This window comes from Tsuneonella sp. HG094, from assembly GCF_053819285.1.
This window is the reverse complement of the sequence record NZ_JBSORA010000001.1, coordinates 619,293-835,894: the sequence shown is the minus strand read 5'-3', so window position 1 is coordinate 835,894 and position 216,602 is coordinate 619,293. Positions and strand designations below refer to the sequence as shown.

Annotated in this window: 228 protein-coding genes, 4 tRNA genes, 1 other RNA gene and 1 riboswitch (2 of these 234 cut by a window edge); of the genes, 122 read left to right on the top strand and 111 right to left on the bottom strand. The window is 66.4% G+C overall.

Annotated features, from left to right (window positions below; all coding sequences use genetic code 11):
- Positions 1–438: the end of a quinone oxidoreductase family protein gene (locus ACWPMX_RS04195; protein WP_455698789.1), read on the top strand. Its footprint begins 540 nt before the window's first position; the window shows 438 of its 978 coding nt (coding positions 541–978); the start codon falls outside the window, past its left edge; the stop codon is at positions 436–438.
- On the opposite strand, the gene ACWPMX_RS04190 is transcribed toward ACWPMX_RS04195, so the two are convergent.
- Together ACWPMX_RS04190 and ACWPMX_RS04185 are read right to left on the bottom strand one after the other, a co-directional pair.
- Positions 439–1,812, bottom strand: a complete 1,374-nt coding sequence (locus ACWPMX_RS04190; protein WP_455698788.1) for a class II 3-deoxy-7-phosphoheptulonate synthase — start codon at positions 1,810–1,812, stop codon at positions 439–441.
- Positions 1,813–1,938: 126 nt separating this feature from the next.
- Entirely contained in the window at positions 1,939–4,887 is a 2,949-nt protein-coding gene (locus ACWPMX_RS04185; RefSeq protein WP_455698787.1) for a M16 family metallopeptidase, read from the bottom strand.
- Between the two features lie 112 nt (positions 4,888–4,999).
- Between ACWPMX_RS04185 and ACWPMX_RS04180 the strand changes: the two genes are divergently transcribed.
- From ACWPMX_RS04180 to ACWPMX_RS04120, 13 genes are all read left to right on the top strand, one after another.
- A complete protein-coding gene (locus tag ACWPMX_RS04180) occupies positions 5,000–5,581 on the top strand; it encodes a NifU family protein (protein ID WP_455698786.1) in 582 nt (193 codons plus the stop codon).
- A gap of 8 nt (positions 5,582–5,589) precedes the next feature.
- Positions 5,590–6,198 carry a malonic semialdehyde reductase gene (locus tag ACWPMX_RS04175; RefSeq protein WP_455698785.1) on the top strand — a complete coding sequence of 203 codons (609 nt, stop codon included), beginning with the start codon at positions 5,590–5,592 and terminating at the stop codon, positions 6,196–6,198.
- 45 nt (positions 6,199–6,243) lie between these two features.
- Positions 6,244–6,849 (top strand): tRNA (adenosine(37)-N6)-threonylcarbamoyltransferase complex dimerization subunit type 1 TsaB, encoded by a 606-nt coding sequence (gene tsaB, locus ACWPMX_RS04170; protein ID WP_455698784.1) that lies wholly within the window; start codon positions 6,244–6,246, stop codon positions 6,847–6,849.
- Positions 6,846–7,307, top strand: coding sequence for a GNAT family N-acetyltransferase (locus ACWPMX_RS04165; RefSeq protein ID WP_455698783.1), 462 nt, complete (start codon positions 6,846–6,848; stop codon positions 7,305–7,307). The genes tsaB and ACWPMX_RS04165 overlap by 4 nt, the downstream gene beginning before the upstream one ends.
- Before the next feature lie 142 nt (positions 7,308–7,449).
- On the top strand, positions 7,450–7,893 hold the full coding sequence (locus tag ACWPMX_RS04160) for a MucR family transcriptional regulator (protein ID WP_455700726.1): 444 nt from the start codon (positions 7,450–7,452) through the stop codon (positions 7,891–7,893).
- A 62-nt stretch (positions 7,894–7,955) separates the two neighbouring features.
- Entirely contained in the window at positions 7,956–8,378 is a 423-nt protein-coding gene (locus tag ACWPMX_RS04155; RefSeq protein ID WP_455698782.1) for a Fur family transcriptional regulator, read from the top strand.
- Positions 8,378–9,130, top strand: a complete 753-nt coding sequence (locus ACWPMX_RS04150; protein WP_455698781.1) for a lysophospholipid acyltransferase family protein — start codon at positions 8,378–8,380, stop codon at positions 9,128–9,130. The genes ACWPMX_RS04155 and ACWPMX_RS04150 overlap by 1 nt, the downstream gene beginning before the upstream one ends.
- A gap of 51 nt (positions 9,131–9,181) precedes the next feature.
- A complete protein-coding gene (miaB, locus tag ACWPMX_RS04145; protein ID WP_455698780.1) occupies positions 9,182–10,525 on the top strand; it encodes a tRNA (N6-isopentenyl adenosine(37)-C2)-methylthiotransferase MiaB in 1,344 nt (447 codons plus the stop codon).
- A gap of 87 nt (positions 10,526–10,612) precedes the next feature.
- Positions 10,613–11,638, top strand: coding sequence for a PhoH family protein (locus ACWPMX_RS04140; protein ID WP_455698779.1), 1,026 nt, complete (start codon positions 10,613–10,615; stop codon positions 11,636–11,638).
- On the top strand, positions 11,635–12,132 hold the full coding sequence (gene ybeY / locus ACWPMX_RS04135) for an rRNA maturation RNase YbeY (protein WP_455698778.1): 498 nt from the start codon (positions 11,635–11,637) through the stop codon (positions 12,130–12,132). The genes ACWPMX_RS04140 and ybeY overlap by 4 nt, the downstream gene beginning before the upstream one ends.
- 42 nt (positions 12,133–12,174) lie before the next feature.
- On the top strand, positions 12,175–13,086 hold the full coding sequence (locus tag ACWPMX_RS04130) for a hemolysin family protein (protein WP_455698777.1): 912 nt from the start codon (positions 12,175–12,177) through the stop codon (positions 13,084–13,086).
- Positions 13,087–13,159: 73 nt separating this feature from the next.
- The gene (locus ACWPMX_RS04125) at positions 13,160–14,041 is read left to right on the top strand and encodes a LysR substrate-binding domain-containing protein (protein WP_455698776.1); all 882 of its coding nucleotides are present in this window, start codon (positions 13,160–13,162) and stop codon (positions 14,039–14,041) included.
- A 52-nt stretch (positions 14,042–14,093) separates the two neighbouring features.
- The gene (locus ACWPMX_RS04120) at positions 14,094–14,816 is read left to right on the top strand and encodes an EcsC family protein (RefSeq protein WP_455698775.1); all 723 of its coding nucleotides are present in this window, start codon (positions 14,094–14,096) and stop codon (positions 14,814–14,816) included.
- A gap of 19 nt (positions 14,817–14,835) precedes the next feature.
- On the opposite strand, the gene ACWPMX_RS04115 is transcribed toward ACWPMX_RS04120, so the two are convergent.
- Entirely contained in the window at positions 14,836–15,300 is a 465-nt protein-coding gene (locus ACWPMX_RS04115) for a peptidylprolyl isomerase (protein ID WP_455698774.1), read from the bottom strand.
- Between the two features lie 112 nt (positions 15,301–15,412).
- On the opposite strand from ACWPMX_RS04115, the gene mgtE reads away from it, so the two are divergent.
- Both mgtE and ACWPMX_RS04105 read left to right on the top strand, forming a co-directional pair.
- Complete coding sequence (gene mgtE, locus ACWPMX_RS04110; RefSeq protein ID WP_455698773.1) at positions 15,413–16,867, top strand: magnesium transporter; 1,455 nt, start codon at positions 15,413–15,415, stop codon at positions 16,865–16,867.
- A gap of 6 nt (positions 16,868–16,873) precedes the next feature.
- Complete coding sequence (locus ACWPMX_RS04105) at positions 16,874–17,266, top strand: DUF1489 family protein (RefSeq protein ID WP_455698772.1); 393 nt, start codon at positions 16,874–16,876, stop codon at positions 17,264–17,266.
- A gap of 10 nt (positions 17,267–17,276) precedes the next feature.
- Here the strand turns inward: ACWPMX_RS04105 and nudC are convergent, their stop codons facing one another.
- Both nudC and ACWPMX_RS04095 read right to left on the bottom strand, forming a co-directional pair.
- Entirely contained in the window at positions 17,277–18,140 is an 864-nt protein-coding gene (nudC, locus tag ACWPMX_RS04100) for an NAD(+) diphosphatase (protein WP_455698771.1), read from the bottom strand.
- Positions 18,137–19,459 (bottom strand): serine hydrolase domain-containing protein, encoded by a 1,323-nt coding sequence (locus ACWPMX_RS04095; protein WP_455698770.1) that lies wholly within the window; start codon positions 19,457–19,459, stop codon positions 18,137–18,139. Before ACWPMX_RS04095 ends, nudC begins: the two co-directional genes overlap by 4 nt.
- Positions 19,460–19,558: 99 nt before the next feature.
- Here ACWPMX_RS04095 and ACWPMX_RS04090 point away from each other — a divergent pair, with 99 nt between their 5' ends.
- Positions 19,559–19,783, top strand: coding sequence for a hypothetical protein (locus ACWPMX_RS04090; protein ID WP_455698769.1), 225 nt, complete (start codon positions 19,559–19,561; stop codon positions 19,781–19,783).
- Here the strand turns inward: ACWPMX_RS04090 and ACWPMX_RS04085 are convergent.
- The gene (locus ACWPMX_RS04085; protein ID WP_455698768.1) at positions 19,780–20,799 is read right to left on the bottom strand and encodes an A/G-specific adenine glycosylase; all 1,020 of its coding nucleotides are present in this window, start codon (positions 20,797–20,799) and stop codon (positions 19,780–19,782) included. The genes ACWPMX_RS04090 and ACWPMX_RS04085 overlap by 4 nt on opposite strands.
- A 14-nt stretch (positions 20,800–20,813) precedes the next feature.
- Here ACWPMX_RS04085 and ACWPMX_RS04080 point away from each other — a divergent pair, with 14 nt between their 5' ends.
- The 4 genes from ACWPMX_RS04080 (at position 20,814) to ACWPMX_RS04065 (ending at position 26,295) form a co-directional block, all read left to right on the top strand.
- Positions 20,814–21,347 (top strand): DUF721 domain-containing protein, encoded by a 534-nt coding sequence (locus ACWPMX_RS04080; RefSeq protein WP_455698767.1) that lies wholly within the window; start codon positions 20,814–20,816, stop codon positions 21,345–21,347.
- The gene (locus ACWPMX_RS04075; protein ID WP_455698766.1) at positions 21,344–22,018 is read left to right on the top strand and encodes a DsbA family protein; all 675 of its coding nucleotides are present in this window, start codon (positions 21,344–21,346) and stop codon (positions 22,016–22,018) included. Before ACWPMX_RS04080 ends, ACWPMX_RS04075 begins: the two co-directional genes overlap by 4 nt.
- A 90-nt stretch (positions 22,019–22,108) precedes the next feature.
- Positions 22,109–22,849, top strand: a complete 741-nt coding sequence (locus tag ACWPMX_RS04070; RefSeq protein ID WP_455698765.1) for a thioredoxin domain-containing protein — start codon at positions 22,109–22,111, stop codon at positions 22,847–22,849.
- A gap of 29 nt (positions 22,850–22,878) precedes the next feature.
- Positions 22,879–26,295, top strand: coding sequence for a chromosome segregation SMC family protein (locus tag ACWPMX_RS04065; RefSeq protein WP_455698764.1), 3,417 nt, complete (start codon positions 22,879–22,881; stop codon positions 26,293–26,295).
- A gap of 15 nt (positions 26,296–26,310) precedes the next feature.
- On the opposite strand, the gene ACWPMX_RS04060 is transcribed toward ACWPMX_RS04065, so the two are convergent.
- The 5 genes from ACWPMX_RS04060 to rpmF all read right to left on the bottom strand — a co-directional run bounded on the left by ACWPMX_RS04060 (position 26,311) and on the right by rpmF (position 29,353).
- Positions 26,311–26,706 carry a MerR family transcriptional regulator gene (locus ACWPMX_RS04060; protein WP_455698763.1) on the bottom strand — a complete coding sequence of 132 codons (396 nt, stop codon included), beginning with the start codon at positions 26,704–26,706 and terminating at the stop codon, positions 26,311–26,313.
- Positions 26,707–26,718: 12 nt separating this feature from the next.
- Positions 26,719–27,018: an integration host factor subunit alpha gene (locus ACWPMX_RS04055; protein WP_455698762.1), complete on the bottom strand. Its 300-nt coding sequence runs from the start codon at positions 27,016–27,018 to the stop codon at positions 26,719–26,721.
- A 108-nt stretch (positions 27,019–27,126) separates the two neighbouring features.
- A complete protein-coding gene (locus ACWPMX_RS04050; RefSeq protein WP_455698761.1) occupies positions 27,127–28,092 on the bottom strand; it encodes a beta-ketoacyl-ACP synthase III in 966 nt (321 codons plus the stop codon).
- Positions 28,089–29,150 carry a phosphate acyltransferase PlsX gene (gene plsX, locus ACWPMX_RS04045; protein WP_455698760.1) on the bottom strand — a complete coding sequence of 354 codons (1,062 nt, stop codon included), beginning with the start codon at positions 29,148–29,150 and terminating at the stop codon, positions 28,089–28,091. The genes ACWPMX_RS04050 and plsX overlap by 4 nt, the downstream gene beginning before the upstream one ends.
- 23 nt (positions 29,151–29,173) lie before the next feature.
- Entirely contained in the window at positions 29,174–29,353 is a 180-nt protein-coding gene (gene rpmF / locus ACWPMX_RS04040) for a 50S ribosomal protein L32 (protein WP_057883014.1), read from the bottom strand.
- Between the two features lie 221 nt (positions 29,354–29,574).
- Between rpmF and ACWPMX_RS04035 the strand changes: the two genes are divergently transcribed.
- Complete coding sequence (locus ACWPMX_RS04035; RefSeq protein WP_455698759.1) at positions 29,575–29,967, top strand: MAPEG family protein; 393 nt, start codon at positions 29,575–29,577, stop codon at positions 29,965–29,967.
- Positions 29,967–30,341 carry a hypothetical protein gene (locus ACWPMX_RS04030; RefSeq protein ID WP_455698758.1) on the top strand — a complete coding sequence of 125 codons (375 nt, stop codon included), beginning with the start codon at positions 29,967–29,969 and terminating at the stop codon, positions 30,339–30,341. Before ACWPMX_RS04035 ends, ACWPMX_RS04030 begins: the two co-directional genes overlap by 1 nt.
- Before the next feature lie 3 nt (positions 30,342–30,344).
- Here ACWPMX_RS04030 and ACWPMX_RS04025 read toward each other — a convergent pair whose 3' ends face one another.
- Positions 30,345–30,986, bottom strand: a complete 642-nt coding sequence (locus tag ACWPMX_RS04025) for an MBL fold metallo-hydrolase (protein WP_455700725.1) — start codon at positions 30,984–30,986, stop codon at positions 30,345–30,347.
- Between the two features lie 170 nt (positions 30,987–31,156).
- Here ACWPMX_RS04025 and ACWPMX_RS04020 point away from each other — a divergent pair, with 170 nt between their 5' ends.
- Both ACWPMX_RS04020 and ACWPMX_RS04015 read left to right on the top strand, forming a co-directional pair.
- Positions 31,157–31,456, top strand: a complete 300-nt coding sequence (locus tag ACWPMX_RS04020; RefSeq protein WP_455698757.1) for a hypothetical protein — start codon at positions 31,157–31,159, stop codon at positions 31,454–31,456.
- A gap of 177 nt (positions 31,457–31,633) precedes the next feature.
- Positions 31,634–32,467 (top strand): outer membrane protein, encoded by an 834-nt coding sequence (locus ACWPMX_RS04015; RefSeq protein WP_455698756.1) that lies wholly within the window; start codon positions 31,634–31,636, stop codon positions 32,465–32,467.
- A gap of 70 nt (positions 32,468–32,537) precedes the next feature.
- Here the strand turns inward: ACWPMX_RS04015 and ACWPMX_RS04010 are convergent, their stop codons facing one another.
- Complete coding sequence (locus tag ACWPMX_RS04010) at positions 32,538–33,191, bottom strand: S24 family peptidase (protein ID WP_455698755.1); 654 nt, start codon at positions 33,189–33,191, stop codon at positions 32,538–32,540.
- Between the two features lie 100 nt (positions 33,192–33,291).
- On the opposite strand from ACWPMX_RS04010, the gene ACWPMX_RS04005 reads away from it, so the two are divergent.
- Both ACWPMX_RS04005 and ACWPMX_RS04000 read left to right on the top strand, forming a co-directional pair.
- Positions 33,292–33,480 (top strand): hypothetical protein, encoded by a 189-nt coding sequence (locus tag ACWPMX_RS04005; RefSeq protein ID WP_455698754.1) that lies wholly within the window; start codon positions 33,292–33,294, stop codon positions 33,478–33,480.
- A complete protein-coding gene (locus ACWPMX_RS04000; RefSeq protein WP_455698753.1) occupies positions 33,470–33,820 on the top strand; it encodes a hypothetical protein in 351 nt (116 codons plus the stop codon). Before ACWPMX_RS04005 ends, ACWPMX_RS04000 begins: the two co-directional genes overlap by 11 nt.
- 38 nt (positions 33,821–33,858) lie before the next feature.
- On the opposite strand, the gene ACWPMX_RS03995 is transcribed toward ACWPMX_RS04000, so the two are convergent.
- The 9 genes from ACWPMX_RS03995 to ACWPMX_RS03955 form a co-directional block, all read right to left on the bottom strand.
- Positions 33,859–35,304, bottom strand: a complete 1,446-nt coding sequence (locus ACWPMX_RS03995; RefSeq protein WP_455698752.1) for an aldehyde dehydrogenase family protein — start codon at positions 35,302–35,304, stop codon at positions 33,859–33,861.
- Between the two features lie 21 nt (positions 35,305–35,325).
- Positions 35,326–36,987 carry an acetolactate synthase large subunit gene (locus ACWPMX_RS03990; RefSeq protein ID WP_455698751.1) on the bottom strand — a complete coding sequence of 554 codons (1,662 nt, stop codon included), beginning with the start codon at positions 36,985–36,987 and terminating at the stop codon, positions 35,326–35,328.
- 79 nt (positions 36,988–37,066) lie between these two features.
- Positions 37,067–38,005 carry a D-2-hydroxyacid dehydrogenase gene (locus ACWPMX_RS03985; protein ID WP_455698750.1) on the bottom strand — a complete coding sequence of 313 codons (939 nt, stop codon included), beginning with the start codon at positions 38,003–38,005 and terminating at the stop codon, positions 37,067–37,069.
- Positions 38,002–39,453: a cysteine--tRNA ligase gene (gene cysS / locus ACWPMX_RS03980; protein ID WP_455698749.1), complete on the bottom strand. Its 1,452-nt coding sequence runs from the start codon at positions 39,451–39,453 to the stop codon at positions 38,002–38,004. The genes ACWPMX_RS03985 and cysS overlap by 4 nt, the downstream gene beginning before the upstream one ends.
- A 38-nt stretch (positions 39,454–39,491) precedes the next feature.
- Positions 39,492–39,923, bottom strand: a complete 432-nt coding sequence (locus ACWPMX_RS03975) for a VOC family protein (RefSeq protein WP_455698748.1) — start codon at positions 39,921–39,923, stop codon at positions 39,492–39,494.
- 18 nt (positions 39,924–39,941) lie between these two features.
- On the bottom strand, positions 39,942–40,616 hold the full coding sequence (locus ACWPMX_RS03970; RefSeq protein WP_455698747.1) for a nitroreductase: 675 nt from the start codon (positions 40,614–40,616) through the stop codon (positions 39,942–39,944).
- On the bottom strand, positions 40,616–42,436 hold the full coding sequence (gene cobT / locus ACWPMX_RS03965) for a cobaltochelatase subunit CobT (RefSeq protein WP_455698746.1): 1,821 nt from the start codon (positions 42,434–42,436) through the stop codon (positions 40,616–40,618). Before cobT ends, ACWPMX_RS03970 begins: the two co-directional genes overlap by 1 nt.
- Positions 42,437–42,440: 4 nt before the next feature.
- Complete coding sequence (gene fsa / locus ACWPMX_RS03960; RefSeq protein WP_455698745.1) at positions 42,441–43,097, bottom strand: fructose-6-phosphate aldolase; 657 nt, start codon at positions 43,095–43,097, stop codon at positions 42,441–42,443.
- A 71-nt stretch (positions 43,098–43,168) separates the two neighbouring features.
- Complete coding sequence (locus tag ACWPMX_RS03955; protein ID WP_455698744.1) at positions 43,169–43,873, bottom strand: DUF4197 domain-containing protein; 705 nt, start codon at positions 43,871–43,873, stop codon at positions 43,169–43,171.
- Between the two features lie 57 nt (positions 43,874–43,930).
- Here ACWPMX_RS03955 and ACWPMX_RS03950 point away from each other — a divergent pair, with 57 nt between their 5' ends.
- Genes ACWPMX_RS03950 through ACWPMX_RS03940 form a run of 3 tightly spaced genes read left to right on the top strand, consistent with a single transcriptional unit; the run spans position 43,931 to position 48,390 of the window.
- Positions 43,931–46,096 (top strand): primosomal protein N', encoded by a 2,166-nt coding sequence (locus ACWPMX_RS03950; protein WP_455698743.1) that lies wholly within the window; start codon positions 43,931–43,933, stop codon positions 46,094–46,096.
- A 37-nt stretch (positions 46,097–46,133) separates the two neighbouring features.
- Positions 46,134–47,729 (top strand): tetratricopeptide repeat protein, encoded by a 1,596-nt coding sequence (locus ACWPMX_RS03945; RefSeq protein WP_455698742.1) that lies wholly within the window; start codon positions 46,134–46,136, stop codon positions 47,727–47,729.
- A gap of 22 nt (positions 47,730–47,751) precedes the next feature.
- The gene (locus tag ACWPMX_RS03940) at positions 47,752–48,390 is read left to right on the top strand and encodes a glutathione S-transferase family protein (RefSeq protein ID WP_455698741.1); all 639 of its coding nucleotides are present in this window, start codon (positions 47,752–47,754) and stop codon (positions 48,388–48,390) included.
- Here ACWPMX_RS03940 and ACWPMX_RS03935 read toward each other — a convergent pair.
- The 3 genes from ACWPMX_RS03935 to ACWPMX_RS03925 are packed head-to-tail and all read right to left on the bottom strand — an operon-like array spanning position 48,387 to position 51,163.
- The gene (locus ACWPMX_RS03935; RefSeq protein WP_455698740.1) at positions 48,387–49,316 is read right to left on the bottom strand and encodes a CPBP family intramembrane glutamic endopeptidase; all 930 of its coding nucleotides are present in this window, start codon (positions 49,314–49,316) and stop codon (positions 48,387–48,389) included. The genes ACWPMX_RS03940 and ACWPMX_RS03935 overlap by 4 nt on opposite strands.
- Before the next feature lie 51 nt (positions 49,317–49,367).
- Entirely contained in the window at positions 49,368–50,129 is a 762-nt protein-coding gene (locus tag ACWPMX_RS03930) for an isocitrate lyase/PEP mutase family protein (RefSeq protein ID WP_455698739.1), read from the bottom strand.
- Positions 50,129–51,163: a bifunctional transcriptional activator/DNA repair enzyme AdaA gene (locus tag ACWPMX_RS03925; RefSeq protein ID WP_455698738.1), complete on the bottom strand. Its 1,035-nt coding sequence runs from the start codon at positions 51,161–51,163 to the stop codon at positions 50,129–50,131. The genes ACWPMX_RS03930 and ACWPMX_RS03925 overlap by 1 nt, the downstream gene beginning before the upstream one ends.
- Before the next feature lie 113 nt (positions 51,164–51,276).
- On the opposite strand from ACWPMX_RS03925, the gene ACWPMX_RS03920 reads away from it, so the two are divergent.
- The 13 genes from ACWPMX_RS03920 (at position 51,277) to ACWPMX_RS03860 (ending at position 62,716) form a co-directional block, all read left to right on the top strand.
- Positions 51,277–52,824, top strand: coding sequence for a trypsin-like peptidase domain-containing protein (locus ACWPMX_RS03920; protein ID WP_455698737.1), 1,548 nt, complete (start codon positions 51,277–51,279; stop codon positions 52,822–52,824).
- A 161-nt stretch (positions 52,825–52,985) separates the two neighbouring features.
- On the top strand, positions 52,986–53,540 hold the full coding sequence (locus ACWPMX_RS03915) for a F0F1 ATP synthase subunit delta (RefSeq protein WP_455698736.1): 555 nt from the start codon (positions 52,986–52,988) through the stop codon (positions 53,538–53,540).
- Between the two features lie 15 nt (positions 53,541–53,555).
- Positions 53,556–55,085 carry a F0F1 ATP synthase subunit alpha gene (gene atpA / locus ACWPMX_RS03910; protein WP_455698735.1) on the top strand — a complete coding sequence of 510 codons (1,530 nt, stop codon included), beginning with the start codon at positions 53,556–53,558 and terminating at the stop codon, positions 55,083–55,085.
- A gap of 28 nt (positions 55,086–55,113) precedes the next feature.
- Positions 55,114–55,989 carry a F0F1 ATP synthase subunit gamma gene (locus ACWPMX_RS03905; protein ID WP_455698734.1) on the top strand — a complete coding sequence of 292 codons (876 nt, stop codon included), beginning with the start codon at positions 55,114–55,116 and terminating at the stop codon, positions 55,987–55,989.
- A gap of 13 nt (positions 55,990–56,002) precedes the next feature.
- Positions 56,003–56,401 carry a hypothetical protein gene (locus ACWPMX_RS03900; RefSeq protein ID WP_455698733.1) on the top strand — a complete coding sequence of 133 codons (399 nt, stop codon included), beginning with the start codon at positions 56,003–56,005 and terminating at the stop codon, positions 56,399–56,401.
- Positions 56,402–56,414: 13 nt separating this feature from the next.
- A complete protein-coding gene (atpD, locus tag ACWPMX_RS03895; RefSeq protein WP_455698732.1) occupies positions 56,415–57,872 on the top strand; it encodes a F0F1 ATP synthase subunit beta in 1,458 nt (485 codons plus the stop codon).
- Between the two features lie 4 nt (positions 57,873–57,876).
- Positions 57,877–58,134: an ATP synthase F1 subunit epsilon gene (locus tag ACWPMX_RS03890; protein WP_455698731.1), complete on the top strand. Its 258-nt coding sequence runs from the start codon at positions 57,877–57,879 to the stop codon at positions 58,132–58,134.
- Between the two features lie 116 nt (positions 58,135–58,250).
- Positions 58,251–59,276, top strand: coding sequence for a glycosyltransferase family 2 protein (locus tag ACWPMX_RS03885; RefSeq protein WP_455698730.1), 1,026 nt, complete (start codon positions 58,251–58,253; stop codon positions 59,274–59,276).
- The gene (locus ACWPMX_RS03880; protein ID WP_455698729.1) at positions 59,266–59,952 is read left to right on the top strand and encodes a class I SAM-dependent methyltransferase; all 687 of its coding nucleotides are present in this window, start codon (positions 59,266–59,268) and stop codon (positions 59,950–59,952) included. The genes ACWPMX_RS03885 and ACWPMX_RS03880 overlap by 11 nt, the downstream gene beginning before the upstream one ends.
- A 6-nt stretch (positions 59,953–59,958) precedes the next feature.
- A complete protein-coding gene (locus tag ACWPMX_RS03875) occupies positions 59,959–60,342 on the top strand; it encodes a GtrA family protein (protein WP_455698728.1) in 384 nt (127 codons plus the stop codon).
- 41 nt (positions 60,343–60,383) lie between these two features.
- Positions 60,384–61,871: a hypothetical protein gene (locus ACWPMX_RS03870; RefSeq protein ID WP_455698727.1), complete on the top strand. Its 1,488-nt coding sequence runs from the start codon at positions 60,384–60,386 to the stop codon at positions 61,869–61,871.
- Positions 61,868–62,239 (top strand): hypothetical protein, encoded by a 372-nt coding sequence (locus tag ACWPMX_RS03865; RefSeq protein ID WP_455698726.1) that lies wholly within the window; start codon positions 61,868–61,870, stop codon positions 62,237–62,239. Before ACWPMX_RS03870 ends, ACWPMX_RS03865 begins: the two co-directional genes overlap by 4 nt.
- 249 nt (positions 62,240–62,488) lie before the next feature.
- Entirely contained in the window at positions 62,489–62,716 is a 228-nt protein-coding gene (locus ACWPMX_RS03860) for a DUF1153 domain-containing protein (protein WP_455698725.1), read from the top strand.
- On the opposite strand, the gene ACWPMX_RS03855 is transcribed toward ACWPMX_RS03860, so the two are convergent.
- On the bottom strand, positions 62,713–63,003 hold the full coding sequence (locus ACWPMX_RS03855) for an HNH endonuclease (protein ID WP_455700724.1): 291 nt from the start codon (positions 63,001–63,003) through the stop codon (positions 62,713–62,715). The genes ACWPMX_RS03860 and ACWPMX_RS03855 overlap by 4 nt on opposite strands.
- Positions 63,000–64,358: a bifunctional UDP-N-acetylglucosamine diphosphorylase/glucosamine-1-phosphate N-acetyltransferase GlmU gene (gene glmU, locus ACWPMX_RS03850; protein WP_455698724.1), complete on the bottom strand. Its 1,359-nt coding sequence runs from the start codon at positions 64,356–64,358 to the stop codon at positions 63,000–63,002. Before glmU ends, ACWPMX_RS03855 begins: the two co-directional genes overlap by 4 nt.
- Before the next feature lie 59 nt (positions 64,359–64,417).
- On the opposite strand from glmU, the gene ACWPMX_RS03845 reads away from it, so the two are divergent.
- The 3 genes from ACWPMX_RS03845 to ACWPMX_RS03835 all read left to right on the top strand — a co-directional run bounded on the left by ACWPMX_RS03845 (position 64,418) and on the right by ACWPMX_RS03835 (position 67,251).
- Positions 64,418–65,086, top strand: a complete 669-nt coding sequence (locus ACWPMX_RS03845) for an HAD-IA family hydrolase (protein ID WP_455698723.1) — start codon at positions 64,418–64,420, stop codon at positions 65,084–65,086.
- A gap of 95 nt (positions 65,087–65,181) precedes the next feature.
- On the top strand, positions 65,182–66,114 hold the full coding sequence (locus tag ACWPMX_RS03840; RefSeq protein ID WP_455698722.1) for an SDR family NAD(P)-dependent oxidoreductase: 933 nt from the start codon (positions 65,182–65,184) through the stop codon (positions 66,112–66,114).
- A gap of 66 nt (positions 66,115–66,180) precedes the next feature.
- Positions 66,181–67,251, top strand: coding sequence for a hypothetical protein (locus ACWPMX_RS03835; protein ID WP_455698721.1), 1,071 nt, complete (start codon positions 66,181–66,183; stop codon positions 67,249–67,251).
- Here ACWPMX_RS03835 and ACWPMX_RS03830 read toward each other — a convergent pair.
- The 4 genes from ACWPMX_RS03830 to ACWPMX_RS03815 are packed head-to-tail and all read right to left on the bottom strand — an operon-like array spanning position 67,248 to position 70,227.
- Entirely contained in the window at positions 67,248–67,601 is a 354-nt protein-coding gene (locus tag ACWPMX_RS03830) for a DUF2794 domain-containing protein (protein ID WP_455698720.1), read from the bottom strand. The two genes, ACWPMX_RS03835 and ACWPMX_RS03830, sit on opposite strands and share 4 nt — an antisense overlap.
- A gap of 7 nt (positions 67,602–67,608) precedes the next feature.
- Entirely contained in the window at positions 67,609–68,313 is a 705-nt protein-coding gene (gene epsC / locus ACWPMX_RS03825; protein WP_455700723.1) for a serine O-acetyltransferase EpsC, read from the bottom strand.
- A 28-nt stretch (positions 68,314–68,341) separates the two neighbouring features.
- On the bottom strand, positions 68,342–68,953 hold the full coding sequence (locus ACWPMX_RS03820) for an ATPase (protein WP_455698719.1): 612 nt from the start codon (positions 68,951–68,953) through the stop codon (positions 68,342–68,344).
- Positions 68,953–70,227 carry a heavy-metal-associated domain-containing protein gene (locus ACWPMX_RS03815; RefSeq protein ID WP_455698718.1) on the bottom strand — a complete coding sequence of 425 codons (1,275 nt, stop codon included), beginning with the start codon at positions 70,225–70,227 and terminating at the stop codon, positions 68,953–68,955. Before ACWPMX_RS03815 ends, ACWPMX_RS03820 begins: the two co-directional genes overlap by 1 nt.
- Positions 70,228–70,298: 71 nt before the next feature.
- Between ACWPMX_RS03815 and purM the strand changes: the two genes are divergently transcribed.
- The 3 genes from purM to ACWPMX_RS03800 are packed head-to-tail and all read left to right on the top strand — an operon-like array spanning position 70,299 to position 73,550.
- Positions 70,299–71,405, top strand: coding sequence for a phosphoribosylformylglycinamidine cyclo-ligase (gene purM / locus ACWPMX_RS03810; RefSeq protein ID WP_455698717.1), 1,107 nt, complete (start codon positions 70,299–70,301; stop codon positions 71,403–71,405).
- The gene (gene purN / locus ACWPMX_RS03805; RefSeq protein WP_455698716.1) at positions 71,398–72,351 is read left to right on the top strand and encodes a phosphoribosylglycinamide formyltransferase; all 954 of its coding nucleotides are present in this window, start codon (positions 71,398–71,400) and stop codon (positions 72,349–72,351) included. Before purM ends, purN begins: the two co-directional genes overlap by 8 nt.
- Positions 72,351–73,550 (top strand): sulfotransferase, encoded by a 1,200-nt coding sequence (locus ACWPMX_RS03800; RefSeq protein ID WP_455698715.1) that lies wholly within the window; start codon positions 72,351–72,353, stop codon positions 73,548–73,550. The genes purN and ACWPMX_RS03800 overlap by 1 nt, the downstream gene beginning before the upstream one ends.
- Here the strand turns inward: ACWPMX_RS03800 and mddA are convergent.
- The 6 genes from mddA to ACWPMX_RS03770 form a co-directional block, all read right to left on the bottom strand.
- A complete protein-coding gene (mddA, locus tag ACWPMX_RS03795; RefSeq protein ID WP_455698714.1) occupies positions 73,547–74,287 on the bottom strand; it encodes a methanethiol S-methyltransferase in 741 nt (246 codons plus the stop codon). The two genes, ACWPMX_RS03800 and mddA, sit on opposite strands and share 4 nt — an antisense overlap.
- Positions 74,288–74,375: 88 nt before the next feature.
- On the bottom strand, positions 74,376–74,816 hold the full coding sequence (locus tag ACWPMX_RS03790) for a nuclear transport factor 2 family protein (RefSeq protein WP_455698713.1): 441 nt from the start codon (positions 74,814–74,816) through the stop codon (positions 74,376–74,378).
- An 88-nt stretch (positions 74,817–74,904) separates the two neighbouring features.
- The gene (gene ndk, locus ACWPMX_RS03785; protein WP_455698712.1) at positions 74,905–75,327 is read right to left on the bottom strand and encodes a nucleoside-diphosphate kinase; all 423 of its coding nucleotides are present in this window, start codon (positions 75,325–75,327) and stop codon (positions 74,905–74,907) included.
- Between the two features lie 74 nt (positions 75,328–75,401).
- The gene (locus ACWPMX_RS03780) at positions 75,402–75,839 is read right to left on the bottom strand and encodes a DNA polymerase III subunit chi (protein WP_455698711.1); all 438 of its coding nucleotides are present in this window, start codon (positions 75,837–75,839) and stop codon (positions 75,402–75,404) included.
- A complete protein-coding gene (locus ACWPMX_RS03775) occupies positions 75,836–75,991 on the bottom strand; it encodes a DUF2256 domain-containing protein (protein WP_455700722.1) in 156 nt (51 codons plus the stop codon). The genes ACWPMX_RS03780 and ACWPMX_RS03775 overlap by 4 nt, the downstream gene beginning before the upstream one ends.
- An 18-nt stretch (positions 75,992–76,009) precedes the next feature.
- On the bottom strand, positions 76,010–77,464 hold the full coding sequence (locus ACWPMX_RS03770; RefSeq protein WP_455698710.1) for a leucyl aminopeptidase: 1,455 nt from the start codon (positions 77,462–77,464) through the stop codon (positions 76,010–76,012).
- A 102-nt stretch (positions 77,465–77,566) separates the two neighbouring features.
- Between ACWPMX_RS03770 and ACWPMX_RS03765 the strand changes: the two genes are divergently transcribed.
- The 4 genes from ACWPMX_RS03765 to rsmA all read left to right on the top strand — a co-directional run bounded on the left by ACWPMX_RS03765 (position 77,567) and on the right by rsmA (position 83,286).
- Entirely contained in the window at positions 77,567–79,912 is a 2,346-nt protein-coding gene (locus tag ACWPMX_RS03765; RefSeq protein ID WP_455698709.1) for an LPS-assembly protein LptD, read from the top strand.
- Positions 79,913–80,035: 123 nt separating this feature from the next.
- The gene (locus tag ACWPMX_RS03760) at positions 80,036–81,376 is read left to right on the top strand and encodes a peptidylprolyl isomerase (RefSeq protein WP_455698708.1); all 1,341 of its coding nucleotides are present in this window, start codon (positions 80,036–80,038) and stop codon (positions 81,374–81,376) included.
- Between the two features lie 31 nt (positions 81,377–81,407).
- Complete coding sequence (gene pdxA / locus ACWPMX_RS03755) at positions 81,408–82,442, top strand: 4-hydroxythreonine-4-phosphate dehydrogenase PdxA (protein WP_455698707.1); 1,035 nt, start codon at positions 81,408–81,410, stop codon at positions 82,440–82,442.
- On the top strand, positions 82,435–83,286 hold the full coding sequence (rsmA, locus tag ACWPMX_RS03750; protein WP_455698706.1) for a 16S rRNA (adenine(1518)-N(6)/adenine(1519)-N(6))-dimethyltransferase RsmA: 852 nt from the start codon (positions 82,435–82,437) through the stop codon (positions 83,284–83,286). The genes pdxA and rsmA overlap by 8 nt, the downstream gene beginning before the upstream one ends.
- 4 nt (positions 83,287–83,290) lie before the next feature.
- Here the strand turns inward: rsmA and ACWPMX_RS03745 are convergent, their stop codons facing one another.
- The 3 genes from ACWPMX_RS03745 to ACWPMX_RS03735 all read right to left on the bottom strand — a co-directional run bounded on the left by ACWPMX_RS03745 (position 83,291) and on the right by ACWPMX_RS03735 (position 86,897).
- Positions 83,291–84,304 carry a sensor histidine kinase gene (locus ACWPMX_RS03745; RefSeq protein WP_455698705.1) on the bottom strand — a complete coding sequence of 338 codons (1,014 nt, stop codon included), beginning with the start codon at positions 84,302–84,304 and terminating at the stop codon, positions 83,291–83,293.
- 37 nt (positions 84,305–84,341) lie between these two features.
- Entirely contained in the window at positions 84,342–84,707 is a 366-nt protein-coding gene (locus ACWPMX_RS03740; protein WP_455698704.1) for a response regulator, read from the bottom strand.
- A 114-nt stretch (positions 84,708–84,821) separates the two neighbouring features.
- The gene (locus ACWPMX_RS03735) at positions 84,822–86,897 is read right to left on the bottom strand and encodes a malate synthase G (RefSeq protein WP_455698703.1); all 2,076 of its coding nucleotides are present in this window, start codon (positions 86,895–86,897) and stop codon (positions 84,822–84,824) included.
- 147 nt (positions 86,898–87,044) lie between these two features.
- Here ACWPMX_RS03735 and ACWPMX_RS03730 point away from each other — a divergent pair, with 147 nt between their 5' ends.
- From ACWPMX_RS03730 to ACWPMX_RS03715, 4 genes are all read left to right on the top strand, one after another.
- Positions 87,045–88,247, top strand: a complete 1,203-nt coding sequence (locus ACWPMX_RS03730) for a hydrolase (RefSeq protein WP_455698702.1) — start codon at positions 87,045–87,047, stop codon at positions 88,245–88,247.
- Entirely contained in the window at positions 88,244–89,260 is a 1,017-nt protein-coding gene (locus ACWPMX_RS03725) for an arginine N-succinyltransferase (RefSeq protein WP_455698701.1), read from the top strand. Before ACWPMX_RS03730 ends, ACWPMX_RS03725 begins: the two co-directional genes overlap by 4 nt.
- Positions 89,257–90,507, top strand: coding sequence for an N-succinylarginine dihydrolase (locus tag ACWPMX_RS03720; RefSeq protein ID WP_455698700.1), 1,251 nt, complete (start codon positions 89,257–89,259; stop codon positions 90,505–90,507). Before ACWPMX_RS03725 ends, ACWPMX_RS03720 begins: the two co-directional genes overlap by 4 nt.
- A gap of 120 nt (positions 90,508–90,627) precedes the next feature.
- Positions 90,628–90,888, top strand: a complete 261-nt coding sequence (locus ACWPMX_RS03715) for a hypothetical protein (RefSeq protein WP_455698699.1) — start codon at positions 90,628–90,630, stop codon at positions 90,886–90,888.
- Positions 90,889–90,949: 61 nt separating this feature from the next.
- Here the strand turns inward: ACWPMX_RS03715 and ssrA are convergent.
- Positions 90,950–91,297: a transfer-messenger RNA gene (ssrA, locus tag ACWPMX_RS03710) on the bottom strand.
- 16 nt (positions 91,298–91,313) lie between these two features.
- A complete protein-coding gene (gene mscL, locus ACWPMX_RS03705) occupies positions 91,314–91,739 on the bottom strand; it encodes a large conductance mechanosensitive channel protein MscL (protein ID WP_455700721.1) in 426 nt (141 codons plus the stop codon).
- A 154-nt stretch (positions 91,740–91,893) separates the two neighbouring features.
- On the opposite strand from mscL, the gene ACWPMX_RS03700 reads away from it, so the two are divergent.
- The 5 genes from ACWPMX_RS03700 (at position 91,894) to ACWPMX_RS03680 (ending at position 95,525) form a co-directional block, all read left to right on the top strand.
- Positions 91,894–92,517, top strand: a complete 624-nt coding sequence (locus tag ACWPMX_RS03700) for a LemA family protein (RefSeq protein ID WP_455698698.1) — start codon at positions 91,894–91,896, stop codon at positions 92,515–92,517.
- A 7-nt stretch (positions 92,518–92,524) separates the two neighbouring features.
- Positions 92,525–93,340, top strand: a complete 816-nt coding sequence (locus tag ACWPMX_RS03695; RefSeq protein ID WP_455700720.1) for a TPM domain-containing protein — start codon at positions 92,525–92,527, stop codon at positions 93,338–93,340.
- Entirely contained in the window at positions 93,340–94,014 is a 675-nt protein-coding gene (locus tag ACWPMX_RS03690; protein ID WP_455698697.1) for a TPM domain-containing protein, read from the top strand. Before ACWPMX_RS03695 ends, ACWPMX_RS03690 begins: the two co-directional genes overlap by 1 nt.
- A gap of 140 nt (positions 94,015–94,154) precedes the next feature.
- On the top strand, positions 94,155–94,736 hold the full coding sequence (locus ACWPMX_RS03685) for an NUDIX hydrolase (RefSeq protein WP_455698696.1): 582 nt from the start codon (positions 94,155–94,157) through the stop codon (positions 94,734–94,736).
- 12 nt (positions 94,737–94,748) lie between these two features.
- The gene (locus tag ACWPMX_RS03680; RefSeq protein WP_455698695.1) at positions 94,749–95,525 is read left to right on the top strand and encodes an SDR family oxidoreductase; all 777 of its coding nucleotides are present in this window, start codon (positions 94,749–94,751) and stop codon (positions 95,523–95,525) included.
- A 32-nt stretch (positions 95,526–95,557) separates the two neighbouring features.
- On the opposite strand, the gene ACWPMX_RS03675 is transcribed toward ACWPMX_RS03680, so the two are convergent.
- Entirely contained in the window at positions 95,558–95,773 is a 216-nt protein-coding gene (locus ACWPMX_RS03675; protein ID WP_455698694.1) for a PspC domain-containing protein, read from the bottom strand.
- Complete coding sequence (locus ACWPMX_RS03670) at positions 95,773–95,898, bottom strand: hypothetical protein (RefSeq protein ID WP_455698693.1); 126 nt, start codon at positions 95,896–95,898, stop codon at positions 95,773–95,775. Before ACWPMX_RS03670 ends, ACWPMX_RS03675 begins: the two co-directional genes overlap by 1 nt.
- A 229-nt stretch (positions 95,899–96,127) precedes the next feature.
- Here ACWPMX_RS03670 and recF point away from each other — a divergent pair, with 229 nt between their 5' ends.
- Positions 96,128–97,198 carry a DNA replication/repair protein RecF gene (gene recF, locus ACWPMX_RS03665; protein WP_455698692.1) on the top strand — a complete coding sequence of 357 codons (1,071 nt, stop codon included), beginning with the start codon at positions 96,128–96,130 and terminating at the stop codon, positions 97,196–97,198.
- On the opposite strand, the gene ACWPMX_RS03660 is transcribed toward recF, so the two are convergent.
- The 4 genes from ACWPMX_RS03660 to ACWPMX_RS03645 all read right to left on the bottom strand — a co-directional run bounded on the left by ACWPMX_RS03660 (position 97,195) and on the right by ACWPMX_RS03645 (position 99,215).
- Positions 97,195–97,488 (bottom strand): hypothetical protein, encoded by a 294-nt coding sequence (locus ACWPMX_RS03660; protein WP_455698691.1) that lies wholly within the window; start codon positions 97,486–97,488, stop codon positions 97,195–97,197. The two genes, recF and ACWPMX_RS03660, sit on opposite strands and share 4 nt — an antisense overlap.
- 81 nt (positions 97,489–97,569) lie before the next feature.
- On the bottom strand, positions 97,570–97,824 hold the full coding sequence (locus ACWPMX_RS03655; RefSeq protein WP_455698690.1) for an accessory factor UbiK family protein: 255 nt from the start codon (positions 97,822–97,824) through the stop codon (positions 97,570–97,572).
- 36 nt (positions 97,825–97,860) lie between these two features.
- Positions 97,861–98,418 (bottom strand): TspO/MBR family protein, encoded by a 558-nt coding sequence (locus ACWPMX_RS03650; protein WP_455698689.1) that lies wholly within the window; start codon positions 98,416–98,418, stop codon positions 97,861–97,863.
- Positions 98,415–99,215 carry a TlyA family RNA methyltransferase gene (locus tag ACWPMX_RS03645; protein WP_455698688.1) on the bottom strand — a complete coding sequence of 267 codons (801 nt, stop codon included), beginning with the start codon at positions 99,213–99,215 and terminating at the stop codon, positions 98,415–98,417. Before ACWPMX_RS03645 ends, ACWPMX_RS03650 begins: the two co-directional genes overlap by 4 nt.
- A 52-nt stretch (positions 99,216–99,267) precedes the next feature.
- Between ACWPMX_RS03645 and ACWPMX_RS03640 the strand changes: the two genes are divergently transcribed.
- Positions 99,268–99,810, top strand: a complete 543-nt coding sequence (locus ACWPMX_RS03640; protein WP_455698687.1) for a hypothetical protein — start codon at positions 99,268–99,270, stop codon at positions 99,808–99,810.
- Between the two features lie 614 nt (positions 99,811–100,424).
- Here the strand turns inward: ACWPMX_RS03640 and ACWPMX_RS03635 are convergent.
- Positions 100,425–100,862 carry a MucR family transcriptional regulator gene (locus ACWPMX_RS03635; protein WP_455698686.1) on the bottom strand — a complete coding sequence of 146 codons (438 nt, stop codon included), beginning with the start codon at positions 100,860–100,862 and terminating at the stop codon, positions 100,425–100,427.
- A gap of 458 nt (positions 100,863–101,320) precedes the next feature.
- Between ACWPMX_RS03635 and ACWPMX_RS03630 the strand changes: the two genes are divergently transcribed.
- Positions 101,321–101,899: a hypothetical protein gene (locus ACWPMX_RS03630; RefSeq protein WP_455698685.1), complete on the top strand. Its 579-nt coding sequence runs from the start codon at positions 101,321–101,323 to the stop codon at positions 101,897–101,899.
- Here ACWPMX_RS03630 and ACWPMX_RS03625 read toward each other — a convergent pair.
- Both ACWPMX_RS03625 and ACWPMX_RS03620 read right to left on the bottom strand, forming a co-directional pair.
- A complete protein-coding gene (locus ACWPMX_RS03625; protein WP_455698684.1) occupies positions 101,892–102,158 on the bottom strand; it encodes a hypothetical protein in 267 nt (88 codons plus the stop codon). The genes ACWPMX_RS03630 and ACWPMX_RS03625 overlap by 8 nt on opposite strands.
- Before the next feature lie 65 nt (positions 102,159–102,223).
- Complete coding sequence (locus ACWPMX_RS03620; protein WP_455698683.1) at positions 102,224–103,525, bottom strand: tyrosine-type recombinase/integrase; 1,302 nt, start codon at positions 103,523–103,525, stop codon at positions 102,224–102,226.
- Between the two features lie 543 nt (positions 103,526–104,068).
- On the opposite strand from ACWPMX_RS03620, the gene ACWPMX_RS03615 reads away from it, so the two are divergent.
- The gene (locus ACWPMX_RS03615; protein ID WP_455698682.1) at positions 104,069–105,184 is read left to right on the top strand and encodes a branched-chain amino acid aminotransferase; all 1,116 of its coding nucleotides are present in this window, start codon (positions 104,069–104,071) and stop codon (positions 105,182–105,184) included.
- Here the strand turns inward: ACWPMX_RS03615 and ACWPMX_RS03610 are convergent.
- From ACWPMX_RS03610 to ACWPMX_RS03590, 5 genes are all read right to left on the bottom strand, one after another.
- On the bottom strand, positions 105,181–106,233 hold the full coding sequence (locus ACWPMX_RS03610; RefSeq protein ID WP_455700719.1) for an NAD(P)/FAD-dependent oxidoreductase: 1,053 nt from the start codon (positions 106,231–106,233) through the stop codon (positions 105,181–105,183). The genes ACWPMX_RS03615 and ACWPMX_RS03610 overlap by 4 nt on opposite strands.
- An 11-nt stretch (positions 106,234–106,244) precedes the next feature.
- Positions 106,245–106,931, bottom strand: a complete 687-nt coding sequence (locus ACWPMX_RS03605) for a methyltransferase domain-containing protein (RefSeq protein ID WP_455698681.1) — start codon at positions 106,929–106,931, stop codon at positions 106,245–106,247.
- Positions 106,924–107,970: a type III polyketide synthase gene (locus tag ACWPMX_RS03600; protein WP_455698680.1), complete on the bottom strand. Its 1,047-nt coding sequence runs from the start codon at positions 107,968–107,970 to the stop codon at positions 106,924–106,926. The genes ACWPMX_RS03605 and ACWPMX_RS03600 overlap by 8 nt, the downstream gene beginning before the upstream one ends.
- 66 nt (positions 107,971–108,036) lie before the next feature.
- Positions 108,037–110,340, bottom strand: coding sequence for an NAD(+) synthase (locus ACWPMX_RS03595; protein ID WP_455698679.1), 2,304 nt, complete (start codon positions 110,338–110,340; stop codon positions 108,037–108,039).
- 37 nt (positions 110,341–110,377) lie between these two features.
- Positions 110,378–111,391 carry a DNA topoisomerase IB gene (locus ACWPMX_RS03590; RefSeq protein ID WP_455698678.1) on the bottom strand — a complete coding sequence of 338 codons (1,014 nt, stop codon included), beginning with the start codon at positions 111,389–111,391 and terminating at the stop codon, positions 110,378–110,380.
- Positions 111,392–111,473: 82 nt separating this feature from the next.
- Between ACWPMX_RS03590 and yghU the strand changes: the two genes are divergently transcribed.
- Positions 111,474–112,352 carry a glutathione-dependent disulfide-bond oxidoreductase gene (gene yghU / locus ACWPMX_RS03585; RefSeq protein WP_455698677.1) on the top strand — a complete coding sequence of 293 codons (879 nt, stop codon included), beginning with the start codon at positions 111,474–111,476 and terminating at the stop codon, positions 112,350–112,352.
- Positions 112,353–112,364: 12 nt separating this feature from the next.
- On the opposite strand, the gene ACWPMX_RS03580 is transcribed toward yghU, so the two are convergent.
- A tRNA-Gln gene (locus ACWPMX_RS03580) sits at positions 112,365–112,439 on the bottom strand.
- A 113-nt stretch (positions 112,440–112,552) separates the two neighbouring features.
- Here ACWPMX_RS03580 and aroQ point away from each other — a divergent pair.
- The 4 genes from aroQ to ACWPMX_RS03560 all read left to right on the top strand — a co-directional run bounded on the left by aroQ (position 112,553) and on the right by ACWPMX_RS03560 (position 116,364).
- On the top strand, positions 112,553–112,987 hold the full coding sequence (aroQ, locus tag ACWPMX_RS03575) for a type II 3-dehydroquinate dehydratase (RefSeq protein ID WP_455698676.1): 435 nt from the start codon (positions 112,553–112,555) through the stop codon (positions 112,985–112,987).
- Between the two features lie 68 nt (positions 112,988–113,055).
- Positions 113,056–113,553 (top strand): acetyl-CoA carboxylase biotin carboxyl carrier protein, encoded by a 498-nt coding sequence (gene accB / locus ACWPMX_RS03570; protein ID WP_455698675.1) that lies wholly within the window; start codon positions 113,056–113,058, stop codon positions 113,551–113,553.
- 7 nt (positions 113,554–113,560) lie between these two features.
- Positions 113,561–114,910, top strand: a complete 1,350-nt coding sequence (gene accC / locus ACWPMX_RS03565) for an acetyl-CoA carboxylase biotin carboxylase subunit (RefSeq protein ID WP_455698674.1) — start codon at positions 113,561–113,563, stop codon at positions 114,908–114,910.
- Positions 114,911–114,975: 65 nt separating this feature from the next.
- Entirely contained in the window at positions 114,976–116,364 is a 1,389-nt protein-coding gene (locus ACWPMX_RS03560; RefSeq protein ID WP_455698673.1) for an arginine deiminase family protein, read from the top strand.
- Here the strand turns inward: ACWPMX_RS03560 and ACWPMX_RS03555 are convergent.
- Together ACWPMX_RS03555 and ACWPMX_RS03550 are read right to left on the bottom strand one after the other, a co-directional pair.
- Positions 116,351–116,722, bottom strand: coding sequence for a hypothetical protein (locus tag ACWPMX_RS03555; RefSeq protein WP_455698672.1), 372 nt, complete (start codon positions 116,720–116,722; stop codon positions 116,351–116,353). The genes ACWPMX_RS03560 and ACWPMX_RS03555 overlap by 14 nt on opposite strands.
- 2 nt (positions 116,723–116,724) lie before the next feature.
- Complete coding sequence (locus tag ACWPMX_RS03550; RefSeq protein WP_455698671.1) at positions 116,725–117,192, bottom strand: Lrp/AsnC family transcriptional regulator; 468 nt, start codon at positions 117,190–117,192, stop codon at positions 116,725–116,727.
- Positions 117,193–117,407: 215 nt separating this feature from the next.
- Here ACWPMX_RS03550 and ACWPMX_RS03545 point away from each other — a divergent pair, with 215 nt between their 5' ends.
- The 4 genes from ACWPMX_RS03545 to ACWPMX_RS03530 all read left to right on the top strand — a co-directional run bounded on the left by ACWPMX_RS03545 (position 117,408) and on the right by ACWPMX_RS03530 (position 120,387).
- Entirely contained in the window at positions 117,408–119,105 is a 1,698-nt protein-coding gene (locus tag ACWPMX_RS03545) for a sensor histidine kinase (protein ID WP_455698670.1), read from the top strand.
- 47 nt (positions 119,106–119,152) lie between these two features.
- Entirely contained in the window at positions 119,153–120,151 is a 999-nt protein-coding gene (locus tag ACWPMX_RS03540) for a polysaccharide deacetylase family protein (RefSeq protein ID WP_455698669.1), read from the top strand.
- Positions 120,152–120,215: 64 nt separating this feature from the next.
- A tRNA-Ile gene (locus ACWPMX_RS03535) sits at positions 120,216–120,291 on the top strand.
- 19 nt (positions 120,292–120,310) lie between these two features.
- A tRNA-Pro gene (locus ACWPMX_RS03530) sits at positions 120,311–120,387 on the top strand.
- 22 nt (positions 120,388–120,409) lie between these two features.
- On the opposite strand, the gene ACWPMX_RS03525 is transcribed toward ACWPMX_RS03530, so the two are convergent.
- The gene (locus ACWPMX_RS03525; protein WP_455698668.1) at positions 120,410–122,173 is read right to left on the bottom strand and encodes a DEAD/DEAH box helicase; all 1,764 of its coding nucleotides are present in this window, start codon (positions 122,171–122,173) and stop codon (positions 120,410–120,412) included.
- A 112-nt stretch (positions 122,174–122,285) separates the two neighbouring features.
- Complete coding sequence (locus tag ACWPMX_RS03520; protein WP_455698667.1) at positions 122,286–123,662, bottom strand: M20/M25/M40 family metallo-hydrolase; 1,377 nt, start codon at positions 123,660–123,662, stop codon at positions 122,286–122,288.
- A gap of 112 nt (positions 123,663–123,774) precedes the next feature.
- Here ACWPMX_RS03520 and ettA point away from each other — a divergent pair, with 112 nt between their 5' ends.
- Complete coding sequence (ettA, locus tag ACWPMX_RS03515) at positions 123,775–125,448, top strand: energy-dependent translational throttle protein EttA (protein WP_455698666.1); 1,674 nt, start codon at positions 123,775–123,777, stop codon at positions 125,446–125,448.
- An 81-nt stretch (positions 125,449–125,529) separates the two neighbouring features.
- Here ettA and ACWPMX_RS03510 read toward each other — a convergent pair whose 3' ends face one another.
- Positions 125,530–125,661, bottom strand: a complete 132-nt coding sequence (locus ACWPMX_RS03510) for an entericidin A/B family lipoprotein (RefSeq protein WP_455698665.1) — start codon at positions 125,659–125,661, stop codon at positions 125,530–125,532.
- Between the two features lie 183 nt (positions 125,662–125,844).
- Between ACWPMX_RS03510 and ACWPMX_RS03505 the strand changes: the two genes are divergently transcribed.
- Positions 125,845–126,852, top strand: coding sequence for an amidohydrolase family protein (locus ACWPMX_RS03505; protein ID WP_455698664.1), 1,008 nt, complete (start codon positions 125,845–125,847; stop codon positions 126,850–126,852).
- A gap of 7 nt (positions 126,853–126,859) precedes the next feature.
- Here the strand turns inward: ACWPMX_RS03505 and ACWPMX_RS03500 are convergent, their stop codons facing one another.
- Positions 126,860–127,561, bottom strand: a complete 702-nt coding sequence (locus ACWPMX_RS03500) for a DUF899 family protein (protein ID WP_455698663.1) — start codon at positions 127,559–127,561, stop codon at positions 126,860–126,862.
- A 49-nt stretch (positions 127,562–127,610) separates the two neighbouring features.
- Positions 127,611–127,991 (bottom strand): winged helix-turn-helix transcriptional regulator, encoded by a 381-nt coding sequence (locus ACWPMX_RS03495; protein WP_455698662.1) that lies wholly within the window; start codon positions 127,989–127,991, stop codon positions 127,611–127,613.
- A 131-nt stretch (positions 127,992–128,122) separates the two neighbouring features.
- Here ACWPMX_RS03495 and ACWPMX_RS03490 point away from each other — a divergent pair, with 131 nt between their 5' ends.
- Together ACWPMX_RS03490 and ACWPMX_RS03485 are read left to right on the top strand one after the other, a co-directional pair.
- Positions 128,123–128,698, top strand: coding sequence for an FMN-dependent NADH-azoreductase (locus tag ACWPMX_RS03490; RefSeq protein WP_455698661.1), 576 nt, complete (start codon positions 128,123–128,125; stop codon positions 128,696–128,698).
- A 305-nt stretch (positions 128,699–129,003) separates the two neighbouring features.
- Complete coding sequence (locus ACWPMX_RS03485) at positions 129,004–130,023, top strand: RcnB family protein (protein ID WP_455698660.1); 1,020 nt, start codon at positions 129,004–129,006, stop codon at positions 130,021–130,023.
- Between the two features lie 90 nt (positions 130,024–130,113).
- On the opposite strand, the gene ACWPMX_RS03480 is transcribed toward ACWPMX_RS03485, so the two are convergent.
- Complete coding sequence (locus tag ACWPMX_RS03480; protein ID WP_455698659.1) at positions 130,114–130,668, bottom strand: cytochrome b; 555 nt, start codon at positions 130,666–130,668, stop codon at positions 130,114–130,116.
- A 79-nt stretch (positions 130,669–130,747) separates the two neighbouring features.
- On the opposite strand from ACWPMX_RS03480, the gene ACWPMX_RS03475 reads away from it, so the two are divergent.
- A complete protein-coding gene (locus ACWPMX_RS03475; RefSeq protein WP_455698658.1) occupies positions 130,748–131,416 on the top strand; it encodes a prolyl hydroxylase family protein in 669 nt (222 codons plus the stop codon).
- Between the two features lies 1 nt (position 131,417).
- Here the strand turns inward: ACWPMX_RS03475 and ACWPMX_RS03470 are convergent, their stop codons facing one another.
- Entirely contained in the window at positions 131,418–131,978 is a 561-nt protein-coding gene (locus tag ACWPMX_RS03470; protein WP_455698657.1) for a DUF1003 domain-containing protein, read from the bottom strand.
- Positions 131,975–133,582: a lysine--tRNA ligase gene (locus tag ACWPMX_RS03465; RefSeq protein ID WP_455698656.1), complete on the bottom strand. Its 1,608-nt coding sequence runs from the start codon at positions 133,580–133,582 to the stop codon at positions 131,975–131,977. Before ACWPMX_RS03465 ends, ACWPMX_RS03470 begins: the two co-directional genes overlap by 4 nt.
- A gap of 148 nt (positions 133,583–133,730) precedes the next feature.
- On the opposite strand from ACWPMX_RS03465, the gene ACWPMX_RS03460 reads away from it, so the two are divergent.
- Positions 133,731–136,466 carry an ATP-dependent DNA helicase gene (locus ACWPMX_RS03460; protein ID WP_455698655.1) on the top strand — a complete coding sequence of 912 codons (2,736 nt, stop codon included), beginning with the start codon at positions 133,731–133,733 and terminating at the stop codon, positions 136,464–136,466.
- Positions 136,463–136,990: a SixA phosphatase family protein gene (locus tag ACWPMX_RS03455; protein WP_455700718.1), complete on the top strand. Its 528-nt coding sequence runs from the start codon at positions 136,463–136,465 to the stop codon at positions 136,988–136,990. The genes ACWPMX_RS03460 and ACWPMX_RS03455 overlap by 4 nt, the downstream gene beginning before the upstream one ends.
- On the opposite strand, the gene soxR is transcribed toward ACWPMX_RS03455, so the two are convergent.
- Complete coding sequence (gene soxR / locus ACWPMX_RS03450; protein ID WP_455698654.1) at positions 136,991–137,431, bottom strand: redox-sensitive transcriptional activator SoxR; 441 nt, start codon at positions 137,429–137,431, stop codon at positions 136,991–136,993. It abuts the gene before it with no gap.
- An 80-nt stretch (positions 137,432–137,511) separates the two neighbouring features.
- Here soxR and ACWPMX_RS03445 point away from each other — a divergent pair, with 80 nt between their 5' ends.
- Positions 137,512–137,886 carry a VOC family protein gene (locus tag ACWPMX_RS03445; protein WP_455698653.1) on the top strand — a complete coding sequence of 125 codons (375 nt, stop codon included), beginning with the start codon at positions 137,512–137,514 and terminating at the stop codon, positions 137,884–137,886.
- On the opposite strand, the gene ACWPMX_RS03440 is transcribed toward ACWPMX_RS03445, so the two are convergent.
- Together ACWPMX_RS03440 and ubiA are read right to left on the bottom strand one after the other, a co-directional pair.
- Entirely contained in the window at positions 137,883–138,512 is a 630-nt protein-coding gene (locus ACWPMX_RS03440) for an SOS response-associated peptidase (RefSeq protein WP_455698652.1), read from the bottom strand. The genes ACWPMX_RS03445 and ACWPMX_RS03440 overlap by 4 nt on opposite strands.
- A gap of 12 nt (positions 138,513–138,524) precedes the next feature.
- A complete protein-coding gene (ubiA, locus tag ACWPMX_RS03435) occupies positions 138,525–139,427 on the bottom strand; it encodes a 4-hydroxybenzoate octaprenyltransferase (protein WP_455698651.1) in 903 nt (300 codons plus the stop codon).
- A 39-nt stretch (positions 139,428–139,466) separates the two neighbouring features.
- Between ubiA and ACWPMX_RS03430 the strand changes: the two genes are divergently transcribed.
- Genes ACWPMX_RS03430 through ACWPMX_RS03420 form a run of 3 tightly spaced genes read left to right on the top strand, consistent with a single transcriptional unit; the run spans position 139,467 to position 141,927 of the window.
- A complete protein-coding gene (locus ACWPMX_RS03430; protein ID WP_455698650.1) occupies positions 139,467–140,216 on the top strand; it encodes a 16S rRNA (uracil(1498)-N(3))-methyltransferase in 750 nt (249 codons plus the stop codon).
- Positions 140,217–140,257: 41 nt separating this feature from the next.
- Positions 140,258–141,628 carry a glutamate--cysteine ligase gene (locus ACWPMX_RS03425; protein WP_455698649.1) on the top strand — a complete coding sequence of 457 codons (1,371 nt, stop codon included), beginning with the start codon at positions 140,258–140,260 and terminating at the stop codon, positions 141,626–141,628.
- Positions 141,628–141,927 carry a putative quinol monooxygenase gene (locus ACWPMX_RS03420; protein WP_455698648.1) on the top strand — a complete coding sequence of 100 codons (300 nt, stop codon included), beginning with the start codon at positions 141,628–141,630 and terminating at the stop codon, positions 141,925–141,927. The genes ACWPMX_RS03425 and ACWPMX_RS03420 overlap by 1 nt, the downstream gene beginning before the upstream one ends.
- A 4-nt stretch (positions 141,928–141,931) precedes the next feature.
- Here ACWPMX_RS03420 and ACWPMX_RS03415 read toward each other — a convergent pair whose 3' ends face one another.
- The 4 genes from ACWPMX_RS03415 to ACWPMX_RS03400 form a co-directional block, all read right to left on the bottom strand.
- Positions 141,932–143,317, bottom strand: coding sequence for a DUF1295 domain-containing protein (locus tag ACWPMX_RS03415; protein WP_455698647.1), 1,386 nt, complete (start codon positions 143,315–143,317; stop codon positions 141,932–141,934).
- Between the two features lie 56 nt (positions 143,318–143,373).
- On the bottom strand, positions 143,374–144,723 hold the full coding sequence (locus ACWPMX_RS03410) for an outer membrane protein assembly factor BamB family protein (protein ID WP_455698646.1): 1,350 nt from the start codon (positions 144,721–144,723) through the stop codon (positions 143,374–143,376).
- A gap of 23 nt (positions 144,724–144,746) precedes the next feature.
- Positions 144,747–145,535 (bottom strand): tetratricopeptide repeat protein, encoded by a 789-nt coding sequence (locus ACWPMX_RS03405; RefSeq protein WP_455698645.1) that lies wholly within the window; start codon positions 145,533–145,535, stop codon positions 144,747–144,749.
- A gap of 131 nt (positions 145,536–145,666) precedes the next feature.
- A complete protein-coding gene (locus ACWPMX_RS03400; RefSeq protein WP_455698644.1) occupies positions 145,667–146,860 on the bottom strand; it encodes a glycosyltransferase in 1,194 nt (397 codons plus the stop codon).
- Between the two features lie 68 nt (positions 146,861–146,928).
- Here ACWPMX_RS03400 and ACWPMX_RS03395 point away from each other — a divergent pair, with 68 nt between their 5' ends.
- The gene (locus ACWPMX_RS03395) at positions 146,929–148,359 is read left to right on the top strand and encodes a protein adenylyltransferase SelO family protein (protein ID WP_455700717.1); all 1,431 of its coding nucleotides are present in this window, start codon (positions 146,929–146,931) and stop codon (positions 148,357–148,359) included.
- A gap of 72 nt (positions 148,360–148,431) precedes the next feature.
- The gene (astD, locus tag ACWPMX_RS03390; protein ID WP_455698643.1) at positions 148,432–149,877 is read left to right on the top strand and encodes a succinylglutamate-semialdehyde dehydrogenase; all 1,446 of its coding nucleotides are present in this window, start codon (positions 148,432–148,434) and stop codon (positions 149,875–149,877) included.
- Here astD and ACWPMX_RS03385 read toward each other — a convergent pair.
- Both ACWPMX_RS03385 and ACWPMX_RS03380 read right to left on the bottom strand, forming a co-directional pair.
- The gene (locus ACWPMX_RS03385) at positions 149,874–150,566 is read right to left on the bottom strand and encodes a hypothetical protein (protein ID WP_455698642.1); all 693 of its coding nucleotides are present in this window, start codon (positions 150,564–150,566) and stop codon (positions 149,874–149,876) included. The genes astD and ACWPMX_RS03385 overlap by 4 nt on opposite strands.
- A gap of 138 nt (positions 150,567–150,704) precedes the next feature.
- Entirely contained in the window at positions 150,705–151,169 is a 465-nt protein-coding gene (locus tag ACWPMX_RS03380; protein WP_455698641.1) for a glycine zipper 2TM domain-containing protein, read from the bottom strand.
- 202 nt (positions 151,170–151,371) lie between these two features.
- Between ACWPMX_RS03380 and rarD the strand changes: the two genes are divergently transcribed.
- The gene (rarD, locus tag ACWPMX_RS03375) at positions 151,372–152,280 is read left to right on the top strand and encodes an EamA family transporter RarD (RefSeq protein WP_455698640.1); all 909 of its coding nucleotides are present in this window, start codon (positions 151,372–151,374) and stop codon (positions 152,278–152,280) included.
- Here the strand turns inward: rarD and pyrC are convergent.
- Positions 152,258–153,295: a dihydroorotase gene (pyrC, locus tag ACWPMX_RS03370; protein WP_455698639.1), complete on the bottom strand. Its 1,038-nt coding sequence runs from the start codon at positions 153,293–153,295 to the stop codon at positions 152,258–152,260. The two genes, rarD and pyrC, sit on opposite strands and share 23 nt — an antisense overlap.
- A 39-nt stretch (positions 153,296–153,334) precedes the next feature.
- Between pyrC and ygfZ the strand changes: the two genes are divergently transcribed.
- Entirely contained in the window at positions 153,335–154,057 is a 723-nt protein-coding gene (gene ygfZ, locus ACWPMX_RS03365; protein ID WP_455698638.1) for a CAF17-like 4Fe-4S cluster assembly/insertion protein YgfZ, read from the top strand.
- Positions 154,058–154,129: 72 nt separating this feature from the next.
- Here ygfZ and ACWPMX_RS03360 read toward each other — a convergent pair whose 3' ends face one another.
- Both ACWPMX_RS03360 and ACWPMX_RS03355 read right to left on the bottom strand, forming a co-directional pair.
- Complete coding sequence (locus tag ACWPMX_RS03360) at positions 154,130–155,143, bottom strand: hypothetical protein (RefSeq protein ID WP_455698637.1); 1,014 nt, start codon at positions 155,141–155,143, stop codon at positions 154,130–154,132.
- 174 nt (positions 155,144–155,317) lie between these two features.
- Positions 155,318–155,764, bottom strand: coding sequence for a COG3650 family protein (locus ACWPMX_RS03355; RefSeq protein WP_455698636.1), 447 nt, complete (start codon positions 155,762–155,764; stop codon positions 155,318–155,320).
- 107 nt (positions 155,765–155,871) lie between these two features.
- Here ACWPMX_RS03355 and ACWPMX_RS03350 point away from each other — a divergent pair, with 107 nt between their 5' ends.
- Positions 155,872–156,342 (top strand): hypothetical protein, encoded by a 471-nt coding sequence (locus tag ACWPMX_RS03350; RefSeq protein WP_455698635.1) that lies wholly within the window; start codon positions 155,872–155,874, stop codon positions 156,340–156,342.
- A 10-nt stretch (positions 156,343–156,352) separates the two neighbouring features.
- Here ACWPMX_RS03350 and ACWPMX_RS03345 read toward each other — a convergent pair whose 3' ends face one another.
- Positions 156,353–156,961, bottom strand: coding sequence for a hypothetical protein (locus ACWPMX_RS03345; protein ID WP_455698634.1), 609 nt, complete (start codon positions 156,959–156,961; stop codon positions 156,353–156,355).
- A 122-nt stretch (positions 156,962–157,083) separates the two neighbouring features.
- Here ACWPMX_RS03345 and ACWPMX_RS03340 point away from each other — a divergent pair, with 122 nt between their 5' ends.
- Positions 157,084–157,614, top strand: a complete 531-nt coding sequence (locus ACWPMX_RS03340; protein ID WP_455698633.1) for a hypothetical protein — start codon at positions 157,084–157,086, stop codon at positions 157,612–157,614.
- 3 nt (positions 157,615–157,617) lie between these two features.
- Here the strand turns inward: ACWPMX_RS03340 and ACWPMX_RS03335 are convergent, their stop codons facing one another.
- The 4 genes from ACWPMX_RS03335 to ACWPMX_RS03320 form a co-directional block, all read right to left on the bottom strand.
- Positions 157,618–157,926: a hypothetical protein gene (locus ACWPMX_RS03335; protein ID WP_455698632.1), complete on the bottom strand. Its 309-nt coding sequence runs from the start codon at positions 157,924–157,926 to the stop codon at positions 157,618–157,620.
- Between the two features lie 84 nt (positions 157,927–158,010).
- Positions 158,011–158,904 carry a hypothetical protein gene (locus tag ACWPMX_RS03330; protein ID WP_455698631.1) on the bottom strand — a complete coding sequence of 298 codons (894 nt, stop codon included), beginning with the start codon at positions 158,902–158,904 and terminating at the stop codon, positions 158,011–158,013.
- A gap of 114 nt (positions 158,905–159,018) precedes the next feature.
- Positions 159,019–159,363, bottom strand: coding sequence for an HPF/RaiA family ribosome-associated protein (locus ACWPMX_RS03325; protein ID WP_455698630.1), 345 nt, complete (start codon positions 159,361–159,363; stop codon positions 159,019–159,021).
- Between the two features lie 117 nt (positions 159,364–159,480).
- Positions 159,481–160,104: a dioxygenase family protein gene (locus tag ACWPMX_RS03320; protein WP_455698629.1), complete on the bottom strand. Its 624-nt coding sequence runs from the start codon at positions 160,102–160,104 to the stop codon at positions 159,481–159,483.
- 107 nt (positions 160,105–160,211) lie between these two features.
- Here ACWPMX_RS03320 and ACWPMX_RS03315 point away from each other — a divergent pair, with 107 nt between their 5' ends.
- The gene (locus ACWPMX_RS03315) at positions 160,212–160,721 is read left to right on the top strand and encodes a YaiI/YqxD family protein (protein WP_455698628.1); all 510 of its coding nucleotides are present in this window, start codon (positions 160,212–160,214) and stop codon (positions 160,719–160,721) included.
- Between the two features lie 105 nt (positions 160,722–160,826).
- Here the strand turns inward: ACWPMX_RS03315 and ACWPMX_RS03310 are convergent, their stop codons facing one another.
- Together ACWPMX_RS03310 and thiC are read right to left on the bottom strand one after the other, a co-directional pair.
- Positions 160,827–160,982: a hypothetical protein gene (locus tag ACWPMX_RS03310; RefSeq protein WP_455698627.1), complete on the bottom strand. Its 156-nt coding sequence runs from the start codon at positions 160,980–160,982 to the stop codon at positions 160,827–160,829.
- A 113-nt stretch (positions 160,983–161,095) separates the two neighbouring features.
- Positions 161,096–162,976 (bottom strand): phosphomethylpyrimidine synthase ThiC, encoded by a 1,881-nt coding sequence (gene thiC / locus ACWPMX_RS03305; protein ID WP_455698626.1) that lies wholly within the window; start codon positions 162,974–162,976, stop codon positions 161,096–161,098.
- A 28-nt stretch (positions 162,977–163,004) separates the two neighbouring features.
- A riboswitch (TPP riboswitch) is annotated at positions 163,005–163,112 on the bottom strand.
- 237 nt (positions 163,113–163,349) lie between these two features.
- Here thiC and ACWPMX_RS03300 point away from each other — a divergent pair.
- Positions 163,350–166,289 carry a hypothetical protein gene (locus ACWPMX_RS03300; protein WP_455698625.1) on the top strand — a complete coding sequence of 980 codons (2,940 nt, stop codon included), beginning with the start codon at positions 163,350–163,352 and terminating at the stop codon, positions 166,287–166,289.
- 9 nt (positions 166,290–166,298) lie between these two features.
- On the opposite strand, the gene ACWPMX_RS03295 is transcribed toward ACWPMX_RS03300, so the two are convergent.
- The gene (locus ACWPMX_RS03295; protein WP_455698624.1) at positions 166,299–166,961 is read right to left on the bottom strand and encodes a sensor histidine kinase; all 663 of its coding nucleotides are present in this window, start codon (positions 166,959–166,961) and stop codon (positions 166,299–166,301) included.
- Positions 166,962–167,116: 155 nt separating this feature from the next.
- On the opposite strand from ACWPMX_RS03295, the gene ACWPMX_RS03290 reads away from it, so the two are divergent.
- Entirely contained in the window at positions 167,117–167,902 is a 786-nt protein-coding gene (locus ACWPMX_RS03290) for a hypothetical protein (protein WP_455698623.1), read from the top strand.
- Here ACWPMX_RS03290 and ACWPMX_RS03285 read toward each other — a convergent pair.
- Positions 167,841–168,431, bottom strand: a complete 591-nt coding sequence (locus ACWPMX_RS03285) for a DUF2585 family protein (protein WP_455698622.1) — start codon at positions 168,429–168,431, stop codon at positions 167,841–167,843. The two genes, ACWPMX_RS03290 and ACWPMX_RS03285, sit on opposite strands and share 62 nt — an antisense overlap.
- 93 nt (positions 168,432–168,524) lie before the next feature.
- Here ACWPMX_RS03285 and crtY point away from each other — a divergent pair, with 93 nt between their 5' ends.
- From crtY to ACWPMX_RS03260, 5 genes are all read left to right on the top strand, one after another.
- A complete protein-coding gene (crtY, locus tag ACWPMX_RS03280; protein ID WP_455698621.1) occupies positions 168,525–169,694 on the top strand; it encodes a lycopene beta-cyclase CrtY in 1,170 nt (389 codons plus the stop codon).
- A complete protein-coding gene (locus tag ACWPMX_RS03275; protein WP_455698620.1) occupies positions 169,691–171,184 on the top strand; it encodes a phytoene desaturase in 1,494 nt (497 codons plus the stop codon). Before crtY ends, ACWPMX_RS03275 begins: the two co-directional genes overlap by 4 nt.
- Positions 171,181–171,762, top strand: a complete 582-nt coding sequence (locus ACWPMX_RS03270) for an LOG family protein (protein WP_455698619.1) — start codon at positions 171,181–171,183, stop codon at positions 171,760–171,762. The genes ACWPMX_RS03275 and ACWPMX_RS03270 overlap by 4 nt, the downstream gene beginning before the upstream one ends.
- Positions 171,759–172,835: a phytoene/squalene synthase family protein gene (locus ACWPMX_RS03265; protein WP_455698618.1), complete on the top strand. Its 1,077-nt coding sequence runs from the start codon at positions 171,759–171,761 to the stop codon at positions 172,833–172,835. The genes ACWPMX_RS03270 and ACWPMX_RS03265 overlap by 4 nt, the downstream gene beginning before the upstream one ends.
- Before the next feature lie 67 nt (positions 172,836–172,902).
- The gene (locus ACWPMX_RS03260) at positions 172,903–173,367 is read left to right on the top strand and encodes a hypothetical protein (protein WP_455698617.1); all 465 of its coding nucleotides are present in this window, start codon (positions 172,903–172,905) and stop codon (positions 173,365–173,367) included.
- Between the two features lie 5 nt (positions 173,368–173,372).
- On the opposite strand, the gene ACWPMX_RS03255 is transcribed toward ACWPMX_RS03260, so the two are convergent.
- Entirely contained in the window at positions 173,373–174,641 is a 1,269-nt protein-coding gene (locus tag ACWPMX_RS03255; RefSeq protein WP_455698616.1) for a multidrug effflux MFS transporter, read from the bottom strand.
- A gap of 92 nt (positions 174,642–174,733) precedes the next feature.
- On the opposite strand from ACWPMX_RS03255, the gene dinB reads away from it, so the two are divergent.
- A complete protein-coding gene (gene dinB / locus ACWPMX_RS03250; protein ID WP_455698615.1) occupies positions 174,734–175,849 on the top strand; it encodes a DNA polymerase IV in 1,116 nt (371 codons plus the stop codon).
- Here the strand turns inward: dinB and ACWPMX_RS03245 are convergent.
- The 4 genes from ACWPMX_RS03245 to ACWPMX_RS03230 are packed head-to-tail and all read right to left on the bottom strand — an operon-like array spanning position 175,846 to position 178,824.
- A complete protein-coding gene (locus tag ACWPMX_RS03245) occupies positions 175,846–176,316 on the bottom strand; it encodes an NUDIX domain-containing protein (RefSeq protein WP_455698614.1) in 471 nt (156 codons plus the stop codon). The two genes, dinB and ACWPMX_RS03245, sit on opposite strands and share 4 nt — an antisense overlap.
- A complete protein-coding gene (locus ACWPMX_RS03240) occupies positions 176,304–176,924 on the bottom strand; it encodes a 6-phosphogluconolactonase (protein ID WP_455698613.1) in 621 nt (206 codons plus the stop codon). Before ACWPMX_RS03240 ends, ACWPMX_RS03245 begins: the two co-directional genes overlap by 13 nt.
- Positions 176,925–176,956: 32 nt before the next feature.
- Positions 176,957–177,517, bottom strand: a complete 561-nt coding sequence (locus ACWPMX_RS03235) for a TMEM165/GDT1 family protein (RefSeq protein ID WP_455698612.1) — start codon at positions 177,515–177,517, stop codon at positions 176,957–176,959.
- A 14-nt stretch (positions 177,518–177,531) separates the two neighbouring features.
- Complete coding sequence (locus tag ACWPMX_RS03230) at positions 177,532–178,824, bottom strand: alkaline phosphatase PhoX (RefSeq protein WP_455698611.1); 1,293 nt, start codon at positions 178,822–178,824, stop codon at positions 177,532–177,534.
- Positions 178,825–178,923: 99 nt separating this feature from the next.
- On the opposite strand from ACWPMX_RS03230, the gene ACWPMX_RS03225 reads away from it, so the two are divergent.
- Complete coding sequence (locus tag ACWPMX_RS03225; protein ID WP_455698610.1) at positions 178,924–179,718, top strand: SDR family oxidoreductase; 795 nt, start codon at positions 178,924–178,926, stop codon at positions 179,716–179,718.
- Between the two features lie 2 nt (positions 179,719–179,720).
- Positions 179,721–180,608 (top strand): ROK family protein, encoded by an 888-nt coding sequence (locus tag ACWPMX_RS03220; protein ID WP_455698609.1) that lies wholly within the window; start codon positions 179,721–179,723, stop codon positions 180,606–180,608.
- Between the two features lie 5 nt (positions 180,609–180,613).
- Here the strand turns inward: ACWPMX_RS03220 and ACWPMX_RS03215 are convergent.
- A tRNA-Gly gene (locus ACWPMX_RS03215) sits at positions 180,614–180,687 on the bottom strand.
- Positions 180,688–180,853: 166 nt separating this feature from the next.
- On the opposite strand from ACWPMX_RS03215, the gene ACWPMX_RS03210 reads away from it, so the two are divergent.
- From ACWPMX_RS03210 to ACWPMX_RS03190, 5 genes are read left to right on the top strand one after another with little or no spacing between them, the layout of a single operon-like run.
- A complete protein-coding gene (locus ACWPMX_RS03210) occupies positions 180,854–181,414 on the top strand; it encodes a hypothetical protein (RefSeq protein WP_455698608.1) in 561 nt (186 codons plus the stop codon).
- Between the two features lie 51 nt (positions 181,415–181,465).
- Positions 181,466–182,611, top strand: coding sequence for an acyl-CoA dehydrogenase family protein (locus tag ACWPMX_RS03205; protein WP_455698607.1), 1,146 nt, complete (start codon positions 181,466–181,468; stop codon positions 182,609–182,611).
- 11 nt (positions 182,612–182,622) lie between these two features.
- Complete coding sequence (locus ACWPMX_RS03200) at positions 182,623–183,000, top strand: VOC family protein (protein ID WP_455698606.1); 378 nt, start codon at positions 182,623–182,625, stop codon at positions 182,998–183,000.
- Positions 182,997–184,052, top strand: a complete 1,056-nt coding sequence (locus tag ACWPMX_RS03195; RefSeq protein WP_455698605.1) for an enoyl-CoA hydratase/isomerase family protein — start codon at positions 182,997–182,999, stop codon at positions 184,050–184,052. Before ACWPMX_RS03200 ends, ACWPMX_RS03195 begins: the two co-directional genes overlap by 4 nt.
- Positions 184,049–184,840, top strand: coding sequence for an enoyl-CoA hydratase-related protein (locus tag ACWPMX_RS03190; protein ID WP_455698604.1), 792 nt, complete (start codon positions 184,049–184,051; stop codon positions 184,838–184,840). The genes ACWPMX_RS03195 and ACWPMX_RS03190 overlap by 4 nt, the downstream gene beginning before the upstream one ends.
- Before the next feature lie 11 nt (positions 184,841–184,851).
- On the opposite strand, the gene tatC is transcribed toward ACWPMX_RS03190, so the two are convergent.
- The 9 genes from tatC to ACWPMX_RS03145 all read right to left on the bottom strand — a co-directional run bounded on the left by tatC (position 184,852) and on the right by ACWPMX_RS03145 (position 191,990).
- Complete coding sequence (gene tatC / locus ACWPMX_RS03185; protein ID WP_455698603.1) at positions 184,852–185,646, bottom strand: twin-arginine translocase subunit TatC; 795 nt, start codon at positions 185,644–185,646, stop codon at positions 184,852–184,854.
- The gene (tatB, locus tag ACWPMX_RS03180) at positions 185,646–186,029 is read right to left on the bottom strand and encodes a Sec-independent protein translocase protein TatB (RefSeq protein ID WP_455698602.1); all 384 of its coding nucleotides are present in this window, start codon (positions 186,027–186,029) and stop codon (positions 185,646–185,648) included. Before tatB ends, tatC begins: the two co-directional genes overlap by 1 nt.
- Positions 186,030–186,058: 29 nt before the next feature.
- The gene (locus ACWPMX_RS03175; RefSeq protein ID WP_455698601.1) at positions 186,059–186,325 is read right to left on the bottom strand and encodes a twin-arginine translocase TatA/TatE family subunit; all 267 of its coding nucleotides are present in this window, start codon (positions 186,323–186,325) and stop codon (positions 186,059–186,061) included.
- Positions 186,326–186,344: 19 nt separating this feature from the next.
- On the bottom strand, positions 186,345–186,953 hold the full coding sequence (gene scpB, locus ACWPMX_RS03170; protein ID WP_455698600.1) for an SMC-Scp complex subunit ScpB: 609 nt from the start codon (positions 186,951–186,953) through the stop codon (positions 186,345–186,347).
- On the bottom strand, positions 186,950–187,750 hold the full coding sequence (locus ACWPMX_RS03165; RefSeq protein WP_455698599.1) for a segregation and condensation protein A: 801 nt from the start codon (positions 187,748–187,750) through the stop codon (positions 186,950–186,952). Before ACWPMX_RS03165 ends, scpB begins: the two co-directional genes overlap by 4 nt.
- Positions 187,747–188,763, bottom strand: coding sequence for a beta-N-acetylhexosaminidase (nagZ, locus tag ACWPMX_RS03160; RefSeq protein ID WP_455698598.1), 1,017 nt, complete (start codon positions 188,761–188,763; stop codon positions 187,747–187,749). Before nagZ ends, ACWPMX_RS03165 begins: the two co-directional genes overlap by 4 nt.
- An 81-nt stretch (positions 188,764–188,844) precedes the next feature.
- The gene (locus tag ACWPMX_RS03155) at positions 188,845–189,525 is read right to left on the bottom strand and encodes an SPOR domain-containing protein (RefSeq protein ID WP_455698597.1); all 681 of its coding nucleotides are present in this window, start codon (positions 189,523–189,525) and stop codon (positions 188,845–188,847) included.
- Between the two features lie 2 nt (positions 189,526–189,527).
- Complete coding sequence (gene argS, locus ACWPMX_RS03150; RefSeq protein WP_455698596.1) at positions 189,528–191,273, bottom strand: arginine--tRNA ligase; 1,746 nt, start codon at positions 191,271–191,273, stop codon at positions 189,528–189,530.
- A gap of 66 nt (positions 191,274–191,339) precedes the next feature.
- Positions 191,340–191,990, bottom strand: coding sequence for a hypothetical protein (locus ACWPMX_RS03145; RefSeq protein ID WP_455698595.1), 651 nt, complete (start codon positions 191,988–191,990; stop codon positions 191,340–191,342).
- A gap of 75 nt (positions 191,991–192,065) precedes the next feature.
- On the opposite strand from ACWPMX_RS03145, the gene ispH reads away from it, so the two are divergent.
- The 3 genes from ispH to rnhA are packed head-to-tail and all read left to right on the top strand — an operon-like array spanning position 192,066 to position 194,459.
- The gene (ispH, locus tag ACWPMX_RS03140) at positions 192,066–193,040 is read left to right on the top strand and encodes a 4-hydroxy-3-methylbut-2-enyl diphosphate reductase (protein ID WP_455698594.1); all 975 of its coding nucleotides are present in this window, start codon (positions 192,066–192,068) and stop codon (positions 193,038–193,040) included.
- A 4-nt stretch (positions 193,041–193,044) separates the two neighbouring features.
- Positions 193,045–194,019 (top strand): homoserine kinase, encoded by a 975-nt coding sequence (thrB, locus tag ACWPMX_RS03135; RefSeq protein ID WP_455698593.1) that lies wholly within the window; start codon positions 193,045–193,047, stop codon positions 194,017–194,019.
- Positions 194,016–194,459, top strand: coding sequence for a ribonuclease HI (gene rnhA / locus ACWPMX_RS03130; RefSeq protein ID WP_455698592.1), 444 nt, complete (start codon positions 194,016–194,018; stop codon positions 194,457–194,459). The genes thrB and rnhA overlap by 4 nt, the downstream gene beginning before the upstream one ends.
- A 14-nt stretch (positions 194,460–194,473) precedes the next feature.
- Here the strand turns inward: rnhA and ACWPMX_RS03125 are convergent, their stop codons facing one another.
- Genes ACWPMX_RS03125 through ACWPMX_RS03115 form a run of 3 tightly spaced genes read right to left on the bottom strand, consistent with a single transcriptional unit; the run spans position 194,474 to position 196,712 of the window.
- Positions 194,474–194,647 carry a YegP family protein gene (locus ACWPMX_RS03125; protein ID WP_455698591.1) on the bottom strand — a complete coding sequence of 58 codons (174 nt, stop codon included), beginning with the start codon at positions 194,645–194,647 and terminating at the stop codon, positions 194,474–194,476.
- A 47-nt stretch (positions 194,648–194,694) separates the two neighbouring features.
- The gene (locus tag ACWPMX_RS03120; RefSeq protein ID WP_455698590.1) at positions 194,695–195,810 is read right to left on the bottom strand and encodes an NAD(P)/FAD-dependent oxidoreductase; all 1,116 of its coding nucleotides are present in this window, start codon (positions 195,808–195,810) and stop codon (positions 194,695–194,697) included.
- Positions 195,807–196,712 carry an alpha/beta hydrolase gene (locus tag ACWPMX_RS03115; protein ID WP_455698589.1) on the bottom strand — a complete coding sequence of 302 codons (906 nt, stop codon included), beginning with the start codon at positions 196,710–196,712 and terminating at the stop codon, positions 195,807–195,809. Before ACWPMX_RS03115 ends, ACWPMX_RS03120 begins: the two co-directional genes overlap by 4 nt.
- Before the next feature lie 146 nt (positions 196,713–196,858).
- Between ACWPMX_RS03115 and ACWPMX_RS03110 the strand changes: the two genes are divergently transcribed.
- From ACWPMX_RS03110 to ACWPMX_RS03080, 7 genes are all read left to right on the top strand, one after another.
- Complete coding sequence (locus ACWPMX_RS03110) at positions 196,859–197,347, top strand: A24 family peptidase (RefSeq protein WP_455698588.1); 489 nt, start codon at positions 196,859–196,861, stop codon at positions 197,345–197,347.
- 87 nt (positions 197,348–197,434) lie between these two features.
- Positions 197,435–198,523 (top strand): Flp pilus assembly protein CpaB, encoded by a 1,089-nt coding sequence (cpaB, locus tag ACWPMX_RS03105; RefSeq protein ID WP_455698587.1) that lies wholly within the window; start codon positions 197,435–197,437, stop codon positions 198,521–198,523.
- A gap of 65 nt (positions 198,524–198,588) precedes the next feature.
- Positions 198,589–200,190: a type II and III secretion system protein family protein gene (locus tag ACWPMX_RS03100; RefSeq protein WP_455698586.1), complete on the top strand. Its 1,602-nt coding sequence runs from the start codon at positions 198,589–198,591 to the stop codon at positions 200,188–200,190.
- Between the two features lie 14 nt (positions 200,191–200,204).
- The gene (locus ACWPMX_RS03095) at positions 200,205–200,849 is read left to right on the top strand and encodes a CpaD family pilus assembly protein (RefSeq protein ID WP_455698585.1); all 645 of its coding nucleotides are present in this window, start codon (positions 200,205–200,207) and stop codon (positions 200,847–200,849) included.
- A gap of 4 nt (positions 200,850–200,853) precedes the next feature.
- Positions 200,854–202,131 (top strand): pilus assembly protein CpaE, encoded by a 1,278-nt coding sequence (locus tag ACWPMX_RS03090; RefSeq protein WP_455698584.1) that lies wholly within the window; start codon positions 200,854–200,856, stop codon positions 202,129–202,131.
- 73 nt (positions 202,132–202,204) lie between these two features.
- A complete protein-coding gene (locus ACWPMX_RS03085; RefSeq protein WP_455698583.1) occupies positions 202,205–203,176 on the top strand; it encodes a type II secretion system F family protein in 972 nt (323 codons plus the stop codon).
- A 15-nt stretch (positions 203,177–203,191) separates the two neighbouring features.
- Positions 203,192–204,205 (top strand): type II secretion system F family protein, encoded by a 1,014-nt coding sequence (locus tag ACWPMX_RS03080; RefSeq protein WP_455698582.1) that lies wholly within the window; start codon positions 203,192–203,194, stop codon positions 204,203–204,205.
- Between the two features lie 3 nt (positions 204,206–204,208).
- Here the strand turns inward: ACWPMX_RS03080 and ACWPMX_RS03075 are convergent, their stop codons facing one another.
- From ACWPMX_RS03075 to ACWPMX_RS03060, 4 genes are all read right to left on the bottom strand, one after another.
- The gene (locus ACWPMX_RS03075; protein ID WP_455698581.1) at positions 204,209–204,658 is read right to left on the bottom strand and encodes a MarR family winged helix-turn-helix transcriptional regulator; all 450 of its coding nucleotides are present in this window, start codon (positions 204,656–204,658) and stop codon (positions 204,209–204,211) included.
- A gap of 291 nt (positions 204,659–204,949) precedes the next feature.
- Positions 204,950–205,825: a crotonase/enoyl-CoA hydratase family protein gene (locus ACWPMX_RS03070; protein ID WP_455698580.1), complete on the bottom strand. Its 876-nt coding sequence runs from the start codon at positions 205,823–205,825 to the stop codon at positions 204,950–204,952.
- A 37-nt stretch (positions 205,826–205,862) separates the two neighbouring features.
- Positions 205,863–206,648 carry an SDR family NAD(P)-dependent oxidoreductase gene (locus ACWPMX_RS03065; protein ID WP_455698579.1) on the bottom strand — a complete coding sequence of 262 codons (786 nt, stop codon included), beginning with the start codon at positions 206,646–206,648 and terminating at the stop codon, positions 205,863–205,865.
- A 26-nt stretch (positions 206,649–206,674) separates the two neighbouring features.
- Positions 206,675–207,847 (bottom strand): acetyl-CoA C-acetyltransferase, encoded by a 1,173-nt coding sequence (locus tag ACWPMX_RS03060; protein WP_455698578.1) that lies wholly within the window; start codon positions 207,845–207,847, stop codon positions 206,675–206,677.
- A 429-nt stretch (positions 207,848–208,276) separates the two neighbouring features.
- Here ACWPMX_RS03060 and ACWPMX_RS03055 point away from each other — a divergent pair, with 429 nt between their 5' ends.
- The 3 genes from ACWPMX_RS03055 (at position 208,277) to ACWPMX_RS03045 (ending at position 213,756) form a co-directional block, all read left to right on the top strand.
- Entirely contained in the window at positions 208,277–211,336 is a 3,060-nt protein-coding gene (locus ACWPMX_RS03055) for a TonB-dependent receptor domain-containing protein (protein ID WP_455698577.1), read from the top strand.
- A gap of 140 nt (positions 211,337–211,476) precedes the next feature.
- Positions 211,477–211,725 carry a hypothetical protein gene (locus tag ACWPMX_RS03050; RefSeq protein WP_455698576.1) on the top strand — a complete coding sequence of 83 codons (249 nt, stop codon included), beginning with the start codon at positions 211,477–211,479 and terminating at the stop codon, positions 211,723–211,725.
- A gap of 45 nt (positions 211,726–211,770) precedes the next feature.
- Positions 211,771–213,756 (top strand): tetratricopeptide repeat-containing sulfotransferase family protein, encoded by a 1,986-nt coding sequence (locus ACWPMX_RS03045; protein WP_455698575.1) that lies wholly within the window; start codon positions 211,771–211,773, stop codon positions 213,754–213,756.
- Here ACWPMX_RS03045 and ACWPMX_RS03040 read toward each other — a convergent pair.
- Positions 213,753–214,475, bottom strand: coding sequence for a 2OG-Fe(II) oxygenase family protein (locus tag ACWPMX_RS03040; protein ID WP_455698574.1), 723 nt, complete (start codon positions 214,473–214,475; stop codon positions 213,753–213,755). The two genes, ACWPMX_RS03045 and ACWPMX_RS03040, sit on opposite strands and share 4 nt — an antisense overlap.
- Positions 214,476–214,939: 464 nt before the next feature.
- On the opposite strand from ACWPMX_RS03040, the gene ACWPMX_RS03035 reads away from it, so the two are divergent.
- Positions 214,940–216,602 carry the 5' portion of a TonB-dependent receptor domain-containing protein gene (locus tag ACWPMX_RS03035; RefSeq protein WP_455698573.1) on the top strand. Its footprint extends 1,415 nt past the window's final position, so 1,663 of the gene's 3,078 nt are visible here — the first part of the coding sequence; its start codon is at positions 214,940–214,942; the stop codon falls past the right edge of the window.

Sequence of the window (216,602 nt, the reverse complement as noted above, 5' to 3'; positions counted from 1 at the left end):
GCCGAACGGCTGGGCGCCGAACTCACCATCGCTGCCGATGCGCCGGATATCGCCGATCGGGTGCGCGAGGCAACGGGCGGAGCCGGGGTGCGCGCCAGCTACGACGGGGTTGGGGCCGCTACATGGGATGCGTCGCTCAAGGCGACCGGCAGGCGCGGGATCATCGCGAGCTACGGCAATGCAAGCGGACCGGTGACGGGCGTGAACCTCGGCGTGCTGGCCGGCGCTGGCTCGCTTTTCGTCTCGCGCCCCACGCTGTTCGACTATTACCGCGAACCTGCCGAACGCGCCGCAGGTGCGGAGAAGCTGTGGAGCATGGTGCAGGACGGCAAGCTCACCGTCGACATCGGCCAGACCTATCCGCTCGAACAGGCTGCGCAAGCGCATCGCGACCTCGAAGGCCGCAAGACCACCGGATCGAGCTTGCTGCTGCCCTGATCAGGCGGCGTCGGCCTGCCGCTTGCCCGCTTCGAGGTTGAGCATCTCGGCAAGCAGGAATGCCAGTTCGAGCGACTGCGCGGCGTTGAGGCGCGGGTCGCAGTGCGTGTGGTACCGGTCGCCGAGCGCCGCATCGGTGATCGCCACTGCGCCGCCGACGCACTCGGTCACGTCCTGCCCGGTCATCTCGATATGGATTCCGCCCGCGTGCGTGCCTTCTGCCCGGTGTACCGCGAAGAAGCCGCGCGTTTCGGCCAGAATACGATCGAACGGCCGTGTCTTGTAGCCGCTGTCCGACTTGATGACGTTGCCGTGCATCGGGTCGCAGCTCCAGACCACCGGATGGCCTTCGCGTTGCACGGCGCGGACGAGCCGCGGAAGTCCCGCCTCGACCTTGTCGTGCCCGAAGCGGCTGATGAGCGTGATCCGCCCCGCCTCGCGCGCGGGGTTGAGCGTGTCGAGCAGTCGCAGCAGGTCGTCCGTCTCGAGGCTGGGTCCGCACTTCATGCCGAGCGGGTTGCCGATGCCGCGGCAGAACTCGACGTGGGCGCTGCCCGGGAAGCGGGTGCGGTCGCCGATCCACACCATGTGCGCCGAACAATCGTACCAATCGCCCGTCAGGCTGTCGCGACGGGTCAGCGCCTGCTCATATGGCAGCAGCAGTGCCTCGTGGCTGGTGTAGAAGCTCGTCCGCTCCAGCTGCGGCAGCGTTTCGGGATTGACCCCGCACGCTTCCATGAAGTCGAGCGCTTCGCCGATGCGGTCGGCGACGTCCTTGAACTTGTCGGCCCACGGGCTGCGGCCCATGAAATCGAGCGTCCAGCGGTGGACCTGCCGCAGGTTGGCATAGCCCCCGCCCGCGAATGCGCGGACGAGATTGAGCGTCGCGGCGGCCTGCGAATAGGCGCGCACCATGCGCTGCGGATCGTTGCGGCGGGTCGCGGCTTCGAACTCGATGCCGTTGACGTTGTCGCCGAAGTAGCTCGGCAGCGTGGTCGCCCCTTGCGTCTCGGTATCCGAACTGCGCGGCTTGGCGAACTGGCCCGCCATGCGCCCGACCTTCACGACCGGGCGCTTGCTGGCGAAGGTCAGCACGACCGCCATCTGCAGCAGCACGCGGAATGTGTCGCGAATGTTGTTCGGGCTGAACTCGGCAAAGCTTTCGGCGCAGTCGCCACCCTGAAGCAGGAAGCCATGGCCGTTGGCGACATTGCCGAGATCGGCCTTCAGCGCGCGCGCCTCGCCCGCGAAGACGAGCGGCGGATACCCGGCAAGGGTCGCTTCCGCTTCCGCCAACGCGGCGGTGTCTTCGTATTTCGGCAGGTGGCGCGCTTCGCTTGCCTGCCAGCTATCGGGTATCCAGTTACTCGCCACGGTTTCTTCGATCGATCGTTGCTGAAGGGGACGCCCATAGGCGCACCTCGACCGAACAGCAAAGTCACGCCCGGGGGAAGCGCGATAAACTACGCGCACCCCAAGCGGGTGTGTCGCACGTGAGGGTCAGCGACCGCCAGTCGCCGATGCCGCCGACGATGTCGGAGCGATCGTCGTGGCAAGCTGTTGCCCCTGCGGGATCACCGCCAGGCGGAACGGGTCGCGCGCGGCGAGGTACTTGCGGGCAAGCGCCTGCATCGCCTCTGGCGTGGTCTGGGTGTAATCGACCAGCAGCGAGCGCAGCAGGGTGACCCGGCGCGGGTCGGTCGTCGCCCCTTCGAGCTGCCACAGCCAGAAGGTGTTGCCGGTCGAAGCGCGGCTGATCGACTGCTTGAGCGGCTCGGTCACCCGCGACAACTCGTCCGGCGTCACGAGCGTCGTCGTCAGGTCGCGGACGATTTCCTCGGTGGCGGCGAAATAGGCCGGCACGTCCTGCGGACGGATCAGGGCGACCGCCTGGATAGCGCCGCCCGACGCAACGTCTTCGGGCCAGTTGTTGACCACCTGCGGCGAATAGCTCGCACCGGTCCGCTCGCGCATTTCGTCGAGCAGGCGGTTGTTGAACAGGTCGCTGAGGATCTGGAGCTGGCGCGATTCGCGCAGGCCATCGACCCCGCCGCCTGTCGGCCACGCAACCAGGGCCGCGGCCTGGCTTGCGTCGCCGCGGTGGTAGAGTACGCGCGGCGCGCTCGCCGTCGAGACGGTGGCCGTGCGGGCCAGCGCCGCCGCCGGAATCGGCTCGCGCGCCGGAAGTGCGCCGAACGTCTTGGAGAGCGCGTCGAGCGTCGCGGCCTTGTCGAACTCCCCGAACATCAGCACTTCGACCGGGCCCTGCTTCAGCAACGGTTCCCAGACCTTGCGGAAGCCCTCGGGCGTCGCCGCATCGAGCTGCGCCGGCGTGGGCGAAGCGAAGCGCGCATCGCGCCCATACAGCTCGAAGTCGGAATCGCGTTCGAGCACACCGTTGGGACTGGTCGCGTAGCTTTCGTAGGCGAGCTTGGCCGCCGCCTTTGCACGCACCACCGGGTTCGGGTCCCAGCGCGGCATTCCGAGCTTGGCTGCGAACAGATAGAGCTGGTCGGCAAGGTCGGCCGAGCGCGTCTGCGCGGTAAGGGTGAAAACCCCGTCGTCGATCGCGAAGTCGAAGCCCATCCGGCGTCCCGTGGAAATGCGGTCGAGTTCTTCTTGGCCGAGTTCGCCGACGCCCGAGCCGACAAGCGCCGCTTCGCCGAGCGAGGCATAGGCGGCATCCTCCGGCCCGAAAGCGCGGCGCCCCGATCCGAAGCGCACCTTGACGGTCACGCGACCCGGTTCCGCATTGTTGCTCCACAGCAGCGCACCGACACCATTGGCGAACTTGACCCGCTCGATCCCGAGCACGCCGAGCGGCGCGTTCTCGGTGACCGTACCGGGCGCGCCGACCGGCGGAAGGTCGCCGAACGAGACAGCCTTGGCCGCCAGCCGCGCTCCACTGTCGGCCTGGACCGGCGCAAGCAGCGCGGTACGCAGGGCAGCCGGATTGGCCTCGGCAGCATTGGGCGTGACGTAAACCGAATGTATGACCGGGCCGCTGAACAGCTGTTTCGTATGTTTCAGGACATTCGCCGGGGTGAACTTGTCCTTCATGCCGCGGAACACGACCAGCACAGTCTCGGGTGCGGCGACCGTCTCGCGGATGTCGACCGCCTGCACTATGTCGTCGGCGAGTTTCGACCCGGCGAGCACCGCGCGCTGTTCGACCGAACTCGCGAAGGCGACATCAAATTCAGCCATCTCGCGGTCGATTTCTTCCTGCGTCGGAGGATTGGCGACCGCATCGGCGATCACGCCGCGCACGTCGGCAAGCGCAGCCTGCCAGTCGTCGGTCAGCGGAGCCATGCTGATGAACGTGCCGTCGGCCGTCCGACTGACGTCCTCCTGGTTGACCTGCGCGTAGAGGTAGGATCCTCCGGCCCGCGCGCGGGATTCAAGGCGGCGATTGATGATCGATTGCGCCAGCGAATCGAGCAGCAGGCCTTCATTATAGACGATCGTGTCATTTACCGGACGCCACGGACGCATGACGGCGTAAGTAAGCGTGCGCGGAAGGTCGGGCTCGACCAGCACCTGCGTCTCGCCGATCGGGTTGGCGGGGTCGGAGCTGACGGGTGCCACCGGATCGCCGAATGCGGGCGGCTCGACGTGCGGACCCTTGCCCTTCCAGTCGCCGAAGTAGGTTTCGACCAGCCTCGCCAGGGTCGCTGTATCGGCATCGCCCGCAACGACGATCACGGTATTTTCCGGACGGTACCAGCGATTGTGGAACGCGCGCACGCTCTGCGGGGTGGCGCCGGTCAAGGTGGCCTCGGTGCCGATCGGTAGTCGATTGGCGAGCCGCTGGCCGGCGAAAATCGTCTTGCGGCTTTCCTCAGCCACACGCTGGGCGGCGGCGGCCTGTTCGCGCTTTTCGGCAAGCACGATCGGCAGGTCTTCGGCCAGGCCCTTGGCCGACAGCGTCGGCTCGCGCACCATGCCCGAGAGGAGCTTGAACACTTCCTCGAGCTTGGCCGGCGTCGCCTCGGGCACGTCAAGCTTGTAAACCGTCTGCGTCGGGGTGGTCTCGGCATTCGTATCGCTGCCGAAGGTCGCGCCAAGGCGCTGGAAGGTCGCGATCGCGGCCCCGTTGGCGAGGTACTTGCTTTCGCGGAACGTCATGTGTTCGAGCAGGTGCGCAAAGCCCTGTTCGCTGTCCTGCTCGTGGATCGAGCCTGCGTCGATGCGCACGCGAATCGAGACCTGCTCGGGCGGGACGCCGTTCTTGCGAACGGCATAGCGCAGCCCATTGGGCATCTCGCCGAACACCCATTCCTTGTCTCGCGGAACGTCGCTGCCTTTGTAGATCCACGGAGTCGTGGTCCCGGCTTGCACGTAACGCGGCGCGGGGGCGGCAGCGTCCTGCGCCGGGACCGGCGAGGCGAGCAGGGTGAGCGGGAGAAGCGGCGCGAGGTGCCGGACGGCACGCGGGAAAAGGCTCATGCACCAAGCCTATAGGGCGGCCCCAAGTGAAGGGATAGTGAATGTGCGACAAGATTCGCTCCCCCGGCCTACGTCCTTGCCGGTCCCCCGCGCCGCTCCTACATGGACCATCATGTTCATCGAGACCGAAACGACGCCCAATCCGGCGACGCTCAAGTTCCTGCCCGGTCGGCAGGTTATGCCCACCGGCACGCGCGAGTTCGCCTCGCCAGAGGCCGCCGAGGCGAGCCCGCTTGCCGAGGCACTGTTCGATACCGGAGAGGTGACCGGCGTATTCCTGGGCACCGACTTTGTATCGGTTACCGCCGCGCCGGGCGCCGACTGGTCGCAGCTGAAGCCGCAGGTCGTGGCCGTGCTGCTGGATCACTTCGTCAGCGGCGCTCCGCTGTTTGCCGGGGGTGACGCGAGCGGTTTTGCGGTTCCGGCGGACGAAGCGGAAATGGTTGTCGAGGATGACCCGGCCGACGCCGATATCGTCGCCCAGATCCACGACCTGCTGGAAACGCGCATCCGCCCGGCGGTCGCCAACGACGGCGGCGACATCGTCTATCGCGGCTATCGCGACGGAGTGGTCCATTTGCAGATGCAGGGTGCCTGTTCGGGCTGCCCTTCATCGACCGCCACGCTCAAGCACGGGATCGAGGGGCTGCTCAAGCACTATATCCCCGAAGTCACCGAAGTCCGCGCCGCCTGAGGAAATTCATGACCAAGCAGTTCCACGATACCGTCCTGTCGGACGCCGCGCTCGATCAGGTTTTTCGCAAGGCCCGCAGCTACAACGGCTGGCTCGACAAGCCGGTCAGCGACGAGCAGATCGAGGCGATTTACGACCTCATGAAGATGGGTCCGACGTCAGCCAACATGCAGCCCGCACGGCTGGTATGGTGCAAATCGCAGGACGCCAAGGACCGGCTTGCCGCTTTTGCATCCGACCAGAACAAGAAAAAGATCCAGACCGCGCCGGTCTGCGTGGTGATCGGCTATGACATCGACTTCCACGAGGAACTGCCTTGGCTGTTCCCGCATGCCGACGCCAAGAGCTGGTTCGAAGGCAACGAAGAATTACGCAAGGAATCGGCCGCGCGTAATTCAGCATTGCAGGGCGCGTACCTGATGCTGGCGGCCCGATCGCTGGGGCTCGATTGCGGCCCGATGTCGGGTATCGACCTCGACAAGGTCACCGCCGAATTCTTCGCCGACGATCCGAAGGTGAAGGCCGACTGGATCTGCTCGATCGGCTATGGCGACGCATCGACCATCTTTGGACGGAGCCCCCGGCCCGAATTCGGCAAGTTCAACACGATCGTCTGACCGTCCGCGCTTGCGCGGGCGGGCGCGATGGTCTTGGGTCGCTGAATGCGAACGCTTGCGATCGAATGCGCGACGGAGGCCTGTTCGGTCGCCCTGTTCGAAGACGGTACGCTGCTTGCCGGTGACTTTCGCGTGCTCGGTCGCGGCCATGCCGAACACCTTGTGCCGATGATCGCGGCGATGCCCGATCGCGGGAAAGCACAACGCATACTCGTTTCGCTTGGCCCCGGCAGTTTCACGGGCATTCGCATCGGGATTGCGGTGGCGGGATCGCTCGCAATTGCCTGGGGGGCCAAGGTGAAAGGCTATCCGACGCTGTCGCTGGTCGCCGCAATGGTCGCGGCAGAAGGTTCGGTCACCGTCTCGATGGCCGGCGGCCACGGGGAGTGGTTCGTGCAGGATTTCGCAGGCAACGGCCAACCGGCGTCGGAACTCGCGTCGCTTGCACCGGACGACGCCGCCAGTCGCGGAGCCCTGCCGACGATCGCCGGATCGAGGGCGCACGAACTGGCTAAGAGGCTTTCCAGCTCGCGTCTGGTGGTCGAAGAATTGCCCGACGCGCGTCAGATCATGCGCCTGGCGCCCGAACTGCTGACCGACACGATCGCTCCGGTATATGGCCGCGGTCCCGACGCGCGGCTGCCTGCATGACGGACGATCTTGATCGGATCATGGCGGTCATGGACGCCGCTTTCCATCCCATGTGGGGCGAGGCATGGAATCGCCGCCAGGTGGCTGATTCGCTGGTATTCGCGCACACGCACTATCGGCTGGTCGACCGTGATGGTGCCGATCCTGCTGCAACCGACACGCCGCCCGCAGGCTTTACGCTCGTCAGGGCCGCGCCGGGGGAGGAGGAGCTCCTGCTGGTCGGAGTCATCCCGCAGGCGCGTGGACGCGGTCTCGGCGATCGCCTGGTCCGCTGCGCGATCGAGGATGCGCGGAAACGACGCGCCGAGCGCCTCTTTCTCGAAGCCCGCCACAACAATCCGGCCCTTCGACTTTACGAGCGGATCGGCTTTTCGCCGGTCGGTCGACGCAAGGAATACTATCGATCGGCGACAGGCGAGAAAATCGACGCGATTACATTCGCCTATCCGATCACGTGAAATCTCTCAAATAATAACCGGGCAACGGTTAAATCGATTGATTGCCCAGTGCTTGTTTGTCCTTGGAAAAGCTGCTCTATCTATGAACAGCGGGGGGGCACGGGTCGGCTTAATCCGCGAATTTCGATCGCACGAGGTTCAAATGGATATGATGGAAACCGACATGGCGGAGACGTTGATCACGCTCACGTCCGACATCGTCGCAGCGCATGTGAGCAATAATAATGTCGCCGTGGAAGACGTCCCGGTGCTGATCACGACTGTGTATTCGGCGCTTGCCGGACTCGGCGGTTCGGCGCCCGTCGTCGAAGAAAAGCTCGAGCCGGCCGTTTCGATCCGCTCTTCAGTCAAGAAGGACCATCTGGTTTGTCTTGAAGACGGCAAGAAGATGAAGATGCTCAAGCGTCACCTGATGACCGAGCACGGCATGACGCCGGACGAATACCGTCAGCGCTGGGGCCTAGCAGCCGACTATCCGATGGTCGCACCCGAATACGCGGAAACCCGCCGTGACCTCGCTGTGAAGATCGGCCTGGGCCGCAAACCGGGCCAGAAGCGCGGCCGCAAGAAGAAGACTGCAGCCTGACGCTTGAGACTCTCGTCCCGGGGCCCTAGGTTCCGGGACGAGACCTCATTTCGGAGCGCGGTTTGCACCAGACTATCGACCTCGAACAGCTATGCGCCGAGCGCGGCCTGCGGATCACCGAGCAGCGCCGGGTCATCGCGCAGGTCCTGTCGAGCAGCGAAGATCACCCCGACGTCGAACAGCTACACAAGCGCGCGTCGGCGATCGATCCGAAGATCTCGATCGCGACGGTGTATCGCACCGTGCGCCTGTTCGAAGAGGCCGGCATCCTCGACCGTCACGATTTCGGCGACGGACGCGCGCGCTATGAAGCCGCGCCCGAGGCGCATCACGACCACCTGATCGACGTCGAGACCGGAAAGGTCGTCGAGTTCGTCGATCCGGAACTAGAGGCGCTCCAGCGACAGATCGCCGAAAAGCTCGGCTACCGTCTCGTCGACCACCGGATGGAGCTTTACGGCGTGCGGGTCGACCGCGAAAGCTGATGGCGCACGCGCTACCCGCGCCGCACATCCGCCCGCTCGGCTGGGGCCTGATCGCATTCCGGCTTACCCTCATGCTGCTGATGCTGGTGCTCTGCGCGCCGCTTCACCTTCTCTGGCGCATCGTCGGCGGGGGCCGCTGGTGGCCGCGCGTGTTCCTGTCATCGATCGGGATGATCGCCGGACTGCACCTGCGGATCGAAGGGATGCCCGCGAAAGGCGCGTTCCTGCTGGCGAACCACGTGAGCTGGCTCGACATACCTGCCCTCGCCCACGCCACCGGCAGCGCCTTCGTCGCACACGACGGCCTTGCGGCGTTCCCGTTCCTCAAGTGGCTGTGCGAGATGAACGACACGGTGTTCATCGCCCGCCACGACCGCGCGAGCATCGCCGAGCAGGTCCGGCAGGTGCGCGCGGCAATGGAGGAAAGCGGCAACCTGACGCTGTTCCCGGAAGGCACCACGAGCGACGGAACCGGACTTCTCCCATTCAAGTCCTCCCTGCTCTCTGCGCTCGATCCGCTTCCTGCCGGTATCTCGGTCCAGCCGGTCCTGCTTGCTTACGAGGATGCGGCTCGGATTGCTTGGGTCGGGGAGGAACACGGGCTCGACAATTTCAAGCGTATTCTCGCCCGTCTGCGTCCAATCCGGCTGACTCTGCACTTCCTGCCCCCGCTCGCAGGCGAGGCGCTCGATGATCGCAAGGCGATCGCGGCGGCGGCGCGGATCGAAATCGCGTCCGCCCTCGCTCGCTAGCGGCCGCACCCGCTAGCCACTCGCCCGGTTTTCGGCTAACCGCCCCGCCCCATGCACCAGTCCCCGCCCCCCAGGACCTACCGGGTCAAAAGCTTCGGCTGCCAGATGAACGTCTACGACGGCGAGCGGATGGCCGAATTGCTTGCGGAGCAAGGCATCGCCCCTGCGGCCGAGGGCGAGGAAGCGGACCTGGTGGTGCTCAACACCTGCCACATACGCGAAAAGGCGGCCGAAAAGGTTTACTCCGACATCGGCCGTTTGGTGAAGGCGGGTGAAAAGGCGGGCAAAGCGCCCATGATCGCTGTCGCGGGCTGCGTCGCGCAAGCCGAAGGCGAGGAGATCATGACACGCGCGCCCGCGGTCAGCATGGTCGTCGGACCGCAGGCCTATCACCGCCTTCCCGATATGATCGACAAGGCCGTCCGCGGCGAGCGCGCGAGCGACACCGACATGCCCGCGATCGCCAAGTTCGCGGCGCTTCCGGCTCGCCGAAAGATCGGCCCCAGCGCATTCCTCACGGTGCAGGAGGGCTGCGACAAGTTCTGCACCTATTGTGTCGTGCCGTACACACGTGGCGCAGAAATATCGCGGCCGTTCGGCGACTTGATCGCCGAAGCCCAGAAACTGGTCGAATCCGGAGCGCGCGAAATCACCCTTCTGGGCCAGAACGTCAATGCCTGGTCTGGAGAGGACGCCAAAGGTTGCCAGGTGGGACTCGACGGGCTCGCAAGAGAACTGGCCAAGCTACCGGAATTGCACCGTATTCGCTATACGACCAGCCATCCGGCCGATGTGACAGATGGCCTGATCGCGGCGCATGGTGAGATCGACAAGCTGATGCCGTTCCTCCACCTGCCGGTGCAGAGCGGGTCGGACCGCGTGCTCAAGGCGATGAATCGCAGCCACACCGCGGACCAATACCTGCGCCTGCTCGATCGCTTCCGCGAAGCCCGGCCCGACATCGCCCTGTCCGGCGACTTCATCGTCGGTTTCCCCGGCGAAACCGAGGCGGAGTTTGCCGAAACGCTGCGACTGGTCGACGCCGTCGGTTACGCGCAGGCGTTCAGCTTCAAGTATTCGCCCCGTCCCGGCACGCCGGCCGCCTTGCTCGACGACCAGATCGCGCCCGAAGTGATGGACGATCGGCTCCAGCGGCTGCAGGCATCGCTCAACCGCGATCAGCACGCTTTTAATCGGCGGTCGGTCGGCAAGCGTTGCGAGGTGCTGGTGGAGCGCAAGGGGAAGAAGCCGGGCCAGTGGCTCGGCAAGTCGCCCTGGCTCCAGTCGGTCTGGTTCGAAAGCGACTACGCAATCGGCGATATGGTCACGGTAGACCTGCTCGAGGCGGGCCCCAACTCGCTGGCGGGAAGGGCCCTGCAACCCGCCTTCGCCTGACGCTTATCCACCGCAGCGCGTGCCAGTGATGCTTGCCTAACGCACGCACTGGACCCATCTTCCGACTCGCTCGAAAGAAGGGAGAGCATGGCTCGCAAACCTGCCCGCGCCGATGGCGCCATTCCGATGCCCGCCGTGGCGAACCGCCGCGCACGGAGCGAGATTACGTTCGAGGATCAGCGCCTGCTCGGCCCCCTCTTCGGGCAGTTCGACGCCAATCTTGTGCAGGTCGAGAACCGACTCGGCGTGTTCATCTCGGCCCGGGGAGACCGCGTCCAGATCGAAGGTAGCGAAGATGCCGTCGCCCGCTCGCGCGACACGCTCAAGGCGATGTACGACCGGCTGGCGATGGGCCAGGAGCTCGATGCGGGAGCGATCGAGGGCCTTATTGCGATGTCGGTCGAGCCGACGCTCGAGGGCATCGTGCGCGGCGGGGTCGACGCGCCGCCGATCATGATCCGCACGCGGCGCAAGACGATCGTGCCGCGTAGCGCGGGCCAAATTCCCTACATGAAGCAGCTGGCGAGCGAAGACATCGTCTTCGCGCTGGGACCGGCGGGAACCGGCAAGACCTACCTCGCGGTCGCGCAGGCGGTCAGCCAGCTCATCAGCGGCAGCGTCCAGCGCCTGATCCTCTCGCGACCGGCGGTCGAGGCCGGGGAAAAGCTCGGTTTCCTTCCCGGCGACATGAAGGAGAAGGTCGATCCGTACCTGCGCCCGCTTTACGACGCGCTCTACGACTGCCTGCCGCCCGAGCAGGTCGAGCGGCACCTCGCGAGCGGGGTGATCGAGGTCGCGCCGATCGCCTTCATGCGCGGGCGGACGCTGGCCGACAGCTTCATCATCCTCGACGAAGCGCAGAACACCACGCGCGAGCAGATGAAGATGTTCCTCACCCGCTTCGGCCAGAACAGCCGGATGGTCGTTTGCGGCGACCCGCGGCAGATCGACATTCCCGGCGGCGACCGCATGAGCGGCCTCGCCGACGCGGTCGACAAGCTCGAAGGCGTCGAGGGCATCGCGGTCAGCCGCTTCACCGCCGCCGACGTCGTGCGCCATCCGATCGTCGGCCGCATAGTCGAGGCATACGAAGGCCCCACCGCCGAACAATGACGCTCGACGTCGAGATCGATGGCTGGCCCGGTCCGACCGACTGGGCCGCGATGGCCGAGCGCGCCCGCGCGGCGGCCGAGGGCGCGTCTCCCGAACTCGCCAATGCGCGGCTCTCGGCCAGCGTGCTGTTCACCGTCGACGACGAAGTCCACGCGCTCAACCGCGAATGGCGCGACAAGGACAAGCCGACGAACGTTCTCTCGTTTCCGATGCTTGAGCGGGACGAACTCCTTTCACTCGACGAATCGGGCCCGCCCGAGATGCTCGGCGACATCGCCCTCGCGTGGGAAACCTGCCAGCGCGAAGCGGATGACAAGGCGATCGCGGTCGAGAACCACGCCGCGCACCTGATCGTCCACGGCCTCCTCCACCTCGCCGGGCACGATCACCTCGACGACGCCGAGGCCGAGGCGATGGAGGCGATGGAAATCAAGGCACTTGCATCGATGGGCATTCCCGACCCATATGCGGAGCACCCGGACGGGCTCGTCTGAACCCGGGACCGTCTCAATCACAGGGGCTTATTAGACAGGGCCATGCCCGACAGCGATTCCCAACCGGGAGAAGCGGACAGTAAACGCGGTCTCTGGACCGCCGTCCGCAAGTTCTTCGACACCGACGACGGCGAACGCTCCTTGCGCGAACAGCTCGAGGAAGCGATCGACGAGCACGATGCGGCGCAGGGCGAGGACGGCGAAAGTACGCCCGCCAACGGCGACCTGTCGCAGGTTGAGCGGCAGATGCTGCGCAACCTCCTCCATTTCAGCGAGCACGATGCCGACGATGTGGCGATCCCGCGCGGCGACATCATCGCGCTGAGCGCAGGCGCGACCTGGGAGGAAGTGGTCGCAGCCTTCGCGGAGCACGGTCATTCGCGCCTGCTCGTCTACCGCGACACGCTCGATACCGTGATCGGCATGATGCACATCAAGGACGTGTTCCCGATCATCGCGACTGGAGCCGCCCCGCCCGCCGACTGGACAGCACTTATGCGCCAGCCGCTCTACGTTCCGCAGGCCCGCAACGCGCTCGATGTGCTCGCCGACATGCGCCAGCAGCGCATCCATCTCGCGGTCGTGGTCGACGAATATTCGGGAACCGATGGCCTCATCACGATCGAGGACCTCGTCGAGGAAATCGTCGGCGAGATCGAGGACGAGCACGACGACGAGGAACCCGAGTGGATCATTCCGCTCCCCGACGGAATGTGGGAGGCCGATGCACGCGCCGAGCTCGATGATGTGGCCGAGACGATCGACCCCCGCCTCGCGGAAGTCGAGGAGGCGGTCGATACTCTTGGCGGCCTCGCCTTTGTGCTCGCCGAGTCGGTTCCGGGTATCGGGACGATCCTTGAGCATCCGAGTGGCTGGCGCATCGAAGTGACCGATGCCGACGACACCCATGTCAAGCGTTTGAGACTGCATCCTCCCGAACCGCCCAAGGAATAGCTCCCATCGGTTTATTCGCAGTTGCAACATTTCCCGCTCGACTTTCCGTGCCCGTGAACCCATCTTCTCCGCCGTGAGCCGCCGCCTTCCTCCTCTGCGCGCGCTGGAAGCGTTCCTGCGTGTTGTCCGCCTCGGTTCGGCCCGCGCCGCCGCGACCGAACTCGGTCTCAGCCCCTCGGCGCTCTCGCGCCGGATCGGCACGCTCGAGGACTTCGTCGGAAAGAAGCTGTTCACGCGCGCGCACCAGGCGATGCAGCTGACCGACGAGGGACGCGCGTTCTACGACGCGGTCGCTCCGCATATCGAGGCACTGGCCGCGGCGGTCGAATCGCAGTCCGATCGCGTGGGGTTGATGCGCCTGAAGCTCGGCGTCCTGCCGCTATTCGGCGGCCAGCGGCTGTTCCCGCGGCTTCCCGAGCTACGCAAACTCCATCCCCGCCTTCACATCGACATCGACACCGGCCCGCACCTGCTCGACCGGGTGGGCGACACGCTCGATGCGGCGATCGTGCTGGCGCAGGACCCCGACCAGGCGCTTCATTCGGTGCGGCTCGACCACAACAACGTCTATGCGATCGCCTCGCACGGCCTGGCGGACGAAATCGGCAATGCGCCCGACCCGCGCAAACTGGCTGGGCAGACGTTTCTCGTCCACAACGAGCTCCCCGACAGCTTCACCGCCTGGCGGGAGGCGCTCGGTCTGACCGAATTCGAGCCGGCCGCGATCGATCATTACGATTCGGGCCAGCTGATTCTCGAAGCCGCCGCTCAGGGCCTGGGCATCGCGATCATGCACGACGATCATTTCACCCGGTCGAAGGATGGGCGCCTGGCGCGCCTTTTCGACATCGAGGTGGCCAGCCCGTATTCCTACTGGTTCGTCTGCCGCCCGCGGGATCTCGAGCAGCGGCCCGTCCGCCTGTTCCACGACTGGCTGGTCTCCGCCGCGCTCTAGGAACGCAGCCCGCCGTTCGCGTGTTCTCTTGCCGGAAACAGGGAGCACCACAGTGGACATTGCCAAGGAACAGAACGCCTACCGCCGCGCCAAACCTTCGCGCTTGGGCCGGGGCATCGAACGGCTGACCAATCCGTTCGGCAAGGCACTTGCCAGCGTGGTGCCGAACAAGGCGATGGAGGCCGTGGTCAAGGGCATCGACGCTGCCGCCGGCGCCCCCGCCCTGACCCGGATGCGCCACGACAAGTCCGACATCGCCGCCTGCCGCGAGGCCGCGTTCAAGGTCGAGCGCACCTCGAAGATGGTCAACGGCGCGACCGGCGCTGCGGCGGGCTTCGGCGGGGCGGTATCGGCCGGGCTCGACGTGCCGGCCTCGATCGGCATTGCCTTGCGCAATGTCCGCGACACCGGCCGGGCCTACGGCTACGACGGCGTCGGCGAGGCGGAAAAGCTCTTCCGCCTGCAGATCCTCGAACTCGCCGCAATCGACGACCCGGAACTGCGCTCCGAGCGGATCAGGGGCATCGAGAGTGCGATTGCCGCGGATGGATCGCTCAAGCCGGTTACCGGCGATGCCGCGACCCCGATGGTCGATGCCGCGGTCGAACGGATCAGCCGCGCGATGGCGTTCGCCACTTTCCGCCGCCGTCTCGGAATGGTCGTACCCATCGCCGGATCGGCGGTCGGCCTGCTGGTCAATCGCTCGTTTCAGGAGGACGTCAGCAAGGCCGCCCGGTTCGCGTTCCAGGAACGCAGGTTGAAGGCCGGCGGCTGAGCGCCGGCCTTCTCGCAAATCAGGAAACGGTCGCCTTGACGATCTTGCCAGGCTGGCGCGGCGGCTCGCCCTTGGGCAGCGCGTCGATGTGCTCCATGCCGCTCTCGACCTGGCCCCAGACGGTATACTGGCGGTCGAGGAACCGCGCATCGTCGAAGCAGACGAAGAACTGGCTGTTGGCGCTGTCCGGATTGTTGGTCCGTGCCATCGAGCACACGCCGCGCACGTGGGGCTCGGCGCTGAATTCCTGCTTGAGGTCCGGCTTGCTGCTGCCGCTCATGCCGGTGCCGGTCGGGTCGCCGCCCTGCGCCATGAAGCCGGGGATGACGCGGTGGAATACCACGCCGTCGTAGAAGCCCTCGTTCGCCAGTTCGGCGATGCGCTCAACGTGTTTCGGCGCAAGGTCGGGCCGCAGCTTGATGACGACGTCGCCGCCTTCCCCGTTGCCGGTATCGAGGGTGAAGGTCAGTTTTTCGGCGGCCATTCGTGTTCTCCTGTGTTGAGCGTACGCTCGATTCCGGCGCCGATATAGGCACCCCACCGGCGAAGTCACCCGTGCGCTTGCGTTTCGCGGCTTCCCGCCTAAGGCCGGGCACATGGCGGACGAGACCATCCTCGAAGAAGACGCGATCGCGCTGGCGGCGGACGAACGGGCCGACGACCGCCCGGACGACCGCGTCGACGACGAGCGGCACGACGAGGATAACCGTCTCAAGCCCGAATTCGTCCGGAGCGTCGAGGACGCGCTGGAGGACAACGACCAGGAGCGGATCCGCGGACTGGTCGAGCCGCTGCATCCGGCCGACGTGGCCGACCTGTTCGAACTGCTGAATGCCGACGAGCGTCCCCGGCTCGCCGCGCTGATCCCCGATCTCCTGAGCGGCGAGGTGATCGCCGAGCTCAACGACTTCGTCCGCGAGGACATGATCGAGGCGCTCGCGCCCGAGGCGGTCGCCGAGATCGCCGAGCAGCTCGACACCGACGACGCGGTCCAGCTGCTCGAGGATCTCGAGCCCGAAGACCAGGCCGCCATTCTTGCCGAGATGGAGCCGGAAGATCGCGCGGCGATCGAAAGCGCGCTGGCCTACCCGGAAGAGACCGCCGGCCGCCTGATGAGCCGCGAGTTCGTCGCGGTGCCCGAGCACCTGTCGGTCGGCGACCTTATCGACTATCTGCGCGACGCCGGCCCTGACGACCTGGCGACCGAATTCTGGGAAGTCTTCGTCGTCGACCATGCGCACAAGCCGGTCGGCACCTGCCTCCTGTCGTGGGTATTGCGCGCGCCGCGAACCAAGCCGCTGTCCGAAGTGATGAAGCGCGACCAGACCCTGATCCCGGTTACGATGGACCAGGAGGAAGTCGGCAACATGTTCCAGAAGTACGCCCTGATCTCGGCCGCAGTGGTCGACGAGAACGGGCGGCTGGTCGGCCAGATGACGGCGGACGACGTTGTCCACATCGTGTCCGAGGAAGCGGGCGAGGACGTGCTGCTGCTGTCGGGCGCGGGCGACGGCGACATCAACGAACCGATCCGCGAGGCCTATGTCGCGCGCGTGCGCTGGCTGGTCGCCAACCTCGGAACTGCAGTCGTTGCGAGCACGATCATCGCGATGTTCGGCGCGGCGATCGAGCAGCTCGTCGCGCTCGCCGTGCTGATGCCGATCGTCGCCAGCATCGGCGGCAATGCTGGTACGCAGACAATGGCGGTGACCGTCCGCGCGATCGCGATGAATCAGCTCACCCGCGCGAACACGCGCCGGATGATCTGGCGCGAGATGCGCGTGGCCATGCTCAATGGCGCGACGGTCGCGGTGCTGATCGGCGTCGCAGTTTCGCTGCTGTTCTCGCCGCAACTCGGCGCGGTGATAGCGGCGGCGATGGTCATCAACATCCTCGTCGCGGGCCTTGCCGGCGTCGCGGTTCCGGTGATCTTCGAGCGGCTCGATCAAGACCCGGCGGTCGCTTCGAGCGTCTTCGTGACGATGATCACCGATTCGATGGGCTTCTTCGCATTCCTCGGCCTCGCGGTGGCGAGCGGCCTGGCGGGCTGACCAGTCGTGCCGCTGAGCATGACCAAGATCGCCTATCGCTCGGGCAGCATCGACAACCTGCGCGCCTGGGTGGAAGCGGGCGAGGAAGCGCACATGCGCACCCGGTATCGCCCGACGCGCCATGCGGAGATGATCGGCGGATCGCTCTACTGGATCCTCGACCACGCGATCGTCGCGCGGAGCGAAATCCTCGGCTTCGACGAACGGCCCGACGGACACTGGACGATCCGCCTCGCGCCCAGGCTGATCCCGGTCCAGCCCAAGCACAAGCGGGCGCACCAGGGCTGGCGCTATCTCGAGCCGAAGAACGCCCCGCGCGACCTCGAGGACGGCGAGGAGCCGAGCGACGCCATCCCGGGTCGCCTCGCCGGACGGCTGACGAAGCTGGGTTTGATCTGACGCAGCGCGATCAGCGTTCCAGCCACCACTCGAGCAAGTGCCGTGCGATCGCTTGCGACGGCGGCGCGATGAACTCACCGTCGTCGTTTCCGGCAAGCGCGTAGGCGACCTCCTCACGGGAGAACCAGCGCGCTTCGTCGATCTCGGTCGTGTCGATCGTCAGCGCATCGTCTTCGGCCATGGAATGGCAACCGATCATGAGCTGGCTCGGGAAGGGCCACGGCTGGCTGGCGATGTAGCGCACGTCCCGCACCCGTACGCCGGCCTCCTCCAGCACCTCGCGCGCGACGGCCTCTTCGATCGTCTCTCCGGGCTCGACGAATCCGGCAAGCGCGGAAAAGCGGCGCGGCGGGAAGCGCGGCTGGCGGCCGAGCAACAAGCGGCCACCATGTTCGACCAGCATGATCGTGACCGGGTCGGTGCGCGGGAAGTGCTGCGCCCCGCAGGCCGAGCAATCGCGCTGCCAGCCGCCCTTGGCGATCACGGTGCCCGAACCGCACTGCGCGCAGAAGCGGTGCCGCGCGTGCCAGTCGACGAGGCTGCGCGCCCCGCCGTAGGTCGCGAGGTCGCCCGCCGGGAGCGAGGCGAGCATCTGCCAGACTTGCGGTATGGCGTAGGCCGGTCGGTTCTCACCGGCTGGGGGCACCGGCGCGAAACACGCCTTTCCGTCGAGCAGCCCGAGGAACACCAGTTCCGCATCGGGCGCGCAATCGGCGAGCGAGCCCCACAGCAGTCCCCCGTCGTCGGCGAGCGCCGGCATCAGACCGTCGAGCCGCAGGACACGCGCGCGCCAGTTCATAAGCCCGGCCAGCGCCTCGGGATCGGTCCGGACATGGTCGGCGCGATCGAGCGGCGACCGGGCAAAGGCGATCATGCGGCGGGCTTGCCCGCCATCGTTGCTAGGTCGGCTACCACCGCCTTGTTGAACTCCTCGGTCAGCGGATAAGTGTTCGATGGCATGTACTGCGTCATCATCGTCGCCCGCAGCCCGCGCCGCATGTCGACGAAGCCGACGGTGCCAGCGGCGCCGCCCCAGCCGTAGGTTCCGGCTTGGTCGCCCGCACCGACACGGCCGCCCGCGCCGAAGCCCTGCACCCCGCCCAGCGTGCTGCTGAGGTCGACGCCCTCAGGCAACAGGTTCGAGGTGCCGACACGCACCGCGAGTTCGCCCATCACCCGCTTGCCGTCGATCTTGCCAAAGCCGACCAGCATCCGCAGGAACCGGTCGTAATCGCGTGCGGAGGACACGAGCCCCGCCCCGCCGAAGGGAAACGCCGGGGGATCCGAATAGACCGAAGCACGCGCCGGATCGATCGGTACGAGGTTACCCTGCAGCACACCGTAGTTGGTCGTCAGTCGCCCCAATTCGCTCGCGGGAACCTGGAAGAAAGTGCTCGACATTCCCGTAGGATCGAAGATGCGCTGCTTCAGGAAGACATCGAAGGGCTGCCCGCTGGCGACCTCGATCACACGCCCGAGCAGGTCGATGCTCATCGAATAGAGCCACCGCGTGCCCGGCTGCGCGACGAGCGGCAGTTTGGCGAGCCCGTCGGCGAAGGCCGCGAGGCTGCGCACCGGTGTGCCGCGCCCGAACATCGCGGCGAGCGAGGGCACCTTGGTCACCTGACCGGCGATGAGACCCCCATCCTCATAGGCGGTCTTGATCGCTCCCTTCTGGATGATCCCGTAGCCGATGCCAGCGGTGTGCGTGAGCAGGTGGCGGATTGTGATCGGACGTGCCGCAGGCTCCACGTCGGTAATCGAGCCGTCGTACGTCTTCTGCACGGTCATGTTGGCGTAGGCCGGGAGCACCTCGGCGAGAGGCTGGTCGAGACCCAGCTTGCCCTCGTCGATCAGCATCATCGTCGCCATGCCGGTGATCGGCTTGGTCATCGAATAGATGCGATAGAGGCTGTCGATCCCGGCGGGCGAATCGACACCCACCGCCAGGTTTCCGCGCGCGATGACCTCTGGATCGAGCTGGCCCCAGCCAAATGCCGCGACCACGTTGGCGAGCTTGCCCGAGGTCACGTAACCATCGATCAGCTTCGTCACGGTGGGCCAGCTCGCGAGGTCCTGTGCAAACAGCCGAAGCGGCATTCCGCCGACCATCGCCCCCGCGCCGACCCACGCGGACGCCCGCAGAACCGTCCGCCGCGAAAACTGCGGCGATTGCAAATCCCTGAAAGCCATCGACCTCTCCATGATCGGTTTCAAATCGGGATGTGCGGCATCGGACGGATGCGGTCAATCAGGGTTGCAAGCGCGTGGTGTCCTATCCATATAGGACACATGGGTAACTTGATCGCATTCCTGCTCGGACTCGTCTCGCTGGTGATCGTCATCCCGGCGACCATCCCGTTCCTCGGCTGGGCCAATTGGCTGGCGCTGCCGCTGATTGTCGTCGGCGTAATCGTGGGCCAGCTATCCTCATCCAGCAAGGCCGGGCGTAATTTCTGCCTGGTGGTGCTGCTGATCGCGGTGGTCCGCCTGAGCCTCGGCGGCGGGATTTTCTAGGCGCGCGCCCGCGCGGCCGCCTTCGTGAACAGCGTCGGAAGCCCCGCTTCGTCCAGCCGATCGATCGGCCACCACTCGCCTTCGCCAGCCGGCTCCGCCGTGTTCGACACGAGAATGGCAAGCTCGAGGTCGAAATGGGTCAAGCCGTGACGCACGACGCCCGCATCGCGCCAGTCGCCCTGCGGCGGCCCATCCCCATCGCCGCGCGCCGACCAGCCGTCGTCAGGCAACGCACGCATCCCGCCCAACATCCCGGTGCCTTCGCGCCGGACAAGCCAGACTGCCCCATCCCGCTCGATCCACAGCGCGGTTCCGCGCCGCAGCGGCTTTGCCTTTTTCGCCGGCTTCACGGGGTAAACCGACGGCTCCCCCTCGACCCGCGCGACGCAATCGGCCGACAGCGGGCACACAAAGCATCGAGGATCACGCGGCGTGCAGACCGTCGCGCCGAGATCCATCATCGCTTGCGCGAAATCGCCAGCGCGGCTGTCCGGCGTAAGCGTGTCGGTCGCCGCGCGGATAGCCTTGCGCGCGGCGGGTAGCGGTTCGGCAATCGCGAACAGGCGGCTGACGACGCGCTCGACATTCGCATCGACCACAACCGCGCGCCGATCGAAGGCAATCGCGGCCACCGCGGCGGCGATATAGGCGCCCACCCCCGGCAACGCCCGCAGGCCCTGCTCGGTATCGGGAAAGGCACCGCGCTCCACGACCGCACGCGCCGCAGCCAGCAGGTTGCGAGCCCGCGAATAATACCCGAGCCCGGCCCACGCGGCCATGACGTCGGCATCTTCGGCTGCCGCCAGCGCCTCGACCGAGGGCCAGCGAGCGAGGAACTTCGCATAGTAGGGCGCGACGGCTGCGGTGGTCGTTTGCTGGAGCATGACCTCCGACAGCCACACACGATAGGGCTGGGGCGCCGGGCTGCCCGGCGGACTGCGCCACGGGAGCGAGCGGGCATGGCGGTCGTACCAGGCGAGCAACTTGCTCGCGACGCTCTCCTCGCTGGCACTCATGGCGCGCCTATGGCATGGCCTCGCCGACGATGGAACGGGACACAAAACCAAAGGCGAAACAGTACGAACGGCCTCGCGGAGGGCCGGCGAAGTCGATCGCCGAATTGACCCCACAAGTCGGCCGCACCGCGTTTCGCCGTTTCGGCTTCGTGCAGTCGAGCGTCGTAACCCGCTGGCCCGAAATCGTCGGCGAGCATCATGCGAAGGTGTGCACGCCCGAAGCGATCCGGTTTCCGCCCGGCGAGAAGGCCGACGGCATCCTGCAACTCGTCGTGCTGCCGGCGCACGCTCCGCTGATCCAGCACGTCATTCCCGAGATCATGGAGCGGGTGAACCGCTTCTTCGGCTACAAGGCGGTGGCGCGGGTCAAGTTGCGGCAAGGCGCGGTTCAGCCGCCTGCTGCCAAGGCGCGGCCCGCCGCGCCCCCTTCGCTTAAGCCGGTTCCGTTCGAGCTGGGCGAATCGCTGCGCGACATCGGCGACCCGGAGCTGCGCGCCGTGCTGGAATCGCTCGCCCGGACATTGGGCGAACAGGAGGAATCGAAGTGAAGCTTGCCCGCCTGGCGATCGCCGGCATTATCGCGATGGCCGCCTCGGTCGCCCTTGCCGCGGCTCCCAACTGGCTCACCACGGTCGATACGACCGGCGGCGGCCACAAGATCGGCAACCCTGCCGCCCCGGTCAAGCTCACCGAGTTCGTCAGCTACACCTGCCCGCACTGCGCTCACTTCGCCAAGGAAGGCGGCGGCGCGATCGACATGTACGTCGCCAGCGGCAAGGTGCAGGTCGACGTACGCCATGTCGTGCGCGACGCGGTCGATATGACCGCCGCCATGCTCGCCAACTGCGGCCCCGCCGCCAAGTTTCCGCGCAATCACAACACGTTGATGCTGTCGCAGGACAAGTGGCTACCGATCACCACCCGCGCGACCGCAGCGCAGAAGGCGCGCTGGTTCAATGGCCCCGGTCCTGCCCGCCGCCGCGCGATCGCCAGCGACCTCGGCTTCTACCCGATCATGATCGCCCGCGGATACGACCGCCCGGCTCTCGACCGCTGCCTGTCCGACGAAGTGCTGGCGAAGCGTCTGGCCGACCAGTCCGCCGCCGACGATGCCAAGTGGAACGTCAAGGGCACGCCCAGCTTCGCGATCAACGGCAGCATGTTGGCGGCCACTTACTCGTGGGACCTGCTCCAGCCGCAGCTCGACGCCCGCCTTTGACGGCCCACGGATAGCTGTGGAAAGCGCGGGCACGCGCTTCACCGCCTCAACTGCCTCGTATACCTTGGACGACCACCCGAAAGGATGACAATGCTCCGTTCCGTTCCCCTCGCCCTTGCCACCGTCCTTGCCCTGACCGCCTGCGGATCGAAGGAGGAAGCGGCCGATGGTGAGATCGCCGAAGGCGCCGTCGTCGCCGCCGTCCCCGCGCCTGCCGGACAGAGCTGGTCGGAAGTCGCCGCCGTCACGCCCGAGGGCGGGATCGTCGAAGGGAACCCGAACGCCCCGATCAAGCTGGTCGAGTACGCCAGCCACACCTGCAGCCACTGCGCCGACTTCGCTGCCCAGGCCGCAGAGCCGCTCCGCACGAAATACATCGAGACCGGCAAGGTCAGCTACGAGATCCGCAACCAGATCCACGACCCGATCGACCTGACCTTCTCGGTCCTCGCCCGCTGCGCCGGACCTGAAGCGTTCCATGCCTTCGCCGAACAGGGATGGGCGAACATGGCCAACATGTTCGCGCAGGTCCAGGCCAACGAAGCGGCACTGCAGGCGGCGAGCCAGGCACAGGGCGCCGCCCGCTTCGATGGGATCGCCAACGCTGCCGGCCTCTACGACTTCTTCGCCCAGCGCGGCGTATCGCGTGACCAGGCACGGGCCTGCCTCGCGAAGGAAGAGACCGCGACCAAGATCGCCGCCGATTCCGAAAAGCAGTCGACCGACCTCAACGTAACCGGCACTCCGACGTTCTTCATCAACGGCAAGAACGTCGGCACCCTCGACTGGAAGGGCCTCGAGCCGATCCTCCAGCGCGCCGGCGCGCGCTAGCACCCGGCGCGAGGGGGGATAGCGCCGGGATGCTCATCAGGCGGCTCAAGCTCAGTGGTTTCAAGAGCTTCGTCGAGCCGTCCGAATTGCGCATCGAACCGGGGCTGACGGGGGTCGTCGGCCCCAACGGCTGCGGCAAGTCCAACCTGCTCGAAGCGATCCGCTGGGTCATGGGCGAGAACTCGCCCAAGTCCATGCGCTCGGGCGGGATGGACGACGTTATCTTTGCCGGCACCGCCACCCGCCCGCAGCGCGATTTCGCCGAAGTCGTGCTGACCGGCCAGACGGGCGACGGCGAGGAACTGGAAGTCGTCCGCCGGATCGATCGCGGATCGGGCAGCGCCTACCGCGTCAACGGCAGGGACGTCCGCGCCAAGGACGTGGCACTGACCTTCGCCGACGCAGCCACCGGCGCGCACAGCCCGGCGCTCGTCAGCCAGGGCAAGATCGCGCAGGTGATCGCCGCCAAACCCGCCGAACGCCGGATGATGCTGGAAGAGGCCGCCGGTATCGCCGGCCTCCATGTCCGTCGCCGCGATGCCGAGGGCAAGCTGCGCCAGACCGAGGCGAACCTGGCCCGGCTCGAAGACCTCATGGCCGGTCTCGACAGCCAGATCGCCACGCTGCGCAGACAGGCCAAGCAGGCCGAGCGCTACAAGGTCCTATCCGACCAGATCCGCGTCGCGGAGGCTCGGCTGCTGTTCGCCCGCTGGCGCGATGCCGCCGCCGCTGCCGAAGCCGCGCGGGGCGAGGCGCGCGCCGCCGACGAGCGGGTGACTGTCGCACAGGCCGCTTCGGCTGAAGCGCAGAAGGCACAGGCGTTCGCCGCCGCCGCACTCGCCGAGGCGCGCGACGAGCAGGCGGACCGGCGCGACGATGCCAGTGCGCATGGCCACCGGATGGCGGCGCTTGCGAGCCAGTTGGAGGCCGCCGAGCAGCGCCTGGCCGACCTCGACCGGCAGCGCACCCGACTGGAGGAAGATCGCGGGGACGCCGACCGGATGACGCGCGATGCTGCCGAGGCGCTCGCGCGGCTCGAGAAAGACCTCGAAGCGGGTGCAGCCGCGCTTGCGGCAGACGAAGCGCGCCGTCCGCAACTCGCGGCGAAGCTGGAGGATGTCGACCGCGCCGGCCGTGCGACCGAACTCGCGCTGGCCAAGGCGACTGCCGATCACGCCGGGGTCGAAGCCGAGTGGCGCGTGGCCGAGGCGGAAGTCGCGCAGGCGCAGGCCCGGCTCGCCCGCCTCGATGGCGAAGCACGGCGACACGACGAAGCCCGCGCCGCACTGTCGGCGGCAGGCGATCCGGAAGCGGCGGTCGCCACGGCCCGGCGCGAGGCGGACGATGCCGCAAAAGCTCTCGCCAATCGCCAGGCCGCTCTCGAAGCCAAGCGCGGACGGAAGGAAGGCCTGCAATCGGCGCGCGATGAAGCAGCGAGCGCACTGGCAGGCGCGAAGGCCGATCTCGCCGGGCTCGACCGCGAATTCCAGGCGCTCGACCGCGACCGCCAGGCACGTGCCAAGGCGGCATCGGGGCGTCAGGGGCTGCCGACCGCGCTCGACAAGGTGCGCGCCGAACCCGGCTACGAGCGAGCGCTAGCCGCTGCGCTCGGGCGCGATGCCAAGAGTCCGGTCGGCGAAGCGCAGGGCGAAGGGCGATTCTGGACGGGGTCCGATGCTCCCTCCCCCGTCCCAGATGCGCTCGCGAAGCACGTCACCCATTGCCCGCCGCAACTCGCAGCGCGGCTGGCGTTGGTCCACGTCGCCGAGGCGGACGACGGGCGCACGCTCCACCCGGGGGAGTGGCTGGTCACGCGGTCGGGGTCGCTGCGCCGGTGGGACGGGTTCGTCGCGCGCGGCGAAGGCGCGGCTGAGGCCGCCCGGCTCGAGGCTGACAACCGGCTAGCGGAACTCGAGACGCTGATCCCGCCCCGGCGCGATGCGCTCGCCACGGCGGAAGCCGCGCAGGCCGCCGCGCAGGACGAACTGACCACCCTCACCCGCGAACTCGTCGCCGACGAGCGCGCGATGCAGGATGCCTCAGAGGCCGAACGCCGCGCGCTCCGTTTGCTCGACCAAGCCGAGGCGGCGCGCGAACGCCATGCCGCGCGCCTCTCTGAACTCGCGACGACAGCGGGCGACCTTGCCGAGCAGCGCAAGGGCGCCGCGGCCGAACTCGCCGCCGCAGAAGACAAGCGCGCCGCGCTGCCGTCGCCCGATACGGGCCGCGCCGCGCTCGAAGCCGCGCGGGCAAAAAACGATGTGAGTCGTACCGCGTTGCAGGCAGCCACCGCCGAACTCGCGGCGCACGACCAGGGACTGGCGGTGGCGCGCGAGCGGGCAGCCGCGCAGCGATCCGACATGACGAGCTGGCAGGCGCGATCGGGCGATGCCGCCCGCCGCCTCAGCGACATGGCCCGCCGCTTCGAAGAGATCGAAGAAGAGCGCAGCGTCGTCGCGGCCAAGCCCGCCGGGCTGCTGCGCGAGATTGAACAGGGCGACGTCGTCCGCGCCCGATTGAGCGAGGAGCTGGCCAAAGCCGAGGCCGCGGTCACCGCCGCGCAAGCCGCTGCGCAGGCCGCCGACCGAGCGCTCGCCGAGACGACCGAGGCGCTCGCCGCCGCGCGCGAGGCCCGCGCCGGACTGTCCGCGCGCGCCGAGAACGAGGAGCAGCGCCGGGAGGAGATGGCGAGGATCTCGGGCGAGCGCTTCCAGTGCCCGCCGCCGCTGCTCGCCGGGCGCTTCGCGTTCGAGGCAGAAGGCGTGAAGAACGCCGGTCTCGAGAGCGAGGAGATGGAGCGGCTCGTCGCCAGCCGCGAGCGGATCGGGCCGGTCAACCTCGTCGCCGCCGACGAGCTGGAGCGGATCGAGGCCGAGCACGGGTCCAGCGCCGCCGAGCAGGCCGAACTCGCCGAAGCGGTCAATCGCCTGCGCGGTTCGATCGGCAACCTCAATCGCGAGGGGCGCGAGCGCCTGCGTGCGGCGTTCGAGCAGGTCGACACCCACTTCCGCCGCCTCTTCACCCGGCTGTTCGAGGGCGGCGAGGCGCACCTCGCGCTCATCGACAGCGACGATCCGCTCGAGGCGGGTCTCGAAATCTTCGCCCAGCCGCCGGGCAAGCGCCTCCAGTCGCTGACGCTGCTGTCGGGCGGCGAGCAGGCGCTGACCGCGACCGCGCTGATCTTCGCGCTGTTCCTCACCAACCCCGCGCCGATCTGCGTGCTCGACGAAGTCGATGCCCCGCTCGACGATGCGAACATCGACCGGTTCTGCGACCTTCTCGATTCGATGGTCGCGGAAACGCAGACCCGTTATCTCATCGTCACCCACAACGCGGTGACGATGAGCCGGATGCACCGGCTGTTCGGCGTGACGATGGTCGAGCGCGGGGTGAGCCGCCTGGTCAGCGTCGACCTCGGCGAAGCGGAGTTGCTCGCCGCGGAATAGAGCCTAACGCTCGCATCAATCGGCGATGGCGGCCGCCAGCCTGTCGCGAATCGTCAGCAGCTTGGCAATCGCATCCGCGTTTGTCTGTCTGGAAGCGGCAACCGGCGCTCGATCGGCAGCCGGGTTCGCAGTCGCATCGACCGCCGCTGACTGTCCCCGGAAGGTCCGCAGCGCCGCCTTGGCACCGCGCAGCGTATACCCCTCGCGGTTCACAAGCCGGTCTATTTCCTTGACGAGCGCGACGTCCTCGGCACGATAGTAGCGACGGCCGCCGCTGCGCTTCAGCGGCTGGAGCATCGGGAACTGGCCTTCCCAGTACCGCAGCACGTGGGCCTTGATGCCCAGGGCATCACCGACCTCGCCGATCGTGCGCAGCGCACCTGCGTCCTTGCCGTCGTCGAAATCGGTCACGCTTTCGTGTCCTTATCCCTTGGCCACGCGGTCCTTGAGGAGCTGGCTGGCGCGGAACGTCATCACCCGGCGCGGCGTGATCGGCACCTCGACACCCGTCTTGGGATTGCGGCCGACGCGTTCCTTCTTGTCGCGCAAAACGAATGTGCCGAAGCCCGAGATCTTCACGTTCTCGCCGTTCGACATCGCCTCGCACATATGGCGCAGGATCGCTTCGACCAGGTCGAGCGATTCGGCGCGACTGAAGCCGAGTTTGCGATTGATCGTATCTGCCAAGTCAGCGCGAGTCAGCGTGCCCACCGAACGCATCATGTCGCGAGTCCTCCTCCAACGGCGGTGCGACCCGAATTCCGTGGGATACTAACGAATTAGCGCGGAAACTGCAATCGGGGTGTGAAAAAATGGTGGAAACGCTTGGCGTTACATCCGAACCAGGCTGGCACCCCAAGTAAAGCCGCCGCCCATCGCCTCGAACACCACGAGATCGCCGGGCTTGATCCGCCCATCGCGCACCGCCGTGTCGAATGCCAGCGGCACCGATGCGGCCGAGGTATTCGCGTGCCGGTCAACGGTCACGATGACCTTTTCCGCCGGCAGGCCCAGCTTGCGCGCGGTCGCGTCGAGAATGCGCGCGTTGGCCTGGTGCGGCACCACCCAGTCGACCTGGTCGGCGGTGAAGCCGGTCTCGGCCAGCACCTTTTCCAGCACGCTGGCGAGGTTGGTGACCGCGTGGCGGAACACTTCCTTGCCCTTCATCCGCAGCTTGCCGACGGTGCCCGTGGTCGAGGGTCCGCCGTCGACATAGAGCAGTTCGTTGTGCGCGCCATCGGCGTGGAGCTGGGTGAACAGTATACCGGGGCCGTCTTCCGCCACGTCCTGAGCCTCCAGAACGATCGCTCCCGCCCCGTCACCGAACAGCACGCAGGTGGTGCGGTCCTCCCAGTCGAGGATGCGACTGAAGGTCTCGGCACCGATCACCAGCGCACGCTTCGCCATACCGGTGCGCAACATCGAATCGGCGATCGCGAGCGCGTAAAGGAAGCCCGAGCAGACCGCCGCGACATCGAACGCGATGCCGCCACGGCAGCCGAGGAGGTCCTGGACCTTGGTGGCGGTGGCGGGGAAGGTCTGGTCGGGGGTTGCGGTCGCCAGCACGATCAGGCCAATATCGGCGGCCTCTATCCCGGCGGCGTCGAGCGCATTGCGCGCGGCCTCGGCGGCGAGCGAGGAGGTGGTCTCGTCGTCCCCCGCGATATAGCGATTGCGGATCCCGGTCCGCTCGACGATCCATTCGTCGCTGGTGTCGACCATGGCCGCCATCTCGGCATTCGGCACAGCGCGCTTCGGCAGGGCGGAGCCCGAGCCCCGGACGACGGAACGAATCACGCGGCGCGGCCCTCGGCGGCGGTCTTCGGCGCAGTCTTTTCGCCGAGCGCGGCAAGGTCGGCGGTGATGCGTTGGGTCAGGTCGTCCTCGAGCAGGCGTGCCGCCACATCCACCGCGTTGGCGACCCCGGCTGCATTGGCGCTGCCGTGGCTCTTCACCACCACGCCGTTGAGGCCGAGGAAGACCGCCCCGTTGTGATTGTTGGGATCGAGGTGGTGGCGCAGCAGCTCGGTCGCCGGGCGCGAGACGAGGAAGCCGAACTTGGAACGCAGCGAACTGGTGAAGGCATTGCGCAAGAGGTCGGTCACGAAGCGCGCCGCACCCTCGATCGCCTTCAGCGCGATGTTGCCGGAGAACCCGTCGGTCACGACCACATCGCAGAAGCCGCGGTTGATCTTGTCCGCCTCGATGAAGCCGTCGAAGCTGAGGGCGAGGTTCTTGGCGGCAGCGCGGAGTCGCTGGGCCGCGGCCTGCACGTCCTCGGTGCCCTTGAGTTCTTCGGTGCCGATGTTGAGCAGGCGCACGCGCGGCTCCTCGCGTCCAGTCACGATCCGCGAATAGGCAGCGCCCATCACCGCGAACTGGACGAGGTTGCGCGCATCGCAATCGGTATTGGCGCCGAGGTCGAGCATGATGACGTCGTTTTCGCCGAGGCTCGGCAGCAGCGCCGCGAGCGCGGGGCGGTCGATCCCCGGCATCGTACGCAGGGCGAGCTTCGACATCGCCATCAATGCGCCGGTGTTGCCCGCGCTGACCGCAGCGCCTGCATCGCCCGCCTTCACCGCATTGACGGCAAGGCCCATGCTGGTTGTCTTGGCGCGGCGCAGCGCCTTCGACGGCTTCTCGTCGCCGCCGACCACGTCCTCGCAGTGGAGGATCTCGCTTGCACCGCGCAGGTTCGGGTGCGCATCGAGCGCGGACTTGATCCGCGCCTCGTCGCCCACGAGCAGGAACTTGAACTTGTCGTGCCGGCGGCGGGCCAGGGCCGCGCCGGAAACCATCGTCTGCACGCCCTCGTCACCGCCCATCGCATCGACGGCGATACGCGGGAGAGTCATGACAGTACTACCCTAAGCGGCCGTCAGAGGCCGACGGCGACGACTTCGCGGCCGTTGTAGTGCCCGCAGTGCGAGCAGAGGTTGTGCGGGCGCTTCAGCTCGCCGCAGTTCGAGCATTCGTGGAATGCCTCGACCTTCAGCGAATCATGGCTGCGGCGCATGCCACGGCGGCTGGGCGAAACTTTTCTTTTTGGGACGGCCATGGTGGCACCTGTTTCCGTATCGTAATCAGCGAGTTTGCGGGTTCGCCCTAGGGGAAGGACCGGCAGCACACAACCCACGCGGTGGGCAGGCATCTTTCGGACCCAGCCTTGGCGGGAAGGCGCGCCCTATAGCGAAAAACGCGCCCGTTGCAAGCGCGCGGCGCTGTGCTAGCGAGATGCCGTCGGATCGCCGGTGCGGTCCTGTGGGGAGTGGGGCAAAAATGATCCTTCCGGTAACCCTGTGCGCGGCGGCCGCTGCGGCAGTGATCAACATCTGGCTGTCGGTGCGCGTGGGCCAATTGCGTGTGGCGCACAAGGTCTCGATCGGCGACGACGCCGGCGGCCCGCTCACCGCCCGTATGCGCGCCCAGCTCAACTTCGTCGAGAACACCGCCTTCGTGCTGATCCTGATCGCGGGAATCGAGCTGAGCGGCAAAGGAAACCCGTGGCTCGCGTGGGTCGCGGCGATCTACATGCTCGGCCGCGTGGCGCACGGCTTCGGCATGGACGGCGGCGCACTTGCCAAGGGGCGTGCACTGGGGACGGCGATCACGATGTTGACGCAGCTCGGTCTGGCGATTGCTGCGATACTGATCGTGCTGGGAGTGTTCTGATGAGCCAGTGCCCGAAATGCCGCGGGCGGATGACGCAGGGGTACGGGTTCCTGCCCGATACCGGCACCCGCATCCGCTGGATGGAAGGCAAGCCGGGTTTCTGGAAATCGATGACGGGCGCATTTTCCGCCGCCGACCTCAAGGGATGGCGCTGCGTGGATTGCGGCTATGTCGAACTCTTCGTCGAAGTCGGCTCGAAGCCCGAAAAGACCCTCGAATCGATCGACGCGGAGAACGAGCGCCTGCGCGCGCTGGTGACGAAACTGCAGGATCGCGTTTCGTCGCTCGAAGTGATCGCTACCGATCCCGGCGAGCGAACCGCCCGCCAGATCGAGCACCTGCGCCACACCCCGCCCGAAAGCGACGGGGACTGAAGCTCAACTCAACGCGTAATCGCTGACGAACGCATTGGTCTGCCGTTCGCGGCCGAAGGTGCTCGTCGGGCCGTGGCCGGGGATGAATGTCACGTCGTTGCCGAGCGGCCAGAGCTTCTGGGTAATTGCGTCGAGCAGATCCTGGTGATTGCCCATCGGAAAGTCCGTCCGGCCGATCGAGCCCTGAAACAATACGTCGCCGACGATCGCGAACTTGCTGGGGCGGTGGAAGAACACGACGTGGCCCGGCGTGTGGCCGGGGCAGTGAATTACCTCCAAAGTCAGCTCGCCGACAGTGACCGTATCGCCGTCGTCGAGCCAGCGGTCGGGTTCGAACACGCGGCCATCGATGCCGTACTTGCGCCCGTCCTCGTCCAGGCGGCTGATCCAGAAGCGGTCGGCCTCATGCGGGCCTTCGATCTTGAGTCCCAGCTCTTTCGCCAGCGTGCCAGTCTGCCCGCAGTGGTCGATGTGTCCGTGGGTAACGAGCAGCTTCTCGAGCGTCACACCCGCCTTCGCCACGCCGGCCTTCAGCTTGTCGAGATCGCCGCCCGGATCGATCAGCGCCCCGCGCATCGTCTTCGTGCACCAGATCAGCGAGCAGTTCTGCTGCAGGGGCGTGACCGGAATGATCGCGGCGCGCATGGGGGGTATTACGGGCGTATCGGACATGGGCGAGAGGTGGCTTGCGCGGGCCGCGAATGCAAGCCGCCTATCCTTGTCGCCGAATTCGACACGAACGGCCCTTCCAGCCGGGCACCGAACATGGCACCACCCGTTGTTGCATTGCAGCAATCGCTGCGGAGGGATAGCAAATGACCGGACAAGCCGACAAATCGTGGCCCGAACCGGCCTGGAATAGCTGGATGTTGATGGGAGAGGCGGCGACGGTGATCTGGCTTCGATCGATCCGCACGGCCATGGGCGGCCCCCTGGCCGCACGGGAAATGCAGCGGATGGTGTCCGAAAAGGTCGCCAGCGGAATCACCTTCTGGCCCGCGGTCCTTTCCAACGACGCAACCCGATCGCCCGAGGCATTCATGGGCACAGTGCTTTCACACTATGGAAAGCCGGTCAGGGCCAATCGCAGGCGCCTTTCCGGGTCACGCGGGTAAAAAAGAAGCGCGGCGGCTGGTCACAACCACTGGCTTTTCCACACAAACGCGGACGGCGAATCCTAGCGTCCGCCCGACCAGAGGAATTTATTTCGGCACCGGTGGATAGATTCCAGCTCATTGAACGTTGTCGACCGAGCCGCGCGTTCAGCCGGTTTGCGAAAAAGGAATTTTTGAATGATCAATCGCATGCTCGCGTTCTCCGCGATCGGACTTGCGGCGGCCGCCCAGCCCGCTCTCGCGCAGGACACCCCTACCACGTTCGATGGTCCCTACGTCTCGGGCGCAGTCGGAATCGAAAACGTCGATAGCGGCGCCAAGGGCCTGCGCTTCGACACCAACCGTGACGGCACCTTCGACAACACCGTCCGTACGACGACGGGCGCCGACGCCTTCAGCCCGGGCTTCTGCACCGGCGCGGCTAACGGTAACAGCGTTGCCGGCGGATGCACCGGCGACGACGACAAGGTCGGGTACGCCGTTCGCCTCGGCTACGACAAGCGGTCGGGCCCGCTCGTGGCCGGTCTCCTTCTCGAAGGCAGCAAATCCGGTGCCACCGATTTCGAGACGGGGTTCAGCTCGACGCCTGCCAGCTATACCTATTCGCGTGAAATCGACTACGCGCTCGCGCTTCGCGGCCGCCTCGGTTACTCGCCGGGCGACGGTCGCGGGCTGTTCTACGTGACGGGTGGCCTCGCCTATGCGGACATCGACCGTGCGTTCACCACGACCAATGCCGCAAACAGCTTCGTGCTGGTCGACGAGGACGACAAGCAGCTTGGCGCACAGCTGGGCGGTGGCGCCGAATTGGTGCTGGGCACGAACTTCACGATCGGTCTCGAATACCTCTACTCGCGGTACGAAGATAACGATGCCTATGTCGAAGTGGGTCGCGGCACCGCGCCGTTGACCAATCCGTTCCTTCTGAACGGCGGCGGCACCTACCTGCAGCCTGCCGATTCCCATATCGACCAGCACTCGTTCCGGGTTACCGCCGGCTTCCAGTTCTGATCTTCGATAGTCTTGCGCGACCGGCGCCCTCCATTGGGGGGCGCCGGTTTCGTTTTGGCTAGCTAGCTAGCTAAAGCCGCCCGCTCTTCCACACGACCCGGCCGACGATCTCCAGTTCGGCGAGCGCTACCTCCACCGGGGGGTAGGCGTAGTTCTGGCTGAGCAGCGTCGCGCGGCCCGGTCCGGCAGGCGCGAGACGCTTGACCATCAGTGCATCGCCGAGGCGGACGACGTGGATGCCGTCGCGCAAGGTGCGCTGGGCGCGATCGACGAGTATCTCGTCGCCGTCGTGGAGCACCGGCTCCATCGAATCGCCTTGCACGCGAATCGTGGAGAGCTGCGCGCCCGCCAGCCCCTGCTCCTTGAGCCAGCGGCGGGAGAAGCGAAACGAATCGAACGGTCGCTCGTCTGCCCCCAGCGCACCCGGCCCCGCAGCGGCGCCAATGGGGAGGCGCGGGACCTCGATCCAGTCGCTGCGTGTCGCCGGCGCGGCGAGAGAAATTTCCCCCGACCCACCAAGTTCCGATTCGCCCACGCCGAAGAACTGCGCGAGCGTTCGGCGATCCCCTTCTTCCAGTTTGCGCGGGCTGCCCTTGCGAATGAACTGCTGCAAGTAGCTGGAATTGCGTCCGATCAATTCGGACAGTCCAGCCAAACTCACGCCGCGCGCCTGTGCGAGTTCCAGCAAGCGGACACGCGAGGGATCGTCCATAGGATTTACCATTTTTCCTTCCTACACATAGGATTTTTCCTAGACAAGTAGGATTTAGCGTGGTCCCCATAAGCCTCGATCGCACAACCCGAGTCGCCGTTCGAGGAGTCGCATGCTCATTCGTACCATCGAGAAATTCCTGCGCGAGCATCACATGCCCGCCACCAAGTTCGGCCGCCTGGCCGCGAACGACCCGCGCTTCGTGCTGGATCTGCGCATGGGACGCGAACCCCGGCGCGCGACCACCTCGCGCGTGGAACATTTCATGAACACTTACCGGGAGCCCGCTCATGTTGGCTGAATCGTCACGTGCCCCCCGCAGGGCGATCCGCAGTGTCTCCGAACGGCTGCGCGCTGCGCTGATCGTACTGGCGGACGGCGAGGGCGAAATTCTGAGCGTATCCGAACGTGCATGGGCCAGCATCACGTTCGAGGGCGCGCGCTACACGGTCGCGATCGCGTTCGAAGGCGACGAAGCGGTCGACGCGGGCGAGCGGTTCATCGCCGCCCTGCCCGATCACGAATTCGCCATCCCCGGACAACTCGTCGCCGAAGCGTCGGTGGTGGAGGCCGATCACCGACTGCTCCCGAGTCCGCGACTGTCGGTGCGGTGCGAACTGCTCCTGCTCAGGGACGCGTGATGGATTTGGGTGTCAACTTCGTGTCACCTTTCCCAGCCTCAGGACCGGGCTTCGCGGCGGATGACGAGGTTCCGGATCTCGCTCATGTCCTCCATCGCGAACCGCACGCCTTCGCGGCCGAGTCCGGAGTCCTTGACCCCGCCATAGGGCATGTTGTCCACCCGGTAGCTCGGCACGTCGTTCACGACCACGCCGCCCACGTCGAGCGTGTCCCACGCGTCGAGCACCTGGTGAATGTCGCGCGTGAACATGCCCGCCTGCAGGCCGAACTTGCTGTCGTTGACCACGTGCATCGCCTCTTCCCAGGAAGAGAACTTCGCGAGGTTGGCGAGCGGGCCGAACGCTTCCTCGCGGTTGGCGGCGCAGTTCGCGGGCACGCCTTCCAGCAGCGTCGCCTCGAGCATCGCACCGTCGCGCTTGCCGCCGCACAGCAGGATCGCGCCCGCCGCCACCGCCTCGTCGATCCAGCCTTTCAGGCGCGTCGCTTCCTTTTCGGAGATCATCGGGCCGATGAACGTGTCCCGGTCCTTGGGGTCGCCTGCGACGAGTGTCTTCGTCCTGGCGACCAGCATGTCCCGGAACCGGTCGTAGACGTCGGCGTGGATCAGGATGCGCTGGACGCCGATGCAGCTCTGCCCGCTCTGGTAGAACGCGCCGAAGATCGTCCGTTCGAGCGCGTGATCGAGGTCGGCGTCCTTGTCGACGATCACCGCGGCATTGCCGCCGAGTTCGAGCACGACCTTCTTCTTACCGGCCTTTGCCTTGAGATCCCAACCGACCCCCGGTGAGCCGGTAAAGGACAAGAGCTTCAGCCGCTCGTCGGTGGTGAACAGGTCGGCCCCGTCGCGGCTGGCAGGCAGGATCGAGAAGGCGCCCTCGGGCAGCACGTCGCACTCGGCGAGCACCTCACCCATGATGATCGCCCCGAGCGGGGTCAGGCTGGCAGGCTTCATCACGAACGGACAGCCCATCGCGATGGCCGGCGCGATCTTGTGCGCGGCGAGGTTGAGCGGGAAGTTGAACGGCGAGATGAAGCTGCACGGCCCGATCGGCACCCGCTTCCACATTCCCATGTAGCCCTTGGCCCGCGCGCTGATGTCGAGCGGCTGGACCTCGCCGTAATTGCGCGTCGCCTCCTCGCTCGCGATGCGGAAGGTGTCGATCAGTCGGGTGACTTCGCCCTCGGCGTCCTTGATCGGCTTTCCCGCCTCGACGCACAGTGCATAGGCGAGCTCGTCGAACCTCTTCTGGAACCGCGCGACGCAGTGCTGGAGAACCTGCTGCTTCTCGTAGCTGGCAAGCCGCGCCATCGGCTCGGCAGCGCGCACCGCCCCGGCGATCGCGGCGTCGATCACGTCGGGGGTCGCGAGCGCGGTCCGGAACGCGACCGCGCCGGTGAACTTGTCGGTCACCGTAAGGTCGGTGTTGGGCTGCACCGCCTTGTTGTTGAGGTAGAGCGGATAGACGTCCTTGAGCGTGGTCATGAATCCTCCTGTCGGATCAATTCACAGGGCCTTGGAAAGCTCCTTGATGTCCTTGTTGAGGATCTGGTCGTTCTCGGAATAGTCGACCGGGCAGTCGATCAGGTGCACCCCGCCTGCATCGCGGCAGTGGGCCAGCGTCTCGCGCAGGTGATCGCTGCTGGTGATCCGGTGGCCGCGTGCGCCGTAGCTCTCCGCGTACTTCACGAAATCGGGATTGCCGTAGGTCAGCCCGAAATCGGCGAAGCCCATGTTCGCCTGCTTCCAGCGGATCATGCCGTAGGAATTGTCGTTGAGGATCAGCACCGTGAGGTTGAGGCCGAGGCGCACCGCGGTCTCCATCTCCTGGCTGTTCATCATGAAGCCGCCATCGCCGCAGACCGCCATGACCTTGCGGTCGGGATAGAGCATCGCGCTCATCATCGCGCTGGGCAGGCCCGCGCCCATCGTGGCAAGCGCGTTGTCGAGCAGCACGGTGTTGGGCAGGTAAGCCGTGTATCCGCGCGCGAACCAGATCTTGTAGACCCCGTTGTCGAGGCAGATGATCCCGTCGCGCGGCATGCAGTCGCGGATCTGCTGGACGAGGTGCGGCGGGAAGATCGGGAAGCGCGCGTCTGCCGCCAGCTTGCCCGTGTGCTCGAGCTCCGCTGCGTGATACGCGAGCATGTGGGCGAAATCCCAGCCGCGGTTGGGCGTCAGGTCTTCCTTCATCTGCCAGATGGCGTTCGCGATATCGCCGATCACCTCGACCTGCGGGAAATAGACCGGGTCGACTTCCGCCGTGCGGTTGGAGACGTGGATCACCTTCGCCCCGCCCGCCTTCATGAAGAACGGCGGCTTTTCGATCACGTCGTGGCCGACATTGATGATGCAGTCGCTGTCTTCCACCGCGCGGTGGACGAAATCACCGGCAGAGAGCGCTGCGCAGCCGAGGAACTTGGGGTGCCGCTCGTCGATCACGCCCTTGCCCATCTGGGTGGTGAGGAACGGGATGCCGGTCTTCTCGACGAACTGTTCGAGCATCCGCCCGGTCATCTTGCGGTTGGCGCCCGCGCCGATGACGAGGACCGGGGCCTTGGCCTGTTCGATCATCTCGACCGCTTGGCGCACCGCCTTGGCTTCGGCGGAGGGACGCCGGGCGACCGAACGCGCGATCGGCGCGGAATCGGTCGGTTCCTCGGCGATGTCCTCGGGCAATTCGAGGTGCACCGCCCCGGGCTTCTCTTCCTCTGCCAGGCGATAGGCCTCGCGCACCCGGCTCGGGATATTGTCGCCAGCGGCAAGCTGGTGGGTGTACTTGGTGATCGGCCCCATCATCGCGACCACGTCGAGGATCTGAAACCGCCCCTGCTTCGATTTCTTGATCGGCTTCTGCCCGGTGATCATCATCATCGGCATCCCGCCGAGCTGGGCATAGGCGGCCGCGGTCACGAAGTTGGTGGCCCCCGGCCCCAGCGTGGCGATGCAGACACCGGTCTTGCCGGTATGCCGACCATAGGTCGCCGCCATGAAGCCGGCGCCCTGTTCGTGACGGGTAAGGATCAGCTTGATCTGCTTGGAGCGGCTGAGGCTGTCGAGGAAATCGAGGTTCTCCTCGCCCGGCACCCCGAAGATGTATTCGCAGCCCTCCGCCTCGAGACACTCGATGAAGAGGTCCGATGCCTTCTGCTTGCCGCGCTCAGCCATTCCGCCAATCCCCCACCGGTCCGGAAAAGGTCAGCCTATCAAGCGAAAGCCTGCGAGTCTTGTAGCAATGACGTGCCGGTCAATAACCGCGGGCGGGATCGAAGATCGGCGCCAGCGGCTCTCCGGCGACGTAGCGGCGGCAATTCTCGACGAACCGCTCGGCCGATCGCACGAACATCTTCGACTGCGCGCGGCCCGACAGGTGCATGGTCACCTGCGCGTTGTCGAGGCTCCAGAGGCGGTGGTCCGCCGGAAGCGGCTCGGGCGTGGTCACGTCGAGCAACGCGCCGCCGATCGCTTTTGCCTCAAGCGCGGCGACGAGCGCGTCCTGGTCGACCACCGCGCCGCGCGCGATGTTCACCAGCACCGCCGAAGGCTTCATCGCCGCCAATTCTTCGGCGCCGATCATCCCGTCGGTCTCGGGCGTTGCCGGCACCGCGAGGATCACCCAGTCGAAATCGCCCAGCCGTGCGCGCCATTCGTCCGGGCCCAAAGCTCCATCTGCCCGCGAGCGCCGCACCGGCACCACCTCGACGTCGAACGCCTCCAGCCGGGTCTTCACCAGCCCGCCGATCGCGCCCATGCCCAGCAGCAGGGCGCGGCTGCCGGCGAGTTCCATCTTGCCCGGCGAATCGAGCAACCATTCGCGCCTCTCCTGCGCCCGGACCACATCGCGGTAACCCTTGGCATGCACCAGCATCAGCATCACGACGTATTCGGCGATCGTCAGCGCGTTGATCCCGGCTCCGTTTGTGATCGTCACCTTCCGGTCGATCAGCACGTCCATCGGCAGGAAATCGAGCCCGGCGTAGATCGAGTTCAGCCATCTGAGCTTGCCCGCCGCGCGGACCGCTTCAATCATCGGTTGTTTCTGGTCGAGATCGAACCAGCCGATCTCCGCTTCTGGCGCAAGGGCGAGCAGTTCCTCCACCGACGTGTACCACCGCGCCTCGATCCCGGGCGGCAGGTGCGGTTCGACCAGCGGCCGGACGAGGCCCGAGAGGACGGCGACGGTCACAGCTTCCATTCCCAGCCCAGCGGATCGCCGTCCATCACCTCGACGCCGGCAGCGGCAAGCTCGTCGCGAATGGCATCGGATGCGGCGAAGTCCTTCGCGGCGCGCGCGTCCTTGCGGCGGGCGATCAAGCGATCGATGTCGGCCACCGCGATCCGTGCGTCGGCCGGATTCAACCGCAGCTCCGCACGCGACAGGCCAAGCAAGTCCAGGCCCAGGAGATCGTCGGCGATACGAGCGAGTTGGATGCGCTTGGCCGCAGGCGCCTTCTTGTTCGAAATCACGCCTTCGAGCAGGGTCAGGACTTCGGGCGTGTTGAGGTCGGCGCTGATCGCCTCGTCGAACTGCGCCCGCTCGGCGTCACTGAGAGGAAAGCTGCCTTCGGGCTGCTTGCTTGCTGCCAAGTCGGCCTTCAGCTTCTCCACCGCCATCACTAGCCGCTTGAGCCGCACCAGCGCCGCGCCAAGGCTCTCCCAGCTGAATTCCAGCTCGCTGCGGTAGTGCGCCTGCAGGCACATCATCCGGTACGCGAGCGGGTGGTAGCCCTTCGACACAAGCAGCGGCAGGCGCAGGAACTCGCCCGCGCTCTTGCTCATCTTGCCCGACCGCTCGACGAGGAAGTTGTTGTGCATCCAGATGCGCGCGCCGCTTGCCAGCGGATCGTCGAGCCCGTTGGTGCAGCAGCGCGCCTGGTTCTGCGCGATCTCGTTCGGGTGATGGATTTCGCGGTGGTCGATCCCGCCAGTGTGGATGTCGAACGGGAAGCCGAGCAGCGCCTCGCCCATGACCGAGCATTCGAGATGCCAGCCGGGCGCACCGCGGCCCCACGGGCTGTCCCATTCCATCTGCCGGTTCTCGCCCGGAGGCGTGGTGCGCCAGATCGCGAAGTCGGCGGCGTTGCGCTTTCCCTCGACCGCCTCGATCCGGCCCTCGCCCTCGTCGGTTACGGCCCGCGCGAGGCGGCCGTAGTCGGCCACAGTGGTGACGTCGAAGTATAGCCCGCCATCGAGCTGGTAGCAGTGCTTGTCCGCAATGGACTTCGCGAACTCGATCATTTGCGGCACGTAATCGGTGGCGATCGACCAGTGCGCCGGCTGGCGGATGTTGAGCGCCTCGATGTCCGCCCAATACGCCTCGGTGTAATGCTTCGCGATGTCCCAGATCGATTGGGCCCGCTCGGCAGCCGCCTTCTCCAGCTTGTCCTCGCCCGCATCCGCGTCGTCGGTCAGATGGCCGACGTCGGTGATGTTGATGACGTGGGTAAGCTTGTAGCCCTTGTAGCTCAGCGTGCGCCCGAGCACGTCGGCGAAGACGTAGGCGCGCATGTTGCCGATGTGGGGGTAGTTGTAGACTGTCGGCCCGCACGAATAGACGCGTGCCTCGCCGGGGTGGACCGGCTGGAAGGTCTCGAGGCTGCGGGTCAGCGAATTGAAAAGGCGGAGTTCGGCCATGGCGGGCCGCGAGTGGCGCGGCGGGCGTGTCCGGTCAACTAGAACGTGATCTTGACGTACGGCGCGCTGAACTGCGCCTCGCCGTGGAACACCGCCTCGATGTTGTTTCCATCAGGATCCAGAAGGAACGCCGCATAGTATCCGGGATGATAATCGCGGTTCCCCGGCTTGCCATTGTCCCTGCCGCCTGCGGCCAATCCTGCGGCGTACGCGGCGTCCACCATCTCGCGGTCCTTCGCCTGGAAAGCGAGATGGGTCGGCCCCGTCAGCCTGCCGACGGCAGCGGGACTATCCTTCGACGAGATCGCCAGCTCGTCGGCCCAGAAGAATTGCGCCTCGGCGACGTCGATGATCGGAATGCCCAGCACGTCCAAAATCGCACCGTAGAACGTTCGCGAGGCTTGCAAGTCGGCAACCACGAGCTGCACATGATCGATCAGGCGTCCGCGATAGAGTTCCTGCGCTTCCACTTAGCGTCTCCGTAAAGGCTATTCCCAGCCTTCCCAACGCACGGCCTCGTCGAGCGGTGCCCGCGCCACCGGAAAACGGTTGACCGGCGCATCGCGGTCGCCCCAACCGATGGCGACGCCGCAGAAGAATGTGTGATCCTCCGGGATCGCCACCACCTCGCGGATCGCCGGGGAATAGACCGCCCACGCCTCCTGGAAGCAGCAGTCGAGCCCTTCCTCGCGCAGCAGGAGCGCGATGGTCTGCAGCCACATCCCAATGTCCGACCATTGCGGCGGGCCCATGTACTTGGGTGTGTGGACCAGCATCAGCACCGGAGCGCCGAACGCGCGAAAGTTATTCGCGAACCACATCAGGCGCTGCGCCTTGTCCTCGCGCGGAATCGCGAGCGCGCCGTACATGTCCTCCCCAATCCCGCGCCGCCGCGCCTCGTAGGCCCCGTCGAGCTCGGGCGGATAAACGTGGTACTCCGGCGCGAATGCCGCGCGCCCCTTGGTCAGGTCTTTCGCGATGCGCGCGAACAGCCGCTGCATCGGCTCTCCGGTGAGCACGATCCCGTGCCACGGCTGGGTGTTCCCGCCTGACGCGGCACGCTGCGCCTTCTCGAGGATGCGCTCGAGGACGGCGCGATCAACGGGTTTGTCGAGGTAGGCACGGATCGACCGGCGGCTGGCGACGGCTTCGGAGACGTCCATCAATCCACCTCGAACAGTTCGGCCAGCTGCTCGGTGATCGTGCCGCCGAGCTGTTCCACGTCCATGATCGTCACCGCGCGCTTGTAGTAGCGGGTCACGTCGTGGCCGATGCCGATGGCGACGAGCTGGACCGGTGACTGCTTCTCGATCCAGTCGATCACCTTGCGCAGGTGCTGTTCGAGGTAGCCGGCGCTGTTCACGCTCAGCGTGCTGTCGTCGACCGGCGCGCCGTCGGAGATGACCATCAGGATGCGGCGGTCCTCGCTGCGCGCGAGCAGGCGGTCGTGCGCCCAGAGCAGCGCCTCGCCGTCGATATTCTCCTTGAGCAGCCCCTCCCGCATCATCAGGCCGAGGTTGCGGCGCGCGCGGCGCCAGGGCTCGTCGGCGCGCTTGTAGATGATGTGGCGCAGGTCGTTGAGGCGGCCGGGCTGCGCGGGTTTCCCGTCCGCCAGCCACGCCTCGCGGCTCTGCCCGCCCTTCCACGCGCGGGTGGTAAAGCCCAGCACTTCGGTCTTCACGCCGACCCGCTCGAGCGTGCGACCGAGGATGTCGGCGCTGATCGCGGCGATGCTGATCGGTCGCCCGCGCATCGAGCCCGAATTGTCGATCAGCAGCGTGACGACGGTATCCTTGAACTCGATGTCGCGCTCGACCTTGTAGCTCAGCGAATGGCCGGGGCTGATCACCACGCGGGCCAGCCGCGCGGCATCGAGCAGGCCTTCCTCCTGGTCGAAATCCCAGCTGCGGTTCTGCTGCGCCATCAGGCGGCGCTGGAGGCGGTTGGCGAGGCGGGTGACAACCCCTTGCAACCCCGTCAGCTGGCTGTCGAGATAGGCGCGCAACCGGTCGAGTTCCTCCGAATCGCACAGCTCGGTCGCCTCGATCACTTCGTCGAAGCGGGTGGTCCACGCCTTGTAATCGAAGCCTTCGGGAATGTCGGTCCACGGGCGGTTGGGCCGGACGGGCATCATGCCCTCCTCGCCCTCGTCGGCCTCCTGCCCGTCGGCCATGTCCTCCTCGGACGACATCTCGGTATCGGAGTCGCCCTCGTCGTCGCCTTCGGACGTTTCCCCGGCCATCTCGGTCGTCTGCGGGTCGCCCTGACCTTCGTTGTCGTCCTCGCCCTGGTCCTCGTCCTCGCCTTCGGGCTCCTCGCCGTCGTCGCTGTCGTCAGACGGCTGGTCGGGCGCGTCGGGCAGCGTCAGGTCGAGGTGGCGCAGCAGGTCGAGCGCGAGGCCCTGGAACGCCTTCTGGTCGTCGAGCGAAAGCGCCAGCGAATCGAAATCGGCCCCGGCCTTCTGCTCGATCCACTCGCGCACCAGTTCCACGCCCGCCGAGGCGCGATGGGGCACTGCCTGGCCGGTCAGCTTTTCGCGCAGGATCAGGCCGAGCGCGGTCGGCAGCGGGACATCCTCGGCGCGGGTGGCGCGGGTGATCGGATCGGCCGCGGTGCGCAGTTCCATCGCCGCGTCAAGATTGCCGCGTATCCCACTGAAATTGTTGGACCCAATCGCTTCGTACCGGACCATCTCGGCCACGTCGTAACACGCGCGGGCGATCGGTTCGGGCGGCGCGCCGCGGGCATGCAGACCCTCGTCGTGGTGCCGCAGACGCAGCGCAAACCCATCGGCGACACCGCGCGCCTCGCGCGCCTGGTCGGGCGGCAGCGAGCGGCCGGGCAGCGGCACGCGCATCTGCTTGCCGCGCACCGTCGGGGTGTCGGCGCTCCATGCCACCTCGACCTCCGGCTCGTGCGCCAGCGCCCGGCTGGCGCCGGTCAGCGCGTGCTTGAAGCGGTCGAGGGGCGTTTCGTCGGCCAAGGGCTTACTTGAAGATGGTCTGGCCGGTCTTCGCCCAGTCGGCGAGGAAACCCTCGATGCCCTTGTCGGTCAGCACGTGCTTGGCGAGGTTCTTGATCACCGCCGGCGGCGCGGTCATCACGTCGGCACCGATCCGCGCGCTCTCGAGCACATGGACCACGTGCCGCACGCTCGCGACCAGAATTTCCGTCCGGAAATCATAGTTATCGTAGATCAACCTGATATCGCGGATGAGGTCCATCCCGTCGAAGCCGTTGTCGTCGTGGCGGCCCACGAAGGGCGAGATGAAGGTCGCCCCGGCCTTCGCCGCGAGCAGCGCCTGGTTGGCGCTGAAGCACAGGGTGACGTTGACCATCGCGCCGTCGCCCGTCAGGGCGCGGCAGGTCTTGAGCCCGTCGATCGTCAACGGCACCTTGATGCACACGTTGTCGGCGATCTTGCGGAGGACTTCGGCTTCCTTCAGCATCGTCGGATGGTCGAGGGCGACTACTTCGGCCGAGACAGGCCCGTCGACGATCCCGCAGATTTCCTTGGTAACTTCCATGAAGTCGCGACCGGACTTGGCGATGAGCGAGGGATTGGTCGTCACCCCGTCGAGCAGGCCAGCGTCGTTGAGCTCGCGAATGTCGGCAATCTCGGCGGTGTCGGCGAAGAATTTCATGAAAAAGGCTCTCCGGAAGCGATTCCCGGAGAGCCTTAGCGATGCACTGGGCGAGTGGCTAGGACGCGCCCCTAAAAGGCGCTGGCAGCGCCGAACACGCCGATGATCAGCGGATCGCGGGTCGCCTGCGGATTGCGGCGGATATCCTCTTCCTCGAACCCGATCTGGTCCCAGATCACGTTGTCCACGGTCGTCGTGAAGTTGCGAGCGACCTGCGGCACATCGACGCCGGTCAGTCCGGCGAGCACTTCGCCGACAAGCGGATCGCTGGCGACGCGCAGGCCCTGCCCGACGCCGGGCAGCATGGCGTCGACGAGGCGGAAGCCCATCTCCTGCCGCAGATAGCTCGTCGCCGAGCGTGGCCCGCCGCGAACGAGATCGACTGCGTTCTGGAAGCCGACCACGCGAATCGTGTCCGCGACGACGGGCGCAGCGCGCTCCGCCGCGTCGAACGCGACCGGCGCCAGCGCGCGCGCCAAACGATCCTTGAACAGGTTCGAGGTCAGGATGCGCCCCAGGGTGCCGCCGCGGGCGCCGAGGAAACCGTCGAAGCCGATCTGCGCGACCTGCTGGTCCCAGAACCCGCCCGGGGCGGTCATCCGGTCGAAGGCACGCCCGGTCGAGAGGTACAAAAGCCGCGCGATGGCGTCGGTGAAGCTGAACCCGCCATAGGGCCCAGCACAGGCGGGGAGCAGCAGTGCGCCGCTCGTTACGCCCAGCCCGGCCAAAAAGCCGCGGCGGTGTAAAACGGAAGGGGTGGCAATCATTTCGGTCATTCCTCGGGTCCTCGACTTGCCGCTCCACCCCGGCGGCGCCCATATGGGCATGAACACATGAACCGCGCCCGACTTGTCATCTTCAACGCCGCGCTCGGCCCGCTCGACTACCGCGTTCCGGACGGGATGCACGTCGAGCCGGGGTCGGTCGTCGTCGCGCCCCTGGGTCCGCGCCAGATCGTCGGAATCGTCTGGGAAGCTGAACGGCTCCCCGCGAGCGAGGTTCCGGAGGCGAAGCTGCGCCCCCTCGCCAGCCTGCTCCCCGTGCCGCCGCTGACGGCCCCGCTGCGCCGGCTGATCGAGTGGACCGCCGACTACTACTGCGCCCCGCTCGCCGCGGTCGCACGCATGGTGCTGGCGAGCGGCGGCGCGCTGCGCGGCCCCGCGACGATGACCGAATACCGCCTTTCGGGCGGGCTGCCCGAGCGCCTGACCGCGCAGCGGCTCGCCGCGATCGAGGCGCTCGACGGCGAGCAGGCGACCATCCGCGAACTCGCAGGGATCGCAGGGGTGAGCGAGGGCGTGCTGCGCGGTCTCGTCAACCAGGGCGTGCTGGAGCCGGTGCTGGTCGATTGCGACCGTCCCTATCCGATGGCTCGCGCCGATTTTGCCGTTCCCGTGCTGTCCCCTGCGCAGGCCGAGGTGGCGGAGCGGTTCGTCGCCTCGGTCGAAGAGCGCGCGTTCAAGCCCTTCCTGCTCGACGGCGTGACCGGGTCGGGCAAGACCGAATGCTATCTCGAAGCGGTCGCCAGATCGCTCGAGATGGGCCGCCAGACCCTCGTGCTACTCCCCGAGATCGCGCTGACCGAGGCCTTCCTGCGCCGCTTCGAAGACCGGTTCGGCACTCCGCCCATCGTGTGGCACTCCTCGCTGAAGTCGACCGAGCGCCGCCGGGCATGGCGGGCGATCGCGGCGGGAGAGGCGCAAGTCGTGGTCGGCGCCCGCTCGGCACTGTTCCTGCCCTACGCCAACCTCGGCCTTATCGTCGTCGACGAGGCGCACGAGATCAGCTTCAAGCAGGACGAGGGGGTACGCTACAACGCGCGCGACGTCGCGGTCATGCGGGCGCGGTTCGAGCGTATCCCGGTCATCCTCGCCAGCGCCACGCCCGCGCTCGAGAGCCTGCAGATGGCCGAAAGCGGGGTGTACGAGCGGCTGGTGCTCGGCGACCGCTACGGCGGGGCGCGCCTGCCCAGCATCGACACAATCGACCTCACCGAGGAGAAACCCGCGCGCGGCCGATGGCTCGCGCCGCGACTGGTGGCGCTGATGGAGGAACGGCTGGCGCGCGGCGAACAGTCGCTGCTGTTCCTCAACCGCCGCGGCTATGCCCCGCTGACGCTGTGCCGCAACTGCGGGTTCCGGTTCGAGTGCCCCAACTGCAGCGCGTGGCTGGTCGAGCACCGCTTTTCACGCCGCCTCGCCTGCCACCACTGCGGGCACGAGACCCCGCCCCCGCCTGCCTGCCCGGAGTGCGGCGAGCTTGACTGCCTCGTGGCCTGCGGGCCCGGGGTGGAGCGCATCGCCGACGAAGTGGCCGAGATCATGCCCGAGGCGCGCGTGGCGGTCGTCACGAGCGACACGGTCAATTCGCCCGAGCGCGCGGCGGAGTTCGTCGCGCAGGCCGAAGCCGGGGCGATCGACGTGATCGTCGGAACGCAGCTCGTGACCAAGGGCTTCCACTTTCCCGAACTGACGCTGGTGGGGGTGGTCGACGCCGATCTGGGCCTCGAAGGCGGAGACCTGCGCGCAGCGGAGCGGACCTACCAGCAGGTCGCGCAGGTGGCCGGGCGTGCCGGGCGCGGCGCCAAGCCCGGCGAAGTGCTGATCCAGACCCGCCATCCCACCGCGCCGGTCATCGCCGCGCTGGCGGCAGGCGACCGCGATGCGTTCTACGAGGCCGAAACCGAAGCCCGCCGCCACGCCGGCGCGCCGCCGTTCGGCCGTTGGGCGGCAATCATCGTCTCCTCAGAGGACGAGGCCGAAGCGCGCGAAGCGGCCAACCGCATCGGGGACACCCGCCCGCGCGTCGACGATGTCGCCATCCTCGGCCCCGCGCCCGCCCCTTTGGCGCTGCTGCGTGGCCGCTATCGCTACCGCCTGTTGCTCAACGCGCGCCGAAGCGCGCAAGTGCAGGACGTGATCCGCGACTGGCTGGGCGATCTCAAGTTCCCGCAAGGCGTGCGGGTATCGATCGATATCGACCCGTACAGTTTTGTTTAGCTGGCGTTTCGAAGGGGCTTTCCAGCGCGGCGCGGTTGTGCAAGATTTCCTGTTCACCCCAGGGGACAGGGTTCGCATCGACATGAAAACATACGCTATATTTGCGGCAGCCGGGCTGCTTGCCGCAGCTGAACCATCCGCTGCCGCAGACAATTGGGCCAAGGCAACCAGCGACAATTTTATCGTCTATTCCGAAGGCACCGAGGAGGACGCGCGAACACTGGCGACCAATCTGGAACGCTTGGACGGTGCGTTGCGGATGATCCGCGGACTTCCGGTTGGAAGCAAGGCTTTGCCAACTTCCACCAAGCTGACCGTGTATCAGTTCGGAGAGACAAGCGACATCGGTATGCTTGCCGGCGGACGCGGCGTCGCGGGGTTCTTCATTCCGCGCGCAGGTCGATCGGTGGCCTTCGTGCCTCTGAGGCAGGACCGCGAGTTCGGACAGGGCACGCGATCCGGCGAAAAGTCGATCGACCCTGCAAAAGTACTGTTTCACGAATACACGCACTATTTCATGTATCAGCACGCCGCAGCGGCCTATCCGTTCTGGTACAGCGAGGGGTTTGCCGAACTGTTCGGCACGCTACAGTTGACCGATACCGGCTTCAATCTTGGCGAGCCGCCCGAACACCGCGCGTCGACTCTGAATTCGATGGCGATCGACGTCCGCAAACTGTTTGATCCCCCGCGCGAGGGGGATTACTCGATGGTCTTGAAGCAGTACGCGTATGGCTGGCTTGCATCGAGCTACCTGAGCTTCGAACCAAGCCGCAAGGGGCAACTGGCGAATTACCTCAAGCGGTTGAACGCAGGTGAGGAGAACCTTGTCGCCGCCGAGAAGGCTTTCGGCAGCCTCGACACGCTGCAAAAGGACCTCGACACCTATCGAAAGGGCCGTGTTCGCGCGATCGGTGTGACGTACACCAACTATACGCCACCGAAAGTTACGGTCCGTCAGGTAACCGACGCCGAAACCGCGCAGATGAGGCTCCAGATACGCAGCAATCGCGGCGTTACCGAACGGGAAGCTCGCGGTTTGGTTGGCGGCGCGCGGGAACTGGTTGCCAAGTATCCTTCTAGCCTTCCGGTGCTGCTGACCGCGGCCGAAGCGGAGTTCGATGCGGGCAATTACAACGAAGCCGAGCAAATCGCCAAGCGTGCCCTGGAGGTAGATGCCAAAAGTGTCGGAGCACACTTGTATCTGGCTGCGATTGCCATGAAGCGGGCCAAGGACGATAGGGCACAATTCAAGAACGCGCGCGCATCCTACATCGCGGCTAACAACATCGACCCTGACCAGCCACAAGCGCTGGCGGGATACTATCTCAGCTACTATCTGGCCGGTGATCCGGTACCGGAGGATGCCCTGATCGGTCTTGATCGCGCGTTCGATCTGGCGCCGTTCGATACCAGCATCCGCTCTACTCTGGCGCACCAACTGCTGGTAGAAAACCGTGACAAGGAAGCGTTGATACTGATCGGGACAATCACCAACGACCCGCACAGCGGCAAACGTGCCGAGCGTTATCGCGCGCTCGTTGACAAGCTCAAGGCGGGCGACCGTCAGCCACTTATGGCGAAGCTCGCGCCAAGGCTCGAGCCGCTCAAGGAAGACGACAAAGATTCATGACCCATCTGATTTCGGCCTGACGATGCTGACCGTCCATCACCTGCGCCTGTCGCAATCCGAACGCATCGTCTGGCTCTGCGAGGAGCTGGGTCTGGATTACGACCTCACGCTCTACACGCGGCGCACCGACAACAACCTCGCGCCCGACGAATACAAGGCGCTGCATCCGATGGGCATCGCGCCGGTCATCACCGACGGCGATCTGGTGCTGGGAGAAAGCGGCGCGATCGTCGACTGGATCGTGGCGAAGTACGCGCCCGAAACGCCGCTCGTACCCGGACCGGACCACCCCGATTTCACCGACCACTTGTTCTACTACCATTGGTCGAATGCCACTTTCATGACCAACGGCATGATGGCGCTGGTCGCGAGCCGGATGATTTCGGGCGGATCGATCCCGCCGTTCGTCGCCGATCGCATGGCTAAGAGCTGGGCGATCATCGAACGGCGGCTGGGCGAGGCGGACTATTTCGGCGGCGCGCAGCTCACGACGGCGGACATCATGATGGGCTTCCAGCTCACCACCAGCCGCGCGATGAGCGGGATGTCTATCGAGGGAATGCCCAACCTCCAGGCGTACCTGAAGCGGATCGGCGAACGCGCCGCCTACCAGCGAGCGATGGCGAAAGCCGAGCCGGGAATGCCGCCGAAGCTCGATTAAGCAGCCAGAATTGCCGCTTCCTCGCGAGCGAGGCGGCGACGTACCCACCATGGTCGCACGACCTCGTCTTTCTGCACGGCGCGAAAGACAAACCAGATCCCGAGCCCGGTCGCGAGCACCAGCGCGATGACCGAAGCTTCCAATCCGAACATGCCGCCCGACAGGATTTCCGGGCCCGAAGGCTGAGCCTCTACCAGGCCATCGACCTCGTTGCCTGAGACCGGCACGTCCCAGATGTAGCCCTGGGTCACGTTCCAGCCGAAATGCAGGCCGATCGCGAGCCAGAGGTTGCGCGTGAGCATGTAAGCGCCGCCGAGCATCACCCCCGCCTCGATTGCAATCGCGATCGAGGAGAAGAGCGTCGCGTTGGGGTTCGAATAATGGCCGAAGCCGAACAGGCCCGAGCTCAGCGCAAGTGCGAACCAGCTGCCGCCGAAATCCTCGAGGAAGCGGAACAGGATCCCGCGCGCGACGATCTCTTCGACGATCGCCGCCTGGATACCTGCGGAGAATATCAGCATACGCCAGCTCGTACTGCCGCCCCAGCCGTCGATGTCGTATGCGCCGAGGACAAAGGCGAGCGCAACGATCAGCGTCATGAGGCCGGCCGCGATCAGGGTTCCCTTCACGGCGTCCTTCGAGCGCGCGTCGAACGGCAGGTCGTCGCGCGGGCGGTCGCCCAGTCGCGCGATGATGAGCTTCACGACCAGGAACGCGATAATCGCCGAACCGACCGCGAGGAATGGCCGGTCGACCCAGCCGGGCAGGTTCTGGATGCCGGCCGCTTTCGCGAGCGGCCAGAAGGCGCCGATCGGTACAAGGAAGGCGACGAGCGCAATCACCATCGCGATCAGCGGGAAATCGACGATCTTGCGCCAGAGCGGCTTAGTTGGGACCGAACTGGATATGACGTCAGCTTCGTTCATCGCCTATCCCCCTGTTTTCCAGCGGGATAGGCGCACGGCGCGGGCGGGCTGTCAATCGGCGTAAGGCGGGGTCTTGCCGGCGAAGACGGCGTGCGCCTGGCCTTCGAGCCATGCCATCGTTGCAAGCCACGGTCCGCCGCCATAGCTGACGCGGGCAACACCGAGCGCCGCCAGCTCGGCGTGGGTGCCACGTCCGGGCGCCCACATGATATTGACCGGCAGCGGAGAGCGGTCGCAGATCGCGGCGATGGTCGCATGATCGCCAAGGAACGGCACGAACAGGCTTCCGGCCCCTGCGTCCGCAAATGCCTTCGCCCGTTCGATCACGGTGTCGACAAGACCGGCAGTGTAGTCACCCGGCTTTACGCCCTTGTAAACATCGGTGCGGGCATTCACGTGAAGTCCGGTATCGCTCGCCGCAGCGACGCGTGCGGCCGCCTCGCCGAGCGGCAGGACGGCGTCGGCGCCCGGCATCCGGTCCTCGAGATTGATGCCTGAAGCCCCGGCCTCGCTCGCCATCGCGACCGATCGGCCCACCGCCGCCGCATCGGCGCCGTACCCAGCTTCGAAATCGAGGGTGACGGGAAGGTCGGTCACCGAAACGATCCGTCGCAGGTTGTCGAGCGCCACCTCGATCGGCAGTCCCTCGCCGTCCTTGAAGCCGTTGGTTTCGGCGACCGCGTGGCTGCCGGTGGCGATCGCCTTTGCACCGGCCTTCGCCACCGCCACCGTGGATCCCGCATCCCAGACGTTGAACAGGATCAGCGGATCGCCCGGCACGTGCAGCGCGCGGAATGCGGCAACCTTGTCCATCACTTCACTCCTTCTCGTTTGAGCAGCTCGCGCTTGATATCGAGACCATACGCATATCCGCCGAGATCGCCGCCGGTGCGGATCACGCGGTGGCAGGGGATCAGCACCGCAACGTTGTTGCGCGCATTGGCGCTGCCAGCCGCGCGCACCGCCTTCGGATTTCCGGCCGCCGCGGCGATCTCGGCATAGGTGCGCGTCTCGCCCTGCGGGATCGCGCGCAGGGCCTTCCAGCACGCCTCCTGGAACGCAGTCCCTTTCACGTCGAGCGGGATGTGCGCGAAGTCGCCCGGCGTCTCGACCGAGGCGACGACCTGCGCGAGCAGGCCCTCGAACTCCGCACCACCCTCGACCAGCTCGGCATTGGGAAAGCGGCGGGCAAGCTCGCCCGGCCCTTCGTCGAACGAGAGACGGCACACGCCCTTCGCGGTCGCCGCCACCAGCATCGGCCCGAGCGAGGTGGGCACGACTGCCCAGTGGATCGTCGTTCCGCGCCCTCCTGCGACCCACGCCGAAGGTGCCATGCCCATCTTGTCCTCCATCGCCTCGTAGAAGCGGCTCGGGCTCTCGTAGCCCGCATCGTAGATCGCGTCGGTCACCCGCCCCGCCCGAGTCAGCGAGGATCGCGCCCGCTCCTCGCGCAGGGCGCGGGCATAGGCACTGGGCGATAGCCCGGTGGCGCGGGTGAACAGGCGCTGGAAATGCGTCGGCGAATATCCCGTCAGCGCGGCCAGTTCGTCGAGCCGCGGCATGCCTTCGGACGCCTTGATCTCGTCGATCGCCGCGCGCACCGCCGCCTCGTCGCGCGCCACGTCATCGGGCTTGCACCGCTTGCAGGCGCGCAGGCCCGCGGCCTCCGCGTCGGACGGTGAGGCGTAAAACCGTACGTTCTCGCGCTTGGGCGGCCGTGCTGGGCAGCTCGGTCGGCAATAGATGCCGGTGGAGTGCACTCCGGTCACGAACTGGCCATCGAATCGCCGGTCCTTGGCCAGCGCGATCTGCCAGCGGTCTTCGTCGGTGAGGCGGGTCTGGGTCATTTCTGCTCCTCGCTCGTGCCAGATGTCGGCGTTGCTGGCCAGATAGTCACACGCGGCAGACGGCGCTTCCCGCGGCTTGCGGTCAATGTCGCGGCGCGCCAAAAGCCGCCTCGATGCTTCGTCTGCTTGCCCTGTTCGCCGCGCTGGTCGCGCTCGCCCTGCCCGCCGCCGCCCGGCCGGAACCGGCGGATATCTCCGCCGCCGCGCGGGGCGTGGTGCGGGTGGTGATCATGGGCACCGACGGCGAGCGGGTCTTCCCGGTCAGTCACGGCACGGGCTTTGCGGTGACCCCGACGCGGATCGTGACCAATGCCCATGTCGTGCGCGAGGCGCTGCAGGACGACACGTTGCGGATCGCGATCGTCCCGCCCGATGGCGACGGGGCCGATTACGGCAAGATCCTGACCGTCAGCCGCGTCAAGGACCTTGCGCTGATCGAGACCACCGGCGCGCTCCGCCTGCCGGCGCTGACCATCGCCGGCGGTGTCGCAGGCGACGGCGACGAGGTGGCAGCGGTCGGTTATCCCATGAACGTTGACCGGGCGCAGGGCCTCGATATCTCGGATCTGTTCCGCCCGCAGCCGCCGGTGAAGAGCCGCGGCTTCGTTTCGGGCACACGTCCCAGCCGCGATTTCGACACCGTGCTCCACACCGCGCCGATCGCGCGCGGCAATTCGGGCGGCCCGCTGCTCGACGGCTGCGGCCGCGTCGTGGGCGTCAACAGCTTCGGCACCACGTCCGACGACGGTTCGGACGCCGAGTTCTCGTTCGCCGTCTCGAACCGCGAGCTCCAGCCGTTTCTCAAGAGCGCCGGGGTCGAGCCCGCGGTCAATTCCATGCCCTGCCGCTCGATGGCGCAGCTCGACGCCGACGAGCGTGCGCGCCTCGAGGCGGAACAGGACGCCGCCCGTGCCAAGCTCGCCCAGCGCGCCGAGACCGACCGCGATCGCCGCTCTCGCGCGCAGCTCGAGGCCGAAATGGCGGTGATGGGCGAGCGCGAGAATGCGATGGCCCTTGCCGCCCTTTTGCTCCTCGTGTCCTGCGGCACCGGATTCGCCGCGTGGAACCTGCGGACCGCACCCGATGGCGGCAAGAAGATGCGCATGGCCGGGGCGGTATCGGCGGTTGCGCTGATCGGCGCGCTGGCGGTCTGGTTCACCCGCCCGGGCATCGATTCGATCGACCGCCGGGTGGAGGATGTCCTCGCCGAAGGAGCCGCGACCGAGACCGGCGAGCCATCGACATCGAGCGAAGGCGCTGCCGAGCTGACCTGTTCGATCCAGACCGAACGCAGCCGAATCGTCAGCCAGCCGCCCGCCGACCTCGATTTCGGCTGGAATCCGAGCGGATGCGTCAACGGCCGCACCCAGTACGGTTTCGCCGACGGCAAGTGGACGCGACTGTTCGTGCCGGACGAGGAAGACACGATCTCGGTCAACAGCTTCGACCCGGACAGCCGAACGTTCCGCACCGATCGCTTCCCGCTGTCGCAATCGGCGATGGCGAAAGCGCGTTCAGCTCGCGCCGCATACAAGGCTCCGGTCTGCGGAGCGGACGGTGCGGCCAGCGCGCTCGGGGAAATGCAGTCCGGTGTCGTCGCGCTGCTACCGACGCAGCCCACCGAGCGGCTGGTATACACCTGCCGCCCGAAGGAACTATAGCCCTTCCAACGCGAAGTTTCCGCAAGCGGTCTTTGGTATGGTTGCATCGCCGGGGACCCGGTGATAGGGGCGCGCCAGCCTTGCCCTGGGAGCCTTCCGGCTGTCCAGTTTTTGGCGCGGCATCAAAACCGAATCTCCCGGATCCAAGAGGACCATCGCGCGTGGATATTTCCGCCGGTATTCAGGCTAGCCTAGCAGGGCGTTACGCATCGGCGCTGTTCGATCTCGCCAGCGAAGCGGGCACCGTGACGGCCGTCGAATCGGACCTCGAAACGCTGGCCGCCGCGCTCGCCGAATCGAGCGACCTGCGCGCATTGACGACCAATCCGCAGATCGGCCGCCCGGCACAGGGCAAGGCGATCGAGGCCGTGGCAGCCTCGCTCGGCCTGTCGGAGCTCACGAAGAAGTTTCTCGGCACGCTTGCCGGCAATGGCCGCCTGTCGAGACTGGCCGATATCGTGCGCGCGTTCCGCACCATCGCCGCCCACCAGCGCGGCGAGGTCTCGGCCGAAGTCACCAGCGCCCACGCGCTGACCGACGCGCAGATCGATCAGCTCAAGCAGAAGCTGACCGCGCGCGAAGGCCGCACCGTGAAGCTCTCCACGAAGGTGGACCCGGACCTGCTCGGCGGGCTCGTGGTCACCATCGGCTCCAAGCGGATCGACGGATCGATCCGTACCCGCCTCAACTCCCTCGCCCAGGCCATGAAGGCCTAAGAAGGTAAGCACGACATGGAAATCCGCGCCGCAGAAATCTCCAAGGTCATCAAGGACCAGATCGCCAACTTCGGCACCGAGGCGGAAGTCTCGGAAGTCGGCTCAGTGCTCTCGGTCGGTGACGGCATCGCCCGCATCCACGGCCTCGACAAGGTCCAGGCCGGCGAGATGGTCGAATTCGCCAATGGCGTTCAGGGCATGGCGCTCAACCTCGAAGCCGACAACGTCGGCGTCGTGATCTTCGGGTCCGACTCGGAAATCCGCGAAGGCGACAGCGTCAAGCGCACCGGCACCATCGTCGACGTTCCCGTCGGCAAGGGCCTGCTCGGCCGGGTGGTCGACGCGCTCGGCAACCCGATCGACGGCAAGGGTCCGATCGTGTCCGACAAGCGCATGCGCGTCGAGGTGAAGGCCCCGGGCATCATCCCGCGCCAGTCAGTTTCTGAGCCCGTGCAGACCGGCCTCAAGGCGATCGATGCGCTCGTGCCCGTCGGCCGCGGCCAGCGCGAACTGATCATCGGCGACCGCCAGACCGGCAAGTCGGCCGTCGCGATCGACACCTTCATCAACCAGAAGCAGGCCAACGCCTCGGGCGACGAAAGCAAGAAGCTCTACTGCATCTACGTCGCGATCGGCCAGAAACGTTCGACTGTCGCGCAGCTCGTCAAGACGCTCGAGGAAAACGGCGCGATGGAATATTCCATCATCGTCGCCGCGACCGCGTCGGAGCCCGCGCCGCTGCAGTACCTCGCGCCCTACACCGGCTGCACCATGGGTGAGTTCTTCCGCGACAACGGCATGCATGCCGTGATCGTGTACGACGACCTTTCGAAGCAGGCCGTCGCCTATCGCCAGATGTCGCTGCTGCTGCGCCGCCCGCCGGGCCGCGAAGCCTACCCGGGTGACGTGTTCTACCTCCACAGCCGCCTGCTCGAGCGTGCGGCGAAGATGTCGGACGCCAACGGCGGCGGCTCGCTGACCGCGCTGCCGATCATCGAAACGCAGGCGGGCGACGTGTCGGCCTACATTCCGACCAACGTGATCTCGATCACCGACGGCCAGATCTTCCTCGAAACCAACCTGTTCTTCCAAGGCATTCGTCCGGCGATCAACGTCGGCCTTTCGGTCAGCCGCGTTGGCGGCGCCGCGCAGACCAAGGCGATGAAGAAGGTCTCGGGCTCGATCAAGCTGGAGCTGGCGCAATACCGCGAGATGGCGGCGTTCGCGCAGTTCGGTTCGGACCTCGACGCTTCGACCCAGAAGCTGCTCAACCGCGGCGCCCGCCTGACCGAGCTGCTCAAGCAGCCGCAGTTCTCGCCGCTGCCGTTCGAAGAGCAGACGGTGTCGATCTATGCCGGCACCAACGGCTATCTGGACAGCGTGCCGGTCGACAAGGTGACCGACTACGAGGCGAAGATGCTCAGCTTCATGCGTGCCGAACACGCCGACGTTCTGGACGGCATCCGCTCGAGCCAGAAGTTCGAAGGCGAGGTCGCGGACAAGGCGAAGGCCGCTCTCGACGCGTTCGCCAAGCAGTACGCCTGAGCCCCAAGGGACTAGCTAGGGAGCCGAAATGGCCTCGCTGAAGGAACTCAAGGGTCGGATCAACTCGGTCAAGTCGACCCAGAAGATCACCAAGGCCAAGCAGATGGTCGCGGCTGCCAAGCTCCGCAAGGCGCAGGCGGCGGCCGAGGCCGCGCGTCCGTATGCCGAGCGGCTGGGCAAGGTCATGGCCAGCCTCGCCACCAAGGTGACAGGCGATAGCGCTCCCAAGCTGCTCGCCGGGACCGGCAAGGACCAGCGTCACCTGCTCGTCGTCGCCAACAGCGACAAGGGCCTGGCCGGCGCGTTCAACTCGAACATCGTGCGCGCCGCTCTCGCCAAGGCGAAGGAGCTTACGGCGCAGGGCAAGGACGTCGATTTCTATCTCGTCGGCCGCAAGGGCCGCGCGCCGATCCGCCGTGCCCATCCGTCCAACATCGCTCAGATGTTCGACACGACCGAAGTGCGCGAGCCCGGCTACACCGAGGCAGAGGCGATCGTCGCCGAGCTGATGGCAATGTACGAAGCCGGCAAGTTCGATGTCGCGCACCTGTTCTTCTCGAAGTTCAAGAGCGCGCTGACGCAGGAGCCAACCGTGCTCCAGATCATCCCCGTCCCCGCGGTCGAGGGTGCAGCCAGCACCGGTTCGCAAGCCGCGGTCGAGTACGAGCCCGACGAGGAGGAAATCCTCGCCGAACTGCTGCCGCGCTATCTGAAGACCCAGGTCTTCGGCGCGCTGCTCGAAAACCAGGCCTCCGAGCAGGGCGCCTCGATGACCGCGATGGACAATGCCACGCGCAACGCGGGCGACCTGATCAACAAGCTCACCATCCAGTACAACCGCAGCCGCCAGGCCGCGATCACCACCGAGCTGATCGAGATCATCGCCGGTGCAGAAGCACTGTAACCAGGGTCCATTCGTGAAAAAGATTGCTCTCCTTCTCCCCCTCCTCGCCCTTGCCGCTTGCGGCCAGGAACCGGCACCTGCGCCGGAGCCGACCGCGACCGCTGCGGCCGCCCCGGTGTCGACCCTGCCCCCGCCGGACAAGGAGCATTTCGCCGACGCCTTCGCTGTCTGCCAGGGCGCCAAGCCGGTCAACGAAGTCTCGTGCAAGCGCGCGGGCCTCGGGTCGGAGGACGTGATCTGCGATTACAGCCTCGGCGACGATGAATTCATGCGTAACAAGGCGACGCTGAACCCCAACGCCGGCAAGGACGGCTGGGTGCTGGCCGATGCCACCAATGTTTGCACCGGCGTCGGCGCGACCGCCGCCGAGCCCGCCGAGCCCACCGAAACCGCAGCTTCCGAAGCCCAGTAGGAAAGACACGACAATGGCCACCGCCCCCGTTCTCAACAAGACCACCACCGGCACCATCGCTCAGGTCATCGGCGCCGTCGTCGACGTCGCCTTCGAAGGCGATCTGCCGGCGATCCTCACCGCGCTCGAGACCGACAACAACGGCAACAAGCTCGTCCTCGAGGTTGCCCAGCACCTCGGCGAGAACACCGTTCGCACGATCGCGATGGACGCGACCGACGGCCTCACCCGCGGACAGAGCGTGACCAACACCGGCGCGCAGATCTCGGTCCCCGTCGGCCCGCAGACGCTCGGACGCATCCTCAACGTCATCGGCGAGCCGATCGACGAGCGCGGCCCGGTCAATGCCACCATGCGCGCGCCGATCCACGCCGATGCGCCGCTGTTCATCGACCAGTCGACGGACGCGAGCATCCTCGTCACCGGCATCAAGGTCATCGACCTCCTCGCTCCTTACGCCAAGGGCGGCAAGATCGGCCTGTTCGGCGGCGCGGGCGTCGGCAAGACCGTGCTGATCCAGGAACTGATCAACAACATCGCCAAGGGCCACGGCGGCGTGTCGGTGTTCGCCGGCGTCGGCGAGCGCACCCGCGAAGGTAACGACCTCTACCACGAGTTCCTCGACGCGGGCGTCATCGCCAAGGACGCCGACGGCAACGCGATCTCGGAAGGTTCGAAGGTCGCCCTCGTGTTCGGCCAGATGAACGAGCCCCCGGGCGCCCGTGCCCGCGTCGCGCTGTCGGGCCTGACCATGGCCGAGTACTTCCGCGACCAGGAAGGCCAGGACGTGCTGTTCTTCGTCGACAACATCTTCCGCTTCACTCAGGCGGGTTCGGAAGTGTCGGCGCTGCTCGGACGCATCCCGTCGGCGGTGGGCTACCAGCCCACTCTCTCCACCGACATGGGCAACCTGCAGGAACGCATCACCTCGACCACCAAGGGCTCGATCACCTCGGTGCAGGCGATCTACGTGCCCGCGGACGACTTGACCGACCCTGCCCCGGCCACCTCGTTCGCGCACCTCGATGCGACGACCACGCTGAACCGCGCGATCTCGGAGCTGGGCATCTATCCGGCGGTCGACCCGCTCGATTCGACCAGCCGCGTCCTCGAACCGCGCGTCGTCGGCGAAGAGCACTACCGCACCGCGCGCCGGGTCCAGGAAGTGCTGCAGAAGTACAAGTCGCTGCAGGACATCATCGCCATTCTCGGGATGGACGAGCTTTCCGAAGAGGATAAGCTGACCGTCGCCCGCGCGCGCAAGATCCAGAAGTTCCTCAGCCAGCCGTTCCACGTCGCCGAGGTGTTCACCAACATCCCGGGCAAGTTCGTGCAGATCGAGGACACCGTGAAGTCGTTCAAGGCCGTCGTCGACGGCGAGTACGACCACCTGCCGGAAGCCGCGTTCTACATGGTCGGCGGCATCGAGGAAGCGGTCGCCAAGGCGAAGAAGCTGGCCGAGGACGCCTGATCAGATGGCCCTGCACTTCGAACTGGTCACGCCGGCGAAGCTGGTTCGCTCCGAGGACGTCTACATGGTCGTCGTCCCCGGCACCGAAGGCGACTTCGGCGTGCTCGAGGGCCACGCGCCGTTCATGAGCACGGTTCGCGACGGCGCGCTCCAGGTGTTCCGCACCGAGGGCGCCGCGCCGGAGAACATCGAAGTGCGCGGCGGCTTTGCCGAAGTCAGCGAAGCCGGCCTCACCGTTCTGGCCGAGCGGGTCGAAGGCTGACCCTTCCGCAATCCGAAACCGGGGCCGCGCGATCAGCTTGATCCGCGGCCCTTTTCGGTTGGCGCTGGTCGGGGTATCGCGCGCAGGCAGTGCTTTCGAAGGGAACTAGCCGGACGATGCAACACACCGCCTTCGGTATCGGCGAGCGTGGGCTGTCGGTCGTCATCCCGGTGTTCAATGAAGAACCCGGTATCGACGAGTTGGTCCGCCGCGTCGAAAGCGCCTGCCGCCAGCACTTTGCCGACGATTTCGAGATCGTGCTCGTCAACGACGGCTCGACCGACGCGAGCTGGGATGTGATCCGGCGCCATACAGACGCAAAGCCCTTTGTTATCGGGATCGACCTTGCCCGTAACCACGGTCACCAGCTCGCGCTGACGGCCGGCCTCAATTTCGCGCGCGGCAACCTCGTCTTCATACTCGATGCCGACCTGCAGGATCCGCCAGAACTGCTTGGCGCGATGCTCGAGAAAGTCCGCGACGGCGCCGACGTCGTTTACGGCCAGCGCACCCTCCGCGCAGGCGAAACCGCGTTCAAGCGCGGGACCGCAGCGGCGTTTTATCGCCTGCTCGACCGGATGGTCGACGTCAGCATCCCGGCCGATACCGGCGATTTCCGCCTGATGACCCGCCGCGTGGTCGACCAGCTCAACTCCATGCCAGAGCGGTACCGCTTCGTCCGCGGAATGGTCAGCTGGATCGGCTTCGAGCAGGTTGCCGTCCCCTACGAACGCGACGCGCGTTTCGCGGGGGAAACGCACTATCCCTTGCGCAAGATGATCCGCCTAGCGGTGGACGCGGTAACCAGCTTCTCGACCGTCCCGCTGCGCTTCGCCTCGCACCTTGGCATGGTTTTCGGCGTCGCGGGCCTGCTGGCGATCGGCTGGGTGTTCGTGGGCTGGCTGAGCGGGGATGCGGTCTCCGGCTGGCCGAGCCTCGCCGCGCTGGTTCTGATCCTCGGCAGCGTGCAACTGCTCGTCCTCGGCGTGTTCGGCGAGTACCTCGGCCAATTGTACATGGAGGCCAAGCGGAGACCGCTGTTCATCGTGCGCGAAGTGCACCGCGCGAGTGCGGCCAATGAGGCCGCGCCTGTTTCCTTGCAGCACGACCAGATCGCGGAGGCGGTCAACGATGTCGGCTGAATTCGACGCGGTCGCGGACGATTATCGCCAGCAGCACGCTTCCTCGATCCGGTTGAGCGGCGAGGAACCCGACTTTTTCGCGCGCTACAAGATAGAGGCGACGGCGGATGCGATGGCCACGCTGGGCCTGATGCCTCGGCGCATCCTCGATTTCGGGGCCGGGGTCGGCAACTCGCTGCCGCACTTGCAGGAGATTTTCCCGCAGTCCGAAGTGACCTGTCTCGACGTTTCGGCCCGGTCGCTGGAATTATGCCGCGAGCGCGCGCTCCGCCCCGTCGAAGTCCTTCATTCGGACGGACGCACCATCGCCGCTCAGGATGCGAGCTTCGATCTCGTCTTCACCGCCTGCGTCTTCCACCATATCGATCCCGCCACCCACGTCACGCACCTGCGAGAAATTCGCCGCGTGCTCGCGCCTGCCGGGCGGTTGGTGCTGTTCGAGCACAACCCGTGGAACCCGCTGACCCAGCACGCCGTCCGCACCTGCGAGTTCGACCGCGATGCCATCCTGATTTCTGCGCCCGAGATGCGTCGCCGGTTTCGTGCGGCGGGCTTTGCCGACGTCTCCGTGGACTACCGCATGTTTTTCCCGGCCGCGCTCGCTGCGCTGCGTCCGCTGGAGCGCGGTCTTCGCTGGTTGCCGCTGGGCGCCCAGTATTCGATCATCGCAGCCTGACAGCGCATGGCCCGGCTGCTCGCGCGCTTTGGCCTGGTGGGGATCGGCAACACCGTCGTTGGCTATTCGGTCATCTTGCTTGGACTATGGGTCGGTGTGGGGGACTACTGGGCGAATGCTGCCGGCTACGCCGTCGGTTTCGTGCTGTCTTTCGTTCTCAACCGTCGCTTCGTGTTTCGCGTCGATGGACCCGCAGGACGAAGCGAGGTGCTGCGATTCCTTTCGGCAGTTGCCATCGCGTATGGCGCGAACCTTGGCGTCCTGGCCGCTGGCCGCGAACTGGTCGGACGCGAACACCCGCTGGTGCACCTTTTCGCCATCGGAGCCTATACCGCCGTGTTCTTCGTTCTGAGCAGCATGTTCGTGTTCCGCGGTAGATCGCGCCCGTGAGCCAAGGCCTCGGAGTGCCGTCGTCACGGAGCAGCGCGGCGTTGGCTGTCCTGCTGATCGCCGCCTGCCTGGTTCCGCTCCTGGTGGTGCGCTTTCCGCCGCTGGTCGATCTGTATGGGCACCTTGGTCGCTATGCAGTCCAGACCGGATTGGCAGGCCAGCCATATTTCTCGTTCGAATGGAAGCTGATCGGCAATCTCGGCGTGGACCTTCTGGTCGAAGGGCTTCAGCCGCTGCTGGGCCTGGAGCGCGCGGTTCACCTGATCGTGATCCTGAACCAGTTGCTTGCCGCACTCGGCATCCTGTGGCTCAGTCGCGAGATTCACGGGCGGATCACGCCCTTTGCGATTTTCGCGCTGCCGCTGACCTACGCTACGCCTTTCGTCTACGGCTTCGTCAACTTCACGCTGTCGATGGCTATCGCGCTGATCGCCTTTGCCGCCTGGCTGAGGCTTAAGAGAGTGCGCGGCGGATGGTGGCCTTCGGCATTTCTGGCCGCGGCAGGCTGCATCACGTTCGTCTGCCACACATTCGGCTGGGCGTTCCTGTGCCTGCTCGTGGGCGCGACGTCGCTCGTCGACAACTGGCGCGGCCTGCGGAATTTACCGTCGACCGTTCGCGCGGTGACGTTCGATTGCATCGGACTGCTGCCGCCGCTGGTCTTCATGATAGCCTGGCGGAGTGGGACCAGCGGCGCGCGCACCGAGCAATGGTCACTCGAGCTCAAGTTTCAGTGGCTGATCGGGGTTTTCCAGTCGGGGTGGAGAGCATCTGACATCCTGAGCATGGCCGTGATTGTAGGCGCCTTGGGGATCGGCTCGCTTGGTCGACGCGCCGCGCGCGATGCCGGGCTTTCGTTCGGGGCGCTGCTGTGCGTCTTTGCCTTCATCGCCTTGCCCGCCCGGGTCTTCGGCTCGTTCTTTGCCGACATGCGCCTGTTGCCTTACGCGATGATCGCCGCGCTGCTGGCCATCTCCGTCGAGCACTGGGGCAAGGCCGCGGTGCGCGCCGCGTTCGCGTGTGCCATCGCGTTCCTGGTATTTCGCCTTGCGCTCATCGCCGAAGACTTCCGGATCAAGGATCGACAGGTTGCGCAGGTTCTGCCGGCGCTGGATCGGATTCCGCGAGGCAGCCAGGTCGCGACATTGGTGATCGAGCCCTGCTCGGGCAGCTATCGCCTGCCGATCCTGCGCCATATCGGCGGGCTGGTGATTGCGCGCCGTGATGCCTTTGCAAACGACCAGTGGATCGCGCCGGGCGTCAACCTCCTCCGCATCGATTACGACGCTCCGGGGGTATTCCGTGCGGACCCATCGCAATCGGTCGCGCCCGACGATTGCGTGACCCACGGGCGTCGCAACCTGACATGGTCGCTGCAGAACGTGCCGCGACATGCGTTCGCGTATATCTGGGTGCTCGGAGCGCTGCCTGCCCCCCTGCCCGATGTCGAGGGCTATGACTTGGTCACCCAAGGTCCCCAGAACGCGCTCTACATGCGGCGACCGGGTGTAGCGGATCGCCCACGTTGACCCATCTGCGTCAATTCTTCGACGCGCCGTATGTCCGCAAATGGCTGCGCTGGACGTTCTTCGCTGCGGCCGCCTTCGCGCTGGTCATGGCGCTGCTCCCCAAGCCGCCGCACATACCGGGCGAGCCCGGTGACAAGATCCAGCACATGATCGCATTCGCCACGCTCGGTGCGATCGCAGCGGCGGGTTGGCGCGATCGCGGCATACTTATTCCTTTCGCTGCACTTGCCGCGTTCGGGGCCTCGATAGAAATCCTGCAGATGATCCCGTCGCTGCACCGCGACGCGGAGTTTCTCGACTGGATCGCTGACATCGCAGCCGCGATTGGCGGGATCGCCATCGTCCGCCTGTTCCTGCCGCGGTTGTAGCAAGCCAGGGTGACGAGCCAGATCGGCGCCGACTCGGCCGAAGATTCGCATGGATTTCATTGCTTTCGTCCGTTCCGCCCGGTGCGATCATGCTGAAATGCCGCTCTACTAGCGCGTCTAAAGTCGGTTCGTCGCGCCGCAGGCACGGTCGGGATGCTCAACCGAAAAGTAACCATCGGCGGCAAGACGGAATTAACCGTTGGCGCCCATTTTTGCTTCAGACGGGGGGCGTCGAGGAGTTCAGATTACATGGCCTACCCCTATGACAGCACGATATCCGCCGCCATCAAGGCCGCTGGCCTTCCCAAATCCCACAAGGTCCACTGGTCCGAGCAGCGCAAGGCCGATGTGGTCCGTGCTGTGCGCGACAAGCTGATCACGTTCGACGAGGCGCGCTGGCGCTATCTCCTCAGCCGGAGCGAGTTCCGGACCTGGGAGGAAAAGGTCGACGAACAGACGGCGAAGGAACTCGCCTAACCCCTGCCCGGCCCGCCGGTGCGGGTCGGCGCATGGAAATCGGGCGGCTTGTCCGCCACCCAGGCCACGAATTTCGCCAGCGCCGCGTTCTCCAGCAATTCGGCACGTTCTCCGCCGAGACGCGCGAGCGCGGCGTTGGTGAAATTGGCATGGATCGCCCGGTGGCAGATCGGATGGACAGGCACGGTCACCCTACCCTTCTTCGCCTTCGGAACCAGGTGGTGGAACTCGACCCGGCGACCGAGCGGCCGGGCGCACAGCCAGCAGGCAAGTGAGGGTTCAGTCAGCCCTTCTTCTCCGCCGCCTTTTTCTTTTTCATCGCATCGTGGAAGCGGTCGGCCCAGCCCGGCTTCACCATCTGTTCCGCGCGGACCATCCGCAGTTCACCCGCGTCGACATCGCGGCTGACCGCGCTGCCCGCCGCGACGATCGCGTCGGCCCCGATCCGCACCGGAGCAATCAGCGCGCTGTTCGATCCGATGAAGGCGCGTTCGCCGATCACCGTCTTGTGCTTGAAATACCCGTCGTAGTTGCAGGTGATCGTACCGGCGCCGATGTTCGCTCCCGCACCCACTTCGGCATCGCCGAGGTAGGTCAGGTGGTTCGCCTTTGCCCCTTCGCCCAGGATCACCTTCTTCATCTCGACGAAGTTGCCGACCTTCGCGCCCTTGCCCATGACCGAGCCCGGCCGCAGTCGTGCGTACGGGCCGACCTCGCAAGCTTCGCCCACGATCGCGCCTTCGAGGTGGCTGAAGGCCCTGATGTGCGCGCGGTCCGCCACGGTAACCCCCGGACCGAACACGACGTTCGGTTCAATTGTTACGTCGCGGCCGATCACGGTGTCGAAGCTGAAGAAGACCGTCTCCGGGGCGCGCAGCGAAGCGCCCCCGGCCATCGCCTCTTCGCGCTTCAGGTCCTGCCATTGCGCTTCTGCCCGAGCCAGTTCGGCGCGCGAGTTGATCCCGGCCACTTCGCCCGGGTCGTGGGTCACGACGACGGCGCTGCGGCGACCAGCCTCGCGGGCGACGTTGACCACGTCGACGAGGTAGTATTCGCCCGCCGCATTGCTGTTGCCGACGCGGCCGAGCAACGCGAAGAGGTCTTCCGCCCGCGCCGCCATCAGGCCGGAATTGCACAAGCGGCAGGCGCGCTCGGCCTCGGTCGCGTCCTTGTGCTCGACCATCTTCTCGATCGTACCGTCGGCGCCCGCGATCACGCGACCGTACTGGAGCGTGTCGACGGGCTCGAAGCCGAGCACCACCACGGCGGGTGCATCGTCGGCGTGGAGCCGCTCGAGCATCATCCGCATCGTCTGCGGGCGTACGAACGGTACGTCGCCGTAGAGGATCAGGACATCACCGGCGAACCCATCGAGGCCGACCTCCGCCTGCTGGACGGCGTGCCCGGTGCCGAGCTGCGGCTCCTGCAGCGCCGTCGCCGCGCGCCCGGCGACCGCGCCTTCGATCTGTTCGCGCCCGCTACCGACTACGACCACCGTCCGCGCAGGCCCCAGTTCGTCGACGCTGGCCATCAGGTGATGGAGCATCGCCCGTCCGCCGATGGGGTGGAGCACCTTGTGCAGGTCGCTTTTCATGCGGGTGCCTTGGCCCGCGGCGAGGATGACGGCAGCGAATTCGTTCATGCCGCGCGCCATGCCACCGAATGGTTGCGGTGGGAAGAATCCCCGCTACCTGAGACCCGATGGCTGATTTCCCCTTCGATATCGTCGCGTTCGACCTCGACGGCACCCTCCTCGAGACCCACCGCGACCTAGGGACGGCGGTCAATCATGCGCTGACGCTGGGCGGGTTCGCGGTGGTGCCCTTCGAAAGCGCGAAAGACCTGATCGGCGGCGGCGCCAAGATCATGCTGAAGCGCGCGGTCGACGACCAGGGCGGCTGCGACGAGGGGCGCTTCCGCGAACTCTACAAGGCGATGCTGGCCTATTACGGCAAGCACTTCGCGGTCCACACCAAGCCCTATCCGCATGCAATTGAAGCGCTTGATTACCTGCGTTCCAAGGGTGTCCGATTGGCCGTCGTGACCAACAAGTTCGAGGAATTCGCGAACGGTGTGATTGGCGCGCTCGGCCTGGCCGATCGGTTCGATTGCGTGATCGGGGGCGACACCCTCGGCAAGGGCAAGGCGAAGCCCAACCCCGACCCGATATTCGCCGCCCGCGACCGGCTGGGCGGCGGGCGCATCGCTTTCGTCGGCGACAGCACCTACGACATCAAGGCGGGCTGCGCCGCGGGCGTGCCTACGATCGCGGTCACTTATGGCTATCACGACTGCGCGCCGATCGAGATGGGCGCGGATGCGGTGATCGATTCTCTCGACCAACTGATACCCGTTCTCGAACGGCTCTGACCGACCAGCCTGTTGCATCGTTGCGCGGATGGTGCCAACGCCGCCGCACACTTTACGGGCGCGTAAAGCGCGCCGACAGCCAGGAGAGTTCCGTCATGACCATCTCGTTCAAGGACAAGGTCGCCATCGTCACCGGCGCGGGCGGCGGTCTGGGCCGCGCCTATGCGCTCGAACTCGCCCGCCGCGGCGCGAAGGTGGTGGTCAACGATCTCGGCGGCTCGCGCGACGGTACCGGCCATTCCGACATGGCGCTGCAGGTCGTCGAGGAGATCGAGAAGGCGGGCGGCGAGGCGATGTCGAACGGCGCCTCGGTCACCGAATACGAGCAGATGGAAAAGATGGTCGCCGACGCGAAGCAGAAGTGGGGCGGCGTCCACATCCTGATCAACAACGCGGGCGTGCTGCGCGACAAGACCTTCGCCAAGATGGAGCCTGCCGACTTCGAATTCGTGGTCGACGTGCATCTCAACGGCTCGGCGAATGCCACCAAGGCGGTCTGGGAACTGATGCGCGAGCAGGCCTATGGCCGCATCCTGATGACCGCGAGCTCGACCGGACTGTTCGGCAACTTCGGCCAGGCGAACTACGGTGCGGCGAAGCTCGGCCTTGCGGGCCTTACCAAGACGCTGCAGCTCGAAGGCGCGAAGTACGGCATCAAGGTCAACACGCTGTCGCCTGTCGCCGGAACCCGCATGACCGAGGACCTATTCCCCGAGCAGGCGTTCAAACTCTTTGCGCCCGAGAACGTGGTTCCGGCCGCACTCTTCCTCGTCAGCGAGGATGCGCCGACCAACGCGATCGTCGGTGCGGGCGGCGGCGGCTACCACTCGGCGTGGGTGGTAATGAACGACGCCACCTGGCTGCCGGAAGGCGAGCGGACCGTCGAGGGCTTCGCCGCGAACTGGGACGCGATCTCGTCGCAGACCAACCTCCATGCGCCCAATTCGGGTGCCGAACAGTCCGGCGCGATCCTGAAGGCCATGCAGAAGGTCATGGGCGACGCCGCGCCGAGTTCGACGCGCGGCTGATCCGCCACCGTATTGACACAGTAATACAGTTCCGGCACTCTCCTCCGACTACAGGGGAGAGTGCCGATGTATTCCGACGAGGATATCCAGTCCGCAGTCGCTTCGGGCGCGGTGAGCGCCGAAGCCGCCGACGCCCTGCGCGCGCACGTGGCCGCGCGCCATGCCATGCCGCCGGGCGATGAAGAGCATTTCCGCCTGATAACCGGCTTCAACGATATCTTCGTGACCATTGCCGCGGTGATGATCCTCGTCGCGATGGCAGGGATCGGACAGGTCTTCACGCCCGATCTCCAAGGCCCGCCGCCTTTCTCGGGTGTCCTCATCGCCGGCGCCGCGTGGACGATGGCCGAATTCTTCACCCGCAAGCGCCGCATGGCGCTTCCCAGCATCGTACTGCTGCTCGCTTTCGTCGGCGGCGTGTTCGAGGCCTGCCTCGGCTTCTCGGCCATGGTGCTGACGATGCCCGACGAGAACCAGAAGGCCGCCGCTCTGCTGGGTGCGGGCTCCGGCCTGATCGCCGCGGTCGCGGCTTGGCTGCACTGGCGCCGGTTCATGGTGCCGATCACCGTGGCTGCGGGCGCTGCGGCCGTCTCGGTGACAGTGCTGGCGATCATCGCCGCCATCGTCGGCCCCGACAACCTCGGCCCCGATTCGCTGGTCGCGATGGTCTTCGTCTCAGGCCTTGCCGTCTTCGCGGCTGCGATGCGCTGGGACATGAGCGACCGCACGCGCCAGACCCGCCGCAGCGACGTGGCGTTCTGGCTCCACCTGCTCGCCGCACCGATGATCGCGCATCCGCTGTTCCACTGGCTCGGGGTGACACAGGGAGAGGACATCGGCATCGCGGCGGTGATCGGCGTTCTGGTGGTCTACATAGCGCTCGGCCTCGTCGCGCTCGCGGTCGACCGCCGCGCGCTGCTGGTCTCCGCACTTGCCTACGTCCTCGCGGCGCTAACGTGGTTGTTCGACCGCTTCGGTGCGGTCGAGCTCAACATCGCGCTCACCGCGCTGGTGATCGGGTCTGCCCTGCTGACACTCAGCGCATTCTGGACGCCGATCCGCGCCGGTATCGTCCGAGCGCTTCCCGCCGCGGTGCAGGCGCGCGTGCCCGCGCCCGGAATGCTGCTCGCGGCCTAGCTGTCGACGGCCTTGAGGAGACGACGCTCGACCGGGGCAAGCACCCCGGCGAGCTCGTGTCCGCGCTTCAGCACCTGGCCGTGTTCGCCGAACAGCGTCCACATCCCCTGCCGGTTGCGAAGTGCGGGCGTCTTCTCGATGCGGACCTGCGGACGCTCGGCGGCGCGGCGAAAGGCGGCGAAAGCAGCGAAATCGCGCGTGAAGTCCATCGCGTAGTCGCGCCACTCGCCCGCGGCGACCATCCGGCCGTAGAGGTCGAGTATTCGCATGAGCTCGACCCGCTCGAAACCGACCTGACTGGGCGCCTTGCCGGGAAACGGAACGATCGAAGCGCCCGGTCCCGTGCTCATGCGCGGATCATCCGCGCTTCGCCGTGCCGCGCCGCGCGACCGGCGCGGGGTCCGCGGTGGAGGCCTTCAAGGCGGCGACCTCAGCGCGCAAGCTCGCGAGTTCGTTCTCGAGCTTTTCGATGCAGTCGCGCCCCGGCGCACAAGGATCGTCGCACGGCGTGCCGTAGGGGATGAATTCCTTGATCCACTCTTCGGCGGGAACGAGCGTCGAGCGTGCCTTCAGCCCGATCATCGTCGCGCCTTCGGGCACGTCATCGGTGACCACCGCATTGGCGCCGATGCGCGAACGGTTGCCCACCGTGATCGGCCCGATCACCTGCGCGCCCGAACCGATGATCACGTTGTCGCCGATGGTCGGGTGCCGCTTCCCCTTCACGCCATTCGTCGGGTTCGTCCCACCCAGCGTGACGCATTGGTAGATCGTGACGTTGTCACCGATCACCGCCGTCTCGCCGATCACCGTGAAGCCGTGGTCGATGAAGAAGTTCTTCCCGATCTCGGCGCCCGGATGGATGTCGATCGCGGTCAGGAAGCGGCTGAAGTGGTTGATGAACCGGGCAAGGAAATAGAGCTTCGCCTCGTACAGCCAGTGCGCCACGCGGTGCAGGCCGAGGGCGAGGACGCCCGGATAGAGCAGGATTTCCCACCGCGAATGCGGCGCCGGATCGCGCGCGCGAACCGAGTCCAGGTAATCGGTCAGCTGGTCGAACATCGCCGCCAAGACTCCCACCAAAACGCCTTCAAAGCAAGCGCGGCTGCTCCGCCCCCTGCACCGCTTCGAGAGCATCGCGCCAGACCGACAGCGTCGGCGGCGCCTTCCGTTCGAGGCTCAGCCGGTCGATCGTCGCCACGACGGACTCGATCCCGGCGAAGCTGCGCTCCAGCCGCGGTGCGAGGTAAGTAAGCGCGCCGTCGCCCAGAACAAGCCCGCGCGCCTCGGCATGGGCGTCGATGAGGGCGGCAACCATCTCGTCGTCGGGCACCCCGACCTCGAGATGGAGCGCGGCGCCGAGTCGGCTGCGCAGGTCCGGCAGTGCGATGTCCCACGGATCGCGGTCGGTTACGAGAAGTAGCGCGTGGCCGCCCTCCTGCGCGCGGTTCCAGCGGTGGAACAGTTCGGTTTCGTCGACCGTCTCCGCGCCGTCGATCACTTCGATGTCGCCCTGCCCCGCGCACCAGCGCGCGAGCAGCGACTTCCCGCTGCGGGATGGTCCGGCGAGGATGGCGGTTCCGTATGGCCAGGCGGTCGGGTCGGCGAGCGCGTCGATCGCGGCACGGTTGGCATTGCCAACCACGATCCGCGCCGGGTCGTCCGCCCGCCGCATGGGTAACGGCAGCGCGATCTGGGCCATCAGCGCGAGATGGCGAGGCCAGCCCCGGCCGGGCGGACGGTGAAGCCGCGTGCACGCAATGCGGCGGCGAGCGCATTGACGTCGCCACCGAAGCTCACCGTCATCACCGAGGTTCCCCCGATCGCAGTGCTCGTCGCCGCCGCGCCGCGCACACCGGGTGTCGCGCGCACTGCCGAAAGCGACGCGTCGAACGCCCCTGCATTCGGAGTCGCGAACTGGACCGAGAAACTGCTCACGACCGCGGGAGCCGCGCCCGGTGCCGGAGTGGCCGCATCGGTCGGGCTGGCGGTCGCCGCGTCGGTCGCCGCGCGCTGGGCCCGCTCCTGCGCATCGGCTGCGCGGCCCATCTCGATCAGCTGCTGGATTGCGGGGCTAAGCTCGGGCCCGCCGAGGTTGAGCGTGGGGTCTGGCTTGAGGCGTCCGTCGGCAAGCGCCTGCTGGAACAGGCCGTTCATGCGCACGACCGCCTGGTCGAGCATCGTCGGCAGCGCCGCCTGGCTCGGTGCGGTCAGCGTGAAGCTGCCGAGCGCCGTGTTGTCGGGACCGTAGCGCGCCGTGAAGGTGCCCTTCACCGGCCCGCCCGGATACTGATGCCGGAGGTCGGCGACCGCGAACAGCACGTCCGACGCGCCGAATTGGTCGAGGACGTTGCGCCACCAGATGCGGCTGCGACGGGTCTCCTGCCCTGCGGTAAGCAGCAGCGAATCGCCGCCCGCGCCGACCGGGCGCACATAGTCGATGGTGCTCGCACCCGGCTGGTACTCGGCCCACGCGCGCTGCCACGGGTTGCGGATCTCGTAGACCGTCTGCGTTCCCGCGCTGTAGGTGACCGGCACCAGCAGCAGAGGCGCGGAATGCTGCACGTCGCCGCCCCGTCCCAGCAGGCCGCCGGCACGGGTCCGGTCGAACACGATGCCGAGCTTGGCGATGTAGCGGTTGGGGCCCAGTTCCTCGCTCTCGATCACCACCGATGAGACGAGCGAATAGAGCTGGCCGTCGGGAATCGACGGGCCGTCGATCTTTTTCCACGCGAGCTTCATCGCCTCGCGCCAGCCCTGTTCGCGGGCCTCCTCGGCCGACTTCGCGGTCACGTCCACCTCGATCCCGCCGACCTGGATGTCACCCGAAGCGGCCACCGCAGCAATACCGCGATCACCCGCGATCTGCGCGATCAGCGCGCGTCCCGCGAACGCCAGCACGAGAGCAGCGACCACGGCAGCGGCGAGGATGGCGGCGCGGCGCGGGTCGCGCGAGAGTGAAAGCGATGGGTGCATAGGGGAAAACTGGCGGCCTTTTGCCCAAACGGGCATGGAAATCCAAGCAGGAATGCGTCAGTGGACACACCATGTCGACGAATGGTCCGCCGCCACGCTCCTACACCTACGAATCGGCCGGGGTATCGATCGATGCCGGGAACGCGCTCGTGCGCGCGATCGGCCCGCTTGCCAAGTCGACCGCGCGCCCCGGCGCGACGAGCGAGCTCGGCGGGTTCGGCGGGTTCTTCGATCCCAAGGCGGCCGGGTACACCGACCCGCTCCTCGTCGCCGCGAACGACGGGGTGGGCACCAAGCTCAAGCTGGCGATCGACCACGACCGGCACGACACGGTCGGGATCGACCTCGTCGCGATGTGCGTGAACGACCTCATCGTGCAGGGCGCGGAGCCGCTGTTCTTCCTCGACTACTTCGCCACCGGCAAGCTCGAGCACGGAGTCGCCGAGCGGGTGATCGCGGGCATCGCGGAAGGCTGCAAGCAGGCCGGATGCGCGCTGATCGGCGGCGAAACGGCCGAGATGCCGGGCATGTACGCCGCCGGTGACTACGACCTCGCCGGCTTCTGTGTCGGCGCGGTGGAGCGCGGCGAGCAGTTGACCGGCGACAAGGTCGCGCCGGGCCACGTCCTGCTCGGCATGGCGAGTTCGGGTGTCCACTCCAACGGCTATTCGCTCGTTCGCCGCCTTGCCGATGACATGGGCTGGCGGATGGATCGCCCCGCCGTGTTCGACCCGGAAATGCGCCTGATCGACGCGCTGATCGCGCCGACGAAGATCTACGTGAAGAGCCTGCTTCCTCTCGTGCGCGCGGGCAAGATCGATGCGCTGGCGCATATCACTGGCGGCGGCCTGCTCGAGAACATTCCGCGCGTCCTCCCCGAAGGCGCGCACGCGGTGGTAGATGCCGACGCGTGGGAGCAGCCGCGACTGATGGCGTTCCTGCAGGCGCAGGGCAATATCGAGCCGGGCGAGATGGCACGCACGTTCAACTGCGGGATCGGCATGGTGCTCGCGGTCACGCCCGCAAAGGCGCGCGAAGTCGCGGCCGATCTCGAAGCCAACGGCGAAACCGTGTGGCGCATCGGCGAAGTCGTCGACGGCCAGCGCGGCTGCACCGTGAAAGGTTCGGCCGAGACATGGTCCGCCCGCGAAGACTGGGACGCGCAGCACCTTGCGTGAACCGGCGAAGGTCGCCGTGCTCATTTCGGGCAGCGGCACCAACATGGCCGCGCTCCTTTATGCGAGCCGCCTGCCCGGTGCGGCCTACGAGATTGTCCTCATCGCCAGCAACGATCCCGCGGCGGGGGGGCTGAAGCTTGCCGAGGCCGAGGGTGTGCCGACCTTCGCACTCTCGCACAAGGGCATGGATCGTGCAGCCCACGATGCGGCGATGGACTCGGCAATCCGCGAGAGCGGCGCGGATTACGTCGCGCTGGCCGGTTACATGCGGGTGCTGGGCGCCGACTTCGTGCGCGCATGGGAGGGCCGGATGCTCAACATCCATCCCTCGCTGCTGCCAAAGTATCGCGGCCTCCATACGCACCGCGCCGCGATCGACGCAGGCGACAGCCACGCCGGGTGCAGCGTCCACCTCGTGACCGAAGAACTCGATGCGGGGGAGGTTCTCGGCCAAACGAAGGTCGCCGTGCTTTCGGGCGACACTGAGGTGAGCCTCGCCGCCCGGGTCCTGATCGCCGAACATCAGCTCTATTCGCGCGTCCTCAACGAATACGTCTCGCGGCCTTACGACGCCGACTGGCTTGTGGCGCGGGTGCGCGAGCGGGCGATGGAACTGCCCCAGGCGGAAGAAACCACCAGCCACGGAATGCCGTGCTTCGGCGTCACCAAGGGCAAGAAATTCGCATGGGTCGCGGTCGATCATCACAACGACGGCCGCATCGCGCTGCTGGCCAAGATCAGCGGTCCGGACGAGCAGGCCCAGCTGATCGACAACGATCCGGAACGCTACTTCCGCCCGGCCTATTTCGGCAACGACTGGATCGCCATCCGGCTCGACCTCGGCGATACCGACTGGGATTCCATCTCCGACTGGCTGGCGCGAAGCTGGCGGGCGATCGCACCGAAGAAGCTCACCGCACTGATCGACGCGGCCGACCAGTTCTGATGGCCCCGCCCCGCGACCATCTGCTCGCCGTCTCCCCGATGGCGCGGCGGGCCGAGCGGGCACTCGAATGGACCTGGCGCTCGAGGCTGACGCCGAAGCCGCCGATCGATCCGGATTTCCTGTGGCAGGTTGGCGCGAGGGGCTACGACACGGCTGACGAGCGCGGTGGTAGGAGTGCCGACGACGTCGCGGATTTTCGCGAGCGTCTCGATCGCCTGTGCCGTTCGCTGCGCGAGGAGGCCGCACTCAACGCACTCGGACATACGATGGCCTATGGCCAGATCACCGGCGCGATCCGTAAGCGCCACGCGCTCGGGAGGCTATGGCGCCAGCGACCGGACCTCGCGGAAACCGACATCGCCGCGCCGATCATCGTCGTCGGGCAGATGCGCGCAGGCACGACGCGGGTGCACCGATTGCTGGCTGCCGATCCGGCGCACGCGGGAACCCGGTTCTGCAACGCGCTCGATCCCTTCCCCCGCAAGCCCGATTTGCGGCCGTTCAAGGCGGCAGTCGCCCTCGGCATCGCGCGGCGTATCAATCCTTGGCTCGATACGCTGCATCCGTTCGGCGCGACCCGGGCAGACGAGGAGATCGGCTGGCTCTCCGCCGCGCTGTCCCCCTGCGCTTTCGAGGCCCAGTGGCACATTCCCGGCTATGTCGCGTGGAGCGAGGCGCGCGACGCCTCTCCGATTTACCGTGAGTTCATCCGAATCCTTCGGACCGATGCGGCGTCAATGAACAACGCCGCGCAGCCGCGGGTGATCAAATGCCCGCAATTGGCCGAGGACCTTGCCGCGATCTCTGCGATCTTCCCCGATGCGCGCCTGGTCCTGCCAAGTCGCAGCGCAGATGCGGTGCTCGACAGTACGGTTTCGATGGTGGCCGGGCAATCGGCTTTCCAGTCCGACCAACGCACTGTGGCCGCCATTCGCAGCGAATGGCAGCGCAAGCTGGCGCTGCGCGAGACGCGCATCACCGCGGGACTCGCGGACCATCGTGGCCCGGTCGCGGCGGTGCGTTACGATGAACTCGGCGCCGACTGGCGCGCTGCCGTGGCGGCGATCTACGCCGACTTGGGCCTGACCCTGACTCCCGTTGCGCTCGCGGCAATGGAACGCGAGCAGGCCGTCGCCGAGCAGTCACCGCACCACGCGCACTCGGCTGTGGTCGGGCGGTTCTTGACCCTCCAGATTTAGCTGGCTCGTCGCCCGAGGCCGGGAATGACCGAGCCCACCCGCGCGCGATAATCGGTATAGCTGTTCCCGAAATGCGCGACGAGATCGCGCTCCTCGTGCGCGATGCCGATGAAGATGTAGACCGACATCCCGATCGCGAACAGCAGGTGGCCGTAGGTCATGTCCGGTGTCGCCCAGAACGCCAGAAGGAACCCGCTGTAGATCGGATGACGGATCCAGCGATACAGGAAAGGCGTGCGGAACTCCTGCGGCGGCGCCTCGATCCCGCGGCTGTGCCGCCATGCCTGTGCAATTCCGAACAGCTCGAAATGGCTGATCAGCCAGGTCGCGATGAACAGGATCGTCCAGCCGAGCAGGAACAACGCCCAGATGGCGATGCGAGCGCTCTCGTTCTGAACCGACCACACGGTGCCCGCGATAGGGTGCCAGAATGCGAACAGCGCGATCAGGCACAGCGCCGACGCGAGGCAATAGACCGACCGTTCGACCGCCGGTGGGACGATGCGCGTCCAGGCAGCCTTGAAACGCGGGCGCGCCATGATCGAATGCTGGATGCCGAACAGCGCGATGAGCGCAAGATCGATGACCGCGGCAATGATCGGGGGCGCATCGCGCCCCTTGTCGATATTGGTCGGCAGGATATCGAGCCCGGCGGCAAAGCCGATGAGGTAGAGGAACGAGGCAAAAAACGCGGCGTAACAGGCCAGCGCCACAGGAATTGCGAGAATACGAGACATCACTTCCCTCCCGAAAAAGCGATGCGACCCCGTTCTTTCTTAGCTACCTCGCGATACCACGGGCGGCGGAGACAACCAAATCGCTCGCTCAGGGCGTGCCGGGATATTCGGCGGCGCGATCCGAAAGGTCGGTTTTGTCCAGCGGCGCGTAGGTCCGGGTCATGGCGGGTGGTCCGCCTTCGGCCCACGACTGCCATTCGCCGATCAGGCCGTCGTCGCAGCGCGCCCGCCAAACGGAACGGCGGCGCCCGAAATCGGGGTTCGAGCTATTGGCCCAACCGCGCATCAGGACGAAGGGATCGGAAAAGCTGCTCGATTCGACATCGATGCGAAATCCGGGGTCCAGCGCGAAAACACGCTCGACCGCCTGCATGACCTTGTCGCGGCCCACGAGGCCCTCGCGCCAACTGTCGATGTAGGTAAAATCGTCGGAAATGAGGGCGTTCATCGCGCCGGTGTCATGCGCGTTCACAGCCGCGACAAAGCGCGCAGCAAGGCTCTTACACTTCCGGCCACGACCCCAGAGCATGGCGCCACCTAGCACGCCCAAAGAGGGCGCGCGAATCTATTTGCAATGCCGGATCAGGGGGGCGGATTCGGCCGCCCCCCTGAACGGATCAGCCGACCAGTTCTTCGGGCTTGAAGAAGTAGTCGATCTCGATCTTGGCGTTCTCGTCGGAGTCCGAACCGTGGACCGAGTTCGCCTCGATGCCTTCCGCAAAAGTCTTGCGGATCGTGCCCTCGGCAGCGTCGGCCGGGTTGGTCGCGCCCATGATGTCGCGGTTGCGCTTCACGGCGTCTTCGCCCTCAAGAACCTGCACCACCACCGGGCCGCTGGTCATGAAATCGCACAGCTCGCCAAAGAACGGACGCTCGGAGTGCACCGCGTAGAAGCCTTCGGCCTGTTCGCGGGTCATGTGAATCCGCTTGCTGGCGACGACGCGCAGGCCGGCATCTTCGAGCATCTTGGTGACTGCGCCGGTCAGGTTGCGACGGGTGGCATCGGGCTTGATGATCGAAAAGGTGCGGGTAACCGCCATGGGAGGTGTCCTTGAAACGGGTGTTGGGAGAGGTTGCGCGCGCCCCTAGCGGGGGGCTGCGCAGGGCGCAAGGGTCACGCCCGTTTGACCCACTTGCCGTCTTCCTGCTCGAAGTAGGAGCGGGTCACGTCGTCGCGGCCGTCGAACCGGCGCCAGACCGCTCGGGCCGCTTCTACCTGCGGCTGGGCGAACAGTAGGAAGGTGCGTTCGAATCCCTCGCCCGCATCGCGCCATTCTCCGTCGGCGAGTACGGCGACCGTCGCGCCGTTAGCAGCTTCGCACGTCGACGCCAGCAGGATCGGCTGGCGCGCTGCGTGACCGCCCGAAGCAGGCCCGTTGGCGAGAAACGCTTCGGGTTTCGCGTCCCACAGCGCCTTTCCGGTGGCCGCGCGCCGCTCGTCGTCTCCGTCGACTATCAGCAGACGGTCGCCCGAGGCGCGCACCCGCTCGGCGATCAGCGCGACGATCCGCTCGACCGGGCCTTGCGAATACTGCCAGAAGTCGATCTTCATGCGGACGAGCCCCCAATGCCCCTGCCGCTGCGGCGGCAACGATCGGAACAGTACTTCACGCTGTCCCAGTCACGCTCCCACTTCTTTCGCCAGGTGAAGGGCAGGCCGCAGGCCGCGCAGGTCTTGCTCGGCAAGTCGCCCTTCTTCTGCATCCTGGCCAAAGGCGGCGCCTACTTCTCCAGCTCGTCGCGGACGTAGCGGTCGATCAGGCGCACACCGTAGCCCGTCGCACCCTTGCCCCACGTGGCGCCGGGCTTCGCCGCCCAGACCATGCCCGCGATGTCGCAGTGTGCCCACTTGCGATCCTTGTCGATGAACCGCTGCAGGAACTGCGCTGCAGTGATCGAGCCACCTTCGCGCGGGCCGATGTTCTGCATGTCGGCGATCGGCGAATCGATCAGCTTGTCGTAGGCGGGCGAGAGCGGCATCCGCCACAGCTTGTCGCCGCTGGTACGCCCGGCTTTGAGCATGGCATCGGCCAGCGCGTCATCGTTGGCGAATACGCCGCCGTGCTCGAAGCCCAGGCTGATGACCATCGCGCCGGTCAGCGTCGCGAAATCGACGATCGCGACCGGGTCGTACTCCTTCTGAACCCAGGTCAGCGCGTCGCACAGCACCAAACGGCCCTCGGCGTCGGTGTTGAGCACCTCGACCGTCTGGCCGCTCATGGTTGTGACCACGTCGCCCGGACGCATCGCTTTGCCGTCGGGCATGTTCTCGACGAGCCCCATGACCGCGACGACGTTGGCCTTGGCCTTGCGCCGCGCCAGCGCGAGCATGGCGCCCGCAACCGCGCCCGCTCCGCCCATGTCCCACTTCATGTCGCCCATGCCCGGTCCCGGCTTGAGGCTGATGCCGCCGGTGTCGAAAGTAACGCCCTTGCCGACGAAGGCGGTCGGACGCGCACCTTTCTCGCCGCCGTTCCACTTGACGCACAGCAGGCGCGAAGGCCGCTCGGACCCCTGCCCGACCCCGAGCAGCGCGCCCATGCCGAGCTTGGTCATTTCCTCGACGCCGAGCACCGTCACTTCGAGGCCAGCCGCTTCATAGAGGGGCTTCACACGCTCGACGAAGCTCTCGGGGTAGATCACGTTCGCAGGCTCGGTGACCAGTTCCTTGGTCAGCTCGACCCCTTCGGCGACGGCAGCGGCATCGGTCCACGCCGCCTCGGCACCGTCCGGCGCGCCGATCGCGACGACCTTGGCGAGTGTCACCTTCTGCTCGTCCTTCATGCGCGTGTGATAACGGTCGTAGCGCCAGGTCCGCAGGCGCAGGCCCATGAGCAGCGCGGCCGCTTCCTCGGGACCGAGACCCGCGAGGTCCACCGCGATGGCGTCGGCGCCTGAGCACGCATACTTCGCCGAAAGCGCAGCCCCTGCCTTCTCGAGATTGGCGAGCCGCGCCTCGTCGGCCGGATCGCCCGTTCCCGCGAGCGCCACGCGCACCACCGCCCCATCCCTTTCGGCAAAGCCGTCGAACACCTGGCCTGGCTTGCCCTTGAAGCGCGCGGCCCGCGCGCCCTCGGCCAGCGCACGCTCCAGCCCGTCGGGCAGGCTGTCCTGCGCGACCGGGCGGGCAAGGATCGCGGTTCCGGCGGGAATGGCAGAGGCGAATTCTATCTGCATGGAAACTCCGAAAGAATGTTCATCCCGGCAATCGCGCACAATGGCGCATCCGGGGGCAGGATGGCGATTGCGATTAGGCGGCAGTGCTGCGATAGGCAAGCGATGCTCCCCGCCGGTAATGGAATGCAGCAAGCATCGTGTCGCCGCTTGCCAGCCCCCAAGTGCGGCGCGGTGCCGAGTGCCGTGGCGCTCGCCCTCGCCCTTCTGGCCGCGCCCGCGATGGCGCAGGATGGCGCGGCCCCTGGAATGGGATCGACCGAGCAGCCGCAAGGCACCCCGCCCGACCTGTCGACGCCGATTCCGCCGATCGATCCGGCGACGATGCCCGCCGCCCCCGCCAGCGACCGGCAGATCAATTTCGAAGCGAACGCCGTCTCCTACAATCAGGAGAGCGACACCGTTACCGCCAGCGGCGACGTGGTCCTGCGTAGCGAGGATCGCTCGGTCCGCGCCAACGAGGTCACCTGGAACCGCACCTCGGGCGTTATCGTCGCGAGCGGCGACGTCCGCTTCGTCGACGAGGACGGCAACCAGCTCTACACCAGCCGTATCGAACTGACCGACAAGTTCGAGGCGGGCGCGATGGAGGACCTGCTCCTCGCCCTGCGCGAAGGCGGCCGTCTCGCCGCCGCCAACGGCCAGCGCCTCGCCGACGGGACCATCGAGCTCACCCGCGCCGCCTACACCGGGTGCGAGGTCGTCGATACCGAGGGCTGCCCGCGCGAACCGAGCTGGCGCATCACCGCCGACCGCGTCGTCTATTCTCCCGCCGAGAAGAAGGTCACGTTCCGCGGCGCTTATCTCGAACTGTTCGGAGCGAAGCTGATCCCGCTGCCCGGCCTCGCGGTTCGTACCGACGGGCGGCCGGTATCGGGCTTCCTGATCCCCGACATCCAGTATTCGCGCAACAACGGGCTGGAGCTGTCGGGCAGCTATTACCTGCACATCGATCCCAGCAAGGACCTGACGCTCAGCGCCTATGCCTTCACCGGCGCGCCGCCGATGGCATCGGCGCAATGGCGGCACCTGACCGATATCGGCGCCTATCAGGTCACCGGATACGTCACATACAGTCGCCGGCTCGATCCGTTTGGCGGCATGGGCACCGGCAACGACCAGTTCCGCGGCTACATCTTCAGCAATGGCCGGTTCCAGCTCGATCCGAACTGGAGCATCGACTATTCCGCTCGCCGCGCGACGGATCGCACCTTTCTGCGCCGCTACGATATCAGCCGCGACGACCGCCTGCGCTCGCTGGTCGAGGTCGAGCGGATGGACGCCGATTCGTACCTGACGATCGCGGGCTATGCGACACAAACGCTCCGACTCGGGGCCGACCAAGGGCAGGTGCCGGTGGCGCTGCCGCTGGTCGACTACCGACGGCGCCTGACGCCGGATTTCCTCCCCGGCGTTCTAGAACTTCAGGCGAACTCGCTCGCACTGTTCCGCACCGACGGTCAGGACACCCAGCGGGCTTTCGCGGGCGCCAAGTGGGACATGAAGCGCGTGACAGGCCTCGGCCAGTTGCTGACTCTGACCGCGCTCGTGCGCGGCGACGTGTACCACTCGGACGAGAACGGCCTGACTGCGACCGCGATCTATCGCGGCAACCCGGGGTGGCAGGGACGCGGCGTGGCGCTCGCCGCCGCCGATCTCGAATGGCCGCTGGTCGGTTCCGCGTTCGGCGGCACGCAGGTGCTGACCCCGCGCGTCCAGATCGTCGCCACGCCACCGATCCGCAACCTGGCGGTGCCGAACGAAGATTCGCGGGCGATAGATCTTGAGGATTCCAACCTCTTCGCGCTCAACCGCTTCCCCGGCTACGACCGGGTCGAGGAAGGGCCGCGCATCACCTACGGCCTCGACTGGGAGCTGCGCCGCCCGAACTGGCGCATCTCGACGACCTTCGGCCAGTCGGTGCGGCTCAACAACCGCGCCACGATCCTCCCCGACGGGACGGGCCTGAGCGAACGCGTGTCCGATTTCGTCGGCCGGACCGACGTTCGCTTCAAGGACTTCGTGAAGTTCACGCACCGTTACCGGCTCGACAAGGACAACCTGGCGGTGCGACGCAACGAGATCGACGCGACCGTCGGCTCGAGCCGTACGTATGCCGAAGTCGGCTATCTGCGCCTCAATCGCGATATCGCCACGACGATCGAGGACTTGCGCGATCGCGAGGAGTTGCGCTTCGCCGGGAGGGTCGCATTCGCGCAGTATTGGTCGGTGTTCGGAGCTGGCGTGTTCAATCTGACGGACCGTAGCGAGGATCCCACGTTCACGGCCGACGGGTTCGACCCGATCCGTACGCGCATCGGCGTTGCGTATCAGGACGACTGCCTCGAGTTGGGGGCGACGTGGCGGCGCGACTACCTCGATCAGGGCGACTCGCGAAAGGGCAATACCTTCCAGTTCTACTTCGCGCTGCGGAACCTCGGTTTCCGGTAGTTGGCAGCGGCGCGTGAACAAGCTATCCGCCCAGCCGCACTCAGCTTGCGTTAAGCCGTTTTGGCCCAACCGCCCCTGCACAAACCGGCGCCTTTTGCGCGTCGTAACCATACGGACCTTTGCGTGATCGAACGAACCGTTTCCAAGTTGCTCAACGGCATCGCCGCGCTCGGCCTTGTCGCGTCTCCGGTCGTGGCGACCGCGCAGGAAGCGCAAGTTGGAGGCGGGCTCGACCTGCCGACGACATTCTCGGTACTGGGCAAGAACGATCCCAACGTGCGCAAGCCGACCGCGGTGGTGAACGGCCAGATCATCACCGGCACCGATGTCGATCAGCGCGTCGCGCTCGTCACTGCCGCGTCGAAGAACAAGATCGAAGGCGAGGAATTGCAGCGCCTGCGGACCCAGGTGCTCCGCAACCTCATCGACGAATCGCTGCAGATCCAGGCCGCGAAGGCTCAGGAGATCGAGGTCACCCAGCCCGAGGTCGACCAGACGTACGCCCGCGTCGCCGCGCAGAATTTCGGTCAGGACGTCGCCGCGATGGACGCTTACCTGACGAAGATCGGCAGTTCGGCCGGTTCGCTCAAGCGCCAGATCCTCGGCGAGCTTTCGTGGCAGCGCCTCCAGCGCCGCAACATCGCGCCGTTCGTCAACGTGTCGACCGAGGAAGTGAACGAGCTGATCGCCCGTCTCGAAGCGAGCCGCGGCACGGAAGAATATCGCCTCGGCGAAATCTGGCTCGCGTCGACCCCCGAAACGCGCGAGCAGGTGGCGGCCAACATCGGCAAGATCATCGAACAGCTTCGCGGCGGCGGCAGCTTCGTCGGCTATGCGCGCCAGTTCTCCGAATCGCCCACCGCGGCAGTTGGCGGAGACCTCGGCTTCGTGCGGCTCGAGATGCTTCCGGCGGAACTCGCTACGGCTGCCCGTCAGATGCAGGTCGGACAGCTTGTCGGTCCGATCGAGAATTCGGGCGGGTTCTCGATCCTCGCCCTGATCGACAAGAAGGCCGTGCTGATGGCCGATCCGCGCGACGCGGTGCTCAGCCTCAAGCAGATTTCGCAGGAATTCCCGGCTGGCACCACCGAAGCACAGGCGCAAGGCCTGCTGCAGAAATTCGTGTCCGGGGTGCAGTCGATGCGCGGCTGCGGCAGTGCGGAGGAAATCGGTGCGTCGATGGGCGCGCGCGTCGCCAGCAGCGATGGAATCGTCATGCGCTCGCTGCCCGAAGCGATCCAGGGCCTCGTGATGGATTTGCAGGTCGGCCAGACGACCGCGCCGTTCGGCGGCATCGAGGAAGGTGTCAGCGTCCTGATGCTGTGTGGCCGCGACGATCCTAAGGATGCCAGCGCTCCGAACTTCGACCAGTTGATGGCCCAGCTCGAGGACGACCGCGTCAACAAGCGCGCTCAGCGTTACCTGCGCGACCTGCGCAACGACGCGGTGATCGAATACAACTGACGACAGGCATTCCCGGCGATATGGGGGGCCGATGTCCCGGCCCTCCACCCTTTCTCCGATAGCCGTCTCGCCCATCGCGGTTTCCTTGGGCGATCCCGCCGGGATCGGGCCTGAACTGATCGCTGAGGCGTGGGCGCGTCGCGAGCGCGAGGGACTGGTGCCCTTCGCGGTGGTTGGTGGCGCGCGGCTGATGGCTGCAGCAGCCGCCTCGCGCGGTCTCGAACTTCCCATCGAACCGATCGCGTCGCTGGCCGAGGCAGGCGAGGTTTTCGTTCGCGCCCTGCCGGTGCTGGGCAGCCTCGACGGCGTCTGGCGGCCGGGTAAACCCGAGCGCGAAGGCGCGGCGCTTGCGCTCGCCAGCCTGGATGCGGCGACCGCACTTGTCGTCTCGGGCGAAGCGTCCGCGCTCGTCACCGGACCGATCGCCAAGGGCCTGCTCGCCGAAGTCGGATTCAACCACCCCGGCCAGACCGAATTCGTCGCCCATGCCTGCGGGGTGGCTGCGCAGGATGCGGTGATGATGCTCGCCGGGCCGCAGCTCCGCACGATCCCGCTGACGGTCCATGTGGCGCTCGCGCGCGTGCCAAGCCTTGTCTCTCATGACCTGATCTGCCGCCGCGCGCGGATCACGGCCGAGGCGCTGCGGCGCGACTTCGGGATCGAGCGGCCCCGCCTCGCGGTCGCAGCGCTCAATCCGCATGCCGGCGAGGACGGCCGGTTCGGCGACGAAGACCAGCGCATCGTCGCCCCCGCCATCGCCGCGTTGCGGGCCGAGGGCATCGACGCAAGCGGCCCCCACCCCGCCGACGCCCTGTTCTCGCCCCACGCCCGCAGCGACTACGATGTGGCACTGTGCATGTATCACGACCAGGCGCTGATCCCGCTCAAGGCGCTCGATTTCGATAGCGGCGTCAATGTCACCCTCGGCTTGCCGGTCGTGCGCACCAGCCCCGATCATGGCACGGCTTTCGCGATCGCGGGAACGGGCCGCGCCAGTGCCGGCGCGACGATCGCGGCCATCCGCATGGCCGGTGATTGCGCTGCGCGGCGGGCGGCGCATGGCTGAACTGCCGCCCCCCCAACTACCCCCTCTCCGCGAAGTCGTCGCGCGCCACGGGCTCTCGGCGAGCAAGGCGCTGGGGCAGAACTTCCTGTTCGACGAGCAATTGCTCGACCGGATCGCGGCCTTGCCGGGCGACCTCAAGGACAAGGCCGTGCTCGAAATCGGTCCCGGCCCGGGAGGGCTCACGCGGGCGCTCCTTCGGGCCGGGGCGCGCGTCACTGCGATCGAGATGGATCGCCGGTGCCTGCCCGCCCTGGCCGAGCTCGAAGCCGCGTTTCCGGGCAAGCTGCGCGTCATCGAAGGCGATGCGATGAAGATCGATTCCGACGCCACGATGGGCGAACCCTACGCAGTCGTCGCCAACCTGCCGTACAACGTCGGCACCGCGCTTTTCGTCCGCTGGCTGTCGGGCGAGACATGGCCCCCGCGCTGGACCAGCCTCACGCTCATGTTCCAGCAGGAAGTCGCCCAGCGGATCGTCGCCGCGCCGGGCACCGATGCCTATGGGCGACTGGCGGTGCTGGCCCAGTGGCGCAGCGCGGCGAAGCTGGCGATGAAGGTCCACCGCAGCGCCTTCACCCCGCCCCCCAAGGTGATGAGCGCGATCGTCCAAGTCGAACCGACCACGATGCCCGAAGGCGTATCCGCCCGCGTGCTCGAGCGCGTGACCGAGGCGGCCTTCGGCCAGCGCCGCAAGATGCTCCGCCAGAGCGTCAAGGGCGTGCCCGGCGCGCTCGACGCACTCGCCGCGCTGGGCATCGATGAGGCGCGCCGGGCCGAGACCCTGTCGGTGGACGAACTCGTCGCCGTCGCCCGCGCGCTCACGCGGTTTCCGACGAAGGGTTAGCGGCTTACGAGCGGAACAGGTTGGCTTCGGGAACCACGATGACAACCTGCAGGCCTTCCGGCGCCCAGGTTTTCGTCAGCGTGCCGGCCAGTTGCCGCTCCACGCTCATTGTCAGGAGACGACTCCCGAATCCTTCGTTTTCCGGGCTCTCCAGGATCGGCGGCCCTCCACGTTCGGTCCAGTCGATCGTGACATTCGGACCGTCGAGCCTGCACGCGATGTGCAGGGTTCCTTGCGCACTCGACAAGGCGCCGTACTTGGCCGAGTTCGTCGCCAGTTCGTGGATGACGAGGGCAATGGGAGTGGCGCCGCGATCATCGAGCCGGATCGGATCGATATCGATCCGAATTCGGTCGTCGAGCGTGCGATACGGGGCGAGAAGCTCGGTGATCAGCCCGCTCAACTCGCTCGTCGGCAGATCGGGTCTCGATTCATCACTGTGCGGGCGCGCGAAATTGTGCGCGCGACCCAGCGCCATCACGCGGCCGCTCAGATCGCGCAACGCGGTTCCGGAGTCGGTCGCAGATCGCTTCGTCAATTCGATCAGCCCGGCGATCACGGAGAAGATGTTCTTGATCCGGTGGCTAAGCTCGCGGCTCAAGACCTCGAGTTGCTCGGATGCGGACTTGGCGTCGTGGATATCGGTGCATGTCCCGATCCACCGGACGATTTCGCCGTTTTCACGTACCGGCAGAGCCCGGCCTATCGTCCAGCGGTACTCGCCGTCATGGCGCCGCAGACGATACTCGATTTCGTATGGCTCACCGGTTGCGAGCGAATGGCGCCATCGTTCCCACGCGCGCTCCTGGTCCTCGGGATGGAACATCCCATTCCATTCTTCGCCGTCGGTCGATCCCAAAGGCATGCCGGTAAAGGCGTACCATTGGGCATTGTAGTAGTCGTGGTAGCCGTCCGGTTGGGTCGACCAGACCATTTGCGGCATCGTGTCCGTCAAGACACGGAACCCCGCTTCGCTCGCGAGGAACGCTTCGACGCTCTTGTGCTGGTTCTCAGGCACTAACGGGGCCTGCAGACAGGGGACCTGATTGCATCGGCTAGTGAGCGCGTTCGTGCTGCATCTTCTGTTTGATGCGCTCTATCGTATCCACCAGAACCCGTTCGTCGATGGGCTTTTCGACCACCGGGAAATCGAAGGTGTTCAGGCCCGCCAGCTGTCCGGGATTGGCGGTGACGAAGACGATCTCCATACCCGCCGACTGGAGTGACGAGCCGATCTGCGGACCGGTAAAGCCATCGCGCAGATTGAGATCGACGAGCGCGAGATTGGGACCGACCTGGGCCAGGGCCAGCGCGCCATCGGTATCCCCTGCCGTGCCGATCACTTCCACGCCACAGGATTCAAGAATGGATTCGGCATGGATCGCTGCAAGGAACTCGTCTTCGACGATGATGGCACGCATGTATTGACTCGACTCTCGTCCAACTTGATGTGCCGGAAACGAGACGGCGGCCTGCACGTTCCGGTCCTTGCTCCCATTCTTTGCGCAGCGACATTCCTGCAACACGACCGATCGTCAGCCCTTCGCCACCTGACGCCAGTGATGCAGCAGCGGTTCGGTGTAGCCCGATGGCTGCTCGACGCCCTTGAACACGAGGTCGAGCGCGGCCCGGAAGGCCGGCCCGTCCTCGTTGCCGACGAGTGGCACGTAGGACGCATCGCCGGCATTCTGCGCGTCGACCTTGGCGGCCATCCGGCGCAGGCTGTCCATGACCTGTTCGGCGGTGCAGACGCCGTGGTGCAGCCAGTTCGCCATGTGCTGCGAACTGATCCGCAGCGTCGCGCGGTCCTCCATCAGGCCGACGTCGTGAATGTCGGGCACCTTGGAACAGCCCACGCCCTGGTCGATCCAGCGCACGACATAGCCGAGCAACCCTTGCGCGTTGTTGTCGAGTTCCTCGCGCACCTCGTCCTCCGACCAGTTGGTGCCCTGGGCGAGCGGGATCGCCAGCAGTTCGTCGAGGCCAGGAGCGTTACCCAGTTCCTTCTGCCGTTCGAACACATTCATCGTGTGATAGTGCGTCGCGTGAAGCGTGGCCGCGGTGGGCGACGGCACCCACGCAGTGTTCGCTCCCGCTTTGAGGTGGCCGATCTTCTGCACCATCATGTCGGCCATCATGTCGGGCGCGGCCCACATGCCCTTGCCGATCTGGGCCTTGCCCGACAGGCCGTGGGCGAGGCCGATCGCGACATTGCGCGCCTCGTACGACTGCAGCCAACTCGAGGTCTTCATCTCCGCCTTGCGGATCATCGGCCCTGCCTGCATCGATGTGTGGATTTCGTCGCCCGTCCGGTCGAGGAAGCCAGTGTTGATGAACACGATCCGATCGCGCACGGCGTGGATGCAGGCGGCGAGGTTGGCGCTGGTGCGCCGCTCCTCGTCCATCACGCCGACCTTGATCGTATGGCGGTCGAAGCCGAGCAGGTCCTCCACCGCGTCGAACAGGTAGTTGGTGAAGGCGCACTCCTCCGGTCCGTGCTGCTTGGGCTTGACGATGTAGATCGAGCCGGTGCGGCTGTTCCGGAACCGGCCGAGCCCGCGCACGTCGTGCGCGCCGATGGCGCTGGTGATCACCGCATCCATGATGCCCTCGGGCACCTCGCTGCCATCGGGCAGCCGGATCGCCGGGTTGGTCATCAGGTGGCCGACGTTGCGCACGAACAGCAAGCTGCGGCCGGGGAGGACGGTGTCACCCACGGTCACGTCGTCGGCCAGGCGGCGGGTCAGTTGCTTGCCGCCCTTTTCGAACGTCTCGGAAAGGTCACCGCGGATCACGCCGAGCCAGTTGCGATAGGCGGCGAGCTTGTCCTCGGCATCGACCGCCGCGATCGAATCCTCGAGGTCGCAGATCGTCGTCAGCGCCGATTCGAGGATAACGTCGGCGATTCCCGCCGGGTCGTCGCTGCCGACGGGCGTGGTCGAATCGAAGATAACTTCGATGTGCAAGCCGTTGTTGGAAAACATCTTGCCGCGCGCCGTCTCGCCCACGAACTGCTTCGGACCGGCGAGAGCAATGGCGTCCGGCCCGGCGAGGTCGACCCAGCTTCCGCTCGCTAGCGGCAGCGACTCGTCAAGAAAGGCGCGCACCTTGGCGATGACCGCCTGCCCCCGCGCCTTGTCGTAGCCGCCCGGTTGCGCCGGCGGAGCGTCGAGTGCGTCGGTGCCGTAGTAGGCGTCGTAGAGGCTGCCCCAGCGCGCATTGGCCGCGTTGAGCAGGAAACGCGCGTTGAGCACGGGCACCACCAGTTGCGGCCCCGCCATCGTCGCGATCTCGGGATCGACGTTCCGCGTGCCGATAGTGAACGCGGCAGGTTCGGGCACGAGGTAGCCGATCTGTTCAAGGAACGCGCGATAAGCCACCGCGTCGTGCGGCTGGCCACGGCGCTCGCGGTGCCAGGCGTCGATCTTTGCTTGGAGTTCATCGCGCTTGGCCAGCAAGTCGCGGTTGCGCGGGGCGAACCGGGCGAGAAGGTCGGCGAAGTCTTTCCAGAACCCCGCAGCGTCGGTGCCAAGCGGCGCCAGCACCTCGCTCTCGACGAACGCGGCCAGTGCCTGATCGACCTGCAGGCCAGCTTTTTCGGTGGTGCTCACAACGTCCCTCGTCTTTGGCTTGCCGACGGAATCGTCGGTATTTCAGACTTGCCCGGGGAGGAAGCGAGGCGCGCTATGGCCGCGCGAAGCCCTGTTTGCAACCATGGGGTTGGACGCATGCGCGCCGGGCGCTAGGAGCGGTTGCAGATGAAACCTGCTCCCGACCAGTTCACCGACAGCATCGATGGCGCGGCCATGCTCGCGCAGACGCGCGAATGGAGCGCGGTCAACACGGGCACCGCGAACCTCGCCGGTCTGGCGACACAGGCGGGGATGCTCGCCGACGCTTTTTCCGCGCTGCCGGGCGACGTGGAGTTGGTCGAACCCGCCCCGGTCACCGCGATCGCCGCCGATGGACGCGAAGTCGCGAAGGAGCACGGGAAGCACCTGGTCCTCCGGCTCCGCCCCGAAGCTGAGCGCCGGGTGCTTCTGACAGGGCACATGGATACCGTCTTCCCCGCCGACCACGCGTTCCAGGACCAGCACTGGATCGACGATGCCACGCTCGTCGGCCCGGGCCTTGCCGACATGAAGGGCGGGATCGCGGTGATCCTCCACGCGCTGACCGCTCTCGAGGCGACGCGCGCGGGCCAACCGCTCGGCTACGACGTGATGATCAACTCCGACGAGGAGACCGGTTCGCTCGCTTCGGCGGCGCTCATCGCGCAACTCGCGAAAGGGAAGTACGCCGCGCTTACCTACGAGCCGAGCGCGCTCCCTGACGGTACCCTCGCCCACGCGCGCGGCGGAAGCGGCAACTACTCGGTCACCGTCACCGGGCGCTCCGCTCACGCGGGCCGCAACCCGCAGGAGGGGCGCAACGCGATCGTCGCCGCGGCCGATCTTGCCGTGCGCCTCAAGGCGATCGGCCACGCCGGCCTGTCGGTGAACCCTGCCCGGATCGACGGCGGCGCGGCGAACAACGTGGTGCCGGACCATGCCGTCCTGCGCTTCAACATCCGCCCGAAATCGACCGAGGCGGCGACGGCATTTGAAAGCAATCTCAAGACATTGCTCAGCGAGATTCAGACATTGCACGAAGTAACGCTCCACCTCCACGGTGGCATCACCCGCCCGCCCAAGCCCGTCGATGCGCGCGCGCAGAAGCTGTTCGATCTGGTGCGGGAATGCGGGGCTGAGCTGGGCCAGGCAATCGGCTGGCAGCCTTCGGGCGGGGTGTGCGACGGCAACAACATCGCCGCGTGCGGCATCCCCGTGGTTGATACGATGGGCGTGCGCGGCGGAGCGATCCACTCGCCCGACGAATTCCTCATCGTCCCCAGCCTGGCCGAGCGGGCCGCGCTTTCGGCGCTCGTCCTCGCCCGCATCGCATCCGGAGAAGTCATTTGAGTTTCCGCCTCCGCGCCGCCCACCCGGGCGACCTTGAACCGCTCTACGAGATGGCGAAACTCACCGGCGGCGGATTTACCAATCTGCCCGCCGATCGCGCCTCGCTCGGCGCCAAGCTGGAGCGCGCCGAGGCCGCGTTCGGCCGCGAGGACGATTCGCTCGCCGACGAACAGTTCGTGCTGGTGCTGGAAAACGTCGAGACGGGCGAAGTGCGCGGCACCTGCCAGCTCATGACCCAGGTCGGCCAGCGCTGGCCGTTCTATTCGTACCGCATCACGACGCTGACCCAGCACTCGCAGGAACTCGAGCGCACGGTGCGCGCGGACCTGCTCAGCCTCGTCACCGATCTCGAAGGGTCGTCCGAGGTCGGCGGGCTGTTTCTCCACCCCAATGAGCGCGCAGGCGGCCTCGGCCTGCTGCTGGCGCGCAGCCGCTACCTCTTCATCGCGATGCACCGCGCGCGCTTCGCCGACCGCATCCTTGCGGAACTGCGCGGCATCATCGACGAGCGCGGCGGGTCGCCCTTTTGGGACGGCGTCGCGGGCCGGTTCTTCGGCATGGGTTTCCAGGAGGCCGACTATTTCAACGCGATCAACGGCAACCAGTTCATCGCCGACCTGATGCCCAAGCACCCGGTCTACATCGCCATGCTGAGCGAAAAGGCGCGCGAGGTGATCGGCCTGCCCCACCCCACCGGCCGCGCTGCCATGCGGATGCTGGAGCACGAGGGCTTTCGCCATGATGGCTACGTCGACATTTTCGACGGCGGCCCGACGATGACCGCGCGCACAAACGACGTGAAATCGATCCGCGATGCCCGGCCCGGCCGGGTCGGCAGCACCGATCTCGACATCGGCGAACGCGCCATCCTCGCCACCGGGACGCTCGGCTCGTTCCGCGCCGCGTTCGGGATGCGCGACGTCCACGCCGACGGCACGACCGACATCGACCGCAAGTCGGCCGCCGCGCTCGGCATCGGCGCGGGCGACGAGGTGTGGAGCGTCACGCGGTGAGCGTGCGCGAGATCAATTTCGACGGGATCGTGGGCCCCAGCCACAACTACGCGGGCCTCAGCCTCGGCAACCTCGCCGCGACGCGCCATGCCGGCACCGCCAGCTTCCCCCGCGCCGCGGCGTTGCAGGGTCTCGCCAAGATGCGGAGCAACATGGCGCTGGGGCTGGCGCAAGGATTCCTCGTGCCGCTGCCCCGCCCCAACCCGGACTATCTCGCACGGCTCGGCGCGAGCGAGGATACCGATCCCGCGCTCACTGCGGCGGCCTGGTCCGCCTCGTCGATGTGGACCGCGAACGCCGCCACCGTGAGCCCCGCGGCCGACACCGCGGACGGACGCTGCCACCTTACTCCGGCCAACCTCGTCACCATGCCGCACCGGGCGCAGGAATGGCCCGACACCGCGCGCCAGCTCAAAGTCGCATTTGCCGACACCGCGCATTTCATGCTTCACGACCCGGTCCCGCCGAGCTTCGGCGACGAAGGCGCAGCGAACCACATGCGGCTGTGCGAGCGCCACGATGCGCCGGGTGTCGAGGTCTTCGTCTACGGCCGGAGCGGCGGCGCCTTCCCTGCTCGCCAGCACGAACAAGCGAGCCGCGCGGTCGCCCGCCTCCACGAACTGGACCCTGCCCGCATCGTCTTCATCGAGCAAAACCCCGCCGCGATCGCCGCGGGTGCGTTCCACAACGATGTCGTCGCAGTCGCCAACAGCCGGGTGCTGTTCACCCACGCCGAGGCGTTCGCCGACCAGGCCGCGTCGTACGAAGCGATCCGGCGCGCATTCCCCCCGCTCGAGGTGGTCGAAGTGCCCACGGACGCGGTATCGCTCGACGATGCCATCCGCAGCTACCTGTTCAACGCCCAGCTCGTGACCCTGCCGACCGGCGAGAATGCCCTGATCGTGCCCACCGAATGCCGCGAAAATGCGAACGTCGCGGGCTATCTCGATACCCTCGTCGCGGGGAATGGCCCCATCCGCCGGGTGGAATACGTCGACGTGCGCCAGTCGATGGCAAACGGCGGCGGTCCGGCATGCTTGCGATTGCGCGTGGTCGCCGATCCCGCGACCGTAGACCCCCGCTTCCTGCTCGACGAAGGCAAGGCCGATGCGATCGAAGCGACCATCGCCGCGCACTGGCCCGACCAAATCGATCCTGCCGATCTCGGACGCGCGTCACTGGTAGAGCAGGTGATTTCGGCACGGGCGCGGCTCCTCGATACGCTCGATCTCGAGAATCTGGGTTAACGCGCTGGACCCCGCGTCGCCCTGGTTTACACTCCCACATTCGTTAACCTTCGCGGGGCGCGGTACACCGTCGTTGGCACGGTATTTGCTCCCCACGGTGTTAAGGAAGTTGTGGGTACAATGCTCAAGAAGATCCAACGGCTGTTCATCATCAAGACGCGGTTCGAGGCGTGCCTGATCATCTACGCCCTGGGCCTGGGTGCGTGCGAACGCGGGATCCATTACATGGAACAGTATCCCGGCTTTGGCGGCAAGCTGCTGTTCCTCGCCGCCACCGGGTCGGTCTTCCTCGGCGGCGCGAAGATCTTCGACTGCATCCGTTTCGAGCAAGAGAAGCAGGACGCTTCGAAAGCGACTGCAACAGTCGAACCAACCGTCTGATTCGCACTCGTTTTCGAGGATAGGTGGGGCGGTTCTGTTGCTAGGCCCGCCCCGGGCCCCCGGTTTCCGATTCTGTTACCCGGTTCGGTCCGAACCGTGCTCAAGTCTTTGTAACGTCAGGCCGTTAGGCCCTAAAATTACGCAGCGAGAGCAAGTGCGTCGTTGTCGTTGGCACTTGTGTGTTGTGAGCCTATTTGCGGGTTACTCAGCCCGAGCAAAAACGATGCTTTTCAATACACGTCGATCCTAGTTCGGCCCCATCATTTTCCCCGCAACGTCGGGGAAGGTGGTGGAGCCGCCGGGTACTGCCCCCGGGTCCGCTGTATCTATTGCACACCGCAATTTATCGCCATAGCCGGGCGAACCCGGCACCGCCCGATATAGGCGATGCCGGCTTAATGTGAAGTGACTTGCCGCAGGCCGAATTACGGGCGCCGCTTCAGCTCGTCGCGGATTTCGGCGAGCAGCTCGACCTCGGTCGGGCCGGCGGGCGCATCGGGCGCCTTGTGCATGGCCTTGTTCGCCGCCTTGACGATCAGGAAGATGATAAAGGCGACGATCACGAAATTGACCGCGGCGGTCACGAACTGGCCATAGCCGAGCATGGCCACACCCGCTTCCTTGAGCGCGGCGTAGCTTGTGGCGTCGCCCTTGAAATCCGCGGGGATCGGCCCGAGCCGGAGGAAGTAGTTCGAGAAATCGAGGCCGCCGAAGATCGCGCCGATCAGCGGCATGACGAGATCTTCCGTGAACGAGGTGACGATCGCCCCGAACGCCGCACCGATGACGACCGCGACCGCCAGGTCGAGCACATTACCGCGCGCGATGAACGCCCTGAATTCCTGCAACATGCGATTCCCTCCACCTTGAAATGCAAGACCTGTGTCGCGCGGAAAAATCGGCGGGTCAATTGGTCCGCATTTCCTTGAATGCCGCCCTTGGTGTGCTAGATTCGCAATACAGGTGGGCCCGATGCCCGCCGCATTGGGAAGAAGGGGTTTGTCGATGAACTTCACCGCCATCCGCCGCGCAGGGCTCGTCGCACTGGCAGCGCTTGGGCTCGCATCGTGCGGGATCAACTCGATTCCGACCAAGGAGGAGACCGCCAAGGCCCGCTGGGCCGATGTGGAGGCTGCCTTTCAGGAGCGTGCGAATCTCATCCCCAACCTCGCCGAAGTGGCCAAGGGCGCGGCCGAACAGGAGCGCGGCATCCTGACCGACGTGATCGAAGCGCGCGCCAAGGCGACCAGCGTGACAATCACCGCCGATGACCTGACCGACGAAGCGAAAATGGCCGAATACCAGGCCGCGCAGGGCCAGCTCAGCGCCGGCCTCGGCCGCCTGCTCGCCAACTTCGAGGCCTATCCCGACCTCAAGTCGATCACCAATTACCAGATGCTCCAGGGACAGCTCGAAGGCAGCGAGAACAAGGTCCGCATCGCCATCCGCGACTACAACGAAGCGGTGCGCGACTATAACACCGAGATCCGCACCTTCCCGAGCGCGATCGGCGCCAACGTGATCTACGGATCCAAGCCGATCGTGCCCTACAAGGCCGTCACCCAAGGCGCCGAAGTCGCCCCGACGCTCGACATGACACCGTCGGGCTCGGCAACCAAGACCAACTGACGGACCGCTGGTGCGCGCACTCGCGCTTCTGTTCGCCACGCTGGCGGCGCTGTTCGCGTCGCCGGCTCTGGCACAGGACTTTCCCCAGCTGTCCGGCCGGGTGGTCGATGCCGCGAACGTCATCCCGGCGGACGTCGAAGCCGCGCTCGATGCGAAGGTGACGGCGTTCGAGGCGCGCACCCAGCGTCAATTCGTGGTCGCCACGGTGCCAAGCCTCGAAGGCTACGACATCGCCGACTACGGTTATCGCCTCGGCCGGGCGTGGGGCATCGGCGACAAGGACCGCGAGGACGGCGTGATCCTGCTGGTCGCGCCGAACGACAAGAAGGTGCGGATCGAGGTCGGCTACGGCCTCGAACCCGTCCTGACCGACGGCTACTCCACGCTGATCGTGCAGAACACGATCCTGCCCGCGTTCAAGAAGGGCGACATGCCCGGCGGCATCGTCGCGGGTGCCGACGCGATCATCAGGCAGCTCGAACTGCCGCCCGAGGAGGCCGCCAAGGTCGCGCAGGCAGCCGAGGCAAGTGCCTCGGAAGGCGACGGCGGTTTCCCGTTCGGCCTGATCGTGTGGATGGCCTTCCTGTTCCTGTTCTTCATCCTGCCGATGATGCGCGGTCGCCGTCGCGGCGGGCGCCACAACGGTACGCTGACCGGCAGCACGGTGGGCGACATCGTGCTGTGGGAGGTCGGCAAGGGAATCGCCCGCGGCGCGTCCGGCGGCGGCGGCGGCTGGGGTGGTGGCGGCTTCGGTGGAGGCGGTGGCGGCTTTTCGGGCGGTGGCGGCAGTTTCGGAGGCGGTGGCGCCTCCGGGGGGTGGTGATGGCGTACTTGAGCGAAGCCGAACACGCGCAGGTGTCCGCCGCGGTCGCCGCTGCGGAGGCGCACAGCGCGGGCGAAATCGTGACCGTGCTCGCCGATCGGTCCGACGGGTACAGCGACATCCGCCTCGCCTGGTGCGTGCTCGCGGCGACGACCGCGCTCGCGGTGCTGGCGCTGCTGCCGGGCTTCTACCTGCCGCTGGTCGATGCGGTGCTCGGCGGCTGGAACCACGAATGGTCGCCGCAAGCGGTGCTGACGCTCGCGCTGGTCGTGGTGATCGCCAAGTTCACCGGCATGTGGCTGATCCAGCTGTGGGAGCCTCTGCGCTTCTGGCTGATCCCGCCTCCGGTGAAGAAAGCGCGCGTGCGCGACGCAGCGGTGCGCCACTTCAAGGTCGGCGCCGAGCGTCGCACCCACGGTCGCACCGGCGTGCTGATCTACCTCTCGATGCGCGAGCACCGGGCCGAGATCGTCGCCGACGAGGCGATCGCCTCCAGGGTCTCGGCAGAGGTATGGGGCGGCGCCATGGCCGACATGCTGGTGCACATTCGTGAAGGCCGCGTGGCAGAGGGTCTGGTTGCCGCGGTTACCGATGTCGGCGCGGTGCTCGCCGAGCATTTCCCGCGCGCCGAGGACGACACCAACGAACTGCCCGACCGGCTGATCGAGGTCTGACCGTTCGCGCCGGGCGGATCGAGGCTTTCCTACAAGCACCGGTCCATGCCAGTGACAGCGTGCGAATGCAGTTCTTCGGGAGAGGCACCCAAATCCAGGCTTCCCCCTCCCGACAAGCGCTGCGTTCTGGTGTCAACTTCGTGTCACCTTTCGAGCCGGAGAATGCTGTGCCGCCCGCAGATTTCGTCAGCCACGATCACGATGCCGACCAGCCCGAAGAGATCGTCTGGCAGGGCAAGTTCGTCACCGCAAAAAGGCGCGGGCGGTGGGAATACGTCGGCCGGTCGCGCAATATCCGCGCTGCGGTCATCCTCGCGATCGAGGACGGCCACGTCCTTCTGGTCGAACAGTACCGCGTCCCGCTCGGCAAGGTCTGCCTCGAACTTCCTGCCGGTTTGATCGGCGATGACGAGGGCTCCGCCGATGAGGATCCGCTCGCCGCTGCGGGTCGCGAACTGGAGGAGGAAACCGGCTGGCGCGCAGCCGAACTGGTCGACGTAGGAGAGTTCTTTAGTTCTCCCGGTATGCTCGGGGAGAGCTTCACGCTGGTCCGCGCATCGGGCCTCACGCAGATTGGCCCGGGTGGCGGGACCGACGGAGAGGATATTACCGTCTACCGGGTCCCCCTTGCCGATCTCCCGGTTTTCGTCGAAGGACGCAGGGCTGCGGGCGTCGGGATCGACGTTCGAATAATGGGTCTGCTGCTGGCGGGCGAGTTCTGACGGGAGAGATTGATGGCTGGACGGGTTGCGGGCAAGCTGGCGCTGGTGACCGGCGCGGCGCAGGGGCTAGGCGCGGCACACTGCGAAGTGCTCGCCCGCGAAGGCGCGCGGGTGCTCTGCACCGACATCAACGGCGCAGGCGCGGAAGAGACCGCCGCACGGATCAACGCGGCGCACGGTGCGGGCACAGCCTTCGCCATGCAGCAGGACGTCACCAGCGAAGACGGGTGGAACGCCGCGATCGAAATGGCGCGCGATAGCCTCGGCGGCCTGAGCGTGCTGGTGAACAACGCCGGTGTCGGCGTGCGCGGCAATATCGAGACCTGCACGCTCGAAGAATGGCGCCGCGGCTTCGCGATCAACGTCGAAAGCGTGTTCCTCGGCTGCCAGAAGGCGTTGCCGCTGATGAAGGACAACCAGCCCGGCAGCATCATCAACATCAGTTCGATCGCGGGCCTGATCGCGAGCGACACGATGCCCGGCTACAACGCCAGCAAGGCGGCGGTGTGGATGCTGTCGAAGTCGGTCGCGCTCTATTGCGGGAAGATGGGCTGGAATATCCGCTGCAATTCGGTCCACCCGACTTTCGTCGACACGCCCATCCTCGACGGGATGGCAGCGGGCCGCGACAAGGCGGTGATCATGGACAAGCTGGCGCGGCAAATCCCGCTCAAGCGGGTCGGCGAGCCACGCGAAATCGCCGATGGCGTACTGTTCCTCGCCAGCGACGAGAGCAGCTTCATGACCGGCGCCGAGCTCAAGCTAGACGGCGGCATCAGCGCAATGTGAAGTGAAGGAGGGAGCCCCTTCAAGGAGCTCCCTCAGTCGGCGATCAGCGCGATCGCGAGGTAGACCAAGATCAGCGATCCGAAGCCCAGGATCGTGCCGGCCACGAAGGCCACCCGCACGATCATCGGGTCGATGCCGGCCCAGTTGGCGATCCCGGCGCAGACGCCCGAGATCTTGGCGTTGCGGCGGTCGAGCGCGAAGCCCTGCTTCGCGGGGACGACCGCCGGTGTGTCGCGGCGGCCGGTCATCACGCGATCATCCCGCCGGGGAGCAGCGCACCGCCGTTGGCCGGGGCAATCGCGGCGGCGAACATCACGAGGCTGAAGACGAGCGAGAAGACCGCAGCGGCAGCCTTGTTGTTGAGGATTTCCATTGTCGTATTCCCTTTTCCTTGGTCCGGCGGACCGTTCCGCTGGATGCAGGACACATCGCAAGGGCCGTGCCAATTTCGAAAAACGGCGGAATTCCGCCACTTTCGCAAAGTGGAGGATAAACGCAGCATGAATACCTTGCTCATGTTGGGGAAATTTCACCAACTGTTGGGATCGGTAATTTAGCGGGTGGCGGTAAGGCGCTCGCCGCCCTATCGCGGTCACTCTCCGATGGCGCTCGATCGCATCTCCCTCACCCATTTTCGCAACCACGCCGCGACCGCGCTGGAGGGGGCGGGCACGTTCAACCTGCTCGTGGGCGACAACGGCGCGGGCAAGACCAACGTGCTCGAAGCATTGTCATTGCTCGCGCCCGGACGCGGCCTTCGCCGTGCTCCTCTTCCCGAGATGGCGGCGAGCGGCGGCAGCGGCGGCTTCGCGATCGGCGCCTCGCTCGTGGCGGACGGCGAGCCCGTGCGCCTCGGCACGCTGACGGATCCCGACCGCCCCACCCGACGCGCGGTACGCATCAACGGCGCGGGCGCGAGTGCGCTGGCGCTGGCCGAATGGCTCGCCCTCGCCTGGCTGACCCCGGCGATGGACGGGCTGTTCATGGACAGCGCGGGTGCGCGGCGCAGGTGGCTCGACCGCATGGCGGTCGCGCTCGACGCCGGGCACGCGCGCGCCGCATCGCGCTACGAGGCAGCACTCCGCGAGCGCAACCGCCTGCTGGCCGCTGAGGCCGTGCCCGACCCGCTTTGGCTCGACGGGATCGAAGCGCAAATGGCGGAGGCAGGCTCGGTCCTCGCCAACGGACGCGCGCGCCTGGTCGAGGCAATTCAAGCGGAGCTCGCGACCCTGCCCGACGAGCCTTTCGCGCGGCCCGAGCTGAGGCTCGTCAGCGGCAGCCCGGCCGACCCGGCGCAATGGCGTGCGGCGCGAAACTCCGACCGCGCGGCAGGACGCACGCTCTCCGGCCCGCATCGCGACGATCTGGCCGTGACGATGGCAGGCAAGGACCAGCCTGCCGCGCTCTGCTCCACCGGCGAACAGAAGGCGATGCTGATCGCGGTGACGATCGCCCACGCCCGCCTTGCCGCGCGAGGCCGGGCGAGCGTGCTGCTCCTCGACGAGGTCGCCGCACACCTGGACCCGCTGCGGCGCGAGGCGCTCTATGCGCGGCTCGCCGACACCGGCGCACAGGTCTGGTTCACGGGGACAGAGACCGCCCCATTCGAGCCGGTGCTCGACAGCGCGTCGGTGTGGCGGGTGGCAGGCGGTTCGGCGACGCGCGAAAGCTAGCCGCGAACCGTCAGCACATCTGTGCAATCGGCGCAGAGATCGGCGTTCTTGTGCGCCGCAGCCATCTCGGCTTTCGAGACAGAAACTGCCGCGCTCTCTGGCCGCCCCATCGACCAGTTCTTCTGCATCCGGACCTTGGGGTTGGGCGCGCACCAGATTTCGCCCGTCGCGTCGATCGCGGTGATCCACAGCAGATTATGTTCGGGTCCGTAGTCGATCATGCCGATCGCCTGCCCGTCGCCCTTGCCGAGGACATGGAGGGGAATCGGTGGGTTGAGTTGGGTGAACATGGAACAGACGTCCTTTCGCCTGTTCAACCGGTCGGGCGAGCCCCCGGTTCCAATCTTGCCTAATGTGAGCCGTAAAGGCCGTCAGGCCCTCGAGGCGACCTTCGCCTCCAGCGCGGCAACGCGGTCGGCCAGCTTCTCGCTATCCTCGCGCGCCCGGGCGGCCATGTCCTTGACCGCGTCAAATTCCTCGCGGCTGACGAAGTCGAGCCCGCCGAACGCCTCGCGCATCCGTTCGCGCGCGCCGTCCCGCGCCTCGCGTGTCATCCCGGCAAAGGTGCCTGCCGCGGCGTTGGCGAGTTTGACAAAGTCGGCGACGAGTGGGTTTTCGCTCTGCATGGCGGCTATGTGGCGTCCACTCTCGCGCCCGGCAAGTCAGAATTCGTAACGCTCGACCGCCCCGTTCGCGCTCTGCGTGATGCCGCCGCCGGGATTGAGTTCGAGGAACTGCCAGTTGAGCACGCTCGCAAAGGCGATCCATGTGAGGTAGGGCAGCAGCAGGACCGCCGCCATCTTGCGAACCCGCCAGAACAGCGCGATCGTGATCAGCACCAGCACGTCGAGCACGCCGATCACGATCATCGCGGCGCGGATGTCCTGCATGGCGAAGAACACCGGCGACCAGGCGAGGTTGACGATGAGCTGGATCGCGAAGAACGTGATCGCAAGGCCACGCCCGCGCGCGCCCCAGGCCGCGCAGACCATCGCCAGCGCGAAGCCCATCAGCGCGTATAGCACCGTCCAGACGATGCCGAACCACATCGGCGGCGGGAAGATCGCGGGCTTCACGAGCGACTGGAACCACAGACTGTCCGCACCGCTGCCCGAGAGGCGGCCCGACAAAAAGCCGAGCAGCATGACCAGGGGAACGGCAAACAACGCCCAACGCAAGAGGCTGGCACGCAACTGTCCGCGCGAGGCGAGAGCGGTCATGGAATCTCCTGTTCGGCCGATTCGTCGCCGGATGTGTGGCCGAGCGCCGATGCGGGCGCAACGGTGCCACGCCTCGCGACGATGAGGAACTCCACATTCCCTTCCGGTCCCGTGATGGGACTGGTCTCGATTCCGTCGACCGACCAGCCTTCGCCGACCAGCCAGTCGCGCACTTCGTCGCACACCCGCGCATGGAGCGAAGGGTCTCGCACGACTCCGCCCTTGCCGACTTCCTCGCGGCCGACTTCAAACTGTGGCTTGATCAGCGCGACGAGGCGGCAATCGGGCGCAGCCAGCGAAAGCGGGCGTTCCAGTACTTTGGCGAGCCCGATGAACGATGCATCGCAGACGACCCAATTGCATGGCGCGCCGATCAGTTCGGGCGTCAGGATACGCGCGCTCGTCTGCTCGAGAACGGTGACGCGAGGGTCCTGCCGCAGCTTCCACGCAAGCTGGTTAGTGCCCGAATCGACCGCGAACACGTGCGCTGCGCCCTTGTGCAGCAGGACGTCGGTGAAACCACCGGTCGAACTGCCGATGTCCATCGCGATCGCATCGGTCGGATCGAGCGCAAATTCCTCAATGGCATGGGCGAGCTTGATCCCGCCGCGCGAAACCCACGGATGGTCGCGCCCGCGCACTTCGATAGCAGCGTCCTCGGGCAGGCTCGTGCCCGCCTTGTCGAGCTTGCGTTCGCCGAGGAACACGAGCCCCGCCATGACCAGCGCCTGTGCGCGCGAGCGGCTCTCGGCGAGGCCGCGATCGACGATGATCTGGTCGAGGCGCTTCTTTCCCATGGGAGCATCATCGCCTAGCGTGCGTTGATCGGGTGTCAAACCGGGAGAAATCATGCGTTTTCGTGGAAAGTTGATCGTTGCAGCCTGTATCGGCATCGCCGCCTGCACCGCACCGCGGCCGGCGCCGACGCCGACCCCGCCGCCGATCGACCAGCCGCGCCCCACGCCGACGCCCACTCCGCCACCACCCGTCCCATCCACCAACTGGATGGACGCTGCCCAGACGCCAGGAGACTGGTACTATCGCAGCGGCGGCGGAACGACGCGCGCGCTGTTCGGCAGCGCCAACGCCGACGCGCGATTCGCGATCACCTGCTACCCCGCCCAGCGCTCGATCACGCTCGCCCGCGCGGGCAGCGCGAATGGCACCGTACCGATGCGGATCTTCACCGAGTTCCGCAATCGCTCGCTAGACGCGGTGCCGTCGACCGACGGCGCGCCTTCTCTTATCGCGAAGCTCGCCGCGTCGGACCCGATCCTTGATGCGATGGCATTTTCCAAAGGACGCTTTGCGGTGGAGACCGGCAACCTGGAACCGCTCTACCTGCCGAGCTGGCCCGAGATCACAAGGGTAATCGAGGACTGCCGCCGCTAGCGATTCCGGGCACAAAAAAGCCCGCCACCGAAGGCAGGCCGGAAACCCCAATTCTGACGGTGAATAACCTGCATCTCAGCTTCAGGGGACCGAAACCCGCAGAAAACTGCCGATTTCCGTCCCCTATCGTAGTTCGGATTCACGGTCAAATTAAGTGCGCGGTCAAAATGCGGTCAAATCGGGTCAGAATTTCATCTGAGGTGGCCCTGAGCGTTTTTCGCAAGAGGAAGTAGCGACGCCTTCATAACTGCCATCAGCTTTGTAGTAGGTTTCCGTCAGCAGCCCTGTTTGCCTGTCAACTACCGTTTCCATCCGTTTTCGCTGGCGCGAAACCGGATCGAGGTAGCGGATCGTGCGGCTTATTCTTGCCGAAGTTATCGAGACCGGACCACACTGGTTGTCGGCCCGCCTGCAAGTGTCCTGAAACTCACCGTTCCGCCAAGCAAGAAACTGTCCTGACGATGGTCGAAGAAGCCAATTAGAAACTCTTTTTGTGACACCGGGTGGGGCGGTGCCAACACACTCTAAGTAGACTACCTCGGCACCTTGGCCGCTGGCCGGATTGTCAGAGCAGCCCACAATCAGAGCGCAACAGACATATACGTGCACCCGTCTCATTTTGCTTTGGCTTTGCGACCACGCTTCTGCGTCAGACTCTTCCCGAGACCGATGGACTTGGCCATCTCGGAGCGCTGCGCAGAATAGTTACGGGAAACCATCGGATAATCGGCGGCGAGGCCGAACGTCTCCCGATAGGATTCTGGCGTGTAACCGTGCCCGCTGATGTGCCGCTTCAAAGTCTTGTAGGGCTTCCCGTCGATCATCGATAGGATGTGATTATCGTTCGACAGGCTCTTGCGCGCGGTGACCGCACCCTGCGGCTTCTCGACTTCGGGCCCCTCAATCACACCCGACGAGGAGCTTTCAGCGTTCTTGAGCGCAGCATAAACTGCCGCAATAGTCGCAGGAATGTCGATATCACGCGTATCGCCCGCGCCTCTCAAATGGGCCTCAACGATCCGAGTTGTCAGTTCGAGCAGATTATCATCCATCAGTTAGCGTCCTTTGTCCAAGTTGCTCGCTCGCAGCTTGGCGCGCGAATGTTCGAAATGCGATCAGTCGCACATTTTAAGGCGGCATTCGCGTAGGTTTTGCCGCGAGGAGGGCTTTTCGGGAGTGGGCATTTATTGTCCTTCATCATCGAGTAGATGATGTTGGCGGTCGTCATTCCCATAAGTTCGTCGAGCGCGCGATTGGTAGCTCGCGGAGCACTATTGTCGGTGATCCCCGTAGCAAACGAGCTTGCGAGGTTCTGCTCCACCAAATCCCATTGGGAGGCGAGATCAGCACACACTCCTACTGTGGCCGTCTGCGCTGACGCAGTATCTATGGGTATCACGGGCAGCGTAAGTGCCAGTGCAACCGCTGGTAAAAATCGGAACATTGAATCCTCCCTCGACATCTCACTTAACTTCAGAGCAATCTGCCCGCAACAGAGATGGGGGATTTGATGAAGAGCTTTGGAGTCCTTGTGACGATCGCTGGCGTCATCTACTTGATTATCGCCTTCAACATGGACGTGTCGGTATCGACAGTTGGGACATACGTCCCCGGTTATGGTCAGATTGGCGGCGGCGACGTTGCTAACCTTGATCTAATGGCACGACGGCAAAATCACGTAATCATCGCAGGGTTATTGACCCTCGTTGGCGTCCTTCTGATGATCTTTGGGAAAGACGGAAGCGAAGCGCAGAGCGTCGATGCCTCAGGCCCGAAACCCCCTCCGCATTTCACAGGCAGGCGTGACCTGACTCAAGACCCTTATCGGCTTTGGTTGGCAGAGACTTACGGGATCAAGCGAAGTGACGTTTTCAACCGCTTCGTCGTAGGCCAGCAGACATTCGAGACGCTTGATGACGCGCTCGCTTTTGCACATTCGGAAGAATTGGAAATCTATAGAATCAGGCTTGAACGCGAAGAGGCAGAGCGTCTGGTGGACGAACGCAAGGCGAAAGAAGACCGCATGATTCTACTCCTTGGAGTGGGGACGATTGTCGTGGGAGCAATCGCAATTTTCGCCTTCAATTGACCTTGGGCTGATCGAGAGAGAAGCCTTCGGGCAATTCATCGACCACGAAACCTTCTGGCAAGTCATCTTCCGTGGGCTGTTCCGTAACACCAGTCTGGATACCTGCGAGTTCATCGCGGAGACCGATGATTTCCGCAGCGTAGGCGGGGGTCAGTCGCGCAGCGCGGGTCAACATCTTCAAGGACCGTTCGGTGACGCCCGAGTTGCCGATTTTGTGCGCGGACAACACCGCCCAGATCACTCCAAACACCACGGACATAAAAGACCCTCCCCTTGCCCCGTATTTACCCACGGGACGCAGGGAGGGCCGTTTAAGCCTCGATTTCAGGCCGTGAGGGTCAGACCCATTACCGCGCGGATTTCCTCGTTCACGCGGGCATCCCAGAGGACCAAGGCTTCCTTCATCTTCCCGAACCGATTAGGATGATAGTGCTGGTCCCGTGACCCCTTGCGGTGCGGGTGAATGATGCGCTCGGCGACCTCGGAATCGACCCCGCATTCGTCCACGATGTTGGAGCGGAAACCGTAACGGATGGCGTGAGGCGTCCAGACTTGGATGGGCTCCCCGCCCATCTCTTCCATGATCGCCCGCAGTATCTCGATAAGGGGCTGGTCCCCGCTGCCCTTCCTGATGCCCGTTTGGGCGGGAATGATCCACTTCCCCTTCTCCGCGCGCCTGTCGAAGATCGCCGCGCTCGTAGGACCAACGGGCAAGGTGCATTCGACCCGCGTCTTGTAACGCTCGGCACGGATGCGCCAGACCTTGGCCACCGAATCCCACTCGTCGCCCATCGCTTCGTAAACCTCGGCCTTTCGATTCCCGTTCATCACCAAGATCGTCATGACATCGGCCCAACAAGTATGGCCCGCACTCTTCGAGTTCTTGAACCCGATAACTTCGGTCGGATGCTTCGCCAGTCGTGACCGAACCTTCTCGGCGTTCCGTCGATCATACTCGCGCGCCGCCATGATAAGCAGGGCCGTCTCCCGCATGGTCAGAACGCGGGGAGGCTCGGAAATCAACGGCAGGGGCTTCACGGGCAAGGCCATGTTGCGAACCAAGTCGTCGTAACCGTTGTCGAGAGCGAACTTCAGGACGGTCTTCAGAAGGTCCAAAACCTTGTTGGATGCAGCCGTGCCCTTCCCGTTTTTGTTCTGAAGCCTCGGCAGGTTCGACACCGCCCGAACATCGTCGGGCGTGATGTCCCGCAGAAACTTGGGGCCAAGGGTCGGCAAAAGGTAGCGTTCGGCTTGGCGCTGGCGCAGCCGCGTCGTCGCCACGCCGCGCCGTTCGCAGTCGGCATGGTAACGGTCCCAAGCATCCTGAAAGGTCGCCCGTTTCGGCCCTTCCTCGGGCTCGGGTTCGGCCAAGGGGTCCAGCCCCATCTCGGCCTTGCTGTTCAGTTCCTCGGCCAAGGCTTGCGCCTCGGGGAGGCCAATGGCGGGGAATCGGCCCAACGCTTTGCGATAGGGCTTCCCATCGACCATGCGCGCCCACTGCCAACTTTTCTTGCCCGTGGGATACAGGCGAAGGCGAAGGCCCTCGACCGTGGGGTGACGTTCACTCGTCTCGACCTGAACCTTGTGGCCCAAGATCGACTTGTGGTTCCATTTCAGCCTGCTCATCTGCCGTCTCCAAATCGCCTCGACCGCAATCTGCGGTCAAATCTGCGGTCAAAATCGGCAGGTTTGATTGGGCACGGTTGGGAGAAGGGCCAGAAAAAATCGCTACTTTCTAACGATCTTAGCCCAACTCGACCCAACTGAGACAAGATCATCCAGTCTGACGGTGAATAACAAAAATACAAGTCTTGTCTTGCGCGCGAGAAAGACTCACATTCCCACCTGAGGCCAGCGACCCACGCGGCTCTCGGCCCCCAGTGAAACGGCGGGTCTGGCTCTAGAAGCGCGAAAGGAGGTGATCCGATGTCTCATGGTTCAGCAGGGAGGTCGGTGACGGCCCTCGCGGAGCATTATCGGTAGTCTTCTGATACGCCGATAGAGGCTTCGTGGGCGGCCGAACCGGCCGCTGACCATGCGAAGGGCGGTATCTCTCACGAGATGCCGCCCTTCTCATTGCGGGATACATAAAAACTTTGTGTCCCAAATATTGCTTATGGCGCAACTTTCCATCAAAGCCGCTCGACCGTTGCCTCCAGGATTGACGTAATGACGACGCTCGCAGAAGCCGCCCCTATGACCAAGCCGATCGATTTCGCCCACCTGCCCCATCCCGCGCCCGTCGACGGCGAAACCCGTGCACAGGCTGTGGCCGACCCCGGCTTCGGATCGGTCTTCACCGATCATATGGTCACGATCGATTATCACGCCGATCGGGGCTGGCACGACGCGCGGATCGGCCCGCGCGAGGCGCTGACGCTCGACCCTGCCTGCGCCGTGCTGCACTATGCGCAGGAGATCTTCGAAGGCCTCAAGGCCTACCGCCATCCCGATGGTAGCTTCGCGCTGTTCCGGCCGTACGACAACGCCGCGCGCATGAACGCGTCGGCCGACCGGCTCGCGATGCCGCGCATTCCCGAAGAGCTGTTCGTCGAGGCCTGCCGCCAGATCGTTCTCAAGGACAAGGAGTGGTTCCCGACGGTCGAAGGAGGGTCGCTGTACCTGCGGCCCTTCATGTTTGCGTCCGAGGCGTTCCTGGGGGTGCGTCCGGCAAAGGAATACAAGTTCCTCGTCATCGCGAGCCCGGCGGGCAACTACTTCAAGTCGGGCGTCCCGGCGGTGAGCATCTGGGTCAGCCGCGACTTCGTGCGCGCGGCCCCGGGCGGCACCGGCGCAGCCAAGACCGGCGGCAATTACGCGGCCAGCCTCGTGCCGCAGGCTGAGGCCATCGCCAAGGGGCACGACCAGGTCGTCTTCCTCGACGCGGTCGAGCGCAAGTGGATCGAGGAGCTGGGCGGCATGAACCTGTTCTTCGTGTTCGATGACGGCAGCGTGATCACCCCCCCCCTCGGCGGCACGATCCTGCCCGGCGTCACCCGCAACAGCCTGATTCGATTGCTGCAGGACGAAGGCCTGACGATCCGCGAAGAGCGCTACTCGATCGACCAGTGGCAGCGCGACGCGGAGAGCGGCCGGCTGATCGAGACGATGGCCTGCGGCACCGCGGCTGTCGTCACGCCGGTCGGAAAGGTAGACGGTCCCGACGGCGGCTTCACGATCGGCTCGGGCGGCCCTGGCCAAATGACCGGGAAGCTGCGCGAGAAGCTCGTCGCGATCCAGCGCGGCAACGCGCCCGATCCGCACGGCTGGGTGGTCAAACTCTAGATCCGGGTCAGGGCCATCGCGGCGCGGGCAAGCGATGGCAGGCCGCGCGTCACTCCGGTCAGTAGCCGCGCGCCCGGTCCGCTTTCGGCCAAGCGCCAGATCAGGCTCGCAATCCGCACCGGCCGCTCTGCCTGCGCCGCGAAGCGTGCCTGGAAGCCCGGTGCGCTTTCTCCGGCGAGCCAAACCTCCGCTGCAAGTACTCCACTCGCCATCGCGATCGCCATCCCCTCGCCCGCCAACGACGGGATGACCGCGGCCTGGTCGCCGAGGCGATAGATTCCCTCGTCGGTGTCTCGCGCAATCCAGCCGTAAGGCACCGACCCGACCGTATCGACGGAAACGCCGGACGGCGCGAACGCCATGCGCTCGCCGAAGCGAGGGTGTTCGCCCGCGAGCCTGTCGAGCAACGCGCCTGGATCGCCCCCCACCTCGCCCAGCAGCGACTTCCTCAGCGCGAGGCAGACGTTTGCGGTGCCGTCCTCCTGCAGCACGATACCGGCATAGCCACCGTGAAACAGGTGCAGCTCAATCCGGTTCTTGAGCCGCGCGCGCAGCCGATCGTGTGCGGGAATGCGGATGCGCAGGCCCAGCGCCGGGTCATCGTCCTCGCGGGGGCGGACCATTCCGCGCACGTCGTGCTTGCCGCTGGCGAGGAATATCGTCTCAGCGGGGTAATCGCTGGCCTCGCCCACGATCATCCCCGACCGCACCGAGCGGGCCCGATCGATGACGAGACGAACCCCGTCGCCGAGCGCGCGACGGCGCAGCGCGGAATCCAGAGCGTGCCGCGACAGGCCGAATCCCGGCGACGGAAGCGCCGCCAGCGCTTCGTGGCTGCCTGCGATCAACGCGAGCGTATCGACCGGATGCGCGCCCAGTTGCATTGGCCCGACTCCGACCGCCCTAATGCGCTCGGCGGTGCGCCAGGAGAGGAAACCGCCGCACAGCGCGTCCCCCACCTCGGCATCGCGGTCGATCAGCGTGGGCAATGCGCCGGCCCGTGCGAGTGTGATCGCCGCGAGCGATCCCGCCGGTCCCGCACCGAGGATCAGCGGCGCGGTCAGCGCAGCTTCTCGACGCAGAGGCGGAACGGGAATGCGCGCCTGACTCGCGCACCTTCGACCCCCGCTTCGGCGAGCAGCGGCGGCCATTCCTGCGGGCGGTAGGATCGCGCGATCGACAGGTGCCCGTCGTGCCGCACGATCGAGTGCCATCGCATCACGCCCGCGAGCAACGGCCAGCCACTATACGCGAAGCCGTGGCGGTGGAGGTCGTTGACGAACCACCCTGCGCGTGCCTCGGCGTCCATGAAGCGCAGGAATGCGACAAGTTGTGGGCGCGTCATGTGATGCGCGACGAGGCTGGAAATCACACAATCCCAGCCCTCGCCCGCGCAATCGGCATAGTCGCCGGTCCGATATTCGATCGGGATACGTGTGGGAGACGCTTCGCGCGCAGCGGTTTGGCTGCGCGGGTTGAGATCGATGCCGACCAGCTTTGCCGCAATCCCGCGCCGCTCCGCCCAGCGGGCGATCGCGCGGAGCATGTCGCCGTCGCCGAACCCCACATCGAGCAGGTTGAACCTGTCGCGCGACGAAATCGCGCGCTCGAGAAACGCCAGTGTCGGCCGCCGGGCGAAGGTCAGCGTGTTGACCTGCGAGAGGTCGTGGAGGACCTGGGTGTAGGTCGCTGCGTCGAGCGCCGGGTCGTCCATCAGTTCTTCGGCAGTGGCGCGCGCCTCAAGCATCGCGCCAGCCGAAGCGGAAGCCCTCCATGGCAAGGCCAGGCCCGAACGCGAGCGCGACCCCGCTCTCCGGCCGCCCGCGCATGATTCGCTTCAGCGCGAACATCAGTGTCGAGGAACTCATGTTGCCGCACATCCGCAGCACTTCACGCGAATCGTCGAGAGCGGTGGGGGCGAGGTGCAGTCCCTTTTCCACTGCGTCGAGGATCGAGCGCCCTCCCGCGTGGACTGCCCACGCCGCGATCTCCTCGGGCGCACGGCCGCCGGTTATGCGCGCCTGCACCGCAGGCTCGGCAAGTGCGGCGGCGATGCGCCCCGGCACTTCGCCCGACAGGCGCATGTGAAATCCGGTGTCGCCGATGCGCCAGGTGATCAGTTCCTCGCTGTCCTCGAGTGCGGCGGAGATGCCCTCGCCCAGTTCGAGCCCCGCCTCACAATCGGTAACGATGGCGGCGGCGGCACCGTCGCCGAATTGCGCGCCCATCAACAGCGGTTCGATCGCGACTTCGTCCTGATGGTGAAGGCTCGACAGCTCGACCGTTACCACGAGCACCCGCGCGCCCGGTTCTGAGCGCACGATATGCCGCGCGGTGCGCAGTGCAGTGACCGCAGCGTAGCACCCCATGAACCCGACCAGCACCCTCTCGACGTCGTCGCCAAGGCCCAGCCGCCGCGCGATAATCTGGTCGATCCCGGGTGCGACGAAGCCGGTGCAACTCGCCACCACGATGTGGGTCGGATCGCCAAGGTGGGGCAGACCTGCGACAGCCTTCAATGCCAGTTCGGGCGCCTCGCGCGCATAGATCGCCATGCGCGCCGCGGTGCTCGGCGCATCGCCGCCGTAGAAGCCCACGCCCTCGCCGAGCCGGGCGTCCTCCTCGGCGAGAACCGACCAGCGGTGCTCGATGCCCGAGCGGGCGGCCATGCGCTCGTAGAGCTTCGCCTCGCGCCCTTCCCCCAGTCGGCCGAGCGCCCAGCGGCGGTAATCTGATTCGAAATCCAGATCGGGGACCGCCGTGGCGATCGCGGTGATGCGAGGCATGAAGGGCGCGGTTCCGTTATTGGTTTCCCGGTGCAACGGATGATGCGCCCATTCGCTCCCGCGAGTCTAGCCTTCGGGCACGTTCGCGAGAAGCTCCGCGAGCCAGACATCGGCCACCGCATCGGACGGCGCGCGCCAGTCGCCGCGCGGGCTCACCGCACCGCCCGCGCTGACCTTGGGCCCGTTGGGCAATGCGCTGCGCTTGAATTGGCTGAAACCGAAGAAGCGGCGGAGGAAGTTCTCCAGCCAGTGCCGGATCGTCGCCAGCTCGTATTTGTGCTTCGCATCATCGGGAAAGCCCATCGGCCAGCGACCGCGCGCCGCATCGCGCCACGCGTGGTATGCGAGAAACGCCACCTTCGACGGCTTCTGTCCCCAGCGGATCGTATGGTGGATGAAGAAGTCGTTGAGCTCGTAAGGCCCGATGATGCTCTCGGTCGACTGGATCGCGCCATCGGCACCGGGCGGGACGAGTTCGGGGCTGATCTCGGTGCCGACGATATCCTCAAGCACAGCGTCGGTCGTGGGGTCGAACTGGTCGGTCCGCGTCGCCCAGCGAATGAGGTACTGGATCAGCGTCTTGGGCACACCCGAATTGACGCCGTAGTGACTCATCTGGTCGCCCACGCCGTAGGTGCACCAGCCGAGCGCCAGCTCGCTGAGATCGCCGGTGCCGATCACGAAGCCGCCGTGCTGCCCCGCGAGCCGGAACAGGTAGTCGGTCCGCAGGCCCGCCTGCACGTTCTCGAAAGTCACGTCGTGGACCGGTTCACCCTTGGCGAAGGCATGGCCGATGTCCTGCAGCATCCGCGTCGCGGCGGGACGGATGTCGATCTCGTCAGCGGTGATGCCAAGCGCTTTCATCAGCCGCCACGCGTTCGACTTCGTGCCGTCCGACGTGGCAAAACCGGGCATCGTGTAGCCGCGGATCGTGGTGCGCGGCAGCGTCAGCCGGTCGCAGGCCTTGGCGGCGACGATCAGCGCGTGGGTGCTGTCGAGCCCGCCCGACACGCCGATGACGAGGCTTCTGGGCTTCGTCGATTCGATCCGCCGCATGAGGCCGTCGACCTGGATGTTGAACGCCTCGTAGCAATCTTCGTCGAGCTTTTCGGGGCGGTTCGGCACGAATGGGAAGCGCCGCACCGGGCGCACGAGGCCATGATCTGCCAACGTTGGCCGGTGGGCGAATGTGATCACGCGGTAGGAGTCCTCGGGACGCCCCGCTTCCTCGGCCGCGTCATTGAAGGTCTGCATCCGCATCCGCTCGGACAGGATGCGGTCGCAATCGACGTCGGCGATACACAGTTCGGGCTGGAGGGAGAACCGTTCGCTCTCGGCCAGGAGGTCGCCGAGTTCGTAGATCATCCCCTGCCCGTCCCATGCGAGGTCGGTGGTGCTCTCTCCGTGGCCCGAGGCGGAATAGATGTAAGCGGCGACCGCACGACTAGATTGCGCGCGACTGAGCATGTGGCGCTCGTCCGCCTTGCCGATCGTTATGGGCGAGGCCGACAGGTTCGCTAGGATCGTCGCCCCCGCCAGCGCCGCGTACGTCGAGGGCGGGATCGGCGACCAGTAATCTTCGCAGATTTCCGCTCCCACCCTGAAACCCGGCAGTTCCTCCGCTGCGAAAATGAGGTCGGTCCCGAACGGCACGACCGTGCCGCCAACCGCGATCTCTATTCCCTGGATCAAGCGGCCGTTGGCGAACCAGCGCTTTTCGTAATACTCCCGGTAGTTCGGCAGGTAGCTTTTAGGGATCACTCCGAGCAACTTGCCGCGGTGGATCGCAAGCGCGCAGTTGTAGATGCGCCCGTTGTGTCGGAGCGGCGCACCAATCAGGAGCAGCGGACAAAGGTCGCGGCTGGCGGCGGCGATCTCGCCCACCGCAGCCTCGACCGCATCGAGCATCGCAATCTGCAGGTGCAGGTCGTCGATCGCGTAGGACGACACGCTGAGTTCGGGATAGACCAGCAGATCGACGTGCGCCGCGTGGGCCCGCTTGGCCTCCACTATCACCCCCTCGCAATTGAATGCCACGTCCGCAGTACGGACCTGCGGCGTGCTCGCGGCAACACGGACAAGTCCGTGCGAATGCAGGGAATAGAAGGGATGCGAGCCGGCGCCCCCCCTTGAACGCCCCTCATCCTCCGACTGAGCCGCGGCAGGCAACAGCCAGTCGCCGGGCGCACAAATGCCGAGATCGGCCAGACGCCGCTGGACCGGCGGACGCGGGATCTTGCCCTTCGCTTCCCAGCCATACACCGTTCGGCTCGGCCACGGATGCGGAACCCCGTATTGTTCGCCGAACTCGCCCGCGCTGAGGCCGCGCGATTCGCGCCATGCCCTGATCTTCTGACCTGCAAGACTCATGCGCGACGGGTATCCTAAAAGGATATATACCGCAAGCTCACGCTACCGCGAGCAGCTTCTTCGCGCTCGGCGCCTCCTCGAGCAGATCGATCAGCGCGCGCTCTTCACGGGTTAGCCAGCGGGTCGCGCGCGGCATCGCCAGCGTGTCGCGCCATTTCTGCTGGCGATCGACCAGCGCGATCACCGCCGGGTGGACGTAACTGCGGCGCGTGACCGCGGGCGTGTTTCCAAGATGGTCCGCGACCTCCTGCAGCAGCATCTTGAGCGTCAGCTGCCCGCTCGACTCGGCCAGCACTTTCAGCGCCAGCACGCTTGCGTGCCAGGTGCGAAAGCTCTTGGCGGTGTAGTGCTCGCCCATCGTTTCGCAGAGGTACTCGTTGACGTCGGCCGAGCCGACCGAATGCAGTTCGCCGTCCTCGTCCTCGTACTGGAACAGGCGCTGGCCCGGCAGGTCCTGCATCGCGCGCACCACGCGGCTGAGGCTGCGGTCGGACAGCACGACCTCCTTCTCGATGCCGTGCTTGCCCTTGAACTTGAGGCGCAGGGTCTGTCCTTTCACCACGGCGTGCTTCTGCCGCAAAGTGGTCGCCCCGAAGCTCTTGTTCGCCTTGGCATAGGCATCGTTCCCCACCCTGATCGCGCCGAGATCGAGCAGCCGCACGACGCTCGCGATGGCGCGCTCGCGAGTAAGCTTGCGCGCTTTGAGGTCGCTCTCCACCCGCTTGCGGACGAGCGGCAGCAGCCGGCCGAAGCTCTGGCAGCCGTCGAACTTCTCGCTCTCGCGCGCGGTGCGGAAATCGGGGTGATAGCGGTATTGCTTGCGGCCCTTGGCATCGATTCCGGTGGCGAGGATGTGCCCGTTCGGCGCAGGGCAGAACCACGCGTCGACGTAGGCCGGCGGCAGCGCCACGCGGTTCAGACGGTCGCGCTCGTCGGGGTCGGTGATGCGGTTGCCTTTGGGATCGAAGTAGGCCCAGCTCTTGCCGCTCCGCTTGCGGGTGATGCCGGGCATGTCGTCGTCGACATAGATGAGCTTGGATGAGGCGACCATGGTCCCGCAACGGCGCGCTGCCGGTTGCGGTTCCTCGACTGCCCTCCCACATCGCCCGCGAGAGCAACAAGGAGCCTTTGCGATGCCCGACGCCACATACACCCCGCCCAAGGTCTGGACCCACGACAAGGCAAACGGCGGCCAGTTCGCGAGCATCAACCGGCCGACCGCCGGGGCACGCATCGACAAGGCGCTTCCGGTCGGCGAACACCCCTTCCAGCTCTATTCGCTCGGCACTCCGAACGGGCAGAAGGTCACCATCATGTTCGAGGAACTGCTCGCCGCAGGGCACGCCGCCGAATACGATGCGTGGAAGATCAACATCGGCGAAGGTGACCAGTTCGGCAGCGGCTTCGTCGCGCTCAACCCCAACAGCAAGATTCCCGCGCTGGAGGATCGCAGCGGCTCCGATCCGTTCCGCGTGTTCGAAAGCGGCGCGATCCTGCTGCACCTTGCCGAGAAGTTCGATTTCCTTCTGCCGCGCGAAAATCCTTCCCGCGCAGAAGTTTTCAGCTGGCTGATGTGGCAAATGGGCAGCGCGCCGTTCATCGGCGGCGGGTTCGGCCATTTTTATGCCTACGCGCCCGAGAAGTTCGAGTACCCGATCGACCGTTATGCGATGGAAACCAAGCGCATTTTCTCGGTCGCCGACAACCGTCTGGGCGAAACCGAGTACCTGGCGGGAGGCGACTACTCGATCGCCGACGTCGCGGCCTACGGCTGGTTCGGCGCGCTGGTGCGAGGCGATGCCTACAACGACGCGGCGACGTTCCTGTCGATGCACGAATACACCAACGTCGCCCGCTGGGTTCGCACGCTGGAGGACCGCCCGGCGTTACGCCGCGGCCGCATCGTGAACACCGCGAGGATGGCCGAACGACACTCGGCGGCCGATTTCGATCGGCTCGAGGATCCGTCGGTGCTCGACAAGGTGGAATGGAAGTCGCTGCAGCCTGCCTGAGGCGAAAGCCGCTGGCTGGGGCGGCAGGATTCGAACCTGCGAATGCCGGTACCAAAAACCGGTGCCTTACCACTTGGCGACGCCCCAGCAGCGCCGCGCCCCTATAGCGAGCAATCCGCGATAGGAAAGAGGCCCCGGGATTTTCACGCCGACGGACGGCGCACTTTCCCGGCGATGCGCGCGGCGCTAAGCGGCGGGACATGAGCAACCTCGTCTACGTCCTCAACGGCCCCAACCTGAACCTCCTCGGCTCGCGCGAACCGGAAATCTACGGCTCGGCGACCCTCGACGATATCGCCGGAATGCTCGAAGACCGCGCGCTCGAACTGGGGCTGGAGGTCGATGTGCGCCAGTCCAACCACGAAGGCCACCTGATCGACTGGCTCCACGAGGCGCGCGCCGAAGGGGCAAAGGCGGTCCTGCTCAACGCGGGCGCCTATACGCACACCTCGATCGCGATCCTCGACGCGATCAAGGCCTGCCAGGTTCCGGTGATCGAGGTCCACCTCTCGGATCCGCATTCGCGTGAGGACTTTCGCCACCTGTCCTACGTCGGCATGGCCGCGGTGGACGAGGTCAAAGGATTGGGCCCGCAAAGCTACGTCGTGGCGCTGGAAAAGGCCGCCGCGCTCTAGGCGCGCGGGGTTGCAAGCCCGGCGCAGCCCGCGCATAGGCGGTCGCTTCTGAAACCAAGAGGCAGATAATGGCCGATACCAAGGGCGCTGCCGGGCGTAGCTCGGGCATGAACGTCGATACCGCACTCGTCCGCGAACTCGCAGAACTCCTGGCCGAAACCGGACTGACCGAGATCGAAGTCGAGGACGGCGACCGCAAGGTGCGCGTGGCGCGCGGCGGCGTCACGATGGCGGCACCCGCCATGATGGCCGCGCCGACTGCCGTTCCCGCCGCCTCGGCCTCGGCCGCTTCCGCTCCGGCTGCTGCCGCCGCGGACGCGCCTGCCGATACCGCCGGGGCCATCAAGTCGCCGATGGTCGGCACCGTCTATCTTTCCGCCGAGCCCGGCGCCGCGCCGTTCGTGGCGGTCGGATCGACCGTCAAGCAGGGCGATACGCTCGTGATCATCGAAGCGATGAAGGTCATGAACACGATCACCGCCGACAAGGCAGGCACGGTCAAGGCAATCCTCGTCGAGAACGCCCAGCCGGTCGAATACGACCAGCCCCTCGTCGTCATCGGCTAAGCGGCGCATGGCCATCCAACGCATCCTGATCGCCAACCGCGGCGAAATCGCACTGCGCATCCACCGCGCGGCGCACGAAATGGGGATCGAGACGGTCGCGGTGCACTCGACGGCAGATGCCGATGCGATGCATGTGCGCCTCGCCGACCATGCGGTCTGCATCGGTCCGCCGAGCGCGGCCGACAGCTACCTCAACGTCGCGGCGATCATCTCTGCGGCGGAAGTATCCCACGCCGATGCGATCCACCCGGGCTATGGCTTCCTGTCCGAGAACGCCAAGTTCGCCGAGATCGTCGAGGCCCACGGGATCACCTGGATCGGCCCCAAGCCAGAACACATCGTCACGATGGGCGACAAGGTCGAGGCCAAGCGCACCGCGGGCAAGCTCGGCCTGCCGCTGGTGCCGGGCAGCGACGGCGCGGTGAGCGAAGTCGACGAAGCCAGGAAGATCGCCGCCGAGATCGGCTACCCGGTCATCATCAAGGCCGCGAGCGGCGGCGGCGGCCGCGGCATGAAGGTCTGCGAGGCCGAAGACCAGCTCGACACCTTGATGAAGCAGGCCGGAAGCGAAGCCAAGGCCGCGTTCGGTGACGCTACCGTCTACATCGAGAAATACCTCGGCAACCCGCGCCACATCGAGTTCCAGATCTTCGGCGACGGTAACGGCAACGCGATCCACCTCGGCGAACGCGACTGCTCGCTTCAGCGTCGCCATCAGAAGGTGCTCGAGGAAGCCCCCTCACCCGTCATCACCATCGAGGAACGCGCGCGGATGGGCGAGATCTGCGCGTCTGCGATGGCCGATATGGGTTATCGCGGCGCGGGCACGATCGAGTTTCTGTGGGAGAACGGCGAGTTCTACTTCATCGAGATGAACACCCGTCTGCAGGTGGAGCATCCGGTGACCGAGGCGATTACCGGCCTCGATCTCGTCCGCGAACAGATCCGCGTTGCTGACGGCAAGCCGCTGTCGGTCACGCAGGACGAAATCGAGTTCAAGGGCCACGCGATCGAGTGCCGCATCAACGCGGAGGATCCGTGGACATTCGCCCCTTCGCCCGGCCTCGTGAAGGCCTATCACGCTTCGGGCGGCATGCACGTTCGCGTCGATAGTGGGCTCTACGCAGGCTACAAGATTCCGCCTTACTACGACAGCATGATCGCCAAGCTGATCGTCTATGGCCGTACGCGCGAAGGTTGCATCATGCGCCTGCGCCGCGCTCTCGAGGAAATGGTTGTCGACGGGGTGAAGACCAGCATCCCGCTGCACCAGGAACTGCTCCGCCAGCCCGATGTGCTGAGCGGCGACTACTCGATCAAGTGGCTGGAAGAATGGCTGAAGGAGCGCGGGGCCTGACAACAGGTCGTTGCGTTTGATCGGCTTTCGTGATTGCATCCCGCTTGGGCAGTGGGGGACAATCGATGATCGACCGGCGGGCATTCAACGGTGGCGGCCTTGCTGCGTTCGCGGCGGCTTTGGCACCGAATCTGGCATTGGCGCAGGCGTCCGGTGGTGCGCCGCTCACCTCGGACATCGGCAAGCTCAATCGCGTCCTCGTCCATAGCTTCCTCGAAAGCGATCATCCAGTCGACGTTCTCGGTGACGCGATCCTGCCCGATGCCGAAGCGGATACCGCCGCGGCAGCGAGCCAGCACGCGGGCCTCAATGCGATCCTGCGCGCCTCGGGCGCCGAAGTGATCGAGCTGCGCGACGCCCTGGCGAGTGCGATGGACGCGACGCGCGCTTCGGGCGTCCTCGCGGCTTGGGTCGACGAGGCATTTCCCCGGCTCGGCGCGCGGGCAGCGGAGGTTACGGCGGACCAGATCCTCGGCCGCGACCCCGCGTTGCGCTTCGCGCTCGGCGCCGACGGGTCCTATCGCCACGCCCAGAACAGCACGGTGGCGACGATGTGGACGCGCGATTCGGCGTTCATGACGCCCAAGGGCCTCGTCATCTGCAACTCGGTTTCGCAGCGGCGCCGGCGCGAGAACATGCTGCTGCGCTTCGTGTACGCGCATTCGCCGCAATTGAGGGACGTTCCGATCGCGTTCGACGCGGTCGAGGAAGGGATGATCATCGAAGGCGGCGACGCCATGATGGTCGATCGCAACCTGATGTTCCTCGGCACAGGCAACCGCACCGATCCCCGCATCGCCCCGGTCCTCGCCAGGCGATTGGGCATGGATGTCCTCGCGGTGCAGACGGTCGAGCGCGAATATCTCGCGACGAGCCAGCCCGGCCAGCCCGTGCCCGCGTTCGAACTCAAGCTGCTGCTGCTCCACCTCGACACCTACTTCACCCAGATCGCCCCGCGCCATGGGCTGACCGTGCCCTACCTGTTGGAGGCCGCCTTCGCCGAGTCGGGCCCGATGGTGCAGTTCATTCGCGGGGCACGGGCCGACACGCGACTGCCCGCGGACGACGCCGATGCCGCGCTCGCGATGCTCAAGGGGTTCGGCACGCTCAAGCTGTTCCGCGCAGGCACCGGCAAGGAGGAAAAGGTCGAGGGCAAGCTCGTGGACCACCTGCGCCGCCTCAAGTGGAAGCTCACCTGGGTCGGCGGTGTCCGGCCCGCCGGCAACGAGGAAGCCTTCGCGCGGTTCATGGCCACCACTTACCCGGAAATCCGGCGTCAGGCGGCCAACGTCGTGCAGGCGGTACCGGGACGGGTGATCGCCTACAGCGGCAATCCGGCGACGAAGGCGGCGATCGAGTCCGACGGCATCGCGGTCGACACGTTCCCGGGCCGCGACCTGTGGGCGTGGCACGGCGGTCCGCACTGCCTGACCCAGCCGCTCAGCCGGAGTTGACCTGCACGCTGGCCGCGCGGCGACTGGAGTTGGTCCTGGCCCACAACCGCAGGCGGATCATCCACGCGGTATGAAGCGCGGTGAAGATCACTGCGACGATGATCGCGGCGGGAAGCAGGGGCCGACCGGGCTCGGTCAGCGTCCATCCGGTCATCACCAGGATCAAGGCGAACAGGCAGGCAAAGAACCAGAGGCTTTCGCGGCGCCTCGTCAGCCGGGTCGGCTGCGGCCATGATTGAAAACACAAGGGCAGCTTGTGCAGATTTTTGGGCAACCGACGATCGGTCCACACCGTGTGCGCGACCTGCAAGCCGAGCGCGCCCACCATCACCAGCATGGTCGCAATCCAGTCCGGCACCCCTATTGCTCCAGCGGGACGCCCGGTTCGTGCTTGGCGGTGCGGATCGTCAGCGACGTCTTCACGCTGTCGACATTGGGTGCCGGGGTCAGCTTGCTCGTGAGGAATTCCTGGAAGCTCTGCAAATCCTGGCTGACGATCTTGAGGATGAAGTCGATCTCGCCGTTGAGCATGTGGCACTCGCGCACTTCGGGCAGCGCCTTCATGTGATCCTCGAACTCGCGCAGGGCTGATTCGGCCTGGCTCTTGAGGCTGACCATGGCGAAGACGGTGATGGCGAAGCCGAGCTTCGACGGGTCGAGATCGGCATGATAGCCGCGGATCACGCCGTCTTCCTCGAGTGCGCGCACACGGCGCAGGCATGGCGGCGCGGTGAGGCCGACACGGCTGGCGAGTTCAACGTTTGTCACCCGGCCTTCGGCCTGGAGTTCCGCCAGCAACTTGCGGTCGATGTTATCGAGATTGGCCATACCGCGCCCCTGGGCCTGCCCGCCCGACCCATTCGTCGGGCAACGAAAGCAGCACGGAATCGCGCTGCCGGATAATTTTATTAGTGTTGCCAGCAATTGTCCCGCTTTGCAACGCACGCAGGAGAGGCGGTGCCGCACGCCGATGTGCATGATAGCGCAATCCACCGCGGTCGGCCCTTTCCCGTTCAGGTCCGCATCGCCACATTCGGAGCGCCATGCATTTCGACGACCGCCTAGCCACCGTAATGCGCCACCGCGCTGCGGGCGAGCGCGCGGCGCGTACCCAGTTCCGGCAGTTGCTCGACCTTCTCGGCAGCCACCGGCACGGGCGCGACGAAAGCTTGCTCGCGGCGGCATGGCTGCGATTGGCCGCACTCGGCGAGTCGCTTCCCGCGCCCGAGCGCGCGGCGATGATCCGCGAACCCGGCTTGCGCTTCCGCAATCCCGAACTGGCGCTGCACCTGGCCGAGGACGAGCCCGAAGTGGCTGCGGCCGCACTCGGGGTGGCGCATCTCGATGCAGACGATTGGGACGCGCTGGTCCCGCGACTGCCGATCCGCGCGCGCGGCTTCCTGCGCCTGCGCCGCGACCTGCCCGCTCCCACCCAGGACTTGCTCGAGCGCCTCGGCATTCGTGACCGCGGACTGCCACGACCTGAGGACACCCGGGCGGCGGCAAGCGAACCGCTCGAACTCGCGGTCGAGGTTCCGCTCCCGCGCCGTCCGATTCCGGCCAACGACCTGGCCGATGACGACGACGATCTAGCGAACGTCGCGGTCGAGCCCGACGACACCGAGATCGCCGCGCTGGTTCGCCGGATCGAAGCGTTCCGCAAGAGCCGGTCCGGACGGCCCGGCAACGAGGAAGCACCGCGACTCCCGCTCGGCGAGCGCGGCGGGGTCGGCGATGAATCCGTCGCGGGCTTCGCTTTCACCACGGATGCCGACGGACGGATCGACTGGGCCGACTCGCCGGTCGCCCCGATGGTGACCGGGATGCTGCTGTCCTCTGCGATCGACGCCTCGCGGCGGCGCCAGCCGATCAGCGGCCTCTCGTTGGCACTTGCCGGCGCGCCTGCGATCGCTGGCGACTGGTCGGTCGATGCGGCCCCGCGGTTCAGCGAACAGGGTGGTCGCTTCGTGGGATACGCCGGGCGCTTTCGTCGTCCGCCGCCGCCAGAAATCGTCGCTTCCGCCGGAGATCCTGCAGCCGATCGGATGCGTCAGTTGCTCCATGAGCTGAAGACCCCGGTCAACGCGATCCAGGGATTTGCCGAGGTCATCCAGCAGCAGCTCTTCGGCCCCACCCCGCACGAATACCGCGCGTTGGCGGCGACGATCGCGGGCGATGCCGCAAGGATGCTCGCTGGTTTTGACGAGCTCGACCGGCTCGCCCGGCTGGAAAGCGGCGCGCTGACGCTGGAGACCGGCAATGCCGACTGGATGCGCGTGGTCTCGAAGCTCGCGGCGCAGCTCGACGAGGTCCTGCGCCCGCGCGGCGCGCGGTTCGAATTGACGACTGCAGGAGGCGACTGCCCGGTACCGCTCGATCGGCACGATGCCGATACGCTCGGCTGGCGGTTGCTCGCGACGCTCACGGGGGCGGCTGGGGCCAACGAGACGATCCGCCTCGACCTCGACCGGGACGACGCGGCCGTGCGGATGAGTGCATCGCTGCCCGAATCGCTCGCCCGTCTCGAAGAGGTGTTCGAATCCGACAGCCGGGCCGGCGGCGGCGCAGTGAGCGCGGGCATGTTCGGCGCAGGCTTCGCGCTGCGGCTGGCGCGCGCCGAAGCACGGGCGATCGGCGGCGATCTGTCGCGCGAGGACAACCGCCTGATCCTCACCCTCCCCCGCTTGACCGCGTCGGTGCGTGACTCTAGCCCGGTCGAGGCAGACGCCGCGCACGGGTAACGGGCGGGCGATCTGGCAGGCGTTCGGGCGCGAACGGGGAACACCAGATGGACCGGCCGATCACCGAACCGCCCCCACCGGGCCGCACCGCGCAATTCGCCGCAGGCTTCGGCACGCGGGTCCTGCTCACTGTCGACACCGAAGAAGAGTTCGACTGGGCGGGGGATTTCACGCGCGACCGCCACGGGCTCGACCACGTTCCTGCGATCGCCCGTTTTCAGCAATTCTGCGAAGGCCTGGGCGTGGTGCCCGTCTATCTCGTCGACTGGCCCATCGCCAATTCGCCTCGCGCGGTCGAAATCATCGGCGCCGCGGTAAAGAGCGGCCGGGCCGAGGTCGGGATCCAGCTCCATCCGTGGGTCAACCCGCCGTTCGACGATGACGTGAGCGCGCGCAACAGCTATGCCGGCAACCTTCCGCCGGATCTCGAGCGCGCCAAGTTCCTGCAGCTGCGCGACCGCATCGTCGCTGCGTTCGACGCGCAGCCGCTGATCTACCGGGCGGGACGCTATGGCCTCGGTACCGAAACCGCTGCGCTGCTCCGCGATGCCGGAGTGCCGATCGACAGCTCGGTCCGGGCGAACTTCGACTACACCGCCGGACATGGTCCAAACTATTCGCAGCACCCGTTGACGCCATACTGGGTGGATGAGCGGCGCAATGTGCTCGAGCTGCCGCTGACGACGGTGTTCTTCGGCCTGCTGCGGCAACAGGGTCGAATGTTCTCGCCGCTGCTTGGAAAGGTTCCGCGGCTCGCCGGAGTGCTCGCGCGGCTGACCTTGCTGGAAAGGATCGCGCTCACGCCCGAAGGCGTTACCGCGGAAGAGGCGCTGCGAGGCATCGATATCGCGCTCGACGATCGGCTGCCGCTGATTGTCTTGAGCTTTCACAGCCCCTCGCTCGTCCCCGGGCATACCCCTTATGTGCGCAGCGACGACGACCTAGACCGGCTCTACGACTGGTTCCGGCGGGTCTATGCCTACCTCGCCATGCGCGGCGTCGCGCCGACGACGGTAGCGGAGATCATGCAATCGGTAGAGCGTTGAGCTTGCAAGGCGTGCGCCGCCCGTCTACCGGCGCGGCACCGGTCGGAGCCAAGCGGTTTCGAAGGGGCCTGTAGCTCAGCGGTTAGAGCTGGCCGCTCATAACGGCTAGGTCGCGGGTTCGAATCCTGCCGGGCCCACCACCGGCCGGTCCAAGAGGGTCGGGGAGTAGCGCAGCCCGGTAGCGCGCCTGCTTTGGGAGCAGGATGTCGCAGGTTCGAATCCTGTCTCCCCGACCAACCGGACCTACCCGTCGAAGGTTTAGCGATTGCCCTTCGGCCCCTTGCGGTGCGGCTTGGGTCCGCGGGGTTTCTGAGGGGCATTGCCCGGACGGCCCTGCTGCACCGGCCTTGCCTTCACATCACCGCGCGGAGCCCGGTCGTTGCCTTCGCGCTTGCGCTGGCGGGCGGCATCGCGCGGCGTGTCGGGCGCTGCCTCGATCGCGACATCGCCGCCGTCCTCGGTGCCGGCCGTGCGCGCGACCGCGGAGGCGAACCGGTCGGCGATCGCGCGGGGCACTTGGAAATGCGTCTCGTTGGCACTGATGCGGATCGCGCCGATCTCGTTGCGGGTGATGTGTCCGCGACGGCAGAGAAGCGGCAGGATCCAGCGCGGGTCGGCGTTGTGGCGGCGACCGATGTCCATCCGGAACCAGACGACATCCTCGAACCCCTCGCGGTGGCGGTCCTGCTTGTCGGCCTGCCGCGCTTCGGGCGTATTGGCGGTCAGTTCCTCGACCGCCGGAAGGGCGGCGCGGTGCGAGCGCACGAGCGCGGCGGCGATATCCTCGGCGCTGCGCTGCTTGAGGAGGTCGGCGGCAAGCGCACGGTCCTCGTCGTCGAACTCGACGGCTTCGAGCAGCGCGTTCATCAAGCGCTGGCGATCGTTGCGGCGGATCTGCTCGGCGGTGGGCGCGGCGATCCATTCGGCCTCGATCCGCGCGCCGCGCAGCATCGATTCGACACGGCGACGACGGTTGTAGGGGACGATCAGGACCGCGGTGCCCTTCTTGCCTGCGCGGCCGGTGCGACCCGAGCGGTGCTGCAGGGTCTCGGCATCGCGCGGCAGTTCGACGTGGACCACGAGGCTCAGCGTCGGCAGGTCGATCCCGCGCGCGGCCACGTCGGTCGCGACGCAAACGCGGGCGCGGCGGTCGCGCAGCGCTTGGAGCGCTTGGTTGCGCTCGGACTGCGAGTGCTCGCCCGACAATGCGACTGCGGTAAATCCACGCTCCTGAAGGATGGCGTGGAGGCGGCGCACGTTCTCACGCGTGGCGCAGAACAGCATCGCCGTCTCGGCTTCGTGGAACCGAAGAAGGTTCACGACCGCATGGCCGATCTCAGCCGGACCAACGGTGACGGCCTGGTAGGTGATGTCGCCGTGCCCGCGATCATCACCGACGGTCGAAATGCGCAGCGGGTCACGCTGGTACTGCTGCGCCAGCCGCGCGATCGGCGGCGGCAGGGTGGCGGAGAACATCAGCGTACGCCGCGTCTCGGGCGTTCCGTCGAGAATTTCCTCGAGGTCCTCGCGAAAGCCCATGTCGAGCATCTCGTCCGCTTCGTCGAGCACGACCGCGCGCAGCGCGCCGAGGTCGAGCGAGCCGCGTTCGAGGTGGTCGCGCAGGCGGCCGGGCGTGCCGACCACGACCTGCGGCCCAGCGCGCAACGCGCGGCGTTCCTTGGACGGGTCCATTCCGCCGACGCAGGTGGCGACCCGGACCTGCGCTCCACCGTAGAGCCAGACCAGTTCGCGGCTGACCTGCAGCGCCAGTTCGCGTGTGGGTGCGATCACGAGGGCGAGCGGACGGTCGGAGAATTCGGCGTTGCCCTTGGCGTCGAGCAGCTCGGTCGCGAGCGCGAGGCCGAAGGCGACGGTCTTGCCCGAACCGGTCTGCGCCGAGACGACGAGGTCGCGCCCTGCAGCTTCGGGAGCGATGACTGCGGCCTGGACGGGAGTGGGTTCAAGATAGCCGCGCGCACGCAGCGCGTCGGCAAGCGCCGACGGGAGACTGGAATAAGGCATGGGCGCGCCCTTAGTCGCATCGGCGCTACAAAGCACCTCCAATCGGTCGGCCCGGCGATTTTACCCCGCCGGGCTGCCCATGCCTCAATTCCGCTGCGGCCCGATTACCGACTTACGGCGCTGATTTGATGGGGTTCGACTCGTTGGCGAGGATGCCGACGACCTGTGTCCACACCGCCACGTTCTGGCGCAGCTGCACCGGGTCGATCTTGTCGAGCGTATCGTCGGGCGTGTGGTGCAAGTCGAAATAGCGGGTGCCGTCCTGCTGCAGGTCGATGATGCCCGCCTTCGCCTCGCGAACGTAGTTGAGATCGGCTCCCCCGGTAGCGACTTCGCGCGAAGGGCTGACGCCGAAGCGTGCGACCGCTTCGTAGAGGCGCTTGTAGAGGTCGGGGTCGGCGGCGGAGAAGTTGCTGTCGATCCGCCAGACCCGGTCGGCGCCGAAATCGCTTTCGATCCCGGCATAGACCGGCTCGCCCTTGTGCGCGGCAGCGTAGGCCTTGCTGCCCCAGAGGCCGGTTTCCTCGGCGCCCGCGAAAAGTACCCGCACGGTCCGCAGCGGCCGCCCGGCGCGCGCGACCTGCTTGGCGGCGGCGGCGATGATGCCGCAGCCTGCGCCGTCGTCGATCGCCCCGGTGCCGAGGTCCCAGCTATCGAGGTGGCAAGCGAGCAGCACCGGCGGCAGCTTCGGATCGCGCCCGGTAATCTCGCCGACGACGTTGCCGCTCTGTGTCTGGCCGAGGTCGCGCGGGGTCAGCGTCAGCTTCATTCGGATCGGCTTGCGCCCGGCCCGCTCGAACATCCGGACGAGATTGTCGGCATCGGGGTTGCTCAGCGCGCCCGCCGGGATCAGCGCGACGCCCTCGGCGAAATTCGTCCCGCCGGTGTGCGGGGTGCGATGATCCTCGGTTCCGATCGAACGGATGACGACCGCGCGCGCGCCCTTGCTCGCGGCGACGCTCGGCCCTTGGCGGCGCACATTCCCGAACACGCCGTACTGCGAACCGTCCTGCGTACGCGTCATCGCGTGGTCGAGGAAGGCGATCTTCCCCGCAAGGCTGCCGGCGGGCATGGCTTCGAGCTCGGCGAACGAGCGGACGAAAACCACCTCGGCGGTCAGCCCGCCCTCGCCCGTCGATGCGCTGTTGCCGAGCGCGGTGATGTGCATCGGCTGCGCGTAGGGGGCGACGATCTCGGCTTTCTCCGCACCGCGTACCCAGGTCGGCATCGTGTAGGGCTCGATCGCGATGCGGGCGAAGCCGTTGGCCTTGAGCCAGTCGACCGCCCACGCGCGCCCGCGCGCCTCCGCTTCGGTGCCCGCCTGCCGGGGGCCGACCTCGGTGGTGATGCCCTCGACGAAATCCCACGCCAGCGTATCTTTCTCGAGCGCCTCGTCGGCGATGCCGGCCAGCGAGGGCGGCGGAGCGGCGACTGCGGCGGTTGAGACAAGGAGCGAAAGCGCGGCAAGCGCGAAGCGGGGGTGCGACATTGCCAGCCTGCTAGCTCGCCCGACGCCCCCTGCCAAGCCGCTTGCTCCCGTGGTCCCCAGCCCCTATCTGCGCGCCAACTCCCGACACCCCGATACCACGCAAGGACCCCCGATGGCCGCCCAGTACGCATACGTCATGAAGGACATGACGAAAACTTTTCCCGGCGCGCAGAAGCCGGTGCTGTCGAACATCAACCTGCAATTCTACCAGGGCGCCAAGATCGGCATCGTCGGCCCCAACGGCGCGGGCAAGTCGACGCTGATCAAGATCATGGCGGGGATCGACAAGGACTACACCGGCGAGGCCTGGCCGGGCGAGAACATCACCGTCGGCTATCTCGAGCAGGAGCCCGAGCTCGACGAGAGCAAGACCGTGCTCGAGAACGTCAAGGACGGCGCGCGCGAGACCGCCGACATGGTCGAACGGTTCAACGCGATCGGGATGGAGATGGCCGAGGACGGCGCGGACTTCGACGCGCTGGGTGCCGAGATGGCCGAACTGCAGGACAAGATCGACGCGGTCGACGGGTGGACGCTCGACAACCAGTTGGAAGTCGCGATGGAGGCCCTGCGCTGCCCGCCGGGCGACTGGTCGGTGAAAGACCTGTCGGGCGGTGAAAAGCGCCGCGTCGCGCTCACCCGCCTGCTGATCCAGAAGCCCGGCATCCTGCTGCTCGACGAACCGACCAACCACTTGGATGCCGAGAGCGTCCTGTGGCTTGAAAACCACCTCAAGGAATACGCCGGCGCGGTGCTGATGATCACCCACGACCGCTACTTCCTCGACAACGTGGTGGGCTGGATCCTCGAGCTCGATCGCGGGCGGTACTACCCGTACGAAGGCAACTACTCGACCTACCTGGAAAAGAAGGCCAAGCGCCTCGAACAGGAAAGCCGCGAGGAGAGCGGCAAGACCAAGGCGCTCCAGCGCGAACTCGAGTGGATCCGCCAGACCCCCGCCGCGCGCCAGACCAAGTCTAAGGCGCGTATCCGCAAGTTCGAGGAATTGCAGAACAGCCAGGACAATCGCGCGGTCGGTAAGGCGCAGATCGTCATCCAGGTGCCCGAGCGCCTCGGCGGCAAGGTGATCGAGGTGAAGAACATCTCGAAGGCCTATGGCGACAAGCTCTTGTTCGAGGACCTGTCGTTCATGCTGCCCCCCGGCGGCATCGTCGGCGTGATCGGACCCAACGGCGCGGGCAAATCCACCCTGTTCAAGATCATCACCGGCAAGGAACAGCCCGACACCGGTTCGATCGAAATCGGCAGCACGGTGCACCTCGGCTACGTCGACCAGAGCCGCGACCACCTGAACCCCAAGAACAACGTCTGGGAAGAGATTTCCGACGGGCTCGATTACATGCAGGTCAACAAGCAGGACATGAGCACGCGGGCCTATGTCGGCGCGTTCAACTTCAAGGGCGCGGACCAGCAGAAGAACGTCGGCAAGCTCTCGGGCGGTGAGCGCAATCGCGTGCACATGGCCAAGATGCTCAAGGCGGGCGGCAACGTCCTGCTGCTCGACGAACCGACCAACGACCTCGACGTCGAGACTCTCGCCGCGCTCGAGGACGCGATCGAGAACTTCGCCGGTTGCGCCGTGGTCATCAGCCACGACCGATTCTTCCTCGACCGTCTCGCCACGCATATCCTCGCGTTCGAAGGCGACAGCCACGTCGAGTGGTTCGAAGGCAACTTCGAAGCGTACGAGGAAGACAAGCGTCGGCGCATGGGCGACGCGGCAGACCGTCCGACGCGCCTGGCGTACAAGAAGCTCACGCGCTGAATCGAAAAACGGCGGGCCGAGGGCTGTTCCCTCGACCCGCCGTTTTGCAGGCTACCCGAGGGGTAGCGCGCTGTCAGCCGATCAGCAGTTTCCGGGGCGGCCGTCCGCGCAGTCGCCGACCGATTCCACGTCGTTGGCCGCGCCCTTGACCGTATTGCAGGCCGAAAGGATCAGTCCGCTCGACAGCGCGAGTGCGATGATCATCTTTTTCATCTGATGTTCCCTTACCTTGCCGGCTCCGACACGATGAGCGGCGCCTCCAGCAAAGGACAATCGACACGGCACTTCGGTTCCCGCACCTGCCGTCAAGTGGCCCGATGAAATCATCGATTTGCCGCGCGACAAATCGATCGACTTCCAGTTAGTCTGCCCGCGCTACGATCTGGGGGACGTACTGTGCCGCTCTTCACCATGCTGGCAGCCGCTGCCGCGCAAGCCGCCTCACCGGCCGCGCTTCCTCCACCCATTATCGACATGCACATGCACGCCTGGACGCTCGACGAATTCGGCGGCGAGAGCGTGCCGGCCTGCATCGCGGCAAAGGGGGTTGAGATGGTCGGCATCGATCCGGGCAAGCCGTTCGACTTCACCGCGCAGGCGGAATGCAAGGTCATGGTCCAGTCGCCCGCGACCTATGCGGCGGTCCTCGACGAGACGGTCGCGCAGATGCGGCGGTTCAACATCGTCGCGGGCGTGATCGCGGGCGAACGGGACACGGTCGCGGCGTGGCGCAAGGAGCACCCCGACCGGTTCATTCCCGCCGCCAATTTCTTCCTCGACGACAATCCGCCCCGGCCCGAACGCGTGGCCGAGCTCGAGGGCCGGGTTGCCAGCGGCGAGACCCGCGTGTTCGCAGAGGTCACTGCGCAATATCGGGGTATGAGGCCCGACGATCCGTCGCTCGAGCCGTTCTGGGCACTCGCCGAGAAGCTCGACGTGCCGGTCGGCATCCACATGGGATACGGCGCGCCGGGCGGGCCATACTGGGCCTATCCCAAATACCGCGCCGCGCTCGGCAATCCGCTGTTGCTGGAGGACGTGCTCGCTCGCCATCCGAAGGTGCGGGTCTACGTCATGCATGCCGGAATGCCGTTCACCGACGAGACGATCGCGCTGCTCTACAGCCATCCGCAGGTCTACGTCGACATCAGCGCCGACAACTGGGGCGTGGCGCGGGCGGAGTTCCACCACCAGCTCAAGCGGCTGGTCGACGCCGGCTATGGCAAGCGCATCCTGTTCGGCAGCGACCAGATGGTCTGGCCCCAGACGATCGAAATCGCGATCGAGGCGATTACCGACGCGCCGTTCCTGACGGAGGAGCAGAAGCGCGACATCCTCTACAACAACGCCGCGCGCTTCCTGCGGCTCACCCCGGCCGAGATCGCCCGCCACCACGGGCGGTAACGCGCCGTCAGTCCGACAACTTGGGATACCAGTCGGTTCCGCGACCCTCGGGCGTCATATCGAGGATGACCCACAGGTTCTGCAACTCCGGCCCGCCGCGCGGATCTTGCCCGGGATCGGCCGCTTCCTTAGGCATGACCGACTGCCAGAACAGGCGCACGTCTTCGCCGTCCTTAACGTAGACCGCCATTACTGGGTTCTCGCTGCCGTCATCGTTGAGCGCCCCGAAGAAACTGGCGTAATCGTCCCCAACGGTCTGCACGAAGTCGAGATCGCGCCAGCCGCGTTCCTGTGCGAAAGCATATTGGCGGCCCACGGGCGATCGGCCGAGAATCTTCAGAGCCACGCGTTTCTTGATCGAGCGGGCATTGCCCTCCATCGCATCCAGCGTGGTCGTGCACATAGGACAGGGCCGCTCGCGTTCCGGCCCGTACATCCAGAAATAGGTGACGAGGGTATCGTGATCCCCGAACAGGTCGGCGAGCGATGCGTCGAAGCCGTGCTCGTCCTTGAATTTCCAGTCGGCCGGGATGACCGGCCCCGGCGGCAGCGCTCGGCGCTGTTCCACCACCCGGGTCATTGTGCGCCGCTCCTCGATCTCGGCAGCCAACAGTTCCCGACGAGCCTTGCCGTATTCATCGCTCTCTCCGGCGAGCGGCTTGTAGAGCTCGGCGAGCTCGGAAGCGGGTTTCAGTTGCCTGTCGGTCATCGGACTCTCCTTGCCCGACCAACGACCGACCGCCCCGTCCTTTCCCCGATCAGGCGGCTGCGTCTATCGCTCCGTCGTATTCAGCCCTATTCTGATGAATCTGCGGCAGGTGCGCGAAGGTCCACTCGGCGAGCGCCATGACCGGCACGGCGAGCGACTGGCCGAGGTCGGTCAGCGCGTATTCGACCGAAGGCGGCACGGTGGGATGCACCGTGCGCGCGACCATGCCGTCGCGTTCGAGCGTGCGCAGCGTGCGGGTGAGCATCTGCTGGCTGATGCCGCCGATCTCTCGCTTGAGCTCGTTGAAGCGGCGAGGTCGTTCGACCAGCGAATTCACCAGCAGCACGGTCCACTTGTCGCCGACGCGGCTGAGCAGTTCGCTCACCGCGCGGCAGCCCGGATCGGAATAAGGGTGCGGGTTCTCGGTCATGCGGTCTCGTCCATCTGAGCAGGTCATACCGGTATGACCTGGTCACGAAAATTTGCGTTCTTGCGGGTCCTATATGGTCACTTATGTGGTGCAGGTCAATATTAGTGACCAAATCTACGGAGCAGACCAGCATGAATATCCTCCATCTCGATTCGAGCATCACGGGCGACCATTCGGCGAGCCGCCAGCTGAGCGCGGCGATCGTTCGCGAACTGACCGACGCCGATCCGGCCGCGGCGGTCACCTATCGCGACCTCGTCGCCCAACCCCTCGATCACATCACCCTGCCCGGCTTCGGCGGCGATGCGTCCGCGCAGGCGCTCGCCGAGTTCAAGGCCGCGGATGTGGTCGTGATCGGCGCCCCAATGTACAATTTCACGATCCCTTCGCAGCTCAAGGCGTGGATCGACCGCGTGCTCGTGGCGGGCGAGACGTTTCGCTATACCGAAACCGGTCCCGAAGGCCTCGCCGGCGAAAAGACCGTGATCGTCGCGATTGCCCGCGGCGGGCTCTACGGCGAAGACAGTGCTGCGCGCAGTGTCGAGCACGCCGAGCGCTACCTCGCGTCCGCGTTCGGCTTCATCGGCGTGACTCCGCAGTTCGTTATCGCGGAAGGACTGAAGATCAGCGACGAGGCGCGCGATGCCGCGCTCGCCTCCGCCCATGAAGCGATCCGCAAGATCGGCGCGGCCTGCCCGGTTGCCTGACCGCAATATCGTTTTCCTACAGCGGGGCGGCGGTGGCATGGCGTGACCATGACCGACCGCCGCCCGCCTATGGCTTGGCCGCTTGAAGCCCCGGCGACTTCGCCGGATGGATTTGGGCGTATACTTCGTGTCACCTTTCGGACCGGACCGTCGCTGCGGTCCAAAAACGGAGATGTCGCAGGACCGTGGGACATGCGGGACATGCCCTCGACCTCGTTCAGAATGCGGACAGCCAATCTGAACTACTTACCGAGTCGTAAAGACAACCGCAGGTGGTGGGGCGGTTCTTGGACGAAAGGACGCCCATGACATTGAAGACCGTTCTGCGTACGTGCGGGGCATCGGCACTGGCCGTTGCCGTCGCGCTCGGCGCATTCGCCGCGCCCGCATCGGCGCAGGACCGGCGCGAACGCGACAGCGAGCGCAGCGAAGCGCGTCAATCCTGGCGCGAGCAGCGGGCCGAGCGACAGCAGCAGCAGGCCCAACCGCGCCAGCAGCGCACCGAAGCTCAGCAGCAGCAACAGCGCCCGCAGCGCTCGTGGGATGCCGGCCGCGCCCAGCAGACGCAGGCGGCTCCGCAGCGCCCGAGCGGCGACTGGAACCGCGGCGACCGGCGCAATGCGACTGCGACCGAGCGATCGGGTCGCGACTGGAACCGTCGCGACAACTCCAGCAACGACTGGGGCCAGCAGCGCGCCGCCCAGGCGCAGGCGCAGGCGCAGCAGCGTGCCCAGGCCGAGGCCGCAGCGCGCTCGTCGGGCCGCGACTCGCGAACGACTTGGGGCAGTGCCGATCGCAACCGTTCGTACAGCGACCGCCAGCGCAACCAGTCCTACCGCGACGGCAATCGCGACGGTCGCCAGACCGATTGGCGGCAGGATCGCCAGCAGACCCAGAACGCCTACCGCAGCGGCTATCGCGACGGTGTGCGGACCGACAACTGGCGCGATGGCGACCGCGACGGCCGCCGATACGACGGCAATCGCGACGGTCGGCGCTACTCGGGCGATCATCGCCGGTGGAGCAACGACTGGCGGCGCGACAGCCGGTACGACTGGTATCGCTACCGCAGCGCCAACCGCAACGTGTTCAACATCGGCGCCTATTATTCGCCGTATCGCAACTACCGCTACAACCGGGTCAACATCGGTTTCACCCTCGGCAGCCTTTTCTATGGCAGCCGGTACTGGATCAACGACCCGTGGCAGTATCGCCTGCCGCCCGCCTACGGTCCGTATCGCTGGGTCCGCTACTATGACGACGCCCTGCTGGTCGACGTCTACAGCGGCGAAGTCGTCGACGTGATCTACGACTTCTTCTGGTAGGTTTTTCGGCGGGCGGGATTGAGTGGCTCGCCTGTCGGGAAACTGGACCCCCGTCGGCCTCGCGTCGACGGGGGTCCTTTTCGTGACGGTTCAGGCCTTGGGCGTGCCGAACGGCAGCATCCGCCATAGGTTGCCGTCCTTGTCGAAGACCGTGTGCTTCAGCGCGCCGAGGATGTGCAGCGCGATCAACGCGAGCAGGATGGTCCCACCCGCCGCGTGGGCATCGAAGATCGAACCTGCAAGCTCCTTGTTCGAACCGACGGGGAGCGCTGGGATGTCGAACATGCCGAAGAAGCTGATCGACTTTCCGCCGAGGGAGTTCGCCAGCCAACCGCCAAGCGGCAGTCCGATGAGCAGGATGTAGAATACCGCGTGAGTGACGCGGGCGAGCGTCCGCTCCCACGCTTTCAGCGTCGAGGCGAGCGGCGGCGGCTTGTGCGCGATCCGCCAGCCGAGTCGGACCAGGGTGAGCACGAGGATCAGCATCCCCCACGCCTTGTGATAGCCGAAAACCTCCGCCTTGACCGGCCCGTCGAGGTGCTCGGCCGTCTCCGCGATCCGCCAGTTCATGATCACCAGGATCGCGATCAGCCAATGGAGCAGCATGGCCACTCCCGAATAGCGTGGGCCTTGCTCTGCCTGCATCCTAACGCTCCTGCGGTGGTTGTCCGCTCGGTTGTAGCGACGGGTTTGCGCGCGGCAAGACGATTGCTAGGAACCGCCTATGGCTACGACCGAACTGATTCCGGACAAGGACGCGCTGCGGCGCCTGGGTGAGACCGTGCGCAAGCGGCTCGAGACCAACCCGCGCGTGTACAAGGTACCGACCGACAAGGCAGAGATCTTCGCGATCGGCGATTTCCTCAGTCCCGACGAGTGTGCGCGGTTCGTGCGGATGACCGACACCGTCGCGCGGCCGAGCTCGCTCTACGACCAGGACTACGCGACGGGCTTTCGCACCTCGTACTCGGGCGACCTAGACGCGCGCGAACCGCTCGTGATGGCGGTCAGCCGGCGGATCGACGACCTGCTCGGCATCAACGCGATCTGCGGGGAATCCATCCAGGCGCAGCGCTATTTCCCCGGCCAGCAGTTCAAGCCGCACAACGACTGGTTCTACACCGACCAGGACTACTGGAAGGGCGAGCGCAAGCGCGGCGGGCAGCGCGCGTGGACCGCGATGGCGTTCCTCAACAAGGTCGACAAAGGCGGCGAGACGCACTTCGTCGAGGTCGGCGCGAAGATCGAACCCAAGCCCGGCGTTCTGCTCGTGTGGAACAACGCTCTCCCCGACGGGTCGCCGAACGAGAATACGCTCCACGCCGGTACCCCTGTGACCGAAGGCGTGAAGTACGTACTGACGAAGTGGTATCGCACGCGCCGCTGGCGCTGAGCTACTTCTCGCTCCGCACCTCCTCGATCACGTCCTCGAAGCTTTCCTCGGCGCGCTTCGCACCGCGGATGGCGAGGTGCATCATCCGGTCGAGCTTTCGCGAGAGGCGGACGATTTCGAGCTGGGTGCGCAGGTTCACCTCGTAGTCGTGCCGGGCCGCGATGCGGTCCTTCTTGGACTGGCGATTCTGGCTCATCATGATGACCGGCGCCTGGATCGCGGCGAGCATCGAGAGCATCAGGTTGAGGAAGATGTACGGAAACTTGTCGAACGCCGGCACCCCGATGGCCTGCAATGCGCCGCTGTTGATGACGACCCAGGTCAGCAGGACGAAACCGAAGCCCATGATGAAGGCCCAGCTGCCGCCGACCGCAGCGACGCGGTCCGCCAGCCGGTCTCCGAAGGACGCCTCGAGCTGCTGCGCTTCGGCTGCGTCGATCCCGAGATAGCATCCGGCAGCGACCCGCTGGATGACCTCCTGCTCTTCCTCGTCGAGTTCGGCGAGCTCCCGACCGAGAAGATCGCGCGCCAAGCGCTCGGGATCGGCCGCCCCGCGGATCACCGCGCCAGCGCCTCGGCGATCAGCGCGCGCGTGTTGGCGATGCCGTAGAGCGCGATGAAGCTGCCCATCCGCGGCCCCTGCTCGCTGCCGAGCAACGTGCGGTAGAGCGCCTGGAACCAGTCGCGCAGGCTTGCGAAAGCGAACTCTTCGCGCTTGCCGATTTCGTAGACCATCGTCTGCAAATCTTCCGCCGAAGTATCAGGTTCCACGGCCGCAAGCTGTGCATCGAGTTCACGCAGCGCCGCCGCCTCGTTCTCGGTCGGCTTTTCCCGCACGAGGCCGGGTGCCACGAAGTCGCGGTTATAGGAGAGCGCGGTGCCGACCAGCGCATCGAGCATCGGATGCGCTTCCGGGTCGGCATTCTCGACGTAGTTGCCGAGGTACGACCACACCTGCTCGCGCGTCGCGCCCGCGCCCAGCACCGCGACGAGATTGAGCAGCAGCGCATAGGTCACCGGCAGGCTCTCGCCCGCACCCTTGCGCTGCGGATCGGTGACGCCGAGCAGGTGCCACACCGGATTCCCCAACTGCTTGTCGAGCGTCTGTTCGCCGAGCAGCGCGCGCGACTGCCAGTAGTCGTCGACCGCGCGCGGGATCACGCCCGCGTGCAGGCTTTTGGCGCTCTTGGGATTGGGAAAGATGTAGAAGCCGAGGCTCTCTTCCGACCCATAGGACAGCCATTCCTCGATCGTCAGGCCGTTCCCCTTCGACTTGGAGATCTTCTCGCCATTCGCGTCGAGGAACAACTCGTAGATCAGCCCCTCGGGCTTCCGCCCGCCGAGCACCTGCGCGATCTTGCCCGACTGCACGCCGCTGTCGGTCAAGTCCTTGCCGTACATCTCGTAATCGACGCCGAGCGCGACCCAGCGCATCGCCCAGTCGACCTTCCACTGCAGCTTGGCCTGTCCGCCCAGCGCCGACTGCTCGACCACTGTGCCGTGCTCGTCGGTGAAGCGGATCGTCCCGGCTTCGGCGTCGACCACCTCGACCGGAACCTGCAGCACGACGCCACTCTTCGGGCTGACCGGCAGGATCGGCGAATAGGTTGCCGCACGCTCGGCGCGCAGCGTCGGCAGCATGATGTCGAGGATCGCCTGGTTCTGCCGCAGCACTCCGCGCAAGGCCTCGTCGAACGCGCCCGAATTGTACATCTCGCTCGACGAGACAAACTCGTAATCGAAGCCGAAGCGGTCGAGGAAACGGCGCAGCATCGCATTGTTGTGCGCAGCGAAACTGGCGAACCCGGCCTCGAACGGATCGGGAATACGCGACAAGGGCTTGCCAAGGTTCGCGTCGAGCAGGGCGCCGTTGGGCACGTTGTCGGGCACCTTGCGCAACCCGTCCATGTCGTCGCTGAAGGCGACCAGCCGCGTCGGCGCGCCGCCGGTCAGCGCCTCGAACGCGCGGCGGACGAAGGTCGTGCGCAGCACTTCCTGGAACGTGCCGATGTGCGGCAGGCCGCTGGGGCCGTATCCGGTTTCGAATACCACCGGCTTCCCGTCCGGCCGGCGGCCGTCGGGATAGCGCTTGAGGATCTTCTTCGCCTCCTCAAACGGCCAGGCCTTCGAGATACGGGCGGCTTCCATCAGGTCGGTATCGGTCATCGCGCCAGCGCCCTCGCCCAAGGTCGCGCGCCGCGCAAGCGCCAAGTGGGCCGGATTTGTGGCCCGCCCTCAACTGTCGGCCTGCGTCGGCGAAAAGCCTGGTCGACCACTTGCCCCCTGTTCGTCGTTCGTTCTATCGCTGGCTTCGATGCCCGAGCCGCTGCTCCTGCCCGCCATCCACGCCAGTCACGCGGGTACGTGGCTGCGCGATGGCGCAGGCACGCGCGGAGTCAGCAAGGGTGAAGCGGTGACCGCCGCCGCGGATACTCCTCTGCTGCTGCTCAATGCGCCGCTGGTGGCGACCCGGCTCGGTTATCCCGACCTCTCGGGGCTCGACCTCCTCGAATTGTTCGCCTTCGTACACCCGGCGCGGTTCGCAGTGCCGACGCCGAAGGGTCTCGCCCATGTACTCGGCATCGACGAACCGCCGAGCGACGACGCCGTACCCGGTTTTCTCCAGCGTGCGGCAGGGGCGCTGATTGCCGTTTGCGGGAGTGAGGAATGGCCCGAGCGCGAGGGTGCGTGGTCTACCCTCCAGTCGCTCGTGCGGATGCGCTGGCCGTGGGCGCAGGTCTTGCTGCCCCATGTCCGCAAGCCCGAGCGCGCCGAACGCTGGCTGTTCGCCCGCCTGCCCGAGTGGGAGGAAACGCCCGAGCGCCCCGCCCCGGGCCACGTGCTCATCGAGGAGGAGGAGGTCGAGGCGCGTCTTGCCCGCCTGACCGGCGAAGGCGCCGAACAGCGCGAAGGGCAACGCCGCTATGCGCGCGAGGCCGGCGGCGTGTTCGCACCGCGTGCCCAGCGCGGCGTGCCGCACGTGCTGCTCGCGCAGGCAGGCACCGGGATCGGGAAGACGCTGGGCTATCTCGCGCCCGCGCACCTGTGGTCCGAGCGGTCGGGCGGGACGGTCTGGGTCTCAACCTTCACGAAGAACCTCCAGCGCCAGCTTCGCCGGGAAAGCGGGCGCGCGTGGCCGGTGGAGCGCACCGACGGGACGCGGCCGGTCGTGGTGCGCAAAGGCCGCGAGAACTACCTCTGCCTGCTCAACCTCGAAGACGCTCTGCAGGGCGGCTTCGGCGGGCGCGCCGCGATCCTGGCCCAACTGGTCGCGCGGTGGGCCGCGTTCAGCCAGGACGGCGACATGATCGGCGGCGACCTGCCCGGATGGCTCGGAACGCTGTTCCGCAAGCGCGGCATTGCTGCCCTGACCGACCAGCGCGGCGAGTGTGTCTATGCCGGGTGTCCTCATTACCGGAAATGCTTCATCGAGCGCGCCGCGCGGGCGAGCGCGCAGGCCGATCTCGTCATCGCCAACCACGCGCTGGTGATGGTCAATGCCGCGCGCGGCCGGGACCACGCCCAGCGACCGACACGCATCGTGTTCGACGAAGGGCACCACGTGTTCGAGGCGGCCGACAGCACCTTCGCCGCCGCGTTGACCGGGGCAGAGGCGATCGAGCTCCGCCGATGGATCGTCGGTCCGGAGAAGCAGTCGCGCGGGCGGCGGCGCGGGTTGGCCGCGCGGCTCGCGGACGTCGCCAGCTATGACGAAGCAGGCGGCAAGGCGATCGAGGCTGCGCTCGCGGCGGCGCAGGAGCTCCCGAGCGAGGGCTGGCTCCAGCGGCTCGTCGATGGCACCCCGCATGGCCCGGTCGAAATGCTGCTCGGCGCGGTACGCAGCGTGACCTATGCCCGCGACGAAAGCGGCGGTCAGGACGCGGGCTACGGCATGGAGACCGAAGCCGCGGGGCTCGACGGGCCGGTGGTCGAACTCGCCGCGCAGGCGGCAGGGGCGCTTGCGGCGATCCGCTCGCCGCTGCTGCGACTCGGCGCGCGGCTGGAGGCGGTGATCGGCGATCCGCCCGACTGGCTCGACGCGCAAGGCCGCGCGCGGATCGAAGGAGCGCGTCACTCGCTCGCCTGGCGGTGCGACCTCTTGGCCGCTTGGGAAGCGCTGCTCGACCGGCTCGGAGGGCCGGGAGATCCCGAATTCGTCGACTGGCTCGCGGTCGAACGCAGCGATACGCGCGAATTCGACGTCGGCCTCCACCGCCACTGGCTCGACCCGATGAAGCCGTTCGCGCGCGTGGTGCTGGAACCCGCGCACGGCGTGATGCTGACGAGCGCCACGCTCAAGGACGGACCCGATTGGGACGCCGCGATCGCGCGCAGCGGGGCCGCGCATATCGAGGTGCAGCCTCGCATCAGCGAGGCGGAGAGCCCGTTCGACTACGCCAGCAATGCCGAGGTGCTGATCGTCACTGATATCCAGCGCGGCGACATTCCCGCGCTCGCGGGTGCCTATGGCCGCCTAATAGAGGCGAGCGGCGGGGGTCTGCTCGGGCTGTTCACCGCCATCCGGCGGCTACGCGCGGTCCATGGGCGGATCGCCGATCGGCTCGCGCGAAGCGGTCTGCCGCTCTATTCACAGCACGTCGATCCGATCGACACCGGCACGCTGGTCGATATCTTCCGCGACGATCCCGCCGCTTCGCTGCTCGGCACGGACGCGCTGCGCGACGGGGTCGACGTGCCGGGCCGTTCGTTGCGGTGTGTGGTCATGGAACAGGTGCCTTGGCCACGACCGACGATCCTCCACCGCGCACGGCGCGCGGCGGGCGGCGGCTCCGCCTACGACGACCGGATCATCCGCGCCCGCCTTTCTCAGGCATTCGGGCGGCTCATCCGTTCGAAGGACGATCGCGGGCATTTCATAGCCCTTTCGCCCGCCTTTCCCAGCCGGTTGCTGACGGCTTTTCCGCCAGGCACCCCGGTGGTGCGCTGCACCCTCGACGAGGCTTTACAACGCGTGGCCCACGCGCGAGAGGACGGCGAACCGCGCGCCGCCCTTGAGGAACCGGCGCCCCAGGGGGACGATCTGACCTGACCAAGCTGCTCGGCCTCCTGCGCCATGCCAAGTCCGAATGGGACGACATCGGCCAGCGCGACTTCGATCGCGGGTTGAACGAGCGGGGGCGCCGAGGCGCGCGGCTGATCGGCAACCATATTCGAGCACAGGGCACCGATTTCGATCTCATCGTCGCCAGTCCCGCCGAGCGGGTGAAGGCGACCCTTGCCGAAGCGATGCCCGACGCCGAGGTGCGCTGGGACCGCCGCATCTACCTCGCCGATATCGAATCGCTGCTCGACGTTCTGCGTGAGGCGGGCGAGGCGAACGCAGTGCTGCTTTCGGGCCATAACCCGGGGATGCAGGACCTGCTGTTCGCGCTGGTCCCGCCGGCCAACGAAAACGAGATGTTCGACGAGGCCTCGGTCAAGTTCCCGACCGCCGCGTTTGCTCTTTTGGAGCTCGATATCGACGATTGGGCGAAGTTAGCGCGCGATTGCGGCAAGCTGGTGCATTTTCAGCGCCCGCGCGACCTCGATCCCACGCTGGGGCCCGAGCATTGATCAGCGCAGCACGCGCGGCCCCGGTCCGTGATCGCCCCAGGTGTCGTCAGGGTTGTAAAGGCGGCATGTCTTAAGGCTGAGGCACCCGCAGCCGATACAGCCGTCGAGATCGTCGCGGGTCTTCTGCAGGGTCGCGATCTTCGCATTGATAGCCGCGCGCACCCGTCCGCTGATCCGCTTCCAGTCGGCGGCGGTCGGGTTGCGGCCATGCGGGAGGCGCGAAAGCTCGCCCTCGATCTCGCCCAGCGAAAGGCCCAGCCCCTGCGCGATCAGCACGAAGCTCAGCCGCCGGATGTCGCCCCGCAGGAAGCGCCGCTGGTTGCCGCCGGTGCGGATCGGCTCGACCAGCCCGCGCGCCTCGTAATAGCGGATTGCCGAGACGCTGAGGCCCGTGCGGCGGGCAAGTTCGCCGATGGTGAGCAGGTCGGTCGCGCGCCGCATTGCGAGAAACTCCTTGACCTAAAGTTAAGTTGAGGTTGCATCCTTGTGGGCATCCGATTCGCAATGCAAGGAATTCAATGATGCCGACCGCCCGCCTCGAACACGTGAACATCTCGGTCACCGACGCCGATCGCACTGCCGATCTCGTCGCCAGACTCACCGGGTGGCACCGCCGCTGGGAAGGTCCCTCGCTCGACAACGGGCGCTCGATTCATCTCGGCGACGAGCGCGCGTACGTCGCCATCCACACCAGCCCCAGGGTGCGAGGCGGCTTCGTGAAGAGCGTGCCGATGAACCATATCGGCATCGCGGTAAGCGAACTCGACACCGCGGAGGCGACCGTGCTCGATGCCGGGCTCACCCCGTTCAACCACAGCCAGTACGACCCCGGCCCGCGCTCGTTCTACTTCTTCGACTGGGACGGGATCGAGTGGGAGATCGTCAGCTACGGTTAGATCAGCGGCTGCTGCGCCGGGCGCTCGCCGGTGACCCACAGCGCATCGGTCCGCTCGGTCGCGAGTTCGAGGTCGCAGGTCCTGACCAGCGCCAGCGCCTCGTCCTCGCTGCCGTGCTGCCACTGGTCGAACTGCTCGGGGGTCAGGATCACCGGCATACGGTCGTGCACATCGACCATCTGCGCGCAGGCGTCTGCCATGACCATCGTGTAGGCGTGTCCCCACTCTGCAGTCGGACGCCAGAGGCCGGCGACCGCGAACATCTCGTGCCCGGCGAGCTTGTACCAAGTCCGCGTCATCGCCCCGCGCTTACCCTCGGGCTCTGCCCACTGGGTGACCGGGATCAGGCAGCGGCGCCTGGCGAAGCTATCGCGCCAGAAGGCGGTCGTCAGCTTGTCGTCGCGCGCGTTGGTTACTGGCTTGGGCTTCAACGGCTGGCCCTGCTTGCCCTTCAGCACGACCGGGTAACCCCAGTTCATCTGCCGCACGCGCCCTTCCGCGACGACTAGGCCGGGATAACCGGGATAGACCTCCTCACCGAAGTTCGCCCCCGCCGCGTCGTTGATCGCCGCAAACCACTTAGCGACCTCGTCCGCGTTCTTCGTCATGCGGTAGAGGTTGCACATCAGGCCAAAAACCTAGGCATTACCGACCACGAAGCACGCCGCCGCCACCAACGCGCCCGCCATCCGGTTGGAGCGGAAGCGGGCGAGCGGGTTGTCGGGGTCGGTCGGGTCGAGCGTCAGCCCCTGCCACAGCAGGTGGACCGCCGCGGGCACCAGCGCCGACAAAGCGATCCAGTCGGCGCGCAGCACGTAGAACGCCAGCGCCCAGAACATCAGCGCAAGGCAGTAGAAGCAGATCACCCCCGGCTTGACCTGCTGGCCTAGCCGCAACGCGCTCGAGCGGATGCCGACCAACGCGTCGTCCTCGCGGTCTTGCAGCGCGTAGATCGTGTCGTAGCCCATGCACCAGAAGAAAGCCCCGGCGTAGAGCGCGGCCATTACCTCCCAGTGCTCGTTGCGCAACGCGGTCCACCCCACCAGCGCGCCCCACGTAAAGACGAGACCGAGCCACGCCTGCGGCCACCACGTGATTCGCTTCATGAAGGGATAGGCTGCAACCAGCGCGAGGCTTCCCAGCGCGACGAGCTGCGCCTGCCAGCGCAGCTGCAGCAGCACGACGAGGCCGACCACGCACAGCACGATCAGCCAGCTCCAAGCCAGCTTCACCGACACCCGCCCACTCGCCACCGGGCGCGACGCGGTTCGCGTCACCAGCCGGTCGAGGTCTGCATCGACGATATCGTTGTAGACGCACCCCGCCCCTCGCATCGCGATGCTGCCGAGTAGGAACCAGCCGACGAGGGCAAGCTGCCACCCCGCCCCCGCCAGCCACACGCCCCACGCGCAGGGCCAGAACAGCAGCCACCACCCGATCGGACGGTCGAATCGCGCGAGCATGGCAAGGTCGCGCGGGAGCTGCGGCAAGCTGGCGACGATGCCGCGATGCTCAGTATCGGGTACGATCGTTTCGCTCACGCCTTGTTCCCTAGCGGCGCGCGTGCCACGTGAAAAGCGATGCCCGCCACCCCCGCCTGGCCTCCGAAAAGTGCTCCGCGGCTGTTCGTCGATCGCGAACTGGCGCAGGGCGTCTCGATCATGGTCGAGGGTAACCAGGCGCACTACCTGTCGCGGGTGATGCGCGCTGCGCCCGGCGATACAGTGATCCTGTGCGACGACGTCACCGGCGAATGGGCGGCGACGGTGCTTTCCGCGAGCAAGCGCGACGTCGTGCTGGAACCCGCCGAACGCTTGCGCCCACGCGAGGCTGTGCCCGATTTCTGGTTGTGCCCTGCCCTGCTCAAGAAGGACTGCTTCGACTTCGTGCTCGAAAAGGCGACCGAGCTTGGCGTAGCCGCGATCCGCCCGGTGATCACGCGGCGCTGTGTCGCCGACAAGCTCAACCTCAATCGCGCTCGCGCTGTCACCGTCGAGGCCGCCGAGCAATGCGCGCGCACTGCGCTGCCCGAGCTTGCCGAACCGGCCACGCTGGACGCGATGCTGCGCGCATTGCCCGCAGACCGGACGCTGTACTTCGCCGACGAGGCCGGTGGTGCGCCCGCAGCCGGAGCGTTTGCGAAAGTGACCGCACCGGCAGCCCTGCTGACGGGGCCCGAAGGCGGCTTCGACGACGCCGAACGCGCGGCGATTCGCGCCCATCCCCGGGCGGTCGCGATCACCCTTGGCCCCCGCATCCTCCGCGGCGAGACGGCCGCCATCGCGGCGGTCGCGTTGTGGATGGGGACAGTCGGCGACTGGCAAAATTAAATCGCTGGCGCCCAGCATTCCGGTTTTCTAGTGCAACCCGCATGAGCACGCGGCAGGCCTCCGAGGCGGACGATCCCTTCATCGACAGCCGCGAGCAACTCGTGGCACCCATGGCGGCGGGCGAGAAGCCGATCGACGACTGGCGCATCGGCACAGAGCACGAAAAGCTGGTCTTCAAGGGAGAGGATCACCGTGCGCCCTCCTACGAGGAAGGCTGCGGCATTCGCGACCTGCTCTTGGCGCTGACCCGCTTCGGTTGGCAACCGGTCGAGGAAAACGGCACGGTGATTGCCATGAGCGGCCCCGACGGGACCGTCAGTCTCGAGCCTGCGGGCCAGCTCGAACTCAGCGGCGCGCCGGTGGTCAACCTGCACCAGACCTGCGCCGAGACTGGCCGCCACCTGACGCAGGTGAAGGCGATCGGTGGTAAATGCGGCGTCGGCTTCCTCGGCCTCGGCATGTGGCCCGACAAGACCCGCGAAGAGCTGCCGATCATGCCCAAGGGCCGCTACGAGATCATGCTGCGGCACATGCCGCGCGTAGGCAGCCTCGGCCTCGACATGATGCTGCGGACCTGCACGATCCAGACCAACCTCGACTATTCGAGCGAGGCCGACATGGTGCAGAAGTTCCGCGTTTCGCTGGCGCTCCAGCCGCTCGCCACCGCGCTGTTCGCGAACTCGCCTTTCACCGAAGGCAAGCCCAACGGCTACCTCAGCTATCGCAGTCACATTTGGTCGGACACCGATCCCCACCGAACGGGGATGCTGCCGTTCGTGTTCGAGGACGGCTTTGGCTACGAACGCTACGCCGACTACATGCTCGACGTGCCGATGTACTTCGTGTTCCGCGAAGGCCGGTACATAGACGCGTCGGGTCTGAGCTTCCGCGATTTCCTCGACGGCAAGCTGTCGGTCTTGCCGGGCGAGAAGCCGCGCATGAGCGACTGGTGGGATCACCTGTCGACCGCCTTTCCCGAAGTACGCCTCAAATCATTCCTCGAGATGCGCGGTGCCGACGGCGGCCCGTGGAAGCGCATCTGCGCCCTCCCGGCATTGTGGGTCGGCCTGCTCTACGACCAGGGTGCGCTCGACGCGGCGTGGGACCTCGTCAAGGACTGGACGATGGAAGAGCGTGAGACTCTGCGCGCGAGCGTGCCGAAGCTCGCGCTCGACGCGCCAATACCCGGTGGCCGCACCTTGCGCGACATCGCACCTGAGGTGCTTCGGATCGCCCGTGCAGGCTTGACCGCGCGCAGCCAGCTCAATTCGGTAGGCGACAACGAGGCCGGCTTCCTCAACCCGCTCGACCAGATCGTCGCCAGCGGCACAGTTCCGGCGCAGCGCCTGCTCGACCTTTACAACGGCGAATGGGCGGGTGATATCTCGCGGGTGTATGAGGAGAGCTTCTGATGATCCTCGTGCTGGGCACCGTGAAACTTGCGCCTGAACGCCTGGAAGGTGCCCGTGCCGCGATGGAGCGGATGGTCACCGCCAGCCGCGTAGAGCCGGGCTGCATCGCCTATGGCTATGGCCAGGATATGCTCGACCCGAACACGATCCACGTCGTCGAGAAGTGGCGCGACCGCGCGGCGCTCGACGCGCATTTCGCCACGCCGCACATGGCCGAATGGCGCCGGGTGATGGGCGAACTCGGTCTGTCCGGCCGTGACCTGCAGGTATTCACGGCCGACGAAGGCCAGCCGATCTAGCGGCTCACTCTGCCGGCTGGGCGGCCAACGGATCGAACCCGCGCACCCGGATGCCGAGCCGCCGCTTGAGGCGGGTCAGAGGCGCGGTGATCAGCCCGTGCTCGCTCATCCAGGCGTGGTAGGCGCGGTACTTCACGTCTTCGTGCCACAGGTGCTCTTCCTCGGTCCGCGCGCGCCAGTAATAGATCGCGTTGACCAGCAGCAGGCACGCTACATTCCGCACCGCGTCGGTGGTCGAGGCGTTGGTGACCATGAACGGCAGCGTCGACAGCCACCAGAAGGTGTTCTTGGCGAGATAGGCGGGATGCCGCGTGAAGCGGTAGGGGCCGTTCGTCAGCACGCCGCGATAGGTCAGGTTCGAGAACCGCAGCCCGAACGCGAAGGTCGCCCAGGCATAGATCGCCGTCAATGCGACGAGCACGATCGCCCAAATCCACATCAGCAGCGGTTGCCCGCCGAGCCACACGGTCCAGTTGGCGTCGCCCTGCCCCGGCGTTCCGAACTCGTAACCGAGCAGGCCCGACCCCATGAACCCGAACACGAACGGCGGGTAACACATAAGCGCCGCGACCCAGCCCGCGAGGTAGGGATTGCCGCTGCGGATATGCGCGTCGAGCGGGCGGAGCGTGACGAGATAGCCGACAGTGCCGATCTGCACGTCGATGAGGAACAAGACTCCGATCAGCGCCATCCCGAGCGCTGCCGGGTTCGCCGCCAGCCCTGCGAAATCCGCATTGACCGCCGCCTGGAAACCCGGCGGCAGGATCGAGATCATGAACGCGCCGAAGAAGCCCTTGATGATCCACGCACGCCAGTGGCGCTTAACCTCTTCGAAGTCGTAGGCCTCGCGGCCCAGCAGCATCGCGCCGAAGTGCCACGCATGGTCGCGCGGATTCACCAAGTGGCGATCGAGCCAGAAGACGTAAGGCACCGACAGCACGACCAGCGGGATCGCCGCTGCGCCGAGGACCTGCATCGCGAACAGGTATTGCCCGTCCCAATAGAAGCGACCGATCGCATAGGCACCGGCGATCGCGATCCATGTCGCCCACAGGCCTGCCAACTTGACGAAAGAGACGCGCGCCGTCTCGGCAAGCGGCCTTCGCAACGACCAGTCGATTCCGGTCGAGGGCCGCCGGTGCGCCTTGTCGACCAGCAGCGAGATGGCGATCATCGGCCCGCTCGTGAACAGCATCGCGGCGACCGCGGCATAAGGCCCGTCGAGCAGCATACGTGGCCCAGGAATGCCGAGCATATCGGCGACCAGCGGCCAGTGGCGGCAAACCGTGATCCACGCGAAAAGCCCTGCGAGCCCGGCTAGGCCCACCCAGCCGGATACGTCGCTTCTCGGAGGAGCGGTTTCGGTGGTGATCGGGCGCGCGGCGGTCACGCGCCCGCGTTAATGGCAAAGGGTTAAGAGGCCGGAAAGCCTCTCGCCCCTCCCCTTCAGCGGTAGGCGTGGATCGTACCGCCCTCGTCGAGGACGTAGAGCGTGTTGTTCGCCACCACCGGTGCCTGGCTGATCGGGCTTTTCACCGACTGGAACAGCGACGCCGAACCCTCGCCTACGCTTACGCGGTAGATCTGGCCTTCGGAGTTCGCGACCCACAGCGTGTTCCCGGCGAGCACCGGCCCGGTCCAGAAGATCGGATCCTTCTTCTTCTCGACATTGCGAAACTGGCCAAGCTCGGTGATCCAGCGGACACGCCCGTTGCCGCGGGCGATTGCCAGCAGGCGCGCGTCGTCCGTCAAGGTGAAGATCCACTCGCCCGCGATCGCCGGAGTGGAGATTCCCGCTAGGTTGAGCTCCCAGATGCGCTGGCCGGTGACCAGTTCGTACGCCGCCATGCGGCCGCCCTGACCGAGTGCATAGACGCGGCCCTGGTCGACGATCGGATCGGCGTCGATATCCGACAGCGCGCCCACTTCGGTCGAGATCGAGGTGCGCGCGAGCGCATCGGCCCACAGCGTGCGACCGTTCTCGTAACGATAGGCGACCAGCTCGCCGCTCGCATAACCCGCGACCAGCGTGCCCTGCCCGGCCGCCGGCGAGGCGACCCCGAACAGGCCGGTCTGCGTCGTCGAGCCGGATTCGTTCCACAGCAGCTTGCCGTCGGCCGCGTTGAGCGCGACGAGCTGGTTGTCCTGCGTCATCACGTAAACGGCGCCGAACGCCAGCGTCGGAGCGCCGCGCAGCGGGCCGGCGGGCTTCACCTTCCACACCTGCGACCCGTTGCTGGCATCGAGCGCGAGCACTTCGCCCACGCCGTTGGTCGCGTAGACCTTGCCCGCATCGTAGCTGACGCCGCCGCCGAAGTTTGCCGGCCGCAGGTTGCCCTCGACTTCCGCCGACTGGCTCCACAACTTTCCGCCCGACTGCGCGTCGAACGCATGGATCACGCCATTGGTGTCGGCCACGAACAGCTTGCCGTCGCCGATCACCGGCGCCGCGGCGAGCCGCCGACGGTCGCTCGATCCGGCGATGCTGACCGACCACGCCTGCGACAGATTGTCGCCCAGAGCCAGGTGGCCATAGCTCTTGGCGGCGGTACCGCCGGCCTGTGCCCACTCGGTGTTAGGCTGCGCTGGCGGGAGGACCACCGTCACGCCCGCGAGCGCGGGATCGACCTTGGCCGACTCGATGCGCGACAGGATCGGCACGCGGTTGCCGACCGTCGGAGTGATCTTCTTGTCCTTGCCGCCGAACAGACCGCCGCCGCACGCGGACAGGCCGAGCGTCACGGCGAGCAGAAGTCCGCCACGCGCGGCGGAACGGAGGAACCTGGCGGTCTTCATCGGTGGATCGATCCTCTCGAAAATCATTCTGCGGGGGCTGCGGCCGGACCCGCGAGCTGCGCATCCGGCTGGCCGATAACCGTGTCGACATCGTCGATTGCGTCGACACCGAGCAGGCCGGCCATCTGGCGCACGCGGCCCTTCGTTGAATCGGGGGTGTTCTTGTCGCGCGAGATCGCGGCGAACAGTGCGCCCGCCTCTGCCTGCTTGCCCTGGTCGAGATAGGCCATCGCCACCAGCTCGCCGGCGGGAGCGAAGAACGGGTTGCCGGGCACGGCCAGCGGCTTCAGCTTGGCAACAACGTCGGCCGGAGGCGTCGTATCGTACCGCGTCGTAACCGCGCGGATCAGCGCGATATCGCGCAGCGCCTGCGGAGCGTCGCCATCGGCGGCAACCTTGTCGAACAGTGCGGCCGCTTCGGCGGGCTTGGACTGCTCCATCGCAATCCCGGCCTTGAGCAACTGTGCCGAAGCGCGAGCCGCCGCATTGCCGTCGGCGATCAGCGGATCGAGCGCGGCCGCACCGCCGGCCAGATCACCGCGCTGCACGTCATCGAGCGCCGCCACGAGCTTTTCGCTGTCGGCTTCGTTCGCGGCATCCTGGCGATTCTGCCAGAACAGGAACCCGCCGAAAGCGGCGAGCACCAGCACCACGAGGACGATAGCCGGCTTCGCGTACTTCTCCGCAGCCTCGGCATACTGGTCCTGCCGCACGGCATCGTCGACCTCGCGCAGGAGGACGTCTTCCTGCGCGGACTGCGCACGGGCACGTTTTTCTTCGGGGGTCAGCGCATTGTCGGGTCTAAGGGCCACGGGCGGTTCTTGCGTCTCGTTGTTTTGGGAGAGGGTCTTGCGGCGCGTCTTTAGCCGATGGACGGTTCAATTCAACGTGCAAAACCCGATGTCCCCCGCCGCGTGAACCACGGGTGAAGGGTGAGCGCCACTCATGGCAGCGAGGGGCGGCCCATCGCGCTCGCATAGAGGCGGCGGTAAGCAGCGATCATCTGCGCTTCGTCGAACTCGGCACGGGCCCTTGCGCGGTTGGCCTTGCGCAACACTGAGCGCCGCTCGGTATCGTAGACGAGCGAAGCGATCGCTTCGGTCAACGCTGCCTCGTCCCCCGGTGGGACGATGAAGGGTCGGTTCTCCTCGGCGACGATCAGCGGCACGTCGCCCACGCCGTATGCAGCCACAGGTCGTCCGGCCGCCATCGCCTCGACCAGCGATAGCGGAAACTGTTCGGAGTGCGAGGAGAGCGAGAACACGTCGAAGAGCCCGACGTAGCGCTGGGGATCCCGGACGAACCCCGGCAGGTGGACCCGGTGTTCGACGCCAAGACGCGCGGCCTCGGCGCGGATTGCTTCGCGCTCGGGACCCTCGCCAACGATGACGAGGTGGCAGTGATCGGGGAGGCCTGCGCAGATGCGCACCAACGCCGGCAGGTTCTTGACTGCGCGCAGCCCCGCCATCGTCCCGATCCAGAACTCGCCGGGCCGCTTGATGAGGCCGGGGATCGCATCGGGCCTGGGCGCCGTGGACGGGAAAGCGGCTGTATCGATCCCGTTGCGGATCAGCTTTACCCGTCCAATCGGCTGCGCCCACGCGGTCAGCGCAATCTCCTCGAGCGTCTCGGACGGTACGACTAACCTCCGCGCGCGGCCAAGCGCAATGCGGCGGAACCAGTTGCGCGAGGCCTTGAGCTTCACGCGCTCGTCGTCGTTGAAGCCGTCCTCGTGGTGGATCAGCGGCGGCAAGGCGAGCATCTCGCCGAAAAGCGTATTCGCGAGCACCGCATCCATCGCGCCCCAGTTGTAGGTGAGCACGAGATCGTAGCCGCGCATCGCCTCCGCGATCCGACGCAAACGGCCGGGCGTGGGCCTGCCCTTCAACGACGGGAAATCCTTGGGCCATCGCACGGTAATGCCGCGATCGAGTTCGGCCGCCGCTCCCGTTTCGCCTGGCACGGCGGATACGACCGCGTGCTCGATCCCGGGGCCGAAGGCGTTCATGAGCCGTACCGCGCGGCGCTCCTTGCCCCCAGCGGCGAAGGTGGAATGCAGGTGCAGGATGCGAAGCGGCGGGTCGCCTGCTCCTTTCGCCGGTCGCTTGGCCGTGCCGGCGGCTGGTCTGGTTTTCATCGAATTCGCCCGGATCCCGCATGATCGGGGCGCTTGCACGCTGGCCCCACGCGCTCCACTATCGCCGGATGCTGGATGAACCGCAACCTGCCGGATTCCGGCCCGAACGTCCGCTCCTCGCGCTCGCCGACTGGCTTGGCGATCCGGTCGCACCGGCGGACTTTCCGCGTACCGAGCTGCGCTGGCGCAACGACCGCGCGGCGGCGACGGTGGGCCTCGAGAACCTCACCGACGAAGAATGGATCCGCCACTTCGCGCGCTTCGAGCCATTACCCGGCACCCTGCCCGGTCCGCTGGCGCTACGCTATCACGGACACCAGTTCCGGGTGTACAATCCCGAACTAGGCGACGGTCGCGGGTTCACCTTCGCACAGATGCGCGACAGCGACGGGCGGCTGCTCGAGCTGGGTACCAAGGGATCGGGCACGACCCCGTGGAGCCGCACCGCCGACGGCCGACTGACACTGAAAGGCGCGGTGCGCGAGCTGCTGGCGACCGAGATGCTCGAGGCGCTCGGCGTCAACACCAGCAAGACTTTCTCGATCGTCGAGACGGGCGAGGAACTGGTGCGCGGCGACGAGCCTTCGCCCACGCGATCGGCGGTGCTCGCACGGCTCAGCCACGGACACGTTCGGATCGGCAGCTTCCAGCGGCTTGCAGTGCTCGAGGAGCGCGAGCATCTTGCTGCGCTAGTGGACTATTGCCTCGCGCAATTTCCGGGTCCGCTGCCACCGGACGACGCGCCGGGTCGCAACGAGCCGGCAGTGATCCTGATGCACCAGGTCGTCGAACGGCTCGCGGATCTTGCGGCGAGCTGGATGGTCGCCGGGTTCGTCCACGGGGTGCTCAACACCGACAACATGAATGTTAGCGGCGAGAGCTTCGATTACGGACCGTGGCGATGGCTGCCGAAATGGGACCCGGCATTCACCGCTGCCTATTTCGATCACGCCGGACTCTACGCGTTCGGTCGGCAGCCGGAGGCGTTGTACTGGAACTGCGGGCAACTCGCGATCGCGCTGCGATCAGTGGCCGAAGCGCCCCCCCTGCTCGCCGCGCTCGAGCGGTTCGGACCGCTCTACATGGCGCACACACGGCGGCGATGGCTGTGGCGGCTGGGGGTGAGATCACGCGACGATGAAGCCGACGCAGCTGTGGTCGCGGCGTGCGAGGCCGCGATGCGCGACAGCGACGACTCCCCCGACGCGTTCTTTCACCGCCATCGCTTCGGACGGGATGTGGGGGCAGGAGCTTTCGCGGAGGCACTGGATGGCTACGAGCCGATCGGCTCGCAGCATGCGCTGTGGGACGAGCCGGCCCCGCCGTCGCTTGTCATCGAGCGCGTCGAGGCCATCTGGACGGCGATCGCCGATTGCGATGACTGGACTCTTCTCTCGTCCGAAATCGCAGCGATCAGGCGCCTGGGCGAAGCGCTCGGCACGGTGCCCGTTCCGGCTGGCGGCTCCGTAAATCTGGAATTCTCGCGCGAAAATCCTTAACCATTTACAGCATCTCTGCGTAAGAGTTTGTCGCTCGAGAAGACAAGCGGATAGCACCCGGAGTTTACCATCTTGCCCGCCCCAGACATCATTTCCTTCGAACCGGCGACGGGCGCCGAATTGTGGCGCGGCGCGGTGGGCGACGTGGACGCCGCGGTCGATCGCGCGCGGCGTGCCTGGCCGGAGTGGGCGGCGAAACCCCTTGCCACACGGGTCGAGCTGGTTCGCCGGTTCGCCAACGAAGTGCGCAAGAATCACGACAGGTTCGCCGAACTGATCGCACGCGAAACCGGCAAGCCGCTGTGGGAAGCGCGGACCGAGGTCGAGGCGGTGATCGCCAAGGTCGATATCTCGGTCATAGCCTATGCCGAGCGCACCGGGCAAAAGAAGTTCGACAGCGCGCTCCAAGGCACCAGCGCCGTTCGCCACAAGCCGCACGGCGTGATGGTGGTTCTTGGCCCCTACAATTTCCCTGCGCACCTGCCCAACGGGCACATCGTTCCGGCACTGATTGCGGGGAACGTCGTGATTTTCAAACCGAGCGAGAAGACGCCCGCAGTCGGTGAATTCCTCATCGGCTGCTTCCAGCGCGCGGGGATTTCTGCCGCGGTCGTCCAATTGCTCGTCGGCGGCCCAGACGAAGGTCAGGCGCTCGTCGCGCATCGCGACATCGATGGCGTGCTATTCACCGGCAGCGCGCAGGCGGGCATCGCGATCAACCGCAAGCTCGCCACCAGCCCGGGCAAGATCGTCGCGCTCGAGATGGGCGGCAACAACCCGATCGTTGTCACCGACACGCCTAAGATGTCGGAAGCGGCGATCCTCGTCGTCCAGAGCGCCTTCACCACCGCCGGACAGCGGTGCACCGCCGCGCGGCGGCTAATCGTCAAATCGAGCATGTATGATGCGCTCGTCGGCGAAGTGAAGAACCTCGCCGACCGGATCATCTACGGCGAGCCGTTCGCCGATCCCTCTCCCTTCATGGGGCCGTTGATCGATAACGCGGCGGCGGACCAGTTGTCCGACAGCTTCCTCTACCTGCTGTCGCACGGCGGCAAGGCGATCAAGCACATGCTGCGGCCCGACGACACCAAGCCCTTCGTCAGCCCGGGGATCATCGACGTGACCGCGATGACCGATCGCCCGGACGTGGAATTGTTCGGCCCGCTGCTTCAGGTCGTACGCGTCGACGATCTGGACGAGGCGATCGCCGAGGCGAACAACACGCGTTTCGGACTGGCGGCGAGCCTGATCGGCGGATCCCCGCAGGACTACAACCGCTTCTGGGCCAACGTGCGCGCGGGCATCGTCAACTGGAACCGGCCGACCAGCGGGGCGAGCAGCAAGGCGCCGTTCGGCGGGCTGGGTCTGTCGGGCAACCACCGTCCCGCGGCATTCTACGCCGCCGACTACTGCGCCTATCCCGTCGCGAGCGTCGAAATGGACCAGCCCCGCGCGAGCATGGGCGTGGGATTCCGCGACGAACGGCGCGCGGCCCGGCGGCCATTAGAAGGCTAGCGGAGGACGACCGCGAGGCGCACCAGCGAACCGTCCCCGGCGGGCGCTATCCGCACGTCGTACACGAGCCCATTCCCGCCCCCACGCAGGACTTCGCCCGTCCCGTCGGCGTGGCGGGTCGCGGACAGGCCCGTCAGGCGCGTTCGCGCAGCGTAGAAGGCCAGCATCTCTGCCGGCGGGATGGGCGCGGTATACGTTATCGCACGCACCCGGCATTTCGCATCGAGTCCCGCCGCCGACTGGACTGCCCCGCGCGGATAGATCGGCACGCCGGTCGGCATCCGAGCGGCCCAGATCGCCCCCGTCTGCAATTGCGCGCGGCATGAAGCGGTCGTGTTCATGGTCGCGAGTTGCGCTTCGGCACCCGGCGATGCCAGCGCGGCCATATTCCCGGGCGCAGTCGAAAGCTCTCCGAACCTCTCCGCGCCGCGCGTCAAGGCGGCGGCTTCGGCTCGCGCCGCGGCGATAAATTCGGGGGTCGCGGACAACACGGGGAGCGACGAATCGCTTTCGACGCGTAGCGCAGCGGCAGCTTCGTTCCGGCTCGCCAGATCAGGATCGGTCATCAGCGGATCGTCTAGCGCCCGAGCAACCTGCGGATCCCGCACTTTCGGAGCTTCGGGCGCAGGATCGTCGCGGCACGCGCTCAACGCGCCCAGCAGCATCAGGATTGGCACAGCGCGCAGCATTGCCGTGCCCCTAGCCGATCAGTCTTGGCAAAAGAAGAAGGCGCCCCCCGCCGAAGCAAGGAGCGCCTTCCGCGTCCCCGAGTTGGGTTCGCGCTTGCGACCGCGGGTGGGCACGGCCGCGAAGCTGGTCAGGTCAGTTTACTGGCAGCGCGAGCTGCTCCGATCGATCGACCGGCCGAGCAGAGCACCGCCCGCCGCGCCGAGGATCGCGCCGAGGGTGCGGTCGCCATAACGCCCCGCGACTTCGCGGCCGAGAAGGGCGCCGCCCGCGGCACCGATCAGCAGACCGGTCGTGCCGTTCGAACGCTTGCAGTAATAGCGGCCATCATCGCCCTGCCATACGCGGGTGTTGGCGTAGACCGGCTCGCCGTAATAGGACTGCTGGTAGCCGTAGCCGTTGTTGTACTGGCCGCCGTAGCGGCTGTCGTATCGGCGATCGTGGCGCTTCTGCTTCTTGCCGTGCTCCTGCGCCATGTCGCTCCACACGGCGCTGTTCTGCCACGCGGCGCTGTGCTGCGCGGGGGCTGCGGCTGCCGGCATCGCCAACGCGAGACCCGGCACGGCCATCGCCAGCGCTGCGGTCTTCATCAGGTTCGGCTTCATAGGGACTTCCTTTCCATTCTCTCGCGACCGAGAGGCTGAGTGATCACCCCTGCTGTCCCGTTCATAAATAGAGATGTGAAGCTGAACGATCCGCAACACCGCTTTCAGACAGCGATTTTTTTGATTGGCCGTCGAACAGCCAAAAAATCGACCGTTTTCCGCGCTTGTCGGAGAGAGGGGCGGTGCTAGGGCCCAACCAAAGATGAACGAAATCGAGTCCAAGGGTCCCGGTGGCCTGCCCGCAGCGCTGGGCGCCTACATCACGTGGGGCTTCCTGCCGCTGTACCTGATTCTCGTGAAGGCGGTGCCGTCGTTCGAGTTTGTTGCCTGGCGGATTGTGTGGACGTTACCGCTGTGCCTCGCGATCGCCTCGGTTCGCCACCAGTTGCCCGAAATCGCCGTGGCCTTGCGCGACCGGCGCGTGCTCGGCTGGCTTTCGATCAGCGCGGTCCTCGTCGGCGCGAACTGGTTGATTTACATCTGGGCGGTGCAGTCGGGCGAGATCTTTGCAGCCAGCCTCGGCTATTACATCAACCCGCTGGTCAACGTCCTGCTCGGCACGGCCCTGCTCGGTGAGCGGCTCAGCAAGCGGCAATGGATCGCGGTGGCAATCGCGGGGGTCGGCATCGCGATGCTGCTGGGCGGCGCGCTCACGACGCTCTGGATCAGCCTTTCGCTCGCCGTCACGTTCGGGACGTACGGCCTCGTCCGCAAGCGCGTGCCGGTCGGCGCCCTTCCCGGCTTGACGATCGAATCGCTGATCCTGCTGCTGCCTGCCCTTGGCGTCGTCTCGTGGTATGCCGCTTCGCCCGCCGGAATGTCGTTTGGCCACGACCTCGGCCTGAGCTTCGCCATCATTGCCGGCGGCGCATTCACCGCTCTGCCGCTGTGGATGTTCGCGGTCGCCGCGCGGCGAATGGATTACTCGACGCTCGGCTTCATCCAGTTTCTCGCCCCGACGATCGTCTTCGTCCTGGGTCTGACCGTGTTCGGCAAGCGCCTGCACCCGGCCGAGATCGCCGCGTTCGGGTTTATCTGGATGGCGATCGCGATCTTCGTCTGGGACTTGCTGGCCAGGTCGCGCGAGGTCAGTCGGCCAGCCGCCACCTGAGCGTTTCTCCGGCGTGGAAAGGAACGATGGTTGTTCCCGCTGCGTCGATCGTTTCGGGCACGACGCATTCGCCTCGCTCGAGCGTGATGCGCCCGTCGTTCACGGGCAACCCGTAGAAATCCGGACCGCCGAGCGAGGCGAACTGCTCGAACCGGTCGAGCGCGTCCTCCTCGTCGAACACCTGGATGTAACTTTCCAGTGCATAGGGCGCGTTGAAGATGCCCGCGCAGCCGCAGGCGCTTTCCTTCGTCTCGCGGGAATGCGGCGCGCTGTCGGTACCGAGGAAAAACTTCGCGCTACCGGCAGTCGCCGCCTTGCGCAGGGCAAGCCGATGCTCCTCCCGCTTGGCGACCGGCAGACAATAGGCGTGCGGGCGGATGCCGCCGACGAGCATCGCGTTGCGATTGATGTGGAGGTGCTGGGGCGTAATGGTGGCCGCAACGTTCGCCCCGGCCGCGTTCACGAAGTCGGCGCCTTCGCGCGTGGTGATGTGTTCGAATACCACTTTGAGGCCGGGGAAATCGCGCACGATCCCGGCCAGATGGCGGTCTATGAACACGGCCTCTCGATCGAACACGTCGATGTCCGCCTCGGTCACTTCGCCGTGGACACAGAGGACAAGCCCTGACTTCTCCATCGAGGCGAACACCGGAGCCAGTTTCGCGATATCGGTCACGCCGTGCGCCGAATTGGTCGTCGCATTGGCGGGATAGAGCTTGGCAGCCGTCAGAACGCCTTCCGCCTTGCCGCGCGCAAGATCCGTCGGATCGGTCGCGTCGGTCAGGTAGGCCGTCATCAATGGCTCGAACGCAGTTCCATCGGGCACCGCGGCGACAATCCTGTCGCAATAACCCCGTGCATCCTCGGTCGTCGTTACCGGCGGCGAGAGGTTCGGCATCACGATCGCGCGGGCGAACTGTCGCGCGGTGTGACCCGCCACGCCGCGCAGCACGTCGCCGTCGCGCAAGTGGACATGCCAGTCGTCGGGGCGGCGGATCGTCAGGGAATCGGTCATCGGCTTCCCCTTAGGCGCGCGGGCTCCTATCTGCCAATCATGCCCGCCACCCGCCTGTTCGATCGCGCCGTCGTCCGCGTCTCACCCACTTCCGACGGCGAGGATGCCGCCGGTTTCCTGCAAGGCCTGCTGACCAACGACGTGACCGGCCTTCTCCCCGTCTATGCGGGATTGCTGACCGCACAGGGCAAGTCGCTGTTCGACGTGATCGTGTGGCCCGGTGCAGACGGCGCCGTGCTGCTCGATTGCGAGGCCGTCGCGGCCGACGAGCTGGTGAAGCGCCTGACGCTTTATCGCCTCCGCCGCCAACTCGCGATAGCACGCGACGACAGCCTCGCGGTTCACTGGGCGCCGCATACCGGCGACGGCGCTGCCGCCGACCCGCGCCTTTCCGACCTCGGCGAGCGCTGGATTGCGCCGGTCGCAGCCTCGGACGAGGCGGCCGATGCAGCCTGGCGTGCGCACCGACTGCGCCTTGGCGTCGCCGAAGGGAGACAAGAAATGGGCGATGTGCTGTGGCTCGAAACGAACGCCGCCGACCTCAACGGCGTCAGCTTCAGCAAGGGCTGTTACATCGGGCAGGAAAACACCGCGCGGATGAATTGGCGACAAAAGATAAACCGTCGCTTGGTGGTCGTTTCGCTGGCGAAGTCGGACGAGAAGCGCCGAAAGGCTGCCTACCCGGACCTCAATCTCGCCGTCGACCTGGCGCGAGTTGAGTCGATCGACGCGCTCACCGCTCCTGCCTGGATGACCCTGTAACCTCGAGCTGGGGCGGCTCCTCCAGGGAGGAACCGCCCCTTCTCGCTTGCGACCTCGCGAGAATACGTTGGGTCAGGCAGTGGCCAGTCGATTGCGACGCGCCAAGGCCGGCCAATTCGACGAGTAATCCGACAAGTCGAACCGCGGCGTCGAATTCTCGAACCGGCGGCCGAGCGACTGAAGAATAAGTCGGGCACGGCGCAGGCGCGCCTTGGGCGAGCGAAACGGATTGGCCTTGTCGGGTTCGGCATCGACCATCCGCTTGAGCAGCTCACCGCGAGCGACCGGATCTTCGGGCGCTTCACGCGGGAGGGCGACGGCGGCACCGGCGGCTGCCGGCAGGACCGCGCCAGTCGACGGAGCAGGCGTGAATGCCGTGCTCGGCGCCGGAGCGAAGTGCGGCGATTGAACCGCGCGCTCGGGCAGCGGAGCCGGTTCCCGAACGATCGGACGTTCGACCACCGGAACCGTCTCGTCGGCCACGCGGCGACGGCGACGCATCAGCATCACGAGACCGCCGATGGCGACACCAGCGACAAGCAGGCCGGCCAGGATCTGCGCGAGCGCTTCCGTCACGTCTTCCCGCTGACTTTCGACCGGCGTTTCGGCGGCGGCCATCGGAGCAACGGGCTCAGCAGCCACCGGAGCGGCTACGGGCGCCTGCTCGACCGAAAGAGCTGCCTCGTTCGCCAGCGGCGCAGCCTGCGCGGCGACCGGGGCCGCCGCCGTGGTGCGGGGCGCAGTAGTCGAGCTGCGCGCGGGCGTGGCAGCCGCGCGCCGAGAATTGGTTGCCGTAGCGCGGGCGGCCGTCGCCGGTGCCGAAGTCCTGGTCGGAGCGGCGGTCGTGGTGCTGGTGGTCGTTGTCGTCGGTGCGGTCGTTGCCGGGGAAACCTCAGGCAGAACGATAGTCGGCGCGGGGGCGACTGCTGGCGCGCTCGTCGTCGATGGCAGGCTTTGCGACGGAACGACAACCGGGCCGGTGGTGTCCGTGGCTGAATCCTGCGCAAACAGGCTGGCGGGGGTCAGGGCAAGCACTGCGGCAATCGCAGCACGGCCGGGGCGAATGGTGATGTATTTTGCTGTCATGGCAAGGGACAAAAATCGCCCAGCCCTGCGAACGGTTCCGTTTATTTGCCGTTCAGGTAAAGAGCAAATTATTGATTTATATTGTCTTTGTACCTTTTTCTGCAGGGTGGGTTGCGCTCGTCCTGCGACCAACTGAGGCGTGATTATGGCATCGAACGGCCCGTTCGGGCGGTTTTACGGCGGCGGTTGCTGGTCACGGAAGGGTTTGCTGGCGGTCCAGGCGCACCCGCTCCGCTGTTCTCCGTCGACCTCGAGCGTAGCGACGAACGGAAAGGCGCGATCGCTCATTCCGTCCGAACACTCGCCCGGCGCGACCGCAAGCGCGAACCGGACCCCGTTATAGGTACCGCTCCACGATACGCCTCCCCGTCCCGCGAACCGCGTCACTGCGATGTCCGTCCCATCAGGGATTTCTGGTGTTGAGTAGGTGAGCGCCGTGCCCTTCACCTGCCCGCCCCAGAAGGGTTCGGTACCGACGAAGCGGACGGTCTCGCTCTCTGCCACCAGATCGAACGGAGCATTGTCCTCCGCGTCGCCGGGCACGTTCTCCGTTGCCGGCGATGCGTGGCAGGCACCCAGCAACATAATGGCGGCGGCGAAAGGAAGCGATCGTTGGTTCATGCCGCTGCGACGCGCGAATTGCAGTGCGGTTCCGCGCCTGTGGAACGGTTTCGACCGGTTGCGCATTGAAGCGGTCAATCAGGCATCAACATTTCGGAGCAATGGCCATGAAGGCTCTGCCCATGTTTCTGGGCGCGTGTGCGCTCGCGTCCATCGCCGGCGCTGTCGGCGGTACCACGATCAACACCACCCCCTTACAGGTCGCGAGCATCGGGTCGGCCATGATCCCGGACCGCACCATTGCCTTCGATCCTTCGAGCAACGGTGGCCGGCAAGAAGCGCTGCCCGATCACTATGCAATGACGACGCCCGAAGGTCGGATCGAAGTGACCGACCTCGCAACTCGCGGGCTCTATGCCCAGCAACGCTATGGCTGGCGCACCGCGAATTACGATGAGCCAGTCGCCCCCGCGTTCGCACAGGAAGAACCCGCAGATCGGCAGGTCAATGAGCCCGCTGCCCTCCCGAACGATCGGTCTGACGTTGCCGAGCCGCCGCTCGACTTGTCCGCGCCCGCTTCGCCAGAGGTTACTCCGCGGATCATCGACGTTGCGGCCGTGCTCGCGGTTCGCGACTGATCGATCGAGCTCAGGCGCATCCTTCCGAATAGCCGAGGAATGGCTGCGCCCCGCCGCTGATCTCGACCACGCGGCCCTTCTCGTCCACGTCGAAACGTAGGCCCGGCTGCCCATCCGGCGCGGTGTAAAGCGTGCCTCCGGGCGCGGCGACATAGTCGGTCGCCTCCTTGCGAATGCCCGGATAGGCGGCGCGCACCTGCGCCTCGGTCGCACCAAGGCCGATCCCTGCCGCCGTCTTGAGCGTCGAAGTGCCGAGCGCGACGAACCGCTGCACCATGCCTTTGCCATCAGTCATGATCCACGTGTCGGGCAGGCCCCTGTCGCGATAAGTGCGGCAGCTGTCGCTGATGCGCATCTCCTCGACCGGCTTGTCCGGCCCCGCCATCGGGATCGGATTGCCGACGACATACCCGGCAAAGCCTGCGGGGGTGATCGAAGGTACGCTCCCTTCTACCTCGCGCGGACTGGTCGATGCAGGCGGCGCGGATGGGTCGGCGGCGGTCGCTGTTCCCGCAGGGATGTCCCTGCTGTCGGGGTTCTCGGTGTCGGAAGCCGGTTGCTGGGAACAGGCGGCCAGTGCGAAGGCACACAGCGAAAGAATGGGCAGCGTTCTCGTCATCCACCCCAAACGGCAGAGGACGCAGCGGCGTTCCGCTGCACGGGGAGGATACCTGTTGCAATCGGGCTCGGCGCCAATACGGTAACCGGTATCATTCGCCGACCTTACCGGGAGATCCCGTCATGCGCGTGCCCATTTTCACCGCCCTTCTCCTGTGTGCAGCAATGGCCGCCTGTTCGCCGAACCCTGCCGAAGATGCGCCCGACCTCGATCGCGGACCCGAAGCCGAGATATCCGAGTTTGCGGGCGATGACATTCCCGCCTCCGTAGTCGATCTCGCCGGGAAAACGGTCCCCGGAATGAAGGTGGACGAGGCTGAGCGCAAGGCGCGCGACGGGATGGTCTTCTGGGATGTCGAAGGCACTCGGCCAGACGGTAGCGAAGTGGAACTCGACATTCTCGACCAAGCCGGGGTCCTCACCGTCGTGGAGATCCAGCGCGACCTTGCGTGGGAGACGGTCCCCGCCCCGGTCCGCGCAGCCGCCGAGGCGCGGTCGGGCATGTTCGTCCCTGCGCGGGTGATCGAAAGCACTCAGCAGGACGGCACGGCGATCTTCGAACTCTTCCGCGAGGGCCAGCCCAAGGAGCCCGCGGTCGAGATCGCCCTGAAGGACGGCAAGGCCACCTTCCTGACCGAGCGCAACAAGTACTGACCGCTACTCCCGGTCGTCCGACGGATCGAGCCGGGTGAACCAGCGCGGCCGGCCGTCTTCGCCAAGACCGATGTCGTGGGAGGGAACGTGGTCGTCGCCCGTCTCGATCCACCCGCGCCCGTCGCACTTGTCGCAGATGTGGCGCTTCGAGCGCTGGCTGGCGAGATCGTACTCGGTGTTCCACTGCCCGTGCCCGCTGCACACCGGACACAGCACGTCGAGCTGCCCGCTGCGATGCTGGACGGAAATCCCGTCGAACGCGTGCGGATCGTTCGGCGTGAGGCAGAAGACGAGGCGGGATTCGTGAGCCATCGCCGTGTCAGTGATCGGGCGGCGTTCCGGTTCCGCAACACGGTGCGCCGCGCGGCGAAAGGTGACACGAAGTATACACCCCGATTACCCCGCGTTCCGCCCCGGGCGCGGGCGGCGGCGCTTCGTTCCGCGCTTCGCCTCGAGCGCGGCCTCGATCGGGTCGATATAGGCGCACCAGTCTTCGCATTCCGCTTCGCTCAGACTCTCCTTGCGCTGCATCTTGGCGTCGGCGATCTGCCCGCGCTCGATCCGCGCGGCCAGTTCCTCCTGCATCAGGCGCTCGGCCGACCTCGGCTCGCGCTGTTCGGACAGGAAGCGCGGCAACGTGCCATCGGCGATCTCCGCGGTGAGGAGGTCGGTCTCGAGCTGGTCGGGATCGAGCAGTTCCTCCGGCGGCGCGGGCAGTTCCGGCTCCATAGCGCGCAGGGCATCGTCCATCGCGCATTCCGATGCCCCCTGTCCCTCGGGCCAAGCCGAGCCACGCCGTTCGCGCGCGGCGGCGGAATAGCGCTCGGGCTTGAGGTGGCGGAGAAGGAACGTCAGCAAGCGGTCGTTATAGACCGTGCGCGTGGCCGAAAGTTCGCCATTGCCGTCAAAGGTCTCGACCTCCACCCCCTCGATCGCGCGCTCGAAAGCAATATCCTCGATCAGCGCTCCGGCCCGCTCGCGCGCCTGATCCCACGCGCGGGCGAACGCCCCGGCATGGGCCGCGCGCCGAAGGCGATAGGCGCTCGCCCGTGTCATCCCGACTTCCTTGGCGGCCGCCCCGACGAGCCCGGTATCGGCCAAGACCTCGATAAAGCGCCGCTGCTTTTCCTCGGTCCAGCCGTCGTGTCGCGGACGGCGGCGAACAGGCACCCAGCGGTATTCCGCCGGATCGTATTCGGGCACGACGAAACCGAAGGTGTCGTCAGCCGGGGCAGGAGCACCTGCGGAGGCGGCGGGAGCAGGTAGGCGCTGCGGATCGAGGTCGGTCATCCGGCAGTTTAAGGCACAATCCGGGTCGTGTAGGAAAGTGTTTCCCGCGCAAGCAGCGAAGCGAGAGCGCGACTAGAAGCGCATTTCGGCGACGCGGCTCTCGCTGCGGACCCCTCACATCATCTTGTCAGGCCGAGGATCGTGGCCGTGGCGGTGGTTCTTGCCGAAGTGCCGGTCCAGGCGCTGGGCGAGGGTGGTGGCGGCTTTTCGGGCGGCGGCGTCGACGGTCTCGGCGTGTTCGGTTACGCCGATCGCGCGGGCGCCGCGCGGGCGCGCCTCGATGGTGCAGGCCTTGTCGTCGGCGCCGTGCTTGGGTCCGTTCTCGTCGCGGACATGGACCTCGATCCGCGTCAGCCGCTCCTCGAACCGCGCCAGTTTGCCCCGGACGCTCGCTTCCACCCGCGTCGCGACGTTCTCGGTGCCCATGACGCTGCTGTCGGAATTGAACTGGACCTGCATTGCGGCGTTCCTTTCAAGTGGATTGTTGGACACGACCGAGATGGTGAGTGTGGCGGCGGGATGGAAGGCGGTTGAGCCGGAACGCCCCGCCCTCGCGGCGCCCGGCCTTCGCAAAGATCAGCCCTCGATCAGCACGATATCCCAGCCGTAGCGGTGATCCCCGAGCGCCTTGGCGACCGAGGTCGGCGCGTCGCTGCCCAGCGCGCTGAAGAGCGTGTCCTTGCGGTTCGCGGCGTCGTCTTCGGGGAAGTACATCTGCAGGATCGTGCGGGCCTGCGCGCCGGTCACGTCGAGGTGGATGTGCGGCGGGCGGTTGCCGATGGGGCTGTCGTAGCTGCCCGGCTTGATCGTGGTCAGTTTCCAGCTTCCGTCGACGCCGGTGTGGATCGCGGCGGAGCCCTGGAAATTGGGATCGAGCGGCATGATCGCCGGGTCCTGCGGATGGTCGTAGCGGCCGTGGCTGTTGGCCTGCCAGATGTCGAGCTTCGCGCCGTTCACCGGCTTGCCCTTCGCATCGAGCACGCGCCCCATCACCTCGATCACCTGTCCCGCCGCCCGGCCCGGCCGCCCGGCGACGCGGGTGAGATCGGCATCGCTCTCTCCGCGATAGCCCACCGGATAGAACGGCCCGATCGGCGATTCCGCGGTGACAGCCTGCGCCAGCCCCCTGCTCGCCGCCGCCGCCGCGACGACCCCGGCCGCGAAGCTCCGGCGCGTGATGATGTGATGATGATGCGACATGGCCGCCCTCCCCCTTCTGGAGGCGACCCGATGGTTGGGAGGTTATCGTGGCGGGGGGTGGGAGTCTAGGTGGCTAGAAGTCGGCAACCGGACTATTGGCGCAGGCCATGACCGACCCCGACCCCTTCGCCTCGCCGGACCTTGATCCACCCGGGGACGCCGTGACCGTGCTGGTCGATGCAGATGCCTGCCCGGTAAAGGAACAGATCTACCGCGTGGCCGAGCGGCACGGCGCGCATGTCCGCGTGGTCAGCAACCAGGTGTTCCGCGTACCCGTGAGCGCGCGGGTGAAGCGGGTGACGGTCTCGGACGCTTTCGACGCAGCGGACGACTGGATCGCGGCGCACGCCGGGCCTCGCACGCTGGTGGTGACCGGCGACATTCTCCTCGCCGACCGCTGCGTGAAGGCGGGCGCGACTGTTCTGGCGCACACCGGCAGACGCTTCGACGCCGCCAGCATCGGCAGCGCGGTCGCCACCCGCGCCATAATGGCCGACCTGCGCGCCGGGATGGACGGCCCGCTGGGCGGCAGCGGCGGCGGGCCGGCGCCGTTCCGGAAGGAGGATCGCTCGCGGTTCCTGCAGGCGCTGGACCGGGAGTTGGTGCGGTTGCAATGACCCGGCCGCTTGCGGTCAACCGAACAGCAAGTGCCCCACCATCCGCTCGAAGGGGAAGGTGAAAAACCCCGGTCCATCGACGCATGCGTTATCGCGCAAGAGTGGTCATTGCTGGCGCTTTGCCTTGTGCGCGGCGATGGCCTCGTCGATCGCGGCGATCCGATCGCGCTCGGGCGTCCCGCGCGGCAGGCCCTTCAGCCGGCAAGTCGCCCAGAGCTGTTTCCGTTCCGATTCGAGGTTCTTGAGATATAGGTCGGCCATCGTTCAAGGTACCTTTTCGGGGCGTCGGTTGTCCCTATCCGAGTTTCGGCTTTCCGACGCTACGCAGACTCCGCCTGATTCAACCCCCCGATCGTGAAAGACCCTCTAAACGATCAATCATGCTCCCGGTCGCCCTGCCCGATGTATAGCTCGCGCCCGGTTTCGTTGTAGACGCGGCTCATCTCGTCCATCCCGGCCTCCGCATCCGCCACCGGCACGGTTGCCGCCAGATAGCTCTCCGAGTTCTGCTTCGCCGCGAAATCGCGCACTTCCTGGGTGATCTTCATCGAGCAGAACTTCGGCCCGCACATCGAGCAGAAGTGCGCGGTCTTGGCGCCTTCCGCGGGGAGGGTCTGGTCGTGGTATTGCTCGGCGGTGTCGGGGTCGAGGCTGAGGTTGAACTGGTCGCGCCAGCGGAATTCGAAGCGGGCACGGCTCAGCGCGTCGTCGCGGACCTTGGCGGCCGGGTGGCCCTTGGCGAGGTCGGCGGCGTGGGCGGCGAGCTTGTAGGTGACGACGCCCACCTTCACGTCGTCGCGGTCGGGCAGGCCGAGGTGTTCCTTGGGCGTGACGTAGCAGAGCATCGCGGTGCCGAACCACCCGATCATCGCCGCGCCGATCCCGCTGGTGATGTGGTCGTAGCCGGGCGCGATGTCGGTGACGAGCGGGCCGAGGGTGTAGAACGGCGCCTCGCCGCAGGCGGCGAGCTGCTTGTCCATGTTTTCCTTGATCTTGTGCATCGGCACGTGGCCGGGCCCTTCGATCATCACCTGCACGTCCTGCTCCCAGGCGCGCCTGGTCAGCTCGCCCAGCGTATAGAGTTCGGCGAACTGCGCCTCGTCGTTGGCGTCGGCGATGGAGCCGGGGCGCAGGCCGTCGCCCAGCGAATAGGCGATGTCGTAGGCCTTCATGATCTCGGTGATCTCGTCGAAGCGCTCGTAGAGGAACGATTCCTTGTGATGCGCGAGGCACCATTTCGCCATGATCGAGCCGCCGCGGCTGACGATGCCGGTGACGCGCTTGGCGGTCATCGGGATGTACGGCAGGCGCACCCCGGCGTGGATGGTGAAGTAGTCGACGCCCTGCTCGGCCTGTTCGATCAGCGTATCGCGGAACACCTCCCACGTCAGGTCCTCGGCCACGCCGCCGACCTTTTCGAGCGCCTGGTAGATGGGCACGGTGCCGATCGGCACGGGGCTGTTGCGGATGATCCACTCGCGGGTGTCGTGGATGTTGCGACCGGTGCTGAGGTCCATCACGGTGTCCGCGCCCCAGCGGATCGACCAGACCATCTTGTCGACCTCGCTCGCCACGTCCGACGCGACGGCGGAGTTGCCGATGTTGGCGTTGATCTTGACGAGGAAATTGCGGCCGATCGCCATCGGCTCGGCTTCGGGGTGGTTGACGTTCGAGGGGATGATCGCCCGCCCGCGCGCCACTTCGTCGCGGACGAATTCGGGCGTCACGTAGTCGGGGATGCTCGCGCCCCAATCTTGCCCGTCTCTGGCCTGCCCGTCGCGTGCAGCATTGTGCAGCATTTCGCGCCCCAGGTTCTCGCGAACGGCGACGTATTCCATCTCCGGCGTGACGATGCCGCGGCGGGCGTAGTGCATCTGGCTGAGGTTCGCGCCGGGCCTGGCGCGCAGCACGGTCTTGCGGACGTTGGGGAACGCCGGGACCCCGCCGGATCGGTCCGGGCCGAGCTGACCGTTATCCTCCGGGCGCACCTCGCGCGCAGCGTATTCCTCCACGTCGCCGCGGGCGAGCTGCCAGTCACGGCGCAGTTGCGGGAGGCCCTTGCGAATGTCGATCTGCGCGGCGGGATCGGTGTAGGGGCCGCTGGTGTCGTAGACGCGCACCGAGGGCTCGCCGCTCGACGGCTCAAGGTCGATCTCGCGCATGGCGACACCGAACGGCCCGACATGGACCTTGCGACTGCCCCGGATCGGGCCGGTGGTGACGCCAATGTCGAATGTGCTGTTGATGTCGGCCATGCGCAGTTCCTCCAGGGACGAAGGGGGGGCGCTGGCTGGCAACCCTCCCTCCGCCCGTGCTAACGGGTTCAGGTTCGACGGGTCGTAGGGCGCGACGCCCACCTCTCAGCTCACGCGAGCTCCCCGGGGATGCCGCATCTCCTACGCGCCCGGTGCGTCCGCGTCCAGACCGGCGACCTTTCGATTTCGGCAGCTACGCAGCGCGCTTACAGTCTTTCAACGGCTTAGCTTCGGCGCTATCACTGCGGAGTCGACCGGGGGGGCCGGGCGCAACAGGGTCTGCACAATCCAGAGCCATCGCCTTGCGTGGCAACGATCATGCGCCCTGCCCAGCGCTCGTTTGCTCCTTCGCGCTTCACGAAGGGGTCCAGCCATGTTCAATTCCAGTTTTCGTCCCGTCCTTCTCGGTACCGCCGCCACGTTCGCAATCGGATTGGCCGCAACGCCGGCCAGCGCCGATCCGACCGCCCCCTGCAACGTCGCTTTGGGCGCCGACGGGATTCCCGACACGAGCGACGACGGGCTGGAATGCGGGAGCAATTCGATTGCGACCACCGACGCGACCGCGATCGGCAACAGTGCCGTGGCCAATTCAGTGAAGGGTGTCGCGGTGGGAGACACGGCCACGATCGATATTACCGCAGCGGGCGGCGTGGCGGTCGGATCGACAAGCTATGTCGGCCAAGGCCCCGGAATTGCCGTCGGCAGCGGGGCGCGCTCGACCGCACCAAGCGCCATCGCCATGGGTTACAACGCGCGCAGCACCGGAGCCAATTCGATCGCCATCGGTCAGGACGGCGGCGATGCAGGCAGCGAAGGCGCCAGCGCCGCCGGCGATGCCAGTGTGGCCCTCGGCCAGGACGCCAGCACCTCCTTCGGCTCATCGGGCGCAACCGCGCTCGGCGCAGGCGCGATGGCAAACCATTCCAACGCCGTTGCCTTGGGATCGAACTCGGTGACCTATGCCGCGAACACCGTTTCGGTAGGCGCTTCCGGCACCGAGCGCCGGATCACCAACGTCGCGTCCGCCACCGGCGGGACGGACGCCGTCAACCTCAACCAGATGACCTCGGCGATCGCGGCCGCACAGTCTCCATACGTCAAGTTCAACTCGGCTGGCGCCGCAGCAGCCGCAACAGGAAGCAACGCAACCGCGATCGGCCAAGCGGCCAGTGCCAGCCACGCCAATTCGGTCGCGCTCGGCGCGGGATCGGTGACGAGCGGGGACAATACTGTCTCGGTCGGCGCTGCGGGAGCAGAACGCCGGATCACGAGCGTCGCCGCCGGCACTACCGCGACCGATGCGGTCAACAAGGGCCAGCTCGACGCGCGGATCGCGGTTGGACCCGGCGGGGTCGGCGCACCCACGGCCAGCGCGCAGGCGACGGTCGCGGCCGGTCTTGCCGCAAACGCATCGGCATTCGGTGCGACAGCGTACGGAACCGTGACGCAGGCGACAGGCGATTATGCGGTCGCGCTCGGCTATGACGCGCGGGCCATGGGACAGGGAGCATTCGCCGGCGGCTTCATCAGCCGGGCGACGACGCTGGGCGTGGCGGTAGGCAATAACGCGCAGGCGACGACGCTGGGTTCGGTCGCGTTGGGCACGCACAGCCTCGCCAACGGCTCGGGCGGGGGATCGGTCGCCGTCGGAATTTCTGCCAATGCGACCGGCGCCGGCGCGGTGGCAGTCGGAAACAGCTCGCGCGGGAGCAGCGACCTTGCCGTTGGCATCGGCCAGAACGCCTGGGCCGACGGCTACGCTGCACTGGCGATCGGAACAGGCGCCAAAGCGCCCGGTGGCCAGGCCACCGCGATCGGGCAGTCGGCCGTCGCCGCCGGCGAACGCTCGCTCGCGACCGGCATCGCCGCCAATGCCGGCGGGACGGATGCGATCGCGGTCGGAAACTACTCCGTGGCAGGACAGGGATCGACGATCGCCATAGGTCGAGCGGCACAGGCAACTGGCGGCGGCGGCGTTGCGCTGGGCGACAGCGCCAAGGCCAACGGCGCATCGTCGACCGCCCTCGGCCCGGTAGCGCTTGCCGATGCAGCCGGGGCAATTGCGATCGGCATCCAGTCGACCGCATCCGGCACATCGTCGGTCGCACTCGGAGATCTCTCCACCGCGAGCGGATACCGCGGCGCCGCGACCGGCCCTTCGTCGCGCGCCGAGGGCGAATATTCTGCCGCCTACGGCTCGACCGCCATCGCGACGGGGCGCGGCGCGATCGCAACCGGGGCCGATAGCAGGGCGACCGGGGCAGCGTCGGTGGCAACCGGCTTCAGCGCCAGCGCGCTGGCTGACAACGCGATCGCATCGGGCTTCCAGTCCTATGCGGGGGGATTGAGTTCGATCGCGATCGGCTCCGACGGGAGCGACGACGACGGCGCCGGAGCCGTAGCAACCGCCGCGCTCTCGATGGCGCTCGGGCCCGACGCACGGGCGTCCGGCGTACAGAGTTCGGCGGTGGGCGTCGTCGCCGAGACGCGGGGCGAGCAGTCGAACGCCTTCGGTTACCAGGCGGGCGCCTATGGCTACAAATCCACGGCCGTGGGCTCCTCATCGCGCGCAACGGAGGAGAAATCCACTGCGGTCGGCGAACGAACCGAAGCGCTCGGCTACGGGACGGTTGCGGTCGGTCTCGACGCGACGGCCACTACTGCCGCCTCGTTCGGGACGAGTGTCGGCGCGTTCAGCCAGGTCGGTGCGAACGCTGCAACTGCTGTTGGTTATGCCGCGCAGGCCACACACCAAAACTCCACCGCGGTCGGTTACCAGGCCACCTCGACCGCCGCGAACCAGGTAACACTCGGCGGCAAGGGTTCGTCGGTCGTCGTCGCGGACATCACGGCGTCGACTGCCGCGCAGCAGGGTCCGGTCGACGTGGTGACCGTGGATGCCGCCGGCACGCTCGGCCGCCAGCGCGTGGCGACCGCGCAGTCGGTGCAGGAAGTGCGGGTCGCGATGGACTACATCTCGGCGGTAACCGACGCGCAGTTCAGTGCGCTTTCGGGCGACGTTCAGGCGCTCGGCGGGCGTGTCGGCGCGCTCGAGCAGCAGATGGTCCTGCTCGACGACAAGATCTCCACCTCGACCGCCGCAGCAGTGGCGATGGGCGGCGCGGTTTTCCTGCCGGGCAAATCGTTCAACCTCACCGCGAATGTCGCCACCTATGACGGGGCCCATGCGGGTTCGATCCAACTCGGGACGCTGATCAGCGATAACGTCGCGTTCAACGCCGGGATCGGATCGGGTTTCAATCGCAATGGAAAGACCGCCGGGCGGGTCGGCATGACGCTCGGCTTCTGAGGCCGGTTTTCATCCCTGCTGTCGCCGGTCCGATCCACCGGGCGGCAGCGGGGGTGATACGCCTGCGGGTGTGCGACTGCGACGCTCGGTGCGGACCGAGCCTGTCCGGCCCAGCCTCTGGGGCAGCGGCACGACGACCGCATCGATGATCTCGATCACCGACGGGATGGGCTCCGCTTCCACGATCAGGGGGACGCGCAGTTCGACGCGGGTGCCCTTGCCCCGCTCGCTGGTCAGGGTCAGCGCGCCACCCATCTGCCGTGCAAGCTCGCCGCTGACTGTCAGTCCCAGACCCAACGCTGGCCCTCCTTCGCCGTTGGCACGGGCACGCGCATCGGCGAGCTGCGCCGTGGCCATCCCTTGGCCCGTGTCGGTGATCGAAATTGCCACCATGCCCGGTTGATCCCAGGCCTCCTCGACGCAGACGGACACCCAGCCGCGCTCGGTCGAATCGATCGCGTTGCCGAGCAGGTTGAACACCACCTGGCGGACCCGCAGTCCGTCGCAGACTGTGGGGCGCGGCAGGTCGCGATCGATTTCGCATCGCAAGGTGAGGCGCTTGGCCTGCGCGGCGGAGCGCATGATATCGACGCAGGCGCGAACCCGCGCACCGATGTCGAATGCATCGGCACGCGGGCCCGGGTTGGCGAAGAGGCCGGACAGGACGGTCACCGGGATTGCAATAGTCCGCGCTCGTTGCCGCAAGCCGAGGCTAACCCTCAGGGTTGTCCCCTAGTCCTCGGTCGCTCCGATCAATGCTGCGGCAGACCGATTGGCACCGTGTGTGCTTCGGCCTATGCTGCAGGGGAGCGGGCATGGAGCATGCGATGAAGCGAATGCTGGTACTCCTCATGCTGGCCGGTTCGTCGATGGCGCTCGCCGAGGCGCCGCAGGTGCTGTTGCCGTCCGCCGATCCGTTCCGTGCGCTGGCCGAGATCAAGACCCGCGACGATATCTGGGAGCGCAGCTTCGACAGCATGTACGAACAGATGCGGGCTTCGTTCAGCGCCGATCCCAAACTGGGAGCGGCGGATCAGCGCTGCCCAGGGCTGATCGATGCGGCGGCGGAGGCGGCAAAGCCGGTCATGCGCGAAGGCCACTTCCGGCAGCGCGACGCGTTCCGGGCAGGACTGACCAGCCTGTTTGCCCAGGGAATGACCATTTCTCAGGCGCGCGAGGCGTGGGCGTTCTACAACTCGCCCGACGGTCGCTTCCTGCTGGAGCTCGGAACAGATTCGACCAGCCAGCAGGCCAAGATCGCAAAGGGCGACGGACCGATTGACCGCGGAACATTCGATGCGGACCTTCACGCCACGCAATCGGCGACCATCGCCAAGCTGGAGCCTGAGATGATGGACCGCGCGCAGGCTGCGCTCGACCGATCCACCTGGTTCATCCCCTACAAGGCGCTTCACCCCCGCATCCAGAACTTGCGCTTCCGCATCAGCAGGGATCCCGCCAGCGGGGGGCCGGCCGGCGATCGCATACGCATGATCGAGGCGGTGCAGCGGGCCACCGCGCAGTATCTCGCGAATTGCGAGAGCGGCTCGCTCAACCCATCCCCTGCCATTGCCGAACCGCCTCCAGCGGCCAGAACAGCATCAGGACATTGAGCGTAAGGTTATCGCGGATCGCCCACAGGGTGAACAGTTCGAAGAAGATCGCCAATGTCACACTCACCCGGGCTGGCAGGCGGCTCGCCGCCAGAAAGCCGACGATCATCCAGCCGATGTCGCTGATCGAGTTCAAGACGCTGTCGCCGGAATAACCCCAGCTGACCGTCACCTCGCGATAGCGGTCGATGATCATCGGGGTGTTCTCGACGATCTCCCACGCCGCCTCGACCACGACCGCGATCGGCAGCGCCCAGCGTGCTGGCCGGCCGCCGAACAGCCCGAGCCTGATCCACAGCAACCACGCAGCGGCGTACATGATCAGGCCGTGGGTGACGTGGCTGAAGCTGTACCAATCGGTGATCTGCTGGCTGTTCTGGTTCGATTGCACCACCCCGTGCCACAGCTTGATCTCTCCACACGGACAGATGGCGGGGCGACCCATCGCCAACAGCACGACAAGCGCGACCAGGACCAGCGCTGCAGTCAGGATGATTGCGGGTCGGCGAAATGTCAGGGCGCGCGTCATCGAGGCACGTGATGGCACGGATCCGGCGTTCGCGCCAAGGCGATTGCCCCTGCCCGCTTAGCGCCCTAGGGCTGTCGAGCAATGACAGGGCGCATGATCGATGTAGCGATTGCCGGCGGCGGTCTTGCCGGCGGGCTGGCGGCGCTGGCTCTCCACCGCGCGCGGCCCGAACTGCGGCTCGCCCTGGTCGAGGGTGGCAGGACGCTGGGCGGCAACCACCGCTGGAGCTGGTTCTCGAGCGACCTGCCGGAAGGCGGCGCGGCGCTGCTCGATACCTTTCGCACGGAATGCTGGGACGGCTACGACGTGCGCTTCCCCGGCTTCGCCCGGACGCTCGATACGCCGTACAACTCGTTGTCCTCGACCGATTTCGATGCCGCGCTGCGCCGGGTGTTGCCGGACGACACGATCCTGGCGGGCTGCGAGGTCGCCGCGCTCGATGCGCGCGGGATCGATCTTGCGGACGGCACCCGGATCGAGGCGCGCTCGGTGATCGACGCCCGGGGGCTTGTCGCCGCGCCGCAGCTCGAGGGGGGATGGCAGGTCTTCCTCGGCCGCCGCCTGCGCACCGCACAGCCGCATGGCCTTGCCCGACCCACGGTGATGGATGCCTCGGTTGAGCAGCACGGCTCTTGCCGGTTCGTCTACACCCTGCCGCTCGCCGCCGACGAGCTGTTCGTCGAGGACACTTACTACGATGCCAGCCCCGTGCTCGACCGCAATGCGCTGTCGGCCAGGATCGACCGCTATTGCGCCGCGCATGGCTGGAAAGGCGATCCGCTCGACTTCGAGACCGGGGTGCTACCTGTGGTTACCGGCGGCGATTTCGCAGCCTTCCGCAAAGCGCACGCGGCGCCCGGCGTCGCGACCATCGGCGCGCGCGGCGGGTTCGTCCACCCGCTCACCAGCTACACCCTGCCCTTCGCGGTCGAGATCGCGCTGGCCATCGCCGCGGAAGCCGACCTCACCGGACCGCAACTCGCCGCGCTGATCGACAGCCGTGCCCACTCGCACTGGCGCCGCACCGCGTTCTTCCGCCGGCTCGGCCGGATGATGTTCGGCGCCGGATCGCCCGAGGATCGGCGCGACGCGTTCGCGCTCGTCTATCGCCTGCCGCAGCCGGTGATCGAGCGGTTCTACGCCGCTCGCTCGACGCCTACCGACCGCGCACGGGTGTTGTGCGGGAAGCCCCCCGTGCCGGTCCTCGGCGCCCTGCGTGCCCTGACGAGCCGCGGCCAACCACTGGAAAGAGCAGCAGCATGACTACCGAAGCGAAGCGCGCCTGTGTGATCGGGGCAGGCTTCGGCGGCCTTGCGCTCGCCATCCGGCTGCAGTCGGCGGGCATCGCGACGACAGTTGTCGAAGCGCGCGACAAGCCCGGCGGCCGCGCCTACTTCTGGGAGCGCGACGGTTTCACCTTCGATGCCGGGCCGACCGTCATCACCGATCCCGACTGCCTCAAGGAACTCTGGGCGCTGTCGGGCCACGATATCGCCGACGATGTCGAACTGATGCCCGTAATGCCGTTCTACCGGCTCAACTGGCCGGACGGGACGAACTTCGATTACTCGAACGACGACGCGCAACTGCGCTCCGAAATCCTCAAGCTCTCCCCCGGTGACCTGACCGGGTACGAGGACTTCCTGCGCTATTCGGCAGGCGTGTTCGAGGAAGGCTACGTCAAGCTCGGCAACGTGCCGTTCCTCGATTTCACGAGCATGATCAAGGCGGCGCCAGCGCTCGCCAAATACCAGGCGTGGCGCAGCGTCTATTCGATGGTGTCGAGCTATGTGCAGAGCGAGAAGCTGCGCGAGGCGTTGAGCTTCCACACGCTGCTCGTCGGCGGCAACCCGATGACCACGAGCGCCATCTACGCGCTGATCCACAAGCTGGAAAAGGACGGCGGCGTGTGGTGGGCCCGCGGCGGCACCAACCGCCTCGTCGCGGCGATGGTCCGGCACTTCGAGCGGCTCGGCGGCACGATCCGGTTGCACGATCCGGTCAAGCGGGTGCACACGATCGGCACGATCGCCACCGAGGTCGAGACCCAAAGCGGCTGGCGCGAGCGGTTCCATGCGGTCGCCAGCAACGCCGACATCATGCACTCGTATCGCGACCTGCTCGGACAGACGAAGCGCGGCGCGGACCAAGCCAAGAGCCTCGCCCGCAAGCGCTTCAGCCCGTCGCTGTTCGTGGTCCACTTCGGGGTCGAGGGCACCTGGCCCGGCATCCCGCACCATACGATCCTGTTCGGCCCACGCTACAAAGGCCTGCTCGAGGACATCTACGATCACGGCGTGCTGCCGCAGGACTTCTCGGTTTACCTCCACCACCCGACCGTCACCGATCCGAGCATGGCGCCGCCGGGGATGAGCACGTTCTACGCGCTGATCCCGGTCGCCCACATGGGCAAGCTGGCCCTCGACTGGGAGGCGATCGGGCCGATGCTGGAGAAGCGCGTGCTCGACGAGGTCGGGCGGCGGCTGATCCCCGACATCCATTCGCGGATCGTGACCAAGTTCCACTATGCCCCGCGCGATTTCTCGCTCGACCTCAATGCGCACGTCGGCAGCGCGTTCAGCCTCGAGCCGATCCTGACCCAGAGCGCGTGGTTCCGCGGCCACAACCGCGACGACGTGATCAACAACTTCTACCTGGTGGGTGCGGGCACGCATCCGGGCGCGGGCATCCCCGGCGTCGTCGGCAGCGCCAAGGCCACCGCGGGTCTCATGCTGGAGGATCTAGCACAGTGAACCGTCTCGCCGTCTATTGCGGCTCCGCCTCGCCTGCCGATCCGCGCTACATCGAGCTGGCGCGCGACGTCGGGCGCGGGCTTGCGGAGCGCGGGATCGGGGTTGTTTACGGCGGCGGACGGCTCGGTTTGATGGGTGCGGTCGCCAGCGGCGCGCTGGAGGCGGGCGGCGAAGTGATCGGGGTGATCCCCGACGCTCTCGCCAATTCCGAAGTCGCCAATCGCGATTGCACCGAGCTTCACACCGTTGGCGGAATGCACGAGCGTAAACAGCGCTTTACCGACCTCAGCGACGGGTTCGTCACCATTCCGGGCGGAGTGGGAACCATGGACGAATTGTGGGAAGCGGTGAGCTGGGCGCAGCTCGGCTATCACCAGAAGCCGGTGGGCCTGCTCAACGCGTTCGGGTTTTACGACCATCTCATCGCGTTCAACCGCCACATGGCCGATGTCGGCTTCGTCCGCCCCGCCCACGCCGGGATTATCATCGCCGACCACACCCTCGACGGCCTGCTCGGAAAGATGGCCGACTACCGTCCGCACACGCCGATCTTCCAGATGAAGGCCAGCGACCTGTGAGCAAGCCGCGCCGGATCGTGCCGCGGATGCTGGCGCCGAGCCGCATCCTGAGAGAAACACCGGCGCAAGCGGGCGGCGGGCGCGAGTGGGACGACCTCGTCGACTATGCCGAAAAGTCGATCGCGAAGGGGTCGAAAAGCTTCTCGCTCGCCAGTCGCCTGTTCGACCGGGACACGCGCGAGAAGGTCTGGCTGCTCTACGCCTGGTGCCGCCGGTGCGACGACCTGGCCGACATGCAGGATCATGGCGGCGAACTCGGCGAACAGGAAGGTGCCGAGCGGCGCCTGATGGCGATCCGCCTGCTCACCGAGCGCGCGCTCGATGGCCTGCCCACCGCCGATCCCGCGTTCGACGCTTTCGGCATGGTCGCGCGCGAATGCGGCCTCACCCGCGAGATGGCCGAAGACGTCATCATGGGCTTCGAGCTCGACGCCGAGGGTTGGCGGCCGCGCAGCGAGGCCGATCTTGCGCGCTACTGCTATCACGTCGCGGGCGCGGTCGGGGTGATGATGGCGGTGGTGATGGGCGTCACCAAGGATGACAGCTGGATGCTCGACCGGGCGTGCGACCTCGGCCTCGCCTTCCAGCTCGCCAACATTGCCCGCGACGTGTCTGAGGATGACCGCGCGGACCGCCGCTACCTGCCGCTCGAGTGGATGGTAGAGGAGGATATCGAGCCTGGCATGATGATGAAGCCACACCACCGGACGGAACTCGCCGCCATCGTCGCGCGGCTGATCCGGCGGATGGAGCGGCACGAGGCATGGGCCCGGCAGGGGGCGGCCAGGCTGCCGTTCCGCAGCCGCTGGGCGGTGCTGTCGGCGGCGCGGATATACGGCGCGATCGGCCGCCGCGTGGTGGAGCTTGGCGGACACGCATGGGACCACCGCGTCGTCATCGGTCGGCGCGAGAAGCTGCGCCACGTCGCCGCGGCCTTCGTCGAGGCGGTCAAGAACAAGCCGGAGGATCCCGGCGCGGAGCCCAAGTGGAGCCGCGGGTCGATCCTGATCGACGTGCGCATGGCGCAGCCGTTTCCCGCGCCCAACATGGAACCCCTGCCCGACGAGGGCTAGGTTCCGCTGGCGCGGCGGCCTCGCAGCGCATACCCTCCGCCCGGTTCATCGAGGGGGGAACAGGATCATGATGTTCAAGGCAATCGTTCTGGCGGCGATCGCGCTCGCCTGCGCGGCACCTGCCAGCGCGCAGGACGACAGCAATGCGAAAGTCCTGAAGGCTGTCGACGCCTTCATGACGTCGCTCAACACCAAGAATGCCGATGCGATGAAGGCTTCGACGACCAGCGAAGGAATGCTCGCCGCGCTGGTCTATGGCGATAAGGGCACCCGCGTCCGGTTCACCAGCTTTGCCAAGACCATCGAGGATATCCGGACCGAGCCCGACACGCTCAACGAGGTCTACTGGACACCCACCGTGCTGGTGCACCGCGGGATCGCGGTCGTCTGGGCACCCTACAGCTTCGACTACAACGGCAAGCGCAGTCACTGCGGCGTGGACGTGTTCAACCTGCTCGAAGTGGATGGCGCGTGGAAGGTCAGCGGCATCCAGTACACGGTCGAACCCGGCGACTGCCCAAAGGGCCGCTGACGGCCTCAGTGGATCTCGTGCATGGCGAGGTACTTGCGCGCATCGCGCGGGCGGCGGAACAGGACGCCGCGCTCGCTGAACAGGACGAGGCACAGGCTCAGGATGCTGCACGTCAAAAGCGCGAAAGCGAGCGGCCGGGCGCTGCCATCGTAGAGCTGACCAATGGCAATCCCGAGCATCGCGCCCATCAACATGCGGATGAAACTCTGCACGCTCGAAGCGGCGCCGGCGGTCGTTTCGAAAGGCTGCATCGCGATCGAGCCGAAGTTCGCGCCCATGAAGCCCAGCAGGCACAGATTCGCGGCCATCAGAGGCACGAACCATTCGAGGCTCTTGCCGTGATAGAGCGCGGCATAGACCTGCAGCGCCGACACGACGATGAACGTGCATAGCGCCGCATGGCTGACCCGGCGGGCGCCGAACCGCTCGACGATGCGCGAATTTGCAAAGCTCGAAACCGCCAGCGTCGAGGCGGTCGCGCCGAAGATCAGCGGGAAATTGTCGCCCGCACCGAAGTGCTCGCCGACGAGTTGCTGCGCGCTGTTGATGTACCCGAACATGGCTCCGAAGGTGAGACCGGAGCCGAGAACGTAGCCGATCGCGGTACGGGTACGGAAGGTCAGCGGCAGGTTGTGCGCGACGCTGCGGAAGTCGAGCGGCTGGCGATCGTCGTGCGCGAGCGTCTCGGGCAACCGCGTCCAGGCCCACAGGCCGACCAGTGCGGCAAGCGCTGCCATGCCGACGAACACGAACGGCCAGTCCGCAATGTGGAGGATCGCCTGTCCGAACGACGGAGCAAGCACGGGTACGACCATGAACACGATGAAGATCGTGCTCATCAGCCGCGCCATTGCGTCGCCCTCGAACCGGTCGCGAATCACCGCCGCCGGGATCACACTGAGGCCAGCGGTGCCAAGGCCCTGCACGACCCGCAGGAACAGCAGCGATTCGAAACTGGGCGCCACCGCGCAGAGCAGGCAGGTGACGACGTAGAACGCGATGGCGGCAAAGATCAGCGGGCGGCGTCCGAAGCGGTCGGAAAGACTTCCCGGCACGAGGCAACCGACGCCGCTGGCAAGGAGATAGACCCCGACGACCAGCTGACGGCGATTGGGATCGTCCACGCCGAAGGTCGCCGCGATCTCGTCGAGCGCGGGGAGCATGCCGTCTATGGCAAGCGCGCCCAGGCTCATGATCGCCGCCATCAGCGCGACGAATTCGCCGCGTCCCATCGCGCGCGCCGTGCCGTCGCTTGAGTGGATCGAACCGGTCATGGCGAACCCCATGCCTATTGCAATGCAGCATGGGAAGGTATTTCCGGTCTGCGTGTATGGAGAAATGCCGCGCGCGGCATTAAGTGGCGCGCATGGAAGACGCGGATGGCGACGATGAGGCGCAGCAGGGCCTCCGCAAGATCATCCATGTCGACATGGACGCCTTTTTCGCCAGCTGCGAGCAGCGCGACAATCCGGAGCTGCGCGGCAAGCCCGTGGCGGTCGGCGGCTCGGGCGGCCGCGGCGTGGTAGCCGCCGCAAGCTATGAGGCGCGCAAGTTCGGTGTGCGCAGCGCCATGCCGGGCGTCACCGCGCGGCGACTCTGCCCCGACCTCATCTTCGTTCGCCACCGGTTCGAGGTGTACAAGGAAGTAAGCCAGCAGATCCGCGCGATCTTCCGCGACTATACCCCGCACGTCGAGCCGCTCAGCCTCGACGAGGCCTATCTCGACGTGACCGACGATCTGAAGGGGATCGGCAGCGCGACCTTGATCGCCGAGGAAATCCGCCGCCGCATTCGCGCCGAAACAAATCTCACGGCCAGCGCGGGCGTCAGCTACAACAAGTTCCTCGCCAAGCTCGCGAGCGACCAGAACAAGCCCGACGGCATCTGCGTGATACGCCCGGGTCAAGGCGCGGCATTCGTACAGTCTTTGCCCATCCGCCGGTTTCACGGGGTCGGTCCCAAGGGCGCGGAGAAAATGGCGCGGCTCGGCATCGCGACGGGCGCCGACCTCGCCGTGAAGGACCTCGCGTGGCTGCGGGCGCATTTCGGCAGCATGGCCGACTACCTCTACCGCGCCGCGCGCGGCATCGACCTCAGGCCGGTCCGCGCCAACCGCATCCGCAAGTCGGTCGGCGGCGAGCGGACGTTCTCGGACGACATCTCCAGCGGCCCGGCGCTTCGCGAAACGCTGGAGAACATCATCGAGATCGTCTGGGAGTCGATCGAACGGACGCAGGCCAAAGGCCGCACGATCACGCTCAAGATGAAATTCACCGACTTCCAGATCATGACCCGGGCGAAGTCGCTTCCGCACCCGGTGACCGACAAGGCCGAATTCGCGCAGCTTGCCCGAACCCTGCTCGACGAAGTTTTGCCCCTGCCCCTGCCGATCCGGCTGATGGGCCTCACGCTGTCCAATCTGGAACGCAGCGACAAGGCAGACGAGCGCCCGCGCGACGACGCCCAGTTGTCATTGCTCTAACGCAGGGCTGATCGCCAGCGATCGATCCGCAGCCGGGTCAACCGGGTGAGCGGCTCGGGTAGCGAATGGAGCGGGAAGAACCGCGCCTCGATCACCTCGCGCTTGTCGGGCTTCGGGAAGTCCTGCGTCCTGCCGGCGACGAGCCACGCGGTGTGCGGCGAACCGGAGATCGCTTCCTCGACGCTGTCGACCACCCGCGCGCCATCAAGCAAGCAGCCGACTTCCTCGCGCACTTCGCGCGCCGCAGCGGCGAGCGGTTCCTCGCCGCGGCCAACTCCGCCTCCGGGCAATGCCCAGCCGTCCGGGCCGTAGCTGTGGCGCACCAGCAGCAGGCGTCCGTCGAGGTCGCTCACGAACACCGATACCCCGGCAATCGGGTGGCCCGTCAGCAGACGCCAGCGATGGCGCAACCGGTGCGCAAAGCGCAGTGCCAGGCGGTGCAGGCCGGCCGGGATCAGGCGAAACATGTCACGGGCTGCAGCGCGGCGGCGAGCAGGCGTTTGACCGGAAGGTCACCGCGACCGGCAGCGGCATCCTCGAACACGCGGCGCTTCGCCTCGCCCCGGATGACGAACAGCAACCGGTCGCTCGCGAGCAAGGCAGGCAAGGTCAGGCTGATGCGGTCGAACGGTGCTTCGGGCGGCAACGGGTCGGGGGTCAGGCGGCGCATGGCCAGGCGATCGTCGATCCGCGGGTCGGTGTTCGGGAACAGAGATGCGACGTGGCCGTCCTCGCCCATGCCGAGCCACGCGAGCGCGAACACGGGAACCTGCTCCATCTCGGTCAGCGAGACGACCTCGGCCCCGGCCGGCTCCATCAGTGCGCGGATGCGGCCGGTGTTCGACGCCGGATGGTCCTCGGGGACCACGCGGTCGTCGCCCGGCCAGACGGTGACCCGGCGCCAGTCGAGCGGCGCGGTCGCGAGGCGCTCGAGGATCGGGAACGGGGTCGATCCGCCGGGCACGGTGATTGCCACTGGCCCTGGCGTCGCATCGAGCGCCGCGCCGATAACCGCGACGAGCCAGATCGCGATGTCCGCGTCGCTCGCGCCTTCGATCATTTCGAGATTGTCCATCCGCGCGTGCTACCAGAAAAGCGGCACCCGGTTCATCCGATTATCCCCCGCGTCGTCAGTCCGATGCCAGTCGCCGCGACCAGCAGGACCGCCGCGAGGCCGAGCCGGATCGACCGTAGCGGCCAACGTTCCAGCTCGCCCGCCATCGCAATGCCCATCGCCAGCGCAGCGGTGCCGCCGAAAGCTCCACCGATCCCGGCCAGCCAGGCCGATCCACCCGCGGCGAAGGCGAAGACGCAGAAGCGTGCCGCATCGCCGAGTTGGCGCGCCAGCAGCACGAGGAGCGTCGCGAACAGCGACCGCGTCGGCTCCTCCGGGAGGCGCAACTGGCGCTGCCACGCAAGCTCGATGGCCGCGACCAGCAGCGCGATCGCGACGAGCATGTCGGCCGCTGCGTCGGGCAGCGAAAGCGCCATCGCCAGCCCGGCGACCGCCATCGCCAGTCCCGAGACGGTCGACGCCACCGCACCGACCAGCAGCAGACCCCCGCCCTTGCCCAGCCGGTCGGCGAGCCGCGCGGCGAGCAACTGGTCGCGCCCACCGAGCGAGACCGCGAACACCGTCGCGAGCGCGAGGAGGAACGCCTCTGCCACCAGTGCCGCTCAGATCAGATCCACGGCCCCCTGATCGCGACCGTCTTGGTGGGACTGTAGGCGTTGACGAACAGCGTCTTGCCGTCGGGCGAGAAGCACGCCCCGGCAAGCTCGGTCTGGGCGTGCAGTCGACCCAGCGGATAGGACACGCCCGACGGGTCGATCCCGCGCAAGTGGTTGTCGACCACGTCGGTGTACTGGTCTTCGCACACCACGAGATCGCCCCACGGCGCCACGGTGAGGTTGTCGCCGTAGTTGAACTGGTCCGGGCTGGTCGATTCGAAGAAGAGGTGCAACCTGTCCTCGGCGCCCGACAGATCGAGCCGGAAGATTTGACCCAGCTTCGCGGTGCCGCCGCTCGTGCAGCAGAAGAACAGCTCGCCCTCGCCCATGTGGATGCCCTCGCCCCGCGCGAAAAGTGCTGCACCGGCAAGCGCGCCGCGCTTGCGAAGGTCGTCATTGGGCGCCTCGACATCCTCGAGGTCGACCCAGCGGGCCGCGCGGGTCGAGTACGGTGCGAAAGCCACTCCGCCCCAATTGCGGGTGTCGCGCACACCGTCTGCCAGCACCAGCGCCTGGAGCTTGCCGCCCTCGGCCAGCTTGCCCTTCACCTTCGGGACGAAGCGGTAGAGCAGCGAGTCGTCTCGGTCCTCTGTCTGGTAAACGTAGCCGGTGCGCGGATCGACGCAGGCGGCTTCGTGGTTGAAGCGCCCCATCGCCTTCAACGGCACGGGGTCGATCAGCCCTTGCGCGGCGGCAGGCACTTCGAAAGTCCAGCCGTGGTCCTTGCCGATGCGCCCGTCGGCCTTAACCGGCGCTTCTTCGCACGTGAGCCAGCTGCCCCACGGGGTCGTGCCGCCCGCACAGTTGCGGATCGTTCCGGCGAGCGAGCGGTACTGCTTTTCCACCTGCAACGTGCGCGCATCGAGCACGATCGTCGTGGTCCCGCCGGGCAGCGGGATAAGGCTGCGCGCCATGTAGTCGTACGCCTTGCCGACGACACCGCCGCCGTCGTGCCGGCCCGGTATGCATTCGTGGTTGCGAACCAGCGCGATCTTGCCGTTCGGGAGGTCGAAACAGCCCATGCCGTCTGCCGCGTCGGGGACGGTGAAACCGTCGGTCATCGTCTCGCCGAGCTGCGAGATCACGCGGTAGGAAAACCCTTGCGGCAGGTCGAGGAAACCCGCGGGATCGGGCACCAGCCCGCCATAGCCCACCCTGCCGCTGCGCCCGGTCGTCATGCACCCGCTGGCGGCCAACGCGCCGAACGCGCTCGCGGTGGCGCCAAGGAAACTGCGCCTGTGCATCAAATTTTTCATCGTGAACCCTCTTGGCGGATGAGCGAAGCCTGCGATAGCGCGGTGACGCGGCGATGACAGCCCAATCTTGCACGGGAGATGGCAACGATGGACTTTGCGGACGGACTGGCGGCGGTCGTCACGGGCGGCGCATCGGGTCTCGGCATGGCCAGCGCGACCGCGCTCGCCGAAGCCGGGTTCAAGGTGGTGATCTTCGACGTCAACGAGGAAGCCGGGACCGCCCACGCGAACCGGATCGGCGGCGTCTTCTGTCGAGTCGACATCACCGACGAGGAGTCAGTCGAGGCAGGGTTTGCCACGGCGCGTGCGGCGTACGGGCAGGAACGCCTGACTGTCCACTGCGCGATGACCAGCCGCCGCGGCAAGACGGTCGGCTGGGACAAGGCAACGGGCGGTTACAAGCGCTTGTCGACCGAGGACTACGCCTTCGGAGCCGAGGGCGTGCTCGTGTCGAGCTACCGCGTGGCCTCGATCTCGGCGCTCGGCATGGCCAACGCCGAACCGGTCACGCCGGACGGCGAGCGCGGTTGCATCATCCTGACCGCCAGCGTCGCGGCGCAGGATGGGCAGATCGGCCAGATCATCTACGGCAGCTGCAAGGCCGGCGTGAACGGGCTGGTGCTGCCGATGGCGCGCGACCTGATGGATCTCGGCATCCGGGTCAACTCGATCATGCCCGGCATCTTCGCCACCCCCCTGATGCTGGGGATGAAGGACCGCAACCCGGCGATGTGGGACCAGCTCAACGCCAGCGTTCCCTTCCCCAAGCGCCTCGGCGAGCCCGAGGAATTCGCCTCGCTTGTGCTGGAGATCGCCCGCAACGGATACCTCAACGCCCACCAGTTCCGGCTCGACGGCGGCATCCGGATGCCCCCGAAATAGCGATGGCGACGATCGGAGCCATAGAGGCGGGCGGCACCAAGTTCGTGCTCGCGCTCGCGAGCGCGGACGGGGCGATCCTCGACCGCACGCGGATCGATACCGGGCGTCCCGACATGACCTTCGCCCAAGCGAACGGCTGGTTTGACAAGGCGGCCAAGGAACACGGGGCAATCGGTGCCTTCGGCGTCGGCAGCTTCGGTCCGCTCGACATCGACCGTTCCTCGCCCGAATGGGGCACCTTCACCACCACGCCGAAACCCGGGTGGAGCGGGGCCAGTTGGTTGGCGGCGCTCGGCGGGTACAACGTCCCGATCGCAATCGACACCGACGTGAACGCGGCGGCGCTGGGCGAGTGGCTGGCGGGCGCGGGACACGGCGCGCGGACCCTCGCCTACACAACGGTCGGGACCGGCATCGGCACCGGGGTGCTGTCGCACGGCCGAGCGCTGGCCGGCTTCTCGCACTACGAGACCGGGCACATCGCGGTGCCCCGCGCGCGCGGCGACGACTGGCCCGGCGTCTGCCCTTTCCACGGCGATTGCCTTGAGGGGCTTGCCAGCGGCCCCGCCATCCTCGCGCGTTGGAGCCACGATCTCTCGCAGGCGAGCGAGGCGGAGATCGGCCAGGTCGCCGCCTACCTCGGCCACCTAGCGGCGACGCTGGTACTGCTCCACATGCCCGATCGCATGATCTTCGGCGGCGGGGTGATGAAGGGCGCGGGCCTGCTCGACGCGTTGCGCGCGGCGGCCAGCGAAGCACTCGGCGGCTATGTTTCGGCGTGGTCCGGCGATCTTGCCGAGCGCATCGTCTTACCGGGCCTCGGCGACGACGCCGGCATCACCGGCGCGATTGAACTGGGCCGCGGCGTGCTCGCCAGGGCATTCGAATAGGGGCTTGGAGCGGGTAGCGGGAATCGAACCCGCGCGTTCAGCATGGGAAGCTGACAGGCTACCATTACATCATACCCGCCCGGGTATCGCTGCCCGGGATTTCCCGCAAGCGGCGCGCCTTTAGCGCGGGCCGGCAGCAGCGGTCAATCAGGTTGACCGAGCCATTGAACGCAGGTGGTCGCCGGACCCGATTTCTGGCGTCAGGCGTTTAGGGCACACGTGTCCGCACCAAACGGAGAAGTTCATTGCGAAATTTGGTTCTTGCCGCCGCCCTGCCTCTGGCGCTTGCCGCCTGTAATCAAGCGCCCGCCGACAACGATGAGGCCGACGCGGTCGCTACGGGCGGCGAAGTCGACGCGGCCACCGGCACCGACAGCGATAGCGGCGGCGATCGCGGCGCTGATACGTCCCCGGCCCCGACGGCGACGGTAACCGCGACGCCGACTGCCTCGCCTACGCCGACGCCCACGGCCACTGCGACCGATGCGGCCAATCAGTCCATCCCCGTCGCGCTGCAAGGTCGCTGGGCCTTGGTCCCGGCCGACTGCACGAGCACACGGGGCGATGCCAAGGGCCTCATGACCGTCGCGCCCACGACGCTGCGCTTCTACGAATCGCTGGCCCGCCTCGGCACCATCCAACAGCGGAGTGCCCGGTCGATTAGGGCGCAGTTCTCCTACACCGGCGAGGGAATGACCTGGTCCCGAATCGAAACGCTCAGCGTTTCGGGCAACAAGCTCACACGCACGCAGCGCGGCGGCGACGAGCCCGGCTCGGGAGGTCCATTCACCTACACCAAGTGCTGAAGCAGTCGGCGACGCCTTGAACCCTGCGCTCTTTCGGCTAACGCGGGGCGCATGACAGGCCAGTTTCAGCTCACCGAAGACCAGCTCGCCATCCAGGACATGGCGAGGAAGTTCACCGCCGACCGCATCACGCCCTTCGCCGCGCAGTGGGACGAGGAGCACCACTTCCCGCGTGACGTGGTGCAGGCGGCGGGCGAGCTTGGCTTCGGCGCAATCTATGTGTCCGAAGATTCGGGCGGCATCGCGCTCGGCCGGCTCGAGGCGGCGCTGATCATGGAAGCGATGGCCTACGGCTGCCCCGCGACCAGCGCCTACGTCTCGATCCATAACATGGCGAGCTGGATGATCGATCGCTTCGGCGGCGACGAGGTGAAGGCGAAGTTCCTGCCCAGGCTCGTGAGCATGGAGCATATCGCGAGCTACGCCCTGACCGAGCCCGGCTCGGGCTCGGACGCGGCCGCGCTCAAGACCACCGCGCGTCTGGACGGCGACCACTACGTCGTCAATGGCACCAAGCAGTTCATCTCGGGCAGCGGTTTCAACGACATCTATGTCGTCATGGTCCGCACGAGCGACGACAAGAGCAAGGGCATCACCTGCCTCGTCGTCGAGAAGGGCACACCGGGTCTCAGTCACGGTGCGCCCGAGAAGAAGCTCGGCTGGAACGCATCGCCCACCGCGCAACTCATCTTCGAGGACTGCCGGGTGCCGGTCGCCAACCGCGTCGGGGCCGAGGGTGAAGGCTTCCGCTTCGCGATGGCGGGTCTCGACGGTGGCCGTCTCAACATCGGTGCGTGCAGCCTCGGCGGCGCGCAGCGGTGCCTCGACGAGGCGGTCAAGTACTCCAAGGAACGCCAGCAGTTCGGCCAGCCGATCGCCGACTTCCAGAACACCCAGTTCATGCTCGCCGACATGGCGACCGACCTCGAGGCGGCGCGCGCGCTACTCTATCTGGCCGCGGCCAAGGTTACCGACAACGCGCCCGACAAGACGCGCTTCTCGGCAATGGCGAAGCGGCTGGCGACCGACTCGGGCAGCAAGATCGTCAACGACGCGCTGCAGCTGTTCGGCGGCTACGGCTACCTGCGCGACTATCCGATCGAGCGCTTCTGGCGCGACCTGCGCGTACACTCGATCCTCGAGGGCACCAACCAGGTCATGCGCATGATCGTCGGCCGCGACATGCTGCGCCAATGACGACGCTTGCGATGACCGCACTGGTCGTGCCCGACTACGACGAGGCGATCGCCTTTTTCACCGCCGGCCTCGGTTTCGACCTGGTCGAGGACACCGATCTCGGCGGTGGGAAGCGCTGGGTCGTGGTTGGTGGGAAGGACGGTGGCAAGCTCCTGCTCGCCAAGGCGGCCAACGACGTCCAGTCGGCAGCGGTCGGCAACCAGGCGGGCGGCCGCGTGGGCTGGTTCGCCCACACCGACGATTTCGTCGCCAGCCACGCCCGTCTCGAAGCAAACGGCGCTCGTTTCGAGGAAGCGCCGCGGCACGAAGCCTTCGGCACCGTCGCGGTATTCTCCGATCCGTGGGGCAATCGCTGGGACCTTATCGAACGCAGGAATATCGCCGCATGACCGACGAAGTCCATATTTCCCGCGACGGGCGCGCCGGACACATCTCGCTCAACCGGCCCAAGGCGCTCCATGCGCTGACGCTCGACATGTGCCACGCGATGAGCGCGGCGCTGTCGAAGTGGGAGAACGATAGCAAGGTGGCCGCGATCATCGTCGATCACGCTGAAGGGCGGGGTTTCTGCGCGGGCGGCGATATCGCTTTCCTGCGCAACTCCGCTCTAAACGACGGCGGGGTTTCGGGGCGGAAGTTCTTCCACGACGAATACCAGCTCAACCACCAGATGTTCGCCTATCCCACGCCGATCGTCGCCTTTATGGACGGCGTGACGATGGGCGGCGGCGTGGGCATCTCGCAGCCCGCGAAATTCCGCGTCGCGACCGAGAACACCCGGTTCGCCATGCCCGAGACCGGCATCGGCCTGTTCCCCGACGTCGGCGGCGGCTGGTATCTGTCCCGCCTGGCCGGACGGCTCGGCCAGTTTCTCGCCCTCACCGGCGCGCGGCTTGACGGGGCCGAGTGCCTGTGGGCGGGCCTTGCCACGCATTACCTGCCGAGCGAGAAGCTCTCAGATGCGAAGGCGCGCATCGCCGAGCACCCCGACCGGATCGCGGGCATCCTGTCCGAACTCGCGGTCACTCCGCCGCCCGCCCGGCTGGAGGCGAATGCCGACAAGATCGCCCATCATTTTCGCTCCGATCGCTACGAGGACATTCTCGCCAGCCTCGAGGGGCAGGCCGACAGCGACGACTGGGCGATGAAGGAGCTCGCGACGCTCCACACCAAGAGCCCGCAGACCTGCAAGGTCGCGCTGCGCCAGCTCGCGATTAGCGCGACGCTGGGCGACTTCGCCGACAACATGGCAATGGAATACCGCATCGCCAGCCGCGTGCTGACCCGCCCCGATTTCGCCGAGGGCGTTCGCGCGGTCATCGTCGACAAGACCGGCGATCCCAGGTGGGATCCGGCCACCCCCGAAGGTGTGAGCGAAGCGCTGCTCGACGGCATCTTCGCCCCCCTACCCGCAGACGAAGAATGGAAGCCGTTAAGATGACCAGCGCGACCTACGAAACCATCACCGTCGAACGGCGCGACGCGGTGACGCTGATCACGCTCAACCGGCCGCAAGCGCTGAATGCACTCAACTCGCAAGTGCTCGAGGACCTGATCGCCGCCTTTGCCGCGTTCGAGGCCGATCCCGGCCAGCGCTGCGCGGTGCTCACCGGCGCGGGCGACAAGGCCTTCGCCGCGGGGGCCGACATCAAGGAGATGTCCGACAAGCCGGCGGCCGATTTCTACCTCGACGATTTCTTCAGCCGCTGGACCAGCGACCTCGTCAGAAAGGTCCGCAAGCCGTGGATCGCCGCGGTCAACGGCTTCGCACTCGGCGGCGGATGCGAATTGGCGATGATGGCGGACTTCATCATCGCGTCGGACAAGGCCAAGTTCGGCCAGCCCGAGATCAACCTCGGCGTCGCGCCCGGTATGGGCGGAAGCCAGCGGCTGACCAAGGCGGTCGGCAAGGCAAAGGCCATGGAAATGTGCCTCACCGGCCGGATGATGGGCGCCGAGGAAGCCGAGCGCGCCAACCTCGTCGCGCGAGTGGTTCCGCATGAAAGCCTTGTCGATGAAGCGCTTAAAACCGCTGGAACGATCGCGAGCAAGCCTCCGATGGCGGCGATCGCCAACAAGGAAATGGTCAACGCCGCGTTCGAGACCAGCCTCGACCAAGGCCTCGTGATCGAACGCCGCATCTTCCAGATCCTCGCCGCGAGCGAAGACAAGGCCGAAGGCATGGCCGCGTTCATCGAGAAGCGCGAAGGGAAGTGGACGGGCCGCTGAGGCGCTGACGCCTACTCGGTCGAAACCGGAGTTGCGGCGTCTTCCGCCGCCTTGTCCTTCGCCGCCTTGCGTTCAGTGAACCACATTATTGCGAGCGCACCTTCGAACAGCAGGATAAGCGGTATCGCCAGCATGAGCTGGCTGATGACGTCCGGCGGGGTCGCCACTGCCGCGATCACGAACGCGCCGACGATCATGTAGCGCCGCGCACCGACCAGCGCGGCCCTGCTTACGATCCCCGCCGTGTTGAGCAGCAGGAGCAGGACCGGCAGCAGGAACGACAGACCGAACGCCAGAATGAACTGCATGACGAGGCCAAGGTAATCCTCGGAATTGGGCAGCGCCTCGATCGTCACCCCGCCCTGCGTGCCTTCGAAACCCAAGAACCAGTGGAAGGCGGTCGGCATGACCACGTAATAGGCGAGCGCCCCGCCACCGATGAACAGCACCGGTGTGGCCAGCAGGAACGGCAGGAAGGCCCTCTTCTCCTTCGCATAGAGCCCCGGCGCGACGAAGGCCCAAAGCTGGTTGGCGATCACCGGAAAGCTGACGAAGAACGCCGCCCACATCGCGACTTTCAGTTCCACGAAAAACTGGCCGTAGAGCTTGGTGAAGATCAGCCGGTTCTGCCCGGCATCGAGCAGCGGCTGGGTCAGGAAGCCAAGGATCGGCTTGGCGAAGTAAAGGCAGACGAGGAACGCCACCAGCAGCGCCGCGAAAGCGCGGAGCAACCGTGCGCGCAGCTCGATCAGGTGGTCGAGCAGCGGCGCCTGCGTCTCATCGATGTCGGGGATCTTGAAGACCATCAGCGGAGCGGAAGCTGGGGTTCGTCGGACGGCGCGGGATCGGCTGCCGGTTCGCTGGCGGACGGCGGAGGCGGTGGCGGACTATCCGCGGGTGGCTGGTCCGATGGCTTGGGCAGTGGCCGCATCTCGTGGTCCGACAGGTCGACCGCCGGCACTTGCGCCATGATCTGGGCGTTCTGCTCGGCCCACTTCTTTTCCATTTCCTCGAGCTCGGCCTCGCGAATCATCGCCTCGACCCCGGCGCGGAAATGGTTCGAGGTGCGGCGGACCTTGCCGATCCACTTGCCCGCCGTGCGCATCGCGCGGGGCAGGTCCTTGGGACCGATCACCAACACCGCGACGAACACGATGACCAGCAGTTCCTGCCAGTCTATTCCGAACATGAATCAGCCTTTCGCGCAGTTGCGAGCGGTCAGTCGCGGTGTCCGACGCCCGGGTGCGGGTCCTTGGCCGCTTCGCCGGCGGGCTTGGCATCGTGGTGCGGGCCTTCCAGGCTGTGAACGGGCTTGGCCGCCGCAGCCTTGGCATCGGCTTCCGACTCCTCGTCACTGATGCCCTTCTTGAAGCTTTTGATGCCCTTGCCGAACTCGCCCATGATGTCGCCCACGCGGCCCTTGCCGAACAGCACGAGCACGACGAGCAGCACGATCAGCCAGTGCCAGATGGAAAACGAACCCATGGAACTATACTCCTTGGGTTCAATCTAGGGGATCGGCGGCCTCTTTGCCAGCCTCGGCGTCATCGCCGTCCGAAGTTGTCAGCGCGTCGAACACGTCATCGACCGGGTCGAGCAGGCCGGCCGCCTTCAGTTCGTCGATCCCCGGCAGGTCGCGGCGGGACGACAAGCCGAAGTGTTCGAGAAACTCGGGCGTGGTGGCGTAGATCACCGGCCGCCCGGGCACTTCGCGCCGTCCGGCAACGCGCACCCAGCCAGCCTCCATCAGCACGTCGAGCGTCCCGCCCGAGGTCTGCACCCCGCGGATGGCCTCGATCTCCGCGCGGCTGACGGGCTCGTGATAGGCGACGATTGCGAGCACTTCGGTCGCGGCGCGCGAGAGCTTGCGCACCGCCTCGCGCTCGCGACGCAGAATGTGGGCAAGGTCGGGCGCGGTCTGGAAATGCCACCGCCCGCCCCGCTCGACGAGGTGGATGCCGCGCTCGCGGTAATGCTCGGCGAGCGCCGTGAGCGCCTCGCGCACGTCGCCCAAAGGCGCTCCTGCGAGATGACTGGCGAGCGCTTCGGCGCTCATCGGCTCCTCGGCGGCGAACAGCGTCGCCTCGAGCGCCCTTTCCAGTTCGGTGCTCAAGCGGTGGCCCGCCGCAGGCGCAGCGGCCCGAACGCCTCGTCCTGCGCGATCTCGGCCTTGCCCAGTCGCGCGAGTTCGAGCGCGGCGACGAAGCTGGAGGCGAGCGCCGACTTGCGCAGCCGCGGTTCGGCGTGGGGCGGAAGGAACTGGCGCAGTTCCATCCAGTCGAGCGTCACACCCAGCATCGCCGATACCCGGTCGAGCGCCGAATCGAGAGTCATCACCGGTCGCTCGCGGACCATGTGGACGACGGGCGCGGTGCGCGCGTTGACCTGGCCGTACGCCTGCACCAGCGCGAACCATTCGCACTGCCACAGCGTCTTGCGATCGGTGCGCAGACCCTCGGGCGCGCCTCGCGGGAACACGTCGCGGCCCAGCCGGTCACGGCCCATCAGCCGAGCCGCAGCCTCACGCATGGCGGCCAGCCGCGCGAGGCGCAGTTGCAGGCGCAGTGCGAGGTCCTCGGGGCTCGGGTCCTCCTGCTCGTCCTTGGGCAGCAGCAGCGCCGACTTGAGGTAGGCAAGCCACGCGGCCATCACGAGGTAGTCGGCGGCCAACTCCAGCTTCAGCGCCTCGGCGCGCTCGATGTAGGCAATGTACTGGTCGACCAGCGACAGGATCGAGATCGCCTTCAGATCGACCTTCTGCCGCCGCGCGAGGTCGAGCAGCAGGTCGAGCGGTCCCTCCCAGTTGTCGAGCTCAAGATAGAGCGCGGCATCGTCGGTCGGCGCAGCGGCCGGGCCGGACCAGTCGTCAGCCGGTTCCCCGAGGTCGAGGACCAGCGCCTCTTCGTTCACGCCGCTGCTCCGGCGATAGCCAGCAAGGTGTCGCGCGTTGCCAGCAGTTCGGCCTTGTCGCCTTCGGGCGCGATGGCGGTACCCGCGAGCGCACGTTCCAGCCGCGTGGCGGTCTCGTCGGACATCGTCGGCAAGCGCTGGGCGATGCCGACCATGTCGTCCATCTTCGCCCAGCAATTCAATGCGATGTCGCATCCCGCCGCGACGGAAATTTCGGCCCGCTCGGGTACCGAGCCCGACAGCGCCTCCATGTCGAGGTCGTCGGTCAGCAGCAGCCCGTCGAAGCCAATGCGCCCCCGGATAATGTCGCGGATTACGGTCGGCGACTGGGTCGCCGGATGATCGCTGTCCCACGCAGTGAACACGAGGTGCCCCGTCATTCCGATCGGCGCGTCCTTCAGCGCGCGGAACGGGGCGAGGTCGGTTTCCAGCTCCTCTTCGCTCGCGGTGACTGTCGGCAGTTCCTTGTGCGTGTCGCAGAGCGAGCGGCCGTGGCCCGGCATGTGCTTGATGCAGCCCGCGACCCCCGCCAGCGCCAGCCCTTCCAGCGTCGCCCGCCCGAGCGCGGCGACGCGCAGCGGCTCGGCGCCGAACGCGCGGTCGCCGATCACGTCGTGCGCGCCGGGCTGGCGAACGTCGAGCGGCGGGTGATAATCGACTGTGATCCCGGCCTCGGCCAGTTCGATCCCCATCGCATGGGCGTTGGCGCGCGCCGCCGCGATCGCCGAGCTCGGCGCCACTTCGTACAGAGCGTCGAATGCGGCACCTGCGGGAAAGGCGCTGAAATGCGGCGGGCGCATCCGGGCGACGCGCCCGCCTTCCTGATCGATGCTCACCAGGAGCCGGTCGCGGCCGTGGATCGCGCGCAGTTCGTCGGTCAGCGCGCGAACCTGCTCCATCGTGTCGATGTTGCGCCCGAACAGGATGTATCCCGCCGGATCGCTGTCGCGAAAGAACGCCCGCTCGTCGTCGGTCAGCGTCAGTCCGGACAGGCCGAAGATCGCGGGTATCATGGACGAAACGGTCGCACACAAGCGCCGCGCATCGCAAGCGCCGCGCGGTCAGTCGATGTGCAAAACGCCGTCAGCGACAGCTCATTTGACCTGGCAGGCCACTCCATCGCCCTTGAGCGCGCTGCACAGGCGGCTGGCGGAGGCGGCATCGCCGGCCACCGCCTGCAGACGGTAGACGGTGCCGATGTCGGCCTGCCCTTGCACCACGCGGTGCGAAACGCCCGCAAGTTTGTCGGTCTGGTTGAGCAGGCGCTGCCATCCGGCTTCGGCATCGGCCTTGCTGGAATAGGCACCGACCTGCACCACGGTTCCGCTGGCTGCGGGTGGCGGAGCGGGTTCGGCAGGAGCCGTCTTGTCGGTCGTACTCGGCACAGCGAGGCTCGGCGCGGGGGCACTGTCGGCGATACGGCCCTCGGTGTCCTTGCCTTCACCCACGGCGGGGGCGAGGTTGCCGGTGCCTTCGAACTGCTTGCCGCCCGGATCGGCCGGCTTTTCCTTGTACGGTCCCGGCGGCGCTTCGATCGTGCTGCCGTCTGCCACGAGTTCGGCCCCGGCGTCGCGGTTGCCGAACCACCAGATGCCGCCGACGAATGCGCCCAGCGCCAGCAGCGCAAGCACCACGAAGCCCGCTATGCGGCCGCTATCGACGCCCTCGTCCTCGTCCTCTTCGTCGCCCGATTCGAGCCAGGGCAGGCGCTCGTCCTCCTGGGCGAGAGCAAGCTGCTCGTCGCCGACATAGTCGTGATCTTCCCGCCCGATCATCGTCACATCTCCTCGACGGCCTCGACCCCCAATAGCGCGAGACCGTTGCGGATTACTTGCCCGATCTGCTGGCCGAGGAAAAGCCTTGCGCCTGTCAGCGCCGGATCGCCCGCGACGATGAAGCGCTTGTCGGGCGCGTCGTTGCCGAGGTTCCAGTATCCGTGGAATGCCGCGGCGAGGTCGTAGAGGTAGAACGCGATGCGGTGCGGTTCGCGCGCAGCGGCGGCCGCCTCGACCGCGCGGGGAAACTGCGCGGCGAGCTTGACGAGCGCCAGCTCCTCCTGCCCCAACCGGTCGAGCGCGGCGGGATCGGGCGCGATGCCCTCGGCCGCGGCCTTGCGCAGCGTCGAGTGAATCCGCGCGCTGGCGTACTGGACGTAGAAGACCGGATTGTCCTTCGACGCTTCGACCACCTTGGCGAAATCGAACTCCATTTGCGCGTCGGGCTTGCGAGTCAGCATGGTGAACCGCACCACGTCCTTGCCGACCTCGCTCACGACGTCGGCCAGCGTCACGAAAGTGCCCGCCCGCTTCGACATCTTGACCGGTTCGCCGCCGCGCAGAAGCTGCACCATCTGCACGAGCTTGACGTCGAACGGGATCGCTCGCCCCTCGCCTTCCGCCAGCGCGGCGACGGCGGCCTTGATCCGCTTGACCGTGCCCGCATGGTCGGCGCCCCAGATGTCGATCAGTTCATCCGCCGCACCTGCCTTTTGCATGTGATAGGCAAGGTCGGCGCCGAAGTACGTCCAGTTGCCGTCGCTCTTGCGGATCGGGCGGTCCTGGTCGTCGCCGAACTTCGTCGCGCGGAACAGCGGCAGCTCGACCGGCTCCCAGTCGTCGGGCGTCTTGCCCTTGGGCGCCTCGAGCACGCCGTCGTAGACAAGGTCGTGCCGGCGCATCCACGCCTCGGCCTCGGCGGGCTTGCCGGCCGCCTGGAGCGCTGCCTCGCTTGCGAATTCGTCGTGCCGGATCCCCAGCAGCGCCAAGTCGGCGCGGATCATGTCCATCATCGCGGCGACGGTCTTCGCCTTGAATTCGGGCAACCACTCGCTCTCCGGCGCGGCGACGAAGCGGTCGCCGTATTCGGCGGCCAGCACTTTGCCGACCGGCACGAGATAATCGCCCGGATAGAGCCCCTCGGGGATGTCGCCGATGTCCTCGCCGAGCGCCTCGCGGTACCGCAGGTGCGCCGAGCGCGCGAGCGTATCGACCTGGCTGCCAGCATCGTTGACGTAGTATTCGCGGATCACCGGGTGGCCGACGAACGCGAGCAGGTTGGCGAGCGCATCGCCCACCACCGCGCCGCGGCAGTGGCCCATGTGCATCGGGCCGGTCGGGTTGGCCGACACATACTCGACATTGACCCGGCGTCCGGCGCCGACCCGCGAGCGGCCGTAATCGAGTCCCAGCGCGGCCACGGTGCGCAGTTCCCTCAGCCACTCCGAATCGGCGAGGCGCAGGTTGATGAAGCCCGGCCCGGCGATCTCGGCGCTGGTGACCGACGGTTCGCGGGTCAGGTGCGCGACGATCTTCTCGGCGAGCGCGCGGGGATTGGTCGCAGCCTGCTTGGCCAGCACCATCGCGGCATTGGTGGCGAGGTCGCCGTGCGACGGGTCGCGCGGCGGCTCGACCGTCACGGCCGCGTTGGAGGAACCGGGCGGCAGCGCGCCTTCCAGCTCGAGCGCATGCAGCACAGCGGCGATGCGCGCCGCGAAGGCGGCGTGGAGTGTCAGTGTCTCGGACATGGCGGCGCGGTTAGCCCATCCGGGCCAAAGCGCAAGGGTGAGCGCCCCCTCGCGCCATGCCAAAAATCAGCGCGTGGCGTTGTAGGCGAGCTGCGCTTCGGTCAGCTGGAAACCGATCAGCAGCTCGAACGTGGCGCGGGCGACCGCCGCCTTGACCGCCGGATCGGCCAGCGGATCGAGCGCGGCATCCTCGTCGCCCGCCTTGCGGCGGCGGGTGATCTGCTCGCGGATGTCGGCGGGCAGCGTCGCCTCGGCACGGTCGACATAAGCGCCAGCCTGTCCGCGGGCCTGCGCGCGCTCCTGCCCGTCGGCGAACTGCAACGTCACCTGGCCGACTCGCTTGGTCACCACCTGGGTGCCGCCGCGCAGCACGACCGAATAGTACGGCAGGGTCACCGTGCGGGCGCCGCGCGTATCCGTGCGGCGTCCCAGCACGTCGAACGTGGCGTTGGTGTACAGACGCGGCGAACCATCGTCGCACGTCGTGCGCACGTTGGTGATCGAGGCGGTCACGTCGATGTTCGCAGCGCTCGCGTCGCCGCCTTGCGCGAAAGTCGTTACGTCGCCGGTGTAGTCGGGCACGCCCACCGCCGGACAGGCGGTGCGGACCGCGGTGATGCCGACGCCCTGATCGACCACCAGCTCGCCATCTGACTTGCACCCGGCCAATGCGGCTCCCATCATCAGCATGGCGGCAAGGCGAAGGCGGGTGGTCATGGCAGGTTCGGTCCCGAATAGGTCGTTGAGCCGCCGCCCTAGCGGCGCGCGCAGCGAAGCGCTAGGGGGCGGGATATGAACGCCCCCTTTCAGGATCGTCCCGAGCCCGCCGGCAAGCCGCGCCTCACGCTGCTGATCGCCGCCCCGCGCGGATTCTGCGCCGGGGTCGACCGCGCGATCGAGATCGTCGAGCGGGCGATCGAACGCTACGGCGCGCCGGTCTATGTCCGGCACGAAATCGTCCACAACAAGTACGTCGTGGATTCGCTCAAGGCGCAGGGCGCGATCTTCGTCGAGGAACTCGACGAGGTGCCCGATGGAGCCCCGGTGGTTTTCTCCGCCCACGGCGTGCCAAAGGCCATCCCGGTCGAAGCGACTCGCCGCGAGATGGTGTGGGTCGATGCGACCTGCCCGCTGGTCAGCAAGGTCCACCGCCAGGCCGAGCGCCAGATCGAAGCGGGACGGCACATCGTCTTCGTCGGCCATGCGGGCCATCCGGAAGTGATCGGCACGATGGGCCAGGTGCCCGAGGGCACGATCACGCTGGTCGAGACGATCGACGATGTCGCGAAGCTCGATGTCGCCAGCGACGTGCCGCTGTCGTACCTGACGCAGACCACCCTGTCGGTCGACGACACGCGCGATATCGTCGCCGCGCTCCACGCCAAGTTTCCGCACATCGTGGGCCCCAAGGCCGAGGACATCTGCTACGCCACGTCCAACCGGCAGGCGGCGGTCAAGGCGATCGCGCCGGGCAGCGACCTCGTGCTGGTGATCGGCGCCCCCAACTCGTCGAATTCGCTGCGCCTCGTCGAGGTGGCCGAACGCATGGGGACGACCGCGAAGCTGATCCAGCGCGCGGCCGAGATCCAGCCCGAATGGCTCGACGGAGTCGGTACGCTCGGGTTGACCGCGGGCGCGTCGGCCCCGGAAAGCCTCGTGCGCGAAGTCGTCCGCAAGCTTGGCGAATGGCGCGAGATCGAGGAACACACGCTGGTCTCGGCCGAGGAAAAGATGGTCTTCAAGCTGCCCCGCCAACTCGTCGGCTGAGCGCGTGGCGGTCTATACCCACCTCGCCGCCGAGGACCTCTCCGCCCTGATCGCCGAATACGACGTGGGCGAGCTGGTATCCGCCAAGGGCATCGCCGAGGGTGTCTCGAACTCGAACTGGCTGATCGAGACGACCGGCTCGAATGGCGGCGGCGGCCGGTACATCCTCACGATGTACGAGCGGCGCATCGACATTACCGAACTGCCGTTCTTCCTCGACCTGCTCGATCACCTGTCGGCCATGGGCTGCGCGGTTCCGCGCACGATCCACGACCGCAGCGGCGCGTCCTCCCGCACGATCGATGGCAAAGCCGTCGCCCTGATCGAGTTCCTTCCGGGAGTATCGGTCGACCGCCCCACGCCGTCGCAGGCGCGCGCGGTCGGCGCGGCGCTGGCGGGTGTCCACCTTGCGAGCAGGGATTTTGCCGGCCGCCGTGCCAACGCACTCGGCATCGCCCACACGGCGGCAGCACTGGCCAAATGCGGGGCCGGGCCGCTGGCCGGGATCGATCCTGCCCTCCCCGAAGCGATCGCCGTCGCGGCAGGCTTGCGTGAAAGCTGGCCGAAGGGCCTGCCGCAGGCGATCTGCCACACCGATCTGTTCCCGGACAACGTGCTGATGCGCGGCTCCGAAGTGAGCGCGATGATCGACTTCTATTTCGCCTGCGAAGACGCGATGGCCTACGACCTTGCCGTCACCCACGCGGCGTGGAGCTTCGATGGCGCGGGCCACCGCTTCAACGAAGCGGTCGGGACGGCGCTGGCAGCGGGCTACGAATCGGTCCGGCCGTTGTCATCGGACGAGCGCAACGCCCTTCCCACGCTCGCGCAAGGAGCCTGCCTGCGCTTCGTCGTCAGCCGCGCGGAGGACTGGATCAACACTCCGCCCGACGCGCTGGTGACACGCAAGGACCCGATGGCGTTCATGCGCCGCTTGCAATTCTATGTCGGTGCGGGTCAGAGCGCGTTCGGATCATGAAGAAAGTCGACATTTTTACCGACGGGGCCTGCAAGGGCAATCCCGGCCCCGGTGGCTGGGGCGCGTTGCTGCGCATGGGTCGGCACGAGAAGGAACTGTCGGGCGGCGAGCCCGATACAACCAACAACCGGATGGAACTGACAGCCGCGATCAAGGCGCTCGAAGCGCTGATCGAGCCGTGCGACATCCGGCTCCATTCCGACAGCAAGTACGTGCTCGACGGGATCACCAAGTGGGTCCACGGCTGGCAGCGCAACGGCTGGAAAAACGCCAGCAAGCAGCCCGTCCGCAACGCCGATCTGTGGCACGAATTGATCGCCGCCGCCAAGCCGCACACAGTCGAATGGATCTGGGTCAAGGGCCACGACGGCCACCCCGAGAACGAGCGGGCCGACGCACTCGCCGTGATCGAAGCGGAGCGCGTCGCCAAAGCCGCTTGAAGCTTGCCGCCTGATTACTCTTCGACGGTCTCGGCGCCCGGACCGTTCTTCTGGATCGATTCGATCGCGTTCTTGGCGCTGGCCTTGGACTTGTAGCCCTCGGTCCAGAAGATCGCTTCGGAATTGTACATGAAGTAGGCGACGTATTCGCCGGCCTTGTTCTGCTTGATCTTGAAGTGGTGCGCCATCGCATCTGCTCCCATCCGCATTGAAGGAGCGGGCAGACTAACTTTTGTCAGCCTCGTGTCGAGTCGAACCGACCGGCGTCATACAGGCTTGCGTCGAGCCGTTCGGTCATCGCGTCGCGCGGACGATCGAGCAGCAACTGGGCAGCGAGACGCGCGGCGGCGGGAGCGGTCTGGATCCCGAACCCGCCCTGCCCGGCGAACCAGAACAGGCCCTCGATACGCGGATCGAAGCCATAGACCGGCAACCGGTCGGGCGCGAAACTGCGCAGGCCCGCCCACTTGCGTTCGACCGCGCACACGCGCCAGTCGACGACCTGTTCGAAGCGGTCGATCGCCTCGGCCACGGCGAGTTCCTCGGGCGCTGCATCACACGGCGGGGACGGTTCCTCGTCGTGCGGGCTCAGCCACAGGCGGCCGCTCTCGGGCTTGAAGTAGAACCGGCCCGCGATGTCGAGCACCAGCGGCAGGTCGACCGGCGGCGCCGGATCGGTCCGCAACTGGGCGACCGTGCGACGCAGCGGCTGGATGCCGAGCGCAAGGGCTCCCGCCAGCTCGGCGAACGTATCCGCCCAGGCCCCGGCCGCGTTTACCAGGACGTCGGCGTGCAAGACCTCGCCCTGCTCGCTGCCGATCGCCCATCCGGCACCCTCGCGGTGGGCCGAGGCAACCGGCCAGCGGGTCCACAGTTCGACCCCCTTGCGCTTCGCTGCGGTCAGGTAGTGCTGGTGGAGCGCAGCAACATCGATATCGGCGCATGCCGGTTCCCACACCGCGCCGGTGTAGCCCTGGCGGACGCCCGGCAAGCGGTCCGCCAGCGCGGCACGGCCGAGCCGCTCGATATGCACGCCGCTGCCAGCAAAGGTTTCCATGAAGACATCGAGATCGCCTTCGTGTTCGCCGCGCCCCACGTAGAGCGCACCGCGCGGGCTGAGAAACCCGCGCTCGCGCAGCCACGGACCCGATGCGAGCGTGAGCGGCACCACCTTCGGCCCGCCGTAGCATTCCTCCCAGAACGCCGCCGAGCGCCCGGTGGTGTGATATCCCGGGCGATCCTCGGCCTCGACAACCACGACGCGCCCCGCGCCGAGCGCTGACAGTTCGGCAGCGATGCTCGCTCCGGCGATGCCCGCGCCGACGATCGCGATGTCGCACCGCTCGCTCATCGGCCAGCACGCACGTCTTCGAGGAAGCGGTCGATCTCGCCGAACGCCCGGAGGCGCGCGGCGTCCGCCTCGCGGAGGATTTCGTGGTGCGCCTCGTCGCCGAACGTCACGAGCCGCGCGTTCGGCAGGCGGCGGGCGGCAGCGGCGATCGCATCGTACGATACCAGCCGGTCCGCGGTCGTTGCCAGTATCAGCACGGGAATGTCGACGCGCTCGAGGACACCCGGCGCGGAGAGCAGGCGCATCGAGGCATAGGCCCGCTCGAGCCATTTCCAGCTGCCCGGCCCCATGGTGACTTCGGGGCGCTCGCGCCGCCACCAGAGTTCGTCGTCGTAGCGGTCGGCATCATGCGTCAGCAGGTGGCGCCGCGACGCAGGCGGCTCGCCGGGCTTCTCGCTCCATTTCCACGCGGGCCTGCGCGGATCGCCCAGCGCCATCATTGCGCGCGCCGCAGCCTGCATGATCGCGGGTGGCACCTTGCCGCGCAGGCCCAGCATGGGCGCGACCAAGACGAGGGCATCGGGCGAGATCCGCCCTTCGGCGACCGCGCGCAAGGCGACGTGGGCGCCCATCGAATGTCCAGCAAGGACGCGCGGAGCAGCGGATGACACTGCCCATTCGGTCCACAGTGCCTCGATATCGTCGATCCACTGCGCGAAATCTCCGATGTGCCCGGTAACCGCATCGCCGCCGAGGCGTCCCGAGCCGCCCTGCCCCCGCAGGTCGACCGCCGTGACCCGCATTCCGCGCCGCTGCCAGTGCGCAAATGCCTCGAGGTACTTCTCGTAGAAGTCGCCGCGCCCGGGGACGAACAGCAGTGAACCATGTGCGCCGTTCGCAGGTGCCGGAAGATCGATCCGGCGGATCGCGTGGCCATCGCCTGCGGTCCACGCGCCTTCCACCGCGCCCCCGGGGATCGCGCGGCGGCCGGCAGGGCTTCCGTCGGCTTCCGGCGCGTGGCTAATGGCGAAACTCCGGTCGTGGTTACTATTTGGTAAGCACTGGCGACTAGCACCGACGGCAAGGGGACCGTGGGGGGCTTTCACCAATGCTGGGCGACTATCTGCACTACGGGCTGCTCGTGGCCCTTGCAATCGCGCTGGTCGTGGCCGCGGTCACGGACTGGCGGCGGCGCCAGATCGACAACTGGCTCAATGGCGGGATCGCGCTTGCCGCTCCGCTGTACTGGTGGGCCAGCGGGCTCGACCTGTGGCCTGGAGTGGCGCTGCAGTTCGCGGTCGGGTTCGGCGCCTTCGTGGTGTTCGCCGCGCTGTTCGCGCTGCGCTGGATGGGCGGCGGCGACGTCAAGCTGCTGACCGCGCTGGCGCTGTGGATCGAGCCGACCTGGTTTCTCAAGCTGCTGATCGTGATGGCGCTCGTCGGAGGGGTGCTGACCCTTGTGATGGGTGCCTGGCACATCGCCCGGCGGCAGCGCGATCGGGTCGCGATTCCCTATGGCGTCGCCATCGCGGCGGCTGGGCTGTGGGTGCTGGGAGTGCACTATCTACCAGCGGCGCAAGGGACGTTCGCCGTTTGATACCTGATTTTAACCGTTCGCCGCTTAACCACGGCAACCATACCCGCCCGTGGGATCGGGCGAGCGCATTGAGGGGGCTTTAGAGCCATGGACAGGAAGAAGCTGCTGCTGCTGGTGGGCGCACTCGTCGTCGCCATCGTGACCGCCATGATGGCGCGGAGCATGTTCGCCGGGGCTTCGGCCCCCAAGGCCGAGGCCGCAGCCGTGCCGAAGGGGCCCAAGGTCCTCGTCGCCCAGCGTGTGCTGCCGACCGGCACGATCATCACCGCGGATGCCATCGGCTTCCAGCCGTGGCCCAAGGAGCTGGTCAAGGACGCCTACTTCATCGACGGCGAATCGGACGTGTCGAAACTGCTCGGCACCGTGGTTCGCTTTCCGGTCACTGCAGGTGAGCCGGTGACCCAGGGTTCGCTGGTCAAGCCGGGCGACCGCGGGTTCCTCGCCGCCGCCCTCGGCCCCGGCATGCGCGCCGTGACCGTGCCCGTGTCGGCCAAGACCGGCGTCGGCGGCTTCATCTTCCCGGGCGACCGAGTCGACCTCGTGCTGACCCAGACGGTCAAGGCGCAGGAAGGCGAAGGCCTGAAGGCGTCGGAAACCATCCTGCGTAACCTTCGCGTCCTCGCGACCGACCAGTCGACCACGCAGGAAACCGTCAACGGCAAGACCGTCGTGCGCACCTTCAAGACGGTGACGCTCGAAGTGACGCCGAAGATCGCCGAAAAGGTGGCCGTGGCCCAGACGATCGGCACGCTGAGCCTCTCGCTCCGCTCGATTGCCGACAGCCAGTCGGAACTCGAGCGTGCGATCGCCCAGGGCGACGTCAAGATCCCGGACGGCGCGTCGCCGGCCCAGGAAGAGAAGCTGCTGCGCGAAGCGCTCAACCGCCCGAACGACAGCGGCACGACCTACCAGACGGGCGGCGACGTCTCGCGCTTCCAGCGCCGCACGATGCCGGCCGCGGGCGCCGGACCGGTTGCCGCCGCTCCGTCGGGTGGACCGGGCGCCCCGCCGCGGGCCTACGCTCCGCCTCGCTCGCAGGTCACCGTGACTCGCGGCAAGTCGAGCTCCACCGTCACCATCTCGCGCGGCGGCCAGGTCGTCGAGAGCACCGCCAACGGCGTCGGTAACGCCGGGCAGGTTCTCTCGGTCACCACGCCCGCCATGATGGTGCCGTAATGAGCGCTGTCACCGCAACGATCCGCAAACACGGCATGAAACCGAGCCATTCGAGGGGCACGACCATGAAACGCCGCTTCACCACTACACTGCTGCTCGCCGGCCTCGCCGCCGGTCCGCTGGCCGGACTTCCCGTCCTGCCCGCCGCAGCCCAGTCGGTCGTCTCGCCGACCCGAGACATCAACCTGTCGATCGGTCGCGGTGAGTTGATCAACATACCCGGCAACATGGCCGATGTGTTCGTCGCCAACGACAGCGTCGCAGACGTGCAGATCAAATCGGAGAACCAGCTCTACCTGTTCGGCAAGTCGGGCGGCGTGACCACCGTCTATGCCAGCAACAAGGCGGGCGCGGTGATCTGGTCGGCCAATGTCCGCGTGGGTTCGAACATCGACAGCGTCGACCAGATGCTGGCGCTGGCCATGCCCGAGGCGAAAGTCGCCGTGTCGACGATCGGCACCAACACCTTCCTGCTGACCGGCACGGTCGCGGCACCCGAAGATGCCGCCGAAGCCGAGCGCCTGGTCCAGGCATTCGTGGGCGAAGGCGTCAACGTGATCACCCGCCTCAAGACCGCCACGCCGCTGCAAGTCAACCTGCAGGTGCGCTTCGCTGAGGTGAGCCGCTCGCTTGTGCGGGAAATCGGCGTGAACCTTACGACGGTGGACAGCTCCGGCGGCTTCAAGTTCGGTCTGGCTCAAGGGCGTGCACCGTTCAAGCAAACCGTCCCGTCGGGTATCGATCCGAACACCGGACTGCGTATTCCGATGGGTCCGCTTGCTGTCGGTCCGAACTATGAAGGTGACGGCTACAATATCGTCGATCAGAAGGCGAGCGGGTCGACCCTCGCCGGTTTCGGGCGACTGTTCGGCCTTGATATCGGCAGCGCGCTCGACCTGGCTGAGCGTGTGGGACTCGTCACGACACTGTCGCAGCCCAACCTGACCGCGCTTTCGGGTGAAACCGCCGACTTCCTTGCCGGCGGCGAGTTCCCGATCCCGATCAGCCAAGGACTCGGGTCGACGTCGATCGAATACAAGAAATATGGCGTCAGCCTCGCCTACACGCCGACGGTCCTTGCCAATGGCCGCATCTCGATGCGGGTCCGCCCGGAAGTGTCGGAAATCTCGAGCCAGGGCGCGGTTGTCATCAACGGGTTCCAGATCCCGGCTTTGACGACACGCCGTGCAGAGACGACGATCGAGCTGGGTTCCGGCCAGAGCTTCATGATCGCCGGCCTGATGAGCAACAACTCGCAGAACTCGATCGACAAAACCCCCGGCCTCGGCGACGTGCCGATCCTGGGCGCGATGTTCCGATCGACCTCGTACCGCAAGGGCGAGACCGAGTTGGTGATCGTGGTCACTCCGTACCTGGTCAACCCGGTCAACGAGCGCGACATCAAGCTGCCGACCGACGGGTTCAACGCCCCGAACGAAGCAGCCCGCCTGTTCGGGATGCAGGACAACGCCGGTGTGACCGGCGGAACCCGCCCCGGCCCGACCGCGGTCGAAGGCCCGGTGCCGGCGACCCCCGGGATCTCGCAGGCCCTGCCCGACGCCATGCTGCCCGCCGCGGTCGGCGCAGACGACAGCAAGCGTCGCAAGAAGCGCCGCGCAGCCAAGAACGACACCGGCGCCGCGGCGCCCGGCTTCAGCATCCAGTGAGGAAGGTGAGAGTGATGAAGATCAATCGCCATATAGCGGGCGCTCTCGCCCTCGCCGCCGGGCTTTCGGTCAGCGCATGCAGCGGACCGGAATGGAGCAACACCAGCCTGTACAGTGCTCGCCAGCCGGTGGTCGAGCGGACGAGCTACACGCTCGACCTCGCGACCAGCTACGAAGGCCTGTCGGTTCCCGAGCAGCAGCGCCTGTCGGACTGGTTCGACACGATGAACCTGCGCTACGGCGATCGCGTCTCGATCGACGATCCGGTGGCCAGCGGCGCGACCAAGGCTGCCGTTGCCGCCGTTGCCGCACGCCACGGAATCCTGGTCGCCGATGGTGCGCCGGTAACCCAGGGCCAGCTCCAGCCGGGCACCGCCCGTGTGGTGATCACCCGCTCGACCGCGTCGGTTCCGAACTGCCCGAACTGGGATCGCAAGTCCGACGTGAACTTGGCAAACGCCACCTCGCCCGGATACGGCTGCGCCATCAACGGCAATCTCGCCGCGATGGTCGCCAACCCGGAAGACCTCATCAACGGTCAAAAGGGAACTGGCGAAACGGTCATCATGAGCTCGGTCAAGGCCATCGAGACATACCGTGAAAAGGCCCCGACCGGCACCGGCGAGCTCAAGTCCGTAAGCACTGGCGGAGGGAAGTAAGATCATGAACGCACCCTGGAAGCCCGGCCCCGGCGGCCGCGATCCGTTCGCCGCCTTCATCTGCGACGAGACCGCGCTCGACACGCTCCGCCCGGTGGTCATCGAGATGGGCTGGCAGCCCGAGAAATGCGCCAAGGGCGGCCTGCGCAATGCCGTGCAGTCGCTGTCGGTGTCGGCAAGCCCGAACATCCTGATGGTCGATCTGTCGGAAAGCGGCGATCCGCTGAACGACATCAATGCCTTGGCCGAGGTCTGCGAACCCGGCACGGTCGTGGTCGCGATCGGCCAGGTCAACGACGTGCGCCTCTATCGCGACCTCATCGCGAGCGGCATCCACGACTACCTGCTTAAGCCGCTCTCGGCGAGCCAACTGCGCGATTCGCTGACGAACGCCCAGGCGGTGTTCTCAGCGCCGAAATCGAATGATCCGGATGCGGTCAAGCGCCACATCTCGACCGCAGTCGTCGGCACGCGCGGCGGCGTGGGCGCCTCCACCCTCGCCACTTCGCTGGCGTGGATGTTTTCGGCCGACCACAAGCTGCCGACCGCGCTGCTCGACCTCGACGTGCACTTCGGGACCGGCGCGCTCGCGCTCGATCTCGAGCCGGGCCGCGGCCTGACCGACGCGATCGACAACCCGAGCCGCATCGATGGCCTGTTCATCGAACGCGCAATGATCCGTGCGAACGACAACCTGGCGATCCTGTCGGCCGAAGCGCCGATCAACTCCCCGCTGATGACCGACGGCAGCGCCTTCGTTCAGCTCGAGGAAGAATTCCGTCACGCGTTCGAGATGACGGTGATCGACCTGCCGCGGAACATGCTGATCAACTTCCCGCACCTGCTCGCCGACGTGAACGTCGTCGTGCTCGCCTGCGAGATGACGCTCGCCAGTGCGCGGGACACGATCCGCATCCTGAGCTGGCTCAAGACCAACGCGAGCCATGCACAACCGGTGATCGTCGCCAACAAGGTCCAGACCGGCGTCGCGGAGATCAGCAAGGCGGACTTCGAGGCTTCGATCGAACGCTCGATCGACTTCACCGTCCCCTACGATCTCAAGGCGGCCGCCAACGCGGCGAAGCTCGGCCAAACCTTTGCCGATGCCAACCGCACCAGCAAGGCCAGCGCGGCGATCCGCCAGCTCGCCGAGCGGGTGATCGGTGCCTCGGACGAGGATTCCACCGACAACGGCGCCGAGAAGAAGTCGCTACTCGGCAGCTTCGACTTCAAGTCGCTGCTCGCCAAGAAGTCCAAGACGCCCGGCCGCGTCGAGGCCTGACGACGTCCGCCGCGCGGCTCCGGTCGCGCGGGGACGCCGGACGAAGTAAACCAGAAGGGGACGGACCAGTCCGATGAGCATTGTCCAGCTATTGATGTTCGCCGGCGGGCTGATGGCCATCTTGGTCCTCGGATATTCCGCACTGTCGGGCCCGTCGGTCGCCAAGGAAGCGAACCGCCGCCTTCAGGCCGTGCGCTATCGCCACTCCGAAAGCACCGATACCAAGGTCGAATCGCAGCTCAAGAAGGCGATCGCCGCGCGCAAGCCGAAAGCGTTCAAGGTCGCCGGCTCGGGCTCGCGGATCGAGGCTCTGGCGATGCGGCTCGATCGCACCGGCAAGGGCTGGACGGTGACCAACTACTTCTATGCCTCGCTCGGCATCGCGGTCGTCGTCATGCTGGCGATGTACCTGCGCAGTGGTTCCGCGCTGCTCAGCCTGGCGTTCGGTACCTTCGCGGGCGCCGGCATTCCGCACCTGGCGGTCAACTACTTCGTCAAGAAGCGGACCAATACGTTCAACGCCAAGTTCGCGGACGCGATCGAGCTCCTCGTGCGCGGCCTGCGCTCGGGTCTGCCCGTCACGGAGACGCTCGGCATCGTATCGAGCGAGATCGAAGGCCCGGTGGGCCAGGAGTTCAAGGCCATCACCGACCGCATCAAGGTCGGCCGAACGATGGAAGAAGCGCTGCAGGTGACCGCCGATCGCCTCGGCATTCCCGAATTCAACTTCTTCTGCATCACGCTCGCGATCCAGCGGGAAACCGGTGGCAACTTGGCGGAAACGCTGTCGAATCTTGCCGACGTGCTGCGCAAGCGGGGCCAGATGAAGCTCAAAATCCGCGCGATGAGCTCCGAATCCAAGGCGTCGGCCTATATCGTCGGCTCGCTGCCCTTCATCGTCTTCTTCATGATCTGGTGGATCAATCCGACCTATCTGTCCGGCTTCTTCGCCGACGATCGCCTGATCGTCGCCGGTCTCGGCGGGATGGTGTGGATGGGCATCGGCGTGTTCATCATGGCCAAGATGGTCAGCTTCGAAATCTAACGGGTAGCACCAGCCATGACCAATACCGGACCCGGACCCCAACTTCTCGGCTTCGACGTCATCCTCGTCGGCACGCTGCTTGCCGCCGTGGCTGCCTTCGCGGTGATGATGGCGATCTACGCCGCCGTCACCGTCAAGGACCCGATGGCCAAGCGCGTGAAGGCGCTGACCGCCCGCCGCGAGGAGCTCAAGGCCGGCATCGTCAAGGCCAACGCGCGAAAGCGTACAAGCCTCGTCCGCCGCTCCGAGGGCACCGACAGGGTCAAGGAAACGCTGGCGAACATGAAGGTTCTCCAGCAGAGCCAGATCGAGACGATCCAGCAGAAGCTGGCCTGGGCCGGGTATCGCAACAAGGAACTCGCGGTCTACGTCATCGGCGCGCGGATGATCGCGCCGATTGTCTTGGGACTGGTCGCGTTCCTGCTGCTCTACGTCCTCAACGTCCTGCCCGAATGGGGCAGCATGAAGAAGCTGATGGGCCTCACCGCCGCCGTCGGCCTCGGCTACAAGTTTCCGGAACTTTATCTCAAGAACAAGGCGACCAAGCGCACCGACCTCGTCCGCAAGGGCCTGCCCGATGCGCTCGACCTGCTGGTCATCTGCGCCGAAGCCGGCCTGACCGTGGACGCCGCGTTCAACCGCGTCGCCAAGGAACTGGGCCGCGCCTATCCCGAGCTGGGCGACGAATTCGCCTTGACCGCGATCGAACTGTCGTTCCTAACCGAACGCAAGATGGCGTTCGACAACCTGGCCTACCGCGTCAATCTCGACAGCGTGAAGGGCGTGGTGACGACGATGGTCCAGACCGAGCGCTACGGTACTCCGCTTGCTTCGGCGCTGCGCGTGCTGTCGGCCGAATTCCGCAACGAGCGCATGATGCGCGCCGAGGAAAAGGCCGCGCGCCTGCCCGCGATCATGACCGTCCCGCTGATTCTCTTCATCCTGCCGACACTGTTCATCGTCATTCTCGGCCCGGCGGCCTGCTCGATCGGCGATGCCTTCGCCGGCGGAACACCGGGCAAGAAGTAACGACTATTCGGGATCGAATTCGCCGGCCGCTTCGCGCACCCGCGCAAGCAGCCGGCGAAAGGTGTCCCGTTCCTCTGACGAGAACCCTTCGAACATCGCGGCTTCCATGCCCAGAGCGAGCGGCATGATCCGCGCATGCATCGCCCGGCCCTCGTCAGTCAGGTCGAGGTGGTGGGAGCGTCCGTCGCGCGCGTTCGCGGTCCGCGCGGCGAGGCCGCGATCCTCCAGTTCCTTGCACGCGCGATTGACCGCGACCTTGTCCATCAGCGTCGCCCCGGCGAGCTGGCGCTGGGTCAGCGCTCCGGCATCGCCGAGCACCGCCATTACCCGCCACTCGGCGATCCGCAGCCCGAAGCGGGCACGATAGGCTTCCGCAACCCGACTCGATACGGCGTTCGACGTGATCGACAGCAGGTAGGGCAGGAAGTCGGCGAGACGCGTCTGGTTTTCCATGCCAACAGGTTTCTACGGAAACCGTCTGCGCTGCAAGCAACACCGCCTGTATCCGCGCCTACTCGCGCTTTCCGCACGATCGTCCGGCTACGGCGTCGAGCAGCGCCACCAAGTGCGTTTCGCGCACCGAGGGCGCGGTGGCGAAGGTGAAGTCGACCGCGGTGTCGGCCGGGACCTGCGCGTTCCGTCGACAGGAGCCGAGTCAGCGGTGCCATCGCCACTCCTGCGCGTCGGCGAGCGTCAGGCCTAGGTAGAGGTTCGTCTCACCGATGACCCGGATGCGCCGGCGGCTCATTCGTAGGCCGGCTCATCCCACCATGGATAGAAGTCGGGCATGTCCGCGCTCACGGAGTCGGGATAGATGGGGGGGCGCTTCTCGAGGAACGAGCGGACGCCTTCCGCGGAATCGGCGCTGCGTCCAAGGCGGTAGATCGCCCGGCTGTCCACCCGGTGGGCCATCATCGGATGGTCGGTGGGTGACAAACGCCAGAGCATCGCGCGGGTCATGGCGACCGACACGGCAGAGGTGTTGTCGGCGATCTCGCGCGCGATCGCGCGGGCGGCGTCCATCAGTTCCGCCTGCGGGTGGACCGAACGGACCAGCCCGCGATCGAGCGCCTCGCGCGCATCGAATATACGCCCGGTCATGCACCACTCCAGCGCCGTCTGCATGCCCACCGCGCGCGGCAGGAACCAGCTCGAGCACGCCTCGGGTGTAATCCCCCGTCGCGCGAACACGAAGCCGAAGCGCGCGTTGTCGCTCGCGAGACGAATGTCGAACGGCAGCTGCATGGTTGCGCCAACGCCGACCGCCACCCCGTTGCAGGCGCCGATGAGCGGCTTGGTCGCGTTGAACAGGCGCAGCACCAGCCTGCCGCCGGCGTCGCGCACCTGTTCGTCAGACAGGTCGGTGACTTCAGCCGACTTGGAGAAGACGTTGCCGCTCGAACCTTCGGGCGTGAGGTCCGCCCCAGCGCAGAACGCACGTTCCCCGCTGCCGGTCACGATCACCGCCCTCACACCGTCATCGGCATCGGCGCGATCGAGTGCGCCGATGATCTCCGCCATCATCGTCAGCGTGAAGGCGTTCATCTTCTCGGGCCGGTCGAGGGTGATCGTCGCGATGCCTTCGTCGATCCCGAGTTTGATCTGGGTGTAAACCGTCACCTGACGCTCCCTGCGGAACTCGTTGGGGAGTCCTGGATCAACGCGGCGCCATGCGGATCGCGCCGTCGAGGCGGACGTCCTCGCCGTTGAAATAACCGCACTCGATCATCGTCATCGCGAGCTGGGCGTATTCGGTCGGCATCCCTAGCCGCTTGGGAAACGGGACCTGCTGTCCGAGCGAAATTCGCGCCGGCTCGGGAAGACCCATCAGCAGCGGAGTCTCGAAGATGCCCGGAAGGATCGTGTTCACGCGGATACCTTCGTTCATCAGATCGCGCGCGATCGGCAGCGTCATGCCGACCACCCCGCCCTTCGACGCCGAGTATGCCGCCTGCCCGATCTGGCCGTCCTCGGCCGCGACGCTGGCGGTGTTCACGATCGCGCCGCGTTCACCCATATCGTCGAGCGGATCGAGCGTCATCATCCCCGCCGCCGACTTGGCGATGCAGCGGAACGTGCCAACCAGATTAACCTGGATGACGAAATTGAACGCATCGAGCGGGAAGTGGCGGATCGCGCCGTCTTCCTTGCTGCGGCTGACGGTCTTCAAAGCGTTGCCGATACCGGCACAGTTCACGAGGATGCGCTCCTGCCCGTGCGCCGCGCGCGCCGTGGCGAACCCGGCGTCCACGCTTTCGTCGCTGGTCACATTCACTTCGCAGAACACACCGCCGATCTCGGTCGCGAGCGCCTTGCCCTTCTCCTCCTGAAGATCGAAGATGGCGACCTTGGCGCCCTTGGCGGCGAGCGCGCGGGCGGTTGCCGCGCCCAGACCGGATGCGCCGCCGGTCACCACCGCGGCAATGTTGCTGTCGACTTTCATGGATCGTCCTCTCGTTGCGTGGGCGGTCAGACCGCCTCGATAATCGTCACGTTGGCGACGCCGCCGCCTTCGCACATGGTCTGCAGGCCATATTTGCCGCCGCGTGCATGAAGTGCGTTGAGCAAAGTCGCCATCAGCTTGGTCCCGCTCGCGCCGAGCGGGTGGCCGAGGGCGATCGCCCCGCCGTTGACATTAAGGCGCTCGGGGTCGGCACCGGTATGCGCCAGCCACGCCATCGGCACCGGAGCGAACGCCTCGTTCACTTCGTAGAGATCTATGTCGCCGATCTTGAGTCCGGCACGTGCGAGTGCGCGGTCGGTGGCGAACAGCGGTTCCTCGAGCATGACCACGGGGTCGCCCGCCGTGACGGTGAGCGTATGGATCCGGGCACGCGGGGTCAGGCCGAGCTCCTTGAGCGCGGCTTCCGAGACGATCAGCGCAGCGCTCGATCCGTCGCAGATCTGGCTGGCGCTGGCGGCGGTGATCGAACCGCCCTCCTGCAGCAGCTTGACCCCGGCGATGCTCTCCAGCGTGGCATCGAAGCGAATGCCCTCGTCGATCGTATGCTCGACCGGCCCTTCAGGGGTGTCGACCATGATCGGCACGATCTCGCGCGCGAAGGCCCCTGCCTCGGTCGCCGCAATCGCCTTCTGGTGGCTGCCGAGCGCGAAACGATCGATCGCGTCCTTGGTCATGTCCCACCTGTCGGCGATCATCTGCGCGCCGGCAAATTGCGAGAACATGACGCCGGGGAATTTCTCCTCCAGCCTGGCTGATTTGTAGTGGCCCAGCCCCTCTTTCATGTGGAGCGTCAGGTTGGTGCCCATCGGCACCCGCGTCATGCTTTCGATGCCCGCAGCAATCACCGCGTCCTGCGTGCCGCTCATCACCGCCTGGGCCGCGAACTGGATCGCCTGTTGGGAGGATCCGCACTGGCGGTCGATCGTCACCGCAGGGCACGACTGCGGCAGCTTCTGCGAAGCGAGCACGGCCATGCGGCCGACCTGCATCGCCTGCTGGCCGGCCTGCGTGACGCAGCCCATGATCACGTCATCGACCCGTGCCGGGTCGATCCCCGTGCGCTCGACCAGTGCATCGAGGGTCCGTGCGGCAAGGTCGACCGGATGGACGCCTGCGAGACGGCTCCCGCGACGACCTCCGGCTGTACGGACTGCGTCGACGATATAGGCGGTGGGCATGACTTGACTCCCAGGGGACAAAAGGACCGACTGCGATTGACGTGGACGTAAGGTTGCGCCGTGCGGCGGTCAAGGAATGTCGAAACCGCCTTGGCGTCTTTCGCCGAATTCCAATTAGCAAGAGGTTTGGATTTCAACCATTGGCCCCCAAAACGGGCCGCACATAACGCGAAGTCGAGAGTAATTATATTACGCGATCGACGGGGTTTCAGAAACGCTCTTTCAATGCCGCTCAAAGCTGTGCCTAAGGCGCAACAGCGCTCGCGCTATTTGTTGCATTCCGGTCGATTGGCTTTGCGCTGCGCCCCTTCCTGGGAGCAAAGCGCCGCAATCCATATGAGGAATCGTGCGTCCGGAGAAGGGCGGCGATTTCCTGAGTGGGGCTGACACAGGCGGCTTTGTCGCAGGTATCGAAAAGGAAAAGCCAACGTGAAATTTCAACAGATCCTGAAGGCGGGCTCGGCGACTGCGGTCCTCGGCGCCGCTCTCGCTTCGAACTCCGCATACGCGCAGGAAGCGGTGGATGAGACGGCCGCCGACACCGGCACGCCGATCATCGTCACCGGTTCGCGCATCGTCCGCCCGAACGAAGAGGCGAACAGCCCGATCATCGTCGCCACCGGCGAAGACACGGTCAAGAACGCGGACGTCACGCTCGACACGTTCCTGAACACCCTTCCGCAGGTCAATCCGGCCGGTACCACCACTTCGAACAACCCCAGCAATGGTGGCCAGTCGAACGTCGACCTTCGCGGCCTCGGCTCGAACCGCAACCTCGTTCTCATCGACGGCCGCCGGCCGATGGTGTCGGCGAGCGACCAGACGGTCGACCTCAACACCATTCCGCAGGGCCTGATCGAGCGTATCGAAGTCGTCACCGGCGGCGCCGGCGCGACCTATGGTGCCGACGCGATCGCGGGTGTCGTCAACATTCGCATGAAGAATGACTTCGAGGGCATCGACCTGCGTGGCAGCTATGCCAACACCGGCAATACGGACGCCGAAGAGTGGCAGATCAGCGGTGTGATCGGCGGCAACTTCTCCGAAGGCCGCGGCAACATCGCCGTTGCTGCCGAGCACTCCGAGCGCCAGGGCCTGATCAAGTCGCAGCGTCCGTTCGCGGCGCAGGCGACCTCGACCACCCGCACCTTCCCGACCGGTCGTTTCGTCGAGAGCAGCACCAATCCGATCACGCAGGCCGCGATCAATCAGGTGTTCGCCCAGTACGGCGTGACGCCAACTGCCGCTCCGCAGGTCGGCCAGTCGAACATCGCCTTCAACACCGATGGCACGCTGTTCGGCACGGGTATCTTCAACAATCCGTCGAACGTCACGAACCTTCGCCCGACGGCCGGCGTGAACCCGAACCTGAACTTCCTGCCCGACTTCTATTCGTACAACTTCGACATCATCAACCTGCTGGTGCTGCCGTACCAGCGCGATTCGGTGTTCGGTCGCGGCCATTACGAAGTGTCGGACGCGCTTCAGTTCTTCGCCCAGGGTGGCTGGACCAAGTATTCGTCAGCCACTGCGCTGGCACCGACCCCGGTCAGCACCACGGTTCGTCGGACCGCCCTCTCGCCGCGTGACGCGACTTCGAACCTGATCGAAGCCGGCCAGCGTGCATCGGCGTTCGTCGTTCCGGTAACCAACCCGTTCATCCCCGCCGACCTGCGGACGCTGCTGAACTCGCGTACCGGGGACAGCCCCATCTTTGCCGGTGCGGGTGCCACCGAGGCCTTCCAGGTTTCGAAGCGCTTCCTCGATACCGGTCTGCGCCAGGAAACGCTGACCAACGAAGTGGTCCAGGGCCTCTTCGGTGTTCGCGGCGAGTTCGCGCCGGGCTGGAACTACGAAGCCTACGCTTCGAAGGGCAAGACCACGATCACCGACAACCTGCAGGGCAACGTCAACGTCCAAGACGTGCAGCGTCTGCTTGAAGCCGCCGATGGCGGTGCATCGCTCTGCGCCGGCGGGTTCAACCCGTTCGGTGTCCAGCCGCTGTCGCAGGCGTGCCTTGATTACGTGTCGGAGCCGGCGTTCACCACGACCGAGTTCACCCAGGAAATCTTCCAGGGCTATGTGACCGGCACCGTGGCCGAGCTTCCCGCCGGTCCGCTGTCGATCGTTCTGGGCGCCGAGCATCGCAAGTTCACCTACCAGTACGACGCTGGTACGCTGAACGGCCCGATCGCCGGCTTCAACACGGGCACGGACGACAACGGCACCAATACCTTCATGGACTACTTCGGCGAAATCGCGATTCCGCTCATCAAGGACGGCTTCGTGAACTCGGCGGATCTGACCCTGCAGGCTCGCCGCTCGACGAGCGACTTCAACGATATCGAAAACGGTATCGACGGAGAGTCGAAGAGCTCGTGGGCCTATGGTGCGACGCTCAGCGTCGAGCCGTTCGACAACCTGCGCCTGCGCGGCAGCTACCAGCATTCGGTGCGTGCGCCGAACTTCGGTGAGCTGTTCTCGGGCGGCGGTTCGTTCCCGCAGTACTTCGATCCCTGCTCGAACTTCACGAACTTCCGTCAGTCGGGCGGTGCGGCTGCGCGTCAGCTCTGCATCAACACCGGTATCTCTGCGAACGCAGTCGATACCTACGCCCAGACGCCCGGCAGCCAGGTTTATCTCGGCATCACCGGCAACCCGGACCTTGAGCCCGAAACGGCCGATACCTTTACCGTCGGTGCGGTGTTCGAAGCGTTCGGCTTCACGGGCTCGATCGACTACTACAACATCCGCATCAAGGACGCGATCCTCGCGCCCGATCCGAACATCCTGATCGCCGCGTGCTATGGCTATCTGGGCGTCAACGACAGCCTCAGCTTCGCCAGCCCGTACTGTTCGGACAACGGCAACAGCATCTACTCGCGTACGCCGGACATCAGCTACGTCTCTCTGCCGGTGGCGCTGGGTGGCGATGGTGCGAACTACTTCCAGCAGATCAACCAGGGTCGCATCAAGACCTCGGGCATCGACTTCCAGCTGGGGTACAACCTGCCGACGGAGTTCATCGCTCCGGAAGCAAGCCTGCGGTTCAACCTGCTCGCCAACTACATCATCGACTACAAGGTCGAGGAACTGCCGGGCATCGTGATCGACTATGCCGACACGGTTTCGTACTTCGGTGCGAACCTGGGCACCAGCTTCCCGCGCTGGAAGGCGACGCTGAACACGGCTCTGGACTTCGGCGATGGCCTGGTGTGGGATACCCGCCTCCGTGTCATCGACGGAATGAAGAACCGCGCTTCGGTGCAGTTCGTCGGTGAGACGTTCGGCAGCACCGACATCGCCGCCTATGTCGACACCGCGATCCAGGCGAACGTTGACGACAAGTTCACCTTCCGCGTGGGCGTGAACAACCTCCTCGATCGCAAGCCTGAGCTCTACGCTCCGAACGTGCAGTCCGGCACTGATCCGTCGCTCTACGACGTAATCGGCCGCCGCTATTATGTTCAGGTCGGCTTGAAGCTCTGATCTTAAGGTCGTTACATTGAGAGAGGGGCGGGGCTGCGGCTCCGCCCCTTTTTCTGTCGCTCCGGCGGTCGACGCTCGTCGGCTTCATTTTCGCGCCGCTAGATGATACCGTATTCGTTGTTGACGAAGGGCAATCCCAGATGCGCAGAATTCTTGTTTATTTGGCAATCGGTTTCGCGATGACCGCGCCTGGAGCGACTGCCGCAGAAGCCAACTCCAAGGAAAACCCTGACGAGCTCGTCTGCAAGCAGGAGAAAAAGGTCAACTCGCGGTTCACGACGAAAACCTGTTTGACCCGGGCGCAATGGGCGGAGCGAGCCGAACGGGACAAGCGCGAATTCGGCGACAATCAAAGCCGTCACAAGGTCTTTACGCCGAACGACAAGTGACGTTCTCCAAGTCTTTTTCCATGATTGCTGAGTAGATCAATCGACATGCGCGATCTCGCGACCGTTATGGCGCAAGCCACTGGTGCCTTTCACGGCGGGGACTTCACGCGCGCCCGGGACCTTGCACAGCGCGCAGCGCATAGTGAACCCACCAACGTCCAGGTTTTGCAATTTCTCGGCATAGCGCAAGCGCAGTCGGGGGATCCTCAATCCGGCCTGGCCACGCTCAAGCGCGCAATCGGGCTCGCACCATCGGACAAGCAGTTGCGCCTTAATGCCGCGCGCGCTGCTATCGACGCCGGCGCGTTCGACGAGGTGGAAAGCATTTGCCTGCCGTTGGGCAGCGAACCCGCTGCGCAGCAGGTTCTCGCCCAAGCTGCGCGCCTCTCGGGGGACGCCCGGACTGCGAGCGACCGATTGGGCGCGCTGGTTGCGAAAAATCCGGCGGACTCCAGGCTACTCAACAATTACGGCAATGCGCTGATCGATGCCGGCCACGTCAAGGAAGCGATCGCGGCATTCGAAAAGGCGTCCGCGCTCGACCCGAACAACCCGCAAGTGTGGCTCAATCTTGGACGAGCCCACAGCATCGATCAGCGGTTCAACCAGGCTTTGGCCGCCTTCAGGACGGCCATCGCGCTTCCTTCCGCCGACGCAGAGGTAACGCTCGAGCTTGGAAAGTCGCTCCTGCGCTATGGCTGCTATGAAGAGGCTTTGCCGCAGTTGTCCGAGGCGGCGAGGCGAGGAAAGCGGGACGCGCAGGTCATCGTCATGATCGGCCTCTGCTATTCCGGCATGGAAAAGCTCGCGGATGCAGAGCGCGCTTATCGCACGGCCTTGTCAATCGATCCGACATCACCTGATGCCATCCTCAACCTTGCGCTCCAACTCGAGCGCGAGAATCGCGAAGACGAGATCGAGAGATTGGCTAAAGCCGCGCGCAAGGCCGGCATGGATGGTGCGGCACTGTGGTATTGCGATGCCCTTGTCCTGCGGCGAAAGGGCGACAACCGTGCCGCGCTCGACATCATCGAGGCGCACCATCCAGAGGGCATGGATGTCTATGCGCGCGAGCAATTGATCGGGCAACTCGCCGACCGGGTGGGCGATGCGGACAGAGCGTTTGCCGCGTTCTCCGCGATGAACGGGGAAATGCTCCTGACCCCCAGCGGCCAGCAGCATTCGGGTACGGAATACATTCGCTCGATCGCCGAAGATACCGGCACTCTGACACCGCAGTGGTACAGTCACTGGACCGGCGAGGCGCCGCGTGACGGGCGCGCGTCTCCGGCGTTCCTCGGCGGCTTCCTCCGATCGGGGACGACCCTTCTCGATACTGTGCTGATGGGGCACGCAGATACCGAAGTTCGCGAAGAGCAGGCGATGATTACGCGCCTGCGGGAGATAGCAGGTTCGCTCGAGGCACTGCCCACCTTGCCGGCAGAACGGATCGCCCTGATGCGCGCCGCCTATTTCTCGGAGTTGCGTGCCGGCGGTCCGGTCCCTGCGGGCAAATTGATCGTCGACAAGTTTCCGTTGATGACCTTGCGGGCCGCGTACGTGCACCGGGCATTCCCGGATGCGAAGTTCATCTTTGCCCTGCGCCACCCCTGCGACGTGGTTCTAAGCTGCTGGATGCAGAATTTTCGGATCACCAGCGCAATGTCGAGCTTCCTGACTCTCGAGAACGCCGCGCGATTTTATGATGCGGCGATGACCCATTGGGAGCGGGCTCGGGAGGTACTTCCACTCGACGTCCACACCGTCCGATACGAGGACATGGTCGTCGATCTCGAAGGCGAGCTGCGGCCGCTCATCGCGTTTCTGGGGCTCGAATGGGACGATGCCCTGCTCAACCACCAGAAAACGGCCCGGGACCGCGGCTATATCCGCACGCCCAGCTACGCGCAGGTTACGGAAAAGATTTACACCCGTTCAAGCGGGCGCTGGGAGTCTTACCGCGCGCACATGGAACCGATCTTGCCGATCCTCGCCCCATGGGTCGAGAAATTCGGCTACGAACCGGTCTAGCCGGTCGGCGGCGACACCGCGCGGAGCCAGCCGGTGATCGACAGGCGACGCCCTTCGACCCACGGGGCGACGAGGCTGACATGGTGGCGAGCCGGTACAGCGAACATACGCAAAACGTTGAATTCCGGGACGAAGCCGGACACTCGATCGCCGTTCTCGAATAGCAGCAGGCCGCCCCAATCTGGTTGCCATTCGCGGGTCAGACCAAAGACATAAGCCGCGCGGCGGCGCTTACCCGCAATGGCGTCGTCGTGGGAGGTAAGGAAATCACCCGCGCGATAGTCGGTAGCTTGGGCGTCGGCCAAAGCAATGGAATCATTTCCTGTTATCGTCCGCAAGAGCCCGAGCGTTTCCGGTCGGTTTAGCAAATCTGCGAATGCATCGACTACCAAGCCCCGTGCACTGCGTTCGTCGGGGTCATCTGCCACCCTGATGGCGCGATAGCGATACTGCAACCCCTCCTTCGCCGACTGCTCGATCAGTCGCCGTAAGTCTGCCCGTTTGGCATCCGAAAGGGCAAGAAACTCCGCGTGCGGCATTTCGTAGACGTTCTCACCCGCTCGAAAAATCTCCAACCAACCATTGGCACTCGCCAGCTCCCCCACCAGCGCATCGGCGGCGGTAGGTGTAAGGAATTTGGTCAGCGATACGGTTCCCGTTGCCGCGAATTCCGCAGTGAGCGCGGGCACATCTGGTCGGGGAGCGAGGGCAAGCACCATCAATGCCGACTATGCCGCATCACCTGCGCGCTTGAAAGGCCCGGGGCTGCGTCAATGCGAATTCCGGGGACCAGCCATGTTTGTTTCAATGAATTCCCGTCTGTTTCTCTAAAGGGCGGACGTGCGACAAGGCTTGTATGAAAAGCCGACTATCGAATTTTCACGTTCCACCTTTGCAACTCGCCGACGCGAGCGAATATCGCCCCTCCGTGATCAATGGCCTGGTCTTGCGCTAACGACTGCTCATGTGTCGGCCAGCAGCATCACTTGTGTCAGCTTTGCAACACCTGCCCGCCAAACCATGGCGCCTCGGAGATTCCGTTTGCGGAAGCCGCACCAATTTCCTCAAGAGGACTCATCCAGCAGGCATACGTGCGAGGGCTGACTTCGTATGCGCGTTCGTTTGTTGCTGATCAATTACGTCGCATGGCCCGTTCTGGGTCCGGTTTAAGGGGACTGAAACCGTGAAATTTCTAAACAAGGCCGCGCTCTGCGGCACGACTTCCGTCACCGCTGCGATCGTCGCGGCGGGGCTCTTTGCTGCGCCCGCGATGGCGCAGGATGCAGCGGCTCAGAACGCGCCCGATTGCCCGGATGAAAACCAGGACGGTGTCTGTGACCCCACCTCGGTTCTGACCAGCGCCGATGGCGCGGACAGCGCAGACACGGGCGGCGCGATCATCGTTACCGGTTCGCGCATCCGCCGCGACGAGTTCTCCACCATCGAGCCGATCACGGTCGTCACCGCCGAGGAAATTACGCAAGGTGGCTTCAACAGCGCGGCTGACGCACTCCAGAGCCAGGCAGTCACCGCGGGCGCCGGCCAGATCAACAACTTCTATGGCGGCTTCGTTACCGCCGGCGGTACCGGCGCCAACACGCTGGGCCTCCGCAACCTGGGCCCGGCGCGTACGCTGGTTCTGCTCAACGGTCGTCGTCTTGCGCCGGCCGGTACGCGCGGCAACGTGCTCGCGGCTGACCTCAACGTGCTGCCGACTGCCATCGTCGAGCGTATCGAAGTCCTCAAGGCCGGCGCTTCGTCGATCTACGGTTCGGACGCCGTCGCGGGCGTGGTCAACATCATCACCGACGCCAAGGTCCGCGGCCTGACGCTCGACGCGCAGGTCAACGTTCCCGAAGTCGGCGCCGGCGTCGATCGCCGCGTTGCCGCGACCTTCGGTTTCGGCCAGGACGCGTTCAACCTCATCGGCTCGATCGAATGGCGCAAGCGCGACGCGCTTCGCCTCAATGACCGCGGCTTCACCAGCTGCCCCATTCCGGGCTTCCGCCTGGATGCCAATTCGCCGATCGGGTCGGACGATCCGTTCCCGCTGGGCGATCCGCGTAACTGCTTCACCATCGACAATGGCGGTGTGACCATCAACACACTGGGTCTCCCGACCCAGACGGGTATCGGACGCACCTCGGGCGCCCTTGGTAATTTCAACCGCTTTGTCCCGGCCCCCGGCCAGGGCGGCGGAACGACCCCCGGTTACCTTGGCGTCGGCACCTACGATCGCGATTCGTACGATCCGGCGAGCCAGGAAGAAGAGCTGATTACCCCGGTCGAAACCTACACTGGGTTCCTTGCTGGTAACTACGACATCAGCGACAACCACCAGATCTACGCCGAAGTCCTCGCGACCCGCCGTAAATCGTCCTCGCTGCTCTATCGCCAGCTCTCGCTCGACTATTTGCAGGGCAGTCCCCTGCTTCCGGCCGCGTACCGCAATGGTGTTTTCGCAGCACCGACCAACACGACGAGCGGTCAGAACATCGCCGCCCGCGCGTTCATTGGTTTCGGTCTGACCGATTCCTTCCAGGAGGTGGATTACGTTCGCGCCGGCGCTGGCCTGCGCGGCGACTTCTTCATCCCCGGATGGCGTTACGATGCCTATGTCGGCAAGTCGTGGACCGACGGCACCTACGAGATCGAATCGTTCCTGATCGATCGCCTCGCCTTCGCGACCGACGTGGTGCAGAATGCGGACGGCACGTTCCGTTGCCGCAGCTCGGCCTCAAACCCGAGCTGCGTCGCGGCTCCAGCGCTGAGTGCCGCGGTTATCGGCGGCAACCTGCCGCAGAATTTCCGGGACTATATCCTGGTGAATACCATCGGTAACACCA

What these genes read in the sequence shown, in the direction of transcription:
- ACWPMX_RS04185 (WP_455698787.1), bottom strand. Translation starts at nt 4,887, where the DNA reads ATGAGCCTTTTCCCGCGTGCCGTCCGGCACCTCGCGCCGCTTCTCCCG.
- ACWPMX_RS04180 (WP_455698786.1), top strand. Translation starts at nt 5,000, where the DNA reads ATGTTCATCGAGACCGAAACGACGCCCAATCCGGCGACGCTCAAGTTC.
- ACWPMX_RS04175 (WP_455698785.1), top strand. Translation starts at nt 5,590, where the DNA reads ATGACCAAGCAGTTCCACGATACCGTCCTGTCGGACGCCGCGCTCGAT.
- tsaB (WP_455698784.1), top strand. Translation starts at nt 6,244, where the DNA reads ATGCGAACGCTTGCGATCGAATGCGCGACGGAGGCCTGTTCGGTCGCC.
- ACWPMX_RS04165 (WP_455698783.1), top strand. Translation starts at nt 6,846, where the DNA reads ATGACGGACGATCTTGATCGGATCATGGCGGTCATGGACGCCGCTTTC.
- ACWPMX_RS04160 (WP_455700726.1), top strand. Translation starts at nt 7,450, where the DNA reads ATGGATATGATGGAAACCGACATGGCGGAGACGTTGATCACGCTCACG.
- ACWPMX_RS04150 (WP_455698781.1), top strand. Translation starts at nt 8,378, where the DNA reads ATGGCGCACGCGCTACCCGCGCCGCACATCCGCCCGCTCGGCTGGGGC.
- miaB (WP_455698780.1), top strand. Translation starts at nt 9,182, where the DNA reads ATGCACCAGTCCCCGCCCCCCAGGACCTACCGGGTCAAAAGCTTCGGC.
- ACWPMX_RS04140 (WP_455698779.1), top strand. Translation starts at nt 10,613, where the DNA reads ATGGCTCGCAAACCTGCCCGCGCCGATGGCGCCATTCCGATGCCCGCC.
- ybeY (WP_455698778.1), top strand. Translation starts at nt 11,635, where the DNA reads ATGACGCTCGACGTCGAGATCGATGGCTGGCCCGGTCCGACCGACTGG.
- ACWPMX_RS04130 (WP_455698777.1), top strand. Translation starts at nt 12,175, where the DNA reads ATGCCCGACAGCGATTCCCAACCGGGAGAAGCGGACAGTAAACGCGGT.
- ACWPMX_RS04115 (WP_455698774.1), bottom strand. Translation starts at nt 15,300, where the DNA reads ATGGCCGCCGAAAAACTGACCTTCACCCTCGATACCGGCAACGGGGAA.
- mgtE (WP_455698773.1), top strand. Translation starts at nt 15,413, where the DNA reads ATGGCGGACGAGACCATCCTCGAAGAAGACGCGATCGCGCTGGCGGCG.
- nudC (WP_455698771.1), bottom strand. Translation starts at nt 18,140, where the DNA reads ATGATCGCCTTTGCCCGGTCGCCGCTCGATCGCGCCGACCATGTCCGG.
- ACWPMX_RS04095 (WP_455698770.1), bottom strand. Translation starts at nt 19,459, where the DNA reads ATGGCTTTCAGGGATTTGCAATCGCCGCAGTTTTCGCGGCGGACGGTT.
- ACWPMX_RS04090 (WP_455698769.1), top strand. Translation starts at nt 19,559, where the DNA reads ATGGGTAACTTGATCGCATTCCTGCTCGGACTCGTCTCGCTGGTGATC.
- ACWPMX_RS04085 (WP_455698768.1), bottom strand. Translation starts at nt 20,799, where the DNA reads ATGAGTGCCAGCGAGGAGAGCGTCGCGAGCAAGTTGCTCGCCTGGTAC.
- ACWPMX_RS04080 (WP_455698767.1), top strand. Translation starts at nt 20,814, where the DNA reads ATGGCCTCGCCGACGATGGAACGGGACACAAAACCAAAGGCGAAACAG.
- ACWPMX_RS04070 (WP_455698765.1), top strand. Translation starts at nt 22,109, where the DNA reads ATGCTCCGTTCCGTTCCCCTCGCCCTTGCCACCGTCCTTGCCCTGACC.
- ACWPMX_RS04065 (WP_455698764.1), top strand. Translation starts at nt 22,879, where the DNA reads ATGCTCATCAGGCGGCTCAAGCTCAGTGGTTTCAAGAGCTTCGTCGAG.
- ACWPMX_RS04055 (WP_455698762.1), bottom strand. Translation starts at nt 27,018, where the DNA reads ATGATGCGTTCGGTGGGCACGCTGACTCGCGCTGACTTGGCAGATACG.
- plsX (WP_455698760.1), bottom strand. Translation starts at nt 29,150, where the DNA reads ATGACTCTCCCGCGTATCGCCGTCGATGCGATGGGCGGTGACGAGGGC.
- rpmF (WP_057883014.1), bottom strand. Translation starts at nt 29,353, where the DNA reads ATGGCCGTCCCAAAAAGAAAAGTTTCGCCCAGCCGCCGTGGCATGCGC.
- ACWPMX_RS04035 (WP_455698759.1), top strand. Translation starts at nt 29,575, where the DNA reads ATGATCCTTCCGGTAACCCTGTGCGCGGCGGCCGCTGCGGCAGTGATC.
- ACWPMX_RS04030 (WP_455698758.1), top strand. Translation starts at nt 29,967, where the DNA reads ATGAGCCAGTGCCCGAAATGCCGCGGGCGGATGACGCAGGGGTACGGG.
- ACWPMX_RS04025 (WP_455700725.1), bottom strand. Translation starts at nt 30,986, where the DNA reads ATGCGCGCCGCGATCATTCCGGTCACGCCCCTGCAGCAGAACTGCTCG.
- ACWPMX_RS04020 (WP_455698757.1), top strand. Translation starts at nt 31,157, where the DNA reads ATGACCGGACAAGCCGACAAATCGTGGCCCGAACCGGCCTGGAATAGC.
- ACWPMX_RS04015 (WP_455698756.1), top strand. Translation starts at nt 31,634, where the DNA reads ATGATCAATCGCATGCTCGCGTTCTCCGCGATCGGACTTGCGGCGGCC.
- ACWPMX_RS04010 (WP_455698755.1), bottom strand. Translation starts at nt 33,191, where the DNA reads ATGGTAAATCCTATGGACGATCCCTCGCGTGTCCGCTTGCTGGAACTC.
- ACWPMX_RS04005 (WP_455698754.1), top strand. Translation starts at nt 33,292, where the DNA reads ATGCTCATTCGTACCATCGAGAAATTCCTGCGCGAGCATCACATGCCC.
- ACWPMX_RS04000 (WP_455698753.1), top strand. Translation starts at nt 33,470, where the DNA reads ATGTTGGCTGAATCGTCACGTGCCCCCCGCAGGGCGATCCGCAGTGTC.
- ACWPMX_RS03995 (WP_455698752.1), bottom strand. Translation starts at nt 35,304, where the DNA reads ATGACCACGCTCAAGGACGTCTATCCGCTCTACCTCAACAACAAGGCG.
- ACWPMX_RS03990 (WP_455698751.1), bottom strand. Translation starts at nt 36,987, where the DNA reads ATGGCTGAGCGCGGCAAGCAGAAGGCATCGGACCTCTTCATCGAGTGT.
- cysS (WP_455698749.1), bottom strand. Translation starts at nt 39,453, where the DNA reads ATGGCCGAACTCCGCCTTTTCAATTCGCTGACCCGCAGCCTCGAGACC.
- ACWPMX_RS03970 (WP_455698747.1), bottom strand. Translation starts at nt 40,616, where the DNA reads ATGGACGTCTCCGAAGCCGTCGCCAGCCGCCGGTCGATCCGTGCCTAC.
- fsa (WP_455698745.1), bottom strand. Translation starts at nt 43,097, where the DNA reads ATGAAATTCTTCGCCGACACCGCCGAGATTGCCGACATTCGCGAGCTC.
- ACWPMX_RS03955 (WP_455698744.1), bottom strand. Translation starts at nt 43,873, where the DNA reads ATGACCGAAATGATTGCCACCCCTTCCGTTTTACACCGCCGCGGCTTT.
- ACWPMX_RS03950 (WP_455698743.1), top strand. Translation starts at nt 43,931, where the DNA reads ATGAACCGCGCCCGACTTGTCATCTTCAACGCCGCGCTCGGCCCGCTC.
- ACWPMX_RS03940 (WP_455698741.1), top strand. Translation starts at nt 47,752, where the DNA reads ATGCTGACCGTCCATCACCTGCGCCTGTCGCAATCCGAACGCATCGTC.
- ACWPMX_RS03935 (WP_455698740.1), bottom strand. Translation starts at nt 49,316, where the DNA reads ATGAACGAAGCTGACGTCATATCCAGTTCGGTCCCAACTAAGCCGCTC.
- ACWPMX_RS03930 (WP_455698739.1), bottom strand. Translation starts at nt 50,129, where the DNA reads ATGGACAAGGTTGCCGCATTCCGCGCGCTGCACGTGCCGGGCGATCCG.
- ACWPMX_RS03925 (WP_455698738.1), bottom strand. Translation starts at nt 51,163, where the DNA reads ATGACCCAGACCCGCCTCACCGACGAAGACCGCTGGCAGATCGCGCTG.
- ACWPMX_RS03920 (WP_455698737.1), top strand. Translation starts at nt 51,277, where the DNA reads ATGCTTCGTCTGCTTGCCCTGTTCGCCGCGCTGGTCGCGCTCGCCCTG.
- atpA (WP_455698735.1), top strand. Translation starts at nt 53,556, where the DNA reads ATGGAAATCCGCGCCGCAGAAATCTCCAAGGTCATCAAGGACCAGATC.
- ACWPMX_RS03905 (WP_455698734.1), top strand. Translation starts at nt 55,114, where the DNA reads ATGGCCTCGCTGAAGGAACTCAAGGGTCGGATCAACTCGGTCAAGTCG.
- atpD (WP_455698732.1), top strand. Translation starts at nt 56,415, where the DNA reads ATGGCCACCGCCCCCGTTCTCAACAAGACCACCACCGGCACCATCGCT.
- ACWPMX_RS03890 (WP_455698731.1), top strand. Translation starts at nt 57,877, where the DNA reads ATGGCCCTGCACTTCGAACTGGTCACGCCGGCGAAGCTGGTTCGCTCC.
- ACWPMX_RS03885 (WP_455698730.1), top strand. Translation starts at nt 58,251, where the DNA reads ATGCAACACACCGCCTTCGGTATCGGCGAGCGTGGGCTGTCGGTCGTC.
- ACWPMX_RS03880 (WP_455698729.1), top strand. Translation starts at nt 59,266, where the DNA reads ATGTCGGCTGAATTCGACGCGGTCGCGGACGATTATCGCCAGCAGCAC.
- ACWPMX_RS03875 (WP_455698728.1), top strand. Translation starts at nt 59,959, where the DNA reads ATGGCCCGGCTGCTCGCGCGCTTTGGCCTGGTGGGGATCGGCAACACC.
- ACWPMX_RS03860 (WP_455698725.1), top strand. Translation starts at nt 62,489, where the DNA reads ATGGCCTACCCCTATGACAGCACGATATCCGCCGCCATCAAGGCCGCT.
- glmU (WP_455698724.1), bottom strand. Translation starts at nt 64,358, where the DNA reads ATGAACGAATTCGCTGCCGTCATCCTCGCCGCGGGCCAAGGCACCCGC.
- ACWPMX_RS03845 (WP_455698723.1), top strand. Translation starts at nt 64,418, where the DNA reads ATGGCTGATTTCCCCTTCGATATCGTCGCGTTCGACCTCGACGGCACC.
- ACWPMX_RS03840 (WP_455698722.1), top strand. Translation starts at nt 65,182, where the DNA reads ATGACCATCTCGTTCAAGGACAAGGTCGCCATCGTCACCGGCGCGGGC.
- ACWPMX_RS03835 (WP_455698721.1), top strand. Translation starts at nt 66,181, where the DNA reads ATGTATTCCGACGAGGATATCCAGTCCGCAGTCGCTTCGGGCGCGGTG.
- ACWPMX_RS03830 (WP_455698720.1), bottom strand. Translation starts at nt 67,601, where the DNA reads ATGAGCACGGGACCGGGCGCTTCGATCGTTCCGTTTCCCGGCAAGGCG.
- epsC (WP_455700723.1), bottom strand. Translation starts at nt 68,313, where the DNA reads ATGTTCGACCAGCTGACCGATTACCTGGACTCGGTTCGCGCGCGCGAT.
- ACWPMX_RS03820 (WP_455698719.1), bottom strand. Translation starts at nt 68,953, where the DNA reads ATGGCCCAGATCGCGCTGCCGTTACCCATGCGGCGGGCGGACGACCCG.
- ACWPMX_RS03815 (WP_455698718.1), bottom strand. Translation starts at nt 70,227, where the DNA reads ATGCACCCATCGCTTTCACTCTCGCGCGACCCGCGCCGCGCCGCCATC.
- purM (WP_455698717.1), top strand. Translation starts at nt 70,299, where the DNA reads ATGTCGACGAATGGTCCGCCGCCACGCTCCTACACCTACGAATCGGCC.
- ACWPMX_RS03800 (WP_455698715.1), top strand. Translation starts at nt 72,351, where the DNA reads ATGGCCCCGCCCCGCGACCATCTGCTCGCCGTCTCCCCGATGGCGCGG.
- mddA (WP_455698714.1), bottom strand. Translation starts at nt 74,287, where the DNA reads ATGTCTCGTATTCTCGCAATTCCTGTGGCGCTGGCCTGTTACGCCGCG.
- ACWPMX_RS03790 (WP_455698713.1), bottom strand. Translation starts at nt 74,816, where the DNA reads ATGCTCTGGGGTCGTGGCCGGAAGTGTAAGAGCCTTGCTGCGCGCTTT.
- ndk (WP_455698712.1), bottom strand. Translation starts at nt 75,327, where the DNA reads ATGGCGGTTACCCGCACCTTTTCGATCATCAAGCCCGATGCCACCCGT.
- ACWPMX_RS03780 (WP_455698711.1), bottom strand. Translation starts at nt 75,839, where the DNA reads ATGAAGATCGACTTCTGGCAGTATTCGCAAGGCCCGGTCGAGCGGATC.
- ACWPMX_RS03775 (WP_455700722.1), bottom strand. Translation starts at nt 75,991, where the DNA reads ATGCAGAAGAAGGGCGACTTGCCGAGCAAGACCTGCGCGGCCTGCGGC.
- ACWPMX_RS03770 (WP_455698710.1), bottom strand. Translation starts at nt 77,464, where the DNA reads ATGCAGATAGAATTCGCCTCTGCCATTCCCGCCGGAACCGCGATCCTT.
- ACWPMX_RS03765 (WP_455698709.1), top strand. Translation starts at nt 77,567, where the DNA reads ATGCTCCCCGCCGGTAATGGAATGCAGCAAGCATCGTGTCGCCGCTTG.
- pdxA (WP_455698707.1), top strand. Translation starts at nt 81,408, where the DNA reads ATGTCCCGGCCCTCCACCCTTTCTCCGATAGCCGTCTCGCCCATCGCG.
- rsmA (WP_455698706.1), top strand. Translation starts at nt 82,435, where the DNA reads ATGGCTGAACTGCCGCCCCCCCAACTACCCCCTCTCCGCGAAGTCGTC.
- ACWPMX_RS03740 (WP_455698704.1), bottom strand. Translation starts at nt 84,707, where the DNA reads ATGCGTGCCATCATCGTCGAAGACGAGTTCCTTGCAGCGATCCATGCC.
- ACWPMX_RS03730 (WP_455698702.1), top strand. Translation starts at nt 87,045, where the DNA reads ATGAAACCTGCTCCCGACCAGTTCACCGACAGCATCGATGGCGCGGCC.
- ACWPMX_RS03715 (WP_455698699.1), top strand. Translation starts at nt 90,628, where the DNA reads ATGCTCAAGAAGATCCAACGGCTGTTCATCATCAAGACGCGGTTCGAG.
- mscL (WP_455700721.1), bottom strand. Translation starts at nt 91,739, where the DNA reads ATGTTGCAGGAATTCAGGGCGTTCATCGCGCGCGGTAATGTGCTCGAC.
- ACWPMX_RS03700 (WP_455698698.1), top strand. Translation starts at nt 91,894, where the DNA reads ATGAACTTCACCGCCATCCGCCGCGCAGGGCTCGTCGCACTGGCAGCG.
- ACWPMX_RS03690 (WP_455698697.1), top strand. Translation starts at nt 93,340, where the DNA reads ATGGCGTACTTGAGCGAAGCCGAACACGCGCAGGTGTCCGCCGCGGTC.
- ACWPMX_RS03680 (WP_455698695.1), top strand. Translation starts at nt 94,749, where the DNA reads ATGGCTGGACGGGTTGCGGGCAAGCTGGCGCTGGTGACCGGCGCGGCG.
- ACWPMX_RS03675 (WP_455698694.1), bottom strand. Translation starts at nt 95,773, where the DNA reads ATGACCGGCCGCCGCGACACACCGGCGGTCGTCCCCGCGAAGCAGGGC.
- ACWPMX_RS03670 (WP_455698693.1), bottom strand. Translation starts at nt 95,898, where the DNA reads ATGGAAATCCTCAACAACAAGGCTGCCGCTGCGGTCTTCTCGCTCGTC.
- recF (WP_455698692.1), top strand. Translation starts at nt 96,128, where the DNA reads ATGGCGCTCGATCGCATCTCCCTCACCCATTTTCGCAACCACGCCGCG.
- ACWPMX_RS03660 (WP_455698691.1), bottom strand. Translation starts at nt 97,488, where the DNA reads ATGTTCACCCAACTCAACCCACCGATTCCCCTCCATGTCCTCGGCAAG.
- ACWPMX_RS03655 (WP_455698690.1), bottom strand. Translation starts at nt 97,824, where the DNA reads ATGCAGAGCGAAAACCCACTCGTCGCCGACTTTGTCAAACTCGCCAAC.
- ACWPMX_RS03650 (WP_455698689.1), bottom strand. Translation starts at nt 98,418, where the DNA reads ATGACCGCTCTCGCCTCGCGCGGACAGTTGCGTGCCAGCCTCTTGCGT.
- ACWPMX_RS03645 (WP_455698688.1), bottom strand. Translation starts at nt 99,215, where the DNA reads ATGGGAAAGAAGCGCCTCGACCAGATCATCGTCGATCGCGGCCTCGCC.
- ACWPMX_RS03640 (WP_455698687.1), top strand. Translation starts at nt 99,268, where the DNA reads ATGCGTTTTCGTGGAAAGTTGATCGTTGCAGCCTGTATCGGCATCGCC.
- ACWPMX_RS03635 (WP_455698686.1), bottom strand. Translation starts at nt 100,862, where the DNA reads ATGGATGATAATCTGCTCGAACTGACAACTCGGATCGTTGAGGCCCAT.
- ACWPMX_RS03630 (WP_455698685.1), top strand. Translation starts at nt 101,321, where the DNA reads ATGAAGAGCTTTGGAGTCCTTGTGACGATCGCTGGCGTCATCTACTTG.
- ACWPMX_RS03625 (WP_455698684.1), bottom strand. Translation starts at nt 102,158, where the DNA reads ATGTCCGTGGTGTTTGGAGTGATCTGGGCGGTGTTGTCCGCGCACAAA.
- ACWPMX_RS03620 (WP_455698683.1), bottom strand. Translation starts at nt 103,525, where the DNA reads ATGAGCAGGCTGAAATGGAACCACAAGTCGATCTTGGGCCACAAGGTT.
- ACWPMX_RS03615 (WP_455698682.1), top strand. Translation starts at nt 104,069, where the DNA reads ATGACGACGCTCGCAGAAGCCGCCCCTATGACCAAGCCGATCGATTTC.
- ACWPMX_RS03605 (WP_455698681.1), bottom strand. Translation starts at nt 106,931, where the DNA reads ATGCTTGAGGCGCGCGCCACTGCCGAAGAACTGATGGACGACCCGGCG.
- ACWPMX_RS03600 (WP_455698680.1), bottom strand. Translation starts at nt 107,970, where the DNA reads ATGCCTCGCATCACCGCGATCGCCACGGCGGTCCCCGATCTGGATTTC.
- ACWPMX_RS03595 (WP_455698679.1), bottom strand. Translation starts at nt 110,340, where the DNA reads ATGAGTCTTGCAGGTCAGAAGATCAGGGCATGGCGCGAATCGCGCGGC.
- ACWPMX_RS03590 (WP_455698678.1), bottom strand. Translation starts at nt 111,391, where the DNA reads ATGGTCGCCTCATCCAAGCTCATCTATGTCGACGACGACATGCCCGGC.
- yghU (WP_455698677.1), top strand. Translation starts at nt 111,474, where the DNA reads ATGCCCGACGCCACATACACCCCGCCCAAGGTCTGGACCCACGACAAG.
- aroQ (WP_455698676.1), top strand. Translation starts at nt 112,553, where the DNA reads ATGAGCAACCTCGTCTACGTCCTCAACGGCCCCAACCTGAACCTCCTC.
- accB (WP_455698675.1), top strand. Translation starts at nt 113,056, where the DNA reads ATGGCCGATACCAAGGGCGCTGCCGGGCGTAGCTCGGGCATGAACGTC.
- accC (WP_455698674.1), top strand. Translation starts at nt 113,561, where the DNA reads ATGGCCATCCAACGCATCCTGATCGCCAACCGCGGCGAAATCGCACTG.
- ACWPMX_RS03560 (WP_455698673.1), top strand. Translation starts at nt 114,976, where the DNA reads ATGATCGACCGGCGGGCATTCAACGGTGGCGGCCTTGCTGCGTTCGCG.
- ACWPMX_RS03550 (WP_455698671.1), bottom strand. Translation starts at nt 117,192, where the DNA reads ATGGCCAATCTCGATAACATCGACCGCAAGTTGCTGGCGGAACTCCAG.
- ACWPMX_RS03545 (WP_455698670.1), top strand. Translation starts at nt 117,408, where the DNA reads ATGCATTTCGACGACCGCCTAGCCACCGTAATGCGCCACCGCGCTGCG.
- ACWPMX_RS03540 (WP_455698669.1), top strand. Translation starts at nt 119,153, where the DNA reads ATGGACCGGCCGATCACCGAACCGCCCCCACCGGGCCGCACCGCGCAA.
- ACWPMX_RS03525 (WP_455698668.1), bottom strand. Translation starts at nt 122,173, where the DNA reads ATGCCTTATTCCAGTCTCCCGTCGGCGCTTGCCGACGCGCTGCGTGCG.
- ACWPMX_RS03520 (WP_455698667.1), bottom strand. Translation starts at nt 123,662, where the DNA reads ATGTCGCACCCCCGCTTCGCGCTTGCCGCGCTTTCGCTCCTTGTCTCA.
- ettA (WP_455698666.1), top strand. Translation starts at nt 123,775, where the DNA reads ATGGCCGCCCAGTACGCATACGTCATGAAGGACATGACGAAAACTTTT.
- ACWPMX_RS03510 (WP_455698665.1), bottom strand. Translation starts at nt 125,661, where the DNA reads ATGAAAAAGATGATCATCGCACTCGCGCTGTCGAGCGGACTGATCCTT.
- ACWPMX_RS03500 (WP_455698663.1), bottom strand. Translation starts at nt 127,561, where the DNA reads ATGACCGACAGGCAACTGAAACCCGCTTCCGAGCTCGCCGAGCTCTAC.
- ACWPMX_RS03495 (WP_455698662.1), bottom strand. Translation starts at nt 127,991, where the DNA reads ATGACCGAGAACCCGCACCCTTATTCCGATCCGGGCTGCCGCGCGGTG.
- ACWPMX_RS03490 (WP_455698661.1), top strand. Translation starts at nt 128,123, where the DNA reads ATGAATATCCTCCATCTCGATTCGAGCATCACGGGCGACCATTCGGCG.
- ACWPMX_RS03485 (WP_455698660.1), top strand. Translation starts at nt 129,004, where the DNA reads ATGACATTGAAGACCGTTCTGCGTACGTGCGGGGCATCGGCACTGGCC.
- ACWPMX_RS03480 (WP_455698659.1), bottom strand. Translation starts at nt 130,668, where the DNA reads ATGCAGGCAGAGCAAGGCCCACGCTATTCGGGAGTGGCCATGCTGCTC.
- ACWPMX_RS03475 (WP_455698658.1), top strand. Translation starts at nt 130,748, where the DNA reads ATGGCTACGACCGAACTGATTCCGGACAAGGACGCGCTGCGGCGCCTG.
- ACWPMX_RS03465 (WP_455698656.1), bottom strand. Translation starts at nt 133,582, where the DNA reads ATGACCGATACCGACCTGATGGAAGCCGCCCGTATCTCGAAGGCCTGG.
- ACWPMX_RS03460 (WP_455698655.1), top strand. Translation starts at nt 133,731, where the DNA reads ATGCCCGAGCCGCTGCTCCTGCCCGCCATCCACGCCAGTCACGCGGGT.
- soxR (WP_455698654.1), bottom strand. Translation starts at nt 137,431, where the DNA reads ATGCGGCGCGCGACCGACCTGCTCACCATCGGCGAACTTGCCCGCCGC.
- ACWPMX_RS03445 (WP_455698653.1), top strand. Translation starts at nt 137,512, where the DNA reads ATGCCGACCGCCCGCCTCGAACACGTGAACATCTCGGTCACCGACGCC.
- ACWPMX_RS03440 (WP_455698652.1), bottom strand. Translation starts at nt 138,512, where the DNA reads ATGTGCAACCTCTACCGCATGACGAAGAACGCGGACGAGGTCGCTAAG.
- ACWPMX_RS03430 (WP_455698650.1), top strand. Translation starts at nt 139,467, where the DNA reads ATGCCCGCCACCCCCGCCTGGCCTCCGAAAAGTGCTCCGCGGCTGTTC.
- ACWPMX_RS03425 (WP_455698649.1), top strand. Translation starts at nt 140,258, where the DNA reads ATGAGCACGCGGCAGGCCTCCGAGGCGGACGATCCCTTCATCGACAGC.
- ACWPMX_RS03420 (WP_455698648.1), top strand. Translation starts at nt 141,628, where the DNA reads ATGATCCTCGTGCTGGGCACCGTGAAACTTGCGCCTGAACGCCTGGAA.
- ACWPMX_RS03410 (WP_455698646.1), bottom strand. Translation starts at nt 144,723, where the DNA reads ATGAAGACCGCCAGGTTCCTCCGTTCCGCCGCGCGTGGCGGACTTCTG.
- ACWPMX_RS03400 (WP_455698644.1), bottom strand. Translation starts at nt 146,860, where the DNA reads ATGAAAACCAGACCAGCCGCCGGCACGGCCAAGCGACCGGCGAAAGGA.
- ACWPMX_RS03395 (WP_455700717.1), top strand. Translation starts at nt 146,929, where the DNA reads ATGCTGGATGAACCGCAACCTGCCGGATTCCGGCCCGAACGTCCGCTC.
- ACWPMX_RS03385 (WP_455698642.1), bottom strand. Translation starts at nt 150,566, where the DNA reads ATGCTGCGCGCTGTGCCAATCCTGATGCTGCTGGGCGCGTTGAGCGCG.
- ACWPMX_RS03380 (WP_455698641.1), bottom strand. Translation starts at nt 151,169, where the DNA reads ATGAAGCCGAACCTGATGAAGACCGCAGCGCTGGCGATGGCCGTGCCG.
- rarD (WP_455698640.1), top strand. Translation starts at nt 151,372, where the DNA reads ATGAACGAAATCGAGTCCAAGGGTCCCGGTGGCCTGCCCGCAGCGCTG.
- pyrC (WP_455698639.1), bottom strand. Translation starts at nt 153,295, where the DNA reads ATGACCGATTCCCTGACGATCCGCCGCCCCGACGACTGGCATGTCCAC.
- ygfZ (WP_455698638.1), top strand. Translation starts at nt 153,335, where the DNA reads ATGCCCGCCACCCGCCTGTTCGATCGCGCCGTCGTCCGCGTCTCACCC.
- ACWPMX_RS03360 (WP_455698637.1), bottom strand. Translation starts at nt 155,143, where the DNA reads ATGACAGCAAAATACATCACCATTCGCCCCGGCCGTGCTGCGATTGCC.
- ACWPMX_RS03355 (WP_455698636.1), bottom strand. Translation starts at nt 155,764, where the DNA reads ATGAACCAACGATCGCTTCCTTTCGCCGCCGCCATTATGTTGCTGGGT.
- ACWPMX_RS03350 (WP_455698635.1), top strand. Translation starts at nt 155,872, where the DNA reads ATGAAGGCTCTGCCCATGTTTCTGGGCGCGTGTGCGCTCGCGTCCATC.
- ACWPMX_RS03345 (WP_455698634.1), bottom strand. Translation starts at nt 156,961, where the DNA reads ATGACGAGAACGCTGCCCATTCTTTCGCTGTGTGCCTTCGCACTGGCC.
- ACWPMX_RS03340 (WP_455698633.1), top strand. Translation starts at nt 157,084, where the DNA reads ATGCGCGTGCCCATTTTCACCGCCCTTCTCCTGTGTGCAGCAATGGCC.
- ACWPMX_RS03335 (WP_455698632.1), bottom strand. Translation starts at nt 157,926, where the DNA reads ATGGCTCACGAATCCCGCCTCGTCTTCTGCCTCACGCCGAACGATCCG.
- ACWPMX_RS03330 (WP_455698631.1), bottom strand. Translation starts at nt 158,904, where the DNA reads ATGACCGACCTCGATCCGCAGCGCCTACCTGCTCCCGCCGCCTCCGCA.
- ACWPMX_RS03325 (WP_455698630.1), bottom strand. Translation starts at nt 159,363, where the DNA reads ATGCAGGTCCAGTTCAATTCCGACAGCAGCGTCATGGGCACCGAGAAC.
- ACWPMX_RS03320 (WP_455698629.1), bottom strand. Translation starts at nt 160,104, where the DNA reads ATGTCGCATCATCATCACATCATCACGCGCCGGAGCTTCGCGGCCGGG.
- ACWPMX_RS03315 (WP_455698628.1), top strand. Translation starts at nt 160,212, where the DNA reads ATGACCGACCCCGACCCCTTCGCCTCGCCGGACCTTGATCCACCCGGG.
- ACWPMX_RS03310 (WP_455698627.1), bottom strand. Translation starts at nt 160,982, where the DNA reads ATGGCCGACCTATATCTCAAGAACCTCGAATCGGAACGGAAACAGCTC.
- thiC (WP_455698626.1), bottom strand. Translation starts at nt 162,976, where the DNA reads ATGGCCGACATCAACAGCACATTCGACATTGGCGTCACCACCGGCCCG.
- ACWPMX_RS03300 (WP_455698625.1), top strand. Translation starts at nt 163,350, where the DNA reads ATGTTCAATTCCAGTTTTCGTCCCGTCCTTCTCGGTACCGCCGCCACG.
- ACWPMX_RS03290 (WP_455698623.1), top strand. Translation starts at nt 167,117, where the DNA reads ATGAAGCGAATGCTGGTACTCCTCATGCTGGCCGGTTCGTCGATGGCG.
- ACWPMX_RS03285 (WP_455698622.1), bottom strand. Translation starts at nt 168,431, where the DNA reads ATGACGCGCGCCCTGACATTTCGCCGACCCGCAATCATCCTGACTGCA.
- crtY (WP_455698621.1), top strand. Translation starts at nt 168,525, where the DNA reads ATGATCGATGTAGCGATTGCCGGCGGCGGTCTTGCCGGCGGGCTGGCG.
- ACWPMX_RS03275 (WP_455698620.1), top strand. Translation starts at nt 169,691, where the DNA reads ATGACTACCGAAGCGAAGCGCGCCTGTGTGATCGGGGCAGGCTTCGGC.
- ACWPMX_RS03260 (WP_455698617.1), top strand. Translation starts at nt 172,903, where the DNA reads ATGATGTTCAAGGCAATCGTTCTGGCGGCGATCGCGCTCGCCTGCGCG.
- ACWPMX_RS03255 (WP_455698616.1), bottom strand. Translation starts at nt 174,641, where the DNA reads ATGACCGGTTCGATCCACTCAAGCGACGGCACGGCGCGCGCGATGGGA.
- dinB (WP_455698615.1), top strand. Translation starts at nt 174,734, where the DNA reads ATGGAAGACGCGGATGGCGACGATGAGGCGCAGCAGGGCCTCCGCAAG.
- ACWPMX_RS03245 (WP_455698614.1), bottom strand. Translation starts at nt 176,316, where the DNA reads ATGTTTCGCCTGATCCCGGCCGGCCTGCACCGCCTGGCACTGCGCTTT.
- ACWPMX_RS03240 (WP_455698613.1), bottom strand. Translation starts at nt 176,924, where the DNA reads ATGGACAATCTCGAAATGATCGAAGGCGCGAGCGACGCGGACATCGCG.
- ACWPMX_RS03230 (WP_455698611.1), bottom strand. Translation starts at nt 178,824, where the DNA reads ATGCACAGGCGCAGTTTCCTTGGCGCCACCGCGAGCGCGTTCGGCGCG.
- ACWPMX_RS03225 (WP_455698610.1), top strand. Translation starts at nt 178,924, where the DNA reads ATGGACTTTGCGGACGGACTGGCGGCGGTCGTCACGGGCGGCGCATCG.
- ACWPMX_RS03220 (WP_455698609.1), top strand. Translation starts at nt 179,721, where the DNA reads ATGGCGACGATCGGAGCCATAGAGGCGGGCGGCACCAAGTTCGTGCTC.
- ACWPMX_RS03205 (WP_455698607.1), top strand. Translation starts at nt 181,466, where the DNA reads ATGACAGGCCAGTTTCAGCTCACCGAAGACCAGCTCGCCATCCAGGAC.
- ACWPMX_RS03200 (WP_455698606.1), top strand. Translation starts at nt 182,623, where the DNA reads ATGACCGCACTGGTCGTGCCCGACTACGACGAGGCGATCGCCTTTTTC.
- ACWPMX_RS03195 (WP_455698605.1), top strand. Translation starts at nt 182,997, where the DNA reads ATGACCGACGAAGTCCATATTTCCCGCGACGGGCGCGCCGGACACATC.
- ACWPMX_RS03190 (WP_455698604.1), top strand. Translation starts at nt 184,049, where the DNA reads ATGACCAGCGCGACCTACGAAACCATCACCGTCGAACGGCGCGACGCG.
- tatC (WP_455698603.1), bottom strand. Translation starts at nt 185,646, where the DNA reads ATGGTCTTCAAGATCCCCGACATCGATGAGACGCAGGCGCCGCTGCTC.
- tatB (WP_455698602.1), bottom strand. Translation starts at nt 186,029, where the DNA reads ATGTTCGGAATAGACTGGCAGGAACTGCTGGTCATCGTGTTCGTCGCG.
- ACWPMX_RS03175 (WP_455698601.1), bottom strand. Translation starts at nt 186,325, where the DNA reads ATGGGTTCGTTTTCCATCTGGCACTGGCTGATCGTGCTGCTCGTCGTG.
- nagZ (WP_455698598.1), bottom strand. Translation starts at nt 188,763, where the DNA reads ATGATACCCGCGATCTTCGGCCTGTCCGGACTGACGCTGACCGACGAC.
- ACWPMX_RS03155 (WP_455698597.1), bottom strand. Translation starts at nt 189,525, where the DNA reads ATGATCGGGCGGGAAGATCACGACTATGTCGGCGACGAGCAGCTTGCT.
- argS (WP_455698596.1), bottom strand. Translation starts at nt 191,273, where the DNA reads ATGTCCGAGACACTGACACTCCACGCCGCCTTCGCGGCGCGCATCGCC.
- ACWPMX_RS03145 (WP_455698595.1), bottom strand. Translation starts at nt 191,990, where the DNA reads ATGACCACCCGCCTTCGCCTTGCCGCCATGCTGATGATGGGAGCCGCA.
- ispH (WP_455698594.1), top strand. Translation starts at nt 192,066, where the DNA reads ATGAACGCCCCCTTTCAGGATCGTCCCGAGCCCGCCGGCAAGCCGCGC.
- rnhA (WP_455698592.1), top strand. Translation starts at nt 194,016, where the DNA reads ATGAAGAAAGTCGACATTTTTACCGACGGGGCCTGCAAGGGCAATCCC.
- ACWPMX_RS03125 (WP_455698591.1), bottom strand. Translation starts at nt 194,647, where the DNA reads ATGGCGCACCACTTCAAGATCAAGCAGAACAAGGCCGGCGAATACGTC.
- ACWPMX_RS03120 (WP_455698590.1), bottom strand. Translation starts at nt 195,810, where the DNA reads ATGAGCGAGCGGTGCGACATCGCGATCGTCGGCGCGGGCATCGCCGGA.
- ACWPMX_RS03110 (WP_455698588.1), top strand. Translation starts at nt 196,859, where the DNA reads ATGCTGGGCGACTATCTGCACTACGGGCTGCTCGTGGCCCTTGCAATC.
- cpaB (WP_455698587.1), top strand. Translation starts at nt 197,435, where the DNA reads ATGGACAGGAAGAAGCTGCTGCTGCTGGTGGGCGCACTCGTCGTCGCC.
- ACWPMX_RS03100 (WP_455698586.1), top strand. Translation starts at nt 198,589, where the DNA reads ATGAAACGCCGCTTCACCACTACACTGCTGCTCGCCGGCCTCGCCGCC.
- ACWPMX_RS03095 (WP_455698585.1), top strand. Translation starts at nt 200,205, where the DNA reads ATGAAGATCAATCGCCATATAGCGGGCGCTCTCGCCCTCGCCGCCGGG.
- ACWPMX_RS03090 (WP_455698584.1), top strand. Translation starts at nt 200,854, where the DNA reads ATGAACGCACCCTGGAAGCCCGGCCCCGGCGGCCGCGATCCGTTCGCC.
- ACWPMX_RS03085 (WP_455698583.1), top strand. Translation starts at nt 202,205, where the DNA reads ATGAGCATTGTCCAGCTATTGATGTTCGCCGGCGGGCTGATGGCCATC.
- ACWPMX_RS03080 (WP_455698582.1), top strand. Translation starts at nt 203,192, where the DNA reads ATGACCAATACCGGACCCGGACCCCAACTTCTCGGCTTCGACGTCATC.
- ACWPMX_RS03075 (WP_455698581.1), bottom strand. Translation starts at nt 204,658, where the DNA reads ATGGAAAACCAGACGCGTCTCGCCGACTTCCTGCCCTACCTGCTGTCG.
- ACWPMX_RS03065 (WP_455698579.1), bottom strand. Translation starts at nt 206,648, where the DNA reads ATGAAAGTCGACAGCAACATTGCCGCGGTGGTGACCGGCGGCGCATCC.
- ACWPMX_RS03060 (WP_455698578.1), bottom strand. Translation starts at nt 207,847, where the DNA reads ATGCCCACCGCCTATATCGTCGACGCAGTCCGTACAGCCGGAGGTCGT.
- ACWPMX_RS03050 (WP_455698576.1), top strand. Translation starts at nt 211,477, where the DNA reads ATGCGCAGAATTCTTGTTTATTTGGCAATCGGTTTCGCGATGACCGCG.
- ACWPMX_RS03045 (WP_455698575.1), top strand. Translation starts at nt 211,771, where the DNA reads ATGCGCGATCTCGCGACCGTTATGGCGCAAGCCACTGGTGCCTTTCAC.
- ACWPMX_RS03040 (WP_455698574.1), bottom strand. Translation starts at nt 214,475, where the DNA reads ATGGTGCTTGCCCTCGCTCCCCGACCAGATGTGCCCGCGCTCACTGCG.